This is a genomic window from Campylobacter concisus, assembly GCF_050447445.1.
GTDB lineage: Bacteria > Campylobacterota > Campylobacteria > Campylobacterales > Campylobacteraceae > Campylobacter_A > Campylobacter_A concisus_BI.
The window spans coordinates 634,387-865,072 of the sequence record NZ_JALMFW010000001.1 but is presented as its reverse complement, the minus strand read 5'-3'; the positions used below and the strand labels follow the sequence as shown (position 1 = coordinate 865,072).

The following is a 230,686-nucleotide window of genomic DNA, read 5'->3' as shown; positions in this document are numbered from 1 at the left end:
GCTGCTGGATATATATTTTATGAGAGTATTAAAAAATTTAGCGAGCCAAATTTAGAGATAGACCTTGGCTTAAGCCTTGGTGTGATGGTTTTTTCGGTAGTTGTGACGTTATGTTTGGTGCTATTTTTAAACCAAATTTCTAAAAAAAGTGGAAACCTTATCATAAAAGCAGACGCACTGCACTATAAGATCGACCTTTTTAGCAACCTAGCAGTCATCATCTCGCTACTTATCATTAAATTTAGCGGATTTGTGATGATAGATGCGATCTTTGGTATCGTGATAAGCGGCTACATCGCTCAAAGTGCTATAAATTTAGGTAAAGACGCCTTTGGTATCTTGTTAGATCATGCAGCAAGCCCTGAAGTCACAGAGGGGATCATCAAGATGATAAAGGCAAAAGAAAGAATTTCTGATTTTCACTATCTAAACACAAGGCAGAGCGCAAATACCATATTTTTAACGCTGCATTTAGTTTTTGACAAAGATATCTCGCTTTACGATGCGCATGAGGTGGCCGACTCGCTTGAAGCTGAGATAAGAGAGAAATTTAGGGATTATTCGTGGCAGATAACCACGCATTTAGACCCGTACAACGACAAAGAAGGGAAATGAGATGAAAGTAGCACTACTTCAACAAGAATTTAAAGGCACAAAAGAGGCGACTATCGCAAGGACACTTGAGCTAATCGCAGAGGCAAAAAAAGGCGGTGCCGATCTAGTTGTCTGCCAAGAGCTGCACCAGACGCAGTACTTTTGCCAAAGCGAGGATACAAATTTCTTTGATCATGCAAACGAGTGGCAAGAAGATGTCGCTTTTTGGGGCAGGGTGGCAAAAGAAAATGGCGTTGTTTTAGTCACTTCGCTTTTTGAAAAGAGGGCTGACGGACTTTATCACAACACCGCCTTTGTCTTCGAGCGTGATGGCAGCGTGGCTGGCAAATACCGAAAAATGCACATCCCTGATGACCCTGGATTTTACGAGAAATTTTACTTCACGCCTGGCGATATCGGCTTTGAGCCAGTTGAAACCAGCCTTGGCAAGCTTGGCGTTTTGGTCTGCTGGGATCAGTGGTATCCAGAGGCGGCAAGGCTCATGGCGCTAAAAGGGGCGAAAATTCTCATCTATCCAACTGCTATTGGCTGGTTTGAGGGCGATAGTGATGATGAAAAGTCAAGGCAACTTGAAGCATGGGTGGCGGTGCAAAGAGGCCACAGCGTGGCAAATGGCCTGCCAGTGGTCGCAGTAAATCGCGTCGGCTTTGAAAAAGATGATAGCGGCGTGATGGATGGGATAAAATTTTGGGGAAATAGTTTTGTTTTTGGGCCACAAGGCGAGCAACTTTTCCGTGCAAATAGCACAGATGAGCAGTGCAAGATCGTTGAAATAGACATGAAAAGAAGTGAAGAAGTCCGCAGAATTTGGCCATTTTTAAGAGACCGCAGGATCGATGCCTACGCAAATATCACAAAGAGGTTTATCGACTAAATTTAGAGCTAGAATTTCTAGCTCTTTTAAAATGCAAATTTCTTATCTACTATGCGGACTATCCTGCCGCCAAGCCTCTTTGCCTGCTCTTCATTGTGCGTGGTGATGATGATCGTATATTTTTGCGACAAGCTTTTTAAAAGCTCTTCTATAATCAAGACATTTTTCATATCAAGCGACGAACAAGGCTCATCGAGCATGAGCACTTCAGGCTTTGTAGTTAGCATCCTTGCGATGCAAAGTCTTTGCTTTTGACCGCCTGAGAGTTTGCTAGCTGGCATATCAAGGTCATTTATCTCATCAAGTAAATTTACGCTTTTTGTGAGGGGGTATAGAAAATGAGAGTGAGAAATTTTAGCGCGAAATTTTTGAAAGCACGTAAAATAGGCACCTTAAAAAGTTTCACTCTCAGTTGTAATGCAAAAATTCAGCTGCAAGAAAAATCCCTATAATCCCAAATCGTCCGTTTTGTCCCAAAAAAGCGGAAAAATTTAACATCGCAAAAAGACTTTAAATACCAAATAATCGACTTTTAAACACCTTTTAAAGCGTCCCAAAAATCGTCCCAAGATTTTACGCATCAAGGACATATACCGCTTAAGGTTTGCCGTCAAGAACATAGATAAAATTTAAAAATATGGGTATTAAGACACAAAAAAATGCAAAAAATGTGTCTTAATTAAACTTAATGTGTCTTAAATGTATCAAGAGACGATATATTCAAAAGCTTATTAAGACACATCGCAAAAATATCACAATTCAAAGGCTTTATTCTTAAAAATTTGGTATTCTTGATTAAGACACATTTTAAGTTTATTTTAAATAATACATTTAATCACTTTGCCGATAATTTGGCAGGACTCATACGTGTCTTCATCTAGCTCAAAGCTTTCGTAATCTTTGTTCGTGCTTTTGATATATAAATTTCCGCGTGGCGTTTTTTGAAGTATTTTTACCATTAAGTTGTCGTTATACATTATCACATACAAGCCGTCGCCTTTAAATTCTTTTGTTTTTTCAAAAATAACCCAGTTGTCTGGATGAAGCATCGGCACCATAGAATAGCCGTCAACTTGAGCCATACGTAGTTTTTCATTTTTCATTATAGTTTTAAAAAAAGTCGCTGGAACAAAGAACTTATCATCTTCGTCTATAACATCGACTTCTGTTATGTCTACGCTAGTGCCTGCACCGACTTTTTGGTTTATTTTTTTTATCCAGTAGCCATCTGCATTACTTTGTTTTTGCATACTTTTACATACTTGATCAAATTTTTTAAATGCTGCGTCTGGTATAGAATTTCTATTAATCCATTTATCCATTGCTGGTCTCTCAACACCTAATTTCTCGCGAAGCTCTTTATCGGTCTTTATATTCAGACTAATTTTCCATCTATCTAAAATTTCTCTTGAGCTTTGATCCATAAACACCCCTTTTATAAAAAAGTATGCAAAAATTTAAAATATATCTTGACAATGTATGCAAATGTCTGTATAATTCTTTCAAATCTACGAAAAATTATATCTTATTTGAGATTAAATCTTTCAAAGGTTCGAAATAGTTCTTTAAATTTTCATTGTTAAGTCGGCAGAAAGGCAAGAAATGAAAGTCATATTTTGTGGTTCCGAGCCGAGCGAGTCTAGCTTTAGCGTTAGACAACGACTAGGCAAAGGTGCAGAGAGGCTGCTCGCGGTTTTGAGCCAAGGCGGATATTCAAGGGAGCTTGTGAGATACTGCGATAGAGTCTTATATAGACATATAGACTCGATCAATACTCAAGACAAGCAAACGTGTGATGAGTATGCGAAAAAGCTCTTAGATATGAGTTATAAAGTCTTGTATAGTGGATTAAGTTGGCGTAATCAAGTAGATGTAGCCCGAGAAATTCGCGATCTTGTTCACTAGGTATGTCTTTGTGCGACGCATTTAGATACGGCTCATCCATAACTTCGCTAAATTTATACGAAAATTGATAATTAGCAGGTATAAAATAGTCTTTTGGATGAGCTATGCTATCGTCGTGCAAAAGCATTCTAGCGCTAGTGTCTATACACTTAAACTGGTAAGCTAGTATCTCAAATCTAGGCGGTGCGATAAGCATATCGTTATCCTGAAAACTTTTAAGCTCATCAAAGAAAAATCTTCCGCCATCATCTATCTCTTGGAAGTCTCTTTCAAACTCTATCCTAGTATAAAAGTATGCGTTGGCATGCTTTTTGAAAAGCTTGTGAAATTCTTTACTAAGCTTATAGGCAAGCTTAGGCAATGCGCCAGCATAGAACTTCTCGCCGCAATGATAGCACTCAAAGGTATCTAACTTTAACGTGGTTATGGATATCGCCGTAGCTTGCTTGCACTTAGGGCAAGCGAAGTTCATCTTAGCTTCGTGCATATAAATCCTTATTTATGGTCTTAAAACGAGATTATAACTAAAAATTTAATAAGCCGACTTAGCAATGAAAATCATAAGAAAGGAGCACAAAGTGATAAAGAAATACTTCACCGATAACTGCATAAGCATAAGACAGTGGGCTAAAAAACACAATCTTAGTGAGAGAACCACATATATGGTGATAAGTGGTCAAGTGGCAGGTAGTAAAAATTTCGCTACTTCAAGAAAGGTGTTTGAAGTGCTTTTAAGTGAGGGCATAATCAAAGAGCTTCCAAGTGGTCTTAAAAAAGAACAAGAAGAGAGTAAGGCTAGCTAAATGATCTATGTCGAAACTGCTGTGGCTGCTGAAATTTTCGGCGTTTCTTTGAGTGCTCTTAAAGAAGCCGCCAGACGCAATTCTCAAAAATATCAGTTCGTCCGTATAAAAGACGCCGGCATCAGAAGCCGTGGTGGAGCAAAGCTGCTGTTTGCGGTAGAGATCGCGGATATAGATGCAGCGATAAAAAGCGGCAAAGCAGATAAAGATGTATGCGTGTACATAGAGGACGGCTCGGAGCAAAGCGGATTTAGACAGATAAAATTTAGCGAGATCAAGGGCGGCGGCAAAAACAAAGAGAGTGCTAGCGACGGTAAAAAAGAGAATTTAAGCAGGGAATACGCAGTGCTGGACGATGGCGAAAAAGAGGAAATAAATGAAAAAATCAAAGTGCTAAAAGAATATGAAGAGGCTAAAAAACAAGGCGTGTCATGTAAAAAGTTTTGCGAGGACAGCGACATAAGTGAGGCAAACCTTTTTAGATGGCAAAGGGCTTATAAGGAAAAGGGCGCGGCGGCGCTAATAGACAAACGAGGCAAACATAGGAAAAATGCCAGCGTGCTTGAAGAGTGGATGAAGGAGTTTATACTTGAAAATTTCCGTGCTTACGGCGCAGGTGGGTTAAATATAACAGAGCTTTACCGTAGACTCCATCAAGAGTATTTTAGGCGCAGAGGCGAAGTGCATAATTATCCGAAATTTCTAACCGGAAAGATAAAACCGCTCTTTGACGCAGGCGTAATAAAAAGATACCTAGACGGCTATTACGCCATTAACAAGCTTGAATACATAATGATCACGAAAGGCGAAGATAAAGCGAAAAGCTACTTCCAGCCAGCTCTGGGCGATCAGGGCGAGATGATAACCAGACGCAATCAATGCTGGCAAATAGATAGCTCACCGCTTGACGTGATGGTAAGAGACGGAGAAAAAGGAGAGGCTATACGAGCCAATATCCTTAGCATCGTGGACGTATATAGTGGCAGATGTGTGGCCAGTATAGAGAGAAAATCAAATGCCCTGGGCCTTGTAAGGCTCATGTGGAAAGCACTTAATAAACTGGGCAAACCAGACTACATAAAGGGCGACAACGGTAAAGACTACCTAAGCGACCAGTTCCAGCATCTACTAAACGGTCTAAATATCGACTACGATAGAGCCATAGCATATAGCGGCGACGAAAAGGGCTTTGTAGAGAGACACTTTGGGGTAATGCAGCATGCGGGCATCTCTCAAACGCCGGGGTATATAGGATTTAACCTAGCCATGAGAGAGGCAATCGAGCAAAGAACGCCTAAAAAAGACAGATCCGCAAAAGACGAGCTAGGACTTGTTAAAAAGACCAACCTTAAATACCTACTAACGCTAGATCAGGTAAGGGTTAAATTTGAAGCCGAGGTGCTTAAATGGGACATAATGAGTGTAGGACGCAAAAAATCAAGCCCGATGGATCGTTGGAATAGCGATACGACTCCGTTAAAGGGAGTAAGAAAGGAGGAATTTATGTTACATGCGGGGGGATTGGAGTCTAGAACGGTAGGCAAAAAGGGAATTAGTTACGATGCAAGAGAATTCGGCTCGCCGTTTCTCCCGGCCGTAAAAACGCCAGTACTAGTTAGCGAAAACATAGACGACGTAAGCTCGATATTCGTGTTTGATTTGGAGGGGAATTTCATCTGCGAAGCAAATGATAAAGAGATATGTCCTATGAGCGCGGAAACATATAAGGCCGTTAAAAAGGTCTTTAAAGACGATATGAAAGCTATCCGCGCTGTCATAAAACGTGCTGAATTTAGCGAATTTACGAGACTAAACGTAAATTACGATCTCGAAGTAATGCTTGAAGCCCATAAAGAGGCGTTAAAACCTGAAAACTTCAAATACGAGGACGATGACAAGATAGAGACGCTAAAAGAGACCATGAAACGGCAAAAAGAGGTAAATAACATAATAAACGCTGGATTTGATTACGATAAATTAAACGAATTTACCGCAGAGCGAACGACTAAAAAGAAATTTTCCGTAGACGACGCCATAGAGATAGCAAGCGGAGAATAAAAATGCTTTCAAGGTCGTTTAAAGTCCTATTAAACGGCGTTTAAAACATTTAAAAACCGAAATCAAAGGAGGAAAAATGCAGTTAGCAGACAGAATAAAAGACTTCATCGAAGCCAATAAATCAAGCGGCATGAGTCAAAACAAATTCGCTACGGCTTTGGGAATAAATCCCGCGTATATCTCAGGATATATAAAGGAAGGCTCTAGCTACAAGTATGCTGATAAAGTAGAAGAGCCAGCTAAAAACTATCTTGACAATTTTATCCAAAAAGTGGACGTTTTACAAGACGAGCTGCCGTTCGTAAAAACCAAGGATGCCAAAAGCATACACGCGGTGATCGGCTGGGCGGTGCAAGATAGAGATATGGCAATGATAAGCGGAGTAGCTGGCAGTGGGAAGACAAGAGCAGTTCGCGAATACGTGAAAACGCATCCAGACAGCATACTAATCGAAGCCACCATAAATACGTCCGCAAAGAGCCTTTTTAAAATTTTAGCTAGGGAGCTTGGGTTAAATGACAAAGGAAGCATAGACGAGCTGATACGTCAAAGCGCCGAAGCCCTAAAAAAGGTAAGCAGAACGATCATCATAGATGAGGCCGAGCATTTGCCTTACCGCGCGCTTGAAAGCTTGCGCAGGATGCACGATTTTAGTCGTGCTACTCTGGTGCTCGTGGGTACAAACAAGCTACTAATAAATTTAACCGCTTCAAAGAGCGGAAACGAGCTAGAACAGCTAAGCTCGAGAGTCGGAAACAAATGGATACTAGGCGGACTTTCCTATGTAGACGAAGACAAGAAAAAGATAAGAGACGATCTAGAAGCAGTTTGCAAAAACTTCGGCGTAACGCAAAAATCCTGCATCGATCTAATAGAATCGCTAGCTAAAGGAAATTTTAGAAAGACCGAAAAGCTACTAAGAAGGGCGAAGATGCTAAGCGAATACGCAAAGACCCCTATAAATGAAGACGTAGTCAAAGAGGCTACGAAGATGCTGCTTTTATAGTTGTAACGGTTGCAATAGTTGTAAGGAGTAAAAAATGATGAACGTAACGATAAACTCTCTTGAAAATCGCGCGGTGGAGCAAACGCAAGCGGCTGGTCTAGTTAGACTGGTAAGAGAATTTGAAGAAAAAGGATTTGAAATGAGAGTAAGTGCTAAAGGTGAACTATGGGGCATAAGGCGCGGAAACATGATAAAGGGTCAAAAGGCAGACTACTCAAAGAGCATGTTTAAGTTAGTAGGCAAATATATCATAAGAACCGCCGACGGCAAAGTAATCGATACGGCGGCTTAGGTTTGATTTTTCGGGAGCTCTACGGAGCTTCCTATAAAGTTAAATTTTAAGAAAGGAGAAACACCGATGGGTAAAACTACGATGCGCATGGTTTACGTGGCTACGCCCTATGCGGGGCTAAGCGGCGTAAGCGAAACAAACCGCCCATTTTTAGCTAGATATATAGCCAAAAATGTTTGCGCAAGAGTAAGAGAGGCGGGGTATATACCGATAAGTCCGGTACTAGCTTTTAGCGATATATTCGACGAGCAAAAGGATAGGGAATGCGTGCTTGATGCTGGACTTGAGCTACTTAGCCACTGCTCTTACGTATATTTTTATGATTTGCACCCAGACGCTTTTAATAGCGAGGGTATGCGAAAAGAAAGAGAATATGCAAGAGAACTTGGAATTAGCGAGCTTGATTTAGACGGTGGATTGTGGATTGATTGATGGCGTTGCGGATAGTTAAAAAGCAAAGAGCGAATTTAACTGTCTGCTTAAAATACAGATACGTCTTAAAAGTAAGGCATATCAAGAAATTTAGAGCAGAAAGAGAGGAAAGCATGCAAATAAACAGTTTTAGCGACGTAGACGTCGCTTTAAAAAGACTATGCGAAGTAAGCGTAGGTATAGAAAAAATCAATGGCGAAGTAACGCTTGAGTGCAACCGTATAAAAGAAGCTAGAAAGAGTGAAGTTGAAAGACTTGAGAGTGAAAAAAGCTTTTTAGAGCAACAAATCACACTATTTTGTGAAGACAATAAGGCTGAATTTGCCGAAAAACGCTCTAAGGAATTTACCTTCGGTGAGATCGGATACCGCATAAGCAAAAGCGTAAGAGTACCTACCGTAAAAGCCAAGCTTGAGAGTTTGCTAAACTCCATAAAGGCGTTTGGGCTAGGTAAAGAGTGCATCATATACGAGGAAAAGCCTAACAAAGAAGCGCTTGCAGAGCTAAAAGACGAGGATTTGGTAAAGCTCGGTCTTAAAAGAGTAGTGAAAGATAATTTTAGGATAGTACCTAAAATAGAGAGTTTGGAGGTAGGGAAATGAAAGAAAGCGTGTTTCAAGGCCTGTGGCATAACTTTAAGGGCTTAAGAGACGGCAAAAATAGACTTTTGCCTAGATTTGTAAGGCGAGCGAAGTTAAGAATTCGCGTTAAAGGGCTTTGAGCCCTTTAAAATACGTTTAATTCGCTGTTAAACGTATTTTAAAAGGTTTAAATTTTTGAAAGGAGCAAGCGTGACGAACGAACAGTTTGAAGAGATCAAAGAGCTACTAAAGCTCTATAGGAAACAAAAAGCTACAACTATAAAGAAGTGCAAAGAGGAGTTTAGCGAGCGATTTAATAGTGCGTTTTTGGACTATCAAGCGGCGTTTTGCAAATATGCACAAGAGACGAGCTTGCAGCAATATCCACCCAAGTATTATATCGACTCACTTTGCGCTATGGCCGTAGTCGCTATCAATGCAGGACGTGAGGGATTCTTCTGCCATATAGGCTTTTACACAATCACCACTCACATAAGATATATTTTCGACGAGATAGCTAAGCGCGGACAAAATCCGTACGAGTGTATGAAAAAATTTATAAAGGAGAGATCATGCTAGGTTTTTTGACGTGGGGACTAATTTTAAACGTTTATGCTTTTATCGTAACTCTCATTGCTACCAAGATAGTAATTCCTAAATCGGAACGGAAAAGAGATTCTAAAAATATAGTTATAGCAGCGATAACTGTAATGCTAGTTCCTTACATGATGATGGCCTTATGTCTATATGTCATGATAGTCCTAGCAGTTTGTAAATTTGACTATGAAGAGTTGAAGAAATTTAAAGAGAGGACAAAAGGGCTTTAAGCCCTTTAAAGAGCGTTTTAAACTATTTTTAACGCTCTTTAAAAGGTTTAATTTTAAGGAAAGACGGTTTGACAACTAAACAAAGAATTCATCTTAATAATCTACACGAAAAAAAGAGAGCATCGTATCAAGCTAAACTTAATAATGTTCTAAGCTACGATCTTAGTTTTTACCGCTTTAAAAACGGAAAGCTAAATGTGTCAAAACTAGCTAGATGTAGTGGTTTAAGCCGTGGATTTTTAGAAAAAGAGCTGTGGAAAAAAGGATTATAATGAGCGAAATTTTCGAGTTTTTAAAAAGTTCTAGCCTAACTAAGGATAGTTTCAACGAAAAGGTCGAGTTTTTGATAGATGGCTTTTTGGTAAAGCAGCTAATCACACTGATCTACGCTGACGGCGGCACGGGCAAAAGCTACATGGCCTTTGCTCTAGCTAAAAAACTTTGCAAAGAGGGTCAAAGGGTGTTTTTCATAGACTACGACAACCCAGTAGGCGTACTCAAACAACGCGGCGTAGATAGGTTACTTATAGAAAGCTACGAGAATATGAATTATATCCAGCGTTCCACTTTGGAGCTTTGCGGATTCGAGCTTGTTTTAAAGCTAGAAGAAAACGCCGTAGGCAAAGCTTACAAAGATTGCGTTTTTATCCTGGATAGCTTGCGGGATTTCGTAGACATCAATAACGACAACCGCATAAACAGACTGTTCGGCGCGCTCAAGAATTTACGCGAAGCGGGAGCTACCGTGATCATTCTGCACCACTCCAACAAAGACGGCAAAAACTATCAAGGCAGTAACCATATAAGGAATTCTCTCGACGTTATGTATCATCTACTAAAACGCCCTAGCAAGGAAAACGAGTTAAATTTCTTACTTGAAGTAGCCAAAGAAAGAGCCGGAGTAAAAGATAGCGGTTTTTGCGTAAAAACGCTAAATTTAGAACTAAACGAGCTTGACGTGGAAGTAGCTAGAATGAGCGAATACGAGCTAAATTTCACTACTCTAGCACAAAAGATACTAGCCGGCGGCGAGGCAAATAAGACCGAGCTGTTAAACGCTATGAACTACGAAAAAGACGATAGAACGGCTAGGGATTGCCTGGATAAATTCGACGGCAAGCTATGGTTTAGCCGTAAAATGGGCAAGAGCGTGATATATAGTTGCAAGTCGGAGACTACAACCGATACAACTATTACAACTATAAGGGAAAATACCTTAAATTTGGCGGTTTGAGATGAATACGAGCGAACTAAAAAAATACTATATAAAAATGATACAAACATTGAAGCACAACTATTTCGTGGATGACGAGTGTAGGAAAGTATATTTACGGGCGCAATTTGGCAAAGATAGCCTGAAAGAGCTAAGTATAGAGGAGCTTAGGGTCGTGCTAGAGGTCGTGGGATATAAGCCCCATAAAGACGCAAATTTTAAAAGACCTGCGCGAAAAACCAAAGCAACCCGCAAAACCAAAGCAAATAAAACGTCTAGCCCTTCTTTTGTGGCCGGCGAAGATCTAACGCCAGCTAAAGGCAGCCTATACGCGACCAAAAAGCAGCTTGAAACTATTGTTGGTATTTGGGAAGAGATAGCCAACGTAAAAACGGGCATGGCTTTAAGAGAGTTCATCTTTAGAATAGTTAAAATCAGACCTTTGCATCTTAAATTTCTATCAAGGAGTGATGCCGCCGACGTCGTGCAAGCCCTTATTCAAATGAAAGATAAATATTACAAATGATAAATAGCTTCGATATATTCGCCGAGTTCTACAACCGCGTCAAAGAGAGCGAAAGCATGGCCGACATCATCAAAGAATACGGCGGAGCAAATATTTACGTGCCAAGCTACAAAGGTACGTTTAGAAACTACGATATACTCAAAGAATACGAAGAAAGCATAAAGCTAGGTAAACCAAGCCCGGTCGTCATTCGCGAGATCGCCGCAAAACATAACCTAAGCTATAACAGCGTTTGTGCCATAATCAAAGAGATAAGAGCCTAGTTTGTTCGAGTAAGTGTGTCCTCTTTCCTACGCTTTTCTTTAAAATCTAACCCGTAGAGACTTCCGCCTTTAACCCTTTTTTGACAAAGTACTCCCAAGAAACTATAATGCGCCCTAAAAAGGCCTTTAAAATGCTTAAATTGCTAATATTTGCGAGCCTGCTATTTGCTTGCGCCTTTGCGGACTATGAGGCAAAGGTAGTAAAAATTTCAGACGGCGACACGATAAAAGTCTTGACTACGGATAAGCAAGAGATAAAGATAAGGCTTCACGGCATAGACGCCCCGGAAAAGAAGCAACCTTTCTCGCGTTTATGCAAACAAGCTCTGGATGATAAAATAGCCGGAAAGATCGTAACCGTAGCAGGGGATAAAAAAGACAAGTATCAAAGGACTATAGCAAAAATATTCCTTGACGGAGAAGATGTGAATAAATTTATGGTCAAAAACGGCTACGCTTGGGCTTTTAGGAAGTATTCCAAGGAGTATGCAAATGATGAAGCGTATGCCAGGGATGCAAAACTAGGCCTTTGGCAAGAAGATAGTCCGACTCCGCCTTGGGATTTTAGAAAAAAGAGAAGAAACTAGACTACTACCTAAAGCTATCCTTTATGAAATTTATAGCTACTTTTTTTACGACTTCTTCGGTTTTATCCGGCAATTTGCTGCTCTTATCTACCGGCAAGAACGGGCGAGCCGCGATTCTTACGTTTTTACTTCGTCCCGCCTTATTGGTGCCGAATTGATGAACTAGCCCGTAAGCAAAGCCGTTTTTATTCGTATTATTAGATACCGTGGCTTTTTTATCGTCTGCTTTAACTATCCATTTATCCGCTAAATTTCCGTCCGATCTTAAAATATTAGATGACTTTCCTAGTTTTTGTTTTTGCCTAATCGTACTAGGTTTCAAGGCCTGCCATTTTTGTCCGAACGGACTGCTCTCGTTCTCAAAACTAGCTTCTATTTCGTTTTGTAAGATATTGCCTAGAGTTTGCATTAGCGGCTTGGTTTTTTTGTCGATATTTTGCAGAGATTTTAGCTTCGTTTGTAGCTCTTCTAGGCCTTTAACTTCTATCATTTGCCTTTATTCCTTGAGAGTGGTATAATTATACAAAGTAGATAAGAGATGGCCCAGATTTGGCAGGGTTCCAGTTGCAAAAGCAAGCTGTATATGACTTGGGTTCGATGCCCGGCCTTATCTACTTTATCTTTATATATCTTTTTTTATCTTTCAAAATAGCTTTATAATTTTCTACGGGTATCCTCGTAATAGTCGCTATAAAATTATCGGTTTTAAATTTTTTAAGCGTATAGTCTAGGCGGATGACGGCGTAATTTATCATGTTATCGTTTTGTAGGCTATTATAAAAATATAGTAAAACATTGTCCTTTTTATCGTAAAATACGCGTTTAGCTTCGTCAAATACGCCTACTACGGCTTTTATTTCATCGATATTGGGCTCTTTTCCCTTCGGCTTGCTATCTCTCGTGATGTGCGAGATGGTGTTTTGATAAACGGCTATACTGGATGCTTTGGGCTCTACGTCGATGATTTTTAGATTTTTCTTGATACTTTGCTTTAACTCCCCTACTTGAGCCACCTGATAAATTTTATCTTTGATGATTTTACCGCCAATTACGGCATTTACCATATCATCTAAGCTTTTTTGCCAAACATAAATATCTCTTTCATGCTCGAAGTTTTCTAATGTCTGCTTTAAATTTTTCTTTGCTAGACTTGATGTAACGGCATCTAAAACCTTATCTTGCTTGCCTTTTAAAATTTTATCCGTTTTATCGACTTTGCCTGGATTATACGCAAAGTCCTTTTCTGCAGCTTGGGGCAAAAACGATCCGTCGGCAAGCGGCACGATGCCTCTAGCTACGCATTCGGCCTCTGTAAGCACCTGCACCTTGCAGCGGCACCCCCAGCCGTTTGGCGGATAGTTGGTATCCCAAAATTTATCAGTTTTAGGTAGTGTCTTGCCGTGAAGCTTTCTATGAGCTTCTCTTGTTCTGCTATCAAGCACTGCTGTATAACGGAAGTATTCGCCAAGGCTTTGCATCTGGCTTTCATACCTAGCCTTAGCGTAGGCCGTTCTCATATTGGTGTTAAATATAGTTCTTAGCCGCCTATTGCCTACGTAAATCTCTTTTTCTTCGCCAGTCCTTGGGTCTTTTACCTTGATATTTCCTAGCCAGCCTTTCTTTGCTAGCATAGACTTTACATTCTTTTTCCACTCGTCAAACCCGACGCCCTCTTTAAAGGCTTTGGTGAGCGAAGCCTGTGTATCCTTTAAAAGATCTAAATTCATCATCTTTGCGACGGTAAAAGCCTTTTTATGGGCGTCGTGCATGATCTCGTCGTAATCAAAGTGTGCTTCTGGCTTTTTGCTCTTTAAATATTCATAAACCGCCGTAGGCTCCTCGAAAAAACTAAAATTCATCTACATATCCTAGCATTTGGGCATTTGCTACAGCTCTAAACATTAGTGATTCAAGCCTCTCAAATGGCAAATCATAAAGCTCGTAAAGCTTATCGAAGGCCTCTTCGTAAGTCTCGCTGCTTGCGATTAGTTTGTTTAAGACTGCTTCTATCTCGCCGTCTTCTACATCCATCTCGTCCGTGGCTTTATCAAATCTATCTAAAGCCTTTAAAGAGCCTTTTAAGGCTGCTAAATTCGCTTTGTTAGCTTTTAAATTTTTATCTTGCGCCCCGGCATTTTCGTCGATCTCGATATTGTAAGTCGAGGTTATATATTTTTTGGTCGGAGCAAAGCCCATATCGTATAGTGTCTTGTCTCTTGTAGCGCGCTCGGTATTAGGAGCGTCTTCGTCGAATAGTTTGGCGTAAATCTCGCCGTTATAGCCGTTGATCTCCTTAAAAAAGCTTATGGCCTTGTTCATCACAAAGATTAAAATTTTAGCATCGTTTGCGGCCAAATCCTCTCTGATTTCATTATGCGTCTTTGCCGCGGCATAACTGCCTTCTTTTACGTCGCTAGTCAAATTTGCGCCTAAAATGGCCTTGCTGATTTGATTGTCGAGGTATGCGGGAAGTCTCGTAAAATCTACGTTTGAGGTAGGCTGCACCAGCGTGATCTCCTCGTCCGTATCTATGACCGCGCTATCGCCGCTAAGCATAGCTTGCACTTCCGCAGCCATTTCGTCGGGCTCGTAGCTAGTTTTTGCTATCGCCCAGGGCGATCCGAATTTTTCTAAAAATCTAAACCAAAACTTCAAGCTGGCGTTTTTCATTTTAACGGGGAAATAGAGCTTTTTAAGTAGCCCATCTCCGTATACTTTTCTAAAATTCGCTCTGTTTAATGCATATATAACTTTTAAAGGCGGAATACTCTGTTCGCTTCCGCCGGCGCTAAACACGAACTCGCCCACGTCGTTAAATTTAAATTGCCTAAAATCACGCTGCACGAGTCTTGGGTATACAAGCCCTTCTTTTTCTTTGTAGTTAACCTCGAATACGTTTAGCCCGTAAAGATAGGTCTCTAAAATTTGGCTGACGACGTCGGGATTAAAAATCTTTTTAAATTCGTCTTTAATTTTTTCATCGTCGCAAACGATTTGGATCTCTTTTTTCTCGGTCACGGACTTGCGGCTCACGTCGCACTGCGTAACGGTAAGATCGGCTAGTATCATATCCATATCGTCGTCGCCAATGCTGGAAACTCCCGTATTTATCAGCAAATCTATCAGGGTACCGTTTTGGGGGATGAGAGCCGCCTTCTTGCGCTGTGGCTGCTCGGATTTATTTTTAAATAATTTGTCAAATATCATCTTATGCGCCTTTTTACTTTCTTTTTTAGTTTTGTTAAGTCGTATGCGCCCGCCAAGCTGTCGGGCGCGTCGTCGTGCTTGGCTTCGGGATACTCCGTAAGCTGCTCGATGAGCAGGCTTTGGCTTTGATGAAAGAGTATTTCGCCGTCTTCTATAGGCACTTCAAGCTCCTCTATTCTTTGACCTTTGCTTGCGGTATTATTCACGCCTTTTAAAGGTAGTTTAATGCCTATCTCAAAGGCCTTTTCTCTGATCCATCCTCTAAAAAACTCCTGCCCGCCGTTACTCTCTATCGCACAAACGCGGCATTTATAGAGCTGATTAAGCCTGATGATCTCTTTAATAGTCTTTTTGGTCTTCATGACCTCTACTATGCTTTCTGCCACGTAGATCTTGGCTTCTGCCCTGCTTACTCCTAACACCGTTATAGCCGTGTAGTCGCTCTTTTTCTTTTCTCCTGCTGGGTCGATATACATCACAAAATAATCGCACCTTGGAAGCTCACGATAAAAATGCATACTCTCTTTGGTGAAAATTTGAGTTTCGCTACGCGGATCGTTTTGCTGCTCTTTGTTGAAGCTTTTTAAGTTTTCGGCGCGCTTTTGCATGAGTTTTAAAATCGGTAGCGCATCCTGCCAAAGCACCCGCGCCCCGTCGTCCATAAGGGCTTTGTTTTTTAAATAAAACGTTTCGCTAGCCTCTTTTGAGACGTTTTTGTAAAGCTCGCTCCATCTCTCCCATAAATCTATACGCTTTGGGTAATTTATGATGCTTTGGTACTTTTTGGCATTCCAAAATTTAAGCTTGAGCTTCCTAGCTAAAACGCTATCTGCGTGAAGTACGGTGCCGATATAAAGCACGTCGAGGCTACCGTCTACGCTACCCAAATTTAAAACCGCTTCGTCTAGCCACTCCTCGAGCTTATCGCGCTGCTCTTTACTGCGCACGTTGGTGTCATTTTCTAGGTCGTCTAGGACTACTAGATCGGGGCGGTATACGCCGAACTTCACACCGCGCAGTCTTTTACCCGAGCCAAACGCCTTAAGCTTGACTCCGTTTTTAGAGACGAACTCGCCTATCTTCCAGTTCTTGCTTGCGCCGCAGACGTGTGGGAAGTCCATTTTTAAATTTGCGTTGTCCTCAAGCTCGGCTTTGATGGCTTCAAGACACCCCTCAACGAGCTCCACGGCATCTGAAATTTCGACTATGAATCGCTTCTTGCCAAAACAAATACACCAAAGCGGAAGAAGCTGTGAGCAATACGTGGTCTTTGCATGCCCGCGCGGCGCGGCGCGGGCATATTTGTCTCCGCTTGTGTTTTGCGTCATAGCTTCAAAAATCTGCGCTAGATCTTCGTGAAGCGCGCAAGAGCTGCTAATGCTAAAATAGTGTGGGAAATAAGTCCTTGCAAAAAATATAAAATCGTGCTCGGCGCGTTTTACTCTTGCGACCCTATCTTTAGGAGATAGAGGACTATTTAGATGTATCTGCTCTTTTAGCTCACCACTAAGCTCCTCCAGCCAGCCATAAAAGTCTTTGCGCGTGAGTTTGCTGAGTTCTGGCTCCACGGCGCCCGCTTGCCTATGGCTTTCGCGGCTATCCTCTAAAAAGCTATCCAGTTCGTCTTTTGAAAAAAGCATGTATTCTTCCTAAACGTCGAGCTCTTCGATAGCTTTGACAAATTTCTCGCTCTCGATGAGCTCGACGAGTTTTTTGATACACTCTTTGTTCTCGTCGTCTTTAAATTTATCAACTACTAGCATAATGACCTTTTTAGCGATGCTTAGGCGGTATGCCGCCGGATTTTCGTAGCTTGCTACTTTGGTCATCTTGACGAAGCTGTCACCTATTTTTGAAAGCGCCTCAGCCTTTTTGCCCGCAGGCAGTTCGCTCTCTCTGATATCTTTGACCGCCAGGCGCATCTCTTCGATGAAATTTTGATAGATGTTTTGCTTATCTTCGCCGCTTTTGTTTAGATAGCTTGCGGCTTTTAGTTCGTCCCAGTCGCCATTTTGAGATTTGTAGTTTTTTATGGTTTTTACGGTTTTATTTAAAATTTCGGCTATGCGCTCAAGGCTGAAGCCTTTTAGATAAAGCTCCTTAGCAAGCTCTTTTATATTTGGTTTCTCAGCCATTTAAATCCTTTAAGTCCATTTTTTTCTCGCTGTGCCTAAATGCTCTTATACCGAGCCTGGGCGTGCTATCGTCTTCTATTTGGCTCGGAAGCTTCTTGCTAGCCATCTTCAAAAGCAAGGCGTCCATCTTTTCTATCTGCTCATTCAGCGCCTCTTTGGGGAAGTTATTGCGCTTTTTGAGCTCGATAATAGTCAAATTTACGCCGATGTCTTTTAACAGCGGCGTAGGGTTTTGCGGAAGTTTGATAAAAGAGGAGATATAAGCCAAGGCATCGTTTACGCTATCGTCTATGACGCTTTGATTAACGGCGCCGCTTCCTTCAAAGTCGCTGAGCTCTTGCAGCTCTCTAGTAGAAACTTCTTTTAGTAGATCCTCGTTTGTTAAAACCATTATTTTGTCTCCAAATATTTTAAACCTTTTGACCGTATTCGTTATTAGCTTTTAGCGAGCGTTAAAAGCGCGTTAAAACGTTTAAAATATTTTTCTCGTAGTTTTAGTCGTTTTTGATTTAAAAGGGCGTGAAGCCCTTTTAAATCGATTTGTTACATTTTTAGCTCGATAATTGCGTCAAGCCTATTGCAGATCGGAAGCGGTCTGCTTTCGCTAACGATGCCCCAGCCCATACCTTTGTCGAGTACCTCGGGAGCCGCAGCGAAGAATTTAGTCGGAGCCTTTCCAATGGCGGACGTATGGTTTGCTCTCGTATAAACCACCTCAAAGATGTCGTCCATCAAAGGCACTACTACGCCTTTTTTGCCGCTCATGTAGCTCGTATCTTTACCCTTCGTGTTTTTGTACGAGGCATCGTAAGGCATAAAGGTCTTGCCGAAAAGTTTAAGGGTTAAAGCGCCGTTGCTATCCACGACTTCGCAGGATTTTAATTTTAAAATTTCTTGGTCTTCCGCCATCTTGAGCAACTCGTTGAAAAGTTCCCTAGTTACTAGCGCTATATAAGGCTTAGCGATGCCTAACACCTCTTTTTGGGCGGCTTCGATATCATTCAGTAAATTTAGCAACTTGGTAGTGTTCGTAATAGTTATCTCTTTTCTATTTGCGCTAAGCTCAAACAGCACCTTCCCTTTGCCATCCATTACCTTACCGAAAATAGCGCCTATAGCCATATACTCTACCGTATTGGTGATATTACTTTTTTGGCTAGCTAGTATTTTGCCGATAGCCGCAGACAATGATTTAAGCTGCTCGCTTTGAGTATTGAGTGTTCTTAGCAAATTCATCTCGCTAGCTGGGAGTGGATCATACTGCGGGAAGCGAGGAAGCGGTACAGAGATGATAGTTTGGTCGGGATTTTTCGTCACCAAGTGCTCTCCGTTTTCGCTAACGCTTTCAAGGATTATGCCCGCGCCTTTTTCGATGATAATGTTATGGGTATTGGAAAGCGTCGGAGTCCATTTTTTGAAAAACGTATCCGTTATAAAATTTTGATCGACCTTAGTCTGAATTATGATCTCAGTCATCGCCTCGACCGTAAATTTTTTTAAAAGTTCATCCATTTTTTATATCCTTATCTAACTATGATTTTTTGTTTGAATAGTGCGGTTTTTAGCTCAGCAGCGGCGTTTTCCAGCATTACCTCACCAAGCACAAGCACATCCGCTTCTTTGGTGGTTTCTACGTTGTCGCAAAGCACGCCAAATACCGCCTGGGCATTTGTGATGGTTGTAGTTTGGTTATCGCTAGTTACGGCTGCAAAACTCTCGCCGCCGTTAATACTAAATAACACCGTTCCGCATTCCAAAACCTTTGTAGTCTCTACCTTGGCGTTAACGCCGAGCACCTTGTTTACGACCACATCTCCGACGGTTTTTGGTTTTTTCTGTTCGTTTGACATCTTATTCTCCTCCTAATGCAAATTTAACGACATCTATTTCTGCGTCCGATTGGCTTTTGTTGGCAAACATATCGTTGCTCGGTATGCTCGTTTTTTGCTGCGGCAGCATAACGCCTTTTAAAAACTCATTAAAGCCGTTTAAATCGGCTTTTGCGTAACTGAGTGCCCACTGCTTTTGACTTTCTTGCAGCTTATTTGCGATAATGGCTCCGTCTACCGCGCTTTGAGCTAGTTGCTCTTTTAGCGCAGCAACCTCTTGTTTAGAGGTGTTAAGCTGATTTTTTAGCTCGACTATCTGAGCCTCATAGTTCGTGCCGTTTTGTGTAGCAGCCTGAGCCTGCGGCTCGCCTTTTGGATTTTTAGTATCATCCATGTTCGTCTCCTTAGTGAAATTTTTATTTGCTCTTACTTCGCCCAGCTCGTCAAGAAACGGCTTATTAGTTAGCGCCGCCGAGTGCAACGTGCAGCCCTGCCAAGCTCCGGTTTTTTCGTCTACACCCATAAAGTCGTAAACTGGGCTAAGATATTTATATTCACCGTTTTTGATGAAATCCTTTGCTTTAGCCGTCCAACTTACGCGCCCGTAAAGCGCGCCGTCTTTTATAAAAAGTTCTTTTATCCAGCCCGCGGCAGGCGCTATCTCCCCGCTTAAAGTTTGGTGCTCGTAGTCGATCACTATATCTAGGCTGCGCTTGTCGAAATTTAGTTTCATCTTTTCGATATCGGCGGCGTCTATACTAAACGTTCCTCCAGCGTGTCCTTGCCAAACGCCGGTTACGGCCAGGCAAATTTCGCTTAAAACTTCTTCTTTATCGTTCTTTAGCGCGATTAAGTCTTTCGTTATGAGCATAAGAATTCGTCCTTTTCTAAAAGTTGTGTTCGTATCTGCCTGGTGAGCACGTAGACGTAGCCGTAGTCGGTAATATCGTTTAGCGACGCCTTAGCACTTTGGGGCTCTATCCTAAACTCGTTACATAAATTTGAGTTTCTTAGCTTTTCATCTATCGCCTCGCATAGAGCATAGGCTTTAAATTTATTGGCTTGTCGGTAGTTTTGATTTTTGTTTGAAGTGCAGGCTAGTATATGGATATTATATGTCGCACTTCGTTCTACTACGTTTTCGTATTTTTCATCCACGAACTCTACGAATATGAAGCTCTCGCCGCCTTTTATCAATAGCTCCATCTCTTCTTTGTTATTAAACTCGCCCAGATACGCTCTAATCACCGAGTTTTTAGGTTCGGCCACTTCTCTAATCGTGTTCATAAGTTCTTTTTCAAATTCTTCCAGCATTTACCGCCTTTGGTTTATTTTTGGCGCAATTATGAAATGTTTCGCACCGAAAATCTATTACAGAACTTTGACAAAGTTTTTTGACAAAAATTTGTGATAGATTTTGGGGTGGGTATGGCGTAATATTGCGGCAAAAGTTTGGAGGATGCCATGACCTTAATAGAAAAAATCAAAGAAAACGAGGGCTTTAAAGAGCGTATTTACGAGGATAACTTAGGAAAACCGACTATCGGCTACGGCTTTTTGCTTGCCGCGCTTACGGCCGATGAGCTGGCGCTAAACGGCGGCAAAGTAGAGCCCATGAGCAAAGAGACAGCCGATAAAATTTTAGAACTCAAGCTTGAAAAACTAACCCCCGCAGTATTCGCGATGTTTGATTGGTTAAAGGAAAAACCGCAAAACGTCCAAGAAGTAGTGATAGAAATGGCCTATCAGTTAGATGTTTCAAAGGTGAAGAAATTCGTAACCACGATGCACCATATAAGAACAGGCGAATACGAAGCCGCCTATCAAAGCGGCATGGATTCTCTTTGGGCGAAACAAACTCCAAACAGAGCAAAAAAGGTACTAGGAGGCTTATTGTGAAGCTAACGATAACGCGCTTTAAAAATATAAGTGACGGTACGATAGGAAAGTTTGAACTGTGCGAAGTGGACGAAAAGCCGCTATTTTCAGGCTACACCCTTGAGCCCGCGGGAGAAGACTGCGTAACGCCGGGGCGAGATCTACGCGTGCCGCAAGGAGTATACGAGACTGCGTGGGAGTATAGCCCACGCTTCGGACGGGTTCTAGCGACGCTTTTTAACGAAAAGGTAAACAAAAGCCGCCGTATACTCATTCACGCAGGGAAATACCCCAAAGATACGCTAGGCTGCGTTTTGATAGGCGCGAAAGCGGACGAAAGAGGAATTTACGATAGCAAAAAGACGCTTGAAGCCTTTATGGAGCGAGCCAAGAATAAGCCGCTAACCGTAGAAATCATAAACAAGGGCGTTTAAATGGGATTTTTGGCGACTAAACTTCCTATCTTAGGTTTTGCGTTAGCTGCGCTTTTAGGTTTTGCTTGCGTAAATTTGTTTCTCGAAAAATCAAGGCTAGAGGGCGAAAATTCCGTCTTGCTTAAAGACCTTGAAAGCGCAAAAGAGAAAAACGAGCGACTGACCAAGGACTACGCTACGGCCAAAAATAACCTAAACGCCTGCAACGTATCTCTTTCTTTGCAAAACGAAGCTATAAAGGCCGCCGCGGTAGAGATCGACGATACTCCGTCAAAAGAGACCGAGCGGATAAAGAAAATCTACGTCAAAGATAAAAGCTGCAAGGCTGAACTAGCTGCATATAAGGAGCTATTTCGTGATTAGGATTTGGATTTTTTGTCTGTTTGTTTTGATATTTACGGGCTGCGCGGACAAACCTCAAACGAGCGAGCCGCATATCATTTATCAAGAAAAATACGTACCCGTAAAATGCAATGCAAAGATGCCCGTAAAACCGAAAAACGACGGCACGTTTGAGACGGATAAACAAATCGCCATCTATTACCGCGATTGCGAAAAAAAACTAAAACAATGCCTGGGAATAAAGGAATAAAATGGAAAATAGCCTAAATTTTAGCGACGAGATCAAAGAGGCTACGGGACTTATAAACTCGGCGGGAGCTTGGGGATCGAATGAATTTTTGGTCTTTATGGTGATTTTCGGCTTTATAGTATTTGTAGTGATCTTTTGGCTACTAAACAAAACCGCAAACAAAAACGCCGAAATTTTGGTGGATATTTCCGTAAGAAGCAACGAAGCTATAAATAACAACACGGCCGCCACCAGAGAGCTAGTGGAAACGCTACGCACCGAAAACGGCGCGAACCGCCAAAAACTAAACGAAATTCACGACGACGTAAAAGAGATAAAACAAAACGTGAGACGAAGGCGACCTATTAAAAATAATAAATTTAGTGAGCATATTGGCGATGAGTAGGGAATATTTTATAGAAGTCGCAACGATTAGCGAAGTTCGTGGCGATAAGGCAAGAGTAGCCGTAGGCTCGATGGTTACCGATTTTTTGCCGGTATTTCAAAGCTTCTCAAACTCCTTTGCCGTAAGCTTTTCGCCCATTAGAGCGGGCGAACAGGTTTTAGTCTTGCCTATTAGAGGCGATCTAAATAGCGGCGTTATACTTCGCGGACTCTACCAAAGCGCGCACAAAGAGGAGCCAACGGATAAAAAGGTACACGTAAGCTTTGAAGACGGCGTAAACATGAGCTACGATACGGCCGCATCGACTCTTGAAATCAAAAGCCCAAAAGTGATAAATATAACCTGCGAAAACGCAAATTTGAACGCCAGAAACGTAACCGTAACGGCAAACGATACCGTCGTAAAAAGCCCAAGCATCAAGCTACTTGGTAACACGCTCATTGAAGGAGTTATAAATACAGCAGGAAGTGGTGGTGGTAGTGGTAGCTTTGAGATAAACGGAGATGTAAGGATCACTGGCTCAATCACAGCAGGTGGCAATGCAAACTTTGGTGGTAGCGTAAGTGATGCGCGTGGCAACCTAAGTGATCATACAAATAACGGACTTGCGAGGGATTAATGATGAAATATCTCATTGATATAGAAAACTCTATCAAAGACATACTTCTAACTCCGCTTGGCTCAAGGGTGATGCTACCTGAGTATGGCAGCAGAATTTTTGAGCTAATAGATCGCAAGGTAGATGATGAATTTCGTGCTGATCTGGCGTGTTTTGTGATAGAGGCGGTTGAGAAATGGGAAAAGAGAGTAAAGATCGATGAAGTAAAGCTTATAAACCTAAAAGATCATAGGCTAAATTTTAAGATCGTTTTAACAAGTGGCGATGAAATCGGAGTTGAAATATGAAGTTAGAAAATTTGCCTTTTCCAAAAGTCATCGAAGAGCTAAATTTTAACGATCTTTTAAAGGGTATTAAAGAGCTTTTTAAAGGCTATCTAAACGATGACGAAATTTCTTTGCTTGAAAGCGATCGATACTCCGCTTTGCTTGAAACTCTCGCATATCGTGAGCTTTTGCTAAGGGCTAGGATAAATGAAAGCGTGAAAAGTATGCTTTTACCTTATGCCTCAGGCAGCGATCTTGACAACGTGGTAGCGATCTATGGTATCGAAAGGCTTCAGGGCGAAAAGCCAATGGCCGACATCGAACTAACTTTATCTATCGTAAAAGATAGCGATACCATCGTGCCTGCAAAGAGCGTATTCAGGAGCGAAAAGGGCGACACGGCCATTCTTAAAGATAGCGTGATCATCAAACAAGGCGAGCTAAAAGCGACCGGTAAAATCATACTTGACGATTTCGTCAAAGAGAGCTCCATAAAATGCGAGCTCATTCAAACTCCGCTACCATTTGTGCTAAAAGCCAAACAAACATCAAATTTCATCGGTGGAGCTGACAAAGAAAGCGACGAGAGATTGCGCGAGCGCGCAGTGCTTTCACTCGAAAGATTTTCAACGGCCGGAAGTGTAAAAGCCTATATCTATCAAGCACTTTCCGCAAATGCAAAGGTCGAGGAAGTTAGCGTGCTAAACGGCGGAGCAGGTATAGTAAATATCTATCTAAAAACCTCTGATATGAGCGAGGCTACGCGTCAAAGCGTAGAGGATCATCTAAACGGTGAAAAGGTCAGACCGCTCACTGATACCGTGAATGTCAAAAACGCGACTATCAAAGAGATCGAAATAGTAGCCGAACTTGAACTAACAGATATGTTTTTGCAAGATGAGATCGATAAAACGATAAAGACAAGTAGGAGCAGCCTAAGCTTAGGCGAGGATCTAAATTTAAGCTATATATACTCTGTGCTTCATAAAAACGGAGTGTATCGCGTAAATTTAAAAGTTCCCGCTACCGATACAAAAGTAAATGATGGTAGCTTCATAAGGCTAAATTTTAACCTAAGCTATAAGAGGGCCGAGCTATGAGTTTGCTGCCAAATCATAAAAGCAAACTCGACAAACTGCTCGATGAGCTGTTCGGGCTTAGATTGGGTGGTCTTGACATCAGCATCATAGATACGCTCGCCGACTCTTGTCCGGCCTCTTTGCTGCCGATTTTAGCAGCCAGCTTTGATGTAGATATAGACGGACTAAATGAAACGAACGCTAGGTGGCTCATAAAAAACGCATTTAAAATTCACTTTTACAGCGGTTCTTTTTACGCGGTCAAAAAGGCGGTTCAAAGCGTAGATAGTGGTGCAATCATCATCGAGGGCAACCTAAGTCAAAAATATGACGGATCCATAAGACATGATAAAAGTAGGCTTTATGGTAGCAACACGCACTGGGCGGAGTATAGCATCATAGCTAGCATCCCGCTTTCAAAGCAAAAAGCAAAGCAAATAAGCGAAGCTGCAAAGAGTGCAGCTCCTGCAAGGTGCGTGCTCGTAAGCATAGATCATAGAGCAAGCAGTGTGGTCTATGACGGGCAAATAAAATACAACGATCAATTCAATTACGGAGCATACAATGGCTAATCTAAAAGAAGAAAACAAGTGGGAAGAAGGCATCTATCAGCTTGAAGTCACCGACCCGGTAGTAGGCGGGATAGATGGTATCAGCAACAAACAAGCAAAACAGCTAGCAAATAGGACGAAATTTTTAAAAGAGAGCATAGATACACTTGCTGATGGGAAACTTGGCAAAGAAGAAACAGCAGTCGATAGCGACAAACTAGACGGACTTGATAGCTCAGCATTCGCTCAGCTCGCAAAAGAAAATACCTTTACTAAAAATTTAACTATCGGTAGTGAGGGAATACTACACGCAAATAACAATGACAGTCACTTTCTCATCGAAGCTAAAAACAAAGGTCAAGCCATAGGACTTGGCACTCCAAAACCTGACGGCTCACCAGTTTGGCACTTTTTTACGCATGAGGGTTTTAAGACAGACGCTGGCGTCAATGCCGGCATCCTAAAAATCAAAGGCGTGAATACGGATGAAATCTATCTCAAAAAAGACGATGATGCTTTTTCAAACTCAAAAAGCGAAAATGGCTATACCAGGTTACCAAACGGGTTAATAGTGCAGTGGGGCTTGGCTCTAGTAGAAAAAGGAGACAATACCACGCCAACATTGTTTCCTATCGCGTTCCCGAATAGATGCCTAAATGTTACGGCAACACACCTAGGGCTTGATAGAAACGTAAGCGCGATAATAGTAGGTGGAACGATGACAGCAGCGAGCGTTACATTTAGACATAATTGGGAGCACACTGCAACGCACATAAGCTATCTAGCAATTGGATATTAAAGGAATAAAAATGAAATACGCACATTACGATAAAAATACAAATGAGATTTTAGGCTTTTACGACGACGCAATTCATAACAATGTGCCAAGCCCAAATATCAAACTCACAGACGAGCAGTGGCAAGAAGCCATCAGAATAAATGCAAACTACATAGAAAAAGGCAAGCTCATTTTTAAACAAAAAGAGCCAAGCGATGCAGACAAAAAACAAGCTCAAATCTTAGAACTTGAGAGGCAAATCAAAGAGATTGAAGGGCTTATCAGAAATGCTTTGCTTATCGGTAATAACGCAGTTTTAGAGGAGTTAAGGGCTGAATACAAAGAGCTTTTAAATCAAAAAGAAATTTTAAAAGGTGAAGACAATGAGAAAGAAAATTAAACGTTGCAATATTTGCAGTAGCAAGCTTGATAAAAATGGTGATTGTCCGTGGAATGGCTGCCCAAAATGCCCAAAGTATGAAACATATGCAAAAGAGTTAGAGCAGCCAAAAGAGAAAGGTAAAAAATGAGAATATCTAAAAAACAAATTTGGCAAGTCATAAAAAATATAATCATCGAACTGCCGTTTGAAATTTTGGCGTTTTTCATAGTGCCGATCGCTCTTGTTTTTTGCAAAAAAGAGGACGAACACTTGCCAAAGTGGGCGGCGTGGTTCGATGATCCAGACTATGGTATCAACGGCGATGAGGGCTGGAGAAACGAGCATTTCCCAAACGGCAAAAACCGCACGTACTGGGCGAGGCTTTGTTGGCTGTATAGAAACCGTATAGGCGTATTCAGTGCAAAGTATCTGGGTGTTAAAGTCGAGGACATCGACGCGGGCACAGTGCACACAATGGGCGATACGCTAGCGACCTACAACAAAGGGCAAAAGAATACCGAGTGCCTCGTCACTTGCAAGCTCAAAAACGGGCGCGAGCGTTTTGGCTACTACCGTGAAATCAGATACGGCAAATCAAAATGGTATTGTAGAATCTATCTCGGATGGAAATTGATGGACGTAGTCGGTATGCGCGAGGATAACAAACACACGTATCTCGAAGCGGACGACAAGCCTGTCTTAAAATCAGTGTGGGCAATCAGCCCATTTAAGAGAGTAAATCAAAAAGGAGAATAAAAATGGCAGCAAAATTTGGTGTAAACGTAACCGTGTCAGCTGAGGCGGCAAGACCTATAGCGGTAGAAAGTACTACGCCTATTGGTATAGCAGGGTATGAAGAGGTGTTAGAAAATGGTCTACATTTTTATATGACAACAGCAAAGGCACTTGAAGCCCTTGAAGCAAAATACAAAACAAAAAAGGATGCAAGCCAAGCTTTTAAAAAAGGTTCTATTTATAGGGCTTTAAAAGGCATCGAAGATCAGGCGGTAAATACGCAAATAATATTAAGCGTATTCACCAAAGACGATGATAGCGATACAAACGACGAGATCACCGAGTGCAAAAAGGCCGTAGCGGAGCTAACCAAAGCAAAATCTCGCTTCGGATATAACCCTAATCTAATCATAGCGCCTGGGTTTAGCCAAGAAGATGCCGTAAAAGGCGAGATAGAAAAAGTAGCTACCAGGCTAAAAGCGACCGGCATCGTAGATCTAAAAGCCCAGGACGCGGCCGCAGCGATAGTAAAGATGGGAGACTTCGGCACTAGAAGGCTCGTTGCGGCGTATCCTAACGTCAAGGTTTGGGATGATGAAACCAACGCTTACGTCTATGAGGGGCAAAGCGCGAGAATAGCCGGCATGATAGCTCATACGGACGGCCAGAGCGAGTTTGGATATAGCGACAGCTACTCAAATAGGGTTATGATAGGAGTTTCGGGCACGGAAATAGACGTAGATTTCGAGCTAGGCGAAACCTGCACCGCAGACGAGCTAAGGGCGGCAAAAATTTCGACCGTCATTAGAGAAAGCGGCTTTAGAGCGTGGGGTGGAGAGACTAGCGATCAAGATACTATATGGAAGGATTTAGCGCGAGTTAGAGTGTTTGACCGTATTTCGCAAGCTTGCCAAAAAGGGGTGCTATTTGCGATAGACAAAAAAGCAGACCAGCTATATCACGCCAAAAGAAGTGTTAGTGAGCTGCTGCGCGGTCTAGTTGGGGCAAAAGTATTGCTCGGATACGAGCTATCTTGGAGCGAAAAAAATACGCTGGCCAATATCACGGACGGTAAATTTTATCTAGACGTCAGAATGCAAAACAATCCGATCGTTAAGCAGCTTACACTTGATTTTATCTACGTGGATAAATACGGCGAAACGCTTATGAACGATTTAAATAAATAAGGAGTAAAAAATGGTAAAAAGACAAATTCCTCAGGTTATCCAGGAAGCAAACGTATTCATAAACGGTCAAGGATATTTGGGCGTAGTTAAATCGCTCACTATACCAAAGATAGAACAAGAGACGATCGAAGCCAAAGGGGCTCTTGGAGGCAATTTCGCAAGCGGAACGATAAAGCCGGTGGAAATGGAGTTTAAGCTAAGCGTGCTCGATAGGAACACATACTTGGGTTATGGACTCAACACTTGGAATAACAGAATTCCTTTTTTATTCAAGGCTAGCATCTTTCAATCCGGCAAAGGCTCTCCCGAACCTTTTTCTATGGCGGTTACCGGGGATATTACCGAGATAGATCCGGGAAGCTTTGAAAGCGGTAAAGAGATGGAAGTGAGCGTCAAGCTAGCCGTTCATTTTTTAGATATAAATATAGGTAAAGTCCCAGTAGCGCTACTAGACGTCGAAAACATGATATGCCTGATAGGCGGTGTAGATTATTTGGCGCAAGTACGCTCAAATTTGGGCGAATAAATAAAACTAAAATTTAAAAGGATATATGATGAGAAAAACGACGATTAAGTTGCCTATTAACGGCAAAGAAGTAGAAATTTTCGCGCCTACGGTTAGAGTTATGAAGCTAGCCGGGCTTGAAAAAAGCGACGACGAGAGAGCGATCAAGCTAGTAGTTAGCTGCGCTAATATGTCAAGCGACGAAGTAGAAAGCCTTGATATGCTTGATTTTAAAGCGATCGAGGAGGTGATTAAGGATTTTTTGCAACCTGCGAAAAAATAGGCATAAATAACGAGGCCGTAGCGTCGGTAGCTTACGTTTTGGGGTTTGGCTATAACGAAATTTTAGATTTAGACGTAATAGATTTTAGCGAGTTCGTTAAAATTTCGGAGCGAATTTTAAAGGCCAAAAGCGGAGTTAGTTAGATTTTTTTAATATTCTAGGAGCGTTTAAAAACGGCGCCAACTCCGCCTATTAAACCGCCTAACAAACCTAGTCCGAAAAACAAAGCGATTAATGTCTGCCAAAACCCTACCGGCGAGGCATAGAAAAATAAAAATATAAAAATCGGAACAAGAAAAGCCATTTTAAATCCTTTTCACGGATTATAGCATATTAAAGGAAAATTATGGATAACTCGCAAATCGGTATTAGTATAGGCCTAGCCGTTAAAGGGCTAAGTCAAATTTCGGAGTTAAAAAAGGGATTCGACGGTTTAAAAAGTAAGATTTCGCAGGCCAAAAACGCCGTTACGAGCCTAGATAGCGCCAAGCTTTCCAACCTGTCGGCGCAAATAAAATCGGCAAGAAAAGAGCTTTTTAGCGAACTTACTTCAAATCTAGGCGCTATCGCCAACTCTACGGCTATCGGTTTGCCTATTAAGCTAGCCATCGACGACGAAGCGGCGTTTGCCAACGTTAAAAAATACGTAGACGATACGGACGAAAATTTAACTACGTTAAAAAATAGTATGAGAGGGCTAAGCACCTCACTGGGAAAAAGCTTCGGTGATATCGCTCAAATAGCCGTAGGCGGCGGTAAAATAAATTTAAAAGGGGACGAACTCGTAGCCTATACGAAGATGCTAGCTACCGGCTCGGTCGCGTTTGAAATGAGCGTGGACGCCTTGTCTCATGCGGCAAATAATATGAAAGTCGGCTTTAAAATGGATAATTTAGAGCTTTTAAACGACTTTTTTGACAGAGTAAATTTACTTGATAACAAAGTAACCAACGCAAACGCAGACGATATATTCGAAGCTACGGCGCTAACTGCGGCGAATGCAAATCTAATCGGATTAAGCGCTACTGATGCGGCCGCCATTAGCTCTACCATGCTAAGCACCGGTAAAGCTACGTCGGTCGTGGGCACTAGCTTAAATGCGCTTTATTCGACCCTATCGATGGCGGATAAAAAAGGCAAAGCGTTTCAAGAAGCGTTAGCTAGTATCGGTATGGATGCCGGGTATCTAAAAGCGGCTCTGGCTAAAGACGCCGCGGGCGCGATAACTACGTTTTTAGAAGCGATTTCAAAAGCCGATAAGGATAAGCAAGCGGGGCTTTTATACGATCTAGTGGGCGGAAATTTTAACGACGAAATCGCGGGGCTCGTCACCAACATAGGCGCCCTTAAAGAAAACATGAGATTAGCCCGCTCGAACGAAGCGATAGGATCTATGCAAAAAGAGCTTCAAACCAAGCTAGATACTACGAAATCAGGCATAGAAAGATTGACGCAGGCGTGGAGAAATTTAGGCTCAAATCTTGGAGAGACGTTTTTACCGCTTACGAACCTCCTTGCTTCGGCGCTGGGCGGGATAGCCGGTACGCTTGGCGAGCTAAACTCTAAGTTTCCTACGACGAGCGCCGTAATAGTAAGCGCGGTTGCGGGTTTTATGATGTTTAAGCCGCTTTTACTTATCGGTAAAATCGCGCTTTTAAGCGTTGCGGACGGCTTTTTGGGCGTCGTTAAAATGCTTAAATTTTTAAATCCTTTAAATTTGGTAGCGGCGGCTAGGTGGAGCGCTCACGCGTTTAGTTTAGCGGGCGCGACGCTCGCAGCAAAAGCCCATGCGTTTAGTATGCTATTAGTAGGCACTAGGCTAAGATCTGCGTTAATACTAACCGCGGCTTGGAGCGGGGCTACGAAAATCGCCGTGGGTGCTTCTTTGATACTAGGTAGAGGGCTAGCTTTTTTACGTGCCGGCTTTATAGCCGCCGCGGCCGGCATGAAGATAATGCGCCTAGCCCTCATCTCTACCGGAATCGGGGCTTTGGTAGTAGCTCTCGGGGCGGGCGCGGCATGGATTATAGAAAATTGGGATAAGGTGAAAACCTTTTTTGAAAACATTTGGGAGAACGTAAAGCCTTATTGGGAGGCTACTTCAAATTTCTTTAGTTCGATATTTGACGGGGTCGTAGAGTGGTGGAGATCTATATTCGGAGGCTTTTTTGATTGGGTATCCGAGAAATTTCAGTGGGTCGTAGATACCGTTAGCTCTATCGGCAACATGCTCGGAGCGGCTACTGATTGGACGAAAGACGTTCTTGGTATAGGAGACGGCAAAGAGAGTAACTGGTATAACCCCTTTTCTTGGTTTAACGACGAAGAACCTCAAAACGCGCCGATAAAGGCCAAAGAAACCTTATTCGCGGCGTCTAACCCCGCCTCCCCGCAAGCCGCCGCAGTAGCGGCTACCGCAAGCGGGGCAAATATCAATATAAGCTTTAACGGCGATTTTTTACTTAATTCAAATAACGGCAAATTCGATCTGGAAAGCTTTAAAGCTCAAATCACAAGAGGCGTCAAAGAGGCGCTTAAAAGAGATAAATTTAACAGCGCCAATACCGAAATAAGAGAGCAAAGGTAGCGATATGGTCTTAAATCTAGGAGGCTTTAAATTTAACTGGAAACAAGTAGGCGGTATATCTTTGGAGACCGAGTTTGGCATAAGCTCGCAGGACCGTATCCAAAATCACCCGGCTTTATTTGCGGCAAACCTCGGAAATCAAACCGTGAGTATAGAGGGCCAGACTATGCCCTATAACGGCGACAAACAAACGGCGTTAAAAAGGCTTTACGAGCTAGCGCGCAGTAGGCAAAGCTATGCGCTAACCAACGGAAACGGCAAATATTTTGGCAGGTTTGCGGTTGTTAAAATCAGCGAAAAACAAGCCGTATTTACCCCAAACGGAGCGTTTTTTACGCAGAGCTTTAGTTTGGAGCTCAGGAGAGATTATGACTAAAATTTACATAGCTAAGGATAACGATAGGCTCGATACTATCGTTTACGCGCATTATGGGCATTTAAGATTTTTTGAGCAGGTGTTAGCCCTAAATCCAAAACTAGCCGCTACGCTTAAAGCGGGCGATAGGGTATTTTTGCCCGAGATAAAAGAGAAAGCAAAAGAACAGGCTAAATTATGGTAAAACACCCGAATTTCAAGCTCGAAGCAAACGGCAAAGATATTACGGAGATTATCAAAGCAAATCTCATCAGTCTAAATTTCGACGACAAGGAAGGCAGCAAAAGCGACGAGATAAGCTTTAGCGTTAGCGGTATATACGCCAAGCCCGTATTCGGAGATAGTCTTAAACTTTGGCTAGGATATGGGGAGGATCTTTACCTTTGCGGCTCGTTTAGCGTGCAAACGGCTAGCAGGGATTATAAAAACCAAACCACCGAAGTAAGAGCCACTGCCGTAAACTTCGCAAGCCCTCAAAAAATCAAAAAGCGCAGAAGCTGGGAGAATACCACCGTATTTGAAATAGCAAGGAAGATAGCCGCCGAAAATAAGCTTGCCGTAAAAACGTCCGGACAAAATCAAAATATCGCCTCCGTCTTGCAAAACGACGCGGGAGATCTAGATTTCTTGTATGGGCTTTGCTTTGATTACGGCTTTATCATGGCTGTCAAAAATAACACCATCGTCATAGCCGCAAAAGATGCAAAGGGAGACGAAACGCAAACGTCAAATACCCCTAAAAACGAGAGTTTGCCTAAATTTACCCTAAATTTAGCCGAGCTTTACTCGTTAGAGATTACGGAGGCAAACAGAAACTCCTACGGAGCGGTTATAGTAGAGTGGCAAGACATAGAAGCGGGTAAAACAAAGAGTATTAAGGTGGGCTCTGGAGACCAAATCTACAAGATGCAAATAGCCCAACCAAAGAGCGACAACGAGGCTTTTAGGCAAGGCGAAGCAAAGCTAAACGAGCTACAAAAGGGCGGCATAAACGGCAGGTGTAGTTTACCCGGCGCAAATATAGTAGCAGGCGGAAAGCTGAAATTTAGCGGTATAGCGGGGCTAGAAGCAAACGAATTTAGTATAAAGAGCGCAGGTCATAGATTAAGCACGGATAATTACGAAATAGAGATTGAATTTGAGGGGTAAAAAATCTCATTTTTTACATTAAGGTTAAAAATGAGAAATTTTTTTACAAAAAAAGTGAGACAGGTTAATACCACTGTATTTGTGATCACTCGTAAAATAGCTTCTGAAAATAACCTATCATCTAAAACGAGTGGGGATGATCAACCGATAGCTTCAAGACTACAAGACAATGTGAGCGATCTTGAATTTCTTTACGGGCTTTGCTTTGAAACCGGTTATAAAGCGCTTGTCAAGAATAATACTATCGTCATCACTCCTATGGATGCCAAAGGAGACGAGAGCCAGACCTCAAACACCCCAAGAAATGAAAACCTGCCTAAATTTGAACTCAGTCTCAACGAGCTTTTCTCTCTTGAAATCACCGAGGCAAATAGAAACAGCTATACAGCGGTGATACTTGAATGGCAAGATGTGAGCGAGGGAAAAACAAAAAGCATCAAGGTTGGAGCGGGCGAGCAGGTCTATAAAATGCAGATCCCACAACCAAAAACAGATAGCGAAGCCTTCAAACAAGGTGAAAGTAAGCTAAACGAGCTGCAACGTAGCGGTATAAACGGCAGATGTTCACTACTAGGAGCAAACATTATAGCAGGTGGGAAGCTTAAATTTAAAGGTATTGCTAGGCTAGAGAGCAATGAATTCACGATAAAAAGCGTAGAGCATAGACTGACGAGCCAAGATTATACGTGTGAAGTGGAGTTTGAGGAGTGAGGCCTGTAACCACTTCTTGCTTTTTAAAGCATAGCTAAAATAAGAAAAAGAAAAACAAGGTTAGTTATATTCAAAAACTTTATCAGTAAGCAAAGAATCAGGACTTTTTAGCCTACGTGCTGTAACGTCATCTCTTAATTCCAAAAATTTAATAAGCTCTTTATCCAGTTCTTTTTCGTAAAATTGTCTATTAATTTGAATGGCACCAGATAAACTATAATTTTTTCCATCATTACCGGCACGAAATAGTGGTAACAAAACTTTCTGAGCTACTATTATTTGCCAGTGATAATACATTATCCCCTTATGTACATATACGTCGGACCATTTTATAATTTTATCAAGAATAGAAAATTCTATTGGAAATTTTATATTTTTTCTATTATTTTTTATAAAATTAAAAATTTTATCCATTTTAAATTTTTGCTCTTTGCCATCTTTATCTACAAAAGCGATTATTCCTAATGCTCTTAAAATAGTGACCTCTATTGCTTGTCTTATCAGAAATACAGATGCTGACGAATAAGATATACCACTATAGTCAACTAGTCTCCTTACAATATTCTTTGACGTACCAAAAATCTCTCTTCCGAAAAAAAGTCTTCTTCTTCCGCTCTTTGTTGTTTGTGGATTTTGAAATATTATTTCTTCTATTTGCCACAGCACTTCATTAATATCCAGTATTATGTCGTTAAGTAATGCCAATAAACCCTTAACGCAATTATTACTATTTGCTTTTATGTTGCTACCGTCTTTATCCTCCTGGCATATTCTTTTTAGGTCAGACCTTACTTCTTCTATAGTGATACTCATAGCTAAAACATGCATTTTGTAATTATCTCTTGTAATGTCTGAGAAAATTTGTTCTGATATATGTTCTAATGGATATTCTTTTGTAATTCCATATTTTGACTTTATACTAGATAGCCATTGTAAGTAGATGTCTATTTCATCTAAAATTTGCTTTAGAGAGACTTCATGTTTATTGTCCAACAACAATTTTAAGGTTGATTCTATTTGTCTATATTTTTCAATATTTTCCATAAGTCATCTTTTCTTATATGTATATTTGGTTTATACTATTATATCTGTATTTAAAGAGTGTTTAAATGTCCTTTAACAAATGTAGACGGCTTTAGAATATCTTGTATTTAAAATGATAGTAGAAAGATAAGTTGATTGAACTCTCGCTCTCATTTTAAATGCAAGATATTCTCATTTTAAATGCACGCCGATACTTTTAAGCAGCTCCTCTACTCTTTTTTGCTTATCTTTTATGCTGCCTTCGTAAAATTCCATCGCATATGTCAAATTTCTCTCGACGCTAAAGGGAAAGAGCGTGGCGTCTTGAAAGAGTATGGCTAGCTTCCTTCTTAGCCAAATTTCGTCTTTGGTTTTGATATTTTCACCTTTAAATAATATCTCTCCGCTATATTTGCCGCCCTTTTGCTCCAAAAAGCCATTTAGCGCTGATAGAAATGTCGATTTACCACATCCTGAGCTACCCATTAGGCAGATGATCTCGTTTTCGGCGATGTTTAAATTTAGATCTTTTAAAATTTCATTATCTTGATAAAAAATACTAAGATCTTTTATGTTTAAAATATCTGGCAATTTTCTCTCCTATATCAAATAAAACTACGGCTGAAAGCAGGTGCAAAATGATCAATATAAAAATGAGCACGAGCGCCGTGGCGTAGGCATTTTGCGTTGCGACTGACTGGCTTAGGAGCATGTGCAGGTGAAAAGGCAGTGCCATGACCGGCGAGAGTAGCCCCTCTACTTTTGCCATGAAGACGACTCCAGTTAAAAGTAGCGGTGCGGTAGCCCCTATGGCGTAGCTGCCAGCAAGTATTAAAATAGATATGATATTTTTTCTAATAGTTGGCAAAACTAGCTTTCTAGCCATAAAATTTTTATCAACGCCAAGTGCGAAGCTATCTCTTAACATCTTTTCATCGATCTGCGAGATCACCTTTTCTGTGCTAACTTCCACAAATGGAAAGACCATCAAAGCAAGCGTAATGCTAGCTGTTAGCAGGCTTTTAGGGATATCAAGGCTGACGATAAAAAGTCCATAAACAAACATCCCAAGCAAGATAGAAGGTATCGAGGCCATCGTTTGGATGATAAATTTAAGCCCAAGCTTTATTGTGCTAGAAGTGCAGTAAATTTGCCTATAAATGGCGCAGCTAACGCCAAGAAGTGCAGAAAATATCATCGAGAGTATCATCAGCAAAAATGAGCCTATGATAGCGTCTTTTATGCCGCCACTCTCACCTAAATTTAAACCTTGCGGATTTTTGGTTAGAAAGTCTAAATTTATCTGAGAGATACCATTTGCAAAGATGAAATAAAATATCCAAAATATCACTGCAACCACTATAAATACGCAAAGATAGGCGTAAAATTTGACTAGATAATCTTTAAAAGCGTTCATTGTTTTTCTCAAATTTAAAGATAAAAATATTTAACATAAATATAAAAACAAGCAGGACAAATCCGCTTGCAATAAGAGCGTGATAGTGCAGGCTGCCAGCCTCACTCATGCCCATTTCAAGGGCTATTAGAGATGGTATGGTTTGAGCTTTTGAGAGCAGGTGCGGAAAAAGCGGGGTGTTGCCTATGACCATCATCACGGCCATCGTCTCGCCAGCTGCTCTTGAAAATGCGAGTATAAAGCCTGAAGTGCTAGCTCTTATCGACTTTCTAAAAATGACCTTACGTATAAAGTATCCAGTGCTTACGCCAAGTGCGTCTGAGTTTGTCTTGAAATTTTGCTTTAGCAGATCTACACTTTGAAGCAGGTGTGATGTAAAAAATGGCAGTATCATGACGCTAAGGATGAGGCTAGCTGCCAAGACTGACTCTCCAGCAGACATTTTCAGCCCTGATTCTAAAATTTTCACAACCGTGTAAAGTGCGAAAAATCCGTAGATGATCGAAGGTATGCCAGCTAAAATTCTTATCATCCAGTCTAGCACGTGCCTAAGCCAGGTACTCGCAAAAAAACAGATAAAGATAGTAACGCCAAGCGAGATAAAAAATGAAAATATGCAAGCTAAAAACGCAACTGCAAAATTTGCGACTAGGATATTAAACAGCCCAAAGCTAAAAGGCTCTGTGCTAACGTCCCAGTCGCCATTTAGTAAGAAGTCAAAGAGACTTACTTCTGCAAAAAAACTCGTGGAATTTAGCAGCAAAAACCCCACGAGTAAAAGCAAAAGCATGGCGGATAAAAGTGTAAAAAGATATATCGCGCCTTTAAAAATTTGCCCTGTCATTGGCTATTTTACTGGTATAAATCCCATTTTTTCGATAGTCTTTTGACCTTCGGCTGAATTTAGCACATCAACAAAAATTTGCTCACTCTTGCTTAGATCGCCACTTTTTACGATGATGAGCGGACGAGAGATGTAGTATTTACCATCAACTATATTTTTAACAGTTGGCTCGACTCCGTCAACGTTTAGCGGTATTAGCTTGCCTTTGTTTTGGTTTGTGATACCAAAAGAAGCGTAGCCAATAGCGTTTTTATTTTCGATGATTTTTGATACAAGCGCGCCCATCGAAGGTGATTGGATGACGTTTTTGCTAACTTTAACATCTTTCATGAGCTTTTTTTGAAATACCTCGTGAGCACCGCCACCAAGATCTCTTGTGACTACTACTATTTCGTCATTTGGTAGTGATTTGTCAAGGTCGCTCCACTTTTTATACTCGCCTGAAAAAATTTTGACGATCTCATCTTTGCTTAAATTTCCGCCCTTTAGCTTTATCACCTCATTTTCTGGGTTTACAGCTACGCAAAGTGCGTCTATGCCAAGCGTATAGGCTTTCATGTCTTTGATCTTTGCTTTTTCGCTATCTTTTACGTCGCGAGCTAGCATGCCAAAGTCAGCGACATGATCAAGCACGGCTTTTACGCCAGCGCCAGAGCCACCAGCTGAGACAAAGATGGTGATATTTTTGTTTGGCAATGCGCTATCTATTTTGTCCCAAGTCTCGTACTTTTCGATAAAGTCAGTTGAAATTTTAGCGATGACTGGAGCTAGAGTAGATGAGCCACTAAAGCTTATTTGTGATTTTTCATCCGCACCTGAAGCGAAATTTAAAGATAAAAGCAGCATAGAAGCAGCCAACATAAGTGATTTTTTCATAAAAACCTCCAAAATTTGATTGTTATTAACATTTGTAAAAGATATTGGCTAGTTGTAAATTTGCAACAGTTTTTCTAAAACTTAGAACTTTGCCGTCATTATACAATAAAAATAATATTTAAGTTGTGATCTGATTAAAATCAAATTGACCTATAAATAAATATAAATTTATTCTTAAGAAAATATTTTTTTAAGCCTTGATTGTGTAGAATGGTTGCAACTTTACAAAAATGGCATAAAAATATCATAAGAAAAAGATACAAAGCTAAATTTATAGAATAAAATAGCCTTAAATTTTTTGAAAGGATTTTAGATGAAAACTACTTCTTTGGCACTTGCTGGTTTGCTTTTAGCAACAACTCTTTCAGCAAAAGAATTTATCAGTATCGGCACTGGTGGCATGACAGGTACGTACTATCCGATAGGTGGAGCGATCTGCCGTTTGGCAAACAAAAATGCTGATATAAAATGCTCAGTCCAATCAACTGGTGGCTCTGTTTACAACGTAAATAACGTTTTGAAAAAAGAGCTTACATTTGGTTTTGTTCAAAGTGACGTCGTCTATGATAAATTTAACGGCACTGGCAAATTTGACGGAGCAAAAGATGAAAATTTACGCTCAGTAGTTGCGATCTATCCAGAGCTTCTTGCATTTGTTGTAGCAAAAGATAGCGGTCTTACAAGTGATCTTGCTTCATTTGCAGGTAAAAAATATAACGTTGGTAACCCAGGTAGCGGCAATGAAGTAAGTACGCTTGAAGTCTTTAAAGCAAAAGGCTTTGACGTTTCAAAACTAGGATATCGCGGTGTTTTAACAGTTGGTGAATGTCCACACGCACTAAAAGATAAAAAAATAGACGGATATAGCTTTGTCGTCGGCCACCCAACTGCAAACATCACTGATGCCGCGACATCTTTGCCGATCGATATCCTAAATATCGAAGGCAGCGAGATTGATAATCTTCTTAAAGAGAAGCCATACTTCGCAAAAGGTGTGATCCCAAAAGGCTCATATGATGGCGTCGATCACGATGTAAATACTATCGGTGTAAAAGCTGTTTTAGTAACTAATAAAGATACAAAGGACGAGGCTGTAAAAGCTGTGATAAAAGCTATTTTAGACAACTTTGATGAGTATAAAACTCTTCACCCAGCGCTAAAATCAGTAAACAAAGAAGATCTTGTTCAAGGTCTTTCAGCTCCGCTTCACCCAGCTGCAGAGGCTGCATTTAAAGAGGCTGGTATTTTAAAATAATCCATTTCCAGAGGCTTTTGCCTCTGGATAAAATTTAAATATACAAATTCTTTTAAATTTATATATTTAAATTTTAAAGGAGAGAGATGAACGAAGTCAAAGACAACGAAGAACAATTTGTCGAGGTAAAAACAAGGGAGATAAATAGCAATTTTTACAACTATTTCATTGCGATCGTATGCTTTTCTTGGTCAGTTTTTCAGCTTTATATAGCTTATTTTCCGCTAAATACTAACATTTCACGCTCGATACACTTAGCCTTTGCGGTTGGTCTTGTATTTTTGCTTTATCCAGTTACTTTTCATAAAAAGGCACATTCTAGTTTGCCATTTTACGATCTAGTCTTTTGTGTGGTAGGCGTTGTTGCTGTGCTTTATCCAGCAGTTTATTTTTATGAGCTAGCTGATAGGACAGGGGATTACATTACACAAGATATCGTCATATCGTTTTTGGCGATCATTGTCTTGCTCGAGGCTGGCAGGCGTGTCATGGGACCAGCGCTTCCAATTATTTGTATATTATTTTTGATATATGATCACTTTGGCCCTTATATGCCAGACATCATCGCTCACCAAGGCGCTAGCTTTGAAAAGATCGCAGGCCATATGTTTTTAACGACAGAGGGTATCTTTGGTGTGCCTATCGGAGTTAGCGTTAGTTTTATCTATCTTTTTGTTCTTTTTGGCTCATTGCTTGAGAGGGCAGGTGCTGGGCAATATTTCATAAATTTAGCTTTTTCTCTTCTTGGCAAATATAGAGGCGGTCCAGCTAAGGCTTCAGTCATCGCAAGTGGCCTAACAGGCATGGTTTCAGGCAGCTCCACAGCAAATGTTGTAACAGTTGGCACATTTACCATACCACTTATGAAAAAAGCCGGTCTTTCACGCACAAAAGCTGGAGCTATCGAGGTTGCAGCTGGTGTAAATGGACAGCTCATGCCTCCGATCATGGGCGCAGCTGCTTTTATCATAGCTGAGTTTTTGGGCATGACATATACAAATGTCATGATGGCAGCGGTTATCCCAGCGTTTGCTTGTTATTTGTCACTATTTTTTATCGTTCATTTAGAGAGTGTGAAGCTTGGCTTAAAAGGTATAAACCAAAGCGAGTTTCACTCAAGATTTAAAATTTTTGTAAGCGGACTTCACTATATAACTCCGATTTTGATTTTGCTTTATACGCTATTAATCGCAAAAGAATCAGCTATCTCGGCGGCTTTTAATGCGATTGGATTTTTATTTTTAATAATGATCTTTCAAGAGCCAACTAAAAAGCTAGCAAGTGGCGAAAAAGTTGGCATAAATGACGTACTTATTGGCTTTGAGGATATATTTTGGGCGATGGTTACAGCTGCAAAAAGTATGACTACTATTGCCATCGCAACAGCGCTTGCGGGTATCATTGTGGGCTCTATCTCGCTTACTGGTCTTGGTCAAGTTTTGTCTGATCTAGTTGAGCTTTTAGCAGGCGATAATATCATTATGATTTTGCTTTTGACAGCTTTAATGTCTCTAATCCTTGGTATGGGACTTCCAACAACGGCAAACTACATTGTTGTCTCAAGCCTTGTGGCACCTGTCATTTTATTTTTGGCACATAAAAATGGCTTTCTAATCCCAGCCATAGCTGTGCATCTTTTTGTTTTTTACTTTGGAATTTTAGCTGATGACACACCACCAGTTGGTATCGCAGCATACGCAGCAGCGGGTATCGCCAAAGCAAATCCTATAACCGTTGGCGTTCAAGGATTCTTTTATGATCTAAGAACAGCGATCTTACCATTTGCCTTTTTCTTTAACAACAAACTTATGCTAATAGAAAGCGTAAATGAGGGTGACCCGCTTGATTCAAAAGGAATAGTCTGGATGAGCAATCCACTTGAAATTTTACTTGTCTTTGGTATGGCGATCGTGGGAATGTTTGCATTTTCAAGCTTACTTCAAGGCTACTATGTCACAAAGCTTAGAATTTGGGAGCGTATTCTTTTGATTCCAGTTGTGCCACTAGCTCTTGTACCAAATATATGTGCGAAATTTAATCTTATACCAAACGAATACACTGCTTATATCGTAGCTGCTGTACTTTATGGATTTGTTTTTATGACTCAATGGGGCATTAAAGACAAACCACTTGATCAAATAAAAATAATCTAATTTTAGGCAAGAGCATTCTTGCCTAAATTTCTAATATAAATTTTTAGAGCTACCTTTATACTTTGGGTAATTTTTATTTAAAATAAGTGTTTTTTTGATTTTTTGTTTAAGGATATTGGTGTAATAAATTAAATAAGAAATTTTTAGGCTCGTAAGCCTAAAAATTATAGTTGTTTTGAGCGTCTTAGATCGCCTGCAAATTCGCAAGACATCTTATCGCCTAATTCGCAGCCTTTTACTAAAAATTCATAAGCTTTTTTAAATTCTTTAGCCTCTATCAAGATAGAACCTACCATCTCACAAGAATATCCATCATTCTTCTCACAAGCTTTGTTAAAAAGTTCTCTTGCTTTTTGTGGCTCAGTATTTAGATAAAGTCCACCAGCTGCTGAACAACCTTCAACCTCGCCAGCTTCGCAAGCTTTATTATAGTACTCTAAAGCCTTGCTCGGATTAGGTAGAGCTGTTTTTCCTAGTTGGTAAATCGCTCCAACTTTTACGCAAGATTTTACATCATTTACTAAACATCCTGCTTCAAATTTAGCCAAAGCTTCTTTAAAATTTGAGCTCCCATATGCCTTTAGGCCATCTTCAAAGTTACCTGCAAAAGCACAAGTGGCTAAGATTGAGATAAAAATCATTTTTTTCATTGAAATTCCCTTTTTGTGAATTAACATGCGATTTTAGCATATTAATTTTTACACTTACTTGATGAAAATAAATTACGCTCTTAAAACTCTCTCTTGCTCTTTATAATCAGGCATGATATGTTCTATAAATTTATAAAAGCTGCTTTGATGATGCGGATAGAGTAGGTGAGTAAGCTCGTGAAGTACGACGTAGCGCACGGCTGAGAGTGGCTTTTCCATGAGTCTTAGGCTTAGGTTTATATAGCCTTTTTTGTGATTACAGCTGCCCCAGCGAGTTTTGCTATTTCGTATGACTATACGCTTGATTGGCTTATTTATAAAAGGCTGAAAATGGCTTATAAGCTCTAAAAATAGCTCTTTTGCTCTTACTTTTACAAAACGCTCAAGGCTTTTTAAATTTGGCGTAAAGACAAACTCGCCATCAAAAAATGGCTCTTTAAAATTTTCATCAAATTTTATCTTATAAATTTGCCCAAGAAATTTCATCTCATCATCTTTTGGTAAATTTAAAAGAGCTTTTTTGTAAGTATTTTCAAGCCAAATTCTGTGCATCTCAAGAAAACTAAGAGCCATCTTTTGTGTGCTATAAAATGGCATAGATAGCGTGATCTTAGCATCCTTGCCAACTCTTAGACGCATGGATTTTACATTTGTTTTAAAATTTATTAAAACGCTTAGCCCATAAAAGTCTAAATTTATGCTCTTTTGCTTTAAACTAGGCGTTTTTCTTGCCATTTTTTACTTCTCCAACGCCACGTATTTGCAAGACCTCTTAGCCACTCATCAGCACAAAATCCTATCCAAACGCCGATAATTCCCCAGCCAAGATAGATGCCTAAGAAATATCCAAGTGGCAGCGAAAGCCCCCACATGAAGATAAGGCCAGTCGCAAGAGGAAATTTTGCGTCACCGCTTGCACGAAGGGCATTTACGATGACTATGTTAAAGGTTCTACCCGCTTCAAGAAATATCGAAAGTGTAAAAAGCGGTAACATGATCGCACGTAAATTTTCATTTAAATTTAGTGCGTCCATGATTTGATGCTTTAGTGCATAAGCTATAAGTACGACTACGAGAGTGATAAAAACTCCAAGTCTTAGCGCCCTAAATGTCCTTGTATAGGCCTCGTTAAACTCGCTTGCTCCAACTAAATGCCCAACGATGACCTCGTTTGCCACGCTGATGCTTGCTCCACAAAGCAAGATAAGAAGCGTGATCTGAAAGTAAATGGTCTGCACGCTAAGGCTAGCCTCGCCCATGCTTGCCACAAAGCCAAAAGCGACCATGTATTGCGCCATCCAGAGTAAATTTTCGCCTGCACTTGGAAGGCCGATTGAGAGAATTTTCTTTAAAATTTCAAATGGCACGACAAGTAGCTTTTTAAAGTAAATTTTAACTTTTGCCTTTTTACTCAGCATATAAGCTAGCACAAAAATGCCTACTAATCTGCCAACAAGTGTCGAGATAGCTACACCTTGCAGACCTAAATTTGGCAGATCAAACCAGCCAAAAAGGGAGATAGCATTGCCTAAAATCGTAATTATGTTCATTAAAACCGAGGTTAGCATTACAGCAGTTGCTAGGTTATAAACACGAAGCACCGCAGCTAGCACCATACCGATGCCATCAAAAAGTAGGGCAAAGCCAAGGATGTGAAGATATGAGAAGCTATCATTTATAAGCTCTTTTGGCACGTTTAGTAAATTTAAGATGTTGTAGCCAAAGACGTAGATGACGATAGCCGAGAAGATACCAAAGAGCGTATTTGACGTGATACTTGCGTGTATGACGTTTGAAGCAAGATCGTTCTTTTTAGCTCCCAGCGCTTGGGCGACGACGACTGAACAGCCAATGCTTAGGAAGTTAAAAATGGTCATAAAAAGATCCATCACTTGATTGCCAGCACCCATGGCACCAACTAGATGCACACTCACTTTTGTAACCATGTAGGTGTTGATGATGAGCGTAATGAAGTGTAAAAACATATCTAAAAATATCGGAACTACGAGTTTTCTCATAGATAAGTTCATTAAATTTTCCTTAATTATTTTAAAATTTTTGGCGATTATAGCCAAAATTAGGTTTTAGCTCCCTTTTGATATAATCGCGAGAAATTTAAAAAATGAGAGAAAAATGGCATTAATCGACCTGATAGACGTAAGTAAAAAATTTGGTGCAAATGAGATTTTAAACGCTGTAAATTTTAGTGTAAATGAAAATGAAAAGATAGCGATCATCGGCAAAAACGGCAGTGGCAAAAGTACACTTATGAAGATCATCTCTGGCGAGGTGGCAGTAGATAGTGGCAGACGCATAGTACAGAGCTTAATAAGCGTCGAGATGCTAGCTCAAACTCCAAATTTTAACGCCACGTTTAGTGTGAGAGAAGCACTAAATAACGAGCTAAAAGATATATTTGATGCGATAAATGAGTACGAAAAAAGTGGAGTCTTGTTAGCAAACGACCCTGAAAACAGAGAAATTTTAAAAGAGCAAGAGAGGCTTTTAAAATTTATAGAGGCAAAAGATGGCTGGAATATCGAGCACAAGATCGAGAGAATTTTGCAAGAATTTAAACTAAAAGAGTATGAAAATAGGCCCATTTGCTCGCTAAGTGGCGGCGAGATCAGACGCGTGGCACTGGGCGCTCTCATCCTTAAAAAGCCAGATGTGCTGCTGCTTGACGAGCCGACAAACCACCTTGATGTCTATATGGTCAAATTTCTTGAAGATATGCTAAAGAGTTCAAACCAAAGCATAGTTTTCATAAGCCACGATAGGTATTTTATCGATGCGCTGGCAACTAGGTGCGTTGAGGTCGAGGAGGCTGGGCTTAGAAGCTTTGATGGTGGATATGCAAACTATCTAGCCAAAAAAGAGGAAATTTTAGCAAGCCTTGCAAAGTCGCATGAAACGCTACTAAAACAGCTAAAAGCTGAGGAGGAGTGGCTAAGGCGCGGCGTAAAAGCTAGACTAAAGCGAAATGAAGGCAGAAAAGAGCGAGTGCTTGCTATGCGCGAGGAGGCTAAGAAAAATCCAGGTGTAATAAGGCGTGTGAGGCTAGAACTTGAGCGTGCGAGTAAAAATTTCAACCAAGTTCAGAGCCAAAACCGCAAAAAAATGCTCTTTGAGTTTAAAAATTTAGGTAAAAGCATAGACGGCAAAGTGCTTTTTGAAAAATTTGACGCAAGGGTTTTGCAGGGCGAGAGGATCGCCATAGTCGGACGAAACGGTAGCGGCAAGAGCACGCTGCTTAAAATTTTGCTAGGACTTGAGCAGCCAAGTAGCGGCGAGATAAAAAGAGGCGAGGTGAGCATTGGTTACTTTGACCAAGCTAGAAATGTCCTTGATGATGAGAAGAGCCTTATAGAGACATTTTGCCCAAATGGCGGCGATCACGTGCTGGTTCGTGGGCGAAATATGCATGTTTATGGCTATCTTAAAAATTTCCTCTTTCCAAAGGAATTTCTTGATAAAAAGATAGGCGTTTTAAGTGGCGGCGAGAAAAACCGTGTCGCACTTGCGATGCTTTTTACCAAAACTTACGATGTGCTGGTACTTGACGAGCCGACAAACGACCTTGATATCGCAACTATCAACATATTAGAAGACTACTTGCAAAGCTTTGAGGGGGCTATCTTGCTAGTTAGCCACGATAGATATTTTGTCGATAAGATGGCAAATAAGCTTTGGGCGTTTGAGGGCACAAAGATAAATGTCTTGCATGAAGAGTATAGCGTCTATTTGGAGCTTGAAGATGAGATGAAAGAGCTTGATAAATTTGAAAAAGAGCTCTCAAATAGCCAAAATGAAGCCAAGCAAAAGAGCAAAACCGGCGTAAAACTAAGCTACAAACAAACGCAAATTTTAAATACATATCCAGATAAAATTTCGGCCCTTGAAGCAAAAATTTCTGAGCTAAATGAAGGTTTAAGCGATCCAAAAATTTATCAAGAAGTGGGGCTAACTAAGCTTTATGAAGAGCTTGAAAAGGCAAAAACTGAGCTTGAGTGCCTAGAAAATGAGTACTTTGAAGTGCTTGAGATCGCCGAGGCACTGGAGTAGGGAAGATAAAGTATCGCAAGATGAAGTCATTTGCAGGTTTAAAATGATAAAAAAATACCCAATAATTGTCATAGTGCTACTTTTTGCTTTTATCTTGCTTGGTATTTATATATTTATGTTTATTTCCGCTGGCTATATAGATGAAGATAGAGAAAAATTTAAAGATATAAGAGGCAGTGCGTTTTATACCACCGAAGATGACAAGGTCTATGCCATGGTACCAAGCGGCGGTAAATTTGAGCTAATAGGCGTGAGGGCCAGTAAATTTAGATACATTGACACTGGCAAATACGACAACAGAAACGTTGGCGCTAGCGATAAGGCGGTATATTGCGGTAATCTCGTGATGAGTGGGCTTGATCCAAATGGCGTTAGAGCGCTTGGCAATGGCTATTTTGGCGATGGCAAGATAACATATTTTTGCGATAGCGTAAGCGAGACGAACCTCGAAATATCCGCACTTAAAGAGTTTTGGGACATCTTCTCACATAAAATGTTTAACACCCCAAAAGCGCAAACTCATATCTATAAATTTAGACAGGTTGATAACGCTAATTTAGCTGCGATCTTGGGCTTTGGCTATGCAAGCGACGGCGCGAAGGTCTATCATGATGGCAAAGAGCTAGAGGGCGCAAATGCCAGCAAGATGCGTTATATCGAGCAGGTATCTGGCAGAAAGAGCGTGCATTTTACGACTGATAGGGAAAATGTCTATTATGACAGCACAAAACTAGGGATCAAATTTAGCCCGCAAATGCGTGATATCGGCGAGATATGGCGCATTCACTATCTGTATGAGCCAAATTCTGGCATGGTCTATGCAAACGATCATGAATTTGACCCAAAATTTGCCCCATACGAGCCACTTTTTAACCTAAAAGATGAGCACTCCTATCATGCGCTCTTTCGTGGCAAAGGCGGTATCTATCACTGGGAGCGAAAGTGGCAGTGGTATAACAGCATAGATGAGGGCGAGTTTGTAAGGGACGGAGACGATCCGTTTAAAGGCGAGATAACGCCGCTATATGGCGACGTGGTGATAAGTGATGGCAAGACATATTTTCTAAAAACCTATGAAATTTGGCACAACACGAAAAATGATCACAGCCTAAGCTCACGCCACACGTGTATCGTTAGGCTTGATACTAAAGAGCAGTGGCGAAAGATAGGGCTTGTAAGAAACGATGGCTACGGAGCAGTATATGCAAACGGCGATAAGACATATTATTTTGATAACGTCGGCTATGGCTGGCGTTTTAACAGCAGTGTTTATGATATAAACGACCTTGGCGTGGTTGAAATTCTCACTCGTCCTTATGGTCCAAATGTTAAGAATTTAAAACTTGATGAGATAGTAAAAATGGTAGATAAAGGCGCTATGACGCCAGCTGAGGGCGAGGTGGTGATAGATGCGATAAGCGACTTTGATGATTACTCGCAAAAATATGCCTACTGGATATTTCTTGCCATTGCATTTGTGGCCTCGGTAGTTGGCGCTATTTTTAAAAATAAAAAGCAAAAAAGCGAGCTTAAAAAAAGGGTGGATGACTATAGATAATGAGAAAAATTACTATTAGGTTTATTTATTTTTTAGTTATCTTGACGCTATTTTTTGTTTTGGCGATGCTTTATCTCTGGCATGAGGGCGAGTATCAAAGAGGCTTTGCAAACATTGATAGTAGCGAGTTTTACCGCTCGCCTGATGGTAAAATTTACGTTCAAATTTCAGGCAGCGGCAAGTATGAGCTAAAAGGCGTCGATGAGGCTAGTTTTAGGGTCTTAAAGCTAAAACACGCATACGACTACTCAAACGTAGCGGCTGATAAAAATCATGTCTATTGCGCTAGAGAAATTTTGCCTGGTCTTGATCCAAAAAGTGCTAAGGTGCTTGGCAATGGCTATCTAGGTGATGGCAAGATAAGCTATTATTGCAGCACTAGAAGCGAGAAAGAGCCCGGATTTAACGAATTTATCGCCATTATGAAAAACCTTGTTCACGTTTTTATAAAAAGCTACAATGATAGCCCTTATTTTTACAGGACAAAAAGGGTTGAAAGCACAAATTTAGAGCCTATATTTGACGCTGGCTTTGCAAGAGACGGCGGCATGCTTTACTATAAGGGCGAAAAGCTTGACGCAGATCCTAACGAGCTAAGATACATCACGGCAGAAAATGGCGCTCCTAGCGGATATTACACAGACGGCAAAAGCTTGTTTATGGGCTTTTATAGGCTTGATACAAGCTATTCAGATGAGACGCGCCGGATTTGCTATGATGATAAGCACGATATGGAATATCTTTTTGAGCCAAAAAGTGGGGCTGTGTTTGCAAATGAGCATAAATTTAACGCTCAAAATATGCCTTATAGCGCCATTTATAGCGTGGATAACGTGCATTCGTTTTGGCCTCTTTTTGCAAGCAAAGATGGAATTTACTTCTGGGATGGCAGTAAAAACGAACAGGCTAAAATTTCAGACTACCAGCTAAAAGGCGAGCTAAAAAGGCTCTATGCTGACGTTTTTGTAGATGAGAGCTCAGCGTATTTCTTACAGCAAGGCGAAGAGTGGCGGCGCTCAAAGCACGGCAGGCACTTAGAGGCGCAAACAGTCTCTTTATATAAATTTGCCCCAAGCTCATCTTGGCGTGAGATAGGGCTAGTAAAAGATGGCGAATATGGCGCAGTATATGCGAACGGCGATAAGCTCTATTTTTTTAACAAGATAAAGCCATTTTATGGCATAAAGCATAGCGTTTATGAGGTGGCGGGTCCTAGCGTCATAGAAATTTTAACAAGAGCATCTAAAGAGCTTAGCGCAAAAGATATCAGCGAGATGATAAAACGCGGCGAGCTAGTTGAGGAAAGCGGCGAAGAGGTCGCGAGATCTAGGATAGAGTATGACTCGCCAAAGATCATTTTGTATATCACATTTGGCATTGCTTTTGTCGTCATAGTGCTAACAACCCTTGCAAAACCAAAGAGAGATAAAAGCGACTTGAGATAAATTTCAAAGTGGCTATTTTTGGTGGCTAAAGCTTAAAATTTCATAAAAACTTTAAAGAGAAAATTTGACCTATTTACTCTTTTTTTGTTATTTTAAAGCGAAACTGAAATTTATAAAAAGGAGAAAAATGTTTAAATTTCAAAGGTCAAAATTTAATAATTCAGTATTTATCCCATCGCTTGTTGTCATAGTTTTAATAACAGCATTTGCAGCGATTTTTCCAAATTTCTCAAATGAGTTTTTTAAAGGTATGCAAAACTACATCGCGGCCAAATTTGGCTGGTTTTACATCCTAGCCGTCGCCGTCATACTGCTAAGCGTCATCATTCTTGGCTTTAGTAAGCTTGGCGAGATCAAACTAGGAGCTGATCACGTAAAGCCAGAGCACAAAAATATCTCGTGGTTTTCTATGCTTTTTGCCGCTGGCATGGGCATAGGTCTAGTGTTTTTTGGTGTGGCCGAGCCGCTCATGCACTATCTAAACCCGCCGCTCGGCGACGCGCAAACTATCGCAGCGCAAAAGCTTGCGATGAATATCACATTTTTTCACTGGGGCATGGGCGCATGGTCGGTCTATGCTATCGTGGCGCTAATTCTAGCCTTTTTCTCGTATAGACACGGCTTGCCACTCACTCTTAGATCGGCATTTTATCCGATCATAGGAGATAAAATTTATGGCAAGATAGGTAGCGCGATAGATACATTTGCCGTTGTGGCGACCCTTTTTGGCGTGGCGACATCACTAGGATACGGCGTACTTCAGGTAAATGCTGGCCTTACGCACGTTTTTGGGCTGCCGACTATGCACATCACGCTTCTAATAGTGCTTTGTTTTGCAGCTACCATCTCAGCGGCAAGCGGCGTTGATAAGGGCATTAAAATCTTATCAAACGCAAATATCGCGCTAGCTATATGTTTTATGTTTTTGATACTATTTTTGGGCGATACGACGCAGCTTCTAAAGTCGTTTGTGCAAAACAGCGGCGACTACGTATCTACGCTTATCTCAAATACATTTAATCTCTACGCCTACGAGAGGCAAAATGAGAGCTGGCTTGGCGGTTGGACGCTGCTATACTGGGCTTGGTGGCTATCTTGGTCGCCGTTTGTGGGGCTGTTTATCGCCAAAATTTCAAAGGGCAGGACGATAAGAGAATTTGTGATCGGCGTGCTTTTCGTGCCAACCGGCTTTACATTTGCCTGGATGAGCTTTTTTGGCAACTCGGCGATTGCGCTTGTGCAAAGTGGATTTAGCGAGCTTGCGACGACCGTAAATTCCGACTCGGCTTCGGCGCTTTTTATGTTTTTGGAGAAATTTAGCTTCTCAGGCGTGCTAAGCGTGATCGCAGTCTTTATGATCGTCATATTTTTCGTCACTTCTGCTGACTCAGCAGCGATCGTTATGAACATGCTTTGTTCAAACGGCAAAGACGATACACCAGTTTGGCAAAAGGTCTTTTGGGGCGTTGCAGTGGGCATCGTGGCGGCATTTTTGATGTTAGCTGGCGGACTTGGCTCACTTCAAGCACTTACGATCACGACCGCGCTGCCATTTGCCATAGTGCTACTTGGTGCCATTTACGGGCTATTTAAGGCGTTACGTGTGGATCTAACCAAAAAAGAGACAAATAACTTTAACAACATGCCCATTAGTGATCTTTCAAAGCCGTGGCAAGAGCGCCTAAGTGCGATCATTACGCTGCCAGGCAAGAAAGATGGCAAGAAATTTTTAAACGAGGTTGTACTAAAAGCGTTTAACGAGCTAAAAGAGGAATTTGCCAAAAACGGCCTTGAAGCAAAGGTCACAAATGGCGAAAATTTTGTAAATTTAAATGTCGGACTTGGCGACGAGATGGACTTTAGATATGGCGTCTATCTCACCAAGAGCCAGAGCCCAGACTACACCAGAGAGCTTGACGGCGACGATCTTTACTATAGAGCCGAGGTCTATCTAAAAGAGGGCGGTCAGGACTACGACGTGCTTGGTTGGAGCGAGGCCACGCTGATAAATGACGTCATCGAGCAATACCGCAAACATATGCAGTTCTTGCATATAGTTAGGTAAATTTGCTCTAGGATTTGCCTGGAATTTGAAAATTTCTAGGCAAATTATAAATCTTACTCACTCGTTATCGTTTGTTACTGAATTTAAAAGTGTGATGTGCTTGTTTATAAATTTTAAAATTTAATTGAGTTTTATATGCACATGGTGTAAAGCGAAATATAATTGTCATTATTTTTAGAAAAAACAAATTAGAAAATTTAACTTTCTTAGTTTATATTTTTTGCTTGTAGCTATGAGATGAATTTAAAATAAAAAAATGCTAAATTTTTTATTGCATATCGTCCAAATTTCAGAGCAAAAATGCATTTTCTGTAAATTTTAATTTTGGTAGATGTTTTGCTGTATCGGTCATTGTAAAAATTTACAAAATCTCAAGTCTGGTGCTGATATCAGCAACGCCCTTTGAATACATCGCTGACGTTACTATCGCATCAGCATTTGCATAATCTTTTGCATTTGATAAATTTATACCACCAGCTGCTAGGATAATGGTATTTGGCGAAATTTCATCTCTTATAGAGAGTACATTTTTGATAAGCTCTGGACTAAATTTGTCACATTGCACAACGTCGCAGTTTGCTTTTATAAGCTTGCTTGCTTCGTCTAAATTTTCAGCTTCAACGCAGATTTTTTTCTCAACCATTTTGGTTTTAAATTCTGGCAAAAGAGATACAAACTCATCAAAATTCGCATAAGCTTTTATGTGGTTTTTAAAAAATAAAATGCTATCACTAAGCCCAAGCCTATGCATTTTACCACCACCTTCAAGTACTGCTTTTACGCAAAATTTCTTAGCAAATGGAAAGCTCTTTCTGGTTGCTAAAATTTCACATTTTTCATTGATGCTCTTTGCATTATTTGCCATTTTGTTTGTATAAGTTGCGATGGCGCTGGCATATTCTAGTGCGACTTGAGCTAGTTTCCAAGCTTTATGCACATCTTCATAGCTGCCATAAATTTTTATGATTACATCGCCAGCTTTGCAAATTTGACCATTTTGGACAAAAATTTGACTTTCGCATGAAAGTAGCCTCGCGATGCTAGCGGCTACATCAACGCAGCTAACACAAATTTCATCGCGTGAATAAATTTCAAGTAAGGCATTTTTATCGATATTTTGAAGCGACGTAGTAAGATCAAAGTAAGGCATATCTTCATTTATATAGCTTATAATTTCTGTGTCGCTAAGTGTCATTTTATGCCTTTTTTACCTCATTTTTTGCTTTTATTATCATTTTTTTGAAGATTCCATTATCATAAAGTCCAGCATGATAAAGAGCAAAGCAGGTAAATGCAATGCCTGAAGCAACGTGAAATTTCTTAATACTTTTATTTCTTTTCATAAAAAGGGCGCTTAAGCAAACTGAGGCTAAAGTGATGCCCATACCGACTTTTGATACTTGTCTATGAGTGTTTATATCAAGTAGTTTGCCACTTATTTTTGTTTCGTTTTTCAAATTCTTCTCCATTTAGTTTTTATTCCAGCAACTTGTATTTTTTATACCAAGACTTTCTGGGTCAAATTCTGGATTTAGCCCAGCCTTTCTTTGAGCTTCGTAGTCTTTGACTGCTATTATCACTACCTTTGAAAGTAAGAATATGGCGATAATATTAATAGTTGCCATTACAGCCATTGTGATATCAGCGATATTCCAAGCGAGCTTTAAATTCATTTGAGCACCAATAAATATCATAACGACAGCTGTTATCTTAAATAGTAACGTAAACTTGTGATTTTTGGTTAAAAATTTCATATTTGCCTGAGCGTAGTAGTAGTTGCCAATAAGCGAAGTGATGGCAAAAAGTACGACTGCAAGAGTGGTAAAATGAACTCCAAATTCACCAAAATACTCTTTCATTGCAGCTTGAACGAGAGGGAGGGCGGTTAGCACCTCGCCACTTGATCCAGTTTGCTTCGTAAGATAGGCCTGTGAAAATAGTACGATCATACCAGAAGCGATACATATCGTCATATCTATAAAGACTGCCATAGCCTGAACTAGGCCTTGTTTTACTGGGTGGCTAGTATGTGCTGCGGCTGCTGCGTTTGGAGCTGAACCCATACCAGCTTCGTTTGAGAAAAGGCCTCTTTTGATGCCTATTACGATCACGCTGCCGGCAAATCCGCCAAATATTGCTTTAAAATCAAAGGCATTTTCTAAAATCATCTTAACAACATCAGGAATTTCTTTGAAATTTAAAACGATAGCAATAAGTGCTAGCGAGATGTAGGCAAGTGCCATGAACGGTACGATGTATGAGCTTACTTTACCGATGATGTGGCTTTTGCTAAAAAACATAACCGCCGCAAATGCCGTAAGAATAAGACCAATGCCAACAGGTAGTCCGCTTTGTGCAAAGCTAACGTTGCTACCAGCTTTGTCGTAGTAAATTTCAAAGGCTGATGTCATGGTATAGCTTTGAAGTCCGTTAAAGCCGTATGCGTAGGTAATGATGAGAATTACCGCAAAAAGCGAAGCCAACCACTTTATGCCAAGGCCATTTTTGATGTAATAAGCTGGACCGCCTTTAAATCCAAAAACGTCTTTTGTCTTATAAATTTGCGCTAACGTACTCTCTATAAAAGCTGAAGCCGATCCTAGAAAAGCCATCAAGCACATCCAAAAAAGAGCACCAGGACCGCCCGCGACGATGGCAGCTGAAATTCCAGCGATATTGCCTATGCCAACGCGTGAAGCGGTTGAGATCATAAGTGCTTGAAATGGCGTTAAATGGTGCTTATTGTACTTGTCCTTTTTTTCTACTAAGACTCTGCAAGCTTCAAAAAACATCCTAAACTGCACAAAACGAGTCAAATAACTAAAATAAATTCCCGTAGCCACAAGAATAATGACTAAAAAATATCCATATAAAAAGTCGTTGGCTACGTCCATTTTGCCGTTTAAAAAATTTAAGAAACTATCAAGCACCATCTACCCTTTCAAATTTATTTTGATTTGAATTTTACGCCCTTCATTGAGTTTAATAAAAGCCAAATCGTTGTGCCATTATGAAGCATGGCAGTTGCTATTGGATTTAACATGCCAAGTGTCGCAGCACTTAGTATAGCTGTGTTTACGCCAACGGTTGAGCGGAAATTTGAGCTAATTAAATCCATTGTTTTATTTGCAAGCTCTTTTACGAGAGCTACGCTCATGATATCGTCTTTTAAAAGACTTATGTCAGCCGTCGCTTTAGCTATATCAGCACCTTTGTGCATACTTATGCCCACATTTGCTTTAGTTAGGCTTGGAGCATCATTTATGCCATCTCCCACAAAGGCTACTTTTTTGCCCTCACTCTTTAGCTCTTCGATAATAGCTGCTTTATCTGTTGGTAAGCACTCCGCATAGACCCTATCAAGTCCAAGCTCACGTGCTACTTCTTCAGCCTTGCTTTTGATGTCGCCGCTTAGCATGACGACCTCTTTTACGCCAAGACTGCGTAGTTTTGCCACCATGTCTTTTGCGTTTTCTCTCATATCATCTTTCATAGCAATGACGCCGACCAGCTCCTTATCATATCCTACGTAGAGTAAGGTTAAACCGCTATTTAATGCTTTGCTTATTAAAGCTTCATGAGCTTTAAAGCTTATCATCTCGTCATCTTCTAAGAAGTGTCTACTGCCGATAACTACCTCTTTGCCGTGCATCGCAGTTTTTACGCCATGAGCTACAATAAATTCAACTTCATCGTGATGAATATGGTGGAAACCACGCTTATTTGCAGCTTCAACTATTGCTTCGGCTACTGGATGAAAGTAGTGCTCCTCGGCACTTGCAGTTAAATTTAATATATCATTTTGAGAAAAGCCCTCTTTAAATGAGTAAATTTCAACTACACTTAGGCGTCCGTGTGTCAGAGTGCCGGTCTTATCAAATACAAAAGTATCAACTGAGCTTAAAGCCTCAATCGCCTTTGCACCTTTTACAAGAATGCCATTTCTGCCAGCTTTTGAGATGCTTGATTTAAAAGCAACTGGTGTAGCAAGCTTTAATGCGCAAGAGTAGTCCGCTTGAAGTACGCTAGCAACACTATTCATATTTTTATTTATAATGTATGAAAGTCCAGCAAGCGAGAGCGTAACAGGCACAAGTTTATCGGCTAGTTTTAATGCTTTTACACCAATGGCTGATTTTTCATTGAGTGAAGTTTGTATGTACTCTTTGATCCTAGCTGTCGCTGTGTCGCTGCCTACATTTTCAGCCCAAATTTTTATCCTACCTTCATCAACCACGGTGCCACTTATAACACGGTCGCCTCTAGCTTTTGGTATAGGTTCAGCCTCTCCAGTCATCGAGACTTGATTTACATCGGCGTTGCCTTCAACGATATAACCATCAACGCCTATCGTCTCACCAGCTCCGACTACTACGATGTCGCCCTTTTTTAAATTTTCGGTTTTTACCTTTTCAAGCGTCTTTTCACCATTTAAATTTCTCTCGACCCAGACTTCTTCGATATTTGGTTTTGCTAGCTCTTTGATGAGATCATCACTTCTGTGGCTAGCACTTTCTTCCATATATTCGCCGATATTTATCATCAAATTTGTGCTATTTGCTGCCAAATGATCACCCATTGCTAGGCTAGTACCAATGGCAGTTGCCTCAAGCACTTTTGAAGTGACGCCCTCATGCCTTAGCTCTTTTGCACCTTCTATTAAATTTGGTGCTGTGGCATAAAGAGTCACGGCTGATTTTAGAGTTTTGTTACTCATAAACGGCGTTACACCAAGTGCAGCAGCAGCTTTGTAGATATTTGCCTTGCTTGGCAAATTTGGATCTTTTGCCTTTGTTGGAAATTCATAGCTCTTGATAAAGTTTAAAATTTTATCGTAGTTTTTATTGTATTCAACGATAATGCTTTTTGCGTATTTATTTACACGAACACTTAGTGCATCAGTTCGCTCTGAGATCGCAGCCTCGATAGCGCTGACGTCGCTTCTAGCGTTTAGGCTCTCGCAAATAAACCTCGCTCTATTTTTACTCTTGTGAGCTAGAGTGATCTTATTTTTGTGAGTCAAGTTCTGCTTTGACATCTTCAAAACGCTCTTTTAGTTCTTCTATGCCAGCATTTATAAGCTCGCCACCTTTGATAATCGCTTTAAATACGCACTCTTGTGCTTTTGGATTAGTTAGTACATAAGCTGCGATACCACCTAAAACTAGACCTTTTACAAAGCCAGCAGCATTAAAATTTTCAGGTACAAATGGTAAATTTTGAGCTGCATTGTTTATTGCATTATCGATCACGCTTGGCTGAGTAGCTGCTGCATTGTTAACTACAGTTTCACTTGCTACGTTTTCTTCATTGATGTAAGGGTTATTCATTATTTACTCTCCAATTTTATTAGTTTTTCTGCTATCAAAAGACCGCCAATGCCAGCTGCTGTAAAAGCTGCTGCATTTAGATATTTTTTTTGTGCTATTAAATTTGAAGCATGAATACCAACAGCACCTACAAAACCACCTGTTACAGCGTATTTCGCTATCTTTTTAGCGACATCTTTTTTAGTTGCTCTATTATTTAGATAGTCACTAAAGCCAAGTGCAGCTGCACCCATGCCAGCGATTAAAGCACCACTGATGAAGTGATCAAATGGAAGCCTTGTGCTTGAAAGTGTAAAAAGACTATTTTCTTGCATTCTCTATCCTTAAGCTATATCGTTTGGTGTGATAGCTTTTGGAGCAGCTGGCTTTTTAGCGCGTGGTTTTCTTGTTTTCTTTACCACTTTTTCAGCCTCTTTTTCTACTTTTTTAGCACCACGTTTTGCTTTTTTCTCTTCTTTTACTATAAAGTCTTTTGCATCTTTTGCAACACTTTTACCTTTTTTGTAAAGATCTTTTGCGGCCTCTTTGCCTTTATCAAAGCCATCTTGGGCGTACTCTTTGATCTTATCTCTTTTATTCCAAGCAGCTATTGCTAAACCGCCTACTGCTAAACCTGCTAAAAATGGTAATGCCATTTTAAATCCTTTCTTTGTTTGATTTTGTAAATTATTCATTTTCTTCATCCTTATTAAAATTTTTGCTAACTACTGAAATACCTAATGCCCCAAGCGCAAGTCCGCTAAAAAACGAGAAATTTGGATTATTGGTTATCTTTGCTAACTCGCTTTTATCAGCCTTGCCACTTGCGATATTTTGCAAGCTTTTAGTTATCTCATTAAAGTCGTTTTGATAGTTTTCTAAAATATTTGTTATGCCATTTTGCTCAAAATTTTGTGAAATTTCATTTAAATTTAGCTCATTTTTTATTTCACAGCCACTATAAATTTCTTTTAAGCGTTGCTTTAAAGAGGCAACGTATTCGTTATTTGAAGTAGCCCAAAGTCTAAAAAATAGATCTTTTAGCTCTTCATCATCTAAGCTTTCACAAAATTTTTCATACATTTTATTTAGCTCCAACTCGTAGTTTAAAGCTTGTATTAGTGCATCTTCTTTATTTTTTGCTGGCAAAAATATAGCTTCATTTTCGCAAGCAAGCTCATAATCATGTGTGCTCGCAAATTTTTCTATCAAGATGATCGCATTTTTTCTGATATTTGCAATCTCGTTAAAAACATCACCAAATGAAGCTAAATTTTCATATAAGCTAAGTGCGTTCTTTTCACTGGTGTATGATGCATTTAAAAGTTCATTAAGCATATTTCACTTCTTTTGCAACTTCATTTACTCTAGTTGAAATCTCTTCCAAATTTTGCCCTTTTAAAAGATCTTCCCAAAGGTTTTTTGGAAAAATTTCATGATCATATTCGATCGTTACAGAGCCGATTAGCTTGTTAAATTTTACATTTTTTATACCATTTATCTGAGCTATCACATCATCTAGGCTAGCTAAATTTACGCTACTACTTAGCTCTTTTATCTTTGGGCTAACTCTTACTCTTAGTCTGCCGTTTGTGTGAGCTATCATTGAAAAATAGCTTGCAACTTGTGCTAAAGTTTGTGTTTTTATATCCATTTTCATCCTTTTTTTAATTGCGTATTATCTATTTCACAGCTTAAATAAATCTGAAATTTTTTTGTCTTTCATTATCAAAAAGTAAAATGAAATGAGAAAATTTAATTTCCATTTTTCTCTTGGCAATCACTGCAAATACCATAAAGTATCATTGTATGCGACTGCTCACTAAAATTTTTTTCTTTGCAAATTTGCTCTTGCCTTTGCTCTATTATCTCATCTTCAAAATCAACTATCTTTTCACAAATTTCACATATCAAATGATCGTGCGATGATTTTAAATTTAGTTCAAATTTCTTTACTCCATTTTCTTCAAAGCAGTTTGCAAGATGATGCATTTCTAGAAAATTTAAAAACGAGTAAATTGATGTCATTGAAATTTCATTCTTGTGGATTTTGTAAATTTCTGAAGAAATTTCTTGAGCACTTAGATGAGAGTTACTAATGAAAAGTACATGCAAAATTTGTTCTTTTAACTCTGAGCTTTTCTGCCCAAAGGCTTCTAAAAACTCTTTAAAATGCTTATAAAATAGTTCAAAATTATCCACAAAAACCTAACTAAAATGATAATGAATATAAGGATTTTACAACTTTACTTATAAAAAAAGCATAAAATTTCTTACGAATTTCAAGTAAAGTATTTTATAAGATTGTTTTGGTATAGTGTCGCATTTTTTAAATCAAAATTAAGGAATAAAATGACTTACGACGAGCTTGAATTAGACGCCGTTTTGTTAGAGGTTTTAGAAAATAGAGGCAGTTTTGATTCTATGGACGATGAGGAGCTTTACGAGCTTATCGAACAAGTTGCACAATATACAGATGGCGATTACGAAGAAGCGTTTGAGTATATGACTCAATTTTCTCCAATCCCTAAAAAACGCTTTGTTTCACTATTTATGGTTTAGCAAAAAGCTAAGCCATAACTTTTATAAAATTAATCAAAAAAGTAAAAATAAAAAGAGCTCTTGACCCACTTAATGAGCCAAGAAATTTGAGCTATAAGAAGTATTTTGAGATTATTTCTTTAAATTTTAGAGTGTATTTACTAGCTTTTGGGCTATTGTTGTATATATTCTCAAAATCATACATTCGCTCATAGTAATCGTTTGTATCTTGTCTATTTATTTTTAGCCTTGCTACATCTAGGCTAACGCCTATAAAAGCACCACTTGTCTTGCCACGCTCCTCAGCAAATGCAGAAATTTCAGGCAAATCACTTGTGATCGCTACTTCGTTACCAACGCCACCAGTTGCTTCTGCTTTTAGACTGATTGTGTCTTTTGCATTAAATAAATTTGCATAAGCTTCTGAATTTTTAAATAAGATGATCATGTCAGCTGAGCTGTAACCAAGCTGTAAGCCTATGCTTCCAGATGTGTAATTTACAAAAAATGGACTTGACCATTCACCATCATCGTTTTTAGCGATAAAAATGCCTTTACCTGTTGAGCCAGTTACAATAGCGCCTGCTTTTGTCACATCAGGGATTATGGCGATCGCTTTTATGCCTTCAAATTTAGTGTCTGGCTTTAAATTTCTTGCACCAAAAGCATTTAAAATATTTATTGCATTTTTTAGTTTTTGATTTTGGATCACATCAGCGTTTAAGTTTGGCGTGAAAAATAAACCAGCAAGAAATATGATTAATAGTCTTTTCATTAAAATTCCTTCCTTAAATTTTTCGTTATTATAGCCTAAAATAAACTAATGGTAAAAATATTATTAATGATTTTTTATGAGAGTTCATTATAAAATGCGACCTTTTAAGGAAAAAATATGAGTTTAATACTTTTTGTCGAATACGTTGGTATCGCATCAGCTGCACTTAGCGGGTTTTTATTTGCAGTAAAAAAGGAGTGCGACTGGCTTGGAGTCTTTTTGTCTGCATTTTTGACCGCACTTGGTGGCGGTATTATGCGTGATATGCTCGTTGGTAGGGCGGTTTATTCATTTACGCACTACATGCCAGTAAGCGTTGTCATTTTTATGTTGATTGTTTCAAGAGTGGCAAATTTACACATAAAAAGAGAAGGTTTGGAGCGAAAATTTGTATTCATCTTTGCCGATGCGATCGATGTTATCTGTTTTTCTATCGTTGGAGCAATGGTTGCTATTGAGTACAACTACAACATCTTTGGCGTGATGATGATCGCCTTTTTTAACGGCGTTGGTGGCGGTATCTTAAGAGATATTTTGCTAAACGAAATTCCATGGTTTTTACGCACAGGGCTTTACGGCACGATAAGCCTTGGCGTGGGGCTTGCTTACTTTGTGCTATATCATCTAGGTCTTACCAATATATTTTTTACCATGCTCTTGCTCGCTGCTGGCATTACAGTTAGGATGTTTGCGTTTTACAGAGGCTGGAAGCTACCTGATCTATGAAATTTAGCGAGTTTTTTGATATCTGGGTCAATGAAAACTACTATAAATTTGGCGTAGATATCGGCAAAAAGGGCGATTTTTACACAAATGTAAGCGTTGGCTATCTCTTTGGTGCTTGCCTTGCGAACTACTTTTTAAAGCTGCTTAGGAACGGCAAAATTTCTAGCTCTTGCAAGGTCGTAGAGATTGGCGCAAACTCTGGCGATATGCTTGCTGATTTTGCGCAAGGAATTTTTACGCTTGAGCCAGAAATTTTGCCAAATTTAGAGTTTATCATCATCGAACCTCATGAAATTTTACGCAAAAAACAGCTTGAAACCTTTAAAAACCGCTTTGGTGACGAGGTTAGAGTAGGGCACTATGAAAATTTAGACGAGTGCTCGTTTGATGAAATTTTTATTATCTCAAATGAGCTACTTGACGCATTTAATTGCGAGGTTATAGATGGGCAAAATATGCTTTTTGTGGATGATGATCTAAAATTTCACTGGCAAAAGGCGGATCAAAACTTGCTAGCTCTTGCAAAGAAATTTGGCATAAAAAAGGGCGAGATATCAACTAGCTACACTAAATTTGCGCTCCAGCTTGCAAGTGCGGCAAAAAAGATGAGATTTTTAAGCTTTGACTACGGCGAATTTGAGCCAAAAAATGAATTTAGTTTAAGGATTTTTAAAGACCATCAAGTATTTTCTTTATTTGAAATTTCAGACCTCGCACCATATTTTAAAAGCTCAGATCTAACTTATAGCTTGTGTTTTAAGCAGGTAAAAGAGGCTTTTTGTGAGGCTGGCTTTTTGATGCTTAAATTTAAAAAACAAAATGATGCTTTGGTTTGCGACTTTGGCGTGGATGAAATTTTATCTTTAGTGCTTGAAAAAGGTAGCAAGCAAGCCTATGAAAATGCAACCAAACAGGCGAAATTTCTACTCTCGCCTGAGTTTTTGGGCGAGAAGTTTAAATTTATAGAGTTTTTAAAGAGCTAGCCTAGCGATATCAGCGTAATCCGCCTCACAAGTCCTCAAAAGGTCACTTGGAGCTATCTTTATCTGCTTGCCTCTTACTCCAGCGCTTACTAGCACGTACTCTTGCTCTTTTGCTCGCTCATCGATAAATGTGGCAAAGTGCTTTTTCATAGCTAGTGGCGAGCAGCCGCCTCTGATGTAGCCGGTGATCTTTTCTAGGTCTTTCAAATTTATAAGTTCGCAGCGTTTGGCGCCACACGCGTGAGCAAGTGCTTTTAGATCAAGCTCCAAATCGCCCTGTAAGCAAGCAACAACGAAATTTTTAGGCTCACACTCACAAACGATAGTCTTATAAATTTGTTTTATATCTTGCTTGGTGCTAGCTGCTACGTGGAGAGCTGAAAGATCGTTTAAATCAACTTCATACTCTAAAATTTCATAATTAATTTTTAGCTTATCTAAAGCTCTGGCAGCATTTGTCTTATGTATCATTTTTTCTCATTTTTGCGAATTTTTTGTATAATTATAGCCAAAACTTAAAGGAGGAAAGATGGCTGAAGAAGTTGAAGAGAAAAAAGCAAAAAAAGGTGGCAATGGTGCATTAATGATAATTATCATTGCGATATTTGTTTTGCTGCTAGTTATTGGAGGGCTAGTTGCGTTTTTGATGCTTAGTTCTGACGAGCCAAAAGAGGCAAACATGATGCAAGCACCAACTCAGACTCAAACGCAGTCCATGCCAGCTCAAAATAAAGCAAAGCATGGTAGCAACGACTATTCAAATATGGGACCGATATATCCGCTTGATCAGTTTATTGTAAATTTGCTTAGCGAAAATGGCTCAAGATTTCTTAAAACTAAGATCGATATGGAGCAAAGCGATGAGTTGCTAACTCCTGAGCTTGATAAGAAAAAGGCACTTTTAAGAGACATTATCATTAGAACACTTTCATCAAAAACATACGAAGAAGTAAGCACTGCAAAAGGCAAAGATAGGCTAAAAGATGAGATCGTGGGTAAGCTAAATGAAGTGCTAAATGATGGCTACATCAAAAACATATTTTTTACTGATTTTGTGGTGCAATGATAGGTATTGATATCGTTAAGATAGATAGAATTTCAAAACTTAAGGCTCGTCACGGCGAGCTTTTTTTAAAAAAATTTCTTAGTGATGATGAGATCGCGCTAGCAAAAAATGATGCGACTTTGGCTGGATTTTGGGCGGCCAAAGAAGCAGCTAGCAAAGCCCTTGGTGTGGGCATCAGCAAAGAGTGTGGCTTTTTAGACATTGAGCTTAGCAAAGACACAAAAAACGCACCAAAGATAAAATTTAGCCCAAAAATTTATACAAATTTTAATATCAAAGAAGCAAGCCTTAGCATAACTCACGACGGCGGATTTGCCGTAGCTGCAGTGATGATTGTCTAAAATTTATGCATTTTTACAAAGCTTTTTAATATCTTTTAACTACTTCTGATAAATTTAAAAAAACGTATTTTTATAAAATTTTTTAAAGAAAAGACGATATCTTTAATTAAGATTTAATGGAGCTAAAGAAACTAAGGATAGTAAAATGCAAATTTCTAATACCCTCTCAACTACTAACTATCTCTCAAGAGAAAACATAGCAAGAGAGATGGGCTTTCAATTTAACGATATAAACGAGATACTTAGTAACGATATGGGATATGGTATGAGCTTTCCTAAATACGCAAGGCTTGATAGAAAGGCTCAAGCTGCGGCTTATGATAGACACATATATCCACTATCTGGCTTTACAAAAGGCGATGAAGCAAAAGTCACTATCATAGGAAAGCTCAGAGGCTATGATCCTGACTTTACAAGCGAGCAGCTATCAGATCTTAAAAATTTCATAAATGAAAGCAAGGGTTTGTTTGTAGAGTATATACAAGGTCAGCAAGCAAAACCAGACAATGATAAGCCAAAAATTTTAAGAGATACCCCATATACCGTAAATGAATTTTTAAATGAATATCGTGGCGATAGCGATTTGCTATTTATGCAAAACTCAAGGACTATTGATCTGCTTGATAGCGATATGAGCGTTGATGAGTTTAAAGAGGAGTGGGCTAAATATGCGTTAAAAGAGCGTTTTAATCTAACTTTGTCTAGTGAAGATGCTAAAAATGCTGTCAATATACTAAAAGAGCTAAACGAAAAAGGTATTCAGAATATAGATAATCTTGAAAAAGAAGACAACGCTAAAGAGAAGAAATTTACACCTATACAAGTTACTAAAAAATCTCACACCTATAAGCTTGAAGCTGATGAGAGATTTAAGGAGATCTATAAATTCATAAAGAGTGAATTTGATAGTGGCAAGAGCATGTTTGAAATTTTAGAAAAAGTTGCAAAGCTTAAAGTGGATAAGAGGGCATAGATATTTTATAAGCAAAGAATGGAATTTTTATAATTTAAATTTCGAAGAAAAGCATAGATGCTTTCAGGCTTATGCAAAAGATAAATTTCAAAAAACATGGCCTAGCCAGCAAAGTATTGATATTAAGTCGCTAGCAAGACAAATTTACATCCACTCAAGCACTTGCGTGATATCTTTTGCGTAAAAGCATTTTAGCCCTTGCGTGTCAAGCGGTTTGTTTGGGATGATCGCATTTTTAAATTTCTGCATTTTTGCCTCTTTTAGGCGCTGATCGAGGTTGAAAATTTCTCTTATCTCGCCGTTTAGGCTTAGCTCACCGATAAAGACGCTGTCCTTGCTGATAGGGCGGTTTTTGAAGCTGCTGATTATCGCTGCAATGACGGCTAGATCGGCCGCAGTCTCGTTTATCTTAACGCCACCTGAAACGTTTATAAAGACGTCGTAGTGTCCAAGTGGAATTTCAAGCTTTCGCTCAAGAAGTGCTAGCAGCATATCTAGGCGGTTTCTCTCAAAGCCAGTCGAGCTTCGTTTTGGATAGGCACTTTCGCAAACGAGTGCTTGTATCTCGATGCTAAGTGCTCTTGAGCCTTCCATTATAATAGTTATCGCGCTACCACTCATCGCCCCGCCACGTGTGAAAAATTTACTCGATACCTCATTTGCGCTCACAAGTCCGTGCTGACTCATCTCAAATATGCCAACCTCACTCGTCGAGCCAAAGCGGTTTTTAAACCCACGCAAAATTCTTAACTCTCTGCTCGCGTCACCCTCAAAATAAAGCACCACATCGACCATGTGCTCAAGCACTCTAGGCCCTGCGATCGAGCCCTCTTTGGTGATGTGACCTATGATGAAAACGAAGATATTTTGGCTCTTTGCAAGCCTCATCAGCTCAAACGTGATCTCTCGAACCTGCGTGATCGAGCCAGGGGCGGAGGTTATATTTTGGCTATAAAGTGTTTGAATGGAGTCAATGACTAGCACCTTGTAGTCGCTCTTTTGCACCTCTAGCATGATATCTTCTAGGCAAATTTCAGTTAGCAGGTATAAATTCTTATCCACCGCATTTAGCCTGTCGGCTCTCATTTTTATCTGACTTTGGCTCTCTTCGCCACTTACATAGAGCGTTTTTTTGCCATCTTTTGCTAAATTTGAGCCAATTTTTAGAAGCAAGGTTGATTTACCGATGCCCGGACTGCCACCTATTAAAACTAGCGACCCCTCGACAACGCCACCACCAAGAACAAGGTCGAGTTCGCTATCTTTGGTGCTAAATCTCGTGAAATTTTGAATTTCTACCTCGTCGATACTTACGGCCTTGCTAGGTGCGCCGCTGCTTTTTGCTATCTCTTTGCTTATCTTTATCTCTTGCTGGCTAAGCTCGACAAAGCTATCCCAAGCCCCACATTGCGGGCATTTACCTAGCCATTTGCTCTGCTGATTTCCGCACGCTTGACACTCAAAAACTGGTTTTGCTTTTGCCATAATATATCCTTTTTAAAATTTCAACTACTATCACTCCAAAAGCCGTTCCGATCATGTCAGCCACGATGTCAAGCAGGCTAAAGCTCCTGTTTGGTAAAAATGCCTGAACGAGCTCTATTTGCACGCCGAAGGCTAAAAGTATGACTAAATTTTTAAAAATTTTAAACTCATAGCCAAGATAAAGCAGGATGTATAGGACGCAAAAAGCTAAAAAATGGTTAGCTTTATCCCACGAATTTTCGATGATAGTAGGAGATTTTGGAGTAAATGCAAGAAAATCAATTGCCAAAAGAGCAGCGAAAAAGCAAATTTTACTAAGAAATTTTACCCTACTCAAAAATGGCGTCCATTAGCTTGTCTAAAAACTCGTCTGGATTAAATTTGATGATATCATCCATGCTCTCGCCAACGCCTATATAAAATATAGGTAGCTCAAGCTCTCTTGCCACGCCAAATAGTGCTCCACCCTTTGCGGTACCATCAAGCTTTGTGATGATGACACCATCAAGCGAGACAATATCGTTAAATGCTTTCGCTTGCGCAACTCCGGCGTTACCTTGCGTGCCATCAAGAATCAAAATTTTACGGTGTGGCGCTTTTTCATAAGCTTTTTTGCTAATACGAACAATCTTTTCTAGCTCGTTTGCTAAATTTGTCTGGTTTTGAAGTCTGCCGGCTGTGTCAAGGATGACTCGGTCGATACCTTTTGCAAGGGCTGAACTAATCGTATCGTAAGCAACAGCCGAAGGATCGTGCCCTTGCTGAGTGGCAACTATTGGCACATTTAGTCTAATTGACCATTGGCGTAGCTGCTCGATCGCTCCAGCTCTAAATGTATCACAAGCGCCTAAAATAACGCTTTTACCGTTATTTTTATATAAATTTGCAAGCTTTGCGATTGTGGTTGTCTTGCCAGCGCCATTTACGCCAAGGATGAGATCGACAAATGGCTTATCGGGCTCGATCACACGCTCATTTTCGTAGATAAAATAGCTGCTCATAACACGTCTTAGATCGGCTCTGCTTACTTCATCTTGAGGCGGCAAGTAGTATAAAATTTCTTCCACGATCTCGTAAGCTACGTCGGCCTCAAGTAAAATTTCTTCTAAGCTCTCTTTGTCTATCTTTTTTGACTTCTTCGCTGAGCTTATCGCTCCAAAAGTCTTCTCAAGGCCTTTTTTTAGAAAATCAAGCATTATTTTGTAGCCCTATTTATGTCATTTTCAAGCATCTCTTCAGGCACAAGACCGATGTAGCCTTGAACGTAGTCGCCATTTGCTTTAAAAAGTGCTGACGCAGGCAAGCCTTTTATGCCACCCATTGCTTTTTCAAATAAAAAATTTCCTTCGCCAACTGCGACTTCATATTTTATTTTATATTTTTGAGCAAAATCTTTTACTTCATCTTCACTTTTGTCTTCAAGTAGCACACCAACGATATCTAGTTCGTTTTTAAATTTCTCGCTTAGGTTGTTTAAGTGTGGGATCTCAGCCTTGCACGGAGGGCACCAAGTGGCGAAAAATACGTAAAGAGTTGCTTTTTTGCCATCTTTTACATCAAAGCCATTGCTTCTTTTTGTAATCTGCATAGTTGCTCCACTTAGCAGCTTTAGATTTATCTCTTTTATCTCGTTTTCTTGGGCACTTTCACTCATTTTTGGAGTGAGTGAGTCTTTGCTTAAATTTTCATCTTTGCTGGCATTTTTATCTAAAATTTTGCCCTGCGTTTGTTCGCTTGTATTTTGCTCTTTTTTTTGGTTATTCTCGTCGCCGCATCCAAAAAATGCAAAAATGCAAAGTGATGTTATAATTGCTCGTTTTAATGTCATAAATTTCCTTTTGAATAAGATTTCAGGATTATACAAGAAAGAGCATAAAATGAGCGTTAATTTAGAAAAAAATGAATTTAGAAAAAATGCAAGAGCAAATTTAATGAAACTTACTAAATTTAAGGCCAAATGCTCGCACTATAAAGCTACAAAAACGCTTTTGAAATTGATAAATTTTACAAATTCTAAGAAAGTACTGTTTTATTTGCCACTTAACTACGAAGTTGATGTGCTTAAAATAAGGCGAAATTTATCACATAAATGTGAAATTTTTGCCCCTTTTATGGTAGGTCTTAGCTTAAAGATGGTAAGATTGCGACTGCCATTTATAACTTATAAATTTAACGTCAGACAGCCATCTGGCAAAAAAATGGATAATGTTAGACTTGATATGGCAGTAGTTCCAGCGATTGGGGTTGATGGAGCTATGGCTAGGATAGGGCACGGAAAAGGATTTTATGATAGATTTTTTGACTCTTTGCTCATTAAGCCAAAACGGATAGTTTTTCTTGAGATAAAAGACTTTTATACCAAAGATGTGCTTTCAAATGCACAAGACGTGGTAGCAGACTTTTATATAACCCCAAACAAAAATTATATAAAAAGAGGAATAAATGATAGAGGTTTTAATAGGCTTAGGAGCCGGTGTGGCGGGCGTTGGAGCAGGGTATCTATACGCTAAAAAGATAAATGATGCAAACTACAACATCTTCTTAGAACAAGCAAAAGCAAAAGCAAAAGCAATAGAATACGAAGCTGAACTAACGCTTAAAAATTCTAAAATTTCAGTACAAGAGGCTGAATTTGAGGCCAAAAAAAGATACGATGACAAGACGACAAAGCTTCAAAAAGAGTATGCAAGTAAATTTGATGAACTAGCCAAAAAAGAGAAAATTTTGCTAAATGAGCAAGAGCTTTTAAATGAGAGCAAAGATCTTTTTGAAAAAGATAAGCAAGATGCAAAGATAACTTACGAAGAGGGTTTAAATTTAAAAGCGACTTATCAAAATAAGGTAGAAGAAGCAATAAGAGTACTTGAGCACGCTGCTGGTTTAACAGAAGAAGAGGCTAGAGAAGTTGTGCTTAAAAAGGTTGAGGAGAAGTCTCGTGCAGACATCGCTCACATCGTCAGAAAATATGAAGAAGAGGCTAAAAGAGAGGCTAAAAAGAGGGTTAATTATATCTTGGCGCAGGCTACGTCAAGATTTGCTGGAGAATTTGCGGCTGAGCGTCTGATAAATGTCGTAAATATTAAAAACGATGAGCTAAAAGGTAGGATCATTGGTAAAGAGGGACGTAATATCAAGACCCTTGAAATGGTGCTTGGCGTTGATATCATCATCGATGATACACCTCACGCGATCATACTAAGCAGCTTCAATCTTTACAGACGTGCGATCGCAACAAGAGTGATCGAGCTTTTGGTGGAGGACGGCAGAATTCAGCCTGCGAGGATAGAAGACCTTCACAAAAAAGTGACTGAAGAATTTGAGCAAAGCATACAAGAAGAGGGCGAAAACATCGTCATGGATCTTGGTCTAAATAAAATTCATCCAGAGATCGTAAAACTAATAGGCAAGCTTAAATTTAGAGCGAGCTACGGTCAAAACGCCCTTGCTCACAGTCTTGAAGTGGCTCACCTTGCTGGCATCATCGCAGCTGAGTGTGGCGGAGATGAGAAACTTGCAAAAAGAGCTGGCATACTTCACGACATCGGCAAAGCACTAACTCATGAGTATGAGGGCAGCCACGTTGATCTTGGAGCAGAAATTTGTAAGCGCTACAAAGAGCATCCAGTTGTCATTAACGCTATCTACGCTCACCACGGCCATGAAGAGGCAACAAGTATAGAAAGTGCGGCTGTCTGCGCAGCTGACGCACTAAGTGCAGCTCGTCCAGGTGCAAGGCGTGAGGTACTTGAGAGCTTCCTAAAACGTGTTGAAGAGATAGAAAATATCGCAAAAAGCAAAGATGGTATCAAGCAAGCTTATGCGATAAATGCAGGCCGTGAAATTCGTGTCATCGCAAATGCTAAACTCATAAACGACGACGAGGCCGTGCTTGTAGCAAAAGAGATAGCTCAAGAGATCGAGAGCAAGGTGCAGTATCCTGGTGAGATAAAAGTAAGCGTCATCAGAGAGACTCGTGCTGTTGATTTTGCAAAATAGCGGCAAAATATGAAATTTCTTTTTTCAATTTTATTGTTTTTATCGCTTGGCTTTGCTAGTGAAGAACTAGTACTAGACTCGGCAAACTCGTTTATAACAACTATGAGAGGCGCTAGAAACGCTCCTATAAAAGAGCTAATCGAGCAGTCAAAAGCGACGATCATCTTTCCAAGTGTTAAAAAGGTCGGTTTTGTAGTTGGTGGCATGGGCGGAGATGGCATCATGGTTGTTGGTAACATTAACTCGCCAAGTGAAATTTTGCCAGTTAGCATAAGTGGCGGAAGTATCGGCATACAGCTTGGTTATGAGGATAGCTCGCTTGTGCTTTTTATATTTAAAGATAGCATTATCCACGATATTAAAGATGCCAAGATCACGCTTGATACAAAGCTATCAGTAGCTTTTGGCGACATTGGACGCAATTACAGTAAAGTAAGCGATTTTAAATTTTCAAGTGATATTTATGCATATGCCGCAAATGATGGTTTCTTTGCGGGAGCTAGCTTTGGTGGAGCAGTCATCAGTGCAAGGGAAGAAATTTTAAAGCAAAGTGGCTATGCCTATGAACAGCTAATAGCCTCTGCATCTAAACTTTTAGGAGATTAATGCAAGATATCATAAACTCAGTTTCAACATACGGCTATATTGTATTGTTTTTTTATAGCCTTGGTGGCGGCATGGTTGCATTAATCGCCGCTGGAATTTTAAGTTTTGCTGGCAAGATGGATATCACTCTTAGTATAATTGTCGCTGCTGTGGCAAATACAATCGGCGACACGCTAATTTTTTATGTCGCAAGATTTAATAAAAACTCACTTATGCCTTATATCAAAAATCATAAAAGAAAGCTTGCTTATGCAGGAATTTTGGCCAAAAAACACGGTGATAAGATAATATTTATCAAAAAATTTATCTACGGAGTTAAAACATTGGTTCCTATCGCGCTTGGACTTACGAAGTATTCATTTTATAAATTTAGCATTATAAATTTGATCTCGTCAGTGCTTTGGGCGATCATTATCGGATTTGCCAGCTTTAAAGCGGGTGATTATTTTGTAGGTGCAAGCGACTATCTTGGCGAGCATAGATATATTATGCCTCTTGCTATGGTTTGTTTGTTGCTTGGAATTTGGTTTTTTTTACAACATATTACAAAAAGGAGAAAAGCATGAAAAAGGTGATATCTGCTTTAATCGTAGTTATCGTGGTAGCCATTGGAGCGGTTTATTTTGCTTCAAATGAGGTAGAGAAAAACTATCAAAGGATAGTGAATGATCTAAATAATATTAAGGGCTTTAAAATTTCTAATAACAATTACAAAAAAGGTTTTTTTGGCTCAAAAGGATCATTTGATTTTAGTGTTTCAAAAGATCTTTTGGGAAATATATTTGGTAAAAATGTAAATGAGGATTTGGTTTTTAAAGTAGAAAATGAAATTTCTCATACAGTGCTTGCTTTTATAGATGGCTTTGAAATAGACTCAAAAATTTCTATCCAAAACGATATGATTAAAAACATTATCGCAACATTTATGGGATCAAATGTCATTGCAACAACTAAAACAAAAGTTAGCTTAACTGGCGATAAAGATGTAGATATCAAATTTAGCAATATTGAATTTAATGATAAACAAAAAACTGCCGTTAATACAAAAGATATAAAGATTGGTATGACGCTTGATTCAAAAGATAGTATAAACAGCTTAAAGGTTGAAGCAGATAAGATTGTTTTGAAAGATTTTAGTGAGTACAACAAAGTTGATCTAAATATCGAAGGATTTTATATCGACTCAAGTTATAAAGAGCCAGTTAAGATTTCAAAAATTTTAGAAAGCCAGTTTGTACCTTATTTGGCAAAAGTTAAATTTAAAAGGATGTCTTTCGCATCTAATGACATAAGTAATATTTTGATAGATGACTTTAAGTATGACTCAAAATTTGAAATCTCAAATGATCTTGGAAGATCAGACGATGTTATAAAAATAGGTATAGTAGCAGTTGATAAAGTAAAATATACAGATTTTGTCTTTGATAGCAAAATCGCAAATATCAATGTGGCTGCATTAAATAATGTATTAGATAAGCTTAATAATTTAAATAATGAAGAAAATTATAATGTTTTAGCTGGATTAAATTTTGATGAGATAATAGATCAAATCTTAGAAAAGAATCCAAGTATAAAAATAGATACATTAAGCTTTAAAAAAGGAGATAAGACTTTAAAGCTAAATTTGGATGCAGCGGTAAATGGCTTTAAAAAGGGAACAAATCAGTCAGAAATTTTTGATAAATTATCTCTTAGTGGAAAAATAAGTGTCGATGAAAGTTTGACGAATTTTTTTGATACATTAGTGCCAGAAGTAGCTTTTGTTGAGCCTACTTTGGTATCTGCTGGATATTTTAAAGAAGAGGACAAAAAAGTAATAAGCGAATTTAAATATGATCCAAACAAAAAAGATATTATATTTAATGGAAAAGTTGGACTTCAAAATTTCTTTATGGGTTTTTAAAAATTAGCCTGATTTTTATCTGTATTTAAGCATCACTTCTATATACTTCACTTTCTGTTTTGCAAAACGCAGAGCAGAAAGTTCTTTTAACTTACAATTGTTAAACTATTAGTCAATCTTTGAAATCTAAACAAGTGATCGATTGAGCCAGTCTATTATTTTATAATTTATAATAGATTTAGACAAACTAATAAATGAAACTAAAAGTTTTTTTGATTAAAAACTTCATAATAAAATCCTATCAAATAAATTTTGCTAGGTAATTAATATGGAGAGTTTGATCCTGGCTCAGAGTGAACGCTGGCGGCGTGCCTAATACATGCAAGTCGAACGGACAAGTAAGAGCTTGCTCTTATGAGTTAGTGGCGCACGGGTGAGTAATATATAGCTAATCTGCCCTACACTAGAGGACAACAGTTGGAAACGGCTGCTAATACTCTATACTCCTATCTTACATAAGTTAGATAGGGAAAGTTTTTCGGTGTAGGATGAGGCTATATTGTATCAGCTAGTTGGTGAGGTAATGGCTCACCAAGGCTATGACGCATAACTGGTCTGAGAGGATGATCAGTCACACTGGAACTGAGACACGGTCCAGACTCCTACGGGAGGCAGCAGTAGGGAATATTGCTCAATGGGGGAAACCCTGAAGCAGCAACGCCGCGTGGAGGATGACACTTTTCGGAGCGTAAACTCCTTTTGTTAGGGAAGAATAATGACGGTACCTAACGAATAAGCACCGGCTAACTCCGTGCCAGCAGCCGCGGTAATACGGAGGGTGCAAGCGTTACTCGGAATCACTGGGCGTAAAGGACGCGTAGGCGGATTATCAAGTCTCTTGTGAAATCCTATGGCTTAACCATAGAACTGCTTGGGAAACTGGTAATCTAGAGTGAGGGAGAGGCAGATGGAATTGGTGGTGTAGGGGTAAAATCCGTAGAGATCACCAGGAATACCCATTGCGAAGGCGATCTGCTGGAACTCAACTGACGCTAATGCGTGAAAGCGTGGGGAGCAAACAGGATTAGATACCCTGGTAGTCCACGCCCTAAACGATGTATACTAGTTGTTGCTAAGCTAGTCTTGGCAGTAATGCACCTAACGGATTAAGTATACCGCCTGGGGAGTACGGTCGCAAGATTAAAACTCAAAGGAATAGACGGGGACCCGCACAAGCGGTGGAGCATGTGGTTTAATTCGAAGATACGCGAAGAACCTTACCCGGACTTGATATCTAACAAATCATCTAGAGATAGAAGAGTGTCTGCTTGCAGAAATGTTAAGACAGGTGCTGCACGGCTGTCGTCAGCTCGTGTCGTGAGATGTTGGGTTAAGTCCCGCAACGAGCGCAACCCACGTCATTAGTTGCTAACAGTTCGGCTGAGCACTCTAATGAGACTGCCTTCGTAAGGAGGAGGAAGGTGTGGACGACGTCAAGTCATCATGGCCCTTATGTCCGGGGCGACACACGTGCTACAATGGCATACACAATGAGAAGCAATATCGCGAGATGGAGCAAATCTATAAAATATGTCCCAGTTCGGATTGGAGTCTGCAACTCGACTCCATGAAGCCGGAATCGCTAGTAATCGTAGATCAGCCATGCTACGGTGAATACGTTCCCGGGTCTTGTACTCACCGCCCGTCACACCATGGGAGTTGATTTCACTCGAAGCCGGAATACTAAATTAGTTACCGTCCACAGTGGAATCAGCGACTGGGGTGAAGTCGTAACAAGGTAACCGTAGGAGAACCTGCGGTTGGATCACCTCCTTTCTAGAGTACATATAGATATTCTCTCACAAGATATTTATAAGAAAGATATTCTCAATCATCCTTGTTTAGTTTTGAAAGATTGATAGACCTATAGGGGCCTATAGCTCAGCTGGTTAGAGTGCACCCCTGATAAGGGTGAGGTCACAAGTTCAAGTCTTGTTAGGCCCACCAGAGAATTTAATTGGGGAATTAGCTCAGCTGGGAGAGCGCCTGCTTTGCACGCAGGAGGTCAGCGGTTCGATCCCGCTATTCTCCACCATAAAATAGTTTAACTATATTAAATTAAGTCTAATTAGAGAGCTTAAAAATTTAAACTTTCTAATTAGACTTTTGTCTAAATGTTCTTTTAATTAATATTGTTAATAGTCACAAGCAAGTTTTAAAAACAATTTTACAGGACTTGTTAAAGATTTAAATTTCTATCATCTTTGCATTTAATGCAAAAGTTTGACATCACAATCTATTTAGGATTTAAAACTTATCTAAATAGTAGTCAATGCTTTCCGTCTTGAGAGCTAGAATTTAAATATAGTAACATAAAGTTATCTTTAACAAGGAAGTGATGCGAATTAGAATAATCTAATATAGAAAAGGTAAGCTACAAAGAGCAAGTGGTGGATGCCTTGGCTAGTAGAGGCGATGAAAGACGTGCCAGGCTGCGATAAGTCTCGGGGAGCCGTCAAGGGGCTTTGATCCGGGAATTTCTGAATGGGGCAACCCAACTAATAGAGATATTAGTTACCGTATAACGGAGCGAACGAGGGGAATTGAAACATCTTAGTACCCTCAGGAAAAGAAATCAAAAGAGATTACGCTAGTAGCGGCGAGCGAACGCGTAAGAGGGCAAACCGTTAGTTTACTAACGGGGTTGTAGGACTGCAATATAGACTAAACTTAGCTAATAGAATAATCTGGAAAGATTAAGCATAGAGGGTGATACTCCCGTATATGAAAGCTTTGTTTTACTTAGCAGTATCCTGAGTAGGGCGGAACACGTGATATTCTGTCTGAAGCTGGGTAGACCACTATCCAACCCTAAATACTACTACTAGACCGATAGTGCACAAGTACCGTGAGGGAAAGGTGAAAAGAACTGAGGTGATCAGAGTGAAATAGAACCTGAAACCATTTGCTTACAATCATTCAGAGCCCTATGATTTATCAGGGTGATGGACTGCCTTTTGCATAATGAGCCTGCGAGTTGTGATGTCTGGCGAGGTTAAGGAAACCCGGAGCCGTAGCGAAAGCGAGTCTTAATAGGGCGTTTAGTCAGACGTTGCAGACCCGAAACGATGTGATCTATCCATGAGCAGGTTGAAACCGGTGTAAGAGCCGGTGGAGGACCGAACCCGCTAGCGTTGAAAAGCTATGGGATGACTTGTGGATAGGGGTGAAAGGCCAATCAAACATCGTGATAGCTGGTTCTCTCCGAAATATATTTAGGTATAGCGTCATGTAGTAACACTAGGGGGTAGAGCACTGAATGGGCTAGGGCATACACCAATGTACCAAACCCTATCAAACTCCGAATACCTAGTGTGTAATCATGGCAGTCAGGCGGCGAGTGATAAAATCCGTCGTCGAGAGGGGAACAACCCAGACTAACAGCTAAGGTCCCTAAATCTCATTTAAGTGGAAAACGATGTGGAGTTACTTAAACAACCAGGAGGTTGGCTTAGAAGCAGCCATCCTTTAAAGAAAGCGTAATAGCTCACTGGTCTAGTGATTCTGCGCGGAAAATATAACGGGGCTAAAATGAGTACCGAAGCTTTAGACTTAGTTTTACTAAGTGGTAGGAGAGCGTTGTATTTGCGTTGAAGGTGTACCGGTAAGGAGTGCTGGAGCGAATACAAGTGAGCATGCAGGCATGAGTAGCGATAATTGGGGTGAGAATCCCCAACGCCGTAAACCCAAGGTTTCCTACGCGATGCTCGTCATCGTAGGGTTAGCCGGGTCCTAAGCAAAGTCCGAAAGGGGTATGCGATGGAAAATTGGTTAATATTCCAATGCCAACTATAATGTGCGATGGAAGGACGCTTAGAGTTAAGCAAGCTAGCGGATGGTAGTGCTAGTCGAAAGGTGTAGGTTAAGATCCAGGCAAATCCGGATCTTTTTAAGCCGAGACCCCATAGGCGTTTGAAGTTCTTCGGAATGGATAGCGAATTGCCGATACTGTCGAGCCAAGAAAAGTTTCTAAGTTTAGTTATAGTTGCCCGTACCGTAAACCGACACAGGTGGGTGGGATGAGTATTCTAAGGCGCGTGGAAGAACTCTCTTCAAGGAACTCTGCAAAATAGCACCGTATCTTCGGTATAAGGTGTGCCTAACTTTGTTAAGGATTTACTCCGTAAGCATTGAAGGTTACAACAAAGAGTCCCTCCCGACTGTTTACCAAAAACACAGCACTCTGCTAACTCGTAAGAGGATGTATAGGGTGTGACGCCTGCCCGGTGCTCGAAGGTTAATTGATGACGTTAGCTCTGCGAAGCGTTTGATCGAAGCCCGAGTAAACGGCGGCCGTAACTATAACGGTCCTAAGGTAGCGAAATTCCTTGTCGATTAAATATCGACCTGCATGAATGGCGTAACGAGATGGGAGCTGTCTCGAAGAGGGATCCAGTGAAATTGTAGTGGAGGTGAAAATTCCTCCTACCCGCGGCAAGACGGAAAGACCCCGTGGACCTTTACTACAGCTTGACACTGCTATTGGGATAAAAATGTGCAGGATAGGTGGGAGGCTTTGATCCATAGACGCCAGTTTATGGTGAGCCGTTGTTGAGATACCACTCTTTTTTATTCTGATAGCTAACTAGCTTGAGTTATCCTCAAGTAGGACAATGTCTGGTGGGTAGTTTGACTGGGGCGGTCGCCTCCCAAAATGTAACGGAGGCTTACAAAGGTTGGCTCAGAACGGTTGGAAATCGTTCGTAGAGTATAAAGGCATAAGCCAGCTTAACTGCAAGACATACACGTCAAGCAGAGACGAAAGTCGGTCTTAGTGATCCGGTGGTTCTGTGTGGAAGGGCCATCGCTCAAAGGATAAAAGGTACCCCGGGGATAACAGGCTGATCTCCCCCAAGAGCTCACATCGACGGGGAGGTTTGGCACCTCGATGTCGGCTCATCGCATCCTGGGGCTGGAGCAGGTCCCAAGGGTATGGCTGTTCGCCATTTAAAGCGGTACGCGAGCTGGGTTCAGAACGTCGTGAGACAGTTCGGTCCCTATCTGCCGTGGGCGTAAGAAGATTGAGGAGAGTTGACCCTAGTACGAGAGGACCGGGTCGAACCAACCACTGGTGTACGAGTTGTTCTGCCAAGAGCACCGCTCGGTAGCTATGTTGGGATGTGATAACTGCTGAAAGCATCTAAGCAGGAAGCCAACTCCAAGATGAATCTTCTTTTAAGAGCTCATATAGACTATGTGTTTGATAGGCTGGGTGTGTAATGGATGAAAGTCCTTTAGCTGACCAGTACTAATAGCTCGTCTGCTTATCTTTTAATAAGCATCACTTCCTTGTTAAGGATAAAAACTTAATAAGATATGTTTTTATAAAACTTTGTTTATGACTTTTAACTTTATCAAGTAGTGTTAAATAAGAGATTTATCTGATATATCTTTTATTTAACACTGCCCGTGACTATACAGACGAGGAAACGCCTTGCTCCATCTCGAACCAAGAAGCTAAGCTCGTCCTGGCTGATGATACTCTCCCTTACTGGGATGTTGGAAAAGTAGGTCGTTGCGGGCTTTGTTGATTTTTAATATTCTTTATCTAAACAATCATCTTTTAATATTATTTCTTAATTTATAACAAAATATCAAATCTAAAATTTATTTATATTTTTAAATAATTAGACTTTTTATCTTTATATTTATAAATATCTTTTAGTTTATGCTTTTATACGAGTGTTGACTAAAAACACCAAATATGATAGACTCCAAACCCAAATTTACCCAAAAAGGACAAAAATGAAAAAGATTATATTCTCACTATTAGTAGCAGCTTCTACATTACTAGCAGCCATAAATTTAAACACCGCCACAAAAGAAGAGTTAATGAGTTTAGATGGTATAGGATCTTCAAAGGCAGATGCAATAATAGAGTATAGAAAAGCAAACAAATTTAACTCAATAGAAGATATAAAAAATGTAAATGGTATAGGCGATAAGACATTTGAAAATTTAAAATCAGATATATCAGTATCAGGCACTACAAAGATAGACACCACAAAATCAAAAATAAAATCTAAAAAAGATGAGATAAAAGAAAAGGTAAGTAAAAAGAGTAATGAATTAAAAGAGAAAAAAGATAGTGCTAAAGATGATAGTATAAAAGAGATAAAAGATAAGAAAGAAAAGCTAAAAGATAAAGCACAAAAGAGTAAAGCTAAAAAAGAGAAAAGCAAAGAGTAATAAATCTAGAAATTTATAAAAATTCTTACATAAAGTATATAAAAATAGTTAGGAGCGCATAGCGTTCCTAATAAAAATAGATTGGTTTTTATATATCTGCCCACTTTTTAATTCTATAACTTAATCTGCTTACTTTTTAAATTTTATAAATTAATAAGCTCATCTAATAGATCTTGTAAAGTAATACTTCTTAGTTCACTTTCTAAGGCTTCTTGTGCTTTTAGGAAGTGACCAGTTAAAAGTCCCTCGATCTTGCCACCAAGCGGGCAAGCTTTAGGTGAGTCAGAGTGGATCTTAAAAAGTTTTTCTTTATCATTTACCGCGTTAAAAATTTGAAGGAGGGTTATATCTTTTGGCTCTTTCGCAAGACTCACACCACCAACTCCAGCTACGACATTCACGAGTCCTGCAGCCTTTAGAGTGCCAAGCAGACGCCTAACTATGACAGGATTTGTGTTTATACTACCTGCTATAAATTCGCTCGTGACTTTCTCGCCTTTGAAAAAACAAGCTGCTAAAACTACATGGATCGCGGTTGAAAACTTGATCCCTACTTGCATAACTGTCCTTGAAATTTTTTCTGATTATACTTTAAATTTTTACTAAAAGCAGTTTATTTTCAGTTTAGATTTGACAAGCCGACTTTTTGTACCAGCTATGTCAAATCTATAATTTTTATGCTCGCTCGCCAACTGCTGTGAAGCGTTTTTGTATAAATTTTTTGTTTTTTAGCTCGTCTATGATCGCAAGCGCAAGGTCTGCATAGCTTATATAACTCTCATTTTTTGAGTTTAAGATGAGATTATCTCCACCAAGCACGTATTTACCAGTACGAGCACCATTTGGGTCGTAGTCACCTGCTGGGCTTACGTATGTCCAAAGCAAATTGCTCCTATCTTTTAGCTCAAAATAAGACTCCGCAGTTGCCTTTGCTACACCCATATATGCCGCTGGGAAGTCTGGTGTATCCATTAAATAACGTACCAGCGCCGCCAACTACGATGAGCCTTGTACTAGTGCCTTCTAGTAAATTTATAAGATGAGTGGCCACTTTTTTGTGAAGCGCAAAGGTATCTGGCGTCCACGCTGCAAATGCACTGATCACTGCGTCAAAGCCAGCCAGATCAGTCTTTGTAAGCTCGAAAATATCTTTATAAACGACCTTTACGCTTTTGTTTTTATACTCTTTATTTCTAACGATCGCTGTGACGTTGTAACCTTGTTTTAAAGCCTCGTTCACCAAATTTGTACCGCTTTTGCCGTTTGCTCCGATGATTGCTATTTTCATTGTTTCTCCTTTAAATTTGTCTTTAAATTTACAACCAGCTTGGCTTTACGTCATCAACTATCACGCCGTCACTCATTGTGTATTGCTCTAGACTACCGCGTTTTGCCTGGATGCAGATCATTTTGATGCCGTTTTTGCCAGCTCTAAAGCACCTTTTACCCTCTGGATCTATACGCACCGTGTCTCCTTTGCCAACTACTATCACTTCGCCATCAATAAAAAGCTCACCCTCGCCCTCTAGGATGATGTAAAGCTCCTCGTTTTGCTTATGTGCATGGACAAATGGCACGCTCACATTTGCCGGAAGCTCGTTTATAGATACCTCACAGCCAGTTAAATTTAAAGCCTCTTTTAGCTCGACTCTTGGTTCGTTTACGATCTTTGCAACTTGATAATTTTTCATTTTGTTCTCCTTGTCTTTGTATTGTAATATTTTTATTTACAACCGATGAGCGAAGTATAATAATTTTTAGTTGTAATATCAAGAGTTACAACAAAATTTTTATCATTTTTAAAATTCAATCTTTAAGCGGTACTAAAGCAGATGCAGGGCATATTTATACAGTTTTTAGCTTGCTTAGCCTCTAGTCAGGTGGCGCCAGAGCTTGCTATGGATGCTTAAATTTATCAGTAAAAGGTGATCATTTTAGATGCAAGAGACCCACTCTCATCACCACCACGCCGAGCATGGCGGTATGTACATTCACACGAGCAATAAAACTGTTTTAAGAAATTCATTTTTTCTAATTTTCACATTCATGGTGGCCGAGACGGTCTTTGGCTTCGTTTCAAACTCGCTTGCACTTATTAGCGACGCATTTCACATGCTCTCAGATGCTGCGGCTCTCTTTTTGTCGCTGGTCGCTTTTAAGATCGCAGAAAAAAGGGCAAATTTGCAAAAGACCTTTGGCTACAAAAGGGTCGAGATCATCGCTGCTTTCATAAACGCTATCGCTCTTATCGCGCTTACTATCTTTGTCGTAGTCGAAGCGATCATCAGGCTTTTTAACGCGCCAGAGATCAAAGCTGAGACGATGCTTTTTGTTAGTATTTTGGGGCTTGTGGTAAATTTAGTCGTGGCTATTTACATGCACAAAAGTGCTGATACAAAAGAAAATTTAAATATGAAAGGGGCTTATCTACACGTGCTTGGTGACACGCTTGGCTCGGTTGGCACCATCGTTGCAGCGCTTCTTGTGATGAAATTTGACTTCACGCAGGCCGATAGCATCGCAAGTATCTTTGTCTCACTACTCATCATAAAAAGTGGCGCTAGCTTGCTAAAAGATAGCTTTAATATCCTGATCGAAGCCGTGCCGCTTAAGCTTGATACGGATGAAATTTTAGGCGTTATAAAGGGCGTAGATGGCGTTAAAATCGTGCATGACCTGCATATCTGGGCGATAAATGCTGGCACAAATGCGCTCATAGCCCACGTGGTGGTGGATGATGCGTTAAGCGTGGCTGAAATTTCAAAGATGATAAAGCAGATCGAACACGAGCTTTTTCATGCAGGCATTGGCCATGTCACGCTTCAGTTTGAGAGTGAGAGCCTTGGACACAAAGACGATCTCATCTGCGAGTTAAATGACGATGAAGGACATGAGCACTTTGGACATTGTCATTAAGATTTTTAAGAATAGAGCCAAGCTCTAGTGACGGGCTTATGATAAAAATATATTTATTGGCATTTAAATCAACTTTAGGCAAAATAAAGCCCAAAATTTAGTAAAAAGTAAAACTTATATGAAAAACATCAGAAATTTTAGCATCATCGCTCACATAGACCACGGCAAAAGCACGCTTGCTGACCGTCTGATCCAGGAGTGTGGCGCCGTAAGTGACCGTGAGATGAGCTCGCAAATCATGGATACGATGGATATCGAAAAAGAGCGTGGCATCACTATAAAAGCCCAATCTGTTCGCCTAAACTACGCACTAAACGGTGAAAATTTTATTCTAAATTTGATAGACACTCCGGGCCACGTGGATTTTAGCTACGAGGTGAGTCGATCTTTAGCCAGCTGTGAGGGTGCACTGCTAGTAGTGGACGCTAGTCAAGGCGTAGAGGCACAAACAATCGCAAACGTCTATATCGCACTTGAAAACAACTTAGAGATCATTCCAGTCATCAACAAGATCGACCTGCCAGCAGCTGATCCTGCTAGGGTAAAGGACGAGATCGAGCATATTATAGGACTTGACTGCTCTGTAGCGATCGAGGTAAGTGCAAAAAGTGGCATCGGTATAAAAGAGCTACTTGAAGCGATCATTACGAGAATTCCTGCGCCAAATGGTGATGCAAGCAAGCCTACAAAGGCGCTTATTTATGATAGTTGGTTTGACAACTATCTTGGTGCACTTGCTCTTGTGCGTGTATACGACGGCACTATCTCAAAAAATGATGAAATTTTAGTCATGGGAACAGGCAAAAAGCACATTGTGCTCGATCTCATGTATCCAAATCCTATTGCTCCTATCAAGACAAAGAGTCTTGCAGCTGGCGAAGTAGGCATCGTTGTACTTGGACTTAAAAATGTTAGTGACGTCCAGGTGGGCGATACGATTACACAGGCTAGAAATCCCCTAAAAGAGCCAGTAGGTGGCTTTGAGAGGGCTAAGCCATTTGTCTTTGCTGGACTTTATCCGATCGAAACTGATAAATTTGAAGATCTGCGTGATGCACTCGATAAGCTAAAGCTAAATGACAGCTCTATAAGCTACGAACCAGAGACTTCGGTTGCACTTGGATTTGGTTTTAGGGTTGGCTTTTTAGGCCTTCTTCATATGGAAGTGGTAAAAGAGAGGCTGGAGCGTGAATTTGATCTAGATCTCATCGCCACAGCGCCGACTGTGACTTATGAAGTCATCCAAACTGATGGGGTAAATTTAAAAATTCAAAACCCAAGCCAGCTACCACCAGTCAACAAAATAGACTCAATCCTTGAGCCATATGTGAAAGCGACTATCATCACGCCAAGCGAGTTTTTGGGCAACATCATCACGCTTTTAAACAACCGCCGTGGCATACAAACAAAGATGGACTACATCACGACTGATCGCGTTTTGCTTGAGTATGACATACCGATGAACGAGATCGTTATGGACTTTTACGACAAGCTAAAATCAAGCACTAAAGGCTACGCGAGCTTTGATTATGAGCCTAGCGACTACCGCGTGGGCGATCTAGTAAAGCTTGATGTCAAAGTGGCTGGTGAAACGGTCGATGCACTCTCTATCATCGTGCCTGAGAGCAAGGCGCAGACAAAGGGCAGGGACTTTGTAAAGGCGATGAAAGAGATCGTACCTCGTCAGCTCTTTGAAGTGGCGATACAAGCGAGCATTGGCAACAAAATAATAGCTAGAGAAACCGTAAAATCAATGGGCAAAAACGTCACAGCCAAGTGCTACGGTGGCGATATCACGCGCAAGAGAAAGTTGCTTGAAAAGCAAAAAGAGGGTAAAAAGCGTATGAAGGCGATAGGGAAGGTTAATTTGCCGCAGGAGGCGTTCTTATCCGTCTTAAAAATAGACTAGAGGTTTATCTTTTGTGCCCTTTTGAAAGAGTTAGTGAAATTTTGGCTTGATGAACTACGTGTTCTATCTGCGCCAAAATTTCACGTCACAGCTTTCAAAATCATCACAAAATATCTCGCCTCATTGTGAGCTGGCGATACGGCCGCTTTTGGTTTTTGTTTTTGATTAAATTTTAAATACTAAATTTGCAAAAAAGGAAGCATATGCCATTTGTGAAAATTTGTGTGACAAAAGAGGGTGATAGCCCAAGTGTGGAGCAAAAAGAGAAGATGATAAGTGGGGTTACAAAGCTAATAAGCGAAATTTTAGGTAGAAGCGCTCAAAATACCGTTGTCATTATCGATGAGATCGATATGAATAACTACGGTATAGCAGGTGAGAGTGTAAAGAATCTCCGCAAAAAACAAAAAGAGCAAAAGGAAGTAAAATGCTAAGAACGACATTATTAGCAGTTTTTGCAGCTATCTTTCTAACTGGCTGCGTGGCTAAAGCTAGCCTTTGTCTATCATGTGAAGGAATAGACGGCGTGCAAAGTGCGAGCATAAACAGCGAAGATAAGATGTATTTTGAAGAGGTTATGAGGATCCCAGCTGACTGCAGCGCTTGTAAAGGCAGGGGCGATGGCCTTTTCATAAATGGTGTTAAATACAAAAGTGATGTAGCAATAAACTGCTGCTTAGAAAAAAATATGATCGATACTAATGTTGGGCTAAAAAAGGTTTATTTCCACAGGATCGTTGATGCTAGAAGTAGCGCAAGATCGATATATTACACAGGTGTTGAAGGAAATACTGCAGTTTTTAACTCAAATCCACGCCTTGAAGTGCTTTTTTACATGTTCTTACAGCGTGAGTTAAATTCTCGTGGAATCGTTGTTGTCGATACTCAAACATCGCCTTATACATACAGGCTTGATTTTAGATTTGACGAGCTTAGAGGAAGCTATTCGGGAAGTTCAGAAATTTTAAATGGACATCTAAATGGGCTTCTTATTCTTTCAAATATAAATTTCAAAAAAACGTTACCTATCTCGACTAGGCACCATGTGGAGAAGCTAGAGGCTTCAGAGTCTGGTCAGTTTGACTTTTTTATCGCACTTTTAGTTAAACAAGCTGCGATAAAAGTAGCCGATGAGATCACTAAACTTTAAAAGGAAAAACGATGAATAAATTTAAATTTTTAGCTATTTTTGGACTTTTTGTTTTATTTTTAACTGGTTGTGCGCCAAGTCAAAGTGTTGTCGCATTTGATCCATATAAGGCTGCTTCAAGCCAACAAAATAGCGGCTTTGAGGCCTATATAAGCGCGGTGCATGATAACCGTAAAAACAAAAGTACTATTGCTACGATCACTGATAGCAAAGGTACCGTAAAAGAATATGTCGTGCTTCAAAACGATCTTGCTACTTATTTTAGCGATTCGCTCAAAAAAGAGCTTATGGCGCGCGGTGCAAATGTAAATGGCATGGGTGGCGTCGTAGTTGAAATTTTTATCAACGAGTTTGAAGCAAATATGAGCGGATATGGTACTGATAATACAAAAGGCAATATTAAGATTACACTTAAGATCCAAAAAGGCGATCAAAGCATTGTTAAAAATATTTCAAATAATCAAACTAAATTTGAGTTAATTCCCACAGGTGGAGCATTTAAATCATTTTTGACTGAAATAATAAATGATGCTATCAAACGCACAGCGCTTGCTATTTTAAATAGCTAATGTTTTGTGCGTTTTGCAAGAGCTTTACGCTAAATACATTTTGTAAAATTTGCTCACAAATTTTAAGCGAGCCAAGCCCGATAGCAAGAGAGCTAGAGGGCTTTAAAATTTATAGCTTTTACGGCTACTCTGAAATAAAAGAACTCATCCACTCCAAGCACCAAATGCACGGATATTTTATATATAAAAACTTAGCCAAATTTGCATTTAAGAAATTTGCCAAAAGTTTTAGCTTTCCGGAGCAAGTCTATGCTTTGCCTATAGACGATAGAGTTCATTTTGGCTACTCACACACGGCTATTTTGGCAAATGCACTAAGGGCTAAAAACCTAAAGCCTATATTTCACGCACTGCATGCAACCAGCAAGATCAGCTATAGTGGCAGGGATTTACAATTTAGACAAAATAACCCAAGAAATTTTAAAATCCTAAAAAAGATCACTGCTCCAGTTATTTTAGTAGATGATATCGTAACTACTGGCACTACGATATTTGAGGCTAGAAATACTCTAGAAAAAGCTGGCGTAAAAGTACTTTTTGCTCTAGTTCTGGCTGACGCTAAATATTAAATTTTAATTTTTTCTCAAGTCTCTTTGGGTAGAAATTTACATAGCTCCAGTGGCAATCTATTTCGTTAGCAGTAGGGGCATGCAAAAGTGATAAATTTATAGATAAAGCATAGTGCCAAGGCGAATCATATTTGAGCCACATTTTATCGCTAGCTCGAAGTCACTACTCATACCCATCGAGCAGATAGTTGCACCTTTTGGCTTTAGGCTCTCGTAAATTTTATAAGTTAGTTCAAAGCTCTTTTGAATTTCTTTTGGCTCATCCACATGCGCTCCGATACTCATCACGCCTTTTAGATTAATATTTTTGCACTCGCTTTGGATGTGCTCGTAAATTTCTAGCGCATTTGCCACGCTTACACCTTGCTTTGTATCTTCATCAGCCGAGTTTATTTGAAGCAAGGTATCTAGCTTATAGCTGAGTCTTTTATCGACCTCTACGGCCCTTTCAAAGTTATCGCAGCTTTGCCAAAGTGTTGGCTTTAGACTTATCATTTGATTTATTTTGTTATTTTGCAAGCGGCCGATCATATGCCATTTTATATCAGTAAAATTTTGCAGTTCTAGCTCTTTTTTGGCTAGCTCTTGGACCCTGTTTTCGCCAAAATTTCTTTGCCCTTGTGCGTAAAGCTCTCTTACTTCGGCACTTGTGACATTTTTGCTAACAGCGATTAGTGTCACGTCTTTGCTTAAATTTTCGATCTTTTCCAATAACTCTTTTAAAACTATCATCATAAACCTCCGCTTAATCTCATAATGTCATTAAAAGTTGCAAGTACCATTATGCCAAGCAGCAGTGCCCAGCCGCAGTAGGTAAGCATAATTAGCACTCGCTCATTTACCTCGCGTCTAAAAATCAGCTCATATAGGTTAAAAAGTATGTGGCCGCCATCAAGTGCTGGGATGGGGAATAAATTTAAAACGCCTAAATTTACTGAGATTAAAGCGACAATCGTCAAAAGCACGCCAAGACTTATTTTTGCGGCTTTTGAAGTAACATTAGCGATCTGCACGATACCGCCGACCTCTTTTAGTGGTATATCTCCAATGATTAGCTTTTCAAGACTTTTAAAGATGAGCATTGATGCTTCAATTGTCTCGTAAAATGCAAATTTTAGGCTACTAAGGCCTGTGTGATAAATTTTTATCACTTCGCCGTTTGACCTAATGCCGATTAGTGGGTGTTGGATCTTTTCATTAAATATATTTATCGTCTCGCCTATTTTTGGTGTTAAATTTATGCTTAAAATTGAGCCGTTTCTATCTATCAAAATGGTACTTGGCTCAAGTTTTACATTTTTACTGATCTCGCCCCACTCGTTTATCTTTACGCCATTTACCGCTAAAATTTTATCGTTTACTGCTATGCCAGCGCTCTCAGCTGCCGAGCCTTCAACTATATATCCAACTATTGGCGCACGTTTTTCAACGCCGATAAATCCAAGCAAAATGTATATAAAAAACGCCAAGATAAAATTAAAAAACGGCCCTGCAAAGAGGATATAAATTCGCTTTATAGGGCTTAGCACGTTGTAGCTGTCCGCGTCGTAGTTTTTGGCCTTTGGGTCGGTGTCGTCTTGACCTTTCAGCTGCACGTATCCACCAAGTGGGATCGTGCTTAGGCAGTAGTCGGTGCCTCCAACATTTTTGGTGTAAATTTTCTCGCCAAAGCCGATACTAAAGGTATTTACCTTTACGCCAAGCGATCTTGCTGCCAAAAAGTGGCCAAGCTCGTGGAAAAATATGAGAAATTTAATGGCTAAAACGGTCACTAAAAAATAAAACGAATATGCATAAAGCCCAAGGCAAAGCAGGGCCAGCGTGAAGAAAATGCCTTTCAAAACTTACCTTTTTTTGAAAAATTGATGAGATTTTAGCCAAAATTTATAAATTTACTCTCAAACGGCGTTTAGCTAAAAATTTCTCTTAGCTAGGAGAAATTTTTAACTTGATTTTACTTATTTTGAAAATGAAGATTTGATTATTTATATAAATTTTTGCAAGTAAAAACTTTGGGTCTTACGAGCGAAAGAAATTTTAGCTCTTTTTCATCGCCTTTATATAGGCAAAGATATATTCAAATCCAGAATAAAGTGTAAGCGCAACAGCTATCCATAGCAAAAGCTCGCCACCAGGCCAGCTCATCAGCAAAAATCCAACCGCAAACATCTGCGAGACGGTTTTTACCTTGCCAGCCATCGAAGCTGCGACCTCTACGCCGTCACTAGCCATCACGACACGAAAGCCAGTTATAAAAAATTCCCTCACCAAGATGAGATAAACAGCCCAAGCACTCGCTCTACCAAGCATCATGAGGCCTAAAAATGCAGCAAGAATTAACATCTTGTCTGCTAACGGATCAAGGATCGCTCCAAGTTTAGTTTTTTGATCCCAGCTTCTTGCGATGTAACCGTCAAAAAAGTCAGTCACCGAGGCAATCACAAAAATAAGAGCTGCGAAGTAGTTTATCCAGCTCATATGAATTTGCGTAAAAATTCCTGGCGCATTTACGAGCATAAAAAACATAAGCGGAGCCAACAGTATCCTAAAAAACGCTAAAGAATTTGGTAAATTTAAACTCACAAATATGCCTTTATGCTTAGAAATTTCACTCTCATTTAAATGTCGTACCGCCATCTATTATAAATGTATGTCCAGTCACCCAGCTAGCTTTTGGTGAACACAAAAATAGACATGCTCCAGCTAGATCAGTCGGCTGTCCCATGCGGTTTAGCGGGCTAAGCTTTGCCGTCATATCGCGCACCTCTTCGTAGTTAGTAAAGGCTCTTAGCGCGTCTGTCTCGATAGGGCCGCCACTTACGACATTTACACGGATATTTTTCTCTCCAAGCTCGGTTGCAGCGTATCTTGCCATGGCTTCAACGGCTGCTTTTGCTGTGCCGTGACCTGCGTAGTTTTCGATATAGACTAAATTTCCAGTAGAGCTTAGGCTGATGATGCTACCACCACCCACTTTTTCCATACGTTTTGCAGCTTCTTGAGTGCCTACGACAAAGGCATTTACTGTTGCTGTAAAGATATTGTTTATGCCTCTTGGTTTTAGCTTCATAAATTTAGTGTATCCACCAGCTACTGCACGACCTGAAATAATTGCATTTGATATAAAAAAATCAATCCTATCAAAGTCCTCGTCTATCTTTAAAAATAGCTCTTTATAAGTTTCTGGTTCAAGTATGTTTAGTGCGTAGGCTCTGGCTTTTATCTTGTAAGTAGCCTCAAGCTCTTTTGCTTGTTCTTTTGCAAGCTCTTCGTTTGAGTTGTAGGTAAATGCTATATTTACACCAGCTTTTGCAAATTCTTCAACTATGGCTCTACCGATACCTCTAGTGCCGCCGCTGATAACTAGCGTTTTACCTTTAAATTCGTTTAGTGTGTCCTTCATTAAAAACCCTTTATTTCGTAATTTTTTATTACTTCTTCTATCTTTTTAAAATTTTCTTTACTTGGTTTGCAAAGTGGCAAGCGGTACTCTAAAGAGTCGATTAGTCCAGCTAGATACATCGCTGCTTTGATCGGTATCGGATTGCTTTCGCAAAAGAGTGTTTTATTTATCGTGTATAGATTATCATTTATTAATTTTGCTTTTTTGTACTCTTCGTTCATCGCAAAGTGCGTAAGCTCTGAAATTTGATCTGGCAAGAGATTTGCTGTAACTGAGATAACACCTTTGCCGCCATTTGATATGATAGGATAGTTGATCGCATCTTCGCCGCTAATGACTACTAAATTTGGCTCGTGAGCTAGCAGATCTACGCATCTATCTATGCTACCTGTTGCCTCTTTGATACCATAGATATTTTTGCACTCTTTAAAGAGCCTAAAAACGGTCGCTGGCAAGATATCCACGCCGACTCTACCTGGAACATTGTAAAGAAGCACAGGTATCTCAATGCTATTTGCAATGGCCTTGTAGTGCTCGTAAAGCCCTTCCTGCGTTGGTTTATTGTAGTAGGGAGCAACTGATAGGATACCATCAGCGCCATGAGCTTGAGCAAATTTTGCGATACCAATAGCTTCGTGAGTGGCGTTACTACCAGCCCCAGCTAGTACTTTTACATTTGTGCCTTTACAAGCATCAACAGCTATTTCGATACAAATTCTATGCTCATCATGCGTCAGTGTTGCACTCTCGCCAGTGGTTCCAACTGGTACAACGACATCTATGCCGTGCTTTATCTGTCTTTTTATTAGTTTTTCAAAACTGACTTCATCTACTTTTTGATTTTTAAATGGCGTAATGAGTGCGGTCATCGCACCTTGAAGCGAATTTTCCACGTTTATTCCTTTTTTAATATTATTGTTGTGCTGGTTTTTTCATTAAAATATTTATTTGCTATCTCTTTTAAAAGTTTTGCATCAATTTTATCGATATTTTTTTCAAGCTCGTAAAGTGGCTTTATATCGCCTCTAGCAAGGTATGAGCCATATAAATTTGCAACCTTACTTGCACTCTCAAATGAGTATATAAAATCAGTTTTTATCAAATTTTTAACTCTTAAAACATCATCTTTGTCGATAGGTTTGCTTTTAATATCCTCTATAACCTTTAAAATTTCAGCCTCAACCACGCTCGCCTCAACGTCTGGGTTGCAAACTGCTAAAAATATAAATAAATTTTCATCAATGCAGCTCATATTATAAGCATAAATTTGATTTACAAGCATTAGCTCATCGACTAGGCGCTGCTGCAAAATAGAGCTTTTACCAGTAGCTAGATATTCACTGATCGCATTTAGACCTACTTGATCGCCGTGTTTAAAATTTGGGATTTTGTAAGCGATCGCTAGCATTTGTGTTTGGCTATCTTTGTAGATAATGGCTCTTCTAGCTCCATCTTGCTCAGGTTCTTTACAGTGAGTTTTTGGGATGGCTCTTTTGTTTTTTATTTTTGTGAAATTTTTCTTGGTTAGTTTAAATGCTTCATCTTTGTCTATATCGCCACTTATCATCAAAACCGCATTTTTTGGCTGATAGTATGTAGCGTGAAATTCTTTTATGTCGGAGATATTCCAGTTTTCGATATCTTTTATAAAGCCTATTGGCGTCCAGTGGTATGGGTGGTAGATAAATGCGTGATTGTAGAGTCTAAAGTAGAGGTATCCCATAGGATTGTTGTCTGTTCGCCACCTGCGTTCTTCATGCACCACGTCTCGCTCTGGCTGAAATTCTTTGTCTTTTAGGCTTAAATTTTTCATAAGCTCAGCAAAAAGACCAAGCGTTTTGTCTAAATTTTCATTTGAAGCTTTTATAAAGTAGTGGGTATAGTCAAAGCCTGTACTTGCGTTATTTACGCCACCAAAGCCTTTTACGATCTCGTCAAACTCCCCAGCTCGTAAATTTTTGGTTGATTTAAAATTTAGATGCTCTAGCATGTGAGCGATGCCGCTTTTACCCATCACTTCATTTCTTGATCCAACTTTATAAAAGACATCGACGCTTATCACTTTTGAGCCCGGATTTACTGGTACGTGATAAATCTCAAGTCCATTTTCTAGTTTAAATTTATTAAATTTTATCAATCTCTTGCCCTCTATTTTTTAACGTCTGCGCCGACTGCTTCGCTGATAGAAGCAAAGCCATCTCTTTTTAAAAGTTCTAAAATTTCTAAATTTATATCCCTTGCGATCATCGGCCCTTTAAAGATAAAGCTTGTAAAAATTTGCACTAAATTTGCTCCCATTTTTATGCGCTCATAGGCCTCTGCACCGCTATCTATGCCGCCGCATGCGATAAGCGTCGTCTTACCATAAAGCTCGTTTGCTACAGCTTTAAATATCTCTTTTGACTTTTTAGCGATCACCTTACCGCTTAGTCCGCCAAAATCCTTTAAATTTGATGAGTGAGAGAGCGAGTAATCAACACTTGTATTTGAAACAAGCACGCCGCTAGCACCGTTTTCTACCGCGCAACTACAAAGCCTGATCGCATCTTCGTGACTCATATCTGGAGCGATTTTAAAGATGATTGGTTTTTTGGTAAGTGGTAAAATGACACTGAAAAGCTCTTTTATGAAGCTCTCATCTTGCAAGGCTCTTAAATTTGGAGTATTTGGCGATGAGACATTTATGACAAAAGTATCGCAAATTTCGCTAAATTCTCTTACTAAAATTTCATAGTCTTTTATCGCATCTTCGTTTGGTGTAACCTTGTTTTTACCGATATTTGCCCAGATAGGTAAAGTGTAAGGATAAAGTTTTTTGACTCTATTTTTAATAGCCTCACAGCCATCGTTGTTAAAGCCCATCGCATTTTGGATGCTTTCTTCGTCTATGAGCCTAAAAAGTCTTGGTTTATCGTTTCCAGGTTGAGGTTTTGGAGTAAATGTGCCAAATTCTAAATACCCAAATCCAAGAGCCGTGAGTGCTTCAAACATTGTGGCATTTTTATCAAAGCCTCCAGCTATGCCAACTGGATTGTGATAAGTGCATGAGAATAAATTTTGTTTTAGCGCATTGTCATCGACCACACACTTATTTGCTACAAAGCTTAATGATCCTGGAAAAATTTTATTTGATCCGACCATTGCAAATTCTACGATTTTATGGGCAGTTTCAGGATCAAATTTAAAAAATATAGATTTTAAAGTTTCGTAGTTTAAGCTCATTTTAACCTCTTTAAAATGCCTAAAATTTTGTGCAAATCTTAGCAAAAATCGCCTTAAACTAAGGCTTTGCCTTTAAGTTTTGCATAAATTTCATTTCTTTTGCTAAGTTCTTCATCGCTTCCAGTGTCAACTATCCTTCCATCACACAAAAGCGCGATCTTATCAGCACTCTCAACCGTACTTAGACGGTGAGCGATGACAAAGATGATCTTTTTGCTTCTGAGGTTGTTTATAGCCTTTGTGATCTCTTTTTCACTCTCATTATCAAGTGCTGAAGTAGCCTCGTCAAAGATGAGAATTTGTGGATTTTGATAAAGTGCTCTAGCTATAGCGATGCGCTGTCTTTGACCGCCTGATAGGTTGGTGCCAAATTCGTTTAAAATGGTGTGGATACCATCATCAAGCTTACTCACAAACTCGTAAGCATTTGCCATTTTTAAAGCGTTTACAACAGCATCTTCGTCAAATTCTCTGCCATAAGCTACATTTTTAGCGATTGTATCATTAAAAATATAGACACGCTGGGTTACAAGGCCGATATTTTGGCGAAGTGAGTGGATCTTGATATCTTTTAAATTTGTATCGTTTATTAAAATTTCGCCACTATTTACGTCGTAAAATCTCATTAGCAGATTCATAAGCGAGGTTTTTCCTCCACCACTTGAGCCAACAAGAGCTATAAATTCTGACTTGTGAGCCTCCAAATTTATCCCTTTTAAGACCTCTTTGTCGCCGTAGTTTAGACATACGTTGTTAAATTTGATAAGTCTTATCTCTTCACTTAGCTCTTTTTCGCCATCTTTTATCTCGCTTACTTTATCCATCAAGAAAAATGTTCTCTCGCTTGCGGCGATCGCATCTTGCATTTTATTGTATATATTTACGATACGTTTTAGCGGGGTGTAGAGCATGAAAAGTGCAGTTAAAAATGAAAAAAAAGCGCCCATGTTTATATTTTCATCGATGACGTCTTTGCCGCCTATTATGATGACTGCAGCTACGCCAATTGAGCCAATTGTTTCCATTAGTGGGCTTACTAGTTGCTCGATTTTTACGGTTTTAAGGTTTAACTTAAAAAATTTGTTATTTTCTTCAACGAAACGTGAGTGCTCGTATTTTTGGGCATTATTTGCCTTGATGATCTCGATATTTGTAAAAATTTCACTCAATGCTGAGGTGATATCAGATGTCTTTTCTTGTGATTTTTTTGAGATTTTTTTCATCTTTTTAGCAAGGCGCGAGATCGGATAAATCGCTATTGGCATAACAACAAGTGCAAAAAAGGCTAATTTAGGGCTTTGATAGATGACTACACAAAGCAGACCCAAGATAGTTACAAGCTCTCTAATAAGCTCGGGTACGATGCTTGAAACTATCGATCTTATGCGCTCTATATCGTTCGTGGTTCTGCTTATTAGCTCTCCTGTTCTAAAATCATTAAAAAATTTCATGTCCAAATTTAGTAAATTTTCGACCATCTTTTCACGAAATCTTCTAATCGTATCTTGACCGATATATGCCGTAAAATAGGCCTGCATAAAAGTTCCAACATTTTTTAACAGATAAATAGCAATGATCGCACATGGTAACAAATAAAGCAGTGTTTCATTTTTTTCAACAAAAATTTTATTAAGTACTGGCTCCACCAGGTACGCACTGACCGCTGTTCCGCCACTTGCAAGCCCCATGCCGATGAAGGCTAAGATAAAGTGTGGGATGTAGTCTTTAAAATATGGACCAAAGCGTTTTAGTACATCTTTTAAGCCAAAGTTAGTCATTGTTTTTCTCCCAAACTGCGCCATTTGGCGTATCCATGATAGAGATATTTAGGCTGGAAAGCTCATCTCTTATCTCATCAGCCCTTGCGAAATTTCTCTCTTTTTTAGCTACCGCGCGCTCATCAAGAAGCCTTTTTATCTGCTCTTTTTGCTCATCGCTTACACCAAACTGAAAATACTCCACATAGTTTGTTATAGCAATGCCTAAAATTTCGCCTATGAGCTCTAAATTTGCCACCACTTCGGCCTTATAGGCTTTATCTTTTGGGTTATTATCAAGTCTTTCATTTGCCGTTTTTACAAACTCATCGATGCTTGCAAGCGCTTTTGAAGCGTTTAGATCATCACTTAGCGCTTCAAGTAGCTCGCTTTTAAAGTTCTCGTTTATAGCACCTGCTTGCACGCCATCAACTCTTTTTTTGAGGCGGTAAATTTTATCTAACCTCTTTTTAGAAGCCGCAAGATCATCGTTGGAGTAATTAAAATGCGCCCTGTAATGGCTCGTAAGCAAGTAATATCTAAGCACTTCGCCATGAACGTTTTTTAGGGCGTCCTTTACGAAAAAGCTGTTATTTAGGCTCTTGCTCATCTTTTCGTTATTTACCTTTATAAAGCCGTTGTGCATCCAGTATTTGCTCAAATTTTTATGATAGGCACATCTGCACTGGCTCGCCTCATTTTCGTGGTGCGGAAAGAGTAGGTCGATGCCACCAGCGTGGATGTCGATCTCAAATTTATCATTTTCTTTATCGCTTAAAAACTCCCTTATCATCGCCACGCACTCGGTGTGCCAGCCAGGGCGACCCTTGCCAAATGGACTCTCGTACCATTTTTCGTCAAATTTCCAAAGCACGAAGTCTTTTTCATCTCTTTTCTCGCCAAAACTTGCCACTCTGGCGATTAGATCAGTATTGTTATCCTTGCCGCTGATGCTAAAATAGCCACTATCCTTGCTCGTGTCAAAGTAAATTCCATCACTAGTCTTATACGCCGCCCCTTTTTGCATAAGTAGCTCGATATAGCTAATGATCGCCTCCAAGCACTGCGTAGCCTTTGGTTTAAAGTCTGGATCAAGCACATTTAGAGCCTTCATATCGCTCTCGTAGTGCGCTATATATTTGTTTGTGATCTCCTCTAGGCTTTGACCGGTCTGCGCCATTTTGTTTAAAATTTTATCATCGATATCGGTGTAGTTTCTTGCAAATTTGACCTTGTAGCCAAGCGCTTTTAAGACCCTTCTTAAAAGATCAAAGCTAACGGCTGACTTTGCATGTCCCAAATGCGCGTCGTCATAGACCGTTGGACCGCACAGATAGATGCTAACTTCACCATCTTTAATAGGGCTAAACTCAACCTTTTCTCTTTTAGAAGTATCAAAAATTCGCATTAAATATATCCTTTAAAAATGTTAAACCAAAATAGAGCAAAACCGCTAAAATAGTGATAGCGGCTATAAATTTAGGCTCGATTATAGCTAAAAATCGCTTAGCTCCAAAGGCTCTAATGTATAAAATAAGCTGTAAAAATCCCCCAAGCGAGCTTGCAAATGCAAGGCCAGCAGCTCCAAATTTCTGCATCAAAATGACCGCTAGGATCAAATTTATCACAAGGCAGATGATAGAAATTTTGGCCGCCTCTTTTTGCTTCATATTTGCATAGAGCCAAAGTGAGAAAATTTTAGCCAGTCCAAATGGCGTAAGCCCCACCAAATAGGCACTTAGCACCTTGGCGCACTCGGTCGTGTTTGCCCTTACAAAATTCCCTCTCTCAAACAAGAGCCAGATGATAAACTCACTCAGCACTACGCCTGCGATCGTGGCAGCTAGCAGGGCGCAAAGTAGCAGGTAAAAGCTCTTTTTCGTCCAAACTAGGGCGTTTGCCTCATCTTTTTGCTTTAAAAGTCTAGTGATCTTTGGAAAGAGTGCCTGAGAGAGCGCGATCGCAAAGATGGCAAGCGGAAGCTGAAAAATTCTATTTGCATAAAAGAGGTAGCTTATCGAGCCACTTACCAAAAAGCTCGCTAGCCAAGTGTCCATAAATGCGCTTATCTGCATCGCACTTGAGCCAAGTAAGCCGTGGTAGAAATTTATGAAAAAGCCTTTGCTACTAGCTTTTTTGCCTTTAAAATATCCGCTTAGACCGCCCCAGAAAATTTTATTTAAGGCGTTAAATTTCATAGCGATTAGATGCACCAAAACCTGCAAAATGCCGCCTGCAACGACGCCAAAGCTAAGATAAAGTGCGACCACGCTCTCGCTCTTGCCACGAGCCAAAAGTAGTGAAGCGATCATGGCTAAATTTAGTAGCGCAGTAGAAAATGCAGTCGTTGCAAAGTGCCCTTTATACTGAAGCAGCGCGCCCATAAAAGTAACGATATAAACAAGAGCTAGATAGTAAAAATTTATACGTACAAGCGGCACTGCGTCTGTGATATTTTGTTCGCTTAAACCGCTTGCGATGATCTTTATAAAGTATGGCGTAAATAAATTTACAAGAAGCGTCAATGCGCCTATAAAAAGTAGAAATTTGATGAAAATTTCAGCTTGAAAAATCGCTTTTTTCTTGCTATTTGTAAAATTTGGTAAAAAGGCTTGGGTAAAGGCGCCTTCGCCAAAGATGCGGCGAAATAAATTTGGTATCTTAAATGCTATAAAAAAAAGATCGCTAAATATGCCAGCTCCAAGGATGGAAGCTGTTAAAAGGTCTCTTATAAGTCCAAGAATTCTTGAAACCATAATGCCAACCGAGTTTGAAAAAAAGCCTTTTATAAACATCGCCTGCCTAGTAAAAAATTAAAACGCAATAGTAACAAAAGATGCTTTAAAGCTTACATAACCCAAATTTAATAAAATTTTGGCGATAATAAGAGCCAAATTTTATGTGAAATGGATCAATTTTGAGCGAGAACGTGCAAGAAAACGAGAGATTTTTACCGCCAACGCAAATTCAAACTTCAACGCCTTATATATCGCTTAAAGAGCTAAGCAAGCAACACAGCGTACCGGTAGAATTTATAGATTTTAAAATTTTAGATATTTTGACTTATTATAAAAATAAAGATAATGAAGAGCCAGTTTTTGTCCCTGAAGAAAATTTAGACTTTTTTGATGATAATACTTTTTATCTTGACGAGACACTAGAGATCGAGCAGGTCTATGACGTGGAATTTTTTGATGTTAGGCTAAATGCTGTGCCAAAGCTTCCAAAGATAGAAATAGGTGTAAATTCAACAGTTACAAAAGTAATCGCAAAGGTAAAAGCTACAAAAGATTGTGAATACGAACAGCATTACGAAGATAAACTTTTTGAATATATCGCCAAACAGCTTATGAAAGCTCAAATTTTAATAGGTATAAGGATCGGCAAACTAAAAGACGAGCTAAAACAAATCGCCTCAGTTGTGCATGTAAAGGGCGAACTTGATAAAGACTACATGCTAAACATAACACAAGGTATAAATCCAAAAAAAGCTACCGATGCAAAGATACTTTACTACTACAAAGATAAACTTGATGCGATAAAAGAGGAAGATAAGGTTGATTACGCTGATAGAGGTTTTGTTTTTGGCGTGGCACAAGATGAAGTGATAATGGAAGAGAAAAAGTCTCACGAAGGGCAAAATGGCCGTGATGCGAGAGGCAAATTATTAGCGGTAGAAAAGCCAAAAGAAGATACCGGCAAAGAGATAAGCATAAGCGAAAATATAGAGAGAGTAGAAAATGACGATAGCATAATATATATCGCTAAAAAATCAGGATATGTAGTTGAGAAAAATGGCTCATTTGATATTGAAGAGCGCATAGAGATAAATGAGGCAAATTTTAAAACAACTGGCTCTATTCAAGCAGGCACTGATACAAATGTGACTTTGGTGGTTAGGGAAACTGACACTATAAAAGATGCCATCGGTACTGGTATCATCGTGGAGGCTGACGAGATCGAGGTAAAAGGAAATGTCGGTGCAAATGCGATGGTTAAAGCAAATGAAGTAATAATAGGCGGTCAGACACACCAAAAGGCTAAAATTTATGCAAAGAATGCAAAAATTTCTATCCATATCGGTAAGGTTGAAGCTGAAAATGTCGAGATAGATAGGCTAGAAGGCGGAAATGTCGTAGCAAAAAGGGTTAAGATAAATAGCGTCGTTGGTGGCTCTATAACCGCTCAAAATATCCAAATAAATACGCTTGGCTCAAACTGCACTATCACAGCTTCACACTTAATAGACGTAAGATATCTAAGAGGCACTGACAATAAATTTATAATCGATACTAGCAAAATGCCTGAAAGTGCTGAGGCTACGCAAGAGCAATTAAATAAGATCGAAAATACAAAAGTAGAGCTTGCTTCGCTTCTAAAAAATATTGAAACAAAGAAAAATGTCATAAATGAAAATAAAGACTCGATTTATACCATAAAAGCAAAGGTAGAAGAGCTCTCAAAAGCTAAAGTGATACCGCCAGTTACCTTTATGAAAAAGCTAAAAGAGTATCAAGGTCTAGTCAATGAATACAACACTTTGTTAAAAATTTTTAAAGATAAAAAAGAGTTGCTAGCTACTCTAAAAGATGAGCTTGAGATCATGCAAAATGGAATATTTTCTGCAAAGGTGATAAATAGAGGCAACTGGGTTGAACTAAATGAGATTAGATTTGTTATCGTTGATCCTCCACAAAATGTCACTTATATCTCAAAGCAAAATGAAACCGCTCATGCCATTACTTTGGAGAAGATCGGCGATGGCGATGAGGCTGAGTATAAGATCAAAAAGTCAAATAAATTAGAAGACTACACAGATACAAATTTCTAAGAATAAAAGGTTAAATGATGATAAAAGCGATCGAAGGTGTCGTCAGCAAAAAAGACCCTGCATTTGTGATATTAAAGACAAATAGCGGCGTAAGCTATGGAATTTTTATCTCGCTTTTTTGCTCGGCCAAACTTAGTAAAGGTGAAAAAGTCGAGCTTGCCATAACGCAGATCATAAGAGAGGACGCAAATTTACTTTATGGCTTTTTGGATGCAAACGAGCAAAAGATGTTTGAGATGCTAATAAAGCTAAATGGCATCGGAGCTAGCACGGCTATGGCAGTTTGTTCAAGTCTAAGCTCACAAGCATTTACAAATGCCATAATAAGCGGCGATGCAGATACCTTTAAAAGTGTACCAGGCATCGGACCAAAGACTGCTAGACGCATTATAGCCGAGCTAAGCGACGCAAAGCTAATAAGTGACGAGAGTGTGCCAAGCTACCAAAATGAGGCACTTTTGGCACTTGAGGCGCTTGGCTTTAAACGTGAGAAGATAGTGAAAATTTTGCCTGATTGTAAGAGTGAAAATACGAGTGATCTTATAAAAGAAGCATTAAAGAAATTAGGATAAGGATTAAAAAGATGAATTTAGGTGTGATATTTGGAGCAAAGAGCTATGAACATGAGATAAGCATAGTTAGTGCGATAGTTTTAAAAAATGTCCTAAAACAAGAGCTAAAATTTATATTCTGCGACGCAAATAGAGATTTTTATCTTATCGAAGAGAAAGATATGAGAGCAAATTTCTTTAGCTCTGGTAAATACAAAAATTCAAAAAAGCTCATTTTATCTAAAGGCGGATTTTTCATACACTCTCTTTTTGGCGATAAAAAAGTAGAGTGCGACGTCATTATAAATTTGATCCACGGCATGGACGGCGAAGATGGCAAGATAGCGGCACTTTTTGACTTTTACGGGGTCAAATATATAGGTCCAAGGCTTGAAGCAAGCGCACTTAGCTACAACAAAGAGCTTACTAAATTTCTAGCGCAAAAAGCTGGCGTAAAGGCGCTTGACTATGAGATGCTAACTCGTGAGAGCCAGCCAAAATTTCACTATCCTATTATCTTAAAGCCAGCAAGACTTGGAAGTAGCATTGGTGTAAACATAGTGCATGACGCTAGCGAGCTAGCTTATGCAAAAGACGTGGCATTTGAGTTTGATAAGGATGTGCTTGTCGAGCCTTTTATAAAGGGAGTAAAAGAGTATAACCTCGCAGGCTGTAAGATAGATGGAAAGATAAAATTTTCTATCATCGAAGAGCCAAAAAAGAAAGAATTTCTTGACTACGAGCAGAAATATCTTAGCTTTTCAAATGAAAACAAGGTAAAAGAGGCTGAAATTTCTGAAGAGCTAAAGCAAAAGCTTAAATTTAACTTTTCAAAAATTTATGATTGTGGATTTGACGGAGCGATCATTAGATGCGACTTTTTTGTGATAGATGATGAGGTCTATTTAAATGAGATAAATCCAAATCCAGGAAGCCTTGCAAACTATCTATTTGAGGATTTTGAGAGCACTTTAAATGCTCTTGCAAACTCACTTCCAAGAGAGCGTAATATAAAGATCGATTATAGCTTTATAAACTCAATCACTTCAGTAAAATGTCGCGGGAAAATTTAGACCATTTAGTAGATTATAAAGTAGTTTGTGATATTTTACGTAAAATTTTACACAAAGAGCGACAATGGTAACTTTTACAAAAGATGAAATTTATACAGCAACTGAAGTGGTTAGAAATTTTAGTTCGGTACTCTCTCGTGTGGGAGCTAATGAATTAAAAAGAGCGGTTATTGTAAAAAATAATAAATTTGAAGCAGTGCTTTTAAATATGGAAGAGTATGAGCGCCTTTGCGAAGCAGTGAGTGTGCTTGAGAGCATTTATACTGCAAAAAAAAGAGAGAACGATGGCGAGTAGGGCGGTAAAGTACGGCTCAGACGAGTATGAGATCAGCTACGAAGTAGTAAATCCGAAATGCAAAAAAATAGTGCTTTTCTTGCACGGCTGGGGTGCAAACAAAGAGATAATGAAAAAGGCTTTTGGGCACTATCTAAATGAGTTTTGCCACGTTTATATCGATATGCCAGGTTTTGGTAAAAGCTCAATTACTGATCCTTTAAAAACAAGTGATTATGCAAAAATCGTTGAAAATTTTTGCGCTGAGCTTGGCATAAAGCCAGATATTATAGTAGGTCATAGCTTTGGTGGCAAGGTCGCAACGCTTCTAAAGCCGCCATATCTTGTGCTTTTGAGCTCAGCTGGCATAGTTGTCAAAAAGCCATTTATCGTGCGCGCAAAGATCGCTATTTTTAAAATTTTTAAGCTTTTTGGATTTGGAAAATTTTATAAACTCTTTGCTACAAAAGATGTAAGTGGTATGAGTAGAGTGATGTATGAGACCCTAAAAAACGTTGTTGATGAGGATTTTACAAAGCATTTTGCCAGCTTTGGTGGCAAGGCTTTGATATTTTGGGGCGAAAATGACAAGGCAACGCCCGTAACAAGCGGAGAGAGTATACATAAGCTCATAAAAAATAGTTCATTTTTTCCGCTTAATGGTGATCATTTTTTCTTTTTGCTTCACGCTAAATTTATAAGCGAAGAGATAGAAAAAGGGATAAATTTTGAGCCAAATGAAGCAAAAAATGTCGTGCTAGATGATGATGAGAGTGGGATTGAGGAGATAAGATGAGTATATTTTTAAGCATAAGCACAGTTTTATTTATCTTTGCGCTCGCTTTTTATGTGATCACTTGCTTTCAGTGGTTTTCATATAGGCCTGAGCGCGTGCTCTTTCACTTCACAAAGCCTGCTTGGCACGCCTTTTTCTTTATTGTGCCGTTGGTGCTATTTTATACGACTGGTAAGTGGTTTTTCATCTATTTTTACTTTGCGCTTTTGCCAGCTCTTTATCTTTGGCACAAAAAACTTGATAAAAAGCTAGTCTTTACCGCCAGGATCAAGCACTTTTTTGTGATCCTTGCTTGTGCTATTATCCTAAACTACGCTCTAAATTTCATCATCCACAAGGCGTTTTTGGCTCCTATGCCACTTTTTGTCTTGGTTGTGAGCCTATTTTTTAGTGAAATTTTAGAAAAGATTAAATTTCAAGGCTTTAAAAACAAGGCGCTTAAAAAACTGGGTGCAAATAAAGATCTAAAAATCATCTTGATCACAGCAAGCTACGGCAAAACTAGCATCAAAAATTTCTTATTTGAAATTTTAAAAGATAGCTTTGACTGCTACAAAACACCTCGCAGCGTAAATACAATGGCTGGCATCATCAAAGATATCAATGAAAATTTAAACGAGCAAACGCAAATTTACATCGCAGAAGCAGGCGCTAGGCTAAAGGGCGACATCCTAGAGATCACAAAATTTCTAAACCCGCAAATCGTCATTGTTGGCGAGATCGGCGCGCAACACATTGAGTACTTTAAAACACTTGATAATATCCGCTCTACCAAGCTTGAAGCACTTCAAAGCAACCGTTTGCAAATGGCATTTTTACATAGCTCGACAAAGAAAGAGCCAAGCCAAAATTTAGAAATTTACGATGAAAGTCTAAAAGATATCAATGCAAATTTAGATGGAATTTTATTTATGCTTGATGGCAAAAACTACGCTTCGCCGCTGCTTGGTAAATTTAATGCTACAAATTTAGCCGTTTGTATAAAGGCGGCAAAATACCTAAAAATGAGCGATGAGGCGGTAGATAGAGCGCTATCTAAGATGAAAAACGTCGAGCACCGCTTAAACAAGATCGAGGCTGGTGGCAAGCTGATAATTGATGATAGCTTTAATGGAAATTTCTCAGGTATGAGCGCAAGCTACGAGCTTGTAAGCACCTACGCTGGTAGAAAAGTTCTGCTAACACCAGGCATTGTCGAGAGTGATGCGGAGCAAAATGCAAATTTAGCCAAGGTAATAAATGAAATTTTCGACCTTGTCATCATTACAAGCTCGCTAAATGCCGAAGTTTTGCTAAAACACATAATAAAGCCAAAGATCATCATTTTAAAGGATAAAAATAAAATGCAAGAAATTCTAGCTCAAAATACGCGTGCTGGCGATCTCATACTATTTTCAAACGACGCACCGAGCTTTATATGAAAAAGATAGTTTTTTTAATCCTAGCTTTAAATTTGGCATTTGGCTTTGATATTGATGATTATGACAGAGGCATTGAGGCACTAAATGCCGGAGATTACGCAACTGCATATGAAATTTTTTATGATGGTTGTGAGCAAAAAGATGTGCTTTCATGCGAGGCTTTGGGTGATATGTTTGTAAATGAAGAGATAAACGAGCAGATGGATAGTGATCTAAAAAAGCACTCAAATATCGAGCTTGGCGTGAGTTATTATATGAAAAGCTGCGACCTTGGCTACCAAAATGCTTGTGATGACGTGATGAGCTTAAGGGACGATTTAAACATAAGCCTACCAGTTGGTGTTTATGAAAACGCCAAAGCAAGGTACGATGATATAAGACAAGAAGACGAAAAAGAAGAAGCCTTAAGCGAGCAAAATGTGACTTTGCAAAAATAAATTCTCTAGTTTTAGACTAGATTTACTTTTAGCGTATGCTCTTTTAGGCTTGCTGGAATTTTGCCATTTTCAAGCTCTATCAGTTCGCTAACTCTTAAAATATAAAAATCCTGCAAACTTCTGTTTGCAAATTTTTCAAGCTTTTTTGAAAGCGTGTCAAACATATAAAACTCAGCATCATTGCTAGCTAGTAAAAAATCAGCCCCGCTATCAAACGCATTAAAGATGGTCTTACTAGCAAATGCAAATGCAAGCTTTTCGTTTACTTTTAAAAGCTCAAATCCACAAGGAAATTTGATGTTTAGATTTATAAAATTTGCTCTAAATTTATCTAAAATTTCAGGGATTTTATTGCTTACGGCTATTTTGAATTCTTTAAATTTATCCAAGCTCTTTATCTTTTCAAGCTCATTTTTTGAGGTTTCATTCTCTTTTATCTCTAAAATTTCTTTAAAAAACCTAATCGCTTCGGTATAAATTTCGCTTCCGCCAAAGATAAAATCATCAATCTTGCAAGCTATCAAAATACCATTTTTATTGTTGATAAACCTCATGATCTCATCATTTTTTTCTTTTTTATAAAGATGATGAGCTAGTATGATGGCCGCTGCACCTATAAAATTTGGCTCGTATTCTCTCACAAAATCAGCATAAAAATATGACTTTAAGCTCGCATAAAATTCTTTGTCTGCTCGATCACAAAATTTATCAAATGGCTTAAATTTCTCCCAAAAATCGTCATTATTTATCTCAAGATCTAAAACCGCTCTTTTTTCATCAAGTGGCGAAATCACAAGTTCGCCTGTAAATTTCTCATATAAATTTACTAATGGTTCAGCAGTGCTCACTACGACATCATTTACTTTCACAAAGCCGGTTGTTGGCTGAAAATACGGATCAATCTTTTTAATATGCAAAAATAGCTCGTCAAGGTTTGCGTAACTTAAAATTTCTAAAAAATATGGTTTAAAATACGACAAAATATCCTTTTTTGCATTAAATCTAAAAATTTCTATTTTTTGCATTTGGCTCCTTTTTTGGCTTATTTTATCCTAAAATTAAAAGGAGTTTCATTATAATGGCCAGATGGATAAAGAAAATTTCACGATTGAATGCTTTGGTAACGCTTATATTGGCGATGATGCGGCTGTGCTTGGCAAGCAGGTCTTTAGCAAGGATATTTTTGCTGAAAATTCGCACTTTAAGCATGGCTGGCTAAGCCTTGAAGAGATCGGCTACAAGGCGATGATCGTAAATTTTTCAGATACGATCGTGATGAATGCTAGGCCAAAATTTGCGCTTCTTGGACTTAGCTTGCCAAAGAATTTTTCGCCGCAGCAAATCAAAGAGCTAAGTGGCGGCATAAACAGAGCTTGCGAGGAGTTTGGCGTAAAGATAATCGGTGGTGACACGATAAGTAGCAAAATTTTAAATATAAGCGTTAGTATAATTGGCGAGCTAAATGGTAAAGCTGTGCTTAGGAAAAATGCAAAATACGGCGATCTGGTAGCTTTTACTGGCGAGCTTGGAGGTAGCAAAAAGGGGCTAAATTCGCTTCTTAGGCTAGCTAAAATTTCAAAAAACTCACGATTTAAAAAACCTATTTTAAGAGATAAATTTTTCTACAAATCAGCCCATCTTATAAACTCCGCTATGGATATCTCGGACGGACTAAATGCCGATCTTGCTAAGATTTTAAAGGCTAGCAAAAAGGGTGTTAAATTTACAAAAAAGCTAAGTAAATTTGAGCTTAGTAGCGGCGAAGAGTATGAAATTTTATTTACTTTTAGTCCTAAAAATTTAAATGCCATCAAAAGGATCGCCGCAAAAACACGGACAAAGATTAATATCTTTGCAAAAATTTCAAATAAAAGGTTAAAACAAAATGCAAGAAACCACCACTTTTAAGCCACTTTATGCACTCACTCATGCACCTATCGAGGCTTACTTTTCTAAAAATTCAGATGATTTTGTCGTGCGCGAAATACCACTTTATGAGTTTAGCGGTGACGGCGAGCACTTAATCGTTGAAATTTCTAAAAAAGATATGACGACAAGCGACGCTTTGCATGTTCTTAGTGAAGTTACAGGGGCTAAAATGCGCGACTTTGGCTATGCTGGACTAAAGGATAAGCAGGGTATGACGACGCAGTTTATCTCAATGCCACGCAAATTTGAGAGTGCACTTACAAACTTTAGCCACGAAAAGATGAAAATTTTAAGCCTTAATGTGCATAAAAATAAGCTTCGAATAGGACATCTAAAGGGAAATAGCTTTTTTATTCGCCTTAAAAAGGTGCTGCCAAATAATGCCAAAAAGCTAGAGCAAGCATTTGTTAGCATCGATAAAATGGGCTATGCAAACTACTTTGGCTATCAGCGTTTTGGTAAATTTGGCGACAACGCTGCAACTGGACTGGAGCTTCTTAAAAACGGGACGATAAACGGTAAAAAGAGTAAAAATCCAAAGCTAAACGACTTTTTGATCTCGGCATATCAAAGCGATCTTTTTAACCGCTGGCTTAGCAAACGTATGGAGATTTCAAGGTTTGCGCAGGATTTTAGTCTAGGCGAGCTAACCCAAATTTACCCGTATCTGGGCGGCGAAAATTTGAAAAAATTAAAATCGCAAAAGAGATTTTTTAAGCTGATAGAGGGCGAAGTTTTGGGGCACTACCCGCACGGCAAGTGCTTTTTGTGTGAGGATTTGGACGCGGAGGGCGCGCGCTTTGACACTAGAGATATCACTAGCTGCGGGCTGATAGCGGGCGCGAAGGCGTATGAGTCGCAGGGCGCGGCTAGGGCGGTCGAGGATCAAATTTTCGCGCAGGCAAATGAATACAAAGCTAAAATGACGGGATCTAGGCGCTTTGCGTGGTGCTATTTGGAGGATACGAGCTACAAATACAACGAGGAAAAGGCGCACTTTACGATAAATTTCACGCTGCAAAAAGGCAGCTATGCGACTGTTGTGCTAGAAGAAATTTTGCATAAAAACATTTTTGAGTAGAGCAGCGGCTCGTCTCGCGAGCGCTTTTAAATGAATTTTGTGTCTATGCTTGCAAGTGCAAGCAGAGTATAAATTTTGCTCTGCGATAGGCTGTATGCCTTATTTTTGGACGAATTTTACTTCTTTTGTTTAGCTACGAGCATAGTGGCACATAAAACATTTAAAACCATCTCACAAAACTTCGCCTTAACTTTCAAGTTTAAATTTCACAAATCAAAATCTGCCTTGCCTAACGCTTTTTAAAAGCTGTGAGCCAAGCGGGACAAAAACTTTGCCTTGTCGCTTTAAGCTCAAATTTGAGGCTAAATTTATTGCAATTTTATACACTAAGACCCATATCTTAAAATCTCTAAATTTTACCCGTGGAGCAAGACGCGAGCGACGCGAAATGCTAGCGTTTCTAGGCTCGTTTGGATATAATGAGTTTGCAAATTTATATTTTAAAAGGATTAAAAATGGCGAATATTTTTCTTTGCTCTTATTTCGCGGAGGTTGCGAGCAAGATCAATGAAGTGGTAGATTTTCAAGGTAAGCATGTTGCTTTTATCGATACGGCAGCAAAATTTGAAGAGGTGAATTTTTACGTAGATGAAGCGGTGGAGATTTTAGAAAATTTTGGTGCGAAGCTAAGACGCCTTGATGTCTCTTGCACCCAGAGTTTAGCTGTGCCAGTATCTGAGAAAGATGAGCTATTTTGCAACGATGAAATTTTATCCGCCATTAGTCAGTGCGACATCATTTACATTAGCGGCGGAAATACATTTTATCTACTTAATGAGCTGCGAAAATCGCGCGTCTGGCAAGCTATAAAAAATGCAGTCAAAGCGGGCAAAATTTATATCGGTGAGTCAGCAGGTGCGGTCGTAGCGGCACCAGATACGAGATATGCTACGCCTATGGATGAAAATAGCGTAAACGTGAGTGATTTTACAGGCTTAAATTTGGTGGATTTTTTCATAGTGCCACACTTTGGTTGCGAACCTTTTATAGACGCTACACGCGAGACAATGAAAAAATTTGGCAATTCTTGTGATTTGCGTCCTATAAATAATGCAGAATTTATCGCACTTTAATATAAAAATACAGCTATTTGACTAGTAAAAATTTATATAAAACGTAAGCTAGACTTTTGCTCAAATGGTTGTCTATAAAGTCGCTTTTTGTATGTAAAATCATATGGCTTAGAAGAAGTAAGTGTAGTTGTGATAAAAGCTAAAGCTATAAATTTAAGCCAAAACCGCTATAATTTCGCTCTGGCACGGTAAGCGATCGCTTTTGTTTTGAAAAAGAGGAAAGTCCGAGCTGCGATAAGACAAGGTTCCATCTAACGGATGGCTAGGGAAACCTAAGGGATAGTGTAACAGAAAGTAGACTTCCGCTTCGGCGGTAAAGGTGAAACGGCGGAGTAAGAGCCCACCGGCACGCTTGGTAACTTGCGTGGCCATATAAACCCAACCTGCAGCAAGAAGGGATGGTTTTGGTCTTATATTAAAACCCTTCGCTAGAGCTTGTTTGTAAAAGCAAGCGTAGATAAATGATCGCTCAAGACAGAACTCGGCTTAACGCCGTGCCTTTAAATTTATAAAAATTGATTAGTTTGTTACGTATTTTTGCGCTTTTTGTAGTTTTATAAGCTCATTTTGAATATGTGAAGACTTGCTTTTTAAAAGCTCTATTGCGCCGCCAATTAGTGCTTGTGCTTCTTGTGCTGAAGCTAGGCTTGTAAACATATCTTCACTAAAATTTTGTGATAAAGCAGCTATCTTGCTCGTGTCTTCGTTTATCAATGCTAATTTAAATTCATTGATCCAACTATTCACCTGAAGTTACCTCTCTCCATGCTTCAGATAGTTGCTTTACGACATTGGTTACTTCATTTAAGGCTGCGATATCGTTTTGTATATTTGCCATAGCAAGAAGCTGCATCTGTCTTGTATAAAGGCCGCTAAGATAGTGGGCTACGTCGCCTTGAGAATAATCAAGCGAATTTAAAAGCTCAACAAAAATAGCGTTTGTCCTATTTATATAATAAACTTTTTTCTCTATATTTCCAGCTTCTATCGCCTTTTTTGTACGAAATATAAATTTTAAAATTCCGTCATAAAGCATTTCTATTAATTTAGTTGGGGACTCAATGCCCCCAAAACTAGACTGTGCGTATGCACTATATGCACTTTGATTCATCTTTCTCTCTTATTTTCTGCTATTTATCTCTGCATCGATCATTGATTTTAGTGTCGAGAACTGATTTTCTAAGCTTGCAATGATAGCGTTATACTTGATAAAGCGCTCTTGCATTGTTGTATATTTCTCATCTAAAAGCTTTTGTGTGCTCTCTTTGTTTTTTGTGATCGACTCGTTTTCATCTTTTAACTGATTTTGCATAGCAACCATCGTACCACTTTTGCCAACGACACCATCAAGCATTTTAGCTAGCTTTGTAAATAGCCCATCTGTCTTTTTGGTTACTGGATTTATAGTAGCTTCATTCATACCTAGAGCTGTTAAGGCTGAATTTTTACCTTTTACCTCGATATTTTCGCCATCGCTTCTTTTTAAGACGATTCTTTTGCCACTTTTATCAAGACTAGCTGTAACTCCAGTTATGCCAGCGTCATTTATAGCTTGTTGAAGTTTTAGTGCGTTCTCTTCGGCTGTGGCTGTGGCAGTAGTTGAGAACGTAACTGACTTACCGTTTATCGTAAGATCACCAGCTTTTATGTCTAGTGCTCCAGCGCTAACAGTCGATGCCCCCATATAGCTTATTGGCTCGATCTTGCTTGATCCCATGAAAAATTTCTGAATCTCTTCAGGATCTTTGCTAAGAGCTGCATTTAGCTTATTTAGATCAAGCTGAAGCTGTCCGTCTTTATCAGGCACTATGCCATATTTGCTTAATGCTTTGCCTTCGCTATCTTGTCCATTTACAAGACGGCCAATGTTTGATCTTAAGCTTGAAATTTCGCTAACGCCCTGGAAAGTGCCAGCTCCTTTTTCCTCGTCATATTTTGTGGCTATACCAAGGTTCATGGTCATTAGGTTGTAGTCTTTGATAAATTCCTCAACCGCTTTTATTACCTCTTTTGTATCCTGAGAGACGCTTACGTTTGTTTTACCAGTTTCATTTAATGTAATAGAAATTCCTGGCCTTAAGTCGTTGAAGGTATTTTTACTTCTTTTTACATTTACTCCGTTATATGTAAATTCTGCATCTTGTGCTTTTAGAATTCTATTTTTTTCAAAGTTTGATGTCATCTTTGGTGTGCCATCAGGATTTGTTAGTAGAGTGCCATTTGCATCTTTGTCCTGAAACTGCGTACTATCCCAGCCAAGCTTATCTAAAACACCAGCCGTATCATTTGAAAATTTAATAGTCTGCGTAGCACCAGTGTTACCTGATTGAAGCATGATTTGATTTGGCTTATCTCCGCCAACATTTAAAATTCTAGCTTGCAATTTACCGCCACTAATATCATTTATCTTATCTACAATATCTTGATATGTGGTTGATCTAGTTATGCTAATAGAAAATTTTTGTCCATCGATCTCAACGTCAAAAGAGCCGTTATTTGTCGCACCTACTAAGCTTGAAGCATTTTTGAAATTTGAGCTTTGAAATGTATCTTTTTGAGCAAGTTTTTGCACATCGATACTAAAATTTTGCACGCTAACGCCATTTGCTGCTGAGGCTGTTACGCTTTTACCAGCGTTATTTGTAGTTCTTTTTAGATAAAGTGCCTCTCCGCCAAGTGTTTTGCCACTTACGTTTACGTTGCTAACTAGAGTTTTTAGCGCTGCAAGGTCTTTTTGCTTTAGATCATTTCTTTCTAGCCTTGCGGTTAGTGGTTTGATCTGTCCTGCTTCGTCTGCTTCTTTTAGCTTTTTGATAAGATCGTCATTTAGTCCGCTATTTTTTGTACCGATACCTAAATTTGTTACATTACCTACTGCCATTTTTAACTCTCCTTGTCAAAAAGTATTCCGATGCTTTCCTTGAAATACTCGCTTATTCTTATAGCTTCTTTGCTTGGAAGTTGTGTTATCTCTTCTCCAGTTTTAGCGTCTTTTACTTGCACGACCATTAAATTTAGCTTCTCATTGTAAGCAAATCTTACATTAGTATCGAGCTGCTGCATTTGATAGTTTAGCTTGTCAGTGACCTCTCTTGTTCTTTTGGCAAGCTCTTCGTTGCTAAGTCCGTCTAGCTCGTTAACATCTTTGGTTTCATTGTTTTTATCAGCACTTAATTTAACATCAGAATGCTCGATAGGTCTGCTGTCTATTTGACGCTGAGCAGATGTGCTCATGCTCGTATCTAGTACCTGATTTGCTGCTGCCTTAAAGATTTCCATAGTTTTACTCCTTAAAACTTACGTTAGCTTCTACATCGGTAAAATTTTAAAATCCTTTAGTGTTTATATAAATTTTTGATTATTTAGGCTAAAATCGAGCAAAAATTTATAGGAAGAGATATGAAAATTTCATTTGAATGTGACTGCATTTTGCTGCAAAAGACCTTGTTGCTTTTTTGTGGAAATTTAGCCGCTCATCATAAGGATTGTGATTTTGTAGTAAGTGACCGTGAGATCGTCACAAAAAAACCGCTATTTATAATAGGTAAGAATGCTCATCTCTCTCATCCATTCACAAGAGCCACTCTTCTTGATACGCTTGAAGAATTTTACTCAGCCACGCAAATTTCAAAGGCAAAAGAGCCAGATCAGATAATAAATGAAAAGAGTTTGGAGCAAAAAGTATCGCTCTTAATAGATAAATTTAAAGCCGATCTGCTTGAAATTTTAAGGGCAAATCAGTGAAACTTTACACCAAAATTTCAAGTGGTAAATTTAAAGGCAAAAGGCTTGAGCTACCAAGTCTAAGCACGACTAGAAGCACAAAAAGCATCGTAAAAGAGTCCTTTTTTAACGTCATCAGAGATGAAATTTACTCGCTTACATTTATAGAGGGCTTTGGCGGAAGCGGCGTGATGGCAAGCGAGGCTGTTAGCAACGGAGCGCGCGAGGCTATCGCTATCGAAAAAGATAGAGCCGCTTTTAAGATCACGCAAAGCAATCTTGCAAGCCTGCAAAGTCCAAATTTAAAAGCTATAAATGGCGATAGCTTTGCGCTTTTGCCTGATCTTGTAAATTCGCAAAATAGCAAAGTTTTGCTCTATCTTGATCCACCATTTGACATAAGAGCTGGCTTTGATGATATCTATGAAAAGCTTGTAAATTTGATCTCGCAGCTAAAAAAAGAGAAAATTTATATGATAGTTTTTGAGCACAACGGCGACTTTAAATTTGGCGATGAAATTTCTGCATTTAAACTTATCAAATTTAAAAAATTTGGAGCCACTTCTCTCTCTTATTTTCAGTAAATTTTGGAACATCTTTTGCTTTAAAAACCTAAAATAACTAAATTTTAGGAAAAAATATGAATAAATTTTTATCTTTTGTAGCAGTTTCAGTGATAGCTACTTCAGCCTTTGCTACGCAGATAAAAGAGCTTGCAAACATCGTTGGTGTAAGGGACAACCAGCTAATAGGCTATGGTTTGGTCGTCGGACTAAACGGCACAGGGGATGGCTCAACGTCAAAATTTACGATCCAGTCGCTATCAAACATGCTTCAAGGCGTAAATGTCAAGATAAATCCAGATGATATCAAGTCTAAAAACGCAGCCGCTGTTATGGTGACAGCCAAGTTACCTGCATTTGCAAGGCATGGCGACAAGCTTGATATCGAGATCTCATCTATCGGCGATGCAAAAAGCTTGCAAGGTGGTACTCTTCTCATGACGCCACTAAAAGGTGTTGATGGCGATATCTACGCTTTGGCTCAAGGACCTCTAAGTATCGGTGGCAAGAGCGCGGGAAGAAGTGGCGGCAACCACCCAACCGTTGGCACTATCCTAAATGGAGCTTTGGTCGAGCGAGAAGTGACTTATGACATTTACAATCAAGATAGCATAAAACTAAGCCTAAAAGATACAAATTTTAAAACCGCTCTTGATATCCAAAACGCCATAAATGCAAACATCTCAGACGATACCGCAAAGGCGATCGATCCAAGAACGGTCATCGTTAAAAAGCCAGATGATGTTAGTATCATCGAGCTTGCAAGTGCTGTGCTTGATCTTGACGTGGAGTACAAGCCAGATGAGAAGATCGTAGTTGATGAGAGAACTGGTACGATAGTTAGCGGTATAAACGCGGTAGTTAGTCCAGTCGTGATAACTCATGGCGCTATAACTATAAAGATAGAGCCAAACAGCTACGAAGAGGCAGCGCAAAATGATGTAAATATAGGTAGCGACACCTCGGTGGCTCCTAGTCAAAATTTACTTAAAATTTCAGGCGAGAAAACAACCGTCGCAAACGTGACAAGAGCGCTAAACAAGCTTGGTGCAACACCAAGTGACATCATCTCGATACTTGAAAATTTAAAACGAGTTGGCGCGATACAAGTCGATCTGGAGATAATATAATGCAAATAGACAACACCTTAGCACTAAATTCATACAATGAAATTTCTACAAATAAGATAAAAAATGCAAATGCTAAACAAGATGCGCTTTTAAAAGAGCAAACTGATGCATTTGAGGCATATATGGTAAAGGCTGTGCTTGATATTGCTTTAAAAGAAGATGAGCATAACTCGCTATATCCAAAGGCTGCTGGTAGCGATATTTATAGGTCGATGTATAACGATGCGATGAGTAAAGCGTTGAGCGGAAATCTTGGTTTTTCAGAACTTTTGTACGATTTTTTAAAGAGAGACTCTTAAGTAAATTTATATTCTGCCGATGTAGTGATATAAACATTTTATTTTAAGAGGTATGAATATGATAAGGCCTTTGAACCAAAGACCAAATTTTCAGGCAAATGCGCTAAATAAAAATAGCGATGCCAAGGTCGAAACTCAGAGTAAAGAAGTAAGAACAAACGAAAACACAAAGCTAAAAGAGATAGCTGATGCCATAGCAAATGGCACTTATCAGGTTGATATCTCAAAAACGGCTAGGGCTGTGGCTGATGCGTTGCTGTAATTAAGGAATTTAAATGATAAAAAAGCTTTTGGACGAGGCTATAGGCGAGCTTGATGAGCTTATAAATTTAACTATACAAGATATCGCAAATATAAAAGAGGCTAAGCACTCAAGCGTTGATGAGAGTGTAAAGAAAAAAAATACCTTAGTTCGTGCATTTGAAGATACAAAAAGAGCACTAGATAAAGAGCTTTTAAAGGTATCAAAAGAGAGCGGTACGACTACACTTGCTAGCGTTTTAGACGATGAAGTGAAGTCAAAGCTTGTTCTTATGCGTTCAAAGCTTGAAAATTTACATAAAGTAAATAAAGAATATGCAAGACATGTTGTTGCTGTTAAAGAATTTTTTGACTCACTTAATGAAAAAATTTTTGGTACTAAAGCAAGTGAATACGGCCAAGATAGAAATAGCATAGATAATAATTTTTATAAATCAAGGGTTTAGAAAATGGCTAATATTTTTATGTCATTAGGCACGGGTGTTTCAGGACTAAATGCGGCCCAGCTTCAAATAAGTACAACCGGAAATAATATCGCAAACGCCGATAGCAACTACTATACAAGACAACGTGTTGTCCAGTCTGCTTCTCCAGCGATGAATACAGTCCCTGGCGGAGTTGGCACAGGCACACAAGTAGATACTATAACAAGGCTTCATGATGAGTTTGCCTACTCAAGACTAAAATACTCATCGTCAAATTTAGAAAACACGGCCTATAAACAAAGAATTTTGCAAGAAGCTACAAAATATTTTCCTGATCTAAAAGATAATGGAATGGTGAAGGATATTCAGGAGTATTTTTCCGCGTGGAATAACTTTGCTTCAAACCCTAATGCTGGTGCTCAGAAAGTAAATTTGATAAATAAAGCAAGTGTATTGACTGCAAGTATCAACCGCTCATCAAAGATGCTTTATGATATGCATGAAAAGATTGATGAAACAATAAAAATAAATATAAATGAGATAAATTCGCTAGGCAGGCAAATAGCAAATATTAATAAGCAAATTCAAAGAATAGAATCAGGCGCAGACGCTGGTATAAAAATAAATGCAAATGATCTTCGTGATAAACGTGATGAGCTTGAGCTCGCTATGTCAAAGCTGGTAAATACAGCAGTTTATAAAAGCGATCTAAAGAGCAATTCTAGGGTAGATACAGGAATAACAGATCAAGGAAAATACTACAATCTAAACATTGGTGGCGTAAGTATCGTTGATGGTGTAAATTTTCATGAAATTTCTATGAGTTCAACCGAAAGTGGAAGATATACAAAAATTTATTATGAAAGAGAAGATGGCAGAAGAATCCCAATGGAGGAAAAGATTACAGGCGGTAAAATCGGAGCTGCACTTGATCTTAGGGGCCGAAACTACGAGCCAGATAATGATAAATTTAGTGATGGAACGATCCAAAAATACATTGATAATTTAAATACATTTAGTAAAACCTTAATAACAAGTACAAATAATATCTATGCCGAATCCGCAGTTGAAATTTCTAACTCAGATCCGATAAGTTATTTAGAAGGCGATAAGACATTGATGAATCATGATAATAGTATAAGAAACGGAAGTTTTGAAGCTATTGTTTATGATAACAAAGGCAATGTCGTGGCCAGAAAAACTATAAATGTAAATGGTACGACGACGATGAATGATACAAGATATGGCAACTCTATCGTCAAAGACTTTAACTCAAACTCAGATGACAATAAAGATAATAATATGCTAAATGACGTTGATGACTTTTTTGAGGCGTCATATTTTTATGATAAAAATACTAAAAAAGGCACATTTTCTCTCATTCCAAAACAAGCTCAAGGCCTTTATAGTATCTCGATAGTAGATCACGGCACAAATTTCCCAGGAGCTATTGGTATAAATAGATTTTTCTCAGGTACTAACTCAAATAGCATCGGTGTAAATCAAAATTTTGTCCAGGATCACACAAAGCTTAGAGCTTACTCAAAGCCAGTTGTTGGCAATAATGAAGTAGCAAACAAAATGCTTCAGCTTCAGTATCAAAAACAGACATTTTATTCAAGCGGTGTCGCACTTGATAGGGACGAGACTATAGAGGGGTATTACCGCTATTTCACGACCGATATGGCGAGTGACACTGAGGCAAATAATACAATCCACGATACAAACACATCTTTACAAAAGACGGCTGAGGCGGAATTTCAGTCAACAAGTGGCGTAGATACTAATGAAGAGCTTACAAATTTGATCCGTTTTCAAGCTAGCTATGGGGCAGCTGCAAAGATCATCACAACCGTTGATCAAATGCTAGATACTCTTCTTTCATTAAAACAATGAGCGACCTAAAGAGCCTTTTAGACTCGCACGTACTTAGCAAAAATACAAATTTGGGGCTGTTTGAAGCCCCAGATCCACTTCAGGCAGCGACTAAATTTAAAGAGCCAAACATAGCACTCATTTGTGCGTTATTTGCCTATGGCAACGCAAAGATGATAGTAAAATTTCTAAATTCACTTGACTTTAGCTTACTTGATGAGAGCGAGCAAAATATCAAGAAAAATTTATCAAATTTTAAATACCGCTTTCAAAATGAAAATGATGTGAGAGAAATTTTTATTACTCTCTCACGCCTTAAAAAAGAGGGCGAGATAGAAGGAATTTTACGCCAAGGTCTTGCAAAAAATGGCGAGATGATAGAGGGCGTAAATGAGCTTATCAAATTTATATATAAGCTAAATTCTTACCGCTCGGACGGATATGAGTTTTTCTTTGGTAAGAGTTTTAACAAAGAGCCACAAAGCCCATATAAGCGCTACAATATGTATCTTCGCTGGATGGTGCGAGATAGCGATATTGACCTTGGGCTATTTAAAAATTTGCCAAAAGATAAGCTTTTGATACCACTTGACGTGCACACGCATAGGGTTTCTTTAAATTTAGGACTTATAAATAGAAAGAGCTACGATTTCAAAGCAGTTATGGATCTTACAAAAAAGCTTAGAGAATTTGACGAGCTAGACCCGATAAAATACGACTTTGCTCTTTATAGAATAGGGCAGAGCAAAGAGTTGGAAACTATCATAAAAAATCTTAATCAATAAAAATTATTGCTAAATTTTTAAATTTAGGATAGACTTGCCATACAATTTTATCCATAAGGAGCTTGTATGAAAAAAATCGTTTTACTAAGTGCAGTTTTAGGAACTTTGCTTTTTGCTCACGAAGGTCATCACTTTGATGCGAAAGCTGGCGAGCATCTAGTTATACCTGTTAATGAGCTAAGCGAGAAGGGCGATAAGAGTGTCGGCGAAGTAGTAGCTGTTAAGACAAACTACGGCGTTGCATTTTTTCCAAATTTAAAAGGACTTACTGCAGGACTACACGGCTTTCACATCCATGAAAATGCTGACTGTGGTGCGACTGAAAAAGGTCTTGGCATGAAAGCAGGTGGTCACTGGGATCCAGCTGGCACAAAGATGCACTCTTTTGCATGGGATGATAAGGGTCACAAAGGCGATTTGCCAGCACTTTACGTAGATGCTGAGGGTAATGCTAACTATCCAGTGCTAGCCCCAAAGATAAAAAGTCTTGACGAGCTAAAAGGTCACTCACTAATGGTTCATGTTGGTGGCGACAATCACAGCGACAACCCAAAAGCGCTTGGCGGCGGTGGCGCTAGAATGCTTTGTGGCGTTATTAAGTAATCACTTTAATAAACGAGTCTTTGGGCTAGATCTAAAGGCTCGTTAAAATTTATAAATTTTAAAAATCTCTCATTTCAAATATAAAAATTTTACAAAAAGATTAAGTACAAATAAATTACAATCTGCTTTTATTTCAATTATCAAAAGAGTAAAAAATGGAATTTGATCTACTTAGCTATGTCGTTTTTTTTGTAGCTGCGTTTTTAGGTGGTTTTATTGATTCTATCGCTGGTGGAGGTGGGCTTATAACGCTTCCAGCTATTATGGCGATGGGCGTGCCACCACACCTTGCACTTGGTACAAATAAACTTCAAGGAGTCTTTGGTAGCTTTACAGCGACTCTAAATTTCACAAAACGGGGATTAATTAATTATAAAGAGTGCTTTGTAGGTATCGTTTTTACTTTCATTGGAGCTATCATTGGAGCAGTGGTTATTCTATTTTTAAATACAAATTTTTTAAAGATAATTATCCCATTTTTACTGATTGCTATTTTTATCTACACGCTTTTTATGCCAAAAGTCGGCGAAAATGATAGAGCTGCAAAGATGAATGAAAAGCTATTTTATGTAGTTTTTGGACTAATACTTGGCTTTTATGATGGTTTTTTTGGTCCAGGAACAGGCTCTTTTTGGACATTTGCGATAGTGGCATTAATTGGGCTAAATTTAAAAAAAGCTGTCGCTCATACGAAACTCTTAAATTTTACTAGCAATATCGTTGCTCTTGGCATTTTTATAGCCGGCGGACAGATGCTTTGGGCTGTTGGACTTTTAATGGCAGTTGGTCAAATTTTAGGCGCATATTTTGGATCAAATCTTGTCATTAAAAAAGAGGTAAAATTTATTAGAACAATGTTTTTAGCAGTCGTTGCAGTGACTATTTGTAAATTGATTTTCGATTATTTCAGAGTTTAAAATTAAAAATGTTTTAACAATAATTTTGTTACAATCACGCAAAATTCTAAATCCAAGGTAAATTAATGAAAGATTTGTTTCTATTTTCAAATTTCCTAAATAGCTCCCACGCCTTTATCTATGCGTTTCACTTTCTGCTTGTAGCTTTGATTGTTATCATAGTTGCTTATATAGCAAGGAGTAAGATGCAGCTTGTACCAAGAGGTCTTCAAAATATAGTTGAAGCTTATTTAGAAGGCGTTATATCTATGGGAAGAGATACTTTAGGCAGTGAAAAACTAGCAAGGAAATATCTTCCACTTGTTGCAACTATTGGTTTTATCGTATTTTTTTCAAATGTTGTAGGTATTATTCCTGGATTTGAGTCACCAACATCAAGTCTAAATTTAACTCTAGTTTTGGCTTTAGTTGTATTCTTTTATTATAACTTTGAAGGCATTAGAGAAAATGGCTTTTTTAAATACTTTGGACACTTTATGGGACCAAATAAATTCTTAGCTCCGATTATGTTTCCAGTTGAAGTCATCTCACATCTTTCACGTGTAGTTTCGCTCTCATTTCGTCTTTTTGGTAATATCAAGGGAGATGATCTATTCTTGCTAGCGATGCTTACACTTGCACCTTGGTTTGCTCCGCTTCCAGCTTTTGCACTTCTAACGCTTATGGCTGTTTTGCAAACATTTATTTTTATGATGTTAACTTATGTTTATCTAGCTGGTGCTGTTGCTATTAGCGAGCATGAGCATTAAAATTTAAAGCCATATTTTTATATGGCTTTCCCTTTTTAAAACTATTTAAATTTTTAAATTACCTTCTTTATTTTCCGGCCAAAACGCTCATTTTTAGATATTTTAAAAGAAAGTATCGCTAAAATACGCCTTAAAAATTTGTATAAATTTAAAGGTAAAAATATGTTTGAAGTCGTTATCGGTTTAGAAGTTCACACTCAGCTTAATACAAAAACTAAAATTTTCTGCTCTTGCTCGACTAGCTTTGGCGACGAGGCAAATACTCACGTTTGTCCGACCTGCCTAGCACTTCCTGGAGCGCTACCTGTGCTAAACAAAGAGGCAGTCAAAAAAGCAATTAGCTTTGGCACAGCGATAAATGCTAAGATAAATAAAAAGTCAGTCTTTAATAGAAAAAACTACTTCTATCCGGATCTTCCAAAGGCATATCAAATTTCCCAGTTTGAGATCCCTATCGTAGAAGGTGGCGAGCTAATAATCGACGTAAATGGTACTAAAAAACGCATCGGTGTAACTAGAGCGCACCTTGAAGAGGACGCTGGAAAGAACATCCATGAAGAAACCGAGAGTCTGGTTGATCTAAACAGAGCCGGCACGCCACTTCTTGAGATAGTTAGTGAGCCAGATCTTAGAAGCAGTGATGAGGCGGTGGCTTATCTTAAAAAATTGCACTCAATCCTTCGCTTTTTAAATATAAGTGATGCGAATATGCAAGAGGGTAGCTTTCGCTGCGATGCAAACGTCTCTATCCGTCCAAAAGGCGATACCAAGCTTTATACAAGAGTTGAGATAAAAAATCTAAACTCATTTAAATTTATCCAAAAAGCGATCGATTACGAGGTGGAGCGCCAAAGTGCAGCTTGGGAAGATGGCAAATACGACCAAGAAGTCTATCAAGAGACAAGGCTGTTTGACACGACAAATTTGGTGACAAGATCGATGCGCGGTAAAGAGGATAGCGCAGAGTATAGGTATTTCCCTGACCCTGACTTGCTGCCAGTTGAGATTCCAGAAGAGATGTATAACGAAGCGATAAAAATTCCAGAGCTTGCCGAGCAAAAGGTTGCAAGGTACGTAAGTGAGCTAGGCGTCAAAGAGAGTGATGCGCTAAATTTAACCCAAAGCGTTGAGATGGCTAGATATTTTGAAGAGCTGATCGCTGCTGGAATTCAGCCAAAGCTTGCTACTACTTGGCTCATAGTCGAGCTTCTTGGCCGCTTAAATAATGGCGTAACAATCGAGACAAGTCCAGTTAATAGTGCTAAAATGATAAATTTACTAAAACGTATAGAAGATGGCACGATAAGCGGCAAGGCTGCAAAAGAGGTGCTAGACTACCTAATGGAAAATGACGCGGACGTCGATAGTGTCATCGAAAAGCTTGGCTTAAAACAAGTGAGCGACGACTCAGCTATTATTGCGATCATAGATCAAATTTTGGCTGCAAATACCGACAAAGTCGAAGAGTATAAAAACGGCAAAGATAAGATGTTTGGCTTCTTTGTGGGTCAGGTAATGAAAGAGGGCAAAGGTGCCTTTAATCCAGGCAAGGTCAATGAGCTTTTAAAGGCTAAAATAGGCTAATAAAAGGGTTAAAATGAGCATAGCAGTCATCGGAGCTGGCAAGTGGGGTAGTGCGCTATTTCACGCATTTAGTGAAAATAACGAGTGTATCATCAGCTCAAGAACACCAAGAGAGATGCCAAATTTTGTAAGCTTGGATGAAGCTTTGGAATGCGAATATCTAGTCTGCACGATCCCAACACAAGCTACAAATTTATGGCTAAAGCAAAACTACAAAAACAAATGTCAAAAGATCTTAGTCGCCAGCAAGGGCATAGACACGGCAAATCTTAAATTTTTAAATGAAATTTATGAAGACTTTGTTGATATAGAAAATTTGGCCTTTCTTTCAGGACCGACCTTTGCAAAAGAGATCATGCAAAAGCTGCCTTGCGCCTTGGTGGTAAATTCTAAAAATGAAAATTTAGCTTTAAAATTTGCTTCATTTTTCCCAAGCTATATGAAAGCCTACACATCTGATGATGTGATCGGCGCTGAGGTGTGCGGAGCCTATAAAAACGTGATAGCCATAGCTGGCGGAATTTGCGATGGCCTTGGTCTTGGTAATAATGCAAGAGCAAGCCTCATTTCACGTGGGCTTGTCGAGATGGCTAGATTTGGTAAATTTTTTGGCGCAAAAGATGAGACATTTATGGGGCTTAGCGGCGCAGGGGATCTTTTCTTAACCGCTTCATCGATACTTTCGCGCAACTACCGCGTAGGTCTTGGCATCGCAAGGCACGAGAGACTAGAGAAAATTTTAAATGAGCTTGGCGAGGTAGCAGAGGGCGTCGATACTGCAAGGGCTATTAGCAAGATCGCTAAAGAAAAGGGCATATATGTGCCCATAGCTAGTGAGGTTGAAAATATGCTAAATGGTAAAGATGTTTTTGAGAGCGTAAAATCGCTTTTGGGAAGAAGATGAGAGCTTTTAAATTTATACTTTTTGTGGCTATTTTTACTCTTGGGCTAAACGGCGCAGAGGTGAGTCTAAGAGCCAAGGTCTCGCAGATGATAATGGTTGGCTTTAACGGAGCTAGCACAAAAGACGCTGCGTTTCGTGCGATGCTAAGCGACGCTGGATATGAGAGGTTTGGCGGTGTGATGCTACTTGGTAGAAACGTCACTAGTAAAGCCCAGCTAAAAGCTAGCATAAAAGCGATTAAAGAGAAAAGCCCTAAAATTTTCATCGCTATCGATGAAGAGGGCGGCAACGTAAGCCGCATGAAAGATAAGAGCTTTGATGGTCCATATCCTAGCGCATACGAGGTCGCAAGTACGCTTGATATCAAAAGCGCATATGATCTCTACTTGAAAATGGCTATAAATTTAAAAGAGTGTGGCATAAATTTAAATTTCGCTCCAGTAGTCGATCTGCACGATGAAAACTCGCCGATCATTGCTGCCAAGCAAAGAGCGTTTAGCGAGTATGCAAGCAAGGTTGTGATCTATGCTGACGCTTTTATGGATGCATTTAAAGAGCAGGGCGTGATAACTACGATCAAGCACTTTCCTGGGCATGGTAGCTCAAAAGAGGACTCGCATAAAAATAAGAGCGAGATCACGCTAAGTAAAGATGCGCTACTGCCATACAAAGACGCAATAAGCACCGGTAGAGCGCAGATCATTATGGTCGGGCACCTTTTTGTAAAGGGTATCGACGAGGATAATCCAGCCACGCTTTCTAAAAAAATAATAACCGATCTTTTAAGAAATGAACTTAAATTTAATGGTATAGTTATCAGCGATGATATGCTGATGAAAGGCGTTGGTGACGAAGCTTTGGCGCAAAAGGTGGTGAAATTTATAAACGCTGGTGGCGATATCTTGCTCTTTAGCGAGTTTAAGATAAACAACCAAAGAACGGCTGATCTAGTCGCTCAGATTATAATTGATGCTGTAAATGAGAGAAAGATCAGCAAAGAGCGAATCGATGCTTCATATAAGAGGATAATGGCTCTAAAAGCGAAGCTTTAAATTTGGCTTTTATAAATTGGGCTAGTAAATTTGCGTTATTTTCGTCTTTTTCAAGATCAAAATATAAAATTTCAAGCTGCATATCTTTTTCATATTCAAATTTCATAAACTCTTGTTTTATGCCGTCTATCTTTGGATATATTAGATAAAGTTTGCCACAATTATATTTTTTACCATAGGCATATAGCTGATATAGGTCGGCTTGTGAGATATCGTCTCTTGACTTAACTATCTTCCACTTTGTGTCGGCTATAAATTTGCTTTCTAAAAATATATCTGGCTTTAATCCAAAGTCTCTTTTTGGCTCTTCGATAAGATATTTTTCTTGATGCTGCAATATAACACCGGAAAGCTTTTTCTTTATAAAATTTCCAACATAGCTTTCAAAAAGTTTATTCATGTCAAACAGCAAAGCAAAGGCTATTTCGCTACCTCTATACGGACTAAACGACTTATTTTGTAAAAATATCTTGCTCCATAAAAGCGCTTGCTCATAGTGTTTTGTTTGGCGATTTAGTTTTAATCGGCTAAAGTCCGCGTTTATATCGGAACTAGATGAAATTTCATCAAAAATAAATAAATATTCCCTAATAAGCCGTTGATTTTTGCTTGATTTTGAGCGTCTATATAAAAACTCGAGCGTACTTTTTATGAGGCGATTTTCGGCTCTATCTATGGAAAATTCCTGATAGCAAACGTAAAATCTCTCTTTATGGACGATATTTTTACGTATTTGCTCCGAGATTTTTAGCTTTCCTTTTAAAAATTTTAGATTATCCTCAAGCTCTACATAGTCGCTTTTTATGCCTATTTTTATGAGTTTTGATACTTCATCTAGGAACATCGATATAAAAATTTCAAGAAGTGGTAGATTCAAGCTTTTTAAATTCGCTATGTTTATATTTTTAAATGGATGGTTTTTTAAAGTTTTTAACATTCTTAGTAAAATTCTTTTAGAATTTTCTACCGCTTCTTTATTGCTGGCATTGTCGTTATCATGGATCTTGGGAAGTATCTCAAGGCTATCGCCACTTTTTGTCTGGATGATACCGACGTAGTTTTGAGCTTGTAAAAAATCGCCCTTTTTGTCTCTACCGGGCTTTAAAAACTCTACTGCGGCAAAATTTTCTCTAGTAAAGGCATCTACGGCTTTAAATAGGTTTTGGTCGTCTTCCGGGCGAAATTTTTCAAACTCTATTAAGTATTTGGTCATTGCTTTGCGTTTTGTTTCATTCGTAAATTTTTATATAGTTTTCTGGCTCTTTAAAGGCTTCAAATTTTATCTCATATAAAATTTTATCAGTTTCATATTCTTTGCCATCCAACACAAGCAATTTTCTATCTTTCTCTTTTTCTTTTATAAACCCATTATCTCCTAGTACGAGCCTTATCTTTTCCCAGTCGTCGTAAAAATACTCTTGTAGTAGCGGTAAAATTTTATTTTTAAAGATCGAGGCTAGCTCTTCTATATCTGCACCGCCTTTTAGCGACATAAAATAAGCATGTCCTATCGTGTGGTCTCTGTCGTAAAGATACTCTATGCGCTCATTTATCGTTTTAAGCATTTCATTGAGCTTTATGTCGGTGTCATCTCCGTTTTTAATGATCTTAATGTCTTTTAGAAGTTCCGGTTGTGGCATCATCTCCACAAACTCAAACCTTCTTCTAAGTGCCGTATCCATGAGGGCTATGCTGCGATCTGCCGTATTCATCGTGCCTATTATGTATAAATTTGACGGTACTCCAAATTTTTCTTTTGAATATGGTAGCTCGACCATTATCTCGTCATCTGAACCGAGCCTTTTTGACAGCTCTATAAGAGTTATGAGCTCACCAAAAATTTTAGAGATATTTCCGCGGTTTATCTCGTCGATAAAGATGGCATATTTTGGTGTATCGTCATTAAAAAACTTTTGTCGCTCATCTTTTGGCAAATCGCAAAAATCACTAAGCTTGCCCTTGTAATTACTAAGAAGCAAGGCATTTTCGCAGCACTGATAAAAAATTCCTTTTGATATCTCATAAGTTATATCGCCATCTTCGTTTTCGCTGTCAAATACAGGCTTTATGCCCTCAACAAATTCCTCATATCCATAGCTTTGGTGAAATGTTATAAATTTAAAATTTTCTTTAGTGTAGCTTGTTCCTACCTTTTGCTCTTTTATCTCTTTGTATTTTTCGTAAAGCTCTATGGCTTCAGGGCACTCATCATTAAGTAGCTTTATATCTACACACCATTCATTTTTTTCGTTTTTCTCAAATATAAAAGGTGAGCCTTTTCTTTTTACATTTACATATTTACAATCCATTTTTGTATGAACCAGCAAGTCTGTTGATATTGTCTGATTTGGTTTTTTTGAATTCGATTTTATTGATTTTAATTTAAATAAAATGTGATTTGCTATGCCGTTGTTTAACTTAAGCCAACCACCATTAATATTTGAAATAGCCGCATCACATAATATGGCTGCTGCTACTTGATACCAAGTGTACTTTTCTATTTTTAACATTTCATATAACGCGTCAGTGTCATCGCTCGATTTTATATTTAGATTTTGAGTAAATTTATCCATGATCTTTGAAAGCCTATATGTCTTTCCAGTTCCTGGAGGGCCGTATAAAATTTGATTAAGTGGATAAGTTAATTTCTTGTCATTGTCGGTCATTTTATATCCTTCATTATCACTATTGTTTAGTACATCGTGTGTTGACTTATTTTCCTTTGCATATTGGTTCCATAATAGAGACGAATATTCATAAAAGTCCATATAGTTCGGCTTATTTTTTAGTAGTTCTTTTTGAATTTCTGATATGTTTTTTGATTTTATATTATTTTTTTGAGCCAAATACTTGAAAGCTTCTTTTGAGACAATGTGTAGAAGTGTTTTGTCTGGTGCATATAAAAAGGCTATTTTCCATTTTATGGCATTGCCAAGATCAATATCATCTATATTTTCAAATTCTTTGTTTTGTGCATATTTTATAATTTGTAAAATAAGACTTTTTATTTTTTGAAATGCTTGATTTCTAGTCTCTCCATATTTTTCATACCATCCATACTCTGTATCACCAGTTTGTCCACTTTTTAGTTCCTTTTCGACATCGTTTTGTGCTCTTTTAAAAATTCCAAATTTATAAGCAGATCCACCCCATATACTTATAAGATTTTCCGTTTTACTTTCAAGCCAAAAGGTAAAAGTATCCTTGCTCTTAACGCCTGTGTATTGCTCTAAGGTCATATTTTCTATAGCTTGAAAAGGCCATCTTTGTTGAAAGTCATCCCTTAATTTCAAGCGTTCTTGCCATGAAACCATTTTTGCTCCTTGTTTATTTCCTTAAATTTAGTGTCCTATTTTATCTCACAACCCATCAAATTCTTTCTTTAGTTCGTCCCTTAGCTCTTCAGCTCTATCTTCGCCGTTTTTGAAATTTATCTTTATAAAGCCATCTAGCTCGTCCAAGATCGCAAAGAGTTCGCTCTCCCAGCTTAAATTCTCTTGCTTTGATAAAGTTTCTAATTTTTCTCTTATTTGCTCTAAGGCATCTAATGCTTTATCCTTCTCAGACTCACTATTTAGCGCATCTTCAAATAAAATATCTTGCCTTAAGGCGTTTATTTTTTTAAATATTACGTTGCAAAATTTTGGATATTTCTCAGCATTGCTTAAATTTTCTAAAACCTCTTGCGCAGCCTTTTGATAAGCTGGAACCGCCCCCTCTTCGTCGAGCTTTCTGGTTAGTTTTTGTATCTGAAAATATAAAATAAGCGCTGCAAAAAACGCAAGCAGCAAATAAATCGTCACATTATTCATTTTTACTCCTTTTTCTAAATTTATCTATGCTAATTATTGCAAGTGCCAGCCAGATCATACAAAACGAGATGACCTTGTAGCCGTCCAAATTTTCGCCGTAAATGAAGACCGCACAAAGGATCGCGATGGTCGGCGAGATGTATTGCAAGTAGCCAATCGTTGTTAAATTTATCCTTGTTGCAGCTGCGTTAAAAGCGACAAGTGGCACGATGGTTACGATGCTTGAAACGATCATTAAAAGTGAGTCTTCGTTTAGCCCAAAGTGGCTTTTACCTAAAAATGCTATGTAAAAAACGTAAGCAAGTGCAAATGGGAACATAAAAAATGTCTCTATAAAAAGCCCGTTAAATGCGCTAATCTTTGCCATCTTTCTAACTGCTGCGTAAAATCCAAATGAAAGCGGCGAGATGATGGAAACTAATGGCAATCCGCCTTGGGCATAAATTTGTACGCTAATGGCTAAAACGACTATACAAATGGCTAAAATTCCGCTTTTATTTAGCCTTTCTTTAAAGATGATAACACCAAGAAGCATGCTTATTAGTGGATTTATAAAATAGCCAAGGCTTGTGTCTAAAATTTTGCCATTGCTAACTGCATAGACATAAACGCCCCAGTTTGTGGTAATAAATATGCCACTCAAAAATAGGATTTTTAGCGAACGAATATCTTTAAGTAAAGTAAAAATTTCGCCCATTTTGCCACTAAAATAAAGCACTCCAGCCATTAGGAAAAACGACCAAATGACCCTGTGGGCTAAAATTTCATAAGCATCGACATCTTTACTAAAGAGGTTGAAATAAACTGCTAAAAATCCCCACATAAAAAACGCACTAAGTGCGAAAGCAACGCCTTTTTGAGCTTCGTTTAGTTTTTGCATTTTTTATCGCTTTTTATGGAATTTATACTATCAACCATCAAGAGCGTAACCGAAATAGCAAGGCATATCATCAAAAAGTAAGAGCTTTTCTCCAGCCTTTCGCCGATGGCAAAAGAGACAAAAAGCATCATTATCGGCTCAAAGTATGTAAGCAAACCTAGTACATTTATTGGCACGAGCGTGCTTGAGAGGATCTGGGCGATGAGGGCTATGCCGCTGATAGCACCAAGCAAGATGAGCAGATAGTAGATGTTTGGATTTTGGCTCATCACGTAGTTCATATCGGCTGTGAGCGCAAAATAAAATGAGAATAAAAACATAAAAATTATCTCTATAACAAAGCTTGAGAAATTTGCAAGGCTGTAGTACTTTCTAATGGCAAAATAGACTGGATAAAGGCAAAAAACTACAGCGCTCTCCCACGAGATGCCGCCGCTTAGTATAGCTGTGCTAAAGACGCCAAGGGCTGCAAAAAATATCGAGGCTAGCTTTGTTTTAGAGAGGTGCTCTTTAAAAAATATCCGTCCAAAAAGGACCATGACTATTGGCATGATGAGGTAGCCGATAGAGACTTTTAGCGCTGATCCGTTGCTTGGAGCCCAGAGATAGAGCCACATCTGAAATGAGACAATGAGCGAGGTAGCTAGTAAAACTAGTAAAATTTTAGGTTTTAGCTTTATTTTTAGAAGTAAAAATTTGAAATTTCGCTGCTGTTTTAACAAAAAAATGGCGGCGATGACAAAAGGCATGGCAAAGATCATGCGGTATCCAATAAGAGCTTGTGTGCTGATGGGGTTCATGAGCACTGACATGTAGTAAATGCAGTTAAACAAAACTGATGCCAAAAGCGAATAAAAAATGCCTTTTATCATGAAAAAAATCTTCTCTTTTTTTGGGTAAATTTAAAGTAGCGATTGTATGCAAAATATCTTTAATAGCCCATTAATGGCTTTTATTTTTTAAGTTTTGCGTGATATAATCAGCGTCTAATTTAAGGCAAAAAAGATAGGAAAATAAATGACTTGGAACCGCGATAGCTGGAGAGAATTTAATATCTTGCAACAACCAAAATACCCAGATTTAAAAGAGCTTAAAGAGGTCGAAGAAAAATTAAAATCGCTTCCTCCTTTGGTCTTTGCTGGCGAGGCTAGAAGTTTAAAAGAGGAGCTTGCAAAAGTTTGCAATGGCGAGGCATTTTTGCTTCAAGGTGGCGACTGCGCTGAGAGCTTTACAAATTTTAATGCAAACAACATCAGAGATATGTTTAAGGTTTTACTTCAAATGGCGATAGTTTTAACCTTTGCTGGTGGCTATCCAGTGGTCAAAGTGGGCCGCGTGGCAGGGCAGTTTGCAAAGCCTAGGAGTAGCGATTTTGAAGAGGCAAGTGGCGTTAAGCTTCCAAGCTATAGAGGTGACATCATAAATGGCTTTGAATTTGACGAAAAGGCAAGAGTGCCTGATCCAAAACGCATGATCGAGGCGTATTATCAAAGTGCATCTACGATGAACTTACTTAGAGCCTTTTCAAGAGGCGGTTTGGCCGACCTTCATCAAGTGCATAAGTGGAATTTAGGCTTTGTTAAAAAGCCAGAGATCGGCGAGAAATACGCAAAACTAGCTGATGAGCTAACAAAGACGCTTTCATTTATGGCAGCTTGTGGCATCACTTCAGCAAATACGCCAGTCATAAATCAAACCGCGGTTTATACATCTCACGAGGCACTTTTACTACCTTATGAAGAGGCATTGACTAGGGTTGATAGTCTTAGCGGTGAGTGGTACGACTGCTCGGCTCATATGCTTTGGATAGGCGAAAGAACACGTGGTATAAACGACGCTCACGTGCATTTTTTAAGTGGTGTGAAAAATCCTATCGGCGTAAAGATCGGACCAAGTGCAAAGGCTGAAGATGTCATCGCACTTGCAAATAAACTAAATCCAGAAAATGAAGCCGGTAGACTAAATGTGATAATCAGAATGGGCGCTGATAAGATAGGCGAAAATTTACCAAAAATTTTAAGAGAGCTAAAGCGAGAAGGGCTAAATATCGTTTATAGTATCGATCCGATGCATGGCAACACTGTAAAAACATCAAATAACTACAAAACCAGAGAATTTGACAAGATAATAAGTGAAGTTAGAAGCTTTTTTGAAATTCATAAGGCTGAGGGCACAAGAGCTGGTGGTGTGCATCTTGAGATGACAGGACAAGACGTGACTGAGTGCACGGGTGGGGCATTAAATATCACTGAAAGTTCGCTTGAGCAAAGATATGAAACACAGTGTGACCCAAGGCTAAATGCTGATCAGGCACTTGAGCTTGCGTTTTTGATGGCTGATCTAGTTAAAAAAGCTTAAAATTATAAAATTTGGAGAAAAAGATGGTAAATGTTTATGATCTAATCGTTGTTGGTGGCGGACCCTGTGGAATTGCTAGCGTAGTTGAGGCAAAAAGAAATGGCTTAAACAACGTTTTGCTTCTTGAAAAAGGCGATAATCACAGCCAAACGATAAGAAAATTTTATAAAGATAATAAACGCGTAGATAAAGAGTATAAAGGGCAAGATAGTACGATACATGGTGTAGTTTCATTTGAGGATGGCACGAAAGAGAGCACGCTTGATTATTTTGATAAGCTGCTTGATACTGAAAAGATAGAAGCTTTTTTTAACTCTGAAGTAGAGAGCGTGAAAAAAGATGGAGAAAATTTTAAAGTAACTACCTCAAAAGCCGTCTATGAAGCTAAAAATGTGATGATATCAATTGGCAAAATGGGACGACCAAATAAGCCTGATTATAAAATCCCGCCTTCACTAAACTCGGTTGTAAATTTTAACCTTGATAGCTGTACGAACGGCGAAAAGGTGCTTGTTGTAGGTGGCGGAAACTCAGCAGTTGAGTATGCGATCGAGCTTTGCCAATACAATAAAACCACAATCGCTTATAGAAAAGATAATTTTAGCCGCGTAAATGAGACAAATTTAAGCGCACTTTGGGAGTTAGAAAAGCACGGTAAGATAAAAGTTAGGCTAAATCACGATATAAAAGAGATAGATAACGAATCAGGCAAAGTTAGAGTACATTACGAAAATGGCAAAATTCGCGTTTATGATAGAGTTGTCTATGCAATAGGCGGCTCAAGTCCGGTTGATTTTTTACAAAAATGTCAGATAAAAATCGATGAAAAAGGTACTCCAATAGTTGATAGTAACTACCAAAGTAGCGTGCCAGGACTTTATGTGGGCGGTGACATCGTGCTAAAAAATGGCGGCTCAATAGTCGTTGCTCTAAATCACGCTCATCACGTCATAAAAGACATTTTAAAGGGCAAGGCATAAGCTTGATAAATAAAATTTTACTAGCTATTTTTTGTTTGATAGCTGGCTTTTGCCTATCGTTTTTTAAATCCCCAAAAGAAGATGAGACATCAAAAGATGCTAATCAAACGATTTATTCTATAAATTTTGATAATTTGCCAGAAGAAGAGAGACAAAAATACATCAGTAAAGACGATCTTTACGAATATGGCGGATATATAACTCCAAAAAGCTATATCCAAAATTTTACTGAAACGAACGATCAAAATTTATCACATAATGTAAATGAACTTCAAGAACAAGTTCGTGAGCTAAGTAAAAAAAATAAAATTTTAGCTGCTGATAATGTTGATATCAGCGAGAAAAATTTAGACTTTATAAGCAAAATTTCAGAGATGAAAAAAAATATCGAAAATGAAAAAAATGAGATAGTTGAAAAAAATCAAAAGACGCTTGGCGAGCTTGAAACACAACACTTTGAAAATATACAAACTCTCACAAAACGGCTAAATGAAGCTCAAGCTGATATGATAGAGAGCTCAAAAGCCTATGAAAAAAAGATAATAGACCTTGAAAATGCGATAAATGAGGCGAAAAATGGCGATGAAAGTAAGGTAAAAGATATCGAAGCAAATTTTGCTAAATTTAAAGAGGCGGCTGAGGCAAATTATACGGCTTTAAAAGAGCAAAATATAGAGCTAAATACGACACTGACTCAAAAAGACGCGCTAATAAAAGAGTATGAAAATACTCAAAATGAAAAAGATAAAAACGAAAAAAAAGAAATTTTGCTTTTAAAAGAGGAGATCGAGCGAGCAAAGAGTGACGCTAAGACACAAAAATTTAGCTACGAAAAAGAGATAAATGTACTAACTGATGGCTTTGAAACGCAAAAGAGTGTTATGGAGGATGAGCTTTCAAAAAAGGCAAATAAGATAATTGATCTTGAGGAGGCTCTTGAGTCAAGCAAGACCGCCTTAAAAGACAGAATTTATGAGCTTGATGAGATAAAGAAAAATTTAAACTCAAAAGATTTGGCAGTTGAAAACTATAATGGTAAAAATTTAGAGCTAAACGCCTCTCTTGCGGCACTTCATAAAAGTTTTAATGATTTAAAAGAAAAAAATCTTAAAAGCGAGCAGGAAAATAAACTCGCAAATGAAAATATAAGCTCGCTTAAAAAAGAGCTTGAACGGGTAAATTTGATAAATAAAAAGCTAGAGAAGCAAAATTTAGATGCAAATGCAAGTTTAAGTGAGCTAAATAAAAAGCTAAATTTAAGTGAAGAGAACCTTAAAAATGCACGAGATGAGCTAAAGACGCTTGATATAAAGACGAATAAATTTTTAAAAACTTTGTTTGAGCAAAATCAAACTATCTCTTTGCAGACCCAAAAGCTTGGTTTAAATGACAGTGAGTTAAAAAATTTAAGTGCAAAGATAAATTTAAAAGATGAAAAGATAAAAGAGCTGGAAAATAATCTCACGCAAACAAGCCAAATGCTAGCAGCAAAGCAAAGTGAGCTAGAAGCTCAAAAAAGGACGCTAAAGATCGATATGCAAAATTATGAAATTTTGCGTCAGCAAATAAATATTTTGCAAAAAAAGATAGCCGATACGTCAGCTCTTTTTGCTGATAGCAATAAAAGTGGTGGTAAAAATTTACTAAGCTTACAAAATGAGCTTGAAAGCGCAAAACATAAGTTAAACGAGAGCAATAAGACGATTGAGAGGTTAAATTCTAAAATAAATGAACTTAGCTCATCTAGCGTAAAAGGAAGTCCAGTAAATGCCAAAATTATCGAACTTCAAAAAGATATCGAGCAAAATTTAAATAGGCAAGATGAGCTTGAAAATGAAAATGTGAATTTAAAAAATATCTTGCAGGCGACAACTAAGCCAGAGACGCCAACAAAGCTAGTTTTGATCTCTAGCCTTGAGTGTGATGACATGGACGCGAAAGATAAGGTTAGCGTGATGTGCAAGAATAGAGTGAGCGAATTTTTGCAAAGATTTAACTCAAACTACCTTTATGAGATAATTCCGATCGTAGATAAGAAAAATTTTGTGATTCCGTCAAATGTGGCTCAAAGCATCAAAAAAGACGATCTTGGCAGGCTAAATAACTATGTAAATTATGGCGTTGGTAAAGAGCGCGCAAAGGCAGCAGCCGAGCTTATAAAAGAAGAATTTGGCGATTTTGCAAGGATTAGCTTTAGCTCTGAAGTGATCGTAAAAGATGTCACGCGTGGCTTTATCATCAAGGTATATAGATGATCTTGGCTCAGCTAAAAAGTGGCTATCGCTACAACAGCGATACGCTGGTACTTTATGATTTTATAAGCTCAAGTTTGAAAAATTTTTCAGGCAGGATTTTAGACGTTGGCGCAGGGTGCGGGATACTTGGGCTTTTGCTTAAACGCGACTTTAAAAATTCCAGCCTAAGCTTGCTTGATATCTTGCAAATAAATGGTGAAATTTCTAAATTTAATGCCATTAAGAACGGCTTGGAGGCAGAAATCATAAATGCTGATTTTGCAGATTTTAAAGATAGTGAGAAATTTGACCTCATCGTCTCAAATCCGCCATTTTATCACGATGGTACGAAACAGAGCGAAGATGAGCATATAAAAGCTAGTAGATACACAAGCTCTTTGGGTCTAAAAGACTTTATAAAAGGTATAAGCGTAAATTTAAAGCCTCACAAAAGGGCATTTTTTTGCTATGCACCTGATGACCTTAGCCAGATCGCAATGTGTCTAAAAGAGTTTAAGCTAAATTTAGTAAGCCTAAAATTTATTCATACAAAAGCTGATAAGCCAGCAAATTTAGCCTTATTTGAGGTGAGAAATAATTCAAACTCAAAGCTAAAAATTTTGCCACCTTTGGTAATGAGCGAAAATGGCTCGCATACAAAAGAGGCGATTGAAATTTTTAAAAAAGCTGATACAAAGAGCGTTGATTATCAGGAGCTAACGTGAGGGTGCAAGGCTTTAACTATGAGTTTGATGCCAGCTTTTGCGAGAGCTGTGGCGGTAAGTGTTGCGCGGGAGAGAGCGGATATATCTGGATAAATGAAGAAGAAATTTCAAAATTTTGTACTGCATTTCATATGAGTAAAGATGAGTTTGAAAAGCAGTTTTTAATAAGAGTTGGGCTAAGGTGTAGCATAAAAGAGAAGCCTTATGAAGATGGCTTTGCTTGTATATTTTTTGATGAAAAAAATAAAAACTGCTCAGTCTATGAGCTAAGGCCACAGCAGTGTAGGACTTTTCCGTTTTGGAATTATTTTAAAAAAAATTTAAAGGAGCTAAAAGCAGAATGTATTGGCGTAAAATTTTAGTATTTTTTATGAGCGTATTTTTTAACTCGCAGCTACTTTTGGCTGACGATAATAAAAGTATAAATTTACGTCTAATGCAGGCTTTATTGTTTCAAGATAGTGGAGATGTGAATGCTAGCATTCAAGCTTACTCAAACATTTTTAAAGATACAAATCAAAAAGCTTATTTAAAAGAGGCGATCAAACTCGCCTTTGCTACAAAAAATGAAAATTTAGACGCTTTGATAAGTGAAGGCGAAAAAAACTTAAAAGACGATAGCGATTTTATCCGTATAAAGGTGGCAAATTTAGTAAATCTTTCAAAGCTAAATGAAGCTAAAAGCTTAATGCAAGAGCTTGCTACAAAAGAGCCAAATGCTCAAAATTTACTCATGCTTGGCACTATTTGTATGATGCAAAATGAAACAACGACTGCACTAAAATACTTTGAAGAGGCATACTCGCTAAAGCAAGAAGAAGAAAATTTGCTCCGTATCGTCGATATTTTGATAAATCGCATGGATAAGATAAAAGACGCTACAAAATATCTTGAAAAATTTAGAGATGAACAAGGCTGCACGTTAAAGACTTGCGAACTTTTGGCTGAAATTTACTCCCAGCAAAGAAATTTCCCAAAAGTGATTGAGCTCTTTGAAGAGCTTTATGAGCTAAATCACGACACTTCGTATATTGATAAGATCGTGCAGTTTTTTATCTATGATAAAAATTACAAAGCAGCAATTGAAATTTTAAAAAAATATAGCTACAACGATGTGGCACTTATGGATCTTTATGCGGCAACTAGTAATTTTGGTGACGCATACATACTTGCTGTTAAAATTTATAATGATAGCAGGGATTTAAATTTTTTAGCAAAAGCCGCGATTTACGAATACGAGATGAATAAAGATGCCTTGAACGAACAAAAAATGGCTGAAATTTTAGATAAATTTGAGGCTAGCGTGCCAAAGCTAGAAAATGATATGTTTTTTAACTATTATGGCTACTTGCTGATAGATCATGATATTGACCCTAGAAAGGGTATAGAGCTTGTGCAAAAAGCGCTTGATATCTCGCCTGATTCGCCTTATTACGAGGATTCGCTAGCGTGGGGATATTTTAAGCTTGGTGAGTGCAAAAAGGCAAAAAGCATTATGCAGCATGCGATGAAAGATGTTGATTTTAGAGCTTCAAAAGAGGCAAAAGAGCATTTGCACCTAATAGAGCGCTGTATAATAAATCTAAACAAAAGGCTTAAAAAATGATACTTGATGAGATAATAAAAAAGACTAAAGATGATCTTGAAAAAAGAAAAGCAGACTTCCCTGAGGAGTGGCTTGGTCGCTCGCTCGCGTACAATCCATACGTGCCAAGAGATGTTTTAAATGCACTTAGAGCAAGTCAAAATGAGCCGATAAAAATCATAGCCGAGATCAAAAAAGCAAGCCCAAGTAAGGGCGTGATAAGAGAAGATTTTGAACCTATAAAAATCGCTCAGGAATACGAGCCATACGCAAATGCTTTTAGTATCTTGACTGAGCCACATTGGTTTAAAGGCGACATCGAGTACATCACTCAGGTTCGCCGCTACGCATCAAGGCCGATCCTTAGAAAAGATTTTATCATTGATAAGTATCAAATTCTTGAAGCTCTTGTTTATGGGGCAGACTTTATCTTGCTCATTGCAAAAGCATTAACTCAAAACGAGCTGAAAGAACTACTTGAGTACGCGCACCACTTGGGTCTTGAGGTATTAGTCGAGACACATGATGTGAGCGATGTGAAAAAAGCGATATTTGCAGGAGCAAATATAATAGGCATAAATCATAGAAATTTAGATGATTTTACGATGGATATGAGCCTTTGTGAGAAGCTCATACCACTTTTGCCAAATGGCAAGATAATAGTCGCTGAAAGCGGTCTTTACGAGCATAAACAGCTTAGAGAGCTAAGCAAAATAGGCGTAGATGCTTTCTTGATAGGAGAGCATTTTATGAGACAAGATGATATAAAAAATGCCGTCAAAAAGATAAAGGAGGGCGAGTAATGCAGCACCTTTGTGCCCCTTGGAGAAGCGAATACTTTAGCGCTAAGAAAGATAGCTGTGTTTTTTGTGATGTTATAAACTCAGATGATGATGATAAAAATGGTGTGCTTTTTCGAGCTAAACATTGTTTTGGGATTATGAATTTATATCCGTATTCTCCAGGTCATTTTATGATAATACCAAATCAGCATACCGACAAGATCGAAGAGCTTGATGAGCAAACTTGGTTTGAGATGAGTAAATTTGTAAGGCTTGGAGTTGAAATTTTAAAAAAAGAGCTTTATGCTAATGGCGTAAATATAGGTATGAATTTAGGCAAGGCCGCAGGAGCTGGCATAGCCGAGCACGTGCATTATCACCTTGTGCCAAGGTGGAGCGGGGATACAAATTTTATAACCACCATCTCTGATGTGAGAGTAAATGGCACGCCATTTCATCCGCTTTTTGAGAAACTAAAAAAGGCATTTAGTGCCGTTATTTGAGCTTGATGTAGACCAGTGGCTAGAAAAAAGAAGCTCTTTTGAAATTTTAATAGACGCAAGATCGCCGCATGAATTTTTATATTCACACATAAAAGATGCTATAAATTTATACGCTTTAAATGATGCAGAACATAAAGAGGTAGGCACACTCTATAAAAGCGATAGATCCCTAGCAAAGAGCCTTGGCGCAAAATATATCTGCAAAAATTTACAAAATATCATTGATGAGGTTTATAAAAGAGCCAAGGTTGGTTCAGCTATTGGCATCTACTGCGCTAAAGGTGGGCTTAGATCAAATTCTGTTGGCTATGTGCTAAGCATGATAGGATATAGAGTTTTTAGGCTTAGTGGTGGCTATAAAGCTTATAGAAATCACGTTTTAGAATTTCTAAATCGACCTTTAAGTACAAAATTTATCACTCTTTTTGGAAATACTGGCTGCTACAAAAGTAAGCTCATAAGGGCTCTAAGCCCGTCAATAGACCTTGAAGCTATGGCAAATCATTTAGGCTCTGTCTTTGGGGCGATAAATGGCGCGCAGCCAAGCCAAAAAAGCTTTGAAGATGCGTTGTTTGAAAAGCTCATAACGCTAAAAGATAAAATTTGCTTTATTGAGGGCGAAAGTAGAAGAATAGGCTCATTAAGCTTGCCAAAGAGCCTTTATGATGCGATGCGTAGTGGCATAAATGTCGAAGTGAGCGCAAGTTTAGAAAAAAGAATTTCTTGTATAGTAGATGACTATAAAAGTGTGGATAAAGCCTTTTTTGACGAATGTATGAAGAAAATTTCGCCATTTATCGATAAAAAAGCTAGAGATGAAGCTGTGGTTAAATTTAATGAAAATGATATTGCTAAAGTAGCTGAAATTTTACTCACAAAATACTACGATAAAGTCTATAAGAAAAATGAAAATATTAATGTTTTTATAAATTCTGACGACTTTGGCAAGGCCGTTAAAAAGCTAAATGATATAAAAAAACGAAGCAAAATTTTAGACTTAATTTAATTAAAAAATTAAGTCTAAAATTAATTCAAATGAGTTTTATCTCTTAAAATTTTATAGTCTTTGCTCACTTAAATTTATTGATTTTACTAAGAATAATATGTTTAATTTTATGTAAAATATTTTGTATTATTCTTCTAAGCTAGTTAAAAATTTTTCAAGAAAATCAAAGCAATACCTAAAATTCGCTAGAAAGTTAAAATGGATTTAAAATGCTTTGGGATATAATCTGCGATAAATTTATCAAAAGGCTAAAGTGATGATAAAACAGATTTCTGGTTCACAGATGATAAGCGAGGCCTTGCACGAAGAGGGCGTTGAGATAGTTTTTGGCTATCCTGGCGGTGCAGCTTTAAATATCTACGACGAAACATACAAGCAGACTTATTTTAAACACGTTTTGGTTCGCCACGAGCAAGCAGCCGTTCATGCGGCCGATGGGTACGCTAGGGTTAGTGGTAAAGTTGGCGTTGCTTTTGTGACAAGTGGCCCTGGCTTTACAAATGCAGTCACTGGCCTTGCAACAGCTTATAGCGATAGTATTCCAATAGTGCTTATAAGCGGTCAGGTGCCAACATTTATGATCGGTACAGATGCTTTTCAAGAGATCGATGCAGTCGGCATTTCACGTCCCTGTGTTAAGCATAACTTTTTAGTTAATAGCGTTGAAGAGCTACCTCGTATCATAAAAGAGGCGTTTTACATCGCAAGATCAGGCCGTCCAGGACCAGTTCATATCGATATCCCAAAAAATATCACATCAAGGCTTGGTGACTTTGTCTATCCAAAAGAAATTTCTATTCCAAGTTACAAACCGACCTATAAGGGCAATTCAAAACAGATAAAAAAAGCAGCAGTTGCGATAAATGAAGCTAAAAGACCGCTTCTTTACATCGGTGGTGGCGCGGTCGCATCTGGAGCAAGCGAGATCATACGTAAATTTATGAAAAAAACTGGCATCCCAGCGGTTGAGACACTGATGGCTCTTGGTGTGCTTGACGCAAAAGATGAGCTAAATTTAGGCATGGCAGGCATGCATGGCAGCTATGCTTCAAATATGGCTTTAAGCGAGTGCGACCTTCTCATCTCGCTTGGAGCTAGATTTTGTGACAGGATCACTGGCAGGACGGATGAGTTTGCCAAACATGCAAAGATAATTCACATCGACATCGATCCAAGCTCTATCTCAAAGATCATAAACGCCCACTATCCGATAGTTGGTGACCTTACAAACGTGCTAAGCGAACTTTATGAAGAGGTGAAAGGTGAGCCTAAAAACTATGCACCTTGGAGAGAAATTTTAGATAGATATTCTAAACTAAACCCACTTGGCTACACAGATAGCGACAAGGTCTTAAAGCCACAATGGGTCATCGAAGAGACCGCAAAGATAGCAGGAACTGATGCGATAATCTCAACAGACGTTGGACAGCATCAAATGTGGGTGGCGCAGTTTTATCCGTTTAACCGAGCAAGACAGCTTGTCACAAGTGGTGGACTTGGCACAATGGGATTTGGCCTCCCTGCAGCGATCGGCGCAAAATGTGCAAAACCAGACAATCTTGTTATAAATTTTACAGGCGATGGCTCGATACTTATGAATATCCAAGAGTTAATGACTGCTCATGAGATAAATATGCCTGTTATAAACATCATCTTAAACAACAACTTCCTAGGCATGGTGCGCCAGTGGCAGACATTTTTCTATGAAAAGCGCTACTCATCGACTGATCTTAGTTTGCAGCCTGATTTTGTAAAGATCGCTGAGGGATTTGGCGGCGTTGGCTTTGTTTGCAAGAGTAAAGATGAGTTTAAAGAGGCGTTAAAAGAGGCGATCAAGAGTAAAAAATCAGCTCTTATCGACGTGAGGATCGACCGCTTTGAGGACGTGCTTCCTATGGTTCCAGCTGGGGCTGCGATTTATAATATGATATTAAAGAGCAAGGAAGAAAAATGAGTATCAGAAGAACGATTTCGGTTATAGTTTTAAATGAACACGGCGTTTTGGCTAGAATTTCTGGGCTTTTTGCGGGCAGAGGCTACAACATCGATACACTCACCGTTGCTCCGATACCTGAGAGCAACTTCTCAAGGCTAAGCATCGTCACAAGCGGCGATGAGAGGGTTTTAGAGCAGATCGTAAAACAGCTTCACAAGCTCATCCCAACGTATAAAGTCATAGAAAGTGGCGAATTTGTCGAAAAAGAGATGGCTCTTGTGAAAATTCCGCTTGGTGAAAATTTTGCTGGTCTTGAGGCGATACTAAAGTCATACAATGGTATCGTTACAAATACAAATGAAAACTATATCGTTGTCATGGTGGCTGACGATGCGAGTAGGATCGAGAGCTTTTTAAAATCGATAAAGAAATTTAACCCAGTTGACGTTGTACGCGGCGGATCTGTGATAATGGATATATAATGAAACTAAGTGAAATAGCCTCAAAAGTAAATGCTACTTTTAGCGGAGAAGATCTTGAAATTTTTGCTCTGAACTCTTTAAAAAATGCAAATAAAGCTGAGCTAACATATTGTGATGGCGAGAAAAATGCTAAATTTATAAGCAACTCAAATGCTGGAGCTATCTTGGTCACAAAAACCCTTTTGGACTTGGTGCCAGTTGGCATGGTCGCACTTGTGTGTGACAACCCGCACCTTGCATTTGCCTTGCTTAGCAAGGACTATGCGAAGCCTTTATTTTGCGAGCCAAAGCCATCAAATATAGCTCCAAGTGCTACTATCATGCCAAATGTCTACATTGGCTCAAACGTGAGTGTTGGTGAAAATACGATAGTCATGGCTGGGGCATTTTTGGGCGATAACGTAACTATCGGTAAAAACTGCATCATCCACCCAAACGCAGTCATCTACAATGACTGCGTCATCGGTAACGAGTGTCACCTGCTAGCAAACTGCGTCATCGGCAGCGACGGCTTTGGATATGCACACACAAAAACTGGCGAGCATGTGAAAATTTATCACAACGGCAATGTTGTCCTAGGTGATTTTGTCGAGATCGGAGCTTGTACGACGATAGATCGCGGCGTCTTTGAAAGCACGATGATCGCAAACTACACAAAGATAGACAATCTCGTTCAAATAGGTCACAACTGCGAACTTGGAAATGGCTGCCTCATCGTCTCACAAACTGGCCTTGCTGGCTCAACAGTGCTAGGCAGAAACGTCGTAATGGGCGGACAAAGCGGCTCAGCTGGTCATGTAAAAGTGGGTGACTTCGCGCAGATCGCAGCACGCGGTGGCGTTAGTAAAGACCTACCTGGTGGCAAAAAATACGCTGGAGCTTACCCGATAATGGAGCTTTCGGATCAATTTAAACTCCAAGCAAAAATTTTGAGATTTTTTAAAAAAAATTGATTGCAAGCTTTTGCGAGCTTAAAATCGCAAAAGCTTTTTATCTCGTAGCCTAAGAATGCTAATTCTATTTTAAAACGAGTTAGGTTTAAAATTTATATGTTAAGTTTGTCAAAATACAAATTAGCTATTTTATTTTAAATTTCTATTTATTTGGCTTTGTTCTCTTTTATTACTCTAGCCGTTTCTATTGCGATTTCTAGCTCTTCGTTTGTTGGTATGATGAGCGTTTTTATCTTAGCGTCATCCCCGTCTATGCATCTCTCGCCTCGCATGTCTTGGAAATTTAGATCGTGATTTATGTGAATGCCAAGATGCTTTAGTTCATCACAAATTTTTTGCCTTGTATTTGGTGCATTTTCGCCGATACCGCCAGTAAATATAAGTGCATCAACGCGTCCTAAAATGGCGTAATATGAGCCAATATATTTTTTTACTCGGTAGCAAAACATCTCAAATGCAAGCTTTGCTCGCTCATCATCTTGCATTTTGGCCACAACCTCTCTCATGTCGCTTGAGCCACAAATTCCAAAAAGTCCGCTTTTTTTGTTTAAAAAGTTATCTATCTCGTTCCACTTTAAAACGCCGATATTTAGCAGGTAAATGACCACAGCTGGGTCCATATCGCCGCTTCTTGTACCCATTATGAGCCCTTCAAGTGGGCTAAGCCCCATCGAGGTATCGATACTTTTACCGTTTTGTACCGCACAGGCTGAGGCGCCGTTACCTAGATGAAGCGAGATAGCGTTAAATTTATCAAACTCTATGCCAAGCATTTTGGCTGCTTGCTTGCAAACATATCTATGTGAAGTGCCGTGAAAGCCATATTTTCTTATGTGATGAGTCTTACAAACATCGTATGGTAGGGCATAGCGGTAGGCATACTCTGGCATGCTTTGATGAAATACCGTGTCAAAAACGACCACGTGAGGCACATTTTTGCTCTCTTTCATCGCGTTTTTAATGCCCGCAAGGTGCCCTGGGTTATGAAGAGGGGCAAGTGGGCTTATCTCCTCTATCTTTTTAATAACGCTCTCATCAACGATCATTGAGCTAAAAAAGCTCTCTCCGCCGTGCACTATCCTGTGTCCGATGCCATCAAGCTCACTTAGATCGTGCAGAGTGTGTGAGGTGACAAAGAGCTCGTTCATCGCCTCAAGTCCGTCGTGGTGGTCTTTTATAAAGCGTTTTATCTCGTAGGTTTCGCCATTTGCTTTTAGCACCGCTCTTGAGCTGGAGCTACCGATTTGCTCTATTAGACCGCTTGCTAGACTGGTTTTGGTATCCATTGCAAAAAGTTGAAATTTTATTGAGCTACTACCCGAGTTTAAAACCAAAATTCTCATATTATTCTCCTGCTTGTATGGCGCTGATTAAGATAGTATTTACCACGTCTTCAACGAGGCAACCGCGGCTTAGGTCATTAACTGGCTTTTTTAATCCTTGAAGTATTGGACCCACAGCTAGAGCGTTTGCGCTTCGCTGAACTGCTTTATAACAGATATTTCCGCAGTTTAAATTTGGAAAGATAAAGACATTTGCATGCCCAGCAACCTCTGAGTTTGGCATTTTTTTGCCAGCGACACTTAGATCAACCGCTGCATCAAACTGAATTGGCGCTGCGATTTTTAAATTTGCATCAAGCTCGCTAGCTTTTTTAGCAGCTTCTTTTACAAACTCCACATCAGCCCCACTGCCACTATCAGCCGTAGAGTAGCTCAGCATAGCGATCTTTGGGTTAAGACCAAAGGCACTTGCTGTTTGAGCACTACTTAGCGTGATACTAGCTAGCTCATCTGCGCTTGGATTTGGCGTGACGGCGCAGTCGGCAAAAAGTAAAATTTCTTCTTCAAGCGCCATAAAAAATGCCCCACTTACCACACTTACATTTGGCTTCGTTTTTATGATCTGCAAGGCTGGGCGGATCGTATCAGCTGTGCTCATCGTAGCGCCGCTTACCAAGGCATCGGCAAAGCCTTCATGAATTAGCATCGTAGCAAAGTAAATTTTATTTTTAGCAAGTGCATTTGCTTTAGTTTCATCCACACCTTTATGTTTTCTAAGCTCATAAATTTTCTTTGCAAATTTATCTGTTAGCTCGTTTTGTTCTGGATTGATCACTTTGGCTTTACTTAAATTTAGCCCCAAAGTGGCTGCCCTTTTTGAAATTTCGCTCTCAAGTCCTAGCAAAATGATATTTGCCGCACCTTTTTCTAACACGATGTGGGCTGCTTTTAAAATTCTCTCATCATCGCTTTCTGGTAAAACGACGGTCTTGTTTGCCGCTTTAGCTCTTTTTAGAAGCAAGCTTTGAAATTTAAATGATGTGATGATATCTGCTTGATAGTTTAAAATTTCGTCGATCTTATCGGTGATTAGAAGCTTTGAGTTTAGATTTAACGCCCTTAGCTCGCTTGCGTTTTCATCAAAAACTGGTGCGTTTAAATTTCTTGCTAGCTTTAAATTCAGCTCGCTTTTGCCAAAGACACTAAAGCTCTCACAGCCAAGAACTATAATAAAGTCGTTTTTGGCTTTTACCTCTTCAAATTTGTCTATAAATTTGAGAAAAAACTCTTTTTCATTTGAATTTATTAAGTTATTTTTATCATTTTCATCTGGGATTATCTTAAAAATCTCAACTTTTTTGAATTTTGTAGCTATAATTTCTTGCAGATGTGCTAAATTTTTGTCTGTAAAAACGTAACAACTTTTCATTTGCGACCTTTTTAGGAACTTAAATTGCTTAATTCTAGCACAAAGATACTTATTTTAAGGCATTTTTTATGAACCATAAAACGATTTGGCTCGTCTTATCTGCGGGCATTATTTGCACTGGCTGCACACCAAGTGCTGATCCTCATATCAATATGAAACCCCCAGTTTATGTCGAGCAACTCCCTTCAAAAGATAGTGGAACCGGACAAAGCAACGCTGGCAGCCTCTTTGGTAAGGGCGAAAATCCTCTTTTTTCAGACAGAAAAGCGATGAATGTAAATGATATCGTGACTATCGTTATCTCAGAAAATGCAAGTCAAACTTCAACTGGTAGCAAAAGTACCAACAAAGATAGCACCGTTTCGCTTGGTGGCGGTGTTTTCACAGCTGGGGCTGCACCGCTTTCAACTGTGGCTGATAATCTAAACAAATACGGCGATATCGGCTTTAAAGCAGGTGGTGGCAATAAATTTACAGGAAGTGGCACGAGTAATAGAAGCGAGAAATTTACCGCAACCATTTCAGCCAGGATCATAAAAATACTAAATAACGGCAATTACTTTATCGAGGGTAGCCGCGAGCTACTTATAAATGGCGAAAAGCAGATCATGCAAGTAAGCGGCGTTATCAGACCCTACGACATCTCACAAAACAACGAAATCGACTCAAAATACATAGCTGATGCTAAAATTTTGTATAAAACAGAGGGCGAGCTAGACAAATCTACCAAAAAACCTTGGGGCACAAGGCTCATGGAAGCTATCTGGCCATTTTAATGCAACTTTAAAAGCCTAAATTTAACCCATTTGGGCTTTTAAAAATTTATATCTCAAAAATTTCTCTCGCCTTAAATATGCTAAATTTTTAAAAATTATTAAAAATTATAGTTGATATTTACTTTCAGAATAATATGCTTAAAATATCTAAAATTCATCAAATAAAAATAAAATTTTTCAAAATATTATTTTTTATATTTTGAAAATATATCGCAAAAAAAGGGATTTTAAATTTTTTAGTTAAAATTTATTTAATTACAAATATTAATTTTATAAAATAATTTTTTACTTCTTTAAACAAAGATATTATTAATAAAAGTAAAATTTTCAAGCAAAGGAGCTTATATGAATAATGACTTGCGTCAAAAGATAGATAGACGCTTAAGTGAGCTTAGTGCGTTGCCTAAGATGAAAAGCGACTCGAGTATTGCGCAGCTTTTAAAAGAGAAGGGCTTTACGAGGCGTGATTTTATGAAGTGGGCTGGTGCGATGACAGCTTTTATGGCTCTACCAAGTGCGATGACACCGATGGTTGCTCGTGCTGCTGAGCTTAGCGATAGGCTTCCTGTGATATGGCTTCATATGGCAGAATGCACAGGCTGTAGCGAGAGCTTACTAAGAACCGATGCTCCAAGTATAGATAGTCTTATATTTGACTACATAAGCCTTGAATACCACGAAACTATCATGGCAGCCTCTGGTTGGCAGGCTGAAGAAAATTTAGAGAGTGCGATCGAAAAGTATAAAGGTAGATACATCCTGCTAGTTGAGGGAGGTATTCCAACTGGTGCGACTGAAAATTTTCTAACTGTTGGACCTCATGGCACAACAGGTAAAACTCATGCTGTAAATGCTTCAAAAGACGCAGCTGCTATATTTGCGATCGGCACCTGTTCTAGCTTTGGTGGCATTCAAGCTGCAAGGCCAAACCCATCAAATTCAGTGGGACTTTCAAAGGTAACTGATAAACCAGTTATTAATGTTGCGGGCTGTCCACCAAGTGAGAAAAATATCGTTGGCAACGTGCTTCACTTCTTACTTTTTGGCACACTTCCAGCACTTGATGTTTACAATAGACCAAAATGGGCTTATGGCTTAAGAATTCACGATCTTTGCGAAAGACGTGGTCACTTTGACGCTGGCGAGTTTGTCCAAAACTTCGGCGACGAGGGTGCAAAAAATGGCTACTGCTTATACAAAGTAGGTTGCAAAGGTCCATATACTTTTAATAACTGCTCACGCGAGAGATTTAACCAGCACACATCGTGGCCAGTTCAAGCAGGTCACGGCTGTATAGGCTGCTCAGAGCCAGACTTCTGGGATACGATGGGACCATTTGAAGAGCCTATGGCAGATAGACTCTTTGATACTGTTTTAGGTCTTGGAGCTGATAATGTTAGCGATAAAGTTGGCATCGGAATTTTAGCTCTTACAGGCATTGGTATAGCAGCTCACGCTGTTATAGCTTCTATGAGTAAAGATAAAGAATAAGGCGAAAAAATGAGTGAAAAAAGAATAGTAATAGATCCTATAACACGTATCGAGGGACACTTAAGAATAGAAGTTGTTGTAGATGAAAATAATATCGTAAAAGAGGCGTATTCTGGCTCAACTCTTTGGCGTGGCTTAGAGCAGATCGTAAAAGGTAGAGATCCAAGAGATGCTGGCTTTTTTATGCAAAGAATTTGTGGCGTTTGTACATACTCACACTACCGAGCAGGCATTATCGCAGTTGAAAATGCTCTTGGTATCAAGCCTCCGTTAAATGCAGAGCTAACTAGAACGCTTATGAATGCAGCTTTATATCTTCACGATCACATCGTGCACTTTTATCAGCTCCACGGCATGGACTGGGCGGACGTGGTCTCCGCACTAAGCGCAGATGTGCATAAAGCTAGCGAAGAGGCGTTTAAATACACTGATTTGCCATTTGCCACTGGAGCTGATAAGCTAAAAGAGGTAAAAGAGAGAGTTGAAACCTTTGTTAAAAAGGGCAATCTTGGACCATTTGCTAACGCATACTGGGGACATAGCACATATAAATTTACGCCAGAGCAAAATTTAATCGTCCTCTCTCACTACTTAGAGTGTCTTAGAATTCAAAGAACAGCAGCTCAGATGATGGCGATCTTTGGCGCGAAAAACCCACACCCACAAAGTTTAACAGTAGGTGGTGTGACCTGCGTAATGGACCTTATGGATCCAGCTAGAATGGGCGAATATATGAGCAAATTTGCTGAGATCAAAGAATTTGTAGATAGAGCTTACTATCCAGACATTTTGATGGCAGCTAAAGCTTATGGTAATGAGCCAAGCGTTCTAAACGACGTTGGTATAGCAAATTTACTCTGCTACGATGAGTTTTTGATAGGCAAAAATGATCATCTATTTAAAGGTGGCTATATCTTAAATGGCGATCTTAGCAAGGTTTATGACATAGATGAAGACAAGATCACAGAAGAGGCTACTAGGTCTTGGTATAAAAACGACAAAGCGCTTCATCCATATGACGGCGAGACTGAGGCGAACTACACAGGTCTTATTGACGGTGAGAGCATAGATGCCGAGGGCAAACTAGCTCATAGTAAGCTTTTTGATACAAAAGGCAAATATAGCTGGATCAAAGCACCAAGATATGATGGCTTGCCTATGCAAGTAGGACCGATCGCAAGTATCGTTATAAACTACGCTAGAGGCAACGAGAGAGTTAAAAAAGTAGTTGATGGGTTTTTAGCAAAGAGCGGCTTGCCACTAAATGCAGTCTTCTCAACTCTAGGCAGAACCGCTACTCGTATGCTCGAGGCAAAAGTAGTCGCAGAGCACACAATGGACGCATTTAATGCTTTGGTAGAAAATTTAAAATCAGATCAAGAGACTTGCGCAAAATATGTAATCGATAACAAAAAAGAGTACAAAGGAAATTTTCAAGGCAATGCTCCAAGGGGTGCGCTTAGCCACTGGTGCCGCATAAAAGATGGTGTTATCACAAACTGGCAAGCAGTCGTGCCAAGCACATGGAATGCCTCTCCAAAAGACGCACAAAATCAAATGGGAAGCTACGAAGCGTGCTTAGTTGGTTTAAAGATCGCTGATCTTTCAAAACCACTTGAGATAATACGAAAAATTCACTCTTACGATCCTTGCATCGCGTGTGCTGTGCATGTTATGGATACGAAGGGAAATGATTTGAGTACTTATAAGATAAATCCAAATTTGTAAGGAGAGAATATGTCACATAAAAATGCTGACAGGATCAGCGAATACGAATTCTCCATCGGCGTTAGGCTGACACACTGGATTAGATTTGCAGCGATCACACTTTTAGTTGTGAGCGGCTACTATATCTCATACGTTTTTGTGAGTCCAGAGATCACGAGCGAGCCTACAAATTTTATGCAAGCAAAGTGGCGTATGGCTCACCAGATCGCTGGCTTTGTGCTAATAGCGGCGTTTATCTTTAAATTTTATCTATTTGTCTTTGATAAACACAGCAAAAAAGAGCGGATGAGTGTGGTTGATTTTCTAAATCCAAAAATTTGGATCGCACAGATCAAATACTATCTTTTTATAGGGCCACATCCGCATTTAAGGGGCGTTTATAATCCTTTGCAGTTTGCCTCATACTTTTTCTTTTATCTTATTTTGACTCTTATTTGCCTAAGCGGTCTTGTGCTTTATGTTCATGTTTATCATGAGGGACTTGGCGGAGCGCTTTATGAGCCAGCTAGGTTTTTTGAAGAGCTTATGGGCGGACTAGCAAATGTCAGAACGATACATAGAATTTGTATGTGGGTCATTATGATTTTTGTGCCGATTCATGTTTATATGGCAGTATTTAACGCTGTTAAAGGCAAAAATGGAGCGATGGACGCTATCGTTAGTGGCTATAAATTTGTAAAAGAACACTGATGAGAGTGCTGGTTCTTGGTATCGGCAACGTGATGTTTGCCGATGAGGGCATAGGTGTTCATTTTGTAAATTTGATGGCTAAAAACTATAAATTTACAAGTTCTAAAAACGAGCTTACTCTAATGGACGGGGGTACTTTAGCCCTCGCCCTAACTCACATCATAAGCGAATTTGACTATCTTATTGTTGCTGATTGCATTAGTGCAAATGGCGCAAGCGTGGGTGATGTTTATTTTTTCGACTTTCTAAACGTACCAAATTTTATCAGCTGGGACGGCTCGGCTCACGAGATAGAGATGCTTCAGACCCTTCATCTAATGGAGCTTGCAGGCGATAGACCTACGACAAAAATTTTAGGTATCGTGCCTAGCCGCATAGAATCATCAAATTTTAGCCTCTCAGATGAGGTTATAAACGCTTCTAATATTTTAGAAAAAACGCTGCTTGATCACTTAAAAGAGCTTGATTTTAAGTGTGAAAAGGTGGCAAATTTTACCCTAAAAGATATCGTTGATGAATACGATAAAAAAGGTTTAAAATGATACTTGCTTTTAAATTTACTTGCCACAAGGACGCTTTGTTTCTGGCTCCATTTTTACGCTTGCTTGCTGGCGATCTGGCTCATAGTATAAAGTGTAAAGATGATGAAATTTGTCTAAAGGTAAGTGGCAATACCAGCGAGCTTGAGAGCGTGGCAAATAAAGCAAGTGCGCTCTTGCCATTTAGTCTTTTTATAAAGCACAGTGAGGTCTTGGCTACAAGTGAACTTGATGAAGATAGCAAGATAAATGAGATAAAATTTGGTGGACTAACTCCGACTCAAGCGAGTACATTTTTGGCTAGCGAAAAGGCTATCTTAAATGAAAGTGGCGTGCTATGTGAGAGTAAATTTGAGGGTGAGATAACGCTTGATAATTTTAATGAAAAGCTAAAAGCTTGCCTAAATTTATTAAAAAACGGCAAGAGTGTTTGTATAGGACAGGACGAAAATTTATATGAAATTTCTCTTGGCGTAAATTTTGACGCAAATTTTTTGATGTCTGTAAATTTAAAGCAGCTACCAAAAATTTTTATCGCTGATAATAGGGTACAGATTGCGCTTGCTAGCTTTGAAAAACCACTTTTGTCGCTAAAGACGACAGCCATTTATAGGCAAAACCACGAGGATGCGCCGCTATTTTTTGACGTGATGGCACCAAATGACCTTTTTCTTTACGCCCTTTGCGAGCAGCTAAACAAAGATGGCTGTAGCTTTTTAAGCGTTTCTGTAAAGGAGCAAAAAAGCGCCCTTTTAAGGCTTGTTTTGCTTGAAAACAGCGCAGTTTTAAGCCCATTTTTCTATACAAAAAACGAGGAATTTGAGCTTAGTAATTTTAGCGATATAGCTTTGGGGCTAAAATTTAGCAAATTTAGCGATGACGAAATTTGCATGCTTTCAAAATCAAGCAAAACACAGCTTCTGTTTTTACCAAAATTTAGTAGCTTTGAAGAAATTTATGAGCTCATAAGAGCCCAGGAGGGCGGCAAAAGGCTACTTGAAAACTTCAGTAAAGAGCACACCTTGCCAAGCGGTAAATTTAGCTCAAATGCTAGCTTTTTCTCGCTATTTTGCATAGCTGGGCGCATACTTGGCTTAAGTGATGAGTTTAAAAAAGCAGGGGAGAATTTGCTTCTTATGGCAGCTGATTTTAGCGGTCAAAAGGGCGTTAGGATCGATTACAAGATGAAAGATGACTTTGGTTTAGACGGGGTTAAGTTTGTAAAAAGTATCATTTCGTTTGTCCTTGCTGGCGCTGGAGAGAAGAACATCAGCTTTGGTTGCACCGAGTCTTTGGCGCACTTTTTGAGCGATTTTAGCTATGAAAAACGAGATAAATTTAATATCAAAAATGTTACTTTAAGCGGGGATTTATTTTATAATAAGGTAGTGAGCAACTTGATAAAAAAGCACCTAAACCCAAATATAAAAACAAATTTTGACCCCGGATTTGGCGTTGAGATCAAGCTTTAGATATGAGATCAAAGGCTTAGTTCAAGGCGTTGGTTTTAGACCTTTTGTCTATACTTTGGCGGACAAATTTAAACTTGTTGGTGAAATTTACAACGATGATGAGGGTGTGAAGCTAAATTTTAGCGGCGAAGAGGCTAACTTTTTGGCTTTTGAAAAAGAGCTTTATGAGAAGCTACCAGCACTTGCTAGGATCGATGAACTGCATAAATTTAGGATAGATCAAATTTATGAAAAGCTTGAGATTATCGCTTCAAAGAGAGCTGCCAAGCAAGCGCCTATCTTGCCTGATTACGCACTTTGTGATGACTGCTTGCGCGAGTTTTATGACCCCGCAAATCCACGCTATAAATACCCATTTATAAACTGCACCAACTGCGGACCAAGATTTTCTATCATCAAAGCATTACCCTATGACAGGGTAAATACGACGATGAACGAGTTTAAAATGTGTAAATTTTGCGAGAGCGAGTATAAAGATCCGCTTAATCGCCGCTATCACGCAGAGCCGATATCTTGCCCAAACTGCGGACCAAAACTCTATCTAAAAGATAAATTTGGCAAAGTCTTGGCTAGTAAAAACGAAGCAGCCAAAGAGGCGGCTAGGCTCATAAACGAGGGTAAAATTTTAGCCATTAAAGGGCTTGGTGGCTTTCATTTGGTTTGTGACGCGACAAATGAAGCCGCAGTTTGCGAGCTAAGAGTAAGAAAACACCGTCCAAGCAAGCCCTTTGCTCTGATGAGTAAAAATTTAGAGAATGCTAGAGAGATAGCGCAAATTTCAGAGGAGGAGGCGAAGCTTCTTAGCTCAAATTTAAAGCCGATCGTCTTACTTGAAGCAAAAAATGGCTCAAATATCGCAAAAAGCGTCGCTCCAAATTTAAACAAGCTTGGCGTTATGCTTGCATTTAGCGGCATACATCTTTTGCTATTTGACTATTTAGAACACGACATCATCGCAACTAGCGCAAACATATCAGGCGAAGTTGTGATAAAAGATGAGGATGAGCTAAGAGAAAAGCTAGGTGACGTCATAGACTTTTACCTTGATCACGACCGAGAAATTTACTCACCAAGTGACGATAGTATCGCATTTTGCGTTGGTGATGAAGTTATTTTTACAAGAACGAGCCGTGGCTTAAATCCAAATTTCATCCATACAAATTTCAAGCAAAAAGGGACATTTTTAGCTCTTGGTGCGGAGCTAAAAAGCTCATTTTGCATCTATAAAGACGGCCTTTTGATGGTTAGCCCATATATCGGCGATCTAAAAAACGTGGCGACTTTTGATAGATTTAAAGATATTTTTACTCTTTTTGAAAAGACTTACAACCTAAAAATAGACAAGGTCATAGCCGATCTGCATCCAAATTTTTTAAATACAAAATGGGCAAAGGATCAGGGCTTTGAGCTCATTCATTTGCAGCATCACTACGCCCATCTATTAAGTGTAATGTTTGAAAACGATCTTAGTGACAAAAGCTATCTTGGATTTTGCTTTGATGGAACCGGATACGGTAAGGACGGCAAAATTTGGGGTGGCGAGGTTTTTAGGCTAGATAAAAAGGGCTTTAATAGAGTTTATCATTTTGATGAATTTAGCTTATTTGGTGGCGAAAATAGCATCAAAAATATTTATCTAATCGCATATTCTATTATTTTAAAATACTCTCTTGAGGACGAAGCGAGTAAATTTTTAGTAAATTTTGATGAAAAAATGCTTGCAAATTTTAAAAAAATGGAGCAAAAAGGATTAAACTTAGTAAAGACTAGCTCGGTTGGTAGGATATTTGACGCATTTGGTGCTATTATCTGTGGTCTTTTTCACTCAAGCTTTGAGGGCGAGAGCGGTATGAGGCTTGAAGCGCTTTATGATAAAAATTTAGATGTGTGTTACAAATTTAGCCTAGATAATGGAGTGATCGGCATTAAAGAAGCTTTTAAAAGTACTTTAAAAGATGAGCCAAGAGTGGCTGCAACGGCGTTTATAAATGGCTTGGCTGATATTATTTTTGAAATTTCAAAAAAAGAAAAAATGGAAATTTTGCTAAGCGGCGGAGTTTTTCAAAATAAGACTTTACTCGAACTTATTTACAAAAAATTTACTAAAGCAAATTTGAAATTTTATATCAATAAAAAATTCTGTAGCAACGATTCTAACGTAAATTTAGGGCAAATTTATTATTATTTATCCACATTTTCTAATAAGTGATGTATAATGATTATAAACGGTAATCAAACGAGAAAGGAGCAGAAAATGGATAGTGTTATACGTTTTAGTGTTTCTTTACCTAGTCAGTTACTTGACGAACTAGATAAAAAGGTTAGCGAACAAGGCTACGCTTCTAGGAGCGAATTTACGAGGGATCTGATCCGCGAAAAGATCGTAAGTGATAGCTGGAAGGACGCTAGTGAGGAGTTGATCGGGGTTTTGACGCTCATTTATATGCATCATCACAACGATTTGGTGAATAAAAAGATGGATATAGAGCATAGTTCTGATGTGAAAATCATCTGCACAAACCATGTTCATGTCGATCACCATAACTGCTTAGAAACGATTTCAATAAGAGGCGAGGCTGGCAAAATTGAACGCTTTGCTGAAAGGATCGCCGGCTTAAAGGGCGTAAAATTTTCTAAACTCACAAGGGCAGCTATTCCTAGGTTTTAATTTTTTAAGGGTCTTTATGGGTTTTAGGAATTTTTGGGATTTTTTTATAGGTGAAGCTAGTAGCGATATCTTTCTTGTCGCTGCTACTTTAGTGGCATTTATCTTTGAAAATGTTTTTTTAAGCAGTTTTTATAACTCATTTTTACAAATCGATACAAGGCTAAATTTTGGTAAATCGCCGATACAAAAGCCCCTTATCCTTTTGGTAAATGATAGTTTGATGGCCGTTTTTTTCTTTTTACTTGGGTTTAGACTTAAGCGAGAAATTTTTAAAGCAAAGCTTAGGAGTCTGGCCCAAGCTACCTTGCTAAAAATTTTTATCATCGGTAGCATTTTAGCTTCTGTATTTTTTTATATTTTAAATCACAATTATATTTTTTGTTGAAAGACTAAGGCAGTGTCAATGGACATAAATACGGCATTTAAGACACTGGCTAGAAATTTGGTGTTTTGTATATCTTATAAAAGAGAGTGTGAATAATGAACTTTTTAAATAGAATTTTTCTAGCAAAAGAGCTGGATCGGTGGCAAAGTGACGGTATAGTCGATAAAGAGACCGCTATAAAAATAGCAAATTTATATGACATCGACACTGACGCTCACAGCGATAAGATAAGTTTTGTCCTAAAACTCGTAGCATATCTCTTTTTTGCGCTGGCTTTTTTTACGCTTGTTGGTGCAAATTGGGAAGAGATACCAAGACTAGGACGTTTGGCACTTGTGTTGTTTGTGCTTGGGCTTGTAAATTTTGGTGGAATTTACTATCTCGCAAAGGGAAAGGAAAATCTATCAACGGCGATGTTTTTTCTTGGAAATTTCTGCTTTGGTGCGGCGATTGCACTTATTGCTCAAATTTATCACATTAGTGATGAGCCAAGCGGCGGCATATTGCTTTGGAGTATCGGAGCGTTTGCGGTTTCTTTTGCTAGTAAAAAAGGTGTGTTGGTAGCCCAAAGCCTTATCTTTGCGACGGTTTGGTTTTTTATGAGAGGCTATCAGGGCGACTTTGGTTTTGGCTTTATTATTTTTATAGTACTTGGCGCATATACGCTTTACAAAGACGACTCAAAATGGCTTGCTTTTGTGCTTTTTATAGATATCTTTATATACATCATTTCATTTTGTGGCTACATTAGTGGTCTTAGAGCGATATTTGATTATGGATTTTTGTTTGGACTTCCTATGGTTGCGATCGTATCGCTATCTTATGCACTTTTGCTTATCAGTATTTCGCCCCTACTAGATAAATTTAGAGTAGGGCTTGGCGCATTTGCAAAAGAATTTGGTAAAAATTTTGGCGTTTTTGTGTTGTTGCTTTGTCTGCTTTTATTTGAAGAAAGAAATTTATTTGAGGCTGGAGATGAAGAACTTTGGTTTGTGAAGTCGTTTTTTAAAAGCAACTTTGGCTTTGTCTTTATTCTATTTAGTGTTGCTTATTTTGCACTATTTTTTAAAGAAAAAAACAAGAGTGGTTTGCTACTTGGGGCACTGCTCGTGTCGTTGCCATTTGTCTTTAGCTACGGGCCTGGCTACGCAAATATATTTTTTTCGCTCGCAAATATCATAACAGCTGCGGTTCTTATCAAAAAGGGTGAGTTAAAACTTGGTCTTTGTATGATATTTTTGGTTGCAGCCGTGAGGTATTTCCAGCTAATAGGCGATTATATTGGTGCTACGGCGCTATTTATGGTGTTTGCTTTCATAGTGCTAGTTGTTGCTAGAAAAGGACGTAAAAAATGAAGATAAAAGTCTTAATAGTAGCTGTAATTTTTCAAATTTCGCTTATTGGCATTATGCTTGGCTACGCGCTTATGCCACTTTATTTTGGACAAGAGGTAAGAGTAAGGGTCAATCTTTATGATCCAAGAGATCTTTTTCGCGGAAATTATATTGATTTAAACTATGAATTTTCAAATTTTCATTCAAGAAATTTTGACGAAAATGATAAAGATGACCGCTATATCGATAAATACGATGAGAGAGTAAGAGATGGGGCTAGAGTTTATGCTGTTTTAAAGCCAGATACTAATGGCACTTACAGCTTTGCTAAATTTAGTATAAGCAAGCCAGACAATGGAGTGTTTTTAGCTGGTAGATATGATGGCTACTCGCTCGTAAAATACGGCATAGAGCACTTTTATATGTCGCCTGATAGTGCGGCTAATACCGAAAATGAAATGAGAGAAGAAGACGTTGATGCCTATGCTGTTTTGATGGTGATGGATAATGGCAAGGCTAGATTAAAAGATCTAATAATCCAAAAGAATGCCCAAAAAAATAGCAAAAAACTACTTGGTGATGAAAATTTTGATAAGTTGGATGAGATTAGGCAAAAAGAGTAAAGTAAATTTAGTCAAAATTCTTGTGCAAATTTCATTTATATTTTTAAATTTAAATAGAAATTTAAATAAATTAATTAATTTTGATCTATTTGCAAAAACTCCTAAATTTTAATTTTATTTTTAAATTTAAGAGTTAAAATCTCCATAAATTAATAAAAAAGGATGAAAAAATGTGTAAAGATTGCGGTTGTTCAATGGGTAATCACGCCCACGTTCACACTCATGCTGATGGCACTACTCACTCGCACCCACACACTCATGATGGGCATACAGATCACGCTTATGACGCGCACGAACATAGCCACGAGGCTCACGCACACCCTGTGCTAAACGAGAGTAAAACCATAGACGTGATAGAGAAAATTCTCTCTGAAAACGACAAAGAGGCCGCTCACAACAGAGCTCATCTTGATGAAAAAAAGATACTTTGTGTAAATTTAATGAGTAGCCCAGGCGCTGGCAAGACCACGCTTCTTGAGGCTACGATAAAGGCTGGTAAGTTTAAAATAGGCGTTGTTGAGGGCGATTTGGAAACAAATCAAGATGCCGACCGCATAGTAAAGGCTGGCGCAAAGGCTCATCAGATAAGCACAGGTCAGACCTGTCACTTGGATGCTTTTATGGTGCATGAGGGGCTTCATCACTTGCCACTAAATGAGCTTGATCTGGTTTTTATAGAAAATGTTGGAAATTTAGTCTGCCCTGCAAGCTACGACGTTGGCTCGCACTTTAACGCTGTGCTTCTTTCAGTGCCAGAGGGCGATGATAAGGTGAGTAAGTACCCAGTGATGTTTAGAGCTGCTGACGTGCTTCTCATCACAAAAGCTTCGCTTGCGCCGCACTTTGACTTTGACATCGAGCGAGTGAAAAACGACGCTAGAAAGCTAAATCCAAAGGTCGATATCTTTGTTATTGACAGCAAAACGGGCGAAGGTATCGATAAGTGGATAAGTTATTTGGAATTTAAAAAAGAGCTAAGATAATGTGTCTTTCAATACCTTCAAAAGTAATAGAAATAGATGAAAACAACGTTGCTACCGTTGAGACTTTGGGCGTTACTAGAAAGGTGAGCCTTGATCTCATCTCTGAAGAGGTAAAAGTTGGCGAATATGTGCTAATTCACGTAGGTTACGCTATGCAAAAGATCGATACGCAGTTTGCGCTTGAAAGCTTAGAGGTCTATCAAAAGATCGCTGATGATATGAACGCGGGGAAAATTTGATGGATCTTATCAATGACTTTCGCGATAAAAATTTAATCCTTGCACTTTCAAAACTCATCCAAAAAGAGAGCGTAAAACTGCTAAATATCATGGAAATTTGTGGCGGCCATACGCACAGCATTATGAAATTTGCACTACCAAGTTTGGTGGGAGAGCATATAAATTTTATCCATGGCCCAGGCTGTCCAGTCTGCGTGATGCCAAAAAGCCGCATAGATGAGGCCTGTAAGCTAGCTAGCATGGATAATGTGATCTTTTGCACGCTAGCTGACATGCTAAGAGTGCCTGGCTCAAAGACAAGTTTGCAAAAGCTTCGCGGCGAGGGACATGACATAAGGGCACTTTACACGCCACTTGATGCGCTAAATATAGCTAAGCAAAATCCAGATAAGAAGGTCATATTTTTTGCCATAGGCTTTGAGACGACGACTCCGATGAGCGCAAATTTGGTTGAAAAAGTGGTTGAGCAGGGCATTAAAAATTTATACTTTCATATAAATCACGTAACCGTTCCAGCGCCAGTTAGAGCTATAATGAGCGATAAAAACGTGAGGATAGACGCATTTTTAGGCCCAAGCCATGTGAGTGTCATCACTGGAAGTAAAATTTACAAAGAGCTAGCGAGCGAATTTAAAAGACCGATCGCCATTAGTGGTTTTGAGCCACTTGATATCATGGCAAGTGTGCTAAATTTAGTCCGTCAGCAAAACGCAGGAACATATGAAGTCTACAACGAGTACGCAAGGGCGGTCAAAGAAGATGGCAACTTAAGAGCAAAAGAGCTCATATCTAAGTACTTTGAGCCGTGCGACTTTGTCTGGAGAGGCCTTGGCGAGATAGCACAAAGTGGCATGAAGCTAAAAGATGAGTTTGCCTATCTTGACGCCAGAGTGCAGTTTGACTGCAACGTAGAGAGTGCGGGCGAGAGCAAGGCTTGCATTTGTGGGCAAATTTTAAGAGGGCTAGCAAAGCCAACAGAGTGTAAAGTCTTTGGCAAAGTTTGTAACCCGCAAAATCCGATAGGATCGTGCATGGTCTCAAGCGAGGGCGCTTGTGCGGCGTATTTCAAATACGCAAGAGTTGGTTAAGGGAATTTAATGAAAAAGATAATGCTAAGCCACGGAGGCGGCGGCGAGGAGATGAACTCGCTTATAAATGAGACGATATTTAAAATTTTTGATAATGAAATTTTAAGGCAGAGTAACGACTCAGCGATACTAAATTTAAACGGAAAAATCGCTTTTAGTTCTGATAGCTTTGTGGTAACTCCCATTTTTTTTAATGGCGGTGACATCGGCAAGATCGCAGCTTGCGGCACGATAAATGACCTTGCGATGGTTGGTGCAAGCGCAAAATACCTAAGCTGTTCGCTCATAATCGAAGAGGGGCTTAGTATAGAGGAGCTCGAGCGTGTGCTTGGCTCGCTTGCAAAAACTTGTAAAGAAAGTGGCGTAAGCGTAGTTTGTGGTGATACAAAGGTCGTGCCAAAAGGCAAATGCGATAAAATTTTCATAAACACGGCTGGTATCGGTGAGATAGTTTGCGAAGGCGTGGAGCTTAAAAATTTAAAAGCAGGTGCTAAAATTTTAATCTCTGGAGATGTTGGCAGGCACGGCGGCGTAGTACTTGCAGCAAGAGAAGAATTTGAGCTCGGACTTGATCTAAAAAGTGACTGCAAGAGCTTAAAAGAGGTCGCTTTAAAGCTATTTAGTGCTGGCATAAAGCCGCAATGCATGCGTGATGCGACAAGGGGCGGACTAAGTGCGGTGCTAAATGAGTGGGCTAAATTTAGTAAATTTGACATCTTAGTTTTTGAAGAAAATATAAAGGTAGCTGACGAAGTGATGGGTGTTTGTGAGCTGTTTGGTTTTGAGCCTTATGAGCTTGCAAATGAGGGTACTTTTGTGATGGCTGTCGATGAGAGCGAGGCCAAGGACGCGCTTAAAATTTTAAGAGAATTTGATAAAAACGCGATGATAATAGGTGAGGTCTTGGAAGCTAAAAACGAGCGTGTTATCATCGAAAACGCCTATAAATCAAGAAGATTTCTCGAGCCGCCAAAGGGCGAGCTACTGCCAAGGATATGCTAATGCACGAGCTTAGCATCGTTCAAAATTTAGTTAGTCTTTGTGAAAAAAACGCAGCCAAAGAAAACGCCAAAGAGATAAGCAAGATCGAGATAAAGGTCGGCCGTTTAAGCGGAGTGGAGCCACACTATCTAGAGAGCGCCTTTGATGTTTATAAGGCTGGCACGATCTGCGAAAATGCTGAGCTTGTGATAAATTTACAAGGCATTGTGATCGAGTGTTTGGATTGTGGATTTGGCGGGGAGCTTAGCGAAAATGACTTTACTTGTCCAAAGTGTAAGAGCCAAAATTTAAAGGTGACTGACGGCGAGGAGATGTATCTCATGCGCCTTGAGATGAAGTAAATTTTACATATTTTTATATGTAAAATTTTATGTTTTTTATCAAAATATTTTAATAGTTGTAGTATCAAAAAATAGAGCTATCAAAGCCTTGATCTTTAGCTTTTGATGTTTTTTGACTAGTAAAATTTAAGCATTATGCGCTTTGCGAACCGAGGTTAGTATAGTTAATCAAAAATGAGTGCCACTCTTGGCTTTAGAAGCAGCCAATAATTTTTCTATAATTTCCGTGCGTTGCAGATTTAAACTACTCAAATATCAAAAACGGAGCCTGAATCACGTTTCTTATTATCTTTAGTGGCGAAAGCAAGGCATCTTGCAGGATCTGCGTCGAGTACTCAGGCTTGTCGGTAGTGCCTCGTATTGCGATGACGGTTGAGAGCGAGCGGTCCTTACCAAGTATTATTTGATTTACCAGTGGAATTTTATCAATGATACTGCTAGCGTCTTTTAGTAGCTTTAGCTCAAGGTCGATATTTATCTTTTTGCTCTTTAGATCGATCGTACCACGTCCACCGATATCAGCGCTCGTGCCTATCATTTCAATCGCTAAAAATTCGATCATATCGCCATTTCTAGTGAGTAAGATTTTACCATTTTTAACAGTAAAGCCTTTGTCGTTAAAATCAGGTGTTTTAAGGCTAAGAAGCGATGGAACTGAGTTTAAAAAGCTAAGTAGTCTTTGATAAAAGATATAATCCTTTAAAAAAGTATCAAAAAATCTCACCTCTGCCTTGAAATTCTTTGAGTTTTCTCCAAGCATTTTTAGGCGAAATTTACCGCCCTCAAAGCTCTTGATACCAAAAAGGTCGTTGATAAATTCTCCGCTTATATCGGTTGCGTCTAAATTTATACTCTTTTCATCATTAAAATAGCCAACTCTTCCTTGCTGCGCCAGCCCATTTAGCGAGGTGCTTTTGCCCTTTTTCTCGGCACTAAAGCTAGCAAATGGCAAGGTCTTGTTTAGATCCATTAAAATGATATCGCCATTTTTTGCTAAAAGCTCAAGCGGCGTGCTTTGTTCGCTGGTTTTGTTATCATCAAGCACTAGCAAATTTAGATCTTGAGTTTTTACGTTTATGACTTTTTCTTTTATGTCTAGGCTTAGCTTTTTACTTGCGCTATCTACCTTCACACCAGCTTTTGAGACTAAAATTTTAAGATCGTCATTTTCATACTTTGAGCCATTTTTATCTAAAAACGGCAAATCAAAGTTTGCCTCTTTGGCAAAAATTTCAAGATCAGTAAAATCCTTGCTTTTTATACTAAGTTCATCAAAACCACGCACGCCGTTTTGCTTTAAAACAGGCGAGCTCTCTATGAAAAATTTACTATTTTTTGTTGCTATTTTACTTTCACTGCCAAAGCTCATATCAAGCCCAAATGGCTCTATCTTAAGCAAAGTTTCATCAGCCTTGCTAAAGTCTAAAAATGCGCTAAATGGCTCATTTTTAAAGGCTAAAATTTCATCATTTTTCTCTTTTAGATCAAAGCTTTCTATCACGCCTTTTATCTCGCCAGTACTTTTTTGTAAATTTATATCGGCCTTAGCATTTGCTTTAAAAAACTCAAGCCCAAAGCCGGTAGCATCGATACTTAAATTTGTCGTATTTATGAGCTTTACGAGAGCATTTTTGGTATTAAATTTACTCCCAGCAATCTCTAAAACCGCGTCACTTAGCTTAAATTCTCCATTTGCAATGACGCTTCTTTCATCAAAATTTTCTAAGCTTTTCTCGTCTAGTTTTATTAAAATTTTTAAGCTAGCATCCATTTTTCCGCTAAGCTGCCTTACTGGCACGATGATCTTATAGGCTTTTAATATCTCATTTATAGCTTCATCATAGATCGATTTTGTCTTTATAAGTAGCTCTAAATTTGCGCTTTTTTCATCAAAGATATTATTTATTACAACGCTTGAGCCATCAAGCTTTTTGCCCTTGTAAATAGGCGAAATAAGATCAAATTTAAGCTTTGAGTTTTTAAGCGTGATATTTGCCTCGCCTACATTTACGGCTGACAAGCCTTTTTCAAATTTAACGAGCAAATTTTTAGTATTTGCGGTGGCATTTAGATCATTTAGATAAAAGTTATTTTTAGCTAGATCAGCCTTGCCATTTATCTCTTTTAGCTCGTAATCATCAGCAACGATGTATCCATATATCCAGTTTTTAACTTCACTATTTAGCTCTATGCGTCTGTCAAGCTCATCAATGAAGTTTTTAATGCTTCCAGCCTCGACATCATAAGCTTTGTAAGTTAAAAATGTATCTTTTAGGGCAAAATTTAGCTTGCCATGCAGCTCATGAGAGGTAAAATTTCCCTCAAATTTATAGTCATTTTTATCAAAATCTGCACTTCCTTCGCCGCTAATGCTGACGTTAAAATCCTTAAAGCTTAAATTTCTAACACTAAAAAGATCTATTCCGTCTTGCTGTTCGTTTTGGAATTTAATGTCTACATTTAAATAAGGGCTATCAACAAAAAATATATCATCTAAAAATAGAATTTTTAGTTTAAAATCATCGCCTATTTGCACATTTTCAAGTGAAATTTCTTGAAAAATTGTATCTATAAAATCTACGCTTTTGCTAAGATTTAAAAGACGTTCATCGCTACTTTTTTGTTCACTTTCTTTTTTAAATTTTGGGAGTCTTATCTGCTTTGCTCTTACAATTATTTTTTTATCTAACTTTATATATAATTGCTCCAATTTTACGCCATAAAACTCAAAATCATTAACTTTTATGCCGTATTTTAAAAGCAAAGCAAGCGAAAGAATCAAGATGATAAAAAATTTTATAAAAAAACCATATCTGGATATTTTTTTTGATATCGTACTCATCATTGTCCTAAGTGTTTTTATCTATTTGGCACGCCCTATAAACACAAGTAAGGTCGTTTTCATACCAAAGGGAGGTGTGGGCGAAATTATAACCTATTTAGCTAATCGCAACTTTAACTTAAGCGTGATTGATAAGTATGCTATGCACTTTATCGGCTCGCCTCAGTCTGGCTGGATAGAGATCGGAAAAGATAAAATTTCAAGGATTGATTTTTTAAAAAGACTCGCAAAGTCAAAAGCTGCGCTAACCGAGATAACTCTCATACCCGGAGAGACAACGGTTGTCTTTTTAAATCAAATTTCTGCTCAGCTTGGACTTGATCCTGTTAAGTTAAATGGCGAATATAACGCTCTTGCTCCGGTGGGCGATGGCTTTTTGATACCAAATACATACAAAATTCCAATAGGCATTAGTGAAAGGCATCTTGCTTTTTATCTTGTTAATTCATCAAAAAAGGCTCAAAACGAGATAAGTAGAAAAATTTTTGGTGAATACAACGAGAAAAAATGGTTTAAAATTTTAACGATTGCATCGATTATCCAAAAAGAAGCGGCAAATGACGCTGAGATGCCCCTTGTGGCTTCCGTCATCTATAACCGCCTTGATAAAGGCATGAGGTTGCAAATGGACGGCACGCTAAACTACGGCATCTACTCGCACGATGTGATCACAGCCGAGCGCATAAGAAGCGATATGAGCGAGTTTAATACCTATTTAAATAACGGCATTCCGCCAAGTCCTATTTGCACAGTGTCCATAAGTGCGATCAAAGCGGCGATAAATCCTGCAAAGAGCGATTATTTATACTTTGTGCTTGACAAAAAGGTGAAAAAACACATTTTTTCAAAAACCTTAAGCGAGCACAACCAAAATATAGGAAAATAGAGCTAGAATTTGCGGTAAATGCCTAAAATACAACGAGATTTAATAAAGAAAGTGATAAATTTTAAAAAAATAAAAGGGCTAAAATGAGTGACATTATCTGGACCAAAACTGACGAAGCACCGCTTTTTGCAAGCTACTCTCTCTTTCCTATCGTAAAGAGCTTTTTGTCTCGTGCTGACATTAGCATAACTAGGGCCGATATTAGCCTAGCTGGGAGAATTTTATCTCTTTTTAGCAAAGAGCTTGGACTAAATAAGGCCGATGAGTTGGAGCTTTTAGGCGAGCTTACCAGTCATAAAGAGGCAAATATCATAAAACTGCCAAACATCTCAGCCACGCTTGTTCAGCTAAAAGCAGCGATAGAGGAGCTTAGAAGCAAAGGCATAAACGTGCCTTTTTATCCAGATGAGATCATCACGGATTACGACGAAGAGGTCGCTAAAAAATACCAAAAAGTGCTAGGAAGTGCAGTAAATCCAGTCCTAAGACAAGGAAACTCAGATAGAAGAGTCCTGCCACCGGTTAAAGAATTTGCCAAAAAGCATCCTCACAGCAATGGCGACTGGGACAAGGCAAATAAAGCTAAAATTTGCTACATGCAAAAGGGCGATTTTTATGAAAATGAGCACTCAATAATCGCTAGTAATGATGAGAAATTTTATATAAATTTTGTGAATACAGAGGGTAAAAAAGAGCTTTTAAAAGAGCTTGCCGTACAAAGTGGCGAGGTCGTCGATGCTACATTTTTAAGCGTAGATGAGCTTGATAAATTTTATGAAAGATGTTTTGAAGAGGCAAAAAAAGAGAATTTGACCTTGAGTCTGCACCTAAAATGCACGATGATGAAAGTTAGCGATCCAGTCATCTTTGCTCACGCGATAAAAAGCTATTTTAAAGAGGTTTTTGAACTATTTGACGAAGAGTTTAAAACTCACGGCGTGGAGGCTAAAAACGGTTTAAAAGATATGTTTTCTAAAATTTCAACTCTTAAAAACAAAGATGAAATTTTGGCTAAATTTGATGAAATTTTGAGCAAAAAGGCAAAAATTTGGGCGTTAAATGAAAATGCCAGTAATTTTGACATACCAAATGACGTCATAATAGACGCCTCCGTACCAACACTCATTAGAAACTCTGGCAAGGTAAAAGATAGAAGCGGCGAGCTAAATTTCTCGCTTTGCATGATCCCAGATAGAACATACGCTAGGGTTTATGAGGCTTGCGTAGCGGACTTTAAGGAGCATGGTGCGCTTGATGTAAGCAGCATAGGCAGCGTAGCAAACGTGGGGCTAATGGCTAAAAAGGCCGAGGAATACGGCAGTCACGATAAGACTTTCATCACAAAAGAGGACGGAGAATTTGTAGTTTTTGACGAAGCGGGCAAGAGCGTCTTTAAATTTAGCGTCAAAAAGGGCGACATTTTTAGGATGACGCAGGCAAAGGATGATGCGATAAATGCGTGGTTTGAGCTTGCTTTAAAAAGAGGCGAAATTTCAAAAGATGAGCTTATATTTTGGCTAGATAGCAGCCGTGCTCATGATAGAAATTTGATAGTTAAATTTGAAAAATTTAGAGAGAAATTTGCTAGGGCTGGCGTAAAATTTGAAATTTTAAACTACGAGCAAGCGACTACAAAAACGCTTGAGGGAATAAGAGCTGGCAAAAACGTTATAAGCGTAACTGGTAACGTTTTAAGAGATTATTTAACCGATCTTTTCCCGATCTTTGAGCTAGGTGGTAGCTCAAAAATGCTCTCAGTTGTGCCGCTACTTGCTGGTGGAGCGATGTTTGAAACAGGTGCTGGTGGAACGGCTCCAACGCTTGTAAAAGAGCTAAAAGAGAAAAACCATCTACTTTGGGATAGTCTCGGCGAGTTTTTAGCGCTTAGTGCTTCACTTGAACATCTAGCATTTGCTAAGCAAAAAAAAGGGGCAAAAGAGCTAAGTGATGCGCTAAATAGAGCGGTTGCTAGCTATTTAGACGAAAACAAAACGCCAAATGCCACTCTTGATACCAGAGAGTCGCACTTTTATCTGGCACTTTTTTGGGCAAGAGAGATGGCAAAAAGTGGCGGGATTTTAAGTAAAATTTTTGAAAATTTAGCAGACGAGCTAGAGAAAAATGAGAGCGAAATTTTAAAAGAGATAAGACAAAATGATGGTGCAAGCGTGGAATTTGGCGGATATTATTTGCCAGATGAAGTGAGGGCAAATGAGGTCATGAGACCAAGCAAAATTTTAAATCAAATAATAGGATGAGAAAATGAAAATAAGTATAGTTGGAGCAGGAAACGTCGGTGCAAACATAGCTTATGCGCTTTGTATGAGAGAAGTTTGCGATGAGATCGCGCTTGTGGATATATTTGGTGACGTGGCACGTGCAAAAGCAATCGATCTAGCTCAGTCAAGCTGCGTTTTTAATGCTAAAACTATCGTTTGTGGTGGCGATGATTTTATGCTAATAGAGGGCAGTGATATCGTAGTGGTAACTGCTGGAAGCCCAAGAAAAGAGGGTCAAACAAGAGAGGACTTGCTCCTTAAAAACGCCGTAGTCGTAAAACAAACAGCGCAAAATATCGCAAAATTTGCACCAAATGCGGTGATAATTGTCGTGACAAATCCGCTTGATGTGATGGTCTGGACGGCTCATAAATTTAGTGGTTTTAGTAAAAATAAAGTGATCGGCATGGCTGGTGAGCTTGATGGCGCAAGATGCAGATATGAGCTAGCGCTTCTAAAAGATAAAGATGCAAAAGAGCTAAAGACAAAAATAATTGGCGCTCACAACGACGAGATGATCGTATCTGCTAGCAACATTAGCGAAAATTTAAACGAAAATGAGCTGGCAACTCTTAAAAAAGAGACAAGCACAGGTGGCGCAAAGATCGTTAAACTCCTTGGCACTTCAGCTTACTATGCACCAGCAGCTGCAGTTGTGAAGATGTGTGAAGCGATAATAGGTAAGAGTGATGAAATTTTAAGTGCTAGCGTGCTTCTTGATGATGAACTAAGTTGTGGAAGGCTAGTAAGGCTTGGACGTGAGGGCTTAAAAGAAATTTTAGAGCTAAATATAAATGAAAGTGAGCAAGAGCAGCTAAGTAAAAGCGAAGCTGATATTAGAAAAAACATTAAATTTTTAAAAGAAAATTTGGATTAGGAATATAGATGATAATAAAAGAAAACGTACCTGTTTGGGTCGATGAGAGCAGGTGTAAAGCCTGTGATGTCTGTGTGAGCTACTGCCCAGCAGGCGTGCTAGCGATGAGGCTTGAGTCAAAGGCGGTGCTTGGTAAGATGATAGAGGTCGTCTATGCTGACTCATGTATAGGCTGTCGCGACTGTGAGCTTCACTGTCCTGATTTTGCCATTTATGTGGCTGAAAAAGGCTTTAAATTTGCAAAGCTAACGCCAGAAAGTAAAGAGCGAGCTGCGGCCGTAAAGGCAAATAAATTTGCAAAGCTTGGAGAGAGCGCATGAGAGAGCTAGTATCAACTGGAAATGCCCTAGTAGCAAGGGCTGCGGTTGAGTGCGGCTGTAACTTCTTTGGCGGATATCCGATCACTCCAAGTAGTGAGATCGCCCACGAGCTAAGCGTGCTTTTGCCAAAACATGGCGGTACATTTATACAAATGGAAGATGAGATAGCTGGAATTTCAGTTTCTCTTGGTGCAAGTGCGAGTGGTGCTAAGGCGATGACTGCTAGCTCAGGTCCAGGAATTTCACTAAAGGCTGAGCAAATAGGCCTTGGCTTTATCGCTGAGATACCGCTTGTCATCGTAAACGTAATGCGTGGCGGCCCATCAACTGGTCTGCCTACCCGCGTCGCACAAGGTGATATCTTGCAGGCTAAAAACCCAACTCACGGCGATGTAAATATGATAGTGCTAGCACCTAGCAGCCTAGAAGAGTGCTACACTGAGACGGTGCGAGCGTTTAACCTCGCAGCTAGGTTTATGACGCCAGTTATGCTACTACTTGATGAGACGATAGGACACATGCAAGCAAGGGTGCGTTTGCCAGAGATTAGCGAGCTAGAAATTTATAAAAGAAGAGAATTTAGTGGCGAGCCAAAAGAGTATAAACCTTACGAGGCGGCACCAGATGAGCCAGCTACGCTAAATCCTTTCTTTAAAGGCTATCACTACCATATCACTGGGCTTCATCACGGCTCAACTGGCTTTCCAACAGAAGATGGCAAGATCGTTGAATACTCGATGAATAGGCTGTTTAATAAGATAAATTTACACACCAATGAGTGCGAGAAATATGAAGAATTTATGCTTAACGACGCTGAAATTTGCATCATCGCCTTTGGTAGCGTGGCACTTTCAGCTAAACAAGCGATCTTAAATTTACGTGAAAAAGGGCTAAAAGTAGGGCTATTTAAGCCACTTACACTTTTCCCAGCTCCAGCTAAAAAGCTAAAAGAGATATCAGATAAATTTAAGAAAATTTTAGTCTGCGAGCTAAATTTAGGTCAGTATAGTGGCGAAATTTCAAAGATCATCTTAAGAGATGACTTTGCAAAACTGCTAAAAGCAAACGGCAGACCGATAAGCCCAAGCGAGATCGAGGCGAAGATAGGAGAAATTTATGGCTTTTAATTATGATAAATACTTACGAACAGATAAAATGCCTACTCTTTGGTGCTGGGGCTGTGGTGACGGCGTCATACTAAAGGCGCTCATCCGCGCGATCGACACTATGGGCTGGGATATGAATGATGTTTGCGTGGTATCAGGCATAGGCTGCTCTGGCCGTTTTAGCGGATATCTTGACTGCAATACCATCCACACAACTCACGGTAGAGCCGTAGCCTACGCCACTGGTGTAAAGATGGCAAATCCAGATAAGCACGTCATCGTGGTAACTGGCGATGGCGACGGGCTAGCGATCGGAGGCAACCACACGATACACGGATGCCGCCGAAATATCGGGCTAAATCACATCCTAATAAATAACTTCATCTACGCACTAACAAACTCGCAAACCAGCCCAACTACGCCAAAGGGCATGTGGACGGTCACAGCGCAATACGGCAACATCGATCCTAGCTTTGATGCCTGTAAGCTCGCAACCGCCGCAGGTGCTAGCTTCGTCGCGCGCGGTAGCGTCATCGAGCCAGAGAAGCTTACAAAGCTCTTTGTAGAGGGCTTTAGCCACGATGGATACAGCTTTTTTGATGTATTTTCAAACTGCCATATAAATTTAGGCCGCAAGAACAAAATGGGCGAGGCGGTGAAAAATTTAGAGTGGATAAAGGGTCGTACGACGAGCAGGGTCAAATTTGACATGCTAAGTGACGAGGAGAAAAAAGGCATTTTTCCACTTGGTGTGCTACATAAAGACGAAGAGAAGATCGAATACACCAAGGCTTACGACATGGTAAGAAAGGCTGCTATGAGTAATGAAGCGATAAATTTTGAGGAGCTAGCATGAAGTCACAATTAAGATTTGTCGGCGTTGGCGGACAGGGCGTCATACTAGCTGGCGAGATCCTCTCAGCTGCCAAGATAAAAGCAGGCGGATACGGCGTCAAGGCCTCTACCTATACATCTCAGGTGCGTGGTGGCCCAACGAAGGTCGATATCATACTTGATGAGAAAGAAATTTTATACCCTTATGCAAACGAGGGCGAGATAGACTTTATGCTTGCCACCGCGCAGATAAGCTACAACGCCTTTAAAAGCGGCGTGAAAGAGGGCGGTGCGATCGTTGTTGAGCCAAATTTGGTAAAAGTGAGCGACGAGGACAAAAAGCGCTGGAAAATTTATGAAATCCCTATCATCTCTATCGCAAAAGACGAGGTCGGTAACGTCATCACTCAAAGCGTCGTGGCTCTTGGTGTGGCTGTGGCGATGAGTAGGTGCATGGATGAAAATTTAGTGCGTGAAGAGATGCTAGCAAGCGTGCCAGCTAAGGTCAAAGAGGCAAATGCTAAAGCTTACGAGCTAGGCCTAAAATACGCAAAAGAGCTTTTAAAATAAATTTTGGCTAATTTTTAGCCAAAATTTCTACTATAAACAGAAAAATTAACCTTTATTATATTTTTGTCAATTATTACTTTTCTTAAAATTTTTAAGCATCACTTGTCGATATAAAAGATTATATTTATAGTATTTATTTATCTTATCAAAGCTATGAAATTTTTAAAAATCGTTCTCATAATGCCTTATTTTAGCTTTCTTAAATAAAATATATTTTTAAATATTTAATAAATTAATAAATTATATTTAAGATTTGTTTTAGTAACATTTCAGATGTAAAATTTTTGTAAAAGGAGTGAAAATTGAGTTACAAAATCTCAGTTGCAACATGTGCTGTACTCTTGATGTGCAGTGGTTTTTTAAGTCAAGTTTTTGCTGTGCAAACGACAAAGCTTGAGGGCATTGAAGTAAATTCAGTCGGTGACAACATCAGCGAGAGTGGTATTGATGAGGGGATTTTAAACAAAAGAGTAGCCGCTGGTCCTTTGGCTGATAAAAAAGTTATAGATATGCCTTATCAAGTAAATACAATCTCAAAAGAGGTTCTTGATAATCAAAGCGTTCAAGGTTTTGAAGATGCAGTTAGATACTTCCCTTCAGCACAAATTCAATATCGCGGTGGTGGCGATGTTGGTCGTCCGCAAACTCGCGGTTTTCAAGGCTCAGTCGTAGGTAACGTCCTTTGGGACGGCTTTTACGCAGTTTCTACGACAGCTATACCTATGGTAATGTTTGAGAGCTTACAAATTCAAAACGGACTTGCTGGCTCGCTTTATGGTGGTGCTACACCTTCTGGATATTTTCTCTACTCTCGCAAGCGCCCAGTCCCACTTCAAAACGTTATCTGGACTGATTACAGCTCAAGGTCAAATTTAGGCGTAGGTCTTGATACTTCAAACAAATTTGAAAAAGTTGGATATAGGGGTGTCTTTTACTATTCAGGCGGTGAAAAGAATGCTAAAGATAGTAAATTCTCTCGTCGCTTAGCCTCACTAGGGCTTGATTTTTATCTTACAGAGAATTTGACACTTGAGACAAACTTTAGCCACTATGAGCATAAAGACTCAGGTATGCCAGGTGGATTTAGCATGCCATTAACAAACGGAGTAGCAAATTTTGACGTACCAAGCCCTGTAAAAGATACTAAAAGAGGACTTGAGCAGTCTTTTGGTGGTAATCACCTTAAAACAACGACAGCTAGTGTAAAACTAAAATACGCTCCAACAGAGAACTTGGTACTTTGAAGGTGGCTATCAGTGGCAAAAGGCTATCAGAGATATGTATGGCACCGATGGAAAATTCTTAAATCAAAATGGAGATTATGAAGTTACTAAAAGTGGTGGTAGTGGTGCATCTGGTAGATTTGATGTAGATAGCTGGTTCTTAAAAGGTTTGACAAATTTTGAAACGGGGCCTTTATCTCATAATTTTGCCATAGCTACAAACGGCTACCGATGGACCATTTATAGTGCTAGAAATAGAGGTGAAGAAAGAGTGCTTGGTAACTCAAATTTATATCATCCAGTAATATTTAATAATCCACATGTGAAAAAAGGAAGCGGTAGATATAAAAGTAGTAGTAGCGATATGAAAAATATTTCTGTTGTTGATGATATTAAATTCAATGACTACTTTAGCACTATCTTATCAGTTTCAAGAAGCTGGTTTACAAGCTATAAGCTAGATCCATCTAAAGAGAAAAACTATGATAAAAGTGGCTTTAACTACGGTGTAAGCCTTGTCTATAAGCCAGTTGAAAACGTAAGCCTTTATACTACTTATGCAGATAGTATCTCAAATGAACAATCAACTTATACTTTTAGAAGAGGACCTAGAACAGGTGAGACTTTAACAGTAGAGCCTATTAGAAGCAAACAATATGAGAGACGTGGGATGTGGCCCAGTAAGACTTGGCGTGCCACTTGCAAAGCTAGCAAAGAGTGTAAGCGCGCTAGATCCGTTTGCAAAAATGCTTGAATACGCTAAAAAAATGCAAAAGAGGCTGGAGTAAAAAATATAAATTTCATCCAAAAAGACTGGAGTGATGAGGCGAGCATAAAGGGCTTGCCAAAACATGACATCGTGCTAGCATCACGCTCGGTTGGGCTTTTTGATATAAAAAAGCTTTGCAAATTTGCTAAAAAATATGTTGTGATGACCTCGTTTTTGCCAGATCATCCGAGCCTAAAAGATATCTGGCAAGACTTCTTAAAAGGGATAAAAGATGAAAAAGAGGCAGGTCTTAGCGATAGGAGATTTGGCTATAACTTTATCTTTAACATCGCTTACGACATGGGAGCAAATCCAAATTTAAAGATAATAGACACCATTTTTGAGAGGGATTTTGCTAGCCTTGAAGAGGCGTTTTCTTATTTTAGATTCGTAGGCGAGATCGCGCCCGAAAAAGAAGAAATTTATAAAGAAAATGTAAAAAGCTACCTCACAAAGACCAAAAGCGGCTTTAAATTTAAAAGAGAAACCAAGATCTATCTTATCTGGTGGGACGTACGGGTGATGAAATTTGAGTAGTCAAAAGATCATTTTCGCATTATTTGCGCTTCTTTTGCTGGCGCTCTTTTTTTCTCTAGGCATAAGACGCTACGAGATAAGTTACGCTCAAATTTTTGAGTTTATAAGATCAGCCATTTTAAACGAGCAGCCAAGCGACGAGCAAGGATATACGGTCTTTACGCTCATCCGCTTGCCAAGGGTGCTTTTTGCCATCTTAGTTGGTGCAGCGCTTGCTAGCTCTGGAGCTGTCTATCAAGGTCTTTTTAAAAACCCTCTAGTCTCGCCTGACATCCTTGGCGTCTCAAGTGGCGCAGCTGTGGGAGCGAGCGTGGCTATCATCTTAAATTTCAACTACATAGGCGTACAGCTTAGCGCCTTTGGCTGTGGTCTTTTTGCCGTTTTTGCCGTCGTTTTTATAAGCAGCGTTATCGCAAAGGGTAGGCTAAATTTACTCGTGATGGTGCTAACTGGCATCGTCATCTCATCTCTTTTTGGAGCGCTTAGCTCGCTCATAAAATTTCTAGCTGACAGCGAAGATAAGCTGCCTGAAGTTACTTTTTGGCTGATGGGAAGCCTTGTAAGAAGCGGCGGATATAAAAATTTAGCTCTACTTTTTTGCGTAGTCATGATCTGCCTTGTGCCACTTTTCATGCTTCGCTTCAAGCTAAATACGCTTAGTTTTGGCGAAGAAGAGGCTAGGGCTATGGGGCTAAATGCCAAATTTTACAACATCATAATCATCATCTCCTCAACGCTTCTAACCGCTACTTGCGTCTCATTTTGCGGTATCGTGGGCTGGGTGGGGCTCGTCATTCCTCACATCATGCGCTTTGTCGTGGGGGCAAATTTTATCACACTCTTTCTAGCTTCACTGCTTGGCGGAGGGCTATTTTTACTGATAGTTGATACCACTTCACGCAGTCTAATGGCAAGCGAGATCCCACTTGGCATCATCACTTCGCTAGTTGGCGCGCCTGTTTTTGTCTATTTGCTCTATAAGAGCAAAAAGGGTTTTGCGTGAAATTTGAGATCAAAAATTTAAGCTGCGGCTACGATAAAAAGGTCGTTATAGAAAATTTCAATGCAAATTTACAAGATGGCGACATCTTTTGCCTGCTTGGTAGCAACGGTGTTGGCAAAACGACAACATTTAAGACGATACTTGGCTTTTTAAAGCCACTTTGGGGGAGAAATTTTAATAGACGGCAAAGACGCGCGCTAAAGATGAGCAAGAAAGAGCGAACAAGCTTTATAAGCTACGTCCCGCAGGCTCACACACTGCCATTTACCTTTAGCGTTTTTGACGTGGTGATGATGAGTTCAAATGCAAGGCTTGGTATATTTGAACGTCCTAGCAAAGAGGATGAGAAAATAGCGCTAGATGCGTTAAAGACGCTAAATTTAGAGAGCTTTAAAGATAAAATTTACACCGATCTAAGTGGCGGCGAGCGGCAAATGGTGCTCATAGCTAGGGCCTTAGCGCAACGCTCAAAGGTGATGCTACTTGACGAGCCAACGGCAAATTTAGACTTTGTTTGGCAACTAAATGCGAGTTTTAAAAGAGATAAAAAAGCTCGCAAAGCAAGGCTACATCATCATCCTAACCTCTCATCAGCCAGAGCAGGTCTTTTATCTAAATGCAAAGGTTGCGATGCTTGGGCGTGATAAAAACTATATCTACGGCGAGGCTAGCGAGGTGATGAATGGCGAAAATTTAAAGAAAATTTACGGCGTAGATATACGAGTGGTGAAAAATATCATCGATGAGCGCGAGCATTACTCTTGCGTGATGGTGGATTGAAAGGAGAAAATATGTTTAAGAAAATTTTACTTTTGGCTTTTTTGCTTGTTAGTTTGCAAGCAAGAGTGGTGCTTGATAGCGACGATAAAAAGGTAGAAGTGCCTGATGTGATCGAGCGTGCGACGCCTTTGATAGGGGCTTTTGTGCAGGTCTCTGCGATGCTTGGCAACGAAGATCATATAATTAGCGGTGCGCCAAAACTGCCTCCACTTATGTCAAAAATTTTTCCAAAGATAAAGAGCAACGACAACAAAAGTGGCATGCTAAGTAGCAGCGTTGAAACAATCATCGCTTCAAAAACGCAAGTTGTTTTTGGGCCAGTTGGCATGATGTTTGATGAAAATAGCAAGGCTCAGCTTGAGAGTGCTGGCATCGCAGTTGTGAAGATAGATAAATTTCAAAGTATCAAAGAGATACAAGATAGCTTTAGCAAGATCGCTGAAATTTGGGGCGAAAAGAGCGTAAAAAGAGCGCGTGAGTTTAATGAGTATTTTAACGATAACATAAAATTTGTAAGCCAAAAAACGGCAAATTTAACACCAAAAAAGAGAGTTTTAGTGCTTAACTACAACTCAGGAAACTTTAGCACCATTAGCTCAAAAGATATCGCCGCTGAGTATATTAGCGTAGCTGGCGGCATAAATTTAAGCTCAGAGCTAAGCGATGGAGATTTTAAAATTTCAAAAGCGATAAATGAAGAGCAAGTCATCATCTTTAACCCAGACATCATCATCACAAATTCACAAAAAAGTGCCGATGCTATCGCTAAAAACGCATCATTTGCCAAGCTAAAAGCTGTGCAAAATGGAGAAATTTTTGTAGTGCCAAGTGGCGTTTATCTTTGGAGCGTAAGAAGTGCTGAGGGTGCGCTTTATCCGCTTTGGCTGGCTAAGACATTTTACCCAGAGCAGTTTAGCGATCTAAATTTAGAGCAAAAAACAAGAGAGTTTTACGAGAGATTTTATAACTACAAGCTAAGTGATAGCGAGCTAAAAGAAATTTTGCACCCAAAGGGTGAATTTTGATAATAGGACAAAAATAATGTTATTTAATATATTTAATATATTTAATATATTTAATATATTTATTTAAGTATAAAAGAAAATTTATATTTATAACGCCCTGAATAATAGCTTTTAAAGCTTAAAAACTCAAAAATAAAAATAAACTTCAAATCGGTAGAAATTTTTATATATCTTATAAATTTTCTACCACTAAATTTATAAAAACTACCTTGAAAAGCCCATTTTATCCTTTTTGATTTTAATATCAGCTCTCATTTCTTAATCTAAAATAAATCTTTATGTTTCTTTTAAGTAAATTTAATGTAATGTTTCATTATTAATTATTTAATTAATGTAGTTGTTTTAAAAAATATTAAGAAATTAACTGGCGGTGCGTTTTAAACGCTAAAAATTTACTAAGATAGGAAGTTATCAATGAGTGAAAAATTTACCAGAAGAGAATTTCTACAAAGTGCCTGTATCAGCGTAGGTACGCTAGCTACAACAGCTGGTGCGACCAACGTTTTTGCTGGTGAGATGCCAAAAGGTAATGAAAGTGGCTTGCCATCTGTTGATGTGCTAATAATCGGCTCTGGTGGTGCTGGACTTCGTGCAGCAACAGCCGTTCGCAAGCAATATCCAAACTCAACCGTCGTTGTCGCTACAAAAATGATGCCATCACGCAACGCAACCTGTATGGCGGAGGGTGGCATAAACGGCGTTACTGACTTTAGTAATGGTGATAGCTTCAAGCTTCACGCTTATGACACAGTTAAAGGTGCAGCTTATCTTGCCGATCAAGATGCGGTAGTGAAATTTTGCGAGGCAGCAGGCGCAGTCATCCACGAGCTAGACCACAATGGCATGCTCTTTTCTCGTATAGACAATGGCGACGTGTCCCGTAAAGATAATGGTGATGTTGCGTTTCGCTTCATGGGTGGCGCTAGCAAAAAGCGCTGTAACTACGCAGCTGACAAAACTGGTCACGTTTTGATGCACGCCTGTCTTGACGACGCTATTACAGCTGGCGTTAAATTTTTAATGGATCATGAGCTACTTGAGATCGGTCTTGAGGATGGCAAGGTCGAAGGCGTCGTTCTTCGCAACATCCAAGATGGTCAAATTTACCCAGTTCTTTGCAAATCTCTAGTCATCGCAACTGGCGGATACACTAGAATTTTCTATAACCGCACATCAGTTCCATTTATAGCAACTGGTGATGGCATCGCTGCTGCTCTTAAAGCAGGTCTTGGTTTTGAAGATCCTGAGATGCTTCAGTTTCACCCAACTGGCGTTCAAAATGGCGGCACACTAATCACAGAAGCTGCTCGTGGCGAGGGTGGTTACTTGTTAAACAACAAGGGCGAGCGCTTTATGAAAAACTATCACGAAAAGATGGAGCTAGCTCCTCGTGACGTCGTCGCTCGTGCGATCGAGACAGAAATTCGCGAGGGTAGAGGCTTTGGTGAGGGCATGAGCGCTTACGTGCTTTGTGACGTTCGCCACCTTGGCAAAGATACTATTATGAAAAAGCTTCCAAAAATTCGCCACACTGCTATGCTTTTCCAAAACATCGATCTAATCGAACAACCAGTGCCTATCCGCCCAACAGCTCACTACTCAATGGGTGGTATAGAGGTAGCTAAATTTGATGATATGAGTACAAAAATTCCTGGAATTTATGTAGGTGGTGAGGCATCATGCGTATCTATCCACGGTGCAAACCGCCTTGGTGGCAACAGCCTAACTGACGCAGTTGTAACTGGCGATCTAGCTGGCAAAGGTGCTGGGGCTTACGCTCAAAATGCAAAATTTGCAAGCGGAAAGAAAACTTCTGAGCTAGCAAAAATGTGGCAAGATAAATTTAAATCTATCGCAACAGGCGAGGGCGGCGTAAATGATATGTACGCACTTCGTGAAGAGCTTGGTAAAAACAACTGGGATTTAATGGGAATTTTTAGAACAGGCGACAAGCTAGATCAGCTCTCTAAAAACCTTGAAGCTATCCAAGCAAAATATGACACCATAAAAGTGCCAAATAAAAACCCAGTTATGAATACCGCCTTTACAGATTACGTCGAGCTTGGCAACCTTATACTTCTTTCTCGTGCAGCGTGCCTTGCAGCGCAAAATCGTCTTGAGAGCCGTGGCGCTCACACAAGAGAGGACTATCCAAAAAGAGATGATGTAAATTTCTTAAAACACAGCATAGTCACACTAAAAGACGGCAAGCTTGAACTTAGCTACAAAGACGTTGTGACAGGCATATTTTCACTTGATGGCAAGAAGCCAGAGTAAGGAGCTAGGATGAAAATTATTATCGACCGTTTTGACGGAACTAAAAAATATGAATCAACTTATGAGCTAACAAATGAAGAGATCAAAGGCAAAACTCTTTTAACAGTGCTTCTTGATATCAAACAAAAAAAGGATGCGACGCTAAATTTCACAGCATCTTGCCGCTCAGCAATATGTGGGGCGTGTGCTGTTAGGGTAAATGGCCACTCATATCTAGCCTGTGATACAAAAATGAACGAGCTTTTGGCTGAGTATGACAATCCAGAGAGCATAAGAATTTCTCCACTTGGAAATTTCAGGGTCATCTCTGATCTTATGGTGGACTGGGAGCCAAGTATCGAAAATCTACGCAAGATTAAGCCTAGTATCACTGCTAAGTCAGAATTTAGCGCAGAAAAAGGCTGTAAGCAAAGTCAAAAAGAGTATGAAAAAGTAGCGCTTGAATGGGACTGCATACTTTGTGGAGCGTGCGCTAGTGAGTGTAATAAACTTGAAGCTGATGCGAGCGATTATATGCAGCCATTTGTATTTGTTCATGCTTATAGAGCGGCATTTGACTCACGCAGTAAAGATCCTATGCCGCACCTAAAACCGGCTATAGATAATGGGCTTTGGATGTGTGTAAAGTGCCAAGAGTGCGCTGATCGCTGTCCAAAAGGTATAAGTGCATGTAAAGATATAACTGATCTTCGCATCATGGCTATACAAAAAGGCTTTGATGATGGTATGGGGCCAGATCACGCTGAGGCGTTCTTAACTGATCTAGTTGACGGCTCAGGCAGACTAAATGAGATCAAGCTTGCACTTCGCTCTGAGGGAGTGTTTAAAAATATGGGCAAAATGGATATCGCTGCAAATTTAATGCTTGCAGGTAAGATGAATCCGCTTCATATTTTCGGCGAAGAGGACATTGAAGGACATGATGATCTAGTAAAAATGATAAATGCGGCTCGCAAAGCTGCTAGTAAGGAGTAATTATGCAAAACGAATTCGCTTTTTTCCCAGGATGCGTACTCTCTCAAGCAGCTAAAGAGGCTAAGATGTCGCTTGAGGCTATCGCTCCGATACTTGGCTGGAAGCTTCATGAGATAAAGGGCTGGAGCTGCTGTGGTGCCCAACAGGCACAAGACGTGGATCCTATCGCTACGCTTGTGGCAAATGCTAGAAATATAGCGCTTGCCGAACAGATGAATATGCCTATGCTTACGACATGCTCAACTTGTATGCTAACTCTAACAAGAGCTAAAACTACGCTTGATAAGGGTGCAAAGGACCGCATAAATACTTTCTTGGCTGAGGGCAATATGAAATATAATGGCTCAACTGAGATCACAAGCCTTCTTTGGGTGCTTTATCAAAACGTAGAAACGCTAAGAGCAAAGGTTGTTAAGCCACTTAGTGGGCTAAAAGTAGCACTATTTTACGGCTGCCATAGCCTAAGACCTGAAAAAGATCTGCACAATAGAGAAAGCTCAGTCAATCCAAAGAGCTTTGAAACCGTTGTAGGTGCACTTGGTGCTACTATCGTACCATTTGAAAAAAGACTTGACTGCTGCGGTTTCCACGCTAGTTATCCAGCTGGCACATCTGTAAGAAAAATGTCAAGCCAAATCGTAAATAACGCCGATGAAAACGGCGCTGACGTAGTTGTCACACCATGCCCACTTTGTCAAATGCAACTTGACATCTACCAAGAGAGGTATCAAGATGAGAACCACTCAAATGTGAGAAAGCCAATCATCCACCTATCTCAGCTTGTAGGTCTTGCACTTGGACTATCTGTTGAAGATCTTGGACTTGATCTAAACATCATCGACGCTACCAAGATAGCGTAAATTTTATCCCACGTCTTTTGGCGTGGGAAATTTAGCTTACACAATTAAATTTTTACCGATAAATTTTTACTGCAATAAATATAATAAATATAGAAAATTAAATTTATAGAAGTAGGTTAAAGCCCAAAATTTCTCTTGGGCTTTATAAATTTAGATAGCTTTTAACATGACTTTCGTTAATAGCTCTGAAAATTTAGCAGGATTTTCTAGGCTCATGCCCTCATTTAGCCTTGCCATATCAAGAAGCAAAGGTGCGATGTCGTAAATCATAGCCTCATTTTTCTCTAGTTTTGCAAAAATTTCATGGTCAGCATTGATCTCTAAGATCGGTTTAACTTTTGGAGCGTTTGCACCTTGTCCCATTTGTTTTAGCATCTCTTGCATAGCATAATCAGGATCGTTTTTATCATAAATTAGCACCGCAGCGGAGCTTGATAGTCTTGAGCTAAGCCTTACATCCTTTACCTCGTCTTTTAAAATTTCTTTCATTTTAACAAGCGTGTTTGCAACCTTGCTCTCATCAACCTTCTCATCGCTTTTGATCTCGTCATTTATATCAGCATGTGAGACTGATTTTAGAGGTGTTTTGTCAAATTCATTAACCATTGGCATTACGATCGTGTCGATCTCTTCGTCCATAATAAGCACTTCGATATCGTTTTTCTTAAAGCTCTCAAGAAGCGGCGAATTTCTTAGCATATTTTCGTTGTTGCCACTGATGTAGTAGATCGACTTTTGATCATCTTTCATTGCCTCTTTGTACTCTTTTAGGCTGATAAGTCCATCTCTTTTTGAGGTTTTAAATAGACAAAGATCTAAAATTTGCTCTTTTTCAGCGTTAAATCCGTAAAGTCCCTCTTTTAAAACCTTGCCAAATAGTTTGTAAAATTTTATGTATTTTTCACGGTCGTTATCTTTTAGCTTTGTAAGCTCGCTTAAAATTTTCTTCACGCTTTGCTCTTTGACACTTCGCATGATCGCATTTTCTTGTAAAATTTCGCGACTAACGTTTAGCGGCAAGTCTTCAACATCGATCACACCTTTGATAAATCTAAGATACGGCGGCAAAAGCTCTTTTGCATCGTCAGTTATAAAAACCCTCTTCACATATAGCTTCACGCCACTTTGATAATCAACCCTAAAAAGATCAAACGGCTCAGTGCTTGGCACATAAAATAGCGTCGAGTACTCAATCTTGCCCTCAGCTTTTGTGTGGATGTAAAGGAGCGGGTCGCTGCTATCGTGAGAAATTTGCTTATAAAAGTCGTTATAATCTTGCTCTTTAAGGCTAGCTTTGTTTAACCTCCAGAGAGCATTTGCCTTGTTTATTTGCTCATTTTTAGTCTCATATGTGCCCTCTTTTTCTCCTTCTTTTGGAGCGACATAGCTTTGCTTATCCATAAATATAGGATAAGGGATGTGGTTTGAATATTTTTTAACTATCTCTTCGATACGCCAAGAATTTGCAAACTCATCATCGTTTAGATACAAAGTGATATCAGTGCCAAAGCTCTCTTTGCTGGCCTCTTCTATCTCGTAGCTTTTTGCATCAGATGTCCATTTGTAGGCCTTATCGCCAAGTGCTCTTTGGCTGATGACTTCGATCTTGTTTGCTACCATAAAGGCTGAGTAAAAGCCAACACCAAACTGGCCTATTAGTGAACTATCTTTTTTTGCATCGCCGCTTAAATTTTTCATAAAGCCTTTTGTGCCGCTTCTTGCTATTGTGCCCAAATTTGCGATAAGCTCATCTTTATCCATGCCAATGCCGTTATCACTAATAGTCAGTGTTTTGGCTTTTTCGTCGATTTTAATATCGATCCTTGGGGCATAGTTTAGTTTTTTGTATTTTTCATCAGTTAAACAAAGATAGTTTAGCTTGTCTAGTGCATCGTTTGAGTTTGAGATAAGCTCTCTTAAAAATATCTCTTTGTTTGAGTAAAGAGAGTGAATCATTAAATTTAGAAGGTCATTAACCTCGGTTTGAAATTCAAATTTATCTGCCATTTTGATTTCCTTTTTTTAAATTTTTGGCAGATTATAACATAAAGTGATAAAAATATACTTAACCTTGATAGTAATACTATCAAGATTTTTAAATTAATTTTTTAAAATAATTTCAAAAAAGTTATAATTTATAAATAAAATAATAATGATAATTTATTAATTGTTATTAATTATGCATTCTTGTATAAAGTTTATTTAAAATAGTGCTATAATCAAGGCGAAAATTTTTGGAAAAAAGGAAACAAAATGAATTTACGAAGCATTTTGGTAAAAGTTTCAGCAACGATTGCTACGGTTTTGGCAGTATCTATGACATGTTTTGTTGTATATACGTCAAATATTTTAGAGCGCGAGATAAAAGATGGTGTGCTTACGACAGTAGAACAAAACGTCCAGCTTGCTATGAATACGGTTAAATTATTTGAGAAAGATAATGTAAGTAGTGCGGAGCTAATAATGAGTGTTTTTAAAGAGATGATCGGAAAAATTTCAACCAATCACCAAATGAGTAAGACTGGTAAATACGAAGCGATAGAGCTAATGTCTCAAAATGGTATTTTAAACAATAACTACGATATTTTAGATAAATTTAACAACGCTACAAAAGGCGGAATTTCAACTATTTTTGCAAAATCAGGTGATAATTTTTTAAGAGTTAGTACATCAGTGACGAAGGCTGATGGTAGCAGGGCCGTTGGTACAATGCTTGACAAAAGCGGTCAAGCCTATAAAAATATCATGAATAAAGAGAGGTATATAGGTGTTGTAAATTTATTTGGACGCAACTATATGAGCGTTTATGATCCTATTATTGAAAATAACGAGGTAATAGGAATTTTATTTGTTGGCTATGATCCTACCGAGGGATTAAACAATATGAAAAAGACTTTTTCTGAGATGAAACTTGGTAAGCATGGATATTTTTCTCTGTACAATACTAAAACTGGTAAATTTGACTTCCATCCAACTAAGGCAGATCAAGAGCTAAATAGTGAATTAAAAACTACTATGGATAATATTGTCAAAAAAGGAAAAGGTGTTGAGTCCATTATAATTGATGGGGTTGACTGCATAGTTGCTTTTGAGTCATTTGATAAACTAGACTGGATGGTTTTAGGTTCAGCTGTTACTGATGATTTTTTGACACCACTAAAAGTAGTTAGTAAAAATTTCATCATAGCAAGTATCATAGTTACCTTACTTTTGATAGTTGTTTCGATGTTCTTGCTTAAGAAGATGGTTGCAAATCCTATTGATAGACTAGGAATAAATTTAAATGCGATAACATCTGATTTTACAATTAAAATTCCTATTTATGGTAAAGACGAGATAGCTAAGATAAGTAGAGATATAAATGATTTTATTGAAAGAATAAGGGTATTAATAAGTGATACAAAGCACCTTTCAAGCGAAAATAGCTCCGTTGCAAATGAGCTTAGTTCTACATCTCTTCAGACAGGCAAACGTGTAGAAAAATCAACTGAAATAGTGGAAGAGACAAATCAAAGATGTAAAGTAATGCAAGAAAATATGAAAGAATCTCTAGCGGTAGCTCAAGCCGGCAAAGACGATCTTCAAAAAGCAAGCACACATATAAAAACGGCAACTGAAGCTATAAGATCACTATCGGCGCAGATTATTGACTCTGCTAATATTGAAAATCAAATGGCTGATAAGATCGATCAGCTTAGCCGTGATGCCGAGCAGGTAAAATCAGTCCTTGTTGTTATCAATGATATAGCTGATCAAACAAATTTACTTGCTCTTAACGCAGCTATAGAGGCTGCAAGAGCAGGTGAGCATGGACGAGGCTTTGCCGTCGTTGCTGATGAAGTTAGACAGCTAGCTGAGAGGACTCAAAAGAGTTTAACTGAGATAAATGCAACTATCAATGTCATCGTTCAAGCGATTAATGATAGCAGTGAGCAAATGGGTATCAACTCTAAACAGATCCAAGAGCTAACTCACGTGGCAAGCGACGTTGAAAAAACTATAAATGTTATGAGTGAGACGATGAATAACGCTATAGCAATGTCTGATAAGACTATGCAAGACTACATCGCAACTGGTAAAAATGTAAATGAAATCATGGAAGGCATCTCAAATATCAACCAAATTTCATCTGAAAATGCTAGAAGTGTCGAAGAGATAGCTTCAGCGGCAGAACATCTAAACAAGATGACAGATGCATTAAATTCAAAACTTAGTGTCTTTAGAACTTAAGAACTTATCTGCAAAGCTAATATTTTTAGGTCTAGCTTTCGCTGGACCTTTTTAAATTTATTGATAAAAATTTCTAGTATAAAGTCAAATTTTTATAGATAATGATATAGAGCAGGAGGGGCTTTGTAAATTTGCAAAGCCAAATTTATTTTCTATTTTCGTCTAGGACTTTTTGCATACTCTCTCTAGTCGCCTCTAGCCAGTTGTTTTTTGAAGTATCGACTATATCAAGACAAAAGAGCTTGATGTCTGCTTTTTTAAAGCTAAATTCTTTTACTTTCATAGCATCGCTTCCTACTATAACGATAGGTTGAACTTTTAAATTTAGCTTTTCAACAAGCATTTTAGCTCCACCTTTAAATGGTAAAAGCTTGTTAGTTTGTGATCTTGTTCCTTCAGGAAAAATAGCTAAAACACGACCATTTTCAACTCTATCTTTAGCCTCTTTTAAAAGTTTTATTAAAGAGTGCTTATTTTCACGCTCAACTGCTATCATCTTTGGCAGGCTCAAAATTTTGCCTATTATAGGAATCTTGCCGATTTGTGCCTTTGCTATCCAGCAAAGATTTTTCGGATGAACCTCTTCTAGGACAATAATGTCAAGCATGCTTTGATGATTTATGAGTAAGATATTGGCCTCATCTTTAAAATCACCAATTACTTCAAGCTTATAGCCACCAAAAAATCTTTGCGTTCTGCCCCAAAATTTTCTAATAGTTCTATTTTTCGAGTTAAAGAGCCACATAAAAAAAACCACTAAAACAACACTAAGAACGAATGTAATTGAGAATAAAAGAGCTCTAATTTTTGACAAGATCATCCTTTTTTACCCAACCGATTTTACCATCAGTAAATAAAATTTTTGAATAGTCATTTTTTGTATCTAAAATTTCAACATTTTCATTTTTGCGAGATGTGTAGAAAATAGTCGAATTTTTAGTTGGCAAAATAGAAACACTAACATCTGGTTTCAAAATAGCTTTCCCGAAAGGATTATAGGTGTAAACTCCAAGCGCTATAAAAATGGCAGCTACAAAAAAGTAGCTAAATTTTCTGCGCCAAATAGCTAGCAATATAAAAATTACCACACAAGAATAGATCGTGATATCTTTGTAGGTGCTAAATTCACTTTGTTTTGGGTTTAGTCCGATTTGTGTGCTGACATCGTCATCTTCGACACTCACTGGCAAAGAAAAGCTTTCAAATTTAGCCTTTTTTAGGTTGTAGTAGTTAAAGTCAAGCGATTTTTTATTTGGCTTAAATACTGCAAAATAATATGCACTTTGTGAGTTAAAGTCGCCATTTATCGTATCTACGCCTTGCTTTAAGATTGTCTTATTTTCTATATTAAAAGCACTTAGATCTACGTTGTTACCATAAATTTCTACAACCATGATATTGTTTATATCATCAAATTTTGTTGTCTTAAATTTCTTAACTTCAAGATTATCAGCCACGATGTGGTTATAGTTCTCATCACTTCTAAGCTCTTTTAGCTTTGGTAAAAAGATATTTATGCTAGAGTTTTGATAGTTCTCGCCATTTCTTTTTAGATCCAAGCTAACTTTTAAAGTCTTTGCATCAATGCTTGTTGCCTCAAGATAAAAAGTACCTACATATTTGTTGTCTTCGCTTTTTACCCATTGAAAATTTTTCTTATTTAACCATTTGATATTTGTTTCATCAAGCTGTGTCTCAAACTCAAACTCAAAGTCATTTTGTGTATCAGCCACTATCTCAACACTAAAAATTTCTCCTATAACAACATTTTTTGGTACGTTTGTGGCTTTTAAAAGAAGCTCTTTTACTTTGATCTTGTCATATACTTGATTGTCTGGGACGCTAATATCTGGCTCGTTTGTTGGAACGATGTTTCGCATCTGCTCTGGAGTGATACGCTCTGGCTGTGGTGATACAAATTTTCTTGAAAAATCTTGTTCTTTTGGCGGTTTTTGAGTTTTTAGATTTGAAGTAGGGCTATTTACAAATTTATCCTCCCTAGCTTCGTCCATCATGTCAAAAACGCTTACTTCGTCGGTATTTACAGCAAATAAATTTAGTACGAGTAGGGAGATAAAAAGAAAATGTTTTACCAAACTAGACCTTTTAACATCTTCATGCCATCATCTGTACCTAAAATTTTCTCACAAGCACGCTCTGGGTGAGGCATAAGACCAAAAATCTTTTTGCTCTCATCGCAAATTCCTGCTATGCTATCGACTGAGCCGTTTGGATTTGTTTCGTTACCTTTGGCATCACAGTATTTTAGTAATACTTGATCGTTGTCGTAAAGGCCTTTTAGAGTGTTTTCATCAGTATAATAGTTACCCTCGCCGTGAGCAATAGGGATATTAACTACTTCATTTTTGGCTAAATTTGCTAAGAATTTATTGTTATTTGAAATTACCTTTAGGTGGTGATATTTTGAGACGAAATTTAAATTTTCATTTCTTCTCATCGCACCCTTTAAGAGTCCAAGCTCAAGTAGCATCTGAAAACCATTGCAAATTCCTAAGATATAGCCACCTTTTTTTGCATGCTCTTTTACAGCTTGCATAGCTGGACTAAATTTGGCTATCGCAGCTGTTCTTAGATAATCTCCATAGCTAAAACCACCTGGAAGTACGACTAGATCAGCGTCAATCTTATCTTCTTTGTGCCAAATGATCTGTGTTTGGCATCCAAGCAATTTAAATGCGTGAGCTGTGTCTTCTTCGCAGTTTGTGCCAGGAAAAAGTATAATCGCTACTTTCATAACACGATCTCATAGTCTTCGATAACGGTATTTGCTAAAAGTTCTTCACACATCACTTTTAGCTGCTCGTTTGCTTTAGCTTTATCGTTCTCGTCTATGTCTAAAACAATTTGTTTGCCTATTCTGACATTTGACACACCACTAAATCCAAGAGAATTTAAAGCATGCTCCACTGCTTTGCCAGCAGGGTCAAGGACCCCACTTCTTAATGCTATATTTACAACAGCTTTCATTTTTGTCCTTACGATAAAATTCTTCTTAAAACTTCTTCGTAAGCGACTTTTACGCTACCAAGGTCTTGTCTAAATCTATCTTTGTCAAGTTTTTCATTAGTTTTAGCATCCCAGAATCTACAACTATCAGGGCTTATTTCATCGGCTAGAATGATATTGCCGTCTTTATCGATACCAAATTCTATTTTAAAATCAACTAGTTTTAGATCTCTTTCGGCAAAAAATTTAAATAATATAGAGTTGATCTCTCTTGCTGTGTGTCTTAGAGTTTGAAGATCTTTTTCGCTCTTTACTAATCCCATAATGATACAGTGCTCATCTGTTACTAATGGATCGTGCAAATCGTCGTTTTTGTAGTAAAACTCAACAAGTGTAAAAGGTAAAACCGTGCCTTCTTTTATGCCAAGTCTTTTGCTTAGTGAACCAGTTGCGATATTTCTAACAACAACTTCAAGAGGTATGATCTCACATTTTTTGACTACTTGCTCAGTGTCGCTAATAGTCTCAACTAAGTCAGTCACGATGCCTTTACTCTCCAAAAGCTTAAAAAGCTGTGTTGAAATTTTATTATTTAATGCACCTTTACCAGCTTCGTTGCCTCTTTTTTGAGCATCAAATGCTGTTAGATCGTCTTTAAATTCAGCCACAAGCAAATTTGCATCATCTGTGGCATACATTTTTTTACCTTTTCCCTCGTAAATAAGCTCTCTTTTTTGCATGGAGATCTCCTTCTAATTTATTGTTTTATTTTTAAAATTTTGATCGTATCAATTGCCGTTTTTAATTGAATATCTTCATCAACTTTTTTTTGCGTGATTATCTTTTTATCATCTTTTGCTTCAGTTTTATTGCCCTCACTTGTAGGATTTATCTTGTTTAGCTCGCTTTTTAGATGTGCTTTTAGCTCACTCTCTTTGATGCTAAATGCACTATCGTCGCTTTGTGGCACTTTACCAGGATGCACGACTACATCAGGTGTTACGCCAACTGCTTGGATAGTTCTACCACTTGGCAAATAGTATCTTGCGATGGTTAGCCTTAATGCTTCGGTGTCATCTATCGGAAGGATTACTTGAACACTTCCTTTGCCAAAGGTATTTTCGCCGATTATTACAGCACGTTTATGATCTTGAAGTGAGCCGCTTACGATCTCGCTAGCACTAGCACTTCCGCCATTTACTAGTGCAACAAGCGGCAATTTTGAAAGAGTTTTACTAGCACTTGCTTTATACTCTACATTTTCAGATGCGTCGCGACCTTTTTGAGAGACGATGACGCCGTTATCTACAAAAAGATCAACTAGATCGACAGCTTGATTTAAAAGTCCGCCAGGATTGTTTCTAAGATCAAGTATGATGCCACTTGCTTTTGGATACTCTTTGATCGCTTCTTTTACCTTTGTAACGACGTTTTTATCAAAATTTGTAACACGTACGTAAAGAATGTTGTCATTTTCTATCATTTTTGCATAGACAGACTCAACCTTTATAAGATCTCTTATAATCTTTACATCAAATGGTTTTTGCTCGCCTTTTCGTAAAATTGTGATAGTTATTGGTGTTTTTGGCTTGCCGCGCATTTTATTTACAGCTTCATCTATCGTTGTACCGATAGTAGAGTTGCCATCTATTCTTAAAATAATGTCGCCTGATTTTATACCTGCTTTATCAGCTGGAGTATCTTCTATCGGTGAAATAACGGTTAGTGCGCTATCTTTCATACCAACTGTTATACCAAGTCCACCAAATTCTCCACTTGTTTGCACCTGCATATCTTTGTAGGCTTTTTCATTTAAAAAGCTTGAGTGGGCATCTAAATTTTGCATTAAACCAGCAATGGCTTTATCGATGATCTCTTTAAATTTAATGTCATCAACATAGTATTTTTCAACGGTTGAAATTGTTTTTGTAAGCTTTGAAAGTGCTTCAAGCTTCGCACTTGCTTCGTCTTCAGTTTTAGCAAAAAGTGCATTCACTGCCACACTTGAGATGAGTAGAGCGCCAGTTATTTTTAGCGCAAAAGATCTACTAAATTTATTCAAAATTTCTCCTATAATTTTTGGCTCAATTCTATTAGCTTTTGGCTAAAAAAAGTATAAATTTAAGCTTATATTTTTGCTTTTGGATAGTTTTTGATACAAATTTATAACAGTAAATTTTAGCAATTAAATAAAAAGAGTGACAAGCATTATAAAAATACTTGACAATATAAGACTAAAGTTATATAATGGCGACCATATAAAATAATCCAAGGAGATTTAATGGCTGATATAACAGAAAATTTAACAGCTCAGATGCAAGAAACTCTTGAAAAAGGTATTAGTTTAGCGATATTTTCTAAAAATCCGCAAGTTGTTCCACTTCATATTTTTTGGGCTTTGCTTGCAGATAGCAATTCCATTTTAAACCAAGTGTTTAATAAAATGAATGTAAGTAAAGACGCTGTCGAGCTTGAAGTAAAAAGTAAAATTTCTTCACTTCCAAGTAGCTCAAACGTTACAAAAGATAACGTTTCAGTTTCAAGAGAGCTTATAAATTCTCTTGAAAATGCAAAAGCGTTGATGGTAAGCATGGGTGATAGTTACATCGCTGTTGATACATGGATCATCTCGGCTCTTGAACTTAGTGAGATCAAACAAATTTTAAGTAAATTTTGCGACATCTTAGAGATCAAAAAGAATCTTGAGAGCATAAGAGGCGGTAAAAAGATAGATAGCCAAACTGGCGATGATACTCTTGATAGCTTAGAGAAATTTGGTATCGATCTAACGCAAAAAGCGCTAAATAAAGAGCTTGATCCAGTCATCGGCCGTGATGAAGAGATCACTAGAATGATGCAAATTTTAATAAGAAAGAGCAAAAACAACCCTATCTTGCTCGGTGAGCCAGGCGTTGGTAAGACAGCCATCGTTGAGGGTCTAGCTCAAAAGATAGTCGCTCGTGATGTACCAACAAGTCTTGCAAATAAACGTGTCATCGCGCTTGATATGAGTGCAGTCGTAGCTGGAGCAAAGTATAGAGGTGAGTTTGAAGATAGGCTAAAGGCTATCATCGACGAGGTCAAAAAAGCTGGCAACATCATACTTTTTATAGATGAAATTCACACGATAGTAGGAGCAGGTGCGAGTGAGGGTGGAATGGACGCTGCAAACATCCTAAAACCAGCTCTTGCACGTGGTGAGCTTCATGCTGTTGGTGCTACGACATTAAAAGAGTATAGAAAATACTTTGAAAAAGATGCAGCACTCCAAAGACGCTTCCAACCAATAGATGTTAAAGAGCCAAGCGTAAATGAAGCTTTGCAAATTTTACGTGGCATAAAAGAGCGCCTAGAAGTTCACCATGGCATTACAATAACAGATAGTGCATTGGTTGCCGCAGCAAGGCTCAGTGATCGCTACATAGCAAACCGCTTCTTGCCAGATAAAGCGATAGACCTTATTGACGAAGCCGCAGCTGAGTTAAAAATGCAAATAGAAAGTGAGCCATATGAGCTTTCAAAGATAAAACGTGAGATCGTGACGCTTCAAGTAGAAAAAGAAGCTCTAAAGATGGAGGATGCTGAGAAAAATAAAGAAAGACTTGGCGAGATCGAAAAAGAGATAGCTGATCTAAATGAGAAAAAGCTGGCACTTGATACAAAATTTGAAAATGAAAAGGCTGTTTTTGGAGGAATTTCAAAAGCCACAAAAGAGATAGATAGCTTAAAATCACAAGCTGAAATAGCAAAAAGAAATGGCGATCTTCAAAAAGCTGCCGAGATAGAATACGGCAAAATAGCTGACGCTAAAAAGCACAAATACGAGCTTGAAGAAAAATGGGAGAGCATGAAGAAAGAGGGCGTGCTTCTTAAAAATCAAGTCGATGAAGAACTTGTGGCTGAAATTTTGAGCAAATGGACTGGAATTTCAGTTAAAAAGATGCTAACAAGCGAAAAAGAGAAATATCTGCGCATCGAAGAGCATCTAAGAGAGAGCGTTGTCGGTCAAGATGATGCACTACACGCACTTGCGCGTGCTGTTAAGAGAAACAAAGCTGGACTAAATGAGGGTCAAAGGCCGATTGGTTCATTTTTATTTCTTGGACCAACAGGCGTTGGTAAAACCCAGTCTGCTAAGGCTTTGGCTAAGTTCTTGTTTGACGATGAGAAGGCACTTATCCGCTTTGATATGAGCGAATATATGGAAAAACATAGCGTGAGCAGGCTTCTTGGTGCACCTCCAGGATATGTAGGCTACGATGAGGGCGGTCAGCTAACAGAAGCAGTTCGCAGAAGACCATACTCAGTCATACTTTTTGACGAGGTTGAAAAGGCCCACAAAGATGTATTTAACATACTTTTGGGAATTTTAGATGACGGACGTGCGACTGATAATAAAGGTGTAACGGTTGATTTTAAAAACACTATCATTATTTTAACTTCAAACATCGCTTCAAATTTCATAATGGAGCTAAAGGGCGAAGATCGTGATGTGGCTGTTAAAAACGAGCTTAAAAACTACTTTAAACCAGAGTTTTTAAATAGGCTTGATGATACTATCATTTTTAATCCTCTAAATGAGCAAGGCCTAATCTCTATCGTTGAGATCATGTTTAAAGAGCTTGAAAAAACTCTTCATAACCGCGGTATCAAGGCAATTTTGAGCGAAGAGGCTAAGAAATTTATTGCAAAAGCTGGCTTTGACATAGTTTATGGTGCAAGGCCTCTTAGAAGAGCGCTTTATGAGCTAGTTGAAGATAAGATCGCTGATATGATCTTAAAAGATGAGCTTGAAAGTGGCGATGAGATCACCATTGATAGCGATGGCGAGAAGATCATCATTAAGAAAAAATAACTTCAAATTTACTTGGCAGGTTGGATCAACTTGCCAAGCTCTCATATAAAATTTATACAAAAAATATCTAAAAAATAGGGCGGTTTTGCTATTTGAAAAATATGACTAAACGCCTAAAAATTTAGCAAGGGCAAAATAAAATATAGATGACGAGATAGCAGCGGCTGGAAGCGTGATGAGCCAAGCAAGAATGATTGGTCTTACCATTTTCCAGTTTGCATTTTTATTTACGATGCCGATACCCAAAACTGCGCCTATTAGGATATGAGTCGAGCTAACTGGTATGCCAAGCTTTGTAGCTAGAAGGATGACGATGCTTGAGGCAAGCTCTGCGCTAAAGCCAGTTGTAGGTAAAATTTCAGCTAGTTTTGAGCCGATGGTGGTGATCACCTCTTTGCCTAAAAACCAAAGTCCAACGACAAGCGAAATTCCAAAGGTTACCATTGCGATGCTAGGTATCGGTGAGCTTTCGTTTATAGAGCCAGTCTTTAGCACATCAAGCACGGCTGCAAATGGTCCAACTGCATTTGCGATGTCGTTTGCGCCGTGTGAAAACGCAAAAGATGAAGCTGTAAAAATTTGAAACCATGAAAAAATTCTATTGATGCTCTTTTCGCTATCGTTTTTGCTCATGACATTTATGATAGCAAGGCTTGCAAGATATGCTAGAGCTCCGATGACGAAGATGATCCAGATAGTTTGGATGATGCTAAAGGCTAAATTTATATGCTCCAGCCCTTTAAAAAGCATCATTGATGAGATGACCATTGCTGCAAATCCAGCGATGATCGGGATGTGCTTTTTCATCGCTTTAAAAGTGTCTATCTCTTTTTCGCTATCTTTCATGATGCGAATTTTTGAGCGGTACTCACTGTATTCAGTTGTTTCGATCTCATCCTCATCGATAACTGCGATCTTTGAAAGAGTAGCTATCTGCTCCTCGGCCGGCTTTGTTTTTAGTGCTTTTACAAAGCTTTCTTTATATGCTTTTCGCTCAGCTTTTAGAGCTTTTAGATTCATTTTAAGCTCATGTGTTGGCTCGATAATCTTACTTTTTACGTAGCCAAATATGATGTAAGACATCACGCCGCCAAGCAGTGGTGAGACGACCCAGCTTACGGCGATCCTGCCGATCTCGCTCCATGAGACCATGCTAAATGGCTCGGGATCTTTTATCATAAAACCCATGGCAAGTCCTGCGCCAACGATACCGCCAACGATCGAGTGAGTTGTCGAGACTGGCAAACCCTTTTTAGATGCATAAAATAGCCAAAGACCAGAGCTTAGAAGGGCTGAGATCATGATGATGACAAATTTCATCGGGTTTATATCGCTTGGAAATTTCACGATCTCGTTTCTAATCGTATTTGTAACCTCAGATCCTGCAAATATCGCACCACTAAGTTCAAAAATAGCGGCAATGATGAGAGCTTGCTTAAGCGTAAGAGTCTTAGCGCCAACGCTTGTGCCAAAGCTGTTTGCAACGTCATTTCCACCGATATTAAAGGCCATAAAAAGACCAAACATGCCGGCGATCAAGAATAAAAAGTAGTTATTTGTCGGGATGTATTGATAGCCCCAAACGAAAAATCCAACGCTACAAATTGCAAAAATAACAAATGCCAATAAGTTATCTCGAAGCAATCAAGCCCCCTTGTAAGGTTTTTGATAGGGATTATATCTTGAAAAATATTAAAGTTTTTAGAATTTTTCAACTTTAAATGATACTAAATTATCATATGTTAGAATCTGCAAAAATTTTTAAGGATAAATTTTGGTTATAGCGATCGATCTTGGCTCAAACACATTTCGTGTAGCACTTGTCAAAAAGGAACAAAATGGCTTTAGTAATGAGCAAATTTATGAAAATATAGTAGGAGCTGCTAGAGGGCTAAATGAAAGTGGCAAGATAGCAGATGAGTCCAAAAATAGGCTCTTTGAAGCGATAACAGAGGCTAAAAGTAAATTTGACTTTGATAAATTTAAATGCGCAGCAGTCGCGACTGAGGCTTTTAGGGTAGCATCAAATAGCGAGGAAATTTTTAGCGAGATAAGAGAAAAATTTGGTATAAATTTTCATCTAATAAATGGCAAAGCTGAAGCAAAACTTACATTTTTGGGTGTTCAAAATGCTTTTAAAAAGCTTGGAATAAATAAAAATTTTAGCGTCATTGACATCGGTGGAGCAAGCTCAGAGATCGGTGAAGATAGAAATTTTATGAGTTTTAAATTTGGCATTATTACGTTTTTTGAAAAATTTAAAACACTTGATCTGATGCAAGCAAATGCAAAAATTTATACAAAAGATGCAAGAGAATTTTTAAATAGCTTAAAAAATAAATTTATCGTGCTGACTTCTGGTGTACCAACTACTATCGCAGCGTTACGACTTGGACTTAACTACAAGAATTATAATCCAAAAAAAGTAAGCGGATTTGAGCTTAGAGATGATGATCTTGCTTGGTTTGTAGATGAACTTTTAAAGATGGATGATAAGAGCGCTGATCTGGCGGTTGGAAGAAGTAGAAAGTATCCGCTCATCGCTGGGACACTGCTCTTAAAAGAGCTACTAAGTGGGCAAAAAGCAAAATTTTTAGTTATTGACGATGGGCTTAGAGAGGGTGTTGGGGCGGCATATCTGCAAGGAAAATTTCAAGAAATTATCACAAATTTTTAGTTAATATTTCAAAAATTTAAAGGAGAGAAAATGAGCATAAGAGAGCAAATTTTAGCCAACATAAAAGAGGCTATGAAGGCAAAAGATGAGTTTAAAAGAGATACTTTAAGAACGCTAAATGCAGCACTTAAGCAAGTTGAAGTCGATCAAAGGATTGAAATGACTGATGAAGTGGTACTTCCACTACTTCAAAAGGAGATCAAAAAGAGGGCTGACTCAGTTGGGCTTTATATAAAAGGCGCTAGGGAGGATTTGGCTAAAAAAGAGCAGGGCGAGATTGAGCTCATTAAGGCATATTTGCCAGCACAACTAAGTGATGAAGAGCTTAAAGAAAAAATAAAAAAGATTATTGAAAGAGTTGGTAAAAATTTAGGTGCTGTAATGAAAATGGCAAAAGATGAGATCGGAGCAAGTGCTGAAGCAAAACGCATAAGTATGATCGCAAAAGAGCTTTTGGCTTAAAATCTACAATCTTATAAAACTTCTAATTTTGAAAACTTACTTCTAAATGTTGTAAGTTTTCAAAAAATCAAATACGACTTTCATTTTAAAAAGATATATAAAAGCATAATACTTATATGAATATGTTAAAAGGTAAAATACAAGCTTTTTTATATATTTGTATTGAAAACTGTAATTTTCAAATTGTTATTTTAGTTTTCTTATTTTTTCTTTTAAATGAATTTAAATATTGATTTATAGGCTTATTTTGGATTTTATCTTTTGTATGATTTTAATTTATCCATTAAATTTGACATAAAAATATTTGTAAGAAAATTAGTTAAATTTTACACTTTTCAAAAAATGTGAAATTTGTATTTATCTTATATATAACTTAAAATTTGATCTACCATATTTTGAAAAAGTGAGCAAGAGCTATCTTTGTAGTTTGTGGTTCTTGCTTTTAAGTGCAGAGCACTAACCTTGCAAAAACTGCAATAAATGTACATAAAGCGCTCGCTCAAGAATTAAATTTTATCGTCAAAAAGTGTGCGGATATCCAGTGTGTAATTTTTAGGCATAAAGATCGGCGAGTCTAAAATTTCAAGCAAGCCATCATCAAATGAGAGAAATTCCACTACTCTTTTGCACCTATTATCAGTTTTTATGCTCATATCGGCTAGGTGCACTACCTTTACGATCTGCATTTTATCTGCCGTCCATTCAGAAAAAGCTAGAAATTTAGAGTCCTCTGAAAACAAAAAGCAAGCAGTCGCTCTTTCGCTAAGTAAAATTTGGTGGGTGATGTCATCTTTGACTAAATTTTGATCCAAATTTGATAGTCTTTTTTCGTGGTTTGAAGGCTCATTTTTTAATTTTAGACAGTGCTTGCTATTTATAAAAAGTCGTAGCTCGCCAAGGGTTGGAGCGCCCATAGCGACCTCACAGCCTTCAAATTTGGCGCTAAATTTGCCATCACTGCTACACGCATTTGCCTCATAGTCCCAAGCCGAGCTCATAAATTTACCTATTAAATTTGCCTGCCATGGCTTTGTAGATATTTAGCTCGTCTTGTAAAAGCGTGTATTTTGCTTTTAATAGCCCTATTTTAGCCTCTAGCTCGCTGTTTTTAGCCTCCAAAAACTGCTTTAGCTCGACTTTGCCGTAGGAGTATTTTAGCTCGTAAATTTTTGAAATTTCCTCGTAGTTTTTTATCTGTTCTTGGTAGTTAGCAAGTAGCGCTTCGTCGTTTAGGTAGCCTTTGTAAAATGCGTCTATCTCGTTTAATGCGCTATTTAGAGTACTTATGTAGTTTAGCTTTGCAAGCTCGAAATTTGCCTCGCTAACCTTTAAATTTGACTTTAGCTTGTGGTAGTTTAAAAATGGTAAATTCAGAGCTATGTTGCCATTTAGAAATTTAAGGCTAAAGGCTTCCTCTTTTTTGTCGGTGCTGCTTTTAAGGCTGGCTCCTAGCGTGATGCTTGGATAAAACTCTTTTTGGCTCGCTTTGTAGTTTAAGATGCCCTCTTCTATGCGGTAAATGGCCGCTCTTAGATCAGGGCGGTTTGCTATGGCGCTTGTTGGCACATCTAGATCAACGCCCACTTTTTTTACAGGGCTTAGCGTGAGTCCTTCAAATTTAAGCTCAAAATCCGGCCTCTCATTTAGTAAAATTCTAAGAGTTTTTTTAGCTGTCACAAGCTCTTTTTTGGCGCTTTCTATCTTATTTTGAGTGCTTAAAAGCTGTGAGTTTATCTGTTTTAGGCTTAACGCTTCCTCTTTGCCAAGCTTAAATTTAAGCCCAATTATCTTATTTAGCTCGTTATAAATTTCTAAAATTTGCTCATAAGTTTTTATGCTCTCGTTTAGATATAAAATTTGAAAATAAGCGTCTACCACGGAGTTTATCACACTTAGCTTGCCAGCTTCTAGGTCAAATTTAGTAGCCTCAGCCTCAAACATCGCTGCGTCTTTGCTATTTGCTAGCTTTTGCCAAAGATCAAGCTCGTAGCTAAGCCCTATGCTTGAACCAAAATTCCTACTATAAGTGCCGCCCTCTTTTATATTTTTGCTACTTCCAGCCTCGATGCCAGCGTTAAAGCTTGGGATGAGATTTGCCTGCAAAACGCCAGCTTGAGCAAGCGCTTTATTTACGTTTATTGCTGCTTTTGTAAGGTCTGTGTTATTTTTAAGCGCAAGTTCTACAAGCTCATCAAGATAGCTTTGATGATACTCTTTCCACCAAGATGTGTTTAAATTTAGCTCCCTGCTGGCATTATCTTCAAGTAAAATTTGCTTATAGTTTTCATCTATGTTTTTAACGGCGCAGCCGCTTAAAACAAGTACTAAAGCTAGGCTTAGAAATTTCATATTACTCCCTTGAAAGCGCTTCTATTGGATTTAGTTTTGAGGCATTTTTAGCTGGCATGTAGCCAAAGATGATACCAATAGCCATCGACGTAACAAGCGCAAGCACGATCGAGCCATTTGAAAAGATCATGCTAAAGCCATCTAAAAAGTTGTTAAAGATGTAGCCGATCGCGTAAGAAAAGGCTATACCAATAGCTCCGCCAATTAAGCAAAGTAGCACCGCCTCTATCAAAAACTGCTGCAAGATGTTGCTCTGTCTGGCTCCTATTGCCATTTTGATGCCTATCTCTTTGGTGCGCTCGGTGACCGAGACTAGCATGATATTCATCACGCCTATGCCACCAACCACTAGCGATACGACGGCGATACTTGATATTAGAAGGCGCATGGTTGAGATCGTCTCTTCGATAGTCTGCTTGATGCTATCAGAATTTCTTGTAAAGAAGTCTTTTTTGCCGTGTTTTATCGTTAAAAGATCGGTTAGGCTCTTTTCTGCGATCTGAGCATTTACACTCTCATTTACTTTTACGGTTATTGAGCTAATAAATTTATCGCCCGTTATCTTATTTATCACAGTCGTGTATGGAGCATAAATTTTAAGTGAGCTAGCATCGCCGACTTTAAACTCATCTTTTTGCAAAACGCCTATAATGCGAAGTGGCTTTTTGTTAAAAAGAATAATCTTACCGATCGGATCTTCGTTTTTAAATATACTGTTTTTGGTATTTTGATCTATTAGTGTGACAGAATCTGAGTTTAAAACCTCGTCCTCATCGTAAATTCTTCCCTTTTCTAGCTTTAGTCCATTTACATCAAAGCTCCCTACTCCACCGCCTTTTAATGTCGCTGTTAAGGAGATATTTTCATATGTTAGTACGCCTGAAGTACTTGTGTTTGGAGTGACTGAGTCAAGAAACGACTGCTTTGAGAGCATATTTGCGTCACTTATAGAGAGCGTTTTTACCCTGCTCGAGAGCATGTCGCCAAAGCCTTTTCCTGGCATTATGTCGATCGTATTTGTGCCGATCTTTCTGATGCCAGCTAAAATTTGCTCCTGTGAGCCTTTGCCAAGAGCTACGACGCTAATGACCGCCGTGATGCCAATTATAATGCCAAGCATCGTTAAAAGCGATCTTAATTTATGAGCTAGCATCGCATTTACCGACATTTTAAAGCTTTCAATTAGCTGATCTTTATAGTAGGTAAATTTGCTTTTTTCTGGCTGAGTTTGCTTTTTGGCCTCAAAAATTTCACTATTTCTTACATTATCACTTACGATGTTGCCATCTTTTATCTCGATCACACGACTCGCGTACTCGGCGATCTTTGGATCGTGCGTAACGATGATGATAGTGTGACCTTTTTTATAAAGATCAACTAAAATTTCCATCACTCTAAGACCACTTTTGCTATCAAGCGCTCCTGTTGGCTCGTCAGCCAAGATAATCTCGCCGCCATTCATCAGTGCCCTTGCTATGGAGACCCTTTGCTGCTGTCCGCCTGAGAGTTTATTTGGTAAATTTTTAGCCTTTTCGCTAAGGCCAAGAGAGTCTAAAATCTCCATCCCTCTTTTTTCTCGCTCGCTCTTGTTTGCACCTGCGTAGATGCTTGGAAGTGCAACGTTTTCAAGGGCGTTCATCGTGCTAAGAAGGTTATATCTTTGAAAGATAAAGCCAAATTTATCTCGTCTAAGCTTAGCAAGCGAGTCGCTATCAAATTTTGATATATCTTTGCCATCTAACAGGTACTGCCCGCCACTTGGGCTATCAAGGCAGCCAAGGATATTCATAAGTGTTGATTTGCCAGAGCCAGATTGACCGATGATAGCTATAAATTCACCCTTTTTTATCTCTAAATTTATGCCATGAAGAATTTCTATCTCATTATCGCCTAGCTTAAAGCTTTTTGTGATATTTTTTAGACTTATCACTTAAAACTTCTTATTTTCTTTTTCGATCATCTTGGCTATTTCGCTTGCTGAGCCTTGTGATGTGATGATCTCATCACCCTCATTTACGCCACTAATTATTTGCGTATCGAGGTTGTCTTTTATGCCAGTTTTGACCGCTGTTTTTACAGCTTTGCCATCTTTTAAAATATAGACAAATGTGCCGTTTTCATCTCTTTTGATACCGATGCTTGGCACGATGATAGCATCCTTTACGTTTGCTATTAAGAGTTCATTTTGCGTTGTCATGCCTATTCTTAAAATTTTATCTTTATTTTCAACTATGCTTTGAGCATAATAATAAACAGCTGAGTTGCTTGAAGTGCTTGAGCTTGTGGATTTGCTACTACTGCTAGAGCCGTAGCTACCATCGCTTAATGTCGTTAAACCAGGGTCGATCGAACTAACCGTCGTTTGAAATTTTTTCGTTGGCTCAGATAGGATCGAGTACTCAACTGGCGTACCAACCTTTATCTTCGTGATGTCGCCCTCGGCTATTTGCATCTTCATCTTGACATAGCTAAGATCTGCGATCTTTACGATAGTTGGCGTAGTTTGATTAGCATTTACAGTCTGTCCCTCTTCGACCTGCACGCTTACTATTATTCCATCTCTTGGCGCGGTGATCTTTGTGTAGCCTAAATTTATCTTAGCAGTGCTTAGCTCGATATTTGTCTGCTTTATCTGAGCTTCGAGCTCCTTTATCTTGGCGCTATTTGCGCTATAAGTATTTTTTGCGCTTTCAAATTCTTGTTTTGAAGTGGCGTTTTTGGCAAAAAGTGCATTTTCTCTATCAAACTGCGTTTTAGAGATATTTAGAGCCACTTTTGCGCTTTCTAGCTGGGCTTTGTAGATAGCAAGCTGTGCCTCTTTATTATCGATGCTATTTTGCTGTGTCGAGCTATCGATACTTGCGATCATATCACCTTTTTTTACCTGATCTCCAAGCTTAACGTATAGCTTTTTTATCTGGCCGCTCACCTGCGCACCCACATCAACTAGTTCGGTAGCGAAAATTTCTCCAGTCGCATCGACTTTTTTACTAAATGAACCTTTCTTTGCCTTTTTGGTGATAAATTCCACCTTTTCATCTTTTATCTTAAAAAAATTATCATAGATAAAATATCCACCGACGCCTAAAATAAGCAGGATTATTAAAATTTTAGATTTTTTCATCGCTTCTCTTTGTAAAAAATTAGTCAATTTTACTTAATAAGATTAAAATTCTCTTTAAACTTCCTCTTTTGCCATGCCAGCCTCTATCAAAAACCTACTTGGCTGATAATTCACCTTCTTTATCTTGTCGTATTTTGCATAACTTAGATATAGCTCATCTTTTGCTCTGGTCACTGCTACGTAAAAGAGTCGCCTCTCCTCTTCTAGGCTGCCACCCATGCTCATTAGTTTTAAATTTGGAAAGCGGTTTTGCGCGAGATCGACGATAAAAACTTGGTCAAACTCAAGCCCTTTACTCGCATGCACACTAAGTAAGCTAACGCCCTGCCCTTCGCTCATCTCGTTGCTTCCAAGGGCTAAGAAGTTATAAAATTTACTGATATCTTGATACTTTTTAGCTAGCTCGCTTAGCACCACGCTCTTTGCCATTATGCGCTCTTTAACCTCTTCTTTAAGTGCCAGATCGACATTGCCATTTTTTAGAGTTGCCCTTTTTGTGCTGATATTTTCGACGATGAGAGAGTAAATTTTGCTAGTTTTTATCTCATTTATCATCGTGGCTGGCTTTGTGATATTTCTCATGCCTCTTAAAAAGTTGTAAATTTCATATAAAAACTGCGCCCCACTCTCGCTTAGCTTTTGTAGTTTTAGCACTGGATGGCCTAGGAATTTATCACTAAAGCCAAGCTTAGAAAACCTTGAAACTTCGGCAAATTCGTCAAGATCGTCAAAAAGGCCAAGCTGGTAGTTTCGCCTTTTGTTTGATGAGATATTTACGCTCTCATCTGGCTCAACTATCCCTTTTATCAAATTTCCATGCCCAAGCTTAAGCAGCGCGTCAAAAATTTCTTTGCTAACTGCGCTTCCAACGCCTTTTGCGTATTCGCAGATGTGGATAAATGCCATTATATCTTTTGGATTGACATAAATTCCCATGATGTCGATGAGCGCCTTGATCTCACGGCTCTCAAAGAAGCTCACCCCGCCCTTTCGCTTTGAGCCAATACCTCGCTCTTTTAGTGCGACCTCGATGCCATCAGCTGATGAGTTATTTCTAAAAATTATGGCGATATTTTCTCTATTAAATGGCGAGAGCGAGATGATATCAGCGATGTTTTGATACTGATCAAAAAGCTCGTTATAAACAAGCAGCCTTGGGGGCTTGAAATTTCCCTCGCGACTAACTGTGAGGTGCTTTTCATAAAGCCTTGGGTTGTTATTTATGACCTTATTTGCAAGGGCAAGTATGCTCGAGCTTGAGCGGTAATTTACATTTAAAGCGTAGATATTTGCGTTTGGAAAGCGGTCTTTAAATGAGCCTATTATCTCGATATTTGCGCCATTAAATGCGTAAATACTCTGGTCAAAATCGCCCACGCAAAAGAGGCTTTTTGTCTTAAATGCGTCTATGAGGCTACCTTGAAGTGTGTTTGTATCTTGATACTCGTCGATCAAAATTTCATCATAAGCTAAATTTGCCCCTTTTTTTAGCTCGTCGCGCATTTTTATGAGAAGATCGTTAAAGTCAGCGTAGGCAAATTTAGCCTTTTCAGCCTCAAACTCCTCTAAAACATCTTCATAAATTTCAGCGTAAACGCCCTGCTCTTCGCTCTTATCGCTTATCCACTTACCAAAAGTAGTGCCTTGCTCGCTATTTTGAAATAGCGAGTAAAGATCGTATAGATAGGCTCCGCCGTAAGGCTTGACGTCGCTTAAATGGTAAAATTTACGCCTCTCAACAAGACTTTTTAAAAGCGTCTTTAGCTCGCTTGGCTGCTTTAGCGTGACGCCTTTATCAAGGCTTTTTAAAAGCGAAAATGAGACCGAGTGGAAGGTGCCTGCGGTGATTTTGGAGGTGACTTGTTTATCAAAATACCTATTTAGTCGCTCTATCATCTCGCTGGCTGCTTTGTTAGTGAATGTTAGAAGTAAAATTTTCTCTGGTTTTACGCCTAAATTTAGCAGATGAGCGATGCGCGCGACTATGGTGCTAGTCTTGCCAGTGCCAGCTGAAGCGATGATGAGATTGTGTCCAAATGGCGCAGTTGCGGCGGTATATTGTTCTTTGTTTAACCTAGATAAGGGCATTGTTTCCTCTTTTTTAAAAAGGCCTAATTATAGCTACTTAAACTTTAACAGCTATAATCATGCAAATGAAAAAACTTAAATTTCTAAAATTTATTGCCCTATTTTTGGCTCTATTGGTTGCTATTTTTTTGATATTAGATCAAATTTATCCACTAAATTTAGATGCACTTAAAAAAGATGAAGCCAAAATTTTGCTTGACAAAAATGGCAATATTATAAACATGAAGCTTAGCAGCGACGGAATTTGGAGATTTCACGAGCAAAGCTTCCCAAATTCACTAAAACAAAGCGTCGTTCTCTTTGAGGATAGATACTTTTACTACCATTTTGGGGTAAATTTTGCCTCCATTTTTAGAGCATTTTTTCACAACCTAAGAAGCGACAACCGCATAGGTGCGAGCACTATCACGATGCAAGTAGCTAGGATGCTTGAGCCAAGTGATCGAAGCTATAAAAATAAGGTAAAAGAAATTTTTAGAGCCTTGCAGCTTGAGCTTCATTTTAGCAAGGATGAAATTTTAAATTTTTATCTAAATTTAGCCCCATATGGCGGCAATATCGAGGGTGCAAAGGCGGCTAGCTTTTTTTATTTCGGCAAAGAGCTAAACGAGCTAAGCTACGCTCAGGCCGCGCTTTTAAGCACGATACCCAAAAATCCAAATAAAAATAGACTAGACCGCGTCTCAAACATAAACGCCCTAAAAAACAGGGTTATAAAGATGCTTTATAAGGCAAATTTAATCGATCTTAGCGCATTTAAAAGAGCGCAGGCTGAGCCATTTAAAAATGTAAGGGCAAAAGCCATCGTAACAGCGGAAGATTATGCAAATGTCGCTTTTAAAAACCAAATTTCAAAGGTGAGTTTGGATCTAAATTTGCAAAAAGATATGCTTAAAATTTTAAAAGATACGATGTTTTCGCTAAAGGCTAAAAATGCAAACAATGCCGCTGCCGTGGTCATTGATAATAAAAAAATGAGTGTCGTAGCCTTCATAGGCTCACATGATGAGCATGCGCGTGACGGCAAAAACTCAGCCCTAAATATGAAGCGAAACACTGGCAGCACGCTAAAGCCTTTTATCTACTCACTTGCGCTTGATAGTGGGCTTATAACGCCAAATTCGCAGTTAATAGACACGCAAATTTATATAAAAGAGTATGCTCCAAAGAATTTTAGTAATGATTTTTTAGGTATCGTAAGCGCGAAAGATGCTCTAAATTTTAGTCTAAATATTCCGGTTATAAATTTAAACTTAAAGCTAAAAGAGAACTCACTTTATGAGCTACTCGAAAAGGTAAATTTAGTAGATGAAAATAAGGAGTATTATGGAGCTTCTATAACGCTTGGAAGTGCTGAAATGAGCCTGCTTGATCTTGCTCATCTTTATACTATTTATGCAAATGACGGCATTTATAGGCCTCTTGAGTTTGCTGGCAAAAACTACAAAAATGAAGAGAAAAATGTAACTCTAATCTCGCCTCAAAGTGCCTATTTAACCGCTAAAATGCTAAGCGAAGCCTCAAGGTCATATCTAAAAAATGCTTGGCAGTACGCCCAAAATACGCCAAAGATCGCTTTTAAAACAGGAACAAGCGCAAACTCACGTGATCTTTATGCCATAGGCGTTGATGAAAATTACACAATTGCTATTTGGATTGGAAATTTTAATGCCAGCAAAACTGATAAATTAACAGGACTAAATGACGTATCAAAGAGTCTTTTTGATATGTTTAAGATAATCGCTCAAAAAGAGAAGTTAAGATTTATGAGTGAGCCAGATGGCATAGAAAAGCTACCAACCTGCCTTGATGCCTTTAACTATGAAAAGTGTAAAAAAATGGTACTTGATGATAGGATAAAGGGTGTAGATTTAAAGGATAAGTGCGAAAGTTTAAGGGGCGAAGAGCTTGATTTTTTGGTTAAAAATGAGCTTTTGGATAAAGATGAGATACAAAAAAGTCCTTGCGCTAAAATTTTTAAAGATAAAAAGCCAGTTTTTGCCTATCCGTATGACAATGAAGAGATAGTGACAGATGAAAATATTACACAAGTTATGGTAAAATGCTACGCGTTTTTAGGCGATGAAATTTACCTAAAAATAGATGATTTGAACTTTTCTAAGATAGAAAATGCAAGCGAAAAAAAGTTTGATCTAACTCTTGGCGAGCACAGCATAAAATGCCTTGATCAAAACTCAAATCAAAGTGAAATAACAATAAAAATAAGGAGATAAAATGTGGCAAAAAGTAGCACTTCTAGCACTTTTGGGAATGACAAATTTATATGCTTTGAGCCTAAATGGCACTGCGCAGATAAAATCGCCACTAAGCGTAGAGTTTGGACTAGAAGATAAAGTCGATAAAAATTTTGTTGGTATGCTAAGCGATAAAAAGCTACTTTTGTGCCAACCAGCGTTAAATGGTACGGTTAGATTTAATAATCAAAGCTTGCTACTTTTTACAAAAGATATGCATGCTGGTTTGGATTATAGCTGCAAGCTTGAAAACGGAAGCACTGCTGGTTTTGCCACGAAAGAATTTGAGCTAACAAAGATAGAAAAAATAAGCGATAGCAAATATATAATTAAATTTAATGATGAAGTAAATATTGAAGCTATCAAAAATATTGCCGTAAAAGATGCAAAATTTAAAGCGATTGAGCTTTCTAACAATAGCTTTGAGCTTAATCTTGATAAAAATTTAAGCAATCCAGTTTTTGATTTTGGTGAAAAATTTGAGAGCAAATTTGGCGCAACGCTTTCAGGTGAAACGATAGTAAATTTTGCCGATGAAATAAGCGAAGAAAGCGTAAATATAAATGATAATGCAAAGAGTCTTGAGATACCAGAAATTTATCCAGTGAGCCTTGATAATGGTATCTTGGGCTTTAGAATTTATCTAAAAAATTGGCTTGATGACGACATTAACTTAAAAAAATTTATAAACATTAAAGGTGTAAAAAACTTTAGCATTAGTGACGTTAAATATAGTGACAACTATGAAGAAAACTCAGAGCTTAGCGAGTATTATTACTACATTGATATTACAAGTGACGATTTTAAGCCACAAAATAGTTATGAAATCACCATTAAACCCGGTTTTGGCGACGATAGAAATGTAGTAAGAGAAGAAAGTAGCTATGAAGTAGTAGCTGGCAATTTCACTCCATTTGCAAATTTTATAAATAATGAACCATATATCTCAAGCGTCGGTGAGATCGGTATCAAAAGTGCAAATTTACCTGAGCTAAATGTAAGCATTGAAAAGCTAAGCGATCAAAATTTTAGATATTTCTTAAATTTTAATGACAATAACGAAGAGTTAAGCAACTTCAGCACAAAAGTGGCAAGCAAAAGCTATAAGCTTGATGGCGCATTAAATGAAATTTCTCTAAATAAAATCAAACTTGACTTTGCTGGAGCTGGAGACGGCGTTTATAAGATAAATTTAAACTACGGCAAGGATAAGAGTGTCTCAAAAGTAGTCTATCTAAGTGATATCGCCGTAAATGCAAAGCTTGGTAAGGATGAAATTTTTGTATTTGCAAACCGTCTTGGCGAAAATACAATGCTGCCAAACGCAAATGTAAAAATTTATGGCAAGAAAAACGAAGAGATCGCAGTTGGCGCGACAAATGATATAGGCGTTTTTAAATTTAACAAAAAAGATATTTACAAAGATATCTCCTCAGTGGTTGTCTCTCTTGGAAAAGAGCAAAATTTTCTTATTTTAAAAGAAGACGAAGCGCTAAATGAAGCGAAATTTATGAGCCAAAATGCCAGTGAGAGTATCGATGCGTACGTTCATTTTGCTTCAAATATCATAAGACCAAATGAGAGCTTGAAGGGTGTAATCTATCTAAGGGATAGAGATTTTAATCCTTTAAAAAATATGCCTATAAAGATAAAATTTTTCGATCCACAAGGCAAAAGTAGCGCTGAAATTTCAAAAAATACAAATGACGTTGGCATGGTAAATTTTGAAAAAGAGATACTAAGCGATCTAAGCGGTAGATTTAATATGCAAGTAATTTACGCAAGCAAAGTGATCTCAAATGTGCCATTTTTTGTTGAGAGTTTTATGCCAAATAGGATAAAAAATGAGATAACGCTTGAGAGAGATAAATTTTTTGCAAATGAGCTTGTTAGAGCCAATCTAGCTAGTAACTATCTCTTTGGTGGCGCTGCTAGCGAGCTTGATGGCAGCATGCAGGTTAGCTTTTTTGATGATGAATATAAAAATAGCGAGTTTAAAGAGTATAAATTTAAAAACAATACGCTAAAACCAAGCGCTTATCCATCTTTTGAAAACGATCTCACTCTTTCAAAAGATGGCAAATCAAGCCAAATGATAGATCTTAGCTTTAGCACTAAAAATGCCTCTTCTATCATAACAGGCGTGATAAATTTCAATGTAAATGATGACGGTAAAAACGTAAGCGATACAAAAAGCTTTACTCTCTATCCTTACAAAGATATGGTTGGTATCGCAGTAAGCACAACATTTGCTGAGCCAAACGAAGATGTAAAAATAAGAACGGTTGTGGTAGATATGTCAAGTCAAAAGGCCGTAAAATCAAATTTAAAATTTGAAATAAAGCGTGTTACTTGGCAATACCAAAGAGATGCAAATGGCTATATAAAGTGGTTTCAAACGCTAGAAGATGTGGATAATTTTTATAAAGATAATGGCGAGTTTAGCTACAAATTTACACAAAGTGGCTCATATGTGATCATCGCTACAAATCTAGTAAGTGGAGCAAGCACAAGCCTTGATATGGACGTAAGTGGCTACAACTACTCGACTCTAGCGCCTACAAAAGAGCTTAGCAAATCTCAAATCAAACTAAATAAAAATATCTACAAAAAAGGTGATGAACTAAGTGCTGATATAAGCTCAGCTATAAAAGAAGGTATCGCCCTTGTTACACTTGAAGATGGTGGCGTGAAAGCTTACAAGGTCGTTAAGATAAAAAACAACTCAGCAAATGTGAAATTTAAACTTGATTTTGATTTTAGTGGACTTTACGTGAGTGCAAATATCTACCGCATGACAGATGGTGGATTAACTCCATTTAGGACTTACGGTAAGGTCTATGCTAAGGCTGATAAGTCATCAAGGATACTTGATCTAAGTCTTGATGCACCAAATACAGCAAAAAGCGATGAAAATATAAAAATTTCTCTAAAAACAAAGCCAAAAGCTTATGTAAATTTATTTATCACAGATGTTGGCGTGCTTGATATAACGTCACAAAAGCCAGCCGATCCACTTAAATTTTTTGACAAAATTTTACCAGATGGCGTTTTTGACTATGATATTTATAATATGCTCACAAACTATAAAGTCGAGGGCAAAACTTTAAGCTTTGGTGGCGATATGGCAGCACTTGCTATGGAGGCAAAAATGGCAAAACATGCTAGCCCGGTCGATAGTAAAAAAGTAAAAACATATGCAAATTTAGTAAGCCTTCAAGCTGACGATAATGGTGAAATTTCATACGAGTTTAAAACGCCAAATGGCTTTAACTCTGCCATTAGAGTAGATGTCGTGGCCAATAATGAAAATAGTATGAACGCTGTAAATAAAGAAATTTTAGTAAAAGATGATGTGATTATTAAGCCAAGTGCGTTAGTTTATCTGCTAAAAGGCGATGAGCTAAATGCGAACTTAAGGCTCATAAACACAACAAATGAGGATAAAAATTTAACCATAAAAGTGGCTAGCAGTAAAAATTTAAACATCAAAACAAAAGAAAATGTAAATTTAAAGCCGCTTGAAAATAAAACCTTTACATTTAAAATTTCAGCTCTTGAAGCTGGAGCTGGCGAATACAATATAACAATAAGCGACAAAAACAGCTCAAAAACAGCTCAAAATTTACTTGATGTGGTTAATCCTTATACGATTAGCACCTATGCAAAAAGTAGCGTCTTTGACAAAGAGAGCACGATCTCTCTTCCAAAAGGCTTTCACAATGTTAGTATAGATGCGTCAAGCTCGGTCTCAAGCGTGCTATTAGCAGCTTCTAAAAATTTAGTTGAGTACCCTTATGGATGTGCGGAGCAAAGGAGCTCAAGACTGCTTGCACTTTTAAATTTAAAGCCAAAAGATGAGCTTGAAAAAAATGACCAAAAGAGATTTATTGTAAACGGAATGAGTGAGCTAATTAAGATGCAAAAACCAGATGGTAGCTTTGGCTACTGGAGCGATCTAAGTAGTACCAATGCATTTGCTTCGATCTATGCAACTGATGTGCTACTTGATCTTGAAGAGGCTGGATATGAGCTAAATAAAAATGTAAAGCAAAGAGCATTAAATTCGCTCTTAAAATATACAAATACAGATATTGAAGCCCTATATGCTATCTATGTAAGCTCCCGCGCAAATGTTGCTGATAAATCGGTGCTAAATAAAATTTATGACCACAAAGCTTACAATACGACCGCACTTAATAAATATCTAATGGCAGCGGCTCTAAAGCTAAACGGCTTAAATGACGAAGCAAAGGTGGCGCTAAAAGATATTAAAAAAGCTCAGATAGCTGATTACAGCAGGGATTATTCTAGCTTTGGCTCAAAGATGAGAGACAATGCATTTATCTTGTATCTGCACGCAAAATATTTTGAGAAAAACGACTACTCAGATGATCTTGCAAATTTCTTGATCACAAATTTAAATGAGCTTAGCTCAACGCAGGAGCGCGCTTTTACACTTAGAGCGCTAAATGCCTACTTTGGCAAAGATAGCGATGAAAAAAATAATAAATTTAAGCTTAGCTACAATGGCGGAAGCAAAGAATTTGATGGCCTTTTAAGCGTATCATTTACAGCAAAAGATGGAAATTTTACCATCACTCCACTTAGTGAAAACAAGCTATATGCCACTATTTTAAGCTATGCTTATGTGCCACTTGAGATTAAACATAAAATAGAGCCAAAAGAGCTTGATATTTATAGAACGTTTGTCGATGAAAAAGGCAAAGAGATTGATTTAAATAGCCTAAGAGTAAATGATGTTGTCTATTCAAAAATAGTGATAAATTCTAAAGCTATGGTTAAAAATGGTGTAATAAACGAGATCGTAAGTAGCTGCTTTGAGCCAATAAATGAAAATTTAAGTGGCTTTAATAAGAGTCTTAAAGATAGCATTGAGCTTGAATATCAGAGTATAAAAGATGATCGCGTTTTAAGTTTTTATACATTAGATAGTGATAAGAGAGAGGCTGTGCTTTACACACCTTATCGTGTAAGACTTGGCGGCAAATGCTCACTTGGCGCAGTCACAACTGAAAATATGTATAACGAAAGACAAAACGACTACGACCTAGCTCAGCGAAGCTTTACTATCAAATAAGCCATATAAATTTTGGGGCGTTTAACCGCCCCAAGCCCATATTTCCCCACTTTTGCAAAGATTTTTTTAAACAAATTTTAGATAACATTAAGCATTTTTTAAACGAAAGAGGACACAAAAGTGGCAGAATTTTACAATGCAAAAGAGATAGAAGATAAATTTTATAAAATTTGGGAAGAACGCGGATACTTCGAGATAGACGCGAACAAAGATATCCAAAAAGATGGACGTAAATTTTGCATTATGATGCCACCTCCAAACGTGACTGGCTCGCTTCACATCGGGCACGCGTTAACCTTCACGTTGCAAGACATAATGACGCGCTACAAAAGAATGGACGGCTACAAGACACTTTGGCAGCCAGGACTTGATCACGCTGGCATCGCCACTCAAAACGTCGTTGAAAAGCAGCTTTTAGCCCAAGGCATCAAAAAAGAAGAGCTTGGACGTGAGAAATTTGTAGAAAAAGTGTGGGAGTGGAAAGAAAAAAGCGGCGGCATGATCGTCCATCAGATGCGAAAACTTGGCATCACTCCAGCTTGGTCACGCCAGAGATTTACCATGGATGAGGGCTTAAGAAAAGCTGTGAAAAAAGCCTTTGTAAATTTATACGACAAAGGACTAATAGTCCAGAAAAACTACATGATAAACTGGTGTACGCACGACGGAGCACTCTCTGACATCGAGGTTGAGCACAAAGAGAATAAAGGCAAGCTTTATCATTTGAGATACTACTTTGCAGACAAGCCAAGCGAATTTGTTGTTGTTGCAACAACTCGCCCGGAGACCTACTTTGGCGACACCGCCGTAATGGTAAATCCAAACGACGAGCGCTATAAAAATTTAATCGGCAAAAAGGTTGTTCTACCTATCATAAATAGAGAGATCGAGATCATCGCAGATGAGCATGTCGATATGGAGTTTGGAACAGGCCTTGTTAAGGTCACACCTGCACACGATCAAAACGACTACGAGGTTGGTAAAAGGCACAACCTTGAGTTTATCACTGTCTTTGATGAAAAAGGCATTTTAAACGACAAGTGCGATAAATTTGCAGGTCTTGAGAGGCTTGAGGCTAGAGATATCGTAGTAGCTGAGCTTGAAAAACTTGGCAATGTTGAGAAGATAGAAGACTACGAAAACCAAGTAGGCTACTGCTACCGCTGCAAAAACGTCGTCGAGCCATACATCTCAAAGCAGTGGTTTGTCAAAAAAAAGATCGCAGACGAGGCGATCGAAAAGGTCTCAGAGGGTCTTGCTAAATTTTACCCACCGCACTGGATAAACAGCTTTAACGCATGGATGAGAGAGCTAAGAGACTGGTGTATCTCACGCCAGCTTTGGTGGGGACACCAAATTCCAGTATTTTACTGCGATGATTGCGGTTATATGTGGGCTGATGAGGGAGAGCCGTGCGAGTGTAAAAAGTGTAAAAGTAAAAACATTCACCAAGATCCAGACGTGCTAGATACATGGTTTAGCTCCGGTCTTTGGCCATTTAGCACACTTGGCTGGGGCAATGAAAATGAGCTTAAAAATGAAAAATGGTTTGAGGGAGACCTCGCCGAGTTTTATCCAAACAACCTACTAATCACTGGCTTTGATATATTATTTTTCTGGGTTGCTAGGATGATGTTTCAGGGTGAAAATGCCCTTGGTAAGTTGCCATTTGACGACATCTACCTACACGCGCTTGTAAAAGATGAGTTTGGCAGAAAGATGAGTAAAAGCCTTGGCAACGTCATCGACCCGCTTGATAGTATAAATGAGTATAGCGCCGATATCTTGCGCTTTACGCTAACGCTTCTAGCAGTCCAAGGACGCGACATCAAGCTAAGTGACGCCAAGATGAAGCAGGTAAGAAATTTCACTAACAAGCTTTATAACGCGAGTAAATACCTCATGCTAAATGAGAGTAAATTTGAAAATTTAGAGGATATCATACTTAAAACAAAGCTTGGAATTTATATGAATAGCCGCTTTAACGAGTGCGTGAGAGAGGTGCGCGAAAACATCGACGCTTACCGCTTCAATGACGCAGCAAACACACTTTATAAATTCCTTTGGGATGAGTTTTGTGACTGGGGCATCGAGCTTAGCAAGGCTGATAAAGCGAGCGTAAAAGAGCTTGGAAGTATATTTAAAGAGGCGATGAAGCTGTTAAACCCTTTCATGCCGTTTCTTTCAGAGTATCTATTTCAAGAGCTTAGCGGTACACAGCTTGAAAACGCAAAATCAATAATGGTGATGAGCTGTCCAGAGGTAAAAGAGCGAAATTTAGATGTTGAGAAGAAATTTGAGCTAGTTATCGAGGCAATCGTGGCTATTCGCCGTGCAAAAGCGACCATCGATCTTGGCAACTCAAAGATAGCAAAAGCCTTTGTTAAATTTAATGAAAAAATAGATCTAGACGAAGTAAAAGAGTATATCAAGCTGCTTGCAAAATGCGAGGAGATTGGCTTTGTAGATGAGAAAATAGAAAATTCAATAAGAGACGTGAGTGAAAATTTAGAAGCATTTGTCCCGCTTGAAGGGCTTGATATGAGCGGTATCATCACAAGGCTCAAGTCTCAAAAGACAAAGCTTGAAAAAGAGATAGCCAAACTCTCAGGCATGCTAAATAACCAAAATTTCGTGGCAAACGCACCAAAAGAAGTTATAGAGACGAATAAAGAGGCGCTAGAGAGCGCTGAGGCTAAATTTAAAAAAGTATGCGAAGAATTAGAAGCTCTTGGAGAAAAATAGTGATAAAGATAGAAAATTTAAGCAAATTTTATGGTGATACGCAAATCCTTTTTGATATAAATTTAGAGGTTAAAAAGGGTGAAATTTTTGCTATCGTGGGACATAGCGGTGCTGGTAAATCAACGCTTTTAAGGTGCATAAACGGGCTTGAGAGCTATCAAGGTGGTAGCCTAAAAGTCTTTGATAAAGAGATAAAAAATTTAGATGAGACACAGCAAAGGCATTTAAGGCGAGATGTTGGGATGATATTTCAGCATTTTGCCTTGATGGCTAGAAAAAATGTTTTTGAAAACGTCGCTACTCCGCTTAAATTTTGGGGATATAAAAGCGATGAAACCGAGAAAAGAGTGAGAGAACTTTTAAATTTAGTTGGTCTTGAAAGCAAGGCAAAAAGCTACCCAAGCGAGCTAAGTGGCGGCCAGAAACAACGCGTCGCGATCGCTAGAGCGCTTGCTTTAAATCCTAAAATTTTACTGAGCGACGAGGCGACTTCGGCTCTTGATCCAAACACGACAAATCAAATTTTAGAATTGCTTGAAAAGATAAACAAAGAGCTAGACATCAGCGTCGTCATCGTCACGCACGAGATGGAGGTAGTAAAATCGATCGCAAAACGCGCGATCTTGCTAGAAGGCGGCAAGATCATAGGCTCTGGAAGTATTGAAGAGTTATTTTTAAAGCCAGATGAGAAGATGAAAGAGTTTTTGGGCGAGGTTGAAATTCTGCCAAGCACTGGCACGAATATTAGGCTATTTTTCCCAAAAGAAGTGGCTCAAAATAGCGTGATCACACATATGGCTAGAAGCCTAAATATCGACTTTAACATAGTTTGGGGCAAGCTTGAGAAGCTAAACGACAACGTCCTTGGCTCGCTTGTCATAAACATAGATGAAAAAGATAAAGAAAACGTGCTTAACTACATCAAGCAAAGTGGCGTTTTATGGGAGGTTGCTTGATGTTTGGTATTGATTTTTCTAAATTTCCAGATGTGTTTTCGAGGATACTGTTGCCAGCTATCGGTGAGACGCTATATATGAGCATCATCTCTACCCTGCTCGCCTTTGCCATAGGCCTCATACCTGCGGTTTTGCTCATACTTTCAGACAAAGACGGACTAAAGCCAAACAAACAACTTTATTTTGTGCTTGATATCGCTATAAACGTGCTTAGAAGCTTTCCATTTATTATTTTAATTATCGTGCTCTTTCCGGTCACAAAAATGATCGTAGGCACAAGCATCGGTACTACGGCTGCGATCGTTCCGCTAACTATTGGAGCGGCTCCATTTGTAGCAAGGCTCATTGAAAATGCACTAAAAGAGGTTGATAAAGGCATCATTGAAGCTGCTCAAAGCTTTGGAAGCTCGAAATTTCAGATCATCTTTAGAGTGATGTTTGTAGAGGCACTTCCTGGCATCATCTCGGCATTTACGCTAACTCTTATCGTAAATATCGGCTTTTCAGCGATGGCTGGTGCAGTTGGCGGTGGCGGGCTTGGCTCAGTCGCTATAAACTACGGCTATCAAAGATTTCGCCCAGATATCATGCTCTACACGGTGGTTATTCTTATCATTATGGTTCAAATTTTCCAAGTTTTAGGCAACTATCTCTATAAAATTTCAAAAAAATAGGACCACATTTTTATCTGATTTTAAGCTTTTTTTCTTAAAATTGCCAAATTAATTTTAGCTGAAAGGAAAAAAGATGAAATCAGATATGTGCCAGATGTGCCGCCTATTAAAAAACTCGTTGTCGAAAGACTAATCTCTAAGCACAAAATTTCTTTTTAAGTGCTTAGAACTAGCTTAAGCGCTTAAAAAGAAATTTAATCCTCTAGCTTAAATTTATCCTTTTTGGTGCTTGGCAAATTTTAAAAAAGGATAATAAATGAAAAAACTACTTCTCACTTCTTTAGTTGCTCTTGGTCTTAGTGTAAGTGCAAATGCAGCTGATAAATCAAAAACAATAATCGTTGGTGCTACACCTATTCCACATGCTGAAATTTTAGAGGTTGTAAAGCCTATTTTGGCAAAAGATGGCTACACACTTGAGATCAAAGAATTTAACGACTACACCACGCCAAACCTTGCGACAGAGGACGGCGACCTTGACGCAAACTTCTTTCAGCACCTTCCATATTTGGACGAATTTAACAAAAACAAGGGCACTCATCTTATAAAAACAGTTGGCGTTCACCTTGAGCCAATGGGAGTTTATTCTAAAAAGATAAAAGACATCAAGGATCTAAAAGATGGTTCGACTGTATCTGTCCCAAATGATCCGACAAATGAAAGCCGTGCTTTAGATATTCTTGCAAATGCTGGACTTATTAAGCTAAATGATAATCCACTAAAAACTCCGCTTGATATAGTTGATAACCCTAAAAAGCTTAAATTTGAAGAGATAGAGACTGCTCAAGTACCAAGAACGCTTGATGACGTTACTATTGCAGTTATCAACACAAATTACGCTCTAAATGCTAATCTTAATCCAGTAAAAGACGCACTTGTGCTTGAAAGCAAAAATAGCCCGTATGTAAACTACGTTGTAGTAAAGTCTGGCAACGAAAATAGCCCTAAAATAAAGGCTCTTGATAAAGCAATAAACTCATCAGAAGTTAAAAAATTTATCGAGATAAAATATAACGGCGCTATCCTTCCAGCATTTTAATTAAAAATTTAAATAAGCGACGTGGAAGCTTTTACCTTTTTAGCGTCGCTTAAACCAAAAAAAGGAAAAACAATGAAAATTATCAAACTTTTAACCGCATCTTTAGTTGCTCTAAGCCTTCACGCAGCTGACAAAGACCACACTATCACTGTTGGCGTCTCACCAGTGCCACACGCTGAAATTTTAGAATTTGTAAAACCAAAGCTAAAAGATAAGGGCTACGACCTTGTTATATCTGAAATTTCAGACTATTCGATACCAAATGTCGCTACAGAAGATGGCAGCTTAGACGCAAATTTCTTTCAGCATTTACCATATCTTGAGGAGCAAAACAAGGCTAGAGGCCTGCATCTTGTAAGCGTTGCAAGCGTGCACGTAGAACCACTTGGCTTTTACTCTAAAAAGATAAAAAACATAAAAGAGCTAAAAGATGGCTCAAAAGTGGCGATCGCTTACGATCCGTCAAATGGCAACAGAGCGCTTAGAATTTTAGAAAAAGCTGGTCTTATAGAGATCGATAAAAACGTAAAAGTTGCAACTGTAAATGACATAACTAAAAATCCTAAAAATTTACAATTTGTAGAGTTAGAAGGTGCTCAGATCCCAAGAACGCTTGATGATGTCGATATCGCTGCTATTAGCACAAATTTCGTCCTTGATCTTGGCATGAGCGTGGCAAAAGACGCACTTTTACTTGAAGATGCCAATAGTCCATACGCTAACATCATCGTCACAAGAGCTGGCAACGAGAACAATCCTAAGATCAAAGCTTTAGTTGATGCGGTGCTTAGTACTGATACTAAAAATTTCATCATCACTCGCTACAAAGGCGAGGTTATACCTGCATTTTAAAAACGGGGCGAGCTTTCGCCCTATTTTATTTCTACTTTCATCTTGTTTTAATAAGCTATAAACTCTCTTTATTTTTGTCAAAAAGCTTAAGCTATGCTTTGCTAAAATGGCTCACTTTAAAATTTTTCAGGAATTTAAATGCTGCATGATGTTATTGATTTTATAGTTGCGAGCGTAAGTAGCTGGGGTTATGCTGGCATATTTGTGATGATGTTTTTAGAAAGCTCATTTTTTCCATTTCCAAGTGAGGTCGCGATGATACCGGCTGGCTATTTGGCGCATAAAGGTGAAATGAGTTTAGTTTTGGCCTTTCTTGCAGGCACGCTTGGTAGCTTACTTGGAGCTATTTTTAACTATTATCTTTGCTACTTTTTTGGTCGCGAGATCGTTTTAAAATACGGCAAATTTGTGGGAATTACTCACGAAAAAATGGATAAATTTGAGGCATTTTTCAATAAACACGGCGAAATTTCTACATTTAACTCACGTCTGATTCCTGGCATTCGTCAATACATCAGCCTACCAGCCGGACTTGCTAAGATGAACATTTTTAGATTTTGCCTATTTACCTCACTTGGAGCTGGGATTTGGTGTGCTGTTTTACTTGGAGTCGGCTATTTTATAGGCTCAAACCCTGATAAACAGACACTTTTAATAATCACGATCGCTCTTTTAGCGGTGGTTGTAGTAATAAGTGTAGTCTATATAATAAAGCAAAGAAAAGGCTAAATACATATAAAAATATGTAAAATTTAGTGTATTTTTCTAAATTTTTACTTGTGATATTTAGTTAAATTTAACCTAGCAGATCGCCCTCATCTTCTCTAATCTAGCTAAATTTCTTGAAATTTTTTCTAGTTCGCTTTGCTCGTACATCTCGGCACCAGAGTAGAAAAATTTCACATTTGAAGTTAAATTTGCATTTGAAATTGTAAGCCCAAGCTCGCTAACAAGGCGGTTTATTGTCCCTTCGTTGCCATCAATTATACTTATATTTGGCGGCAAAATTTCTCTTAGGCTATCTTTAAAATAGTTAAAGTGCGTGCAGCCAAGCACTAAAAACCCAAATTTGCTTAGATCAAATTTGGCTAACTCTTCTTTTAGATATGATTTTACATTTTCGGTGTCAAATTCCCCATTTTCAGCAAAATTTACAAGGCGAGGTAGAGCGAGCAGCTCAGTTTTATCTTTTGCGTGTAAATTTGCGATCAGCTCTTTTAGTTTTGCACCATTTACGGTGACCGGAGTGGCTATGACAAGCGTTTTTAAGGCATCATCATGGCTTAAGTCATGAGCCTTTTTTACGGCTGGCTCCATGCCGATTATAGGTACATTTAAATTTGCTCTAAGCTCTTTTATCGCTACGCTTGTTGCCGTGTTACAAGCTACTACAACGGCGTTTGCACCATTTTCTATGAGAAATTTCACCGCATCAAAGCTAAATTTTAAGATATCATCCCTGCTTTTTTGTCCATACGGGACATTTTTAACGTCTGCGTAATATAAAAATTCATGCTCGCTAAGCTTGCTTAAAGCTTCATTTAAGACACTTAGTCCACCAAGTCCTGAGTCAAATATACCTATCTTCATGCCCTTCCTTAAAGCCTGCAATTATAGCAAATAATATCTTTGTAAGCCGTTTTTTATTATACTTTGGCACTTTTTAAACTTGGAGTTAAATTTTGGCAGTTGATAAGATCATTTTCTATCTTTGTTCGACTTTGATCGCTATAAGCATTATTTTTTCACTATCTTTGCCAGTTTTTACGGTTTTATTTTTTAATTACGACGAATTTCACTTTTTCATCCGCCAGTTTATTGTTGGTTGTATCGGAATTTTCATTATGTGGTGGCTCTCTAGACTTAATCCTGAAAAGACGCTTGTTTGGATAGGGTTTGGTCTTCTTATATCTTGCGGTATCGCCATGGGGCTAATGCATGCATTGCCAGCTTCAATGGTGACTGACGCTGGTGGTGCTAGACGTTGGATCAGGCTACCTGGCTTTTCGCTAGCTCCAGTCGAGTTTTTTAAAATCGGTTTTGTCTACTTCTTAGCTTGGAGTTTTACTAGAAAATTTAGTGAAGGCAAAAGGACCCTGCTAGATGAGATTAAGATACTTATGCCTTATATTATTCTTTTTGGTGTTGCTATCTTTCTTATCGCTGTTATGCAAAATGACCTTGGTCAAGTGGTCGTTCTGGCGCTTACATTTGTGACGATGGCGCTTTTTGCAGGAGCAAGTGCGAGACTTTTTAGTATCGGTATCTTAGGAGCTGCTTTTGTTATGACAGTAGCGATAATCAGCTCAGAACATAGAATCTTGCGTATAAAATCATGGTGGGGCACGATACAAAATATGGTGCTTTCTTTCTTGCCTGACAGCGTTGCAGATGTATTAAGAGTGGCTGATGCGCCAGAGCCATATCAAATTTCTCACTCATTAAACGCTATAAAGCATGGCGAATTTTTCGGCGAAGGGCTTGGCGCTGGCATCTTTAAACTTGGCTTTTTAAGTGAGGTTCATACTGACTTTGTACTAGCTGGTATCGCTGAAGAGGTTGGTGTATTTGGTATTTTGTGTATTGTAGCTATATTTATAACGCTACTTTATAGAATTTTTAGAATTTCAGCCAGAAGCGAAAATAAGGTCTATCATCTATTTACGCTTGGTGTCGGGCTTATCTTATCGTTTTCGTTTTTAATGAATAGCTATGGCATCACGTCGATCACGCCTATTAAGGGTATTGCTGTGCCATTTCTTAGTTACGGCGGTAGCTCCGTGCTTGCGATTTGTATCGGTATCGGCATGGTTTTGATGGTTAGTAAAAGGGCAAAATTATGATTGTTATTTGCGGTGGAGGTACTGGTGGGCATTTAGCTATTGCAAGAAGCTTTTGCGAGGAGCTAAATAGACGAGATATTAAGCCTATATTTATCGGCTCAACTAGTGGGCAAGATAAATTTTGGTTTGAAAATGACGAGAATTTTTTACAAAAATTTTTCTTACCAAGTAGTGGCGTAGTAAATAAGAGAGGTTTTGCTAAACTAAAATCACTAACAAATATTGTAAATCTTGCTCTAAAATGTAGAAAAATTTTTAAGCAAAATGACGTTAAGGCAGTCATTAGTGTTGGTGGCTATTCAGCAGCTCCAGCAGCTATTGCAGCCATTATCTCAAAAGTGCCGCTTTTTATCCACGAACAAAATGCTGTAATGGGCAAATTAAATAAAATTTTAAAGCCTTATGCAAAAGGCTTTTTTAGCTCTTATGATGAAGCTTCGCCCTACCCTTACCCTGTGGCAAAAAAATTTTTTGATAGTGTAAGAGTGAGAGAGGAGCTAAAGACTATTTTATTTTTGGGCGGCTCGCAAGGCGCAAAAGCGATAAACGAGTTAGCTATAAATTTAGCTCCATATCTTAAAGAAAAAGGCATAAATATAATTCATCAATGTGGTAAAAACGGCTTTGATGAACTTAAAAAAAGATATGATGAACTTGGCTTTAATGAAACGAATTTAGAAATTTTTGAATTTAGTAAAGAGATAGAAAATAAGATGAGCAAGGCTGACCTTGCCATATCAAGAGCAGGAGCTAGCTCGCTTTGGGAGCTTTGCGCAAATGCTTTGCCATCTATCTTTGTGCCATTTCCTTATGCTGCTGGCAATCATCAGTTTTATAACGCTAAATTTTTAAAAGATAAGGGCATTGCTGAAATTTGCTTGCAAAATGGAGAAATCTTAGACAAAGACGAAGTTATAAGAATGATAGAAAATTTTGATCTAAACAAAAGCAGTAAAGCTCTAAAAGAGATCCTTTTGCCAAATGGAGCAAAAGAGATAATTGATAAAATTTTAAACTAGCTCCTCGCCTATCGCACAAGCTTTTAGTTCTTTTAGCTCAAAGATCAAGTAGTGATAAATAAGCTCATTTGTATTTAAAATTTTTGCACTAAAGACTGGTTTTATCATAGTTATTATCTTATCAGTTATACCCGCGATCTCCACTAGCAAAAGCTCATCTTTGCGTTGCTTTGCAGCCTTAATACAATTATAAAAGAACGTATAAATTATCTTAAAATTTTGCAAAATGACATTTGAAACTATTCTAGAATGAATATGCAAAACATTATGTATACGCTCTTGTAGAGTATTTAGCTCCGCAAGTATTGATTTTATTTGAGTAGTGTCTGTTGTCCTAGAAAAGAGATTTTTCGCTTTATTTTTGTTTTGTATTTGATACTCTGCTACTAAAATTTCTATTATATTTAAAATGGCGACATGGCTTTCTTGTAAATTTTCATTTGCCTTAAAGCTCACACCGTTTTTCTCAATTTTATAATTTAAGCTTCTCTTTATCTGCTCCAAATAAGTACTAATGTTTTCATAATAGTCCTCTGTATTAAAGACGCTTTTAAAGAAATCGCTTTCACCTTTTAAATTTGTAAGCTTTTTTTTAAGTTCATCAGCATTTTTATTAAACTCGACAACCCCAACTGCCAAGCCGATCTCGTGCTCGCTATTTTGTTCTAATGCTGTCAAACTTTCTTTTAGTACTAAAATTTGTTTTTGAATATTTTGAAAATCCATTTTTTCTCTTTTAATTTTTTGCTTATTTTACTATAAAAATCATGAAGTTTGTCATTAAGAATTAAAAAGATGGTGCGCCCGAGAGAATTCGAATCTCTGACCTTTTGAACCGCAATCAAATGCTCTATCCAGCTGAGCTACGAGCGCACAAGAAAGTTAAGTCGAGATATTAGCCAAACTTTCCTTAAAGAAAAATTGTATTCATTTTAATTTTATAACTGTTTTAGTAAAATCCAATAAAAATAAAAGGAGCAAAGATGAATGATTTTTTCGATAGTTTAAAAGAGATAAAAAAAGAACTTACTAAAGAGCAAGGTGAGATCAAAAAAACTCAAAAAGAAGTCGTTTCTCATACAAAAGAAGAGGCGATCTCATATAAAGAAAATAAGCTAAAAAACGAATTTGCAGATTACATTAAAGGCCAAGATATAAGAAAAATATAAATTTGGAATGCTTATTGCTAAAACATGTAATATTTTATGTGGAGTAGGCAATGAAAGTTACGCAAACATTAGAATCTCTAAGCATTTTAACTGATAATGACGCTTTGTTTCGTGAGCTTAGAGATATGATAAGCAGAAATTTTACAAAAATTTTATCTAATAAAAATAAGGTTATTTCGTTTTACGAAGAGAGCGAGATCCCACAACGCAAGTGCTTTTTAAAATTTATAAAAAAACTTTATGAAAAGCAAAGTGATGATAAACTCGATATTCGTTTTGCAAACTATAAAACCATAAAGCTTGGCTTTGTTCAAAAAAATACCCTAACTCCAGTCATTAGCCTAAACGTAAATTTTGTAAAAAATGAAGTCAAATTTGAACTAAAAGATACACTTTGCAGAGATTTTGCTAGCTACATCAGCGAGAGTCTAGTAAAAAGCAATGTTACTTTTAGCAAAAATGATGATTTTTTAAATATCACCATCTCAAATGACAACGACATAAACACATTAAACAAACTGCTCTACAAAAGAAACTATCCAAAATTTAGCGTAAATTTTATCTATGATGAAAAAAACTACAAAGCCTTTAAACAAGGTATAAAAATAAAAAGCTCATCTAAATTTGTAAGCAGATTTTCTGTGCTTGCAAATTTGCTTGAGGAAAATTTTGAGATTTTAGGTTGCAAAAAAGATGATGACTTTGAAACTATCAGGCAGAGCTATCTTTCACTCGTAAATATCTATCACCCGGACAGACACGCCAACAAAAATCCTCTCATACAAGAAGAATATGCAAAGAAATTTAAAAATATTCAATCTGCTTATGAGGGCCTAAAACCATACTTTAAAAATCAAGAAAATTTTGTGATGGTTGGCTAGAGCACGGCTTGCCACAAGGGCTATTAAAGAGAGCGAAAATGAATGGTGAAATGTTTAATATATGCGCCATTATTGTTGCCGCAAAGCAGGCCATAAAGTCAAATTCTTCTATCCTATATAATGGCACTAGCTACGAAAATAGTATAAATTTTCACTTTCTCTCAGGCCATAGGGCAAATGGCGTAAATGAGTGGTTTGAGCACGCATTAAAGCTTGGATTAAGCGATGTAAGACTTACTGCAAATTTAACTGGCTCATCAGATGAACGTTTATTGCTTAGCTTTTCAAACTCTACCGCAAAATCGATCATTTGTATTTTTAAAGAGCACATAAGCTGCTTTGTGCCCTACTGGAAATACAACAAAGATCAAAGAGGCTGGGACATAATATATAAAGAAATTGGTCTTGAAAAAGATGTTAATTTAGAAAATTTTAGCGACAACACAAAGGCTTTTATGGCCATACTTACCAAGATAGCAGCCTTTGCAGATGAGATAGAGTGTGAGAATTTTGGTGAGTGTTTTCGCAGGGCATTAAAATCACTTAGATCTTCAAGCAATGATGACCAAAAGATATTTAATGCACCGCTTATGCCAAAGAAAAATTTAGCCCTTTTTGCTGCGGCAAGCTTGGCTGATGTCTTTGGCGGTATGGGCTCTTGGAACGACGATGCAGCGGGCATGGCACAATATAAAAAACGTGGTAAAGAGTACGAAGAGCTTAGTAACGAGCTTTTTACGCAGATGCGCAAGGCCATACTTTTTGCTGTAAATGAGTGGTAGTTAGCCGTTTATCTGATAGACTCTTTTTCGCTGACTTGAGCTGCCGATGTTTAGAATTTTGCGGTATTTTGTAATGGTTCGGCGAACGATTTGGATGTTAAATTTAGCTTGTATGAGCTCTTGGATTTTTAGATCAGAAAGTGGCTTTTTATGATCTTCGCCTTTAATAAGCTCTAGTAAAAATTCCTTTATCGCAGCGTTTGAGGTCTCCTCGTCAAAGCCAGTTGAAAAGAAATTTTTAAGTGCGACCGTGCCTCTTGAGCAGCTTAGATATTTATTTGCAATGGCTCTTGAGATGGTTGACGGATTGCGTCCAAGCTCGTCTGCTAGGTCTTTTAGCTTCATAGGCTTTATATCACCGCCCAAGAAGTAGTCATACTGATACTCAACTATCATGAGCCCTATTTTATAAAGCGTTGATTTTCTCATTTCAAGGGCATCTATGAGCTCGCTCGCCTCTTTTATGCGCGAGCTTACAAAGGCCTCTTTTTCGTCTAATCCCTCGGTATCAATCAAAATTTCTGGATAGTAATCGTCATTTATCTGCACACTCACACCACTACTAGTGCTTAGTACGAATATGTCAGGTACTTTTTGACTAGCCTCTTCTAGATACTCAATAGCTGGTGGATTTTTAAATTTTTTTATGATCTTTAGCGCATCGTCATAAAATTTGAGCTTTCTAAGCTTTTCTATATTTTCAAAATTTAAGATGATCTTTCTTGTGCACTCTACGATCTCTTCACTCACCTCTGCCTCGCCAAGCTGAAACAAAAAGCTCTCTTTCACATCTTTTGCGCCCACTCCACATGGCTCAAGGTAGGCAAATCTCGCCCTAACCCGCTCTACTTCGCTCTCATTAAAGCCAGCAAAAATTTCATCATCATAAGAAAAATAGCCCTCATCATCCAAGCACTCAATGATCTTATATGCGATATCTTGAGACTTTTGCGTGGGAAAAAGTGGCGGATTGATTTGACTAATTAGCTTTTCATAGAGGCTTTCTTTGTAAATACTTAAAGCCTCGATACTCTCAGTAACAGAATTTCTACTGACCTGCTCAAAAAAATTTCGTTTTTTTTCGCTTTTTTCTAAATTTTTATGTTCAATCGTGGCAAATGGATTGTCTTTTATAAAAGGTTCAAGCGTCTCTTTTAGCTCATCAAGCCCACTTTGAAGGATGGGAAGCCAGCTTCGCAGTGTTTGGTTTAGTTTGATCTTTGGCGCTAAAGTTTGCTTTTGCCTTAGCATCATCTACTCAAGTAGCTTAAATTCTTCGCCAAGATAGTGCGTTCTAACGAGCTTGTTATTTGCTACTTCGCTCGCACTGCCACTTGCTAGAAGCGAGCCGTCTTTGATGACATAAGCTCTGTCACAAATAGCTAGCGTCTCACGAACGTTGTGGTCGGTTATCAAAACGCCGATACCTAGCTTTTTAAGGTCTCTAACAATACTTTGGATGTCGCTAACTGCGATAGGATCGACGCCTGCAAATGGCTCATCAAGCAGCAAAAATTTTGGCTTTATGATGAGGCTTCTAGCTATCTCACAGCGTCTACGCTCGCCACCACTTAGGCTAACACCCTTTCTTAGGCGAATAGGCTCGATATTTAGCATATTTAGCATCTCATTTACTCTTTTTGCTATCTCTTCTTCGCTTTGATTTAAAATTTCAGCCCCAAGAAGTAAATTTTCTTCGACACTTAGCTCTTTAAATATGCTTGACTCTTGCGGCAAATAGCCAATACCAAGGTGTGCCCTTTTGTGAAGCGGAACATTTGTGATCTTTTCGTCATTTAAAAAAACATCTCCGCTAGTTGGCGAGATGAGCCCACAGATCATATAAAAAGTAGTCGTCTTTCCAGCACCATTTGGTCCAAGAAGCCCCACCACCTCGCCACTATTTACCTCTAAAGATATGCCTTTTATGATCTCACTTTTCTTAATCGTCTTTTTTAGATCTTTTACTTCTAGTTTATGCACTTATAACCTCGTATTTTCTGCCATTTTTGCTAGGAGAAATTTTTATCATCGTATAGCTCTCGCCGTTTTTCTTTAAAGCTTTTTCTAAATTTTCATCGCCCCACTCTACCAAGTGAAGTCCCTCTTCAAATAAATTTTCAAAAAGACCATTTTTGGCCATCCCATCAAATCCGATCTGATAGATGTCGTAGTGGTAGATATCTTTACCATAAATTTGCATCAATGAAAATGTCGGCGACGTCACGCTCTCTTCTATCCCACAAGCCTTAATGATCGCCTTTACAAGCGTCGTTTTGCCACTTGCTAGATCGCCACTTAGTAGCACCACTCCACTTTTTGGCAGCACCCTCACAAGCTGATCTAGCTCATTTTCTAAAAGCTCAAAAACCATCAAAGCTCTTTCACGTATTCGCTCTGAGCGCTTTTTGGTATGCTTTTTGTAGTTGGTATCGCTAGCACCTCATATTTCGCCTCACGAGCTAGAAATTTGATGGTGATAACATCGCCGATCTTTACATCTTTGGCCGCTTTTGCCTGCACGCCATTAATGCTCACAACGCCGCTTTTGCACATATCTTCGCTAACAGCACGCCTTTTGGTGATATTTACTACGTTTAAAAATTTATCTACTCTCATGAGACGAATTTTAACAAAAATAGCCTTAAATTTTTAATCCTTCAGATATTTTAAAAGCTCTTTTAAATTTAGAGGTATGACGCTGCCATGCGTCTCATTTTTAAAAAGCTCAAAGTGAGAATTTATGCCACTTTGCTTTAAAATTTGAGCTAGATCGCTTGTTTTTAAAATGCCAGGTTTGTTGGTTTTACCTTTTCTTTTTTCAAATTCGCCAACGCTAAGAAAAACAAATTTAGCCTTTAGTTTCTCTTTAAATTTACCTTCACTCACGTTTTGTTTTAATATCTCAGACTCGCCCCACCAAAGAGATGGCGAAGCGATAAAGAAATTTGAAAATACGCCCTCATTTTTAAGCAAGGCATAAAGTGTAAAAAGCCCACCAAAAGAGTGTCCATAAAGGCTTTTTTGACTGCCCTGCACGTTAAATTTCTCATCAATTAGTGGCACTAAATTTCTAGTTAAAAAGTGGTAAAACGCATCAGCGCCACCACCTTTGCTAAACTCCTCGCCCTTTGCCTTTGGCGTGAGATCTCTTGTGCGTTTTTCTACTTCGTAGCTTTTGTTGCTGTCATATCCTATTCCTATTATTAGTGGGGCAAAAGAGCCATCAAATTCATTTAATATCATGTTGAACTGGGCATTTGCATCCAGTAGATAGAGCACATTTTTAAATTCTTTTTGCCCTTTCAGCTTGGCTGTGAAAATTTTATAAATTTCATCATTTGTGCTCATTTTAAAGGTTGAAATTTCAAATTTACTAGTAGCTTTTTGGCTAAGTGGATCAGGCGTTTGGCTTGGTCCTGCGTGCAAAGTCTGTGCCACACCAAGCGTAAAAAGCAAAAATTTAAACGCTCTTACCATTTTGCAGCAACCTTAAACCAAAATCTCCTACCCTCTTGCGGATACCAGTAGTAGTTGCCGTCGTCTGCTAGCGCCTCATCGTATCTTACTTTATCAAATATATTGTAGGCATTTAGGCTAAGTGTTAGGTGTTTATTTGCATCCCAGCTTACACCTGTATCAAATGTGAGTAAATTTTTGTCATTTTCACTCACTTTGTTGCCAGGGCCAAATTTCACGCTAGTAAGCTTACTCTCATAGTTTGTGGTGAAGAATGTTTTTACGCTCTTAATTGGCTTATAAGCAAGTGTTGCATGAAATGCGTGCTCTGGCGTTGCTGTAAGGCTTTTTGCATCAAGTCTACCAAGATTTGTCTCACTAAATTTTATAGGGCCTCTTGGCGTATTTATCGTTGGGTTGCCAGTTTTTATCTTTGACTTATTATAGGTGTAGTTTGAGCTTAGATTTAGATTTGAAAGAACGTCATAGTCTCCGCTTAACTCCACTCCCCAAACAGTTGCACCTTCTATGTTAAAGTAAGTTCCCCAGCCAGGACAATTAACGTGTGGTGCACCTGCGCAAGTGCCAAAGGCAGGAATTTTATTGACGTTACTGCCATCAGTGTCTAAGATCTTATCTTTAAACTCATTTCTAAAAAGCGTTACCGAGCCTCTAAAATCAGCCTGATTGTCATAATATGCACCAACTTCGTAAGTTATACTTTTTTCTGGCTTTAGATCTTTGTTTCCAAAATCAACTATTCTCCAAGCATTTTGAATAGTGCCTACTTCTGGGGAGATTTGATTGACATTTGGCGTTTTATAGCCAGTTGCTACGCCACCTTTTAAGCTTAGCGTATCTGTGGCATTATAGACTAGGTAGGCTCTTGGCGAGAGGTGGTTACCAAAAAATTCGTTGTGCGTGAGCCTTGAACCAAGCGTTAAAAATAGCTTCTCTTCTAAAATTTGCCACTCATCCTCGATAAATCCTGCATGCTCGCTCATCGAGTAGGTCTTTGGATCTTTTAAGCCGTTTCTTGAGGCGTTTGAGACGATGAAGGTCGTGCCGACATTTTGTTTGCTAAAGTCATAGCCAAAAGTTAGAGTGTGTGCGCCAAAAAACGTTGTAAATTTAGAGTTAAAGTTGTGATTTTTGGCTTTTGCTGGTATAAATTTGTCAAAAAGGCTCGTTCTTTGCGTCTCATCATAAATGTAGCTGATATCGGCATTTAGGCTATCAAATTCACCAAGATAGCCCACGCCATAGCTCTTTTTCTCGTAGTCATAATTATCTAATGGTCTTTTTCTTGGGTCTGGATCGGCTGATTTGCCAACCGTTTTTGAATAATCATGCCTTTCGTTTGAGCCAAGGATAAAAAATTTATTATGTTCATCTGGCGTGATCCAAAGCTTTGCACTTAAATTTCTCTTATCGCTCTTTTGATAGCCACCGATGTAGCCATCTTCATCTCTTAGCTTTTTATAACCCCAAAGCTGAAGCGCAAAAAGGTCTTTATAAAGAGGTAAATTTAGATAAAAGTCGCCTTGCCTACCATCACCTATGCCTTTGTGAGTGTTTATCGTGGTTGAGATGCCGACATTGCCACTAAATTTTGAAAAATCCTTTTTAGTGATGATATTTATCACGCCACCAACTGCGTCGCTACCATAAAGCGAGCTCATAGGACCACGGATGACCTCTATACGCTCGATCGCTTCAGCTGGTGGAATGAAATTTGAGTTCATATCCCCTGCTCCGCCCTTTGGATTTGCGCTGCTTGAATTTACTCTTTTACCATCAATTAAAACTAGCGTTTGAGACTTCTCCATGCCACGTATCGAGATACCGCTAGCTGCCCCGTCTTCGCCGCCAACGACATTTACGCCTGGTACCTTTTGAGCGATTGAGTGAAGTGAGGTAAAGCTATCTTTTGTAAGCTCATCGCCACTTATCACGCTTATGCTCGCGGGTGCTTCTTTGATCTGCTGCGAAAAGCCACTCGCACTTACTACAACGCCATCAAGCCTTGTTTCGTTATTGTCTTTATACTCTGCTCCAAAGAGCGAATTTGCCACGCAAGCGCTAAGGCAAATGGCAATAAATTTTGTTTTTCTCACGACTATCCTTTTAAAAATTTAATTTGAAAAAGTTTGAAATTTAACAAAGTATCTTTTAAAACAATATTAATTATCATAATTTTAAATAGTAATCTTTTTTATAAAATTTTCTAAGAAAAAACTTACATTATTTATTAAATTAGTTTATTAAAAATTAATCAATTTAGGCTAAAATACGACCATTTTAACAAAAGGAAGAGCTATGAAAAAAGACGTAAAAAAAGTGGTTTTAGCATACTCTGGCGGACTTGACACAAGCATCATTTTAAAATGGCTTCAAGATGAATATAACTGCGAAGTAGTCACATTTACAGCTGACATTGGCCAAGGCGAGGAGCTAGAGCCTGCACGCAAAAAAGCCCTAGCACTTGGCGTGAAGCCTGAAAATATTTTTATTGAAGATTTAAGAGAAGAATTTGTACGTGATTATGTATTTCCAATGTTTAGAGCCAATGCAGTATACGAGGGTGAGTATCTGCTTGGCACATCGATAGCGCGCCCACTAATAGCAAAACGACAAAGCGAGATCGCAAGGCTTGTTGGCGCTGATGGCGTGAGTCACGGAGCAACAGGCAAAGGCAACGACCAAGTTCGCTTTGAGCTTGGATACTACGCACTTGGCGATAATCTAACTATCATCGCTCCATGGCGCGAGTGGGATCTAAATAGCCGTGAAAAGCTCTTAGCATACGCTGAGAAAAACGGCATAGATATCACCAAAAAACCAGGCAAGAGCCCATACTCAATGGACGCAAATTTACTTCACATCAGCTACGAAGGTCTAGTGCTTGAAGATCCGAGCCACGCACCAGAAGATGATATGTGGAGATGGAGCGTTGACCCTAAAAATGCCCCAGATAAGAGCGAAATCATCGAGATCGGCTACGAAAAAGGCGATCCGGTTAGCATAAATGGCAAAAAAATGAGCCCAGCTGAAATTTTAACCGAGCTAAACCGCCTTGGGGCAAAACACGGCATCGGCAGACTTGACATAGTAGAAAACCGCTCAGTTGGTATGAAGAGCCGCGGCTGCTACGAAACTCCAGGTGGCACAATAATGCTAAAAGCTCACAGAGCGATCGAGAGCATCACGCTTGACCGTGGTGCTGCTCATTTAAAAGATGAAATCATGCCAAAATACGCCGAGCTAGTCTATAACGGCTACTGGTGGTCACCTGAGCGAAATATGCTCCAAGCGCTCATCGACAAGAGCCAAGAGCACGTAAATGGCTCTGTAAAAGTTGAGCTTTATAAAGGTAATGTGATCATCCTTGGCAGAAACAGCAAAGATGATAATCTATTTAGCGAGGCGTACTGCACATTTGAGGAAGATAGCGTTTATGATCAAAAAGATGCAGAGGGATTTATCAAACTAAATGCGCTTCGCTTCATCATCGCACGTAAAAATGGGCGAAAATTTGACTAAAAAATAAAATTTAAAAAGGAAAGAAATGAAAGTATTATTAATAAAAGATGTAAAAGCACTTGGTAAAGCTGGCGAGATAAAAGAGGTAAAAGACGGCTATGGCAATAACTTCTTAATCGGCAAAGGCTTTGCAAAAGCAGCTACTCCAGATGTCCTACGTCAATATGAAGCAGCTCAAAAAAGAAAGGCCGAAGAGCTAAAATACGAGATCGCAAATTTAGAAAAACTAAAAGAAGAGCTTGCAAAAGTGACAGTCGTCATCAAAAAAACACTTGGCGCAAATGGCTCGCTTTTTGGCTCAGTTTCAAAAGAGGAGATCGCGGCAGAGCTTGAGAAAACGCATCATTTAGTTGTTGAGAAAAAAGCGATCGATATGGACGCTCACCTAAAAGCAGTCGGCCTTTATGACGTTCATGTAAAGCTTGGACACTCGATAAATGCGAGCTTGAAGGTTGATGTGCAAGGAGAGTAGATGTTTCATGCAACAACCATCTTAGCCTACAAAGGCAAAAACAAATCAGTCATCGGCGGCGACGGACAGGTGAGCTTTGGCAACACCGTCTTAAAGGGTAATGCCGTAAAAATTCGCAAAATTCACAACGGCAAAGTCCTAGCTGGCTTTGCTGGCAGTACTGCAGACGCGTTTAACCTCTTTGATATGTTTGAGAAAAATTTAGAGCATACAAAGGGGGACTTGCTAAAGGCGGTGATAGAATTTAGTAAAGAGTGGCGCAAAGACAAGTATCTAAGAAAGCTTGAAGCGATGATGCTTGTCCTTGATAGGGATAAAATTTTCTTACTTAGTGGCACTGGAGATGTTGTCGAGCCAGAAGATGGCAAGATAGCAGCGATCGGAAGTGGCGGCAACTACGCTCTTTCAGCGGCCCGTGCCTTAGATAAATTTGCTGATATTGATGAAGAGGAGTTGGTTAAAGAGAGCCTCAAGATCGCTGGCGAAATTTGCATCTATACAAATACAAACATCAAAACTTATGTTTTAGAATAAGAGAGAAAATGAACTTAACACCAAGAGAAATTGTTAAATTTTTAGATGACTATGTGATCGGCCAAAAGGACGCCAAAAAGATCATAGCGATCGCACTTCGCAACCGCTATCGTCGCATGAAGCTTGAAAAGAGCCTGCAAGATGACATCATGCCAAAAAATATCTTGATGATTGGCTCAACTGGCGTTGGTAAAACAGAAATCGCAAGGCGTCTTTCAAAGATGATGGGGCTGCCATTTATCAAGGTAGAAGCTAGTAAATACACTGAAGTTGGCTTTGTAGGTCGCGATGTCGAAAGTATGGTAAGAGACCTTGCTATGGCCTCATATAATCTCGTTAAAAATGAGCAAAGCGAAAAGAATCAAGATAAGATAAACGCCTACATCGAAGAAAAGATCGTCTCAAAGCTACTTCCTCCACTTCCAAAGGGTGCTAGCGAAGAAAAGCAAGCTGAGTACTCTAAGAGCTACGATAAAATGCTAAATAGACTAAGAAATGGTGAGCTTGACGAGCTAAGTATCGAGATCGAAGTGCAGCAAAATCCTCTTGAAGCTGGCTCAAACGTGCCACCTGATATGGCTCAGATGCAAGAGAGCTTTATAAAAATAATTGGCATCGGTGGTAAAAACATCAAAAAAGAGATGAAGGTAAAAGACGCTAAAAAAGCCCTTCAAAGCGAGGCAAATGATAAAATTTTAGACCTTGAGAGCGTAAAAACAGAGGCTTTAAGAAGAGCTGAAAACGAGGGCATCATCTTTATAGACGAGATCGATAAAGTAGCCGTTGGCTCAGGTAGCTCAAACAGGCAAGACCCTAGCAAAGAAGGTGTACAAAGAGACTTACTGCCAATAGTTGAAGGCTCAAATGTAAATACTAAATTTGGAAATTTAAAGACAGACCACATTTTATTTATCGCAGCTGGCGCTTTTCACATAAGCAAACCAAGCGATCTCATTCCAGAGCTACAAGGCCGTTTTCCACTAAGAGTCGAGCTTGATAGCCTTGATGAAGACGCGCTTCATCAAATTTTAACTCAGCCAAAAAATTCGCTTTTAAAACAATACATCGCCCTACTCTCAACCGAAAATGTTGAGCTAGAATTTGACGATGAAGCGATAAAAGAGATAGCAAGGATCGCTCATGTAGCAAATGAAAAGATGGAAGATATCGGTGCTAGACGCCTTCACACAGTGATCGAGCGCGTGATAGAAGATATCAGCTTTGAGGCTAGCGAAAAGAGCGGCGAGAAGATAAATGTGACAAAAGAACTCGTAAAAGAGCGCCTAAAAGACGTGGTCGAAGATCAAGATCTAGCGAGGTATATACTTTGAAATCGGGCTTTGTTAGCATCATAGGACGCACAAATGCTGGCAAAAGCTCATTTTTAAATGCGCTACTAAACGAAAAGATTGCCATCGTTTCACACAAGCAAAATGCAACTCGCAGAAAGATAAATGGCATCGTGATGAATGGTGAAGATCAGATCATATTCACCGACACACCGGGACTTCACGAGAGCAACAAGGCGATAAATCAACTGCTAATTAGCCAAGCTATAAAATCGATGGGGGATTGCGATCTAATCGTCTTTTTAGCGCCTATTCATGATGACACAAGCGACTATGAGAAATTTCTGGCACTAAATCCTGAAAAACCACATATTTTAGTTCTGACCAAAGTCGATGAGAGCTCAAACGCTAAAGTATTAGAAAAGATCACCCAATATCAAAAATTTCAAGATAAATTTACAGCTTTGCTTACCTTTAGCACCAAGCAGCCAACCTATAAAAAGCCGCTTCTTGATGAAATTTGTAAGCTTTTGCCAGAGCATGAGTATTTTTACGATCCGGAATTTCTTACTCCGACAAATGAAAAAGAAATTTTTAGAGAATTTATACTTGAAGCGATCTATGAAAATTTAAGCGATGAGATCCCATATCTTAGCGATGCGATCATAAAAAGCGTAAAAGAAAAACCTGGCATAACTGAAATTTATGCGAGCATCATCACTGAGCGTGAAATTCATAAAAGTATGATCATCGGTAAGAATGGTGAAACGATAAAACGAATAGGAATTTTTGCAAGAAAGTTAATACAAAATTTAACCGGAACAAAGGTCTTTTTAAAGCTCGATGTAATCGTTAAAAAAGGCTGGAGTAAAGAAGAAAAGAGCCTTAATAAAATAATTGGATATTGATTTTTTATTTTAAAAATATTAAAATACAGCCCAATTAGAGCATTATGAGGTAAATTTTTATGTTAAAGCTTAGAAAAATTAACGATAATCCAATCGTTACGCTAGATCCTTATGAATATGAAGGTTTTAGATTTTCTAATAGCAATGTCGATACGCTAAGTCTTTCAAAGAATATTCTAAAGCGAGACTTTTTTATATCTTACATCGAGTACAAAGAT

235 protein-coding genes, 3 tRNA genes, 3 rRNA genes, 1 other RNA gene and 3 pseudogenes (2 of these 245 running past the window's edge) are annotated in these 230,686 nt (G+C 38.7%); 158 read left to right on the top strand and 87 right to left on the bottom strand.

Annotated features, from left to right (window positions below; all coding sequences use genetic code 11):
• Together MTT30_RS04540 and MTT30_RS04535 are read left to right on the top strand one after the other, a co-directional pair.
• Positions 1-615, top strand: partial view of a cation diffusion facilitator family transporter gene (locus MTT30_RS04540; RefSeq protein ID WP_429801137.1) — the 3' portion only. The gene continues 312 nt to the left of window position 1, outside the view; the window shows 615 of its 927 coding nt (coding positions 313-927); its start codon lies off the left edge, out of view; its stop codon occupies positions 613-615.
• Between the two features lies 1 nt (position 616).
• Complete coding sequence (locus MTT30_RS04535) at positions 617-1,489, top strand: carbon-nitrogen hydrolase (protein WP_429801136.1); 873 nt, start codon at positions 617-619, stop codon at positions 1,487-1,489.
• Positions 1,490-1,515: 26 nt separating this feature from the next.
• Here the strand turns inward: MTT30_RS04535 and MTT30_RS04530 are convergent, their stop codons facing one another.
• The 3 genes from MTT30_RS04530 to MTT30_RS04520 form a co-directional block, all read right to left on the bottom strand.
• Positions 1,516-1,842, bottom strand: a complete 327-nt coding sequence (locus MTT30_RS04530) for an ATP-binding cassette domain-containing protein (protein ID WP_429801809.1) — start codon at positions 1,840-1,842, stop codon at positions 1,516-1,518.
• Between the two features lie 465 nt (positions 1,843-2,307).
• Positions 2,308-2,913, bottom strand: coding sequence for a LexA family transcriptional regulator (locus MTT30_RS04525; protein ID WP_257640300.1), 606 nt, complete (start codon positions 2,911-2,913; stop codon positions 2,308-2,310).
• A gap of 344 nt (positions 2,914-3,257) precedes the next feature.
• Positions 3,258-3,881 (bottom strand): hypothetical protein, encoded by a 624-nt coding sequence (locus MTT30_RS04520; RefSeq protein ID WP_429801135.1) that lies wholly within the window; start codon positions 3,879-3,881, stop codon positions 3,258-3,260.
• A gap of 91 nt (positions 3,882-3,972) precedes the next feature.
• Between MTT30_RS04520 and MTT30_RS04515 the strand changes: the two genes are divergently transcribed.
• The 12 genes from MTT30_RS04515 (at position 3,973) to MTT30_RS04460 (ending at position 11,982) form a co-directional block, all read left to right on the top strand.
• A complete protein-coding gene (locus tag MTT30_RS04515) occupies positions 3,973-4,197 on the top strand; it encodes a hypothetical protein (protein ID WP_021086766.1) in 225 nt (74 codons plus the stop codon).
• The gene (locus MTT30_RS04510) at positions 4,198-6,255 is read left to right on the top strand and encodes a DDE-type integrase/transposase/recombinase (RefSeq protein WP_429801134.1); all 2,058 of its coding nucleotides are present in this window, start codon (positions 4,198-4,200) and stop codon (positions 6,253-6,255) included.
• Positions 6,256-6,331: 76 nt separating this feature from the next.
• The gene (locus MTT30_RS04505) at positions 6,332-7,261 is read left to right on the top strand and encodes an AAA family ATPase (protein ID WP_087586333.1); all 930 of its coding nucleotides are present in this window, start codon (positions 6,332-6,334) and stop codon (positions 7,259-7,261) included.
• 34 nt (positions 7,262-7,295) lie between these two features.
• Positions 7,296-7,553 (top strand): hypothetical protein, encoded by a 258-nt coding sequence (locus MTT30_RS04500; protein ID WP_429801133.1) that lies wholly within the window; start codon positions 7,296-7,298, stop codon positions 7,551-7,553.
• A gap of 66 nt (positions 7,554-7,619) precedes the next feature.
• Positions 7,620-7,985 carry a DUF1937 family protein gene (locus MTT30_RS04495; RefSeq protein WP_087586321.1) on the top strand — a complete coding sequence of 122 codons (366 nt, stop codon included), beginning with the start codon at positions 7,620-7,622 and terminating at the stop codon, positions 7,983-7,985.
• Between the two features lie 113 nt (positions 7,986-8,098).
• Positions 8,099-8,587: a host-nuclease inhibitor Gam family protein gene (locus tag MTT30_RS04490; RefSeq protein ID WP_087586332.1), complete on the top strand. Its 489-nt coding sequence runs from the start codon at positions 8,099-8,101 to the stop codon at positions 8,585-8,587.
• 189 nt (positions 8,588-8,776) lie between these two features.
• Complete coding sequence (locus tag MTT30_RS04485) at positions 8,777-9,145, top strand: hypothetical protein (RefSeq protein WP_429801132.1); 369 nt, start codon at positions 8,777-8,779, stop codon at positions 9,143-9,145.
• Positions 9,139-9,393, top strand: coding sequence for a hypothetical protein (locus MTT30_RS04480; protein WP_429801131.1), 255 nt, complete (start codon positions 9,139-9,141; stop codon positions 9,391-9,393). The genes MTT30_RS04485 and MTT30_RS04480 overlap by 7 nt, the downstream gene beginning before the upstream one ends.
• 271 nt (positions 9,394-9,664) lie before the next feature.
• Positions 9,665-10,627: a hypothetical protein gene (locus MTT30_RS04475; protein ID WP_429801130.1), complete on the top strand. Its 963-nt coding sequence runs from the start codon at positions 9,665-9,667 to the stop codon at positions 10,625-10,627.
• Between the two features lies 1 nt (position 10,628).
• Positions 10,629-11,132, top strand: a complete 504-nt coding sequence (locus MTT30_RS04470; protein ID WP_429801129.1) for a phage protein GemA/Gp16 family protein — start codon at positions 10,629-10,631, stop codon at positions 11,130-11,132.
• The gene (locus MTT30_RS04465) at positions 11,129-11,395 is read left to right on the top strand and encodes a Mor transcription activator family protein (RefSeq protein ID WP_429801128.1); all 267 of its coding nucleotides are present in this window, start codon (positions 11,129-11,131) and stop codon (positions 11,393-11,395) included. Before MTT30_RS04470 ends, MTT30_RS04465 begins: the two co-directional genes overlap by 4 nt.
• Positions 11,396-11,526: 131 nt before the next feature.
• The gene (locus MTT30_RS04460) at positions 11,527-11,982 is read left to right on the top strand and encodes a thermonuclease family protein (protein ID WP_087586314.1); all 456 of its coding nucleotides are present in this window, start codon (positions 11,527-11,529) and stop codon (positions 11,980-11,982) included.
• A 4-nt stretch (positions 11,983-11,986) separates the two neighbouring features.
• On the opposite strand, the gene MTT30_RS04455 is transcribed toward MTT30_RS04460, so the two are convergent.
• The 10 genes from MTT30_RS04455 to MTT30_RS04410 all read right to left on the bottom strand — a co-directional run bounded on the left by MTT30_RS04455 (position 11,987) and on the right by MTT30_RS04410 (position 20,467).
• Positions 11,987-12,472, bottom strand: coding sequence for a phage virion morphogenesis protein (locus MTT30_RS04455; RefSeq protein WP_429801127.1), 486 nt, complete (start codon positions 12,470-12,472; stop codon positions 11,987-11,989).
• A gap of 121 nt (positions 12,473-12,593) precedes the next feature.
• Entirely contained in the window at positions 12,594-13,841 is a 1,248-nt protein-coding gene (locus MTT30_RS04450) for a phage minor head protein (protein WP_429801126.1), read from the bottom strand.
• A complete protein-coding gene (locus MTT30_RS04445; RefSeq protein ID WP_429801125.1) occupies positions 13,831-15,189 on the bottom strand; it encodes a phage portal protein family protein in 1,359 nt (452 codons plus the stop codon). The genes MTT30_RS04450 and MTT30_RS04445 overlap by 11 nt, the downstream gene beginning before the upstream one ends.
• Positions 15,186-16,829, bottom strand: a complete 1,644-nt coding sequence (gene terL, locus MTT30_RS04440; protein ID WP_429801124.1) for a phage terminase large subunit — start codon at positions 16,827-16,829, stop codon at positions 15,186-15,188. The genes MTT30_RS04445 and terL overlap by 4 nt, the downstream gene beginning before the upstream one ends.
• Before the next feature lie 9 nt (positions 16,830-16,838).
• Entirely contained in the window at positions 16,839-17,324 is a 486-nt protein-coding gene (locus MTT30_RS04435) for a DUF1804 family protein (RefSeq protein WP_021088424.1), read from the bottom strand.
• Complete coding sequence (locus MTT30_RS04430; protein WP_429801123.1) at positions 17,317-17,715, bottom strand: phage protein Gp36 family protein; 399 nt, start codon at positions 17,713-17,715, stop codon at positions 17,317-17,319. The genes MTT30_RS04435 and MTT30_RS04430 overlap by 8 nt, the downstream gene beginning before the upstream one ends.
• Before the next feature lie 152 nt (positions 17,716-17,867).
• Positions 17,868-18,836: a major capsid protein gene (locus MTT30_RS04425; protein ID WP_429801122.1), complete on the bottom strand. Its 969-nt coding sequence runs from the start codon at positions 18,834-18,836 to the stop codon at positions 17,868-17,870.
• Positions 18,837-18,847: 11 nt separating this feature from the next.
• Positions 18,848-19,174, bottom strand: a complete 327-nt coding sequence (locus tag MTT30_RS04420) for a hypothetical protein (RefSeq protein WP_429801121.1) — start codon at positions 19,172-19,174, stop codon at positions 18,848-18,850.
• A gap of 1 nt (position 19,175) precedes the next feature.
• Entirely contained in the window at positions 19,176-20,024 is an 849-nt protein-coding gene (locus tag MTT30_RS04415) for a phage protease (RefSeq protein ID WP_429801120.1), read from the bottom strand.
• The gene (locus MTT30_RS04410) at positions 20,015-20,467 is read right to left on the bottom strand and encodes a hypothetical protein (RefSeq protein WP_429801119.1); all 453 of its coding nucleotides are present in this window, start codon (positions 20,465-20,467) and stop codon (positions 20,015-20,017) included. Before MTT30_RS04410 ends, MTT30_RS04415 begins: the two co-directional genes overlap by 10 nt.
• 150 nt (positions 20,468-20,617) lie before the next feature.
• Here MTT30_RS04410 and MTT30_RS04405 point away from each other — a divergent pair, with 150 nt between their 5' ends.
• The 15 genes from MTT30_RS04405 to MTT30_RS04335 all read left to right on the top strand — a co-directional run bounded on the left by MTT30_RS04405 (position 20,618) and on the right by MTT30_RS04335 (position 28,827).
• On the top strand, positions 20,618-21,052 hold the full coding sequence (locus MTT30_RS04405; RefSeq protein WP_429801118.1) for a glycoside hydrolase family protein: 435 nt from the start codon (positions 20,618-20,620) through the stop codon (positions 21,050-21,052).
• Positions 21,049-21,465: a DUF5675 family protein gene (locus MTT30_RS04400; RefSeq protein ID WP_429801117.1), complete on the top strand. Its 417-nt coding sequence runs from the start codon at positions 21,049-21,051 to the stop codon at positions 21,463-21,465. The genes MTT30_RS04405 and MTT30_RS04400 overlap by 4 nt, the downstream gene beginning before the upstream one ends.
• Positions 21,466-21,828 carry a hypothetical protein gene (locus MTT30_RS04395; protein ID WP_429801116.1) on the top strand — a complete coding sequence of 121 codons (363 nt, stop codon included), beginning with the start codon at positions 21,466-21,468 and terminating at the stop codon, positions 21,826-21,828.
• Positions 21,829-22,058: 230 nt separating this feature from the next.
• Positions 22,059-22,442, top strand: a complete 384-nt coding sequence (locus tag MTT30_RS04390) for a hypothetical protein (protein WP_429801115.1) — start codon at positions 22,059-22,061, stop codon at positions 22,440-22,442.
• Complete coding sequence (locus MTT30_RS04385) at positions 22,435-23,061, top strand: phage baseplate assembly protein V (RefSeq protein WP_429801114.1); 627 nt, start codon at positions 22,435-22,437, stop codon at positions 23,059-23,061. The genes MTT30_RS04390 and MTT30_RS04385 overlap by 8 nt, the downstream gene beginning before the upstream one ends.
• 2 nt (positions 23,062-23,063) lie before the next feature.
• Positions 23,064-23,348 (top strand): GPW/gp25 family protein, encoded by a 285-nt coding sequence (locus tag MTT30_RS04380; protein ID WP_429801113.1) that lies wholly within the window; start codon positions 23,064-23,066, stop codon positions 23,346-23,348.
• The gene (locus tag MTT30_RS04375) at positions 23,345-24,427 is read left to right on the top strand and encodes a baseplate assembly protein (protein WP_429801112.1); all 1,083 of its coding nucleotides are present in this window, start codon (positions 23,345-23,347) and stop codon (positions 24,425-24,427) included. Before MTT30_RS04380 ends, MTT30_RS04375 begins: the two co-directional genes overlap by 4 nt.
• On the top strand, positions 24,424-24,978 hold the full coding sequence (locus MTT30_RS04370; RefSeq protein WP_429801111.1) for a phage tail protein: 555 nt from the start codon (positions 24,424-24,426) through the stop codon (positions 24,976-24,978). The genes MTT30_RS04375 and MTT30_RS04370 overlap by 4 nt, the downstream gene beginning before the upstream one ends.
• A complete protein-coding gene (locus tag MTT30_RS04365) occupies positions 24,971-25,756 on the top strand; it encodes a gp53-like domain-containing protein (protein WP_429801110.1) in 786 nt (261 codons plus the stop codon). The genes MTT30_RS04370 and MTT30_RS04365 overlap by 8 nt, the downstream gene beginning before the upstream one ends.
• Positions 25,757-25,766: 10 nt before the next feature.
• Positions 25,767-26,135: a hypothetical protein gene (locus MTT30_RS04360; protein ID WP_429801109.1), complete on the top strand. Its 369-nt coding sequence runs from the start codon at positions 25,767-25,769 to the stop codon at positions 26,133-26,135.
• The gene (locus tag MTT30_RS04355) at positions 26,119-26,265 is read left to right on the top strand and encodes a hypothetical protein (RefSeq protein ID WP_429801108.1); all 147 of its coding nucleotides are present in this window, start codon (positions 26,119-26,121) and stop codon (positions 26,263-26,265) included. Before MTT30_RS04360 ends, MTT30_RS04355 begins: the two co-directional genes overlap by 17 nt.
• Positions 26,262-26,873, top strand: a complete 612-nt coding sequence (locus MTT30_RS04350; RefSeq protein WP_429801107.1) for a DUF7338 family protein — start codon at positions 26,262-26,264, stop codon at positions 26,871-26,873. Before MTT30_RS04355 ends, MTT30_RS04350 begins: the two co-directional genes overlap by 4 nt.
• A gap of 2 nt (positions 26,874-26,875) precedes the next feature.
• Entirely contained in the window at positions 26,876-28,039 is a 1,164-nt protein-coding gene (locus tag MTT30_RS04345; RefSeq protein ID WP_429801106.1) for a phage tail sheath family protein, read from the top strand.
• A 10-nt stretch (positions 28,040-28,049) separates the two neighbouring features.
• The gene (locus tag MTT30_RS04340) at positions 28,050-28,565 is read left to right on the top strand and encodes a phage major tail tube protein (protein ID WP_035144811.1); all 516 of its coding nucleotides are present in this window, start codon (positions 28,050-28,052) and stop codon (positions 28,563-28,565) included.
• A gap of 28 nt (positions 28,566-28,593) precedes the next feature.
• Positions 28,594-28,827 carry a phage tail assembly protein gene (locus MTT30_RS04335; protein WP_429801105.1) on the top strand — a complete coding sequence of 78 codons (234 nt, stop codon included), beginning with the start codon at positions 28,594-28,596 and terminating at the stop codon, positions 28,825-28,827.
• Between the two features lie 157 nt (positions 28,828-28,984).
• Here MTT30_RS04335 and MTT30_RS04330 read toward each other — a convergent pair whose 3' ends face one another.
• On the bottom strand, positions 28,985-29,131 hold the full coding sequence (locus tag MTT30_RS04330; protein WP_429801104.1) for a hypothetical protein: 147 nt from the start codon (positions 29,129-29,131) through the stop codon (positions 28,985-28,987).
• A gap of 42 nt (positions 29,132-29,173) precedes the next feature.
• Here MTT30_RS04330 and MTT30_RS04325 point away from each other — a divergent pair, with 42 nt between their 5' ends.
• From MTT30_RS04325 to MTT30_RS04305, 5 genes are read left to right on the top strand one after another with little or no spacing between them, the layout of a single operon-like run.
• Positions 29,174-31,414, top strand: a complete 2,241-nt coding sequence (locus MTT30_RS04325; RefSeq protein ID WP_429801103.1) for a phage tail tape measure protein — start codon at positions 29,174-29,176, stop codon at positions 31,412-31,414.
• A gap of 4 nt (positions 31,415-31,418) precedes the next feature.
• A complete protein-coding gene (locus tag MTT30_RS04320; protein ID WP_429801102.1) occupies positions 31,419-31,790 on the top strand; it encodes a phage tail protein in 372 nt (123 codons plus the stop codon).
• On the top strand, positions 31,783-31,974 hold the full coding sequence (locus tag MTT30_RS04315; protein ID WP_103579120.1) for a tail protein X: 192 nt from the start codon (positions 31,783-31,785) through the stop codon (positions 31,972-31,974). Before MTT30_RS04320 ends, MTT30_RS04315 begins: the two co-directional genes overlap by 8 nt.
• Positions 31,968-32,939 carry a phage late control D family protein gene (locus tag MTT30_RS04310; protein WP_429801101.1) on the top strand — a complete coding sequence of 324 codons (972 nt, stop codon included), beginning with the start codon at positions 31,968-31,970 and terminating at the stop codon, positions 32,937-32,939. Before MTT30_RS04315 ends, MTT30_RS04310 begins: the two co-directional genes overlap by 7 nt.
• 30 nt (positions 32,940-32,969) lie before the next feature.
• Positions 32,970-33,650 (top strand): phage late control D family protein, encoded by a 681-nt coding sequence (locus MTT30_RS04305; RefSeq protein WP_429801100.1) that lies wholly within the window; start codon positions 32,970-32,972, stop codon positions 33,648-33,650.
• Positions 33,651-33,710: 60 nt separating this feature from the next.
• Here the strand turns inward: MTT30_RS04305 and MTT30_RS04300 are convergent, their stop codons facing one another.
• From MTT30_RS04300 to MTT30_RS04280, 5 genes are all read right to left on the bottom strand, one after another.
• Positions 33,711-34,694, bottom strand: a complete 984-nt coding sequence (locus tag MTT30_RS04300; protein WP_429801099.1) for a hypothetical protein — start codon at positions 34,692-34,694, stop codon at positions 33,711-33,713.
• Positions 34,695-34,865: 171 nt separating this feature from the next.
• On the bottom strand, positions 34,866-35,264 hold the full coding sequence (locus MTT30_RS04295) for an ATP-binding cassette domain-containing protein (RefSeq protein WP_429801098.1): 399 nt from the start codon (positions 35,262-35,264) through the stop codon (positions 34,866-34,868).
• A complete protein-coding gene (locus tag MTT30_RS04290) occupies positions 35,233-36,090 on the bottom strand; it encodes a PstA family ABC transporter permease (protein WP_429801097.1) in 858 nt (285 codons plus the stop codon). Before MTT30_RS04290 ends, MTT30_RS04295 begins: the two co-directional genes overlap by 32 nt.
• The gene (pstC, locus tag MTT30_RS04285) at positions 36,077-36,934 is read right to left on the bottom strand and encodes a phosphate ABC transporter permease subunit PstC (protein ID WP_429801096.1); all 858 of its coding nucleotides are present in this window, start codon (positions 36,932-36,934) and stop codon (positions 36,077-36,079) included. Before pstC ends, MTT30_RS04290 begins: the two co-directional genes overlap by 14 nt.
• A gap of 3 nt (positions 36,935-36,937) precedes the next feature.
• A complete protein-coding gene (locus MTT30_RS04280) occupies positions 36,938-37,810 on the bottom strand; it encodes a phosphate ABC transporter substrate-binding protein (protein ID WP_429801095.1) in 873 nt (290 codons plus the stop codon).
• 313 nt (positions 37,811-38,123) lie between these two features.
• Here MTT30_RS04280 and MTT30_RS04275 point away from each other — a divergent pair, with 313 nt between their 5' ends.
• Positions 38,124-39,065, top strand: coding sequence for a TAXI family TRAP transporter solute-binding subunit (locus MTT30_RS04275; RefSeq protein ID WP_429801094.1), 942 nt, complete (start codon positions 38,124-38,126; stop codon positions 39,063-39,065).
• An 86-nt stretch (positions 39,066-39,151) separates the two neighbouring features.
• Positions 39,152-41,218 carry a TRAP transporter permease gene (locus MTT30_RS04270; protein WP_429801093.1) on the top strand — a complete coding sequence of 689 codons (2,067 nt, stop codon included), beginning with the start codon at positions 39,152-39,154 and terminating at the stop codon, positions 41,216-41,218.
• A 164-nt stretch (positions 41,219-41,382) separates the two neighbouring features.
• Here MTT30_RS04270 and MTT30_RS04265 read toward each other — a convergent pair whose 3' ends face one another.
• The 3 genes from MTT30_RS04265 to MTT30_RS04255 form a co-directional block, all read right to left on the bottom strand.
• Entirely contained in the window at positions 41,383-41,868 is a 486-nt protein-coding gene (locus MTT30_RS04265; RefSeq protein WP_429801092.1) for a tetratricopeptide repeat protein, read from the bottom strand.
• Between the two features lie 72 nt (positions 41,869-41,940).
• The gene (locus tag MTT30_RS04260) at positions 41,941-42,603 is read right to left on the bottom strand and encodes a M48 family metallopeptidase (RefSeq protein ID WP_429801091.1); all 663 of its coding nucleotides are present in this window, start codon (positions 42,601-42,603) and stop codon (positions 41,941-41,943) included.
• The gene (locus tag MTT30_RS04255) at positions 42,579-43,898 is read right to left on the bottom strand and encodes an MATE family efflux transporter (RefSeq protein ID WP_429801090.1); all 1,320 of its coding nucleotides are present in this window, start codon (positions 43,896-43,898) and stop codon (positions 42,579-42,581) included. The genes MTT30_RS04260 and MTT30_RS04255 overlap by 25 nt, the downstream gene beginning before the upstream one ends.
• Before the next feature lie 103 nt (positions 43,899-44,001).
• On the opposite strand from MTT30_RS04255, the gene abc-f reads away from it, so the two are divergent.
• The 4 genes from abc-f (at position 44,002) to MTT30_RS04235 (ending at position 51,001) form a co-directional block, all read left to right on the top strand.
• On the top strand, positions 44,002-45,933 hold the full coding sequence (gene abc-f / locus MTT30_RS04250; protein ID WP_429801089.1) for a ribosomal protection-like ABC-F family protein: 1,932 nt from the start codon (positions 44,002-44,004) through the stop codon (positions 45,931-45,933).
• A 43-nt stretch (positions 45,934-45,976) separates the two neighbouring features.
• Positions 45,977-47,491, top strand: coding sequence for a DKNYY domain-containing protein (locus tag MTT30_RS04245; protein WP_087580718.1), 1,515 nt, complete (start codon positions 45,977-45,979; stop codon positions 47,489-47,491).
• Complete coding sequence (locus MTT30_RS04240) at positions 47,491-48,936, top strand: DKNYY domain-containing protein (protein WP_087580717.1); 1,446 nt, start codon at positions 47,491-47,493, stop codon at positions 48,934-48,936. Before MTT30_RS04245 ends, MTT30_RS04240 begins: the two co-directional genes overlap by 1 nt.
• Positions 48,937-49,063: 127 nt before the next feature.
• Positions 49,064-51,001: a BCCT family transporter gene (locus MTT30_RS04235; protein ID WP_429801088.1), complete on the top strand. Its 1,938-nt coding sequence runs from the start codon at positions 49,064-49,066 to the stop codon at positions 50,999-51,001.
• A gap of 361 nt (positions 51,002-51,362) precedes the next feature.
• Here the strand turns inward: MTT30_RS04235 and modD are convergent, their stop codons facing one another.
• The 10 genes from modD to MTT30_RS04185 form a co-directional block, all read right to left on the bottom strand.
• Complete coding sequence (gene modD, locus MTT30_RS04230) at positions 51,363-52,196, bottom strand: ModD protein (protein WP_429801087.1); 834 nt, start codon at positions 52,194-52,196, stop codon at positions 51,363-51,365.
• A 1-nt stretch (position 52,197) separates the two neighbouring features.
• Positions 52,198-52,458 carry a helicase gene (locus MTT30_RS04225; protein ID WP_087585279.1) on the bottom strand — a complete coding sequence of 87 codons (261 nt, stop codon included), beginning with the start codon at positions 52,456-52,458 and terminating at the stop codon, positions 52,198-52,200.
• Positions 52,459-52,470: 12 nt separating this feature from the next.
• Positions 52,471-53,934 (bottom strand): alanine/glycine:cation symporter family protein, encoded by a 1,464-nt coding sequence (locus MTT30_RS04220; protein ID WP_429801086.1) that lies wholly within the window; start codon positions 53,932-53,934, stop codon positions 52,471-52,473.
• Positions 53,935-53,948: 14 nt separating this feature from the next.
• Complete coding sequence (locus MTT30_RS04215) at positions 53,949-56,024, bottom strand: heavy metal translocating P-type ATPase (RefSeq protein ID WP_429801808.1); 2,076 nt, start codon at positions 56,022-56,024, stop codon at positions 53,949-53,951.
• Positions 56,008-56,331, bottom strand: a complete 324-nt coding sequence (locus tag MTT30_RS04210) for a YtxH domain-containing protein (RefSeq protein ID WP_429801085.1) — start codon at positions 56,329-56,331, stop codon at positions 56,008-56,010. Before MTT30_RS04210 ends, MTT30_RS04215 begins: the two co-directional genes overlap by 17 nt.
• Positions 56,331-56,645, bottom strand: coding sequence for a hypothetical protein (locus MTT30_RS04205; protein WP_021091246.1), 315 nt, complete (start codon positions 56,643-56,645; stop codon positions 56,331-56,333). Before MTT30_RS04205 ends, MTT30_RS04210 begins: the two co-directional genes overlap by 1 nt.
• A 9-nt stretch (positions 56,646-56,654) precedes the next feature.
• Positions 56,655-56,966, bottom strand: coding sequence for a hypothetical protein (locus MTT30_RS04200; RefSeq protein WP_051288446.1), 312 nt, complete (start codon positions 56,964-56,966; stop codon positions 56,655-56,657).
• Positions 56,967-56,997: 31 nt separating this feature from the next.
• Positions 56,998-57,648 (bottom strand): ferritin-like domain-containing protein, encoded by a 651-nt coding sequence (locus MTT30_RS04195; protein WP_084042189.1) that lies wholly within the window; start codon positions 57,646-57,648, stop codon positions 56,998-57,000.
• Entirely contained in the window at positions 57,641-57,964 is a 324-nt protein-coding gene (locus tag MTT30_RS04190; protein ID WP_021091233.1) for an HMA2 domain-containing protein, read from the bottom strand. Before MTT30_RS04190 ends, MTT30_RS04195 begins: the two co-directional genes overlap by 8 nt.
• 101 nt (positions 57,965-58,065) lie before the next feature.
• Positions 58,066-58,512, bottom strand: a complete 447-nt coding sequence (locus MTT30_RS04185; protein ID WP_084042191.1) for a Fur family transcriptional regulator — start codon at positions 58,510-58,512, stop codon at positions 58,066-58,068.
• 150 nt (positions 58,513-58,662) lie between these two features.
• On the opposite strand from MTT30_RS04185, the gene MTT30_RS04180 reads away from it, so the two are divergent.
• On the top strand, positions 58,663-58,872 hold the full coding sequence (locus MTT30_RS04180) for a hypothetical protein (RefSeq protein ID WP_002942234.1): 210 nt from the start codon (positions 58,663-58,665) through the stop codon (positions 58,870-58,872).
• Between the two features lie 91 nt (positions 58,873-58,963).
• On the opposite strand, the gene MTT30_RS04175 is transcribed toward MTT30_RS04180, so the two are convergent.
• Positions 58,964-59,626, bottom strand: a complete 663-nt coding sequence (locus tag MTT30_RS04175; protein WP_429801084.1) for a lipid-binding SYLF domain-containing protein — start codon at positions 59,624-59,626, stop codon at positions 58,964-58,966.
• A gap of 117 nt (positions 59,627-59,743) precedes the next feature.
• Between MTT30_RS04175 and MTT30_RS04170 the strand changes: the two genes are divergently transcribed.
• Positions 59,744-60,352: a trimeric intracellular cation channel family protein gene (locus MTT30_RS04170; protein WP_054196787.1), complete on the top strand. Its 609-nt coding sequence runs from the start codon at positions 59,744-59,746 to the stop codon at positions 60,350-60,352.
• A complete protein-coding gene (locus tag MTT30_RS04165; protein WP_429801083.1) occupies positions 60,349-61,335 on the top strand; it encodes an SAM-dependent methyltransferase in 987 nt (328 codons plus the stop codon). The genes MTT30_RS04170 and MTT30_RS04165 overlap by 4 nt, the downstream gene beginning before the upstream one ends.
• Here the strand turns inward: MTT30_RS04165 and ybaK are convergent.
• Positions 61,324-61,806, bottom strand: a complete 483-nt coding sequence (gene ybaK, locus MTT30_RS04160; RefSeq protein WP_429801082.1) for a Cys-tRNA(Pro) deacylase — start codon at positions 61,804-61,806, stop codon at positions 61,324-61,326. The genes MTT30_RS04165 and ybaK overlap by 12 nt on opposite strands.
• A gap of 58 nt (positions 61,807-61,864) precedes the next feature.
• Here ybaK and fliL point away from each other — a divergent pair, with 58 nt between their 5' ends.
• The 3 genes from fliL to MTT30_RS04145 all read left to right on the top strand — a co-directional run bounded on the left by fliL (position 61,865) and on the right by MTT30_RS04145 (position 63,715).
• The gene (fliL, locus tag MTT30_RS04155; RefSeq protein WP_072594352.1) at positions 61,865-62,401 is read left to right on the top strand and encodes a flagellar basal body-associated protein FliL; all 537 of its coding nucleotides are present in this window, start codon (positions 61,865-61,867) and stop codon (positions 62,399-62,401) included.
• Complete coding sequence (acpS, locus tag MTT30_RS04150) at positions 62,398-62,742, top strand: holo-ACP synthase (protein ID WP_429801081.1); 345 nt, start codon at positions 62,398-62,400, stop codon at positions 62,740-62,742. The genes fliL and acpS overlap by 4 nt, the downstream gene beginning before the upstream one ends.
• Before the next feature lie 145 nt (positions 62,743-62,887).
• On the top strand, positions 62,888-63,715 hold the full coding sequence (locus MTT30_RS04145; protein ID WP_429801080.1) for a hypothetical protein: 828 nt from the start codon (positions 62,888-62,890) through the stop codon (positions 63,713-63,715).
• 144 nt (positions 63,716-63,859) lie between these two features.
• On the opposite strand, the gene radA is transcribed toward MTT30_RS04145, so the two are convergent.
• Genes radA through MTT30_RS04125 form a run of 4 tightly spaced genes read right to left on the bottom strand, consistent with a single transcriptional unit; the run spans position 63,860 to position 67,028 of the window.
• The gene (gene radA / locus MTT30_RS04140; RefSeq protein WP_429801079.1) at positions 63,860-65,200 is read right to left on the bottom strand and encodes a DNA repair protein RadA; all 1,341 of its coding nucleotides are present in this window, start codon (positions 65,198-65,200) and stop codon (positions 63,860-63,862) included.
• Complete coding sequence (locus MTT30_RS04135; RefSeq protein WP_429801078.1) at positions 65,175-65,537, bottom strand: VanZ family protein; 363 nt, start codon at positions 65,535-65,537, stop codon at positions 65,175-65,177. The genes radA and MTT30_RS04135 overlap by 26 nt, the downstream gene beginning before the upstream one ends.
• The gene (gene ftsY / locus MTT30_RS04130) at positions 65,530-66,396 is read right to left on the bottom strand and encodes a signal recognition particle-docking protein FtsY (protein WP_429801077.1); all 867 of its coding nucleotides are present in this window, start codon (positions 66,394-66,396) and stop codon (positions 65,530-65,532) included. Before ftsY ends, MTT30_RS04135 begins: the two co-directional genes overlap by 8 nt.
• The gene (locus tag MTT30_RS04125; RefSeq protein ID WP_429801076.1) at positions 66,396-67,028 is read right to left on the bottom strand and encodes a TlpA family protein disulfide reductase; all 633 of its coding nucleotides are present in this window, start codon (positions 67,026-67,028) and stop codon (positions 66,396-66,398) included. Before MTT30_RS04125 ends, ftsY begins: the two co-directional genes overlap by 1 nt.
• A gap of 49 nt (positions 67,029-67,077) precedes the next feature.
• On the opposite strand from MTT30_RS04125, the gene MTT30_RS04120 reads away from it, so the two are divergent.
• The 11 genes from MTT30_RS04120 (at position 67,078) to MTT30_RS04070 (ending at position 77,894) form a co-directional block, all read left to right on the top strand.
• Positions 67,078-67,710, top strand: coding sequence for a 5-formyltetrahydrofolate cyclo-ligase (locus MTT30_RS04120; protein WP_429801075.1), 633 nt, complete (start codon positions 67,078-67,080; stop codon positions 67,708-67,710).
• Positions 67,643-69,196, top strand: coding sequence for a ribonuclease Y (gene rny / locus MTT30_RS04115; protein WP_429801074.1), 1,554 nt, complete (start codon positions 67,643-67,645; stop codon positions 69,194-69,196). Before MTT30_RS04120 ends, rny begins: the two co-directional genes overlap by 68 nt.
• A 9-nt stretch (positions 69,197-69,205) precedes the next feature.
• A complete protein-coding gene (locus MTT30_RS04110; RefSeq protein ID WP_429801073.1) occupies positions 69,206-69,802 on the top strand; it encodes a lipid-binding SYLF domain-containing protein in 597 nt (198 codons plus the stop codon).
• A complete protein-coding gene (locus tag MTT30_RS04105) occupies positions 69,802-70,368 on the top strand; it encodes a DedA family protein (protein WP_429801072.1) in 567 nt (188 codons plus the stop codon). The genes MTT30_RS04110 and MTT30_RS04105 overlap by 1 nt, the downstream gene beginning before the upstream one ends.
• A complete protein-coding gene (locus tag MTT30_RS04100; RefSeq protein ID WP_429801071.1) occupies positions 70,365-71,705 on the top strand; it encodes a DUF945 family protein in 1,341 nt (446 codons plus the stop codon). The genes MTT30_RS04105 and MTT30_RS04100 overlap by 4 nt, the downstream gene beginning before the upstream one ends.
• Before the next feature lie 265 nt (positions 71,706-71,970).
• Positions 71,971-73,481, top strand: a 16S ribosomal RNA gene (locus tag MTT30_RS04095).
• A gap of 94 nt (positions 73,482-73,575) precedes the next feature.
• Positions 73,576-73,652: transfer RNA gene (locus MTT30_RS04090), tRNA-Ile, on the top strand.
• 12 nt (positions 73,653-73,664) lie between these two features.
• Positions 73,665-73,740: transfer RNA gene (locus MTT30_RS04085), tRNA-Ala, on the top strand.
• 332 nt (positions 73,741-74,072) lie between these two features.
• Positions 74,073-76,977 (top strand): 23S ribosomal RNA (locus tag MTT30_RS04080).
• Positions 76,978-77,110: 133 nt separating this feature from the next.
• Positions 77,111-77,229: ribosomal RNA gene (rrf, locus tag MTT30_RS04075) — 5S ribosomal RNA — on the top strand.
• Together the 16S, 23S and 5S rRNA genes with 2 tRNA genes alongside form the textbook arrangement of a ribosomal RNA operon.
• Before the next feature lie 221 nt (positions 77,230-77,450).
• Complete coding sequence (locus MTT30_RS04070; protein WP_429801070.1) at positions 77,451-77,894, top strand: ComEA family DNA-binding protein; 444 nt, start codon at positions 77,451-77,453, stop codon at positions 77,892-77,894.
• A 143-nt stretch (positions 77,895-78,037) separates the two neighbouring features.
• Here MTT30_RS04070 and MTT30_RS04065 read toward each other — a convergent pair whose 3' ends face one another.
• The 4 genes from MTT30_RS04065 to MTT30_RS04050 all read right to left on the bottom strand — a co-directional run bounded on the left by MTT30_RS04065 (position 78,038) and on the right by MTT30_RS04050 (position 79,585).
• Positions 78,038-78,454: an Rrf2 family transcriptional regulator gene (locus tag MTT30_RS04065; protein ID WP_429801069.1), complete on the bottom strand. Its 417-nt coding sequence runs from the start codon at positions 78,452-78,454 to the stop codon at positions 78,038-78,040.
• A 115-nt stretch (positions 78,455-78,569) separates the two neighbouring features.
• On the bottom strand, positions 78,570-78,779 hold the full coding sequence (locus MTT30_RS04060; RefSeq protein ID WP_429801068.1) for a hypothetical protein: 210 nt from the start codon (positions 78,777-78,779) through the stop codon (positions 78,570-78,572).
• A gap of 19 nt (positions 78,780-78,798) precedes the next feature.
• Positions 78,799-79,182 carry an NAD(P)H-binding protein gene (locus MTT30_RS04055; RefSeq protein ID WP_429801067.1) on the bottom strand — a complete coding sequence of 128 codons (384 nt, stop codon included), beginning with the start codon at positions 79,180-79,182 and terminating at the stop codon, positions 78,799-78,801.
• Between the two features lie 28 nt (positions 79,183-79,210).
• Positions 79,211-79,585, bottom strand: coding sequence for a cupin domain-containing protein (locus tag MTT30_RS04050; RefSeq protein WP_429801066.1), 375 nt, complete (start codon positions 79,583-79,585; stop codon positions 79,211-79,213).
• 247 nt (positions 79,586-79,832) lie between these two features.
• Here MTT30_RS04050 and MTT30_RS04045 point away from each other — a divergent pair, with 247 nt between their 5' ends.
• The 6 genes from MTT30_RS04045 (at position 79,833) to MTT30_RS04020 (ending at position 85,007) form a co-directional block, all read left to right on the top strand.
• Positions 79,833-80,810 (top strand): cation diffusion facilitator family transporter, encoded by a 978-nt coding sequence (locus MTT30_RS04045; RefSeq protein WP_429801065.1) that lies wholly within the window; start codon positions 79,833-79,835, stop codon positions 80,808-80,810.
• Between the two features lie 118 nt (positions 80,811-80,928).
• Positions 80,929-82,719, top strand: a complete 1,791-nt coding sequence (gene lepA / locus MTT30_RS04040; RefSeq protein ID WP_429801064.1) for a translation elongation factor 4 — start codon at positions 80,929-80,931, stop codon at positions 82,717-82,719.
• 203 nt (positions 82,720-82,922) lie between these two features.
• Positions 82,923-83,153, top strand: coding sequence for a 2-hydroxymuconate tautomerase family protein (locus MTT30_RS04035; protein WP_151227830.1), 231 nt, complete (start codon positions 82,923-82,925; stop codon positions 83,151-83,153).
• Complete coding sequence (locus tag MTT30_RS04030; protein WP_087577142.1) at positions 83,147-83,869, top strand: hypothetical protein; 723 nt, start codon at positions 83,147-83,149, stop codon at positions 83,867-83,869. Before MTT30_RS04035 ends, MTT30_RS04030 begins: the two co-directional genes overlap by 7 nt.
• Positions 83,870-83,880: 11 nt before the next feature.
• On the top strand, positions 83,881-84,438 hold the full coding sequence (locus MTT30_RS04025) for a YajG family lipoprotein (protein WP_429801063.1): 558 nt from the start codon (positions 83,881-83,883) through the stop codon (positions 84,436-84,438).
• Positions 84,438-85,007, top strand: a complete 570-nt coding sequence (locus MTT30_RS04020) for a ComF family protein (RefSeq protein WP_429801062.1) — start codon at positions 84,438-84,440, stop codon at positions 85,005-85,007. Before MTT30_RS04025 ends, MTT30_RS04020 begins: the two co-directional genes overlap by 1 nt.
• A gap of 96 nt (positions 85,008-85,103) precedes the next feature.
• Here MTT30_RS04020 and MTT30_RS04015 read toward each other — a convergent pair whose 3' ends face one another.
• From MTT30_RS04015 to murJ, 10 genes are all read right to left on the bottom strand, one after another.
• Positions 85,104-85,742 (bottom strand): YggS family pyridoxal phosphate-dependent enzyme, encoded by a 639-nt coding sequence (locus MTT30_RS04015; RefSeq protein ID WP_429801061.1) that lies wholly within the window; start codon positions 85,740-85,742, stop codon positions 85,104-85,106.
• Positions 85,739-86,848, bottom strand: coding sequence for an RIP metalloprotease RseP (gene rseP, locus MTT30_RS04010; RefSeq protein WP_429801060.1), 1,110 nt, complete (start codon positions 86,846-86,848; stop codon positions 85,739-85,741). Before rseP ends, MTT30_RS04015 begins: the two co-directional genes overlap by 4 nt.
• 196 nt (positions 86,849-87,044) lie before the next feature.
• The gene (gene pgsA / locus MTT30_RS04005) at positions 87,045-87,644 is read right to left on the bottom strand and encodes a CDP-diacylglycerol--glycerol-3-phosphate 3-phosphatidyltransferase (protein WP_429801059.1); all 600 of its coding nucleotides are present in this window, start codon (positions 87,642-87,644) and stop codon (positions 87,045-87,047) included.
• Positions 87,622-88,410, bottom strand: a complete 789-nt coding sequence (locus tag MTT30_RS04000; protein ID WP_103628857.1) for an enoyl-ACP reductase — start codon at positions 88,408-88,410, stop codon at positions 87,622-87,624. Before MTT30_RS04000 ends, pgsA begins: the two co-directional genes overlap by 23 nt.
• Positions 88,410-89,279 (bottom strand): 4-hydroxy-tetrahydrodipicolinate synthase, encoded by an 870-nt coding sequence (gene dapA, locus MTT30_RS03995; RefSeq protein ID WP_219336837.1) that lies wholly within the window; start codon positions 89,277-89,279, stop codon positions 88,410-88,412. The genes MTT30_RS04000 and dapA overlap by 1 nt, the downstream gene beginning before the upstream one ends.
• A gap of 26 nt (positions 89,280-89,305) precedes the next feature.
• Entirely contained in the window at positions 89,306-90,547 is a 1,242-nt protein-coding gene (locus MTT30_RS03990; RefSeq protein WP_429801058.1) for a M16 family metallopeptidase, read from the bottom strand.
• Between the two features lie 11 nt (positions 90,548-90,558).
• A complete protein-coding gene (locus MTT30_RS03985; protein ID WP_429801807.1) occupies positions 90,559-91,632 on the bottom strand; it encodes a quinone-dependent dihydroorotate dehydrogenase in 1,074 nt (357 codons plus the stop codon).
• Between the two features lie 53 nt (positions 91,633-91,685).
• Entirely contained in the window at positions 91,686-93,410 is a 1,725-nt protein-coding gene (locus MTT30_RS03980; protein WP_429801057.1) for an ABC transporter ATP-binding protein, read from the bottom strand.
• A complete protein-coding gene (gene cysS, locus MTT30_RS03975) occupies positions 93,403-94,797 on the bottom strand; it encodes a cysteine--tRNA ligase (RefSeq protein ID WP_429801056.1) in 1,395 nt (464 codons plus the stop codon). Before cysS ends, MTT30_RS03980 begins: the two co-directional genes overlap by 8 nt.
• On the bottom strand, positions 94,784-96,184 hold the full coding sequence (murJ, locus tag MTT30_RS03970) for a murein biosynthesis integral membrane protein MurJ (RefSeq protein ID WP_429801055.1): 1,401 nt from the start codon (positions 96,182-96,184) through the stop codon (positions 94,784-94,786). Before murJ ends, cysS begins: the two co-directional genes overlap by 14 nt.
• Before the next feature lie 122 nt (positions 96,185-96,306).
• Here murJ and MTT30_RS03965 point away from each other — a divergent pair, with 122 nt between their 5' ends.
• The 7 genes from MTT30_RS03965 (at position 96,307) to MTT30_RS03935 (ending at position 102,772) form a co-directional block, all read left to right on the top strand.
• Positions 96,307-98,220: a flagellar assembly protein A gene (locus MTT30_RS03965; RefSeq protein ID WP_429801054.1), complete on the top strand. Its 1,914-nt coding sequence runs from the start codon at positions 96,307-96,309 to the stop codon at positions 98,218-98,220.
• A 17-nt stretch (positions 98,221-98,237) separates the two neighbouring features.
• Positions 98,238-98,792: a Holliday junction branch migration protein RuvA gene (gene ruvA / locus MTT30_RS03960; protein WP_194168763.1), complete on the top strand. Its 555-nt coding sequence runs from the start codon at positions 98,238-98,240 to the stop codon at positions 98,790-98,792.
• 11 nt (positions 98,793-98,803) lie between these two features.
• Positions 98,804-99,844: a D-alanine--D-alanine ligase gene (locus MTT30_RS03955; RefSeq protein WP_194168762.1), complete on the top strand. Its 1,041-nt coding sequence runs from the start codon at positions 98,804-98,806 to the stop codon at positions 99,842-99,844.
• A gap of 64 nt (positions 99,845-99,908) precedes the next feature.
• The gene (locus MTT30_RS03950; RefSeq protein WP_021091404.1) at positions 99,909-100,139 is read left to right on the top strand and encodes a type II toxin-antitoxin system Phd/YefM family antitoxin; all 231 of its coding nucleotides are present in this window, start codon (positions 99,909-99,911) and stop codon (positions 100,137-100,139) included.
• Complete coding sequence (locus tag MTT30_RS03945) at positions 100,129-100,914, top strand: alpha/beta fold hydrolase (RefSeq protein WP_194168761.1); 786 nt, start codon at positions 100,129-100,131, stop codon at positions 100,912-100,914. The genes MTT30_RS03950 and MTT30_RS03945 overlap by 11 nt, the downstream gene beginning before the upstream one ends.
• Positions 100,911-102,335 (top strand): Mur ligase family protein, encoded by a 1,425-nt coding sequence (locus MTT30_RS03940; RefSeq protein WP_429801053.1) that lies wholly within the window; start codon positions 100,911-100,913, stop codon positions 102,333-102,335. Before MTT30_RS03945 ends, MTT30_RS03940 begins: the two co-directional genes overlap by 4 nt.
• Positions 102,332-102,772, top strand: a complete 441-nt coding sequence (locus tag MTT30_RS03935; protein WP_429801052.1) for a hypothetical protein — start codon at positions 102,332-102,334, stop codon at positions 102,770-102,772. The genes MTT30_RS03940 and MTT30_RS03935 overlap by 4 nt, the downstream gene beginning before the upstream one ends.
• Before the next feature lie 11 nt (positions 102,773-102,783).
• On the opposite strand, the gene MTT30_RS03930 is transcribed toward MTT30_RS03935, so the two are convergent.
• A complete protein-coding gene (locus tag MTT30_RS03930; RefSeq protein ID WP_429801051.1) occupies positions 102,784-103,797 on the bottom strand; it encodes a DUF5644 domain-containing protein in 1,014 nt (337 codons plus the stop codon).
• A 61-nt stretch (positions 103,798-103,858) separates the two neighbouring features.
• Between MTT30_RS03930 and MTT30_RS03925 the strand changes: the two genes are divergently transcribed.
• The 4 genes from MTT30_RS03925 to rnpB all read left to right on the top strand — a co-directional run bounded on the left by MTT30_RS03925 (position 103,859) and on the right by rnpB (position 107,360).
• Positions 103,859-104,680 carry a thiamine-phosphate kinase gene (locus MTT30_RS03925; protein ID WP_103648932.1) on the top strand — a complete coding sequence of 274 codons (822 nt, stop codon included), beginning with the start codon at positions 103,859-103,861 and terminating at the stop codon, positions 104,678-104,680.
• Positions 104,658-105,782 (top strand): tRNA pseudouridine(13) synthase TruD, encoded by a 1,125-nt coding sequence (truD, locus tag MTT30_RS03920; protein WP_103648931.1) that lies wholly within the window; start codon positions 104,658-104,660, stop codon positions 105,780-105,782. The genes MTT30_RS03925 and truD overlap by 23 nt, the downstream gene beginning before the upstream one ends.
• A 455-nt stretch (positions 105,783-106,237) precedes the next feature.
• Positions 106,238-106,855, top strand: coding sequence for a Type 1 glutamine amidotransferase-like domain-containing protein (locus tag MTT30_RS03915; protein ID WP_429801050.1), 618 nt, complete (start codon positions 106,238-106,240; stop codon positions 106,853-106,855).
• A 180-nt stretch (positions 106,856-107,035) separates the two neighbouring features.
• Positions 107,036-107,360: RNase P RNA component class A (gene rnpB, locus MTT30_RS03910), an RNA gene on the top strand.
• A gap of 14 nt (positions 107,361-107,374) precedes the next feature.
• Here rnpB and MTT30_RS03905 read toward each other — a convergent pair.
• From MTT30_RS03905 to MTT30_RS03890, 4 genes are read right to left on the bottom strand one after another with little or no spacing between them, the layout of a single operon-like run.
• A complete protein-coding gene (locus tag MTT30_RS03905; protein WP_084041079.1) occupies positions 107,375-107,602 on the bottom strand; it encodes a hypothetical protein in 228 nt (75 codons plus the stop codon).
• The gene (fliS, locus tag MTT30_RS03900) at positions 107,595-107,966 is read right to left on the bottom strand and encodes a flagellar export chaperone FliS (RefSeq protein ID WP_084041078.1); all 372 of its coding nucleotides are present in this window, start codon (positions 107,964-107,966) and stop codon (positions 107,595-107,597) included. The genes MTT30_RS03905 and fliS overlap by 8 nt, the downstream gene beginning before the upstream one ends.
• Before the next feature lie 9 nt (positions 107,967-107,975).
• Positions 107,976-109,736, bottom strand: a complete 1,761-nt coding sequence (fliD, locus tag MTT30_RS03895) for a flagellar filament capping protein FliD (RefSeq protein WP_103648929.1) — start codon at positions 109,734-109,736, stop codon at positions 107,976-107,978.
• Positions 109,737-109,738: 2 nt separating this feature from the next.
• A complete protein-coding gene (locus MTT30_RS03890; RefSeq protein ID WP_429801049.1) occupies positions 109,739-110,134 on the bottom strand; it encodes a FlaG family protein in 396 nt (131 codons plus the stop codon).
• A gap of 120 nt (positions 110,135-110,254) precedes the next feature.
• Here MTT30_RS03890 and MTT30_RS03885 point away from each other — a divergent pair, with 120 nt between their 5' ends.
• The 14 genes from MTT30_RS03885 to MTT30_RS03820 all read left to right on the top strand — a co-directional run bounded on the left by MTT30_RS03885 (position 110,255) and on the right by MTT30_RS03820 (position 121,725).
• A complete protein-coding gene (locus tag MTT30_RS03885; RefSeq protein WP_103648928.1) occupies positions 110,255-110,599 on the top strand; it encodes an ornithine carbamoyltransferase in 345 nt (114 codons plus the stop codon).
• The gene (rsmD, locus tag MTT30_RS03880; protein ID WP_103648927.1) at positions 110,596-111,162 is read left to right on the top strand and encodes a 16S rRNA (guanine(966)-N(2))-methyltransferase RsmD; all 567 of its coding nucleotides are present in this window, start codon (positions 110,596-110,598) and stop codon (positions 111,160-111,162) included. The genes MTT30_RS03885 and rsmD overlap by 4 nt, the downstream gene beginning before the upstream one ends.
• 56 nt (positions 111,163-111,218) lie before the next feature.
• Entirely contained in the window at positions 111,219-112,271 is a 1,053-nt protein-coding gene (locus MTT30_RS03875) for a flagellar basal body P-ring protein FlgI (protein ID WP_103643372.1), read from the top strand.
• Positions 112,271-112,570, top strand: a complete 300-nt coding sequence (locus MTT30_RS03870) for a rod-binding protein (RefSeq protein WP_054196705.1) — start codon at positions 112,271-112,273, stop codon at positions 112,568-112,570. Before MTT30_RS03875 ends, MTT30_RS03870 begins: the two co-directional genes overlap by 1 nt.
• Positions 112,571-112,628: 58 nt before the next feature.
• Positions 112,629-112,832: a flagellar biosynthesis anti-sigma factor FlgM gene (locus MTT30_RS03865; protein ID WP_188116655.1), complete on the top strand. Its 204-nt coding sequence runs from the start codon at positions 112,629-112,631 to the stop codon at positions 112,830-112,832.
• A 13-nt stretch (positions 112,833-112,845) separates the two neighbouring features.
• Positions 112,846-113,277 carry a flagellar export chaperone FlgN gene (gene flgN / locus MTT30_RS03860; RefSeq protein WP_429801048.1) on the top strand — a complete coding sequence of 144 codons (432 nt, stop codon included), beginning with the start codon at positions 112,846-112,848 and terminating at the stop codon, positions 113,275-113,277.
• 3 nt (positions 113,278-113,280) lie between these two features.
• Positions 113,281-115,152, top strand: coding sequence for a flagellar hook-associated protein FlgK (gene flgK / locus MTT30_RS03855; RefSeq protein ID WP_429801047.1), 1,872 nt, complete (start codon positions 113,281-113,283; stop codon positions 115,150-115,152).
• Positions 115,149-115,916 (top strand): TIGR02757 family protein, encoded by a 768-nt coding sequence (locus MTT30_RS03850; RefSeq protein ID WP_429801046.1) that lies wholly within the window; start codon positions 115,149-115,151, stop codon positions 115,914-115,916. The genes flgK and MTT30_RS03850 overlap by 4 nt, the downstream gene beginning before the upstream one ends.
• Positions 115,917-115,982: 66 nt before the next feature.
• Entirely contained in the window at positions 115,983-116,519 is a 537-nt protein-coding gene (locus MTT30_RS03845) for a superoxide dismutase family protein (protein ID WP_021091394.1), read from the top strand.
• 155 nt (positions 116,520-116,674) lie between these two features.
• Complete coding sequence (locus MTT30_RS03840; RefSeq protein ID WP_103628839.1) at positions 116,675-117,436, top strand: TSUP family transporter; 762 nt, start codon at positions 116,675-116,677, stop codon at positions 117,434-117,436.
• Positions 117,437-117,501: 65 nt separating this feature from the next.
• On the top strand, positions 117,502-118,185 hold the full coding sequence (locus tag MTT30_RS03835; RefSeq protein WP_429801045.1) for a F0F1 ATP synthase subunit A: 684 nt from the start codon (positions 117,502-117,504) through the stop codon (positions 118,183-118,185).
• 162 nt (positions 118,186-118,347) lie between these two features.
• The gene (gene gatB / locus MTT30_RS03830) at positions 118,348-119,769 is read left to right on the top strand and encodes an Asp-tRNA(Asn)/Glu-tRNA(Gln) amidotransferase subunit GatB (RefSeq protein WP_429801044.1); all 1,422 of its coding nucleotides are present in this window, start codon (positions 118,348-118,350) and stop codon (positions 119,767-119,769) included.
• A 13-nt stretch (positions 119,770-119,782) separates the two neighbouring features.
• Positions 119,783-120,673 carry an NAD(P)H-dependent glycerol-3-phosphate dehydrogenase gene (locus MTT30_RS03825; RefSeq protein WP_429801043.1) on the top strand — a complete coding sequence of 297 codons (891 nt, stop codon included), beginning with the start codon at positions 119,783-119,785 and terminating at the stop codon, positions 120,671-120,673.
• A complete protein-coding gene (locus MTT30_RS03820; RefSeq protein WP_429801042.1) occupies positions 120,670-121,725 on the top strand; it encodes a glycoside hydrolase family 3 N-terminal domain-containing protein in 1,056 nt (351 codons plus the stop codon). Before MTT30_RS03825 ends, MTT30_RS03820 begins: the two co-directional genes overlap by 4 nt.
• Here the strand turns inward: MTT30_RS03820 and MTT30_RS03815 are convergent.
• Genes MTT30_RS03815 through rarD (MTT30_RS03795) form a run of 5 tightly spaced genes read right to left on the bottom strand, consistent with a single transcriptional unit; the run spans position 121,664 to position 127,289 of the window.
• Entirely contained in the window at positions 121,664-122,938 is a 1,275-nt protein-coding gene (locus tag MTT30_RS03815) for an McrC family protein (protein WP_429801041.1), read from the bottom strand. The two genes, MTT30_RS03820 and MTT30_RS03815, sit on opposite strands and share 62 nt — an antisense overlap.
• Before the next feature lie 16 nt (positions 122,939-122,954).
• Positions 122,955-125,039, bottom strand: a complete 2,085-nt coding sequence (locus tag MTT30_RS03810) for an McrB family protein (RefSeq protein WP_429801040.1) — start codon at positions 125,037-125,039, stop codon at positions 122,955-122,957.
• A 45-nt stretch (positions 125,040-125,084) separates the two neighbouring features.
• On the bottom strand, positions 125,085-125,537 hold the full coding sequence (locus MTT30_RS03805) for a hypothetical protein (protein ID WP_429801039.1): 453 nt from the start codon (positions 125,535-125,537) through the stop codon (positions 125,085-125,087).
• Positions 125,530-126,417 carry an EamA family transporter RarD gene (gene rarD / locus MTT30_RS03800; protein ID WP_429801038.1) on the bottom strand — a complete coding sequence of 296 codons (888 nt, stop codon included), beginning with the start codon at positions 126,415-126,417 and terminating at the stop codon, positions 125,530-125,532. Before rarD (MTT30_RS03800) ends, MTT30_RS03805 begins: the two co-directional genes overlap by 8 nt.
• Positions 126,405-127,289 carry an EamA family transporter RarD gene (rarD, locus tag MTT30_RS03795; RefSeq protein WP_429801037.1) on the bottom strand — a complete coding sequence of 295 codons (885 nt, stop codon included), beginning with the start codon at positions 127,287-127,289 and terminating at the stop codon, positions 126,405-126,407. The genes rarD (MTT30_RS03800) and rarD (MTT30_RS03795) overlap by 13 nt, the downstream gene beginning before the upstream one ends.
• Positions 127,290-127,434: 145 nt before the next feature.
• Here rarD (MTT30_RS03795) and MTT30_RS03790 point away from each other — a divergent pair, with 145 nt between their 5' ends.
• The 12 genes from MTT30_RS03790 (at position 127,435) to lpxD (ending at position 139,961) form a co-directional block, all read left to right on the top strand.
• A complete protein-coding gene (locus MTT30_RS03790) occupies positions 127,435-128,775 on the top strand; it encodes a class II 3-deoxy-7-phosphoheptulonate synthase (RefSeq protein ID WP_429801036.1) in 1,341 nt (446 codons plus the stop codon).
• A 23-nt stretch (positions 128,776-128,798) separates the two neighbouring features.
• A complete protein-coding gene (locus MTT30_RS03785; protein ID WP_103641514.1) occupies positions 128,799-129,755 on the top strand; it encodes an NAD(P)/FAD-dependent oxidoreductase in 957 nt (318 codons plus the stop codon).
• A 2-nt stretch (positions 129,756-129,757) separates the two neighbouring features.
• Positions 129,758-132,010 carry a vesicular transport factor Uso1p gene (locus tag MTT30_RS03780; RefSeq protein WP_103576855.1) on the top strand — a complete coding sequence of 751 codons (2,253 nt, stop codon included), beginning with the start codon at positions 129,758-129,760 and terminating at the stop codon, positions 132,008-132,010.
• Positions 132,007-132,714 (top strand): tRNA1(Val) (adenine(37)-N6)-methyltransferase, encoded by a 708-nt coding sequence (locus MTT30_RS03775; RefSeq protein ID WP_103576856.1) that lies wholly within the window; start codon positions 132,007-132,009, stop codon positions 132,712-132,714. The genes MTT30_RS03780 and MTT30_RS03775 overlap by 4 nt, the downstream gene beginning before the upstream one ends.
• A complete protein-coding gene (locus MTT30_RS03770) occupies positions 132,711-133,076 on the top strand; it encodes a YkgJ family cysteine cluster protein (RefSeq protein WP_087584553.1) in 366 nt (121 codons plus the stop codon). The genes MTT30_RS03775 and MTT30_RS03770 overlap by 4 nt, the downstream gene beginning before the upstream one ends.
• Entirely contained in the window at positions 133,055-134,320 is a 1,266-nt protein-coding gene (locus MTT30_RS03765; RefSeq protein WP_103576857.1) for a tetratricopeptide repeat protein, read from the top strand. Before MTT30_RS03770 ends, MTT30_RS03765 begins: the two co-directional genes overlap by 22 nt.
• Positions 134,317-135,102 (top strand): indole-3-glycerol phosphate synthase TrpC, encoded by a 786-nt coding sequence (trpC, locus tag MTT30_RS03760; RefSeq protein ID WP_103576858.1) that lies wholly within the window; start codon positions 134,317-134,319, stop codon positions 135,100-135,102. Before MTT30_RS03765 ends, trpC begins: the two co-directional genes overlap by 4 nt.
• Positions 135,102-135,584, top strand: a complete 483-nt coding sequence (locus MTT30_RS03755) for an HIT family protein (protein WP_021091390.1) — start codon at positions 135,102-135,104, stop codon at positions 135,582-135,584. The genes trpC and MTT30_RS03755 overlap by 1 nt, the downstream gene beginning before the upstream one ends.
• Entirely contained in the window at positions 135,571-136,590 is a 1,020-nt protein-coding gene (gene mnmH, locus MTT30_RS03750) for a tRNA 2-selenouridine(34) synthase MnmH (RefSeq protein WP_429801035.1), read from the top strand. The genes MTT30_RS03755 and mnmH overlap by 14 nt, the downstream gene beginning before the upstream one ends.
• Before the next feature lie 259 nt (positions 136,591-136,849).
• Positions 136,850-138,544, top strand: a complete 1,695-nt coding sequence (locus MTT30_RS03745; protein WP_429801806.1) for an acetolactate synthase large subunit — start codon at positions 136,850-136,852, stop codon at positions 138,542-138,544.
• Between the two features lie 2 nt (positions 138,545-138,546).
• The gene (ilvN, locus tag MTT30_RS03740) at positions 138,547-139,008 is read left to right on the top strand and encodes an acetolactate synthase small subunit (RefSeq protein WP_223154204.1); all 462 of its coding nucleotides are present in this window, start codon (positions 138,547-138,549) and stop codon (positions 139,006-139,008) included.
• On the top strand, positions 139,008-139,961 hold the full coding sequence (gene lpxD, locus MTT30_RS03735; protein ID WP_429801034.1) for a UDP-3-O-(3-hydroxymyristoyl)glucosamine N-acyltransferase: 954 nt from the start codon (positions 139,008-139,010) through the stop codon (positions 139,959-139,961). Before ilvN ends, lpxD begins: the two co-directional genes overlap by 1 nt.
• Positions 139,962-140,107: 146 nt before the next feature.
• Here lpxD and MTT30_RS03730 read toward each other — a convergent pair whose 3' ends face one another.
• Positions 140,108-141,304: an acetate kinase gene (locus tag MTT30_RS03730; protein ID WP_429801033.1), complete on the bottom strand. Its 1,197-nt coding sequence runs from the start codon at positions 141,302-141,304 to the stop codon at positions 140,108-140,110.
• Between the two features lies 1 nt (position 141,305).
• A complete protein-coding gene (gene pta, locus MTT30_RS03725; protein WP_429801032.1) occupies positions 141,306-142,673 on the bottom strand; it encodes a phosphate acetyltransferase in 1,368 nt (455 codons plus the stop codon).
• Between the two features lie 68 nt (positions 142,674-142,741).
• Between pta and flgH the strand changes: the two genes are divergently transcribed.
• The 16 genes from flgH to hypA all read left to right on the top strand — a co-directional run bounded on the left by flgH (position 142,742) and on the right by hypA (position 158,032).
• Positions 142,742-143,449, top strand: a complete 708-nt coding sequence (flgH, locus tag MTT30_RS03720; protein ID WP_429801031.1) for a flagellar basal body L-ring protein FlgH — start codon at positions 142,742-142,744, stop codon at positions 143,447-143,449.
• A gap of 345 nt (positions 143,450-143,794) precedes the next feature.
• Positions 143,795-144,940, top strand: coding sequence for a hydrogenase small subunit (locus MTT30_RS03715; protein ID WP_084041138.1), 1,146 nt, complete (start codon positions 143,795-143,797; stop codon positions 144,938-144,940).
• Positions 144,941-144,949: 9 nt separating this feature from the next.
• Positions 144,950-146,668: a nickel-dependent hydrogenase large subunit gene (locus tag MTT30_RS03710; RefSeq protein WP_429801030.1), complete on the top strand. Its 1,719-nt coding sequence runs from the start codon at positions 144,950-144,952 to the stop codon at positions 146,666-146,668.
• A gap of 9 nt (positions 146,669-146,677) precedes the next feature.
• Positions 146,678-147,358: a Ni/Fe-hydrogenase, b-type cytochrome subunit gene (cybH, locus tag MTT30_RS03705; protein ID WP_429801029.1), complete on the top strand. Its 681-nt coding sequence runs from the start codon at positions 146,678-146,680 to the stop codon at positions 147,356-147,358.
• On the top strand, positions 147,358-147,900 hold the full coding sequence (locus MTT30_RS03700) for a HyaD/HybD family hydrogenase maturation endopeptidase (RefSeq protein ID WP_429801028.1): 543 nt from the start codon (positions 147,358-147,360) through the stop codon (positions 147,898-147,900). The genes cybH and MTT30_RS03700 overlap by 1 nt, the downstream gene beginning before the upstream one ends.
• Entirely contained in the window at positions 147,897-149,369 is a 1,473-nt protein-coding gene (locus MTT30_RS03695) for a hypothetical protein (protein WP_429801027.1), read from the top strand. The genes MTT30_RS03700 and MTT30_RS03695 overlap by 4 nt, the downstream gene beginning before the upstream one ends.
• Complete coding sequence (hypF, locus tag MTT30_RS03690) at positions 149,353-151,578, top strand: carbamoyltransferase HypF (protein WP_429801026.1); 2,226 nt, start codon at positions 149,353-149,355, stop codon at positions 151,576-151,578. The genes MTT30_RS03695 and hypF overlap by 17 nt, the downstream gene beginning before the upstream one ends.
• Positions 151,579-151,623: 45 nt before the next feature.
• On the top strand, positions 151,624-152,037 hold the full coding sequence (gene nikR, locus MTT30_RS03685; protein ID WP_021091291.1) for a nickel-responsive transcriptional regulator NikR: 414 nt from the start codon (positions 151,624-151,626) through the stop codon (positions 152,035-152,037).
• Positions 152,038-152,053: 16 nt separating this feature from the next.
• The gene (locus tag MTT30_RS03680; protein ID WP_429801025.1) at positions 152,054-152,422 is read left to right on the top strand and encodes a Na+/H+ antiporter NhaA; all 369 of its coding nucleotides are present in this window, start codon (positions 152,054-152,056) and stop codon (positions 152,420-152,422) included.
• Positions 152,423-152,517: 95 nt separating this feature from the next.
• Entirely contained in the window at positions 152,518-153,777 is a 1,260-nt protein-coding gene (locus tag MTT30_RS03675) for a DUF2157 domain-containing protein (protein ID WP_429801024.1), read from the top strand.
• The gene (locus MTT30_RS03670; protein ID WP_429801023.1) at positions 153,774-154,379 is read left to right on the top strand and encodes a GDYXXLXY domain-containing protein; all 606 of its coding nucleotides are present in this window, start codon (positions 153,774-153,776) and stop codon (positions 154,377-154,379) included. Before MTT30_RS03675 ends, MTT30_RS03670 begins: the two co-directional genes overlap by 4 nt.
• Positions 154,380-154,549: 170 nt before the next feature.
• Positions 154,550-155,362 (top strand): hydrogenase nickel incorporation protein HypB, encoded by an 813-nt coding sequence (gene hypB, locus MTT30_RS03665; protein ID WP_429801022.1) that lies wholly within the window; start codon positions 154,550-154,552, stop codon positions 155,360-155,362.
• Positions 155,362-155,601 carry a HypC/HybG/HupF family hydrogenase formation chaperone gene (locus tag MTT30_RS03660; RefSeq protein WP_054196671.1) on the top strand — a complete coding sequence of 80 codons (240 nt, stop codon included), beginning with the start codon at positions 155,362-155,364 and terminating at the stop codon, positions 155,599-155,601. The genes hypB and MTT30_RS03660 overlap by 1 nt, the downstream gene beginning before the upstream one ends.
• Positions 155,601-156,689 carry a hydrogenase formation protein HypD gene (hypD, locus tag MTT30_RS03655; RefSeq protein WP_429801021.1) on the top strand — a complete coding sequence of 363 codons (1,089 nt, stop codon included), beginning with the start codon at positions 155,601-155,603 and terminating at the stop codon, positions 156,687-156,689. Before MTT30_RS03660 ends, hypD begins: the two co-directional genes overlap by 1 nt.
• 9 nt (positions 156,690-156,698) lie before the next feature.
• Entirely contained in the window at positions 156,699-157,691 is a 993-nt protein-coding gene (gene hypE, locus MTT30_RS03650; RefSeq protein ID WP_429801020.1) for a hydrogenase expression/formation protein HypE, read from the top strand.
• Complete coding sequence (gene hypA / locus MTT30_RS03645; protein WP_087580117.1) at positions 157,691-158,032, top strand: hydrogenase maturation nickel metallochaperone HypA; 342 nt, start codon at positions 157,691-157,693, stop codon at positions 158,030-158,032. The genes hypE and hypA overlap by 1 nt, the downstream gene beginning before the upstream one ends.
• Before the next feature lie 244 nt (positions 158,033-158,276).
• Here the strand turns inward: hypA and MTT30_RS03640 are convergent, their stop codons facing one another.
• Entirely contained in the window at positions 158,277-160,742 is a 2,466-nt protein-coding gene (locus MTT30_RS03640) for an AsmA-like C-terminal domain-containing protein (protein ID WP_429801019.1), read from the bottom strand.
• A gap of 73 nt (positions 160,743-160,815) precedes the next feature.
• On the opposite strand from MTT30_RS03640, the gene mltG reads away from it, so the two are divergent.
• The 18 genes and pseudogenes from mltG to sdhE all read left to right on the top strand — a co-directional run bounded on the left by mltG (position 160,816) and on the right by sdhE (position 177,195).
• Complete coding sequence (gene mltG / locus MTT30_RS03635) at positions 160,816-161,760, top strand: endolytic transglycosylase MltG (protein WP_429801018.1); 945 nt, start codon at positions 160,816-160,818, stop codon at positions 161,758-161,760.
• An 83-nt stretch (positions 161,761-161,843) separates the two neighbouring features.
• The gene (locus MTT30_RS03630) at positions 161,844-164,018 is read left to right on the top strand and encodes an NADP-dependent isocitrate dehydrogenase (RefSeq protein WP_429801017.1); all 2,175 of its coding nucleotides are present in this window, start codon (positions 161,844-161,846) and stop codon (positions 164,016-164,018) included.
• 4 nt (positions 164,019-164,022) lie between these two features.
• A complete protein-coding gene (locus MTT30_RS03625) occupies positions 164,023-164,916 on the top strand; it encodes a malate dehydrogenase (RefSeq protein WP_429801016.1) in 894 nt (297 codons plus the stop codon).
• An 8-nt stretch (positions 164,917-164,924) separates the two neighbouring features.
• Positions 164,925-165,236 (top strand): 4Fe-4S binding protein, encoded by a 312-nt coding sequence (locus MTT30_RS03620; RefSeq protein ID WP_429801015.1) that lies wholly within the window; start codon positions 164,925-164,927, stop codon positions 165,234-165,236.
• Complete coding sequence (locus MTT30_RS03615; RefSeq protein WP_429801014.1) at positions 165,233-166,363, top strand: 2-oxoglutarate synthase subunit alpha; 1,131 nt, start codon at positions 165,233-165,235, stop codon at positions 166,361-166,363. The genes MTT30_RS03620 and MTT30_RS03615 overlap by 4 nt, the downstream gene beginning before the upstream one ends.
• The gene (locus tag MTT30_RS03610) at positions 166,353-167,198 is read left to right on the top strand and encodes a 2-oxoglutarate ferredoxin oxidoreductase subunit beta (protein WP_429801013.1); all 846 of its coding nucleotides are present in this window, start codon (positions 166,353-166,355) and stop codon (positions 167,196-167,198) included. The genes MTT30_RS03615 and MTT30_RS03610 overlap by 11 nt, the downstream gene beginning before the upstream one ends.
• Positions 167,195-167,746, top strand: coding sequence for a 2-oxoacid:acceptor oxidoreductase family protein (locus tag MTT30_RS03605; protein WP_021087611.1), 552 nt, complete (start codon positions 167,195-167,197; stop codon positions 167,744-167,746). Before MTT30_RS03610 ends, MTT30_RS03605 begins: the two co-directional genes overlap by 4 nt.
• A gap of 302 nt (positions 167,747-168,048) precedes the next feature.
• The gene (locus MTT30_RS03600; RefSeq protein WP_429801012.1) at positions 168,049-168,990 is read left to right on the top strand and encodes a TonB-dependent receptor plug domain-containing protein; all 942 of its coding nucleotides are present in this window, start codon (positions 168,049-168,051) and stop codon (positions 168,988-168,990) included.
• 34 nt (positions 168,991-169,024) lie between these two features.
• A pseudogene (locus MTT30_RS03595) lies at positions 169,025-169,570 on the top strand (TonB-dependent receptor domain-containing protein); the annotation flags it as partial.
• A gap of 55 nt (positions 169,571-169,625) precedes the next feature.
• Entirely contained in the window at positions 169,626-169,757 is a 132-nt protein-coding gene (locus MTT30_RS03590) for a methyltransferase domain-containing protein (protein WP_374057419.1), read from the top strand.
• 53 nt (positions 169,758-169,810) lie between these two features.
• Positions 169,811-170,275, top strand: a complete 465-nt coding sequence (locus tag MTT30_RS03585) for a hypothetical protein (protein WP_429801011.1) — start codon at positions 169,811-169,813, stop codon at positions 170,273-170,275.
• Positions 170,268-171,278 carry a FecCD family ABC transporter permease gene (locus tag MTT30_RS03580; RefSeq protein WP_429801010.1) on the top strand — a complete coding sequence of 337 codons (1,011 nt, stop codon included), beginning with the start codon at positions 170,268-170,270 and terminating at the stop codon, positions 171,276-171,278. The genes MTT30_RS03585 and MTT30_RS03580 overlap by 8 nt, the downstream gene beginning before the upstream one ends.
• Entirely contained in the window at positions 171,275-171,922 is a 648-nt protein-coding gene (locus MTT30_RS03575) for an ABC transporter ATP-binding protein (RefSeq protein WP_429801009.1), read from the top strand. Before MTT30_RS03580 ends, MTT30_RS03575 begins: the two co-directional genes overlap by 4 nt.
• Positions 171,909-172,058 (top strand): hypothetical protein, encoded by a 150-nt coding sequence (locus MTT30_RS03570; protein ID WP_429801008.1) that lies wholly within the window; start codon positions 171,909-171,911, stop codon positions 172,056-172,058. Before MTT30_RS03575 ends, MTT30_RS03570 begins: the two co-directional genes overlap by 14 nt.
• Before the next feature lie 11 nt (positions 172,059-172,069).
• A complete protein-coding gene (locus MTT30_RS03565; protein WP_429801007.1) occupies positions 172,070-173,083 on the top strand; it encodes an ABC transporter substrate-binding protein in 1,014 nt (337 codons plus the stop codon).
• Between the two features lie 414 nt (positions 173,084-173,497).
• Complete coding sequence (gene sdhA, locus MTT30_RS03560; RefSeq protein ID WP_103600745.1) at positions 173,498-175,360, top strand: 8-methylmenaquinol:fumarate reductase flavoprotein subunit; 1,863 nt, start codon at positions 173,498-173,500, stop codon at positions 175,358-175,360.
• A gap of 9 nt (positions 175,361-175,369) precedes the next feature.
• The gene (sdhB, locus tag MTT30_RS03555; protein ID WP_107792977.1) at positions 175,370-176,335 is read left to right on the top strand and encodes an 8-methylmenaquinol:fumarate reductase iron-sulfur subunit; all 966 of its coding nucleotides are present in this window, start codon (positions 175,370-175,372) and stop codon (positions 176,333-176,335) included.
• Between the two features lie 2 nt (positions 176,336-176,337).
• Positions 176,338-177,195 carry an 8-methylmenaquinol:fumarate reductase membrane anchor subunit gene (sdhE, locus tag MTT30_RS03550; protein ID WP_087585917.1) on the top strand — a complete coding sequence of 286 codons (858 nt, stop codon included), beginning with the start codon at positions 176,338-176,340 and terminating at the stop codon, positions 177,193-177,195.
• 150 nt (positions 177,196-177,345) lie between these two features.
• Here the strand turns inward: sdhE and htpG are convergent, their stop codons facing one another.
• A complete protein-coding gene (htpG, locus tag MTT30_RS03545; protein ID WP_429801006.1) occupies positions 177,346-179,202 on the bottom strand; it encodes a molecular chaperone HtpG in 1,857 nt (618 codons plus the stop codon).
• Positions 179,203-179,448: 246 nt separating this feature from the next.
• Between htpG and MTT30_RS03540 the strand changes: the two are divergent.
• Positions 179,449-180,345: pseudogene (locus MTT30_RS03540) on the top strand (Cache 3/Cache 2 fusion domain-containing protein); the annotation flags it as partial.
• A 24-nt stretch (positions 180,346-180,369) separates the two neighbouring features.
• Positions 180,370-181,425, top strand: a pseudogene (locus tag MTT30_RS03535) (methyl-accepting chemotaxis protein); the annotation flags it as partial.
• Positions 181,426-181,570: 145 nt separating this feature from the next.
• On the opposite strand, the gene MTT30_RS03530 reads toward MTT30_RS03535, so the two are convergent.
• From MTT30_RS03530 to MTT30_RS03505, 6 genes are read right to left on the bottom strand one after another with little or no spacing between them, the layout of a single operon-like run.
• Positions 181,571-182,245, bottom strand: coding sequence for a lysophospholipid acyltransferase family protein (locus tag MTT30_RS03530; RefSeq protein ID WP_429801005.1), 675 nt, complete (start codon positions 182,243-182,245; stop codon positions 181,571-181,573).
• On the bottom strand, positions 182,226-183,521 hold the full coding sequence (locus tag MTT30_RS03525) for an SH3 domain-containing protein (RefSeq protein ID WP_429801004.1): 1,296 nt from the start codon (positions 183,519-183,521) through the stop codon (positions 182,226-182,228). The genes MTT30_RS03530 and MTT30_RS03525 overlap by 20 nt, the downstream gene beginning before the upstream one ends.
• Positions 183,515-184,180, bottom strand: coding sequence for a phosphoribosylformylglycinamidine synthase I (gene purQ, locus MTT30_RS03520; protein ID WP_429801003.1), 666 nt, complete (start codon positions 184,178-184,180; stop codon positions 183,515-183,517). The genes MTT30_RS03525 and purQ overlap by 7 nt, the downstream gene beginning before the upstream one ends.
• Positions 184,177-184,413, bottom strand: coding sequence for a phosphoribosylformylglycinamidine synthase subunit PurS (gene purS / locus MTT30_RS03515; protein ID WP_085657331.1), 237 nt, complete (start codon positions 184,411-184,413; stop codon positions 184,177-184,179). Before purS ends, purQ begins: the two co-directional genes overlap by 4 nt.
• Positions 184,414-184,421: 8 nt before the next feature.
• Positions 184,422-185,132: a phosphoribosylaminoimidazolesuccinocarboxamide synthase gene (gene purC / locus MTT30_RS03510; RefSeq protein WP_021091373.1), complete on the bottom strand. Its 711-nt coding sequence runs from the start codon at positions 185,130-185,132 to the stop codon at positions 184,422-184,424.
• A 17-nt stretch (positions 185,133-185,149) separates the two neighbouring features.
• Positions 185,150-186,421 carry a S41 family peptidase gene (locus tag MTT30_RS03505; RefSeq protein WP_223154206.1) on the bottom strand — a complete coding sequence of 424 codons (1,272 nt, stop codon included), beginning with the start codon at positions 186,419-186,421 and terminating at the stop codon, positions 185,150-185,152.
• A gap of 252 nt (positions 186,422-186,673) precedes the next feature.
• On the opposite strand from MTT30_RS03505, the gene MTT30_RS03500 reads away from it, so the two are divergent.
• On the top strand, positions 186,674-189,247 hold the full coding sequence (locus tag MTT30_RS03500) for an ATP-dependent Clp protease ATP-binding subunit (protein ID WP_429801002.1): 2,574 nt from the start codon (positions 186,674-186,676) through the stop codon (positions 189,245-189,247).
• A gap of 105 nt (positions 189,248-189,352) precedes the next feature.
• Here the strand turns inward: MTT30_RS03500 and MTT30_RS03495 are convergent, their stop codons facing one another.
• Positions 189,353-190,891, bottom strand: a complete 1,539-nt coding sequence (locus MTT30_RS03495; RefSeq protein ID WP_149714686.1) for an inorganic phosphate transporter — start codon at positions 190,889-190,891, stop codon at positions 189,353-189,355.
• Positions 190,892-191,021: 130 nt separating this feature from the next.
• Here MTT30_RS03495 and MTT30_RS03490 point away from each other — a divergent pair, with 130 nt between their 5' ends.
• Positions 191,022-191,924: a disulfide bond formation protein DsbA gene (locus tag MTT30_RS03490; protein ID WP_429801001.1), complete on the top strand. Its 903-nt coding sequence runs from the start codon at positions 191,022-191,024 to the stop codon at positions 191,922-191,924.
• 30 nt (positions 191,925-191,954) lie between these two features.
• Positions 191,955-192,386 (top strand): GatB/YqeY domain-containing protein, encoded by a 432-nt coding sequence (locus MTT30_RS03485; RefSeq protein ID WP_429801000.1) that lies wholly within the window; start codon positions 191,955-191,957, stop codon positions 192,384-192,386.
• 506 nt (positions 192,387-192,892) lie between these two features.
• Here MTT30_RS03485 and MTT30_RS03480 read toward each other — a convergent pair.
• From MTT30_RS03480 to MTT30_RS03460, 5 genes are read right to left on the bottom strand one after another with little or no spacing between them, the layout of a single operon-like run.
• The gene (locus tag MTT30_RS03480; protein ID WP_429800999.1) at positions 192,893-193,384 is read right to left on the bottom strand and encodes a flagellar protein; all 492 of its coding nucleotides are present in this window, start codon (positions 193,382-193,384) and stop codon (positions 192,893-192,895) included.
• Positions 193,385-193,388: 4 nt separating this feature from the next.
• Complete coding sequence (locus tag MTT30_RS03475; protein WP_429800998.1) at positions 193,389-194,735, bottom strand: TolC family protein; 1,347 nt, start codon at positions 194,733-194,735, stop codon at positions 193,389-193,391.
• A 1-nt stretch (position 194,736) separates the two neighbouring features.
• Positions 194,737-196,665 (bottom strand): MacB family efflux pump subunit, encoded by a 1,929-nt coding sequence (locus MTT30_RS03470; RefSeq protein ID WP_429800997.1) that lies wholly within the window; start codon positions 196,663-196,665, stop codon positions 194,737-194,739.
• Positions 196,666-197,859: an efflux RND transporter periplasmic adaptor subunit gene (locus tag MTT30_RS03465; RefSeq protein WP_429800996.1), complete on the bottom strand. Its 1,194-nt coding sequence runs from the start codon at positions 197,857-197,859 to the stop codon at positions 196,666-196,668.
• A 54-nt stretch (positions 197,860-197,913) separates the two neighbouring features.
• Entirely contained in the window at positions 197,914-199,947 is a 2,034-nt protein-coding gene (locus MTT30_RS03460) for an ATP-dependent helicase (protein ID WP_429800995.1), read from the bottom strand.
• 65 nt (positions 199,948-200,012) lie between these two features.
• Here MTT30_RS03460 and pbpC point away from each other — a divergent pair, with 65 nt between their 5' ends.
• The 8 genes from pbpC to MTT30_RS03420 all read left to right on the top strand — a co-directional run bounded on the left by pbpC (position 200,013) and on the right by MTT30_RS03420 (position 214,298).
• The gene (pbpC, locus tag MTT30_RS03455) at positions 200,013-202,181 is read left to right on the top strand and encodes a penicillin-binding protein 1C (protein WP_429801805.1); all 2,169 of its coding nucleotides are present in this window, start codon (positions 200,013-200,015) and stop codon (positions 202,179-202,181) included.
• Position 202,182: 1 nt separating this feature from the next.
• A complete protein-coding gene (locus tag MTT30_RS03450; RefSeq protein ID WP_429800994.1) occupies positions 202,183-207,303 on the top strand; it encodes an alpha-2-macroglobulin family protein in 5,121 nt (1,706 codons plus the stop codon).
• 120 nt (positions 207,304-207,423) lie between these two features.
• On the top strand, positions 207,424-210,048 hold the full coding sequence (locus MTT30_RS03445; protein WP_429800993.1) for a valine--tRNA ligase: 2,625 nt from the start codon (positions 207,424-207,426) through the stop codon (positions 210,046-210,048).
• On the top strand, positions 210,048-211,004 hold the full coding sequence (locus MTT30_RS03440; RefSeq protein WP_429800992.1) for a methionine ABC transporter ATP-binding protein: 957 nt from the start codon (positions 210,048-210,050) through the stop codon (positions 211,002-211,004). Before MTT30_RS03445 ends, MTT30_RS03440 begins: the two co-directional genes overlap by 1 nt.
• The gene (locus MTT30_RS03435; RefSeq protein WP_429800991.1) at positions 211,004-211,678 is read left to right on the top strand and encodes a methionine ABC transporter permease; all 675 of its coding nucleotides are present in this window, start codon (positions 211,004-211,006) and stop codon (positions 211,676-211,678) included. Before MTT30_RS03440 ends, MTT30_RS03435 begins: the two co-directional genes overlap by 1 nt.
• 256 nt (positions 211,679-211,934) lie before the next feature.
• On the top strand, positions 211,935-212,717 hold the full coding sequence (locus MTT30_RS03430; protein WP_087580083.1) for a MetQ/NlpA family ABC transporter substrate-binding protein: 783 nt from the start codon (positions 211,935-211,937) through the stop codon (positions 212,715-212,717).
• Between the two features lie 72 nt (positions 212,718-212,789).
• Entirely contained in the window at positions 212,790-213,569 is a 780-nt protein-coding gene (locus MTT30_RS03425; protein ID WP_087580082.1) for a MetQ/NlpA family ABC transporter substrate-binding protein, read from the top strand.
• Positions 213,570-213,707: 138 nt separating this feature from the next.
• Complete coding sequence (locus tag MTT30_RS03420; protein WP_087580081.1) at positions 213,708-214,298, top strand: DedA family protein; 591 nt, start codon at positions 213,708-213,710, stop codon at positions 214,296-214,298.
• A gap of 72 nt (positions 214,299-214,370) precedes the next feature.
• Here MTT30_RS03420 and murI read toward each other — a convergent pair whose 3' ends face one another.
• Positions 214,371-215,159: a glutamate racemase gene (murI, locus tag MTT30_RS03415; RefSeq protein ID WP_429800990.1), complete on the bottom strand. Its 789-nt coding sequence runs from the start codon at positions 215,157-215,159 to the stop codon at positions 214,371-214,373.
• A 92-nt stretch (positions 215,160-215,251) separates the two neighbouring features.
• Between murI and MTT30_RS03410 the strand changes: the two genes are divergently transcribed.
• Complete coding sequence (locus tag MTT30_RS03410) at positions 215,252-216,412, top strand: FtsW/RodA/SpoVE family cell cycle protein (RefSeq protein WP_021091312.1); 1,161 nt, start codon at positions 215,252-215,254, stop codon at positions 216,410-216,412.
• Positions 216,409-217,431 (top strand): undecaprenyldiphospho-muramoylpentapeptide beta-N-acetylglucosaminyltransferase, encoded by a 1,023-nt coding sequence (gene murG / locus MTT30_RS03405; RefSeq protein WP_429800989.1) that lies wholly within the window; start codon positions 216,409-216,411, stop codon positions 217,429-217,431. Before MTT30_RS03410 ends, murG begins: the two co-directional genes overlap by 4 nt.
• Here murG and MTT30_RS03400 read toward each other — a convergent pair.
• Positions 217,423-218,157 carry a hypothetical protein gene (locus MTT30_RS03400; RefSeq protein WP_429800988.1) on the bottom strand — a complete coding sequence of 245 codons (735 nt, stop codon included), beginning with the start codon at positions 218,155-218,157 and terminating at the stop codon, positions 217,423-217,425. The two genes, murG and MTT30_RS03400, sit on opposite strands and share 9 nt — an antisense overlap.
• Positions 218,158-218,227: 70 nt before the next feature.
• Positions 218,228-218,304 (bottom strand) — tRNA-Arg (locus MTT30_RS03395).
• Between the two features lie 110 nt (positions 218,305-218,414).
• Here MTT30_RS03395 and MTT30_RS03390 point away from each other — a divergent pair.
• From MTT30_RS03390 to MTT30_RS03380, 3 genes are read left to right on the top strand one after another with little or no spacing between them, the layout of a single operon-like run.
• Positions 218,415-218,600 carry a hypothetical protein gene (locus tag MTT30_RS03390; protein WP_429800987.1) on the top strand — a complete coding sequence of 62 codons (186 nt, stop codon included), beginning with the start codon at positions 218,415-218,417 and terminating at the stop codon, positions 218,598-218,600.
• Positions 218,601-218,650: 50 nt separating this feature from the next.
• Positions 218,651-219,481: an adenylosuccinate lyase gene (locus MTT30_RS03385; RefSeq protein WP_429800986.1), complete on the top strand. Its 831-nt coding sequence runs from the start codon at positions 218,651-218,653 to the stop codon at positions 219,479-219,481.
• A 38-nt stretch (positions 219,482-219,519) separates the two neighbouring features.
• Positions 219,520-220,263, top strand: coding sequence for an RNA polymerase subunit sigma (locus MTT30_RS03380; RefSeq protein ID WP_429800985.1), 744 nt, complete (start codon positions 219,520-219,522; stop codon positions 220,261-220,263).
• Here the strand turns inward: MTT30_RS03380 and MTT30_RS03375 are convergent, their stop codons facing one another.
• From MTT30_RS03375 to MTT30_RS03350, 6 genes are read right to left on the bottom strand one after another with little or no spacing between them, the layout of a single operon-like run.
• A complete protein-coding gene (locus MTT30_RS03375; protein ID WP_429801804.1) occupies positions 220,264-221,514 on the bottom strand; it encodes an RNA polymerase factor sigma-54 in 1,251 nt (416 codons plus the stop codon).
• Positions 221,515-221,517: 3 nt separating this feature from the next.
• Positions 221,518-222,246 carry an LPS export ABC transporter ATP-binding protein gene (gene lptB, locus MTT30_RS03370; RefSeq protein ID WP_103559271.1) on the bottom strand — a complete coding sequence of 243 codons (729 nt, stop codon included), beginning with the start codon at positions 222,244-222,246 and terminating at the stop codon, positions 221,518-221,520.
• The gene (gene tsaE, locus MTT30_RS03365) at positions 222,239-222,637 is read right to left on the bottom strand and encodes a tRNA (adenosine(37)-N6)-threonylcarbamoyltransferase complex ATPase subunit type 1 TsaE (RefSeq protein ID WP_429800984.1); all 399 of its coding nucleotides are present in this window, start codon (positions 222,635-222,637) and stop codon (positions 222,239-222,241) included. Before tsaE ends, lptB begins: the two co-directional genes overlap by 8 nt.
• Positions 222,637-222,882 carry an RNA-binding S4 domain-containing protein gene (locus MTT30_RS03360; RefSeq protein ID WP_429800983.1) on the bottom strand — a complete coding sequence of 82 codons (246 nt, stop codon included), beginning with the start codon at positions 222,880-222,882 and terminating at the stop codon, positions 222,637-222,639. Before MTT30_RS03360 ends, tsaE begins: the two co-directional genes overlap by 1 nt.
• A gap of 33 nt (positions 222,883-222,915) precedes the next feature.
• Positions 222,916-223,743, bottom strand: coding sequence for an alpha/beta hydrolase (locus tag MTT30_RS03355; protein ID WP_429800982.1), 828 nt, complete (start codon positions 223,741-223,743; stop codon positions 222,916-222,918).
• The gene (locus tag MTT30_RS03350; RefSeq protein ID WP_429800981.1) at positions 223,737-225,839 is read right to left on the bottom strand and encodes a TonB-dependent receptor domain-containing protein; all 2,103 of its coding nucleotides are present in this window, start codon (positions 225,837-225,839) and stop codon (positions 223,737-223,739) included. The genes MTT30_RS03355 and MTT30_RS03350 overlap by 7 nt, the downstream gene beginning before the upstream one ends.
• Before the next feature lie 202 nt (positions 225,840-226,041).
• Between MTT30_RS03350 and MTT30_RS03345 the strand changes: the two genes are divergently transcribed.
• The 6 genes in view from MTT30_RS03345 to MTT30_RS03320 are tightly spaced (at most 59 nt apart) and all read left to right on the top strand, a layout consistent with a single transcriptional unit that may run on beyond the window.
• Entirely contained in the window at positions 226,042-227,265 is a 1,224-nt protein-coding gene (locus tag MTT30_RS03345; RefSeq protein WP_429800980.1) for an argininosuccinate synthase, read from the top strand.
• Positions 227,266-227,290: 25 nt separating this feature from the next.
• Positions 227,291-227,737, top strand: a complete 447-nt coding sequence (gene rplI, locus MTT30_RS03340; protein WP_429800979.1) for a 50S ribosomal protein L9 — start codon at positions 227,291-227,293, stop codon at positions 227,735-227,737.
• Positions 227,738-228,271 carry an ATP-dependent protease subunit HslV gene (hslV, locus tag MTT30_RS03335; RefSeq protein ID WP_021084582.1) on the top strand — a complete coding sequence of 178 codons (534 nt, stop codon included), beginning with the start codon at positions 227,738-227,740 and terminating at the stop codon, positions 228,269-228,271. It begins immediately after the preceding gene.
• 8 nt (positions 228,272-228,279) lie between these two features.
• Positions 228,280-229,602 carry an HslU--HslV peptidase ATPase subunit gene (gene hslU, locus MTT30_RS03330; protein WP_429800978.1) on the top strand — a complete coding sequence of 441 codons (1,323 nt, stop codon included), beginning with the start codon at positions 228,280-228,282 and terminating at the stop codon, positions 229,600-229,602.
• On the top strand, positions 229,599-230,468 hold the full coding sequence (era, locus tag MTT30_RS03325) for a GTPase Era (RefSeq protein WP_429800977.1): 870 nt from the start codon (positions 229,599-229,601) through the stop codon (positions 230,466-230,468). Before hslU ends, era begins: the two co-directional genes overlap by 4 nt.
• A gap of 59 nt (positions 230,469-230,527) precedes the next feature.
• Positions 230,528-230,686, top strand: the 5' portion of a protein-coding gene (locus MTT30_RS03320; protein WP_429800976.1) for a C4-dicarboxylate ABC transporter. Its footprint extends 1,362 nt past the window's final position; the window shows 159 of its 1,521 coding nt (coding positions 1-159); the start codon lies at positions 230,528-230,530; its stop codon lies off the right edge, out of view.

Coding starts and splice junctions, on each gene's coding strand:
- rny (WP_429801074.1), top strand. CDS start 67,643: ATGATAGAGGTTTTAATAGGCTTAGGAGCCGGTGTGGCGGGCGTTGGA.
- MTT30_RS04105 (WP_429801072.1), top strand. CDS start 69,802: ATGCAAGATATCATAAACTCAGTTTCAACATACGGCTATATTGTATTG.
- MTT30_RS03815 (WP_429801041.1), bottom strand. CDS start 122,938: ATGACCAAATACTTAATAGAGTTTGAAAAATTTCGCCCGGAAGACGAC.
- MTT30_RS03925 (WP_103648932.1), top strand. CDS start 103,859: ATGGATAAAGAAAATTTCACGATTGAATGCTTTGGTAACGCTTATATT.
- MTT30_RS03810 (WP_429801040.1), bottom strand. CDS start 125,039: ATGGTTTCATGGCAAGAACGCTTGAAATTAAGGGATGACTTTCAACAA.
- MTT30_RS03935 (WP_429801052.1), top strand. CDS start 102,332: ATGAAAAAGATAGTTTTTTTAATCCTAGCTTTAAATTTGGCATTTGGC.
- acpS (WP_429801081.1), top strand. CDS start 62,398: ATGATAGGTATTGATATCGTTAAGATAGATAGAATTTCAAAACTTAAG.
- MTT30_RS03840 (WP_103628839.1), top strand. CDS start 116,675: ATGGAATTTGATCTACTTAGCTATGTCGTTTTTTTTGTAGCTGCGTTT.
- MTT30_RS03790 (WP_429801036.1), top strand. CDS start 127,435: ATGACTTGGAACCGCGATAGCTGGAGAGAATTTAATATCTTGCAACAA.
- mltG (WP_429801018.1), top strand. CDS start 160,816: ATGATAAAAAATTTTATAAAAAAACCATATCTGGATATTTTTTTTGAT.
- MTT30_RS03615 (WP_429801014.1), top strand. CDS start 165,233: ATGAGAGAGCTAGTATCAACTGGAAATGCCCTAGTAGCAAGGGCTGCG.
- MTT30_RS03480 (WP_429800999.1), bottom strand. CDS start 193,384: ATGAGCTCGGCTTGGGACTATGAGGCAAATGCGTGTAGCAGTGATGGC.
- murJ (WP_429801055.1), bottom strand. CDS start 96,184: ATGTTTATAAAAGGCTTTTTTTCAAACTCGGTTGGCATTATGGTTTCA.
- MTT30_RS03355 (WP_429800982.1), bottom strand. CDS start 223,743: ATGGTAAGAGCGTTTAAATTTTTGCTTTTTACGCTTGGTGTGGCACAG.
- ruvA (WP_194168763.1), top strand. CDS start 98,238: ATGATAAAAGCGATCGAAGGTGTCGTCAGCAAAAAAGACCCTGCATTT.
- MTT30_RS03475 (WP_429800998.1), bottom strand. CDS start 194,735: ATGAAATTTCTAAGCCTAGCTTTAGTACTTGTTTTAAGCGGCTGCGCC.
- MTT30_RS04240 (WP_087580717.1), top strand. CDS start 47,491: ATGAGAAAAATTACTATTAGGTTTATTTATTTTTTAGTTATCTTGACG.
- MTT30_RS04165 (WP_429801083.1), top strand. CDS start 60,349: ATGAAATTTAGCGAGTTTTTTGATATCTGGGTCAATGAAAACTACTAT.
- MTT30_RS03915 (WP_429801050.1), top strand. CDS start 106,238: ATGGCGAATATTTTTCTTTGCTCTTATTTCGCGGAGGTTGCGAGCAAG.
- MTT30_RS03485 (WP_429801000.1), top strand. CDS start 191,955: ATGAGCATAAGAGAGCAAATTTTAGCCAACATAAAAGAGGCTATGAAG.
- MTT30_RS03695 (WP_429801027.1), top strand. CDS start 147,897: ATGATACTTGCTTTTAAATTTACTTGCCACAAGGACGCTTTGTTTCTG.
- MTT30_RS03345 (WP_429800980.1), top strand. CDS start 226,042: ATGAAAAAAGACGTAAAAAAAGTGGTTTTAGCATACTCTGGCGGACTT.
- pbpC (WP_429801805.1), top strand. CDS start 200,013: ATGAAAAAACTTAAATTTCTAAAATTTATTGCCCTATTTTTGGCTCTA.
- MTT30_RS04305 (WP_429801100.1), top strand. CDS start 32,970: ATGAGAAATTTTTTTACAAAAAAAGTGAGACAGGTTAATACCACTGTA.
- flgN (WP_429801048.1), top strand. CDS start 112,846: ATGATAAAAAAGCTTTTGGACGAGGCTATAGGCGAGCTTGATGAGCTT.
- terL (WP_429801124.1), bottom strand. CDS start 16,829: ATGCTTTTTTCAAAAGACGAACTGGATAGCTTTTTAGAGGATAGCCGC.
- MTT30_RS04020 (WP_429801062.1), top strand. CDS start 84,438: ATGTTTTGTGCGTTTTGCAAGAGCTTTACGCTAAATACATTTTGTAAA.
- MTT30_RS03660 (WP_054196671.1), top strand. CDS start 155,362: ATGTGTCTTTCAATACCTTCAAAAGTAATAGAAATAGATGAAAACAAC.
- MTT30_RS04015 (WP_429801061.1), bottom strand. CDS start 85,742: ATGATGATAGTTTTAAAAGAGTTATTGGAAAAGATCGAAAATTTAAGC.
- sdhA (WP_103600745.1), top strand. CDS start 173,498: ATGAGTGAAAAATTTACCAGAAGAGAATTTCTACAAAGTGCCTGTATC.
- MTT30_RS04405 (WP_429801118.1), top strand. CDS start 20,618: ATGACCTTAATAGAAAAAATCAAAGAAAACGAGGGCTTTAAAGAGCGT.
- abc-f (WP_429801089.1), top strand. CDS start 44,002: ATGGCATTAATCGACCTGATAGACGTAAGTAAAAAATTTGGTGCAAAT.
- MTT30_RS04110 (WP_429801073.1), top strand. CDS start 69,206: ATGAAATTTCTTTTTTCAATTTTATTGTTTTTATCGCTTGGCTTTGCT.
- MTT30_RS04055 (WP_429801067.1), bottom strand. CDS start 79,182: ATGAAAATAGCAATCATCGGAGCAAACGGCAAAAGCGGTACAAATTTG.
- MTT30_RS04300 (WP_429801099.1), bottom strand. CDS start 34,694: ATGGAAAATATTGAAAAATATAGACAAATAGAATCAACCTTAAAATTG.
- MTT30_RS04030 (WP_087577142.1), top strand. CDS start 83,147: ATGCTAAGAACGACATTATTAGCAGTTTTTGCAGCTATCTTTCTAACT.
- MTT30_RS03530 (WP_429801005.1), bottom strand. CDS start 182,245: ATGATCTTGTCAAAAATTAGAGCTCTTTTATTCTCAATTACATTCGTT.
- MTT30_RS03460 (WP_429800995.1), bottom strand. CDS start 199,947: ATGCCCTTATCTAGGTTAAACAAAGAACAATATACCGCCGCAACTGCG.
- MTT30_RS04385 (WP_429801114.1), top strand. CDS start 22,435: ATGAGTAGGGAATATTTTATAGAAGTCGCAACGATTAGCGAAGTTCGT.
- MTT30_RS03765 (WP_103576857.1), top strand. CDS start 133,055: ATGTATTGGCGTAAAATTTTAGTATTTTTTATGAGCGTATTTTTTAAC.
- hypD (WP_429801021.1), top strand. CDS start 155,601: ATGGATCTTATCAATGACTTTCGCGATAAAAATTTAATCCTTGCACTT.
- MTT30_RS03885 (WP_103648928.1), top strand. CDS start 110,255: ATGAAAATTTCATTTGAATGTGACTGCATTTTGCTGCAAAAGACCTTG.
- MTT30_RS04370 (WP_429801111.1), top strand. CDS start 24,424: ATGAGTTTGCTGCCAAATCATAAAAGCAAACTCGACAAACTGCTCGAT.
- MTT30_RS04465 (WP_429801128.1), top strand. CDS start 11,129: ATGATAAATAGCTTCGATATATTCGCCGAGTTCTACAACCGCGTCAAA.
- MTT30_RS04375 (WP_429801112.1), top strand. CDS start 23,345: ATGAAGTTAGAAAATTTGCCTTTTCCAAAAGTCATCGAAGAGCTAAAT.
- MTT30_RS04235 (WP_429801088.1), top strand. CDS start 49,064: ATGTTTAAATTTCAAAGGTCAAAATTTAATAATTCAGTATTTATCCCA.
- MTT30_RS03630 (WP_429801017.1), top strand. CDS start 161,844: ATGAGTGACATTATCTGGACCAAAACTGACGAAGCACCGCTTTTTGCA.
- MTT30_RS03845 (WP_021091394.1), top strand. CDS start 115,983: ATGAAAAAAATCGTTTTACTAAGTGCAGTTTTAGGAACTTTGCTTTTT.
- MTT30_RS03950 (WP_021091404.1), top strand. CDS start 99,909: ATGGTAACTTTTACAAAAGATGAAATTTATACAGCAACTGAAGTGGTT.
- MTT30_RS04190 (WP_021091233.1), bottom strand. CDS start 57,964: ATGGATATAAAAACACAAACTTTAGCACAAGTTGCAAGCTATTTTTCA.
- fliD (WP_103648929.1), bottom strand. CDS start 109,736: ATGGCAGTAGGTAATGTAACAAATTTAGGTATCGGTACAAAAAATAGC.
- MTT30_RS04255 (WP_429801090.1), bottom strand. CDS start 43,898: ATGAACTTATCTATGAGAAAACTCGTAGTTCCGATATTTTTAGATATG.
- MTT30_RS04200 (WP_051288446.1), bottom strand. CDS start 56,966: ATGGCATTACCATTTTTAGCAGGTTTAGCAGTAGGCGGTTTAGCAATA.
- MTT30_RS03785 (WP_103641514.1), top strand. CDS start 128,799: ATGGTAAATGTTTATGATCTAATCGTTGTTGGTGGCGGACCCTGTGGA.
- MTT30_RS03850 (WP_429801046.1), top strand. CDS start 115,149: ATGAGCGACCTAAAGAGCCTTTTAGACTCGCACGTACTTAGCAAAAAT.
- MTT30_RS04380 (WP_429801113.1), top strand. CDS start 23,064: ATGAAATATCTCATTGATATAGAAAACTCTATCAAAGACATACTTCTA.
- MTT30_RS03675 (WP_429801024.1), top strand. CDS start 152,518: ATGAACTTTTTAAATAGAATTTTTCTAGCAAAAGAGCTGGATCGGTGG.
- MTT30_RS04330 (WP_429801104.1), bottom strand. CDS start 29,131: ATGGCTTTTCTTGTTCCGATTTTTATATTTTTATTTTTCTATGCCTCG.
- MTT30_RS04460 (WP_087586314.1), top strand. CDS start 11,527: ATGCTTAAATTGCTAATATTTGCGAGCCTGCTATTTGCTTGCGCCTTT.
- MTT30_RS03465 (WP_429800996.1), bottom strand. CDS start 197,859: ATGAAAAAATCTAAAATTTTAATAATCCTGCTTATTTTAGGCGTCGGT.
- MTT30_RS03710 (WP_429801030.1), top strand. CDS start 144,950: ATGAGTGAAAAAAGAATAGTAATAGATCCTATAACACGTATCGAGGGA.
- MTT30_RS03385 (WP_429800986.1), top strand. CDS start 218,651: ATGAAAGTTACGCAAACATTAGAATCTCTAAGCATTTTAACTGATAAT.
- MTT30_RS04175 (WP_429801084.1), bottom strand. CDS start 59,626: ATGAAAAGACTATTAATCATATTTCTTGCTGGTTTATTTTTCACGCCA.
- hypA (WP_087580117.1), top strand. CDS start 157,691: ATGCACGAGCTTAGCATCGTTCAAAATTTAGTTAGTCTTTGTGAAAAA.
- hypE (WP_429801020.1), top strand. CDS start 156,699: ATGAAAAAGATAATGCTAAGCCACGGAGGCGGCGGCGAGGAGATGAAC.
- MTT30_RS04275 (WP_429801094.1), top strand. CDS start 38,124: ATGAAAACTACTTCTTTGGCACTTGCTGGTTTGCTTTTAGCAACAACT.
- nikR (WP_021091291.1), top strand. CDS start 151,624: ATGGATAGTGTTATACGTTTTAGTGTTTCTTTACCTAGTCAGTTACTT.
- MTT30_RS04035 (WP_151227830.1), top strand. CDS start 82,923: ATGCCATTTGTGAAAATTTGTGTGACAAAAGAGGGTGATAGCCCAAGT.
- MTT30_RS04315 (WP_103579120.1), top strand. CDS start 31,783: ATGACTAAAATTTACATAGCTAAGGATAACGATAGGCTCGATACTATC.
- MTT30_RS04245 (WP_087580718.1), top strand. CDS start 45,977: ATGATAAAAAAATACCCAATAATTGTCATAGTGCTACTTTTTGCTTTT.
- MTT30_RS04145 (WP_429801080.1), top strand. CDS start 62,888: ATGCAAATTTCTAATACCCTCTCAACTACTAACTATCTCTCAAGAGAA.
- pstC (WP_429801096.1), bottom strand. CDS start 36,934: ATGACAGGGCAAATTTTTAAAGGCGCGATATATCTTTTTACACTTTTA.
- MTT30_RS03590 (WP_374057419.1), top strand. CDS start 169,626: ATGAGAGACGTGGGATGTGGCCCAGTAAGACTTGGCGTGCCACTTGCA.
- MTT30_RS04520 (WP_429801135.1), bottom strand. CDS start 3,881: ATGCACGAAGCTAAGATGAACTTCGCTTGCCCTAAGTGCAAGCAAGCT.
- MTT30_RS03400 (WP_429800988.1), bottom strand. CDS start 218,157: ATGGATTTTCAAAATATTCAAAAACAAATTTTAGTACTAAAAGAAAGT.
- MTT30_RS03805 (WP_429801039.1), bottom strand. CDS start 125,537: ATGAATAATGTGACGATTTATTTGCTGCTTGCGTTTTTTGCAGCGCTT.
- MTT30_RS04425 (WP_429801122.1), bottom strand. CDS start 18,836: ATGGATGAACTTTTAAAAAAATTTACGGTCGAGGCGATGACTGAGATC.
- MTT30_RS03835 (WP_429801045.1), top strand. CDS start 117,502: ATGAAAGATTTGTTTCTATTTTCAAATTTCCTAAATAGCTCCCACGCC.
- MTT30_RS04340 (WP_035144811.1), top strand. CDS start 28,050: ATGGTAAAAAGACAAATTCCTCAGGTTATCCAGGAAGCAAACGTATTC.
- MTT30_RS04355 (WP_429801108.1), top strand. CDS start 26,119: ATGAGAAAGAAAATTAAACGTTGCAATATTTGCAGTAGCAAGCTTGAT.
- MTT30_RS03450 (WP_429800994.1), top strand. CDS start 202,183: ATGTGGCAAAAAGTAGCACTTCTAGCACTTTTGGGAATGACAAATTTA.
- rarD (WP_429801038.1), bottom strand. CDS start 126,417: ATGCAAAAACTAAACGAAGCTCAAAAAGGCGTTGCTTTCGCACTTAGT.
- MTT30_RS03375 (WP_429801804.1), bottom strand. CDS start 221,514: ATGCTAAGGCAAAAGCAAACTTTAGCGCCAAAGATCAAACTAAACCAA.
- MTT30_RS04420 (WP_429801121.1), bottom strand. CDS start 19,174: ATGTCAAACGAACAGAAAAAACCAAAAACCGTCGGAGATGTGGTCGTA.
- MTT30_RS04360 (WP_429801109.1), top strand. CDS start 25,767: ATGAAATACGCACATTACGATAAAAATACAAATGAGATTTTAGGCTTT.
- hslV (WP_021084582.1), top strand. CDS start 227,738: ATGTTTCATGCAACAACCATCTTAGCCTACAAAGGCAAAAACAAATCA.
- MTT30_RS04490 (WP_087586332.1), top strand. CDS start 8,099: ATGCAAATAAACAGTTTTAGCGACGTAGACGTCGCTTTAAAAAGACTA.
- purC (WP_021091373.1), bottom strand. CDS start 185,132: ATGCAAAAAAGAGAGCTTATTTACGAGGGAAAAGGTAAAAAAATGTAT.
- rplI (WP_429800979.1), top strand. CDS start 227,291: ATGAAAGTATTATTAATAAAAGATGTAAAAGCACTTGGTAAAGCTGGC.
- MTT30_RS04180 (WP_002942234.1), top strand. CDS start 58,663: ATGACTTACGACGAGCTTGAATTAGACGCCGTTTTGTTAGAGGTTTTA.
- MTT30_RS03570 (WP_429801008.1), top strand. CDS start 171,909: ATGCTTGGGCGTGATAAAAACTATATCTACGGCGAGGCTAGCGAGGTG.
- ybaK (WP_429801082.1), bottom strand. CDS start 61,806: ATGATACATAAGACAAATGCTGCCAGAGCTTTAGATAAGCTAAAAATT.
- MTT30_RS03980 (WP_429801057.1), bottom strand. CDS start 93,410: ATGACTAACTTTGGCTTAAAAGATGTACTAAAACGCTTTGGTCCATAT.
- MTT30_RS04025 (WP_429801063.1), top strand. CDS start 83,881: ATGAATAAATTTAAATTTTTAGCTATTTTTGGACTTTTTGTTTTATTT.
- pgsA (WP_429801059.1), bottom strand. CDS start 87,644: ATGGCGGTACGACATTTAAATGAGAGTGAAATTTCTAAGCATAAAGGC.
- MTT30_RS04280 (WP_429801095.1), bottom strand. CDS start 37,810: ATGAAAAAATCACTTATGTTGGCTGCTTCTATGCTGCTTTTATCTTTA.
- MTT30_RS04000 (WP_103628857.1), bottom strand. CDS start 88,410: ATGAAGGACACACTAAACGAATTTAAAGGTAAAACGCTAGTTATCAGC.
- MTT30_RS04365 (WP_429801110.1), top strand. CDS start 24,971: ATGGCTAATCTAAAAGAAGAAAACAAGTGGGAAGAAGGCATCTATCAG.
- fliL (WP_072594352.1), top strand. CDS start 61,865: ATGGCTGAAGAAGTTGAAGAGAAAAAAGCAAAAAAAGGTGGCAATGGT.
- hypB (WP_429801022.1), top strand. CDS start 154,550: ATGTGTAAAGATTGCGGTTGTTCAATGGGTAATCACGCCCACGTTCAC.
- murG (WP_429800989.1), top strand. CDS start 216,409: ATGATTGTTATTTGCGGTGGAGGTACTGGTGGGCATTTAGCTATTGCA.
- purQ (WP_429801003.1), bottom strand. CDS start 184,180: ATGAAAGTAGCGATTATACTTTTTCCTGGCACAAACTGCGAAGAAGAC.
- MTT30_RS04510 (WP_429801134.1), top strand. CDS start 4,198: ATGATCTATGTCGAAACTGCTGTGGCTGCTGAAATTTTCGGCGTTTCT.
- MTT30_RS04070 (WP_429801070.1), top strand. CDS start 77,451: ATGAAAAAGATTATATTCTCACTATTAGTAGCAGCTTCTACATTACTA.
- MTT30_RS04065 (WP_429801069.1), bottom strand. CDS start 78,454: ATGCAAGTAGGGATCAAGTTTTCAACCGCGATCCATGTAGTTTTAGCA.
- MTT30_RS04345 (WP_429801106.1), top strand. CDS start 26,876: ATGGCAGCAAAATTTGGTGTAAACGTAACCGTGTCAGCTGAGGCGGCA.
- MTT30_RS04435 (WP_021088424.1), bottom strand. CDS start 17,324: ATGGCTGAGAAACCAAATATAAAAGAGCTTGCTAAGGAGCTTTATCTA.
- MTT30_RS04470 (WP_429801129.1), top strand. CDS start 10,629: ATGAATACGAGCGAACTAAAAAAATACTATATAAAAATGATACAAACA.
- htpG (WP_429801006.1), bottom strand. CDS start 179,202: ATGGCAGATAAATTTGAATTTCAAACCGAGGTTAATGACCTTCTAAAT.
- trpC (WP_103576858.1), top strand. CDS start 134,317: ATGATACTTGATGAGATAATAAAAAAGACTAAAGATGATCTTGAAAAA.
- MTT30_RS03425 (WP_087580082.1), top strand. CDS start 212,790: ATGAAAATTATCAAACTTTTAACCGCATCTTTAGTTGCTCTAAGCCTT.
- MTT30_RS04430 (WP_429801123.1), bottom strand. CDS start 17,715: ATGGTTTTAACAAACGAGGATCTACTAAAAGAAGTTTCTACTAGAGAG.
- MTT30_RS03670 (WP_429801023.1), top strand. CDS start 153,774: ATGAAGATAAAAGTCTTAATAGTAGCTGTAATTTTTCAAATTTCGCTT.
- MTT30_RS04270 (WP_429801093.1), top strand. CDS start 39,152: ATGAACGAAGTCAAAGACAACGAAGAACAATTTGTCGAGGTAAAAACA.
- flgH (WP_429801031.1), top strand. CDS start 142,742: ATGAACCATAAAACGATTTGGCTCGTCTTATCTGCGGGCATTATTTGC.
- MTT30_RS04500 (WP_429801133.1), top strand. CDS start 7,296: ATGATGAACGTAACGATAAACTCTCTTGAAAATCGCGCGGTGGAGCAA.
- MTT30_RS04125 (WP_429801076.1), bottom strand. CDS start 67,028: ATGACATTAAAACGAGCAATTATAACATCACTTTGCATTTTTGCATTT.
- ftsY (WP_429801077.1), bottom strand. CDS start 66,396: ATGCTTGATTTTCTAAAAAAAGGCCTTGAGAAGACTTTTGGAGCGATA.
- MTT30_RS04495 (WP_087586321.1), top strand. CDS start 7,620: ATGGGTAAAACTACGATGCGCATGGTTTACGTGGCTACGCCCTATGCG.
- MTT30_RS04195 (WP_084042189.1), bottom strand. CDS start 57,648: ATGCTTAATGAACTTTTAAATGCATCATACACCAGTGAAAAGAACGCA.
- cybH (WP_429801029.1), top strand. CDS start 146,678: ATGTCACATAAAAATGCTGACAGGATCAGCGAATACGAATTCTCCATC.
- MTT30_RS03435 (WP_429800991.1), top strand. CDS start 211,004: ATGTTTGGTATTGATTTTTCTAAATTTCCAGATGTGTTTTCGAGGATA.
- sdhB (WP_107792977.1), top strand. CDS start 175,370: ATGAAAATTATTATCGACCGTTTTGACGGAACTAAAAAATATGAATCA.
- MTT30_RS03605 (WP_021087611.1), top strand. CDS start 167,195: ATGAAGTCACAATTAAGATTTGTCGGCGTTGGCGGACAGGGCGTCATA.
- MTT30_RS04335 (WP_429801105.1), top strand. CDS start 28,594: ATGAGAAAAACGACGATTAAGTTGCCTATTAACGGCAAAGAAGTAGAA.
- MTT30_RS04535 (WP_429801136.1), top strand. CDS start 617: ATGAAAGTAGCACTACTTCAACAAGAATTTAAAGGCACAAAAGAGGCG.
- flgK (WP_429801047.1), top strand. CDS start 113,281: ATGGCTAATATTTTTATGTCATTAGGCACGGGTGTTTCAGGACTAAAT.
- MTT30_RS03945 (WP_194168761.1), top strand. CDS start 100,129: ATGGCGAGTAGGGCGGTAAAGTACGGCTCAGACGAGTATGAGATCAGC.
- murI (WP_429800990.1), bottom strand. CDS start 215,159: ATGAAGATAGGTATATTTGACTCAGGACTTGGTGGACTAAGTGTCTTA.
- MTT30_RS04480 (WP_429801131.1), top strand. CDS start 9,139: ATGCTAGGTTTTTTGACGTGGGGACTAATTTTAAACGTTTATGCTTTT.
- purS (WP_085657331.1), bottom strand. CDS start 184,413: ATGAAAGCTGTTGTAAATATAGCATTAAGAAGTGGGGTCCTTGACCCT.
- sdhE (WP_087585917.1), top strand. CDS start 176,338: ATGCAAAACGAATTCGCTTTTTTCCCAGGATGCGTACTCTCTCAAGCA.
- MTT30_RS04475 (WP_429801130.1), top strand. CDS start 9,665: ATGAGCGAAATTTTCGAGTTTTTAAAAAGTTCTAGCCTAACTAAGGAT.
- MTT30_RS03870 (WP_054196705.1), top strand. CDS start 112,271: ATGCAAATAGACAACACCTTAGCACTAAATTCATACAATGAAATTTCT.
- MTT30_RS04320 (WP_429801102.1), top strand. CDS start 31,419: ATGGTCTTAAATCTAGGAGGCTTTAAATTTAACTGGAAACAAGTAGGC.
- MTT30_RS03940 (WP_429801053.1), top strand. CDS start 100,911: ATGAGTATATTTTTAAGCATAAGCACAGTTTTATTTATCTTTGCGCTC.
- MTT30_RS04410 (WP_429801119.1), bottom strand. CDS start 20,467: ATGCTGGAAGAATTTGAAAAAGAACTTATGAACACGATTAGAGAAGTG.
- MTT30_RS03700 (WP_429801028.1), top strand. CDS start 147,358: ATGAGAGTGCTGGTTCTTGGTATCGGCAACGTGATGTTTGCCGATGAG.
- MTT30_RS03985 (WP_429801807.1), bottom strand. CDS start 91,632: ATGAGCTTAAACTACGAAACTTTAAAATCTATATTTTTTAAATTTGAT.
- MTT30_RS04210 (WP_429801085.1), bottom strand. CDS start 56,331: ATGAATAACCCTTACATCAATGAAGAAAACGTAGCAAGTGAAACTGTA.
- truD (WP_103648931.1), top strand. CDS start 104,658: ATGCAAGAAACCACCACTTTTAAGCCACTTTATGCACTCACTCATGCA.
- MTT30_RS04100 (WP_429801071.1), top strand. CDS start 70,365: ATGAAAAAGGTGATATCTGCTTTAATCGTAGTTATCGTGGTAGCCATT.
- MTT30_RS03625 (WP_429801016.1), top strand. CDS start 164,023: ATGAAAATAAGTATAGTTGGAGCAGGAAACGTCGGTGCAAACATAGCT.
- dapA (WP_219336837.1), bottom strand. CDS start 89,279: ATGACCGCACTCATTACGCCATTTAAAAATCAAAAAGTAGATGAAGTC.
- MTT30_RS04390 (WP_429801115.1), top strand. CDS start 22,059: ATGGAAAATAGCCTAAATTTTAGCGACGAGATCAAAGAGGCTACGGGA.
- lepA (WP_429801064.1), top strand. CDS start 80,929: ATGAAAAACATCAGAAATTTTAGCATCATCGCTCACATAGACCACGGC.
- MTT30_RS03680 (WP_429801025.1), top strand. CDS start 152,054: ATGGGTTTTAGGAATTTTTGGGATTTTTTTATAGGTGAAGCTAGTAGC.
- MTT30_RS03565 (WP_429801007.1), top strand. CDS start 172,070: ATGTTTAAGAAAATTTTACTTTTGGCTTTTTTGCTTGTTAGTTTGCAA.
- MTT30_RS03775 (WP_103576856.1), top strand. CDS start 132,007: ATGATCTTGGCTCAGCTAAAAAGTGGCTATCGCTACAACAGCGATACG.
- gatB (WP_429801044.1), top strand. CDS start 118,348: ATGTTTGAAGTCGTTATCGGTTTAGAAGTTCACACTCAGCTTAATACA.
- MTT30_RS04395 (WP_429801116.1), top strand. CDS start 21,466: ATGGGATTTTTGGCGACTAAACTTCCTATCTTAGGTTTTGCGTTAGCT.
- MTT30_RS04310 (WP_429801101.1), top strand. CDS start 31,968: ATGGTAAAACACCCGAATTTCAAGCTCGAAGCAAACGGCAAAGATATT.
- MTT30_RS04455 (WP_429801127.1), bottom strand. CDS start 12,472: ATGATAGAAGTTAAAGGCCTAGAAGAGCTACAAACGAAGCTAAAATCT.
- radA (WP_429801079.1), bottom strand. CDS start 65,200: ATGGCAAAAGCAAAACCAGTTTTTGAGTGTCAAGCGTGCGGAAATCAG.
- MTT30_RS03610 (WP_429801013.1), top strand. CDS start 166,353: ATGGCTTTTAATTATGATAAATACTTACGAACAGATAAAATGCCTACT.
- MTT30_RS03380 (WP_429800985.1), top strand. CDS start 219,520: ATGAATGGTGAAATGTTTAATATATGCGCCATTATTGTTGCCGCAAAG.
- MTT30_RS04450 (WP_429801126.1), bottom strand. CDS start 13,841: ATGAATTTTAGTTTTTTCGAGGAGCCTACGGCGGTTTATGAATATTTA.
- MTT30_RS03875 (WP_103643372.1), top strand. CDS start 111,219: ATGAATAAATTTTTATCTTTTGTAGCAGTTTCAGTGATAGCTACTTCA.
- MTT30_RS04415 (WP_429801120.1), bottom strand. CDS start 20,024: ATGCTCATAACGAAAGACTTAATCGCGCTAAAGAACGATAAAGAAGAA.
- fliS (WP_084041078.1), bottom strand. CDS start 107,966: ATGAATCAAAGTGCATATAGTGCATACGCACAGTCTAGTTTTGGGGGC.
- MTT30_RS03430 (WP_087580083.1), top strand. CDS start 211,935: ATGAAAAAACTACTTCTCACTTCTTTAGTTGCTCTTGGTCTTAGTGTA.
- MTT30_RS04220 (WP_429801086.1), bottom strand. CDS start 53,934: ATGGTGCTTGATAGTTTCTTAAATTTTTTAAACGGCAAAATGGACGTA.
- MTT30_RS04325 (WP_429801103.1), top strand. CDS start 29,174: ATGGATAACTCGCAAATCGGTATTAGTATAGGCCTAGCCGTTAAAGGG.
- MTT30_RS04050 (WP_429801066.1), bottom strand. CDS start 79,585: ATGAAAAATTATCAAGTTGCAAAGATCGTAAACGAACCAAGAGTCGAG.
- pta (WP_429801032.1), bottom strand. CDS start 142,673: ATGAAAAGTTGTTACGTTTTTACAGACAAAAATTTAGCACATCTGCAA.
- MTT30_RS04260 (WP_429801091.1), bottom strand. CDS start 42,603: ATGGCAAGAAAAACGCCTAGTTTAAAGCAAAAGAGCATAAATTTAGAC.
- MTT30_RS04265 (WP_429801092.1), bottom strand. CDS start 41,868: ATGAAAAAAATGATTTTTATCTCAATCTTAGCCACTTGTGCTTTTGCA.
- MTT30_RS03865 (WP_188116655.1), top strand. CDS start 112,629: ATGATAAGGCCTTTGAACCAAAGACCAAATTTTCAGGCAAATGCGCTA.
- MTT30_RS04045 (WP_429801065.1), top strand. CDS start 79,833: ATGCAAGAGACCCACTCTCATCACCACCACGCCGAGCATGGCGGTATG.
- MTT30_RS04170 (WP_054196787.1), top strand. CDS start 59,744: ATGAGTTTAATACTTTTTGTCGAATACGTTGGTATCGCATCAGCTGCA.
- modD (WP_429801087.1), bottom strand. CDS start 52,196: ATGACACTTAGCGACACAGAAATTATAAGCTATATAAATGAAGATATG.
- MTT30_RS04525 (WP_257640300.1), bottom strand. CDS start 2,913: ATGGATCAAAGCTCAAGAGAAATTTTAGATAGATGGAAAATTAGTCTG.
- MTT30_RS03715 (WP_084041138.1), top strand. CDS start 143,795: ATGAATAATGACTTGCGTCAAAAGATAGATAGACGCTTAAGTGAGCTT.
- MTT30_RS03820 (WP_429801042.1), top strand. CDS start 120,670: ATGAGAGCTTTTAAATTTATACTTTTTGTGGCTATTTTTACTCTTGGG.
- MTT30_RS04445 (WP_429801125.1), bottom strand. CDS start 15,189: ATGATATTTGACAAATTATTTAAAAATAAATCCGAGCAGCCACAGCGC.
- MTT30_RS03730 (WP_429801033.1), bottom strand. CDS start 141,304: ATGAGAATTTTGGTTTTAAACTCGGGTAGTAGCTCAATAAAATTTCAA.
- MTT30_RS03755 (WP_021091390.1), top strand. CDS start 135,102: ATGCAGCACCTTTGTGCCCCTTGGAGAAGCGAATACTTTAGCGCTAAG.
- MTT30_RS03620 (WP_429801015.1), top strand. CDS start 164,925: ATGATAATAAAAGAAAACGTACCTGTTTGGGTCGATGAGAGCAGGTGT.
- MTT30_RS04290 (WP_429801097.1), bottom strand. CDS start 36,090: ATGAACGCTTTTAAAGATTATCTAGTCAAATTTTACGCCTATCTTTGC.
- MTT30_RS04350 (WP_429801107.1), top strand. CDS start 26,262: ATGAGAATATCTAAAAAACAAATTTGGCAAGTCATAAAAAATATAATC.
- MTT30_RS03390 (WP_429800987.1), top strand. CDS start 218,415: ATGAATGATTTTTTCGATAGTTTAAAAGAGATAAAAAAAGAACTTACT.
- tsaE (WP_429800984.1), bottom strand. CDS start 222,637: ATGGTTTTTGAGCTTTTAGAAAATGAGCTAGATCAGCTTGTGAGGGTG.
- MTT30_RS03890 (WP_429801049.1), bottom strand. CDS start 110,134: ATGGAAATCTTTAAGGCAGCAGCAAATCAGGTACTAGATACGAGCATG.
- MTT30_RS04205 (WP_021091246.1), bottom strand. CDS start 56,645: ATGCAAGAAAATAGTCTTTTTACACTTTCAAGCACAAGGCTTCCATTT.
- MTT30_RS03420 (WP_087580081.1), top strand. CDS start 213,708: ATGCTGCATGATGTTATTGATTTTATAGTTGCGAGCGTAAGTAGCTGG.
- hslU (WP_429800978.1), top strand. CDS start 228,280: ATGAACTTAACACCAAGAGAAATTGTTAAATTTTTAGATGACTATGTG.
- MTT30_RS03500 (WP_429801002.1), top strand. CDS start 186,674: ATGGCTGATATAACAGAAAATTTAACAGCTCAGATGCAAGAAACTCTT.
- MTT30_RS03930 (WP_429801051.1), bottom strand. CDS start 103,797: ATGCAAAAAATAGAAATTTTTAGATTTAATGCAAAAAAGGATATTTTG.
- cysS (WP_429801056.1), bottom strand. CDS start 94,797: ATGCGAATTTTTGATACTTCTAAAAGAGAAAAGGTTGAGTTTAGCCCT.
- MTT30_RS04505 (WP_087586333.1), top strand. CDS start 6,332: ATGCAGTTAGCAGACAGAATAAAAGACTTCATCGAAGCCAATAAATCA.
- rarD (WP_429801037.1), bottom strand. CDS start 127,289: ATGATAAAAGGCATTTTTTATTCGCTTTTGGCATCAGTTTTGTTTAAC.
- MTT30_RS04120 (WP_429801075.1), top strand. CDS start 67,078: ATGAGCGTTAATTTAGAAAAAAATGAATTTAGAAAAAATGCAAGAGCA.
- lpxD (WP_429801034.1), top strand. CDS start 139,008: ATGAAACTAAGTGAAATAGCCTCAAAAGTAAATGCTACTTTTAGCGGA.
- MTT30_RS03825 (WP_429801043.1), top strand. CDS start 119,783: ATGAGCATAGCAGTCATCGGAGCTGGCAAGTGGGGTAGTGCGCTATTT.
- MTT30_RS03360 (WP_429800983.1), bottom strand. CDS start 222,882: ATGAGAGTAGATAAATTTTTAAACGTAGTAAATATCACCAAAAGGCGT.
- MTT30_RS03955 (WP_194168762.1), top strand. CDS start 98,804: ATGAATTTAGGTGTGATATTTGGAGCAAAGAGCTATGAACATGAGATA.